Origin of the sequence: Streptomyces sp. B93 (assembly GCF_018070565.1) — a bacterium.
In the GTDB taxonomy this organism is placed as follows: Bacteria; Actinomycetota; Actinomycetes; order Streptomycetales; family Streptomycetaceae; genus Streptomyces.
In genome coordinates this window covers 1-230,686 of sequence record NZ_JAGPXL010000009.1, presented here as the reverse complement: position 1 = coordinate 230,686, position 230,686 = coordinate 1, and the positions used below count along the sequence as shown (strand labels likewise).

General features: G+C 71.5%; 192 protein-coding genes, 7 pseudogenes and 1 riboswitch (1 of these 200 cut by a window edge). Of the genes and pseudogenes, 99 read left to right on the top strand and 100 right to left on the bottom strand.

Going from position 1 to position 230,686, the window contains the following annotated elements:
* The 3 genes in view from KBY47_RS12090 to KBY47_RS12080 are tightly spaced (at most 41 nt apart) and all read right to left on the bottom strand, a layout consistent with a single transcriptional unit that may run on beyond the window.
* Nucleotides 1-836, bottom strand: the 5' portion of a protein-coding gene (locus KBY47_RS12090) for an SDR family NAD(P)-dependent oxidoreductase (protein ID WP_210921044.1). It extends 25 nt beyond the left edge of the window; only the first 836 of its 861 coding nucleotides appear in the window; the start codon lies at nucleotides 834-836; its stop codon lies off the left edge, out of view.
* Between the two features lie 32 nt (nucleotides 837-868).
* Nucleotides 869-1,732 carry an Fpg/Nei family DNA glycosylase gene (locus KBY47_RS12085; protein WP_210921043.1) on the bottom strand — a complete coding sequence of 288 codons (864 nt, stop codon included), beginning with the start codon at nucleotides 1,730-1,732 and terminating at the stop codon, nucleotides 869-871.
* A 41-nt stretch (nucleotides 1,733-1,773) separates the two neighbouring features.
* Nucleotides 1,774-6,744: an ATP-dependent helicase gene (locus KBY47_RS12080; protein WP_210921042.1), complete on the bottom strand. Its 4,971-nt coding sequence runs from the start codon at nucleotides 6,742-6,744 to the stop codon at nucleotides 1,774-1,776.
* A 165-nt stretch (nucleotides 6,745-6,909) separates the two neighbouring features.
* Here KBY47_RS12080 and KBY47_RS12075 point away from each other — a divergent pair, with 165 nt between their 5' ends.
* From KBY47_RS12075 to KBY47_RS12065, 3 genes are read left to right on the top strand one after another with little or no spacing between them, the layout of a single operon-like run.
* Nucleotides 6,910-7,746 (top strand): AraC family transcriptional regulator, encoded by an 837-nt coding sequence (locus KBY47_RS12075; protein WP_210921041.1) that lies wholly within the window; start codon nucleotides 6,910-6,912, stop codon nucleotides 7,744-7,746.
* A 23-nt stretch (nucleotides 7,747-7,769) separates the two neighbouring features.
* Complete coding sequence (locus KBY47_RS12070; protein ID WP_210921040.1) at nucleotides 7,770-8,474, top strand: AzlC family ABC transporter permease; 705 nt, start codon at nucleotides 7,770-7,772, stop codon at nucleotides 8,472-8,474.
* Nucleotides 8,471-8,779, top strand: coding sequence for an AzlD domain-containing protein (locus KBY47_RS12065; protein ID WP_210921039.1), 309 nt, complete (start codon nucleotides 8,471-8,473; stop codon nucleotides 8,777-8,779). The genes KBY47_RS12070 and KBY47_RS12065 overlap by 4 nt, the downstream gene beginning before the upstream one ends.
* A 3-nt stretch (nucleotides 8,780-8,782) precedes the next feature.
* On the opposite strand, the gene KBY47_RS12060 is transcribed toward KBY47_RS12065, so the two are convergent.
* The gene (locus KBY47_RS12060; protein WP_210921038.1) at nucleotides 8,783-9,718 is read right to left on the bottom strand and encodes a hypothetical protein; all 936 of its coding nucleotides are present in this window, start codon (nucleotides 9,716-9,718) and stop codon (nucleotides 8,783-8,785) included.
* Nucleotides 9,719-9,795: 77 nt separating this feature from the next.
* Between KBY47_RS12060 and KBY47_RS12055 the strand changes: the two genes are divergently transcribed.
* From KBY47_RS12055 to recX, 4 genes are all read left to right on the top strand, one after another.
* The gene (locus tag KBY47_RS12055; protein ID WP_210921037.1) at nucleotides 9,796-9,990 is read left to right on the top strand and encodes a DUF3046 domain-containing protein; all 195 of its coding nucleotides are present in this window, start codon (nucleotides 9,796-9,798) and stop codon (nucleotides 9,988-9,990) included.
* Between the two features lie 59 nt (nucleotides 9,991-10,049).
* The gene (locus KBY47_RS12050) at nucleotides 10,050-11,291 is read left to right on the top strand and encodes an AI-2E family transporter (RefSeq protein WP_374103071.1); all 1,242 of its coding nucleotides are present in this window, start codon (nucleotides 10,050-10,052) and stop codon (nucleotides 11,289-11,291) included.
* A gap of 251 nt (nucleotides 11,292-11,542) precedes the next feature.
* Complete coding sequence (gene recA, locus KBY47_RS12045) at nucleotides 11,543-12,667, top strand: recombinase RecA (protein ID WP_210921036.1); 1,125 nt, start codon at nucleotides 11,543-11,545, stop codon at nucleotides 12,665-12,667.
* Nucleotides 12,668-12,670: 3 nt separating this feature from the next.
* Nucleotides 12,671-13,468: a recombination regulator RecX gene (gene recX, locus KBY47_RS12040; protein ID WP_210921035.1), complete on the top strand. Its 798-nt coding sequence runs from the start codon at nucleotides 12,671-12,673 to the stop codon at nucleotides 13,466-13,468.
* Between the two features lie 378 nt (nucleotides 13,469-13,846).
* Here the strand turns inward: recX and KBY47_RS12035 are convergent, their stop codons facing one another.
* From KBY47_RS12035 to KBY47_RS12005, 8 genes are all read right to left on the bottom strand, one after another.
* Complete coding sequence (locus KBY47_RS12035; protein WP_247694588.1) at nucleotides 13,847-14,254, bottom strand: rhodanese-like domain-containing protein; 408 nt, start codon at nucleotides 14,252-14,254, stop codon at nucleotides 13,847-13,849.
* Nucleotides 14,245-14,772 (bottom strand): cysteine dioxygenase, encoded by a 528-nt coding sequence (locus KBY47_RS12030; RefSeq protein WP_210921033.1) that lies wholly within the window; start codon nucleotides 14,770-14,772, stop codon nucleotides 14,245-14,247. The genes KBY47_RS12035 and KBY47_RS12030 overlap by 10 nt, the downstream gene beginning before the upstream one ends.
* Before the next feature lie 70 nt (nucleotides 14,773-14,842).
* On the bottom strand, nucleotides 14,843-14,929 hold the full coding sequence (locus tag KBY47_RS37355; RefSeq protein ID WP_310875732.1) for a putative leader peptide: 87 nt from the start codon (nucleotides 14,927-14,929) through the stop codon (nucleotides 14,843-14,845).
* 57 nt (nucleotides 14,930-14,986) lie between these two features.
* Complete coding sequence (locus tag KBY47_RS12025) at nucleotides 14,987-16,690, bottom strand: FAD-dependent monooxygenase (RefSeq protein WP_210921032.1); 1,704 nt, start codon at nucleotides 16,688-16,690, stop codon at nucleotides 14,987-14,989.
* Between the two features lie 185 nt (nucleotides 16,691-16,875).
* Complete coding sequence (locus tag KBY47_RS12020) at nucleotides 16,876-17,778, bottom strand: amino acid ABC transporter permease (protein WP_210921031.1); 903 nt, start codon at nucleotides 17,776-17,778, stop codon at nucleotides 16,876-16,878.
* Complete coding sequence (locus KBY47_RS12015) at nucleotides 17,775-18,452, bottom strand: amino acid ABC transporter permease (RefSeq protein WP_210921030.1); 678 nt, start codon at nucleotides 18,450-18,452, stop codon at nucleotides 17,775-17,777. Before KBY47_RS12015 ends, KBY47_RS12020 begins: the two co-directional genes overlap by 4 nt.
* A gap of 143 nt (nucleotides 18,453-18,595) precedes the next feature.
* Nucleotides 18,596-19,441 carry a glutamate ABC transporter substrate-binding protein gene (locus tag KBY47_RS12010; protein WP_210921029.1) on the bottom strand — a complete coding sequence of 282 codons (846 nt, stop codon included), beginning with the start codon at nucleotides 19,439-19,441 and terminating at the stop codon, nucleotides 18,596-18,598.
* Nucleotides 19,442-19,519: 78 nt separating this feature from the next.
* Nucleotides 19,520-20,296 carry an amino acid ABC transporter ATP-binding protein gene (locus KBY47_RS12005; RefSeq protein ID WP_210921028.1) on the bottom strand — a complete coding sequence of 259 codons (777 nt, stop codon included), beginning with the start codon at nucleotides 20,294-20,296 and terminating at the stop codon, nucleotides 19,520-19,522.
* A 309-nt stretch (nucleotides 20,297-20,605) separates the two neighbouring features.
* Here KBY47_RS12005 and KBY47_RS12000 point away from each other — a divergent pair, with 309 nt between their 5' ends.
* Entirely contained in the window at nucleotides 20,606-21,292 is a 687-nt protein-coding gene (locus tag KBY47_RS12000) for a response regulator transcription factor (protein ID WP_210921027.1), read from the top strand.
* 9 nt (nucleotides 21,293-21,301) lie between these two features.
* Nucleotides 21,302-22,726 carry a HAMP domain-containing sensor histidine kinase gene (locus KBY47_RS11995; RefSeq protein WP_210921026.1) on the top strand — a complete coding sequence of 475 codons (1,425 nt, stop codon included), beginning with the start codon at nucleotides 21,302-21,304 and terminating at the stop codon, nucleotides 22,724-22,726.
* 73 nt (nucleotides 22,727-22,799) lie between these two features.
* Here the strand turns inward: KBY47_RS11995 and KBY47_RS11990 are convergent, their stop codons facing one another.
* The gene (locus tag KBY47_RS11990; RefSeq protein ID WP_210921025.1) at nucleotides 22,800-23,801 is read right to left on the bottom strand and encodes a TAXI family TRAP transporter solute-binding subunit; all 1,002 of its coding nucleotides are present in this window, start codon (nucleotides 23,799-23,801) and stop codon (nucleotides 22,800-22,802) included.
* A gap of 131 nt (nucleotides 23,802-23,932) precedes the next feature.
* Here KBY47_RS11990 and KBY47_RS11985 point away from each other — a divergent pair, with 131 nt between their 5' ends.
* The 3 genes from KBY47_RS11985 to KBY47_RS11975 all read left to right on the top strand — a co-directional run bounded on the left by KBY47_RS11985 (nucleotide 23,933) and on the right by KBY47_RS11975 (nucleotide 26,726).
* On the top strand, nucleotides 23,933-24,343 hold the full coding sequence (locus KBY47_RS11985) for a MazG nucleotide pyrophosphohydrolase domain-containing protein (protein WP_210921024.1): 411 nt from the start codon (nucleotides 23,933-23,935) through the stop codon (nucleotides 24,341-24,343).
* A 42-nt stretch (nucleotides 24,344-24,385) separates the two neighbouring features.
* On the top strand, nucleotides 24,386-25,912 hold the full coding sequence (gene miaB / locus KBY47_RS11980) for a tRNA (N6-isopentenyl adenosine(37)-C2)-methylthiotransferase MiaB (RefSeq protein ID WP_210921023.1): 1,527 nt from the start codon (nucleotides 24,386-24,388) through the stop codon (nucleotides 25,910-25,912).
* 85 nt (nucleotides 25,913-25,997) lie between these two features.
* A complete protein-coding gene (locus KBY47_RS11975) occupies nucleotides 25,998-26,726 on the top strand; it encodes a class III extradiol dioxygenase subunit B-like domain-containing protein (protein WP_210921022.1) in 729 nt (242 codons plus the stop codon).
* A 141-nt stretch (nucleotides 26,727-26,867) separates the two neighbouring features.
* Here KBY47_RS11975 and KBY47_RS11970 read toward each other — a convergent pair whose 3' ends face one another.
* The gene (locus KBY47_RS11970; RefSeq protein ID WP_210921021.1) at nucleotides 26,868-27,137 is read right to left on the bottom strand and encodes an antitoxin; all 270 of its coding nucleotides are present in this window, start codon (nucleotides 27,135-27,137) and stop codon (nucleotides 26,868-26,870) included.
* Nucleotides 27,138-27,160: 23 nt separating this feature from the next.
* A complete protein-coding gene (locus tag KBY47_RS11965) occupies nucleotides 27,161-27,448 on the bottom strand; it encodes a hypothetical protein (protein WP_210921020.1) in 288 nt (95 codons plus the stop codon).
* A 221-nt stretch (nucleotides 27,449-27,669) separates the two neighbouring features.
* On the opposite strand from KBY47_RS11965, the gene miaA reads away from it, so the two are divergent.
* From miaA to hflX, 6 genes are all read left to right on the top strand, one after another.
* Nucleotides 27,670-28,608, top strand: coding sequence for a tRNA (adenosine(37)-N6)-dimethylallyltransferase MiaA (gene miaA / locus KBY47_RS11960; protein WP_210921019.1), 939 nt, complete (start codon nucleotides 27,670-27,672; stop codon nucleotides 28,606-28,608).
* A gap of 107 nt (nucleotides 28,609-28,715) precedes the next feature.
* Nucleotides 28,716-29,255: a hypothetical protein gene (locus KBY47_RS11955; RefSeq protein WP_210921018.1), complete on the top strand. Its 540-nt coding sequence runs from the start codon at nucleotides 28,716-28,718 to the stop codon at nucleotides 29,253-29,255.
* 56 nt (nucleotides 29,256-29,311) lie between these two features.
* Nucleotides 29,312-30,181, top strand: a complete 870-nt coding sequence (gene dapF, locus KBY47_RS11950; RefSeq protein WP_210921017.1) for a diaminopimelate epimerase — start codon at nucleotides 29,312-29,314, stop codon at nucleotides 30,179-30,181.
* 244 nt (nucleotides 30,182-30,425) lie between these two features.
* Entirely contained in the window at nucleotides 30,426-32,627 is a 2,202-nt protein-coding gene (locus KBY47_RS11945; protein WP_210921016.1) for a bifunctional (p)ppGpp synthetase/guanosine-3',5'-bis(diphosphate) 3'-pyrophosphohydrolase, read from the top strand.
* A gap of 79 nt (nucleotides 32,628-32,706) precedes the next feature.
* Nucleotides 32,707-34,215, top strand: coding sequence for a M1 family metallopeptidase (locus KBY47_RS11940; protein ID WP_210921015.1), 1,509 nt, complete (start codon nucleotides 32,707-32,709; stop codon nucleotides 34,213-34,215).
* A gap of 209 nt (nucleotides 34,216-34,424) precedes the next feature.
* Nucleotides 34,425-35,918, top strand: a complete 1,494-nt coding sequence (gene hflX / locus KBY47_RS11935; protein ID WP_210921014.1) for a GTPase HflX — start codon at nucleotides 34,425-34,427, stop codon at nucleotides 35,916-35,918.
* A gap of 70 nt (nucleotides 35,919-35,988) precedes the next feature.
* On the opposite strand, the gene KBY47_RS11930 is transcribed toward hflX, so the two are convergent.
* The gene (locus KBY47_RS11930) at nucleotides 35,989-37,206 is read right to left on the bottom strand and encodes a serine protease (RefSeq protein ID WP_210921013.1); all 1,218 of its coding nucleotides are present in this window, start codon (nucleotides 37,204-37,206) and stop codon (nucleotides 35,989-35,991) included.
* Between the two features lie 147 nt (nucleotides 37,207-37,353).
* Entirely contained in the window at nucleotides 37,354-38,568 is a 1,215-nt protein-coding gene (locus KBY47_RS11925; protein ID WP_210921012.1) for a serine protease, read from the bottom strand.
* 422 nt (nucleotides 38,569-38,990) lie between these two features.
* Here KBY47_RS11925 and KBY47_RS11920 point away from each other — a divergent pair, with 422 nt between their 5' ends.
* From KBY47_RS11920 to KBY47_RS11910, 3 genes are all read left to right on the top strand, one after another.
* A complete protein-coding gene (locus KBY47_RS11920) occupies nucleotides 38,991-42,842 on the top strand; it encodes a S8 family serine peptidase (protein WP_210921011.1) in 3,852 nt (1,283 codons plus the stop codon).
* A gap of 141 nt (nucleotides 42,843-42,983) precedes the next feature.
* Complete coding sequence (locus KBY47_RS11915) at nucleotides 42,984-43,988, top strand: LuxR family transcriptional regulator (protein WP_210921010.1); 1,005 nt, start codon at nucleotides 42,984-42,986, stop codon at nucleotides 43,986-43,988.
* Between the two features lie 137 nt (nucleotides 43,989-44,125).
* The gene (locus KBY47_RS11910) at nucleotides 44,126-46,111 is read left to right on the top strand and encodes an ATP-dependent DNA helicase (RefSeq protein ID WP_210921009.1); all 1,986 of its coding nucleotides are present in this window, start codon (nucleotides 44,126-44,128) and stop codon (nucleotides 46,109-46,111) included.
* A 115-nt stretch (nucleotides 46,112-46,226) separates the two neighbouring features.
* On the opposite strand, the gene lexA is transcribed toward KBY47_RS11910, so the two are convergent.
* Nucleotides 46,227-47,006: a transcriptional repressor LexA gene (lexA, locus tag KBY47_RS11905; protein WP_208783605.1), complete on the bottom strand. Its 780-nt coding sequence runs from the start codon at nucleotides 47,004-47,006 to the stop codon at nucleotides 46,227-46,229.
* A 596-nt stretch (nucleotides 47,007-47,602) separates the two neighbouring features.
* On the opposite strand from lexA, the gene nrdR reads away from it, so the two are divergent.
* Nucleotides 47,603-48,157: a transcriptional regulator NrdR gene (gene nrdR, locus KBY47_RS11900; protein ID WP_210921008.1), complete on the top strand. Its 555-nt coding sequence runs from the start codon at nucleotides 47,603-47,605 to the stop codon at nucleotides 48,155-48,157.
* 171 nt (nucleotides 48,158-48,328) lie between these two features.
* Nucleotides 48,329-51,226, top strand: coding sequence for a vitamin B12-dependent ribonucleotide reductase (locus KBY47_RS11895; RefSeq protein WP_210921007.1), 2,898 nt, complete (start codon nucleotides 48,329-48,331; stop codon nucleotides 51,224-51,226).
* A gap of 155 nt (nucleotides 51,227-51,381) precedes the next feature.
* Here the strand turns inward: KBY47_RS11895 and KBY47_RS11890 are convergent, their stop codons facing one another.
* Together KBY47_RS11890 and KBY47_RS11885 are read right to left on the bottom strand one after the other, a co-directional pair.
* Nucleotides 51,382-51,966 (bottom strand): YrhB domain-containing protein, encoded by a 585-nt coding sequence (locus tag KBY47_RS11890; protein ID WP_210921006.1) that lies wholly within the window; start codon nucleotides 51,964-51,966, stop codon nucleotides 51,382-51,384.
* A gap of 98 nt (nucleotides 51,967-52,064) precedes the next feature.
* Nucleotides 52,065-52,598 carry a TerD family protein gene (locus tag KBY47_RS11885; RefSeq protein WP_210921005.1) on the bottom strand — a complete coding sequence of 178 codons (534 nt, stop codon included), beginning with the start codon at nucleotides 52,596-52,598 and terminating at the stop codon, nucleotides 52,065-52,067.
* A gap of 149 nt (nucleotides 52,599-52,747) precedes the next feature.
* Here KBY47_RS11885 and KBY47_RS11880 point away from each other — a divergent pair, with 149 nt between their 5' ends.
* From KBY47_RS11880 to KBY47_RS11870, 3 genes are all read left to right on the top strand, one after another.
* The gene (locus tag KBY47_RS11880) at nucleotides 52,748-53,353 is read left to right on the top strand and encodes a YdbC family protein (protein WP_210921004.1); all 606 of its coding nucleotides are present in this window, start codon (nucleotides 52,748-52,750) and stop codon (nucleotides 53,351-53,353) included.
* A gap of 82 nt (nucleotides 53,354-53,435) precedes the next feature.
* Entirely contained in the window at nucleotides 53,436-54,095 is a 660-nt protein-coding gene (locus tag KBY47_RS11875) for a histidine phosphatase family protein (protein WP_210921003.1), read from the top strand.
* A gap of 12 nt (nucleotides 54,096-54,107) precedes the next feature.
* The gene (locus tag KBY47_RS11870; protein ID WP_210921002.1) at nucleotides 54,108-55,019 is read left to right on the top strand and encodes an ADP-ribosylglycohydrolase family protein; all 912 of its coding nucleotides are present in this window, start codon (nucleotides 54,108-54,110) and stop codon (nucleotides 55,017-55,019) included.
* A 332-nt stretch (nucleotides 55,020-55,351) separates the two neighbouring features.
* Here the strand turns inward: KBY47_RS11870 and KBY47_RS11865 are convergent, their stop codons facing one another.
* A complete protein-coding gene (locus KBY47_RS11865) occupies nucleotides 55,352-56,899 on the bottom strand; it encodes an MFS transporter (protein WP_210921001.1) in 1,548 nt (515 codons plus the stop codon).
* Nucleotides 56,900-57,086: 187 nt separating this feature from the next.
* Between KBY47_RS11865 and KBY47_RS11860 the strand changes: the two genes are divergently transcribed.
* From KBY47_RS11860 to KBY47_RS11850, 3 genes are all read left to right on the top strand, one after another.
* Nucleotides 57,087-57,710 carry a TetR/AcrR family transcriptional regulator gene (locus KBY47_RS11860; RefSeq protein WP_210921000.1) on the top strand — a complete coding sequence of 208 codons (624 nt, stop codon included), beginning with the start codon at nucleotides 57,087-57,089 and terminating at the stop codon, nucleotides 57,708-57,710.
* A gap of 82 nt (nucleotides 57,711-57,792) precedes the next feature.
* Nucleotides 57,793-58,494, top strand: a complete 702-nt coding sequence (locus KBY47_RS11855) for a ribonuclease HII (protein ID WP_210920999.1) — start codon at nucleotides 57,793-57,795, stop codon at nucleotides 58,492-58,494.
* A 68-nt stretch (nucleotides 58,495-58,562) separates the two neighbouring features.
* Nucleotides 58,563-59,204, top strand: coding sequence for a hypothetical protein (locus KBY47_RS11850; RefSeq protein ID WP_210920998.1), 642 nt, complete (start codon nucleotides 58,563-58,565; stop codon nucleotides 59,202-59,204).
* A gap of 395 nt (nucleotides 59,205-59,599) precedes the next feature.
* On the opposite strand, the gene KBY47_RS11845 is transcribed toward KBY47_RS11850, so the two are convergent.
* Entirely contained in the window at nucleotides 59,600-60,235 is a 636-nt protein-coding gene (locus tag KBY47_RS11845; protein ID WP_210920997.1) for a hypothetical protein, read from the bottom strand.
* Nucleotides 60,236-60,514: 279 nt separating this feature from the next.
* On the opposite strand from KBY47_RS11845, the gene KBY47_RS11840 reads away from it, so the two are divergent.
* The 8 genes from KBY47_RS11840 (at nucleotide 60,515) to KBY47_RS11805 (ending at nucleotide 73,521) form a co-directional block, all read left to right on the top strand.
* Nucleotides 60,515-62,674, top strand: a complete 2,160-nt coding sequence (locus tag KBY47_RS11840) for a RecQ family ATP-dependent DNA helicase (RefSeq protein ID WP_210920996.1) — start codon at nucleotides 60,515-60,517, stop codon at nucleotides 62,672-62,674.
* Between the two features lie 137 nt (nucleotides 62,675-62,811).
* Nucleotides 62,812-64,224, top strand: a complete 1,413-nt coding sequence (locus tag KBY47_RS11835) for a DUF4192 domain-containing protein (protein ID WP_210920995.1) — start codon at nucleotides 62,812-62,814, stop codon at nucleotides 64,222-64,224.
* A gap of 263 nt (nucleotides 64,225-64,487) precedes the next feature.
* Nucleotides 64,488-66,596 carry a glycogen debranching N-terminal domain-containing protein gene (locus tag KBY47_RS11830; protein ID WP_210920994.1) on the top strand — a complete coding sequence of 703 codons (2,109 nt, stop codon included), beginning with the start codon at nucleotides 64,488-64,490 and terminating at the stop codon, nucleotides 66,594-66,596.
* A gap of 153 nt (nucleotides 66,597-66,749) precedes the next feature.
* A complete protein-coding gene (locus KBY47_RS11825; protein WP_210920993.1) occupies nucleotides 66,750-67,508 on the top strand; it encodes an NUDIX domain-containing protein in 759 nt (252 codons plus the stop codon).
* Between the two features lie 97 nt (nucleotides 67,509-67,605).
* On the top strand, nucleotides 67,606-69,480 hold the full coding sequence (locus KBY47_RS11820; RefSeq protein ID WP_210920992.1) for an ATP-binding cassette domain-containing protein: 1,875 nt from the start codon (nucleotides 67,606-67,608) through the stop codon (nucleotides 69,478-69,480).
* A 162-nt stretch (nucleotides 69,481-69,642) separates the two neighbouring features.
* The gene (locus tag KBY47_RS11815) at nucleotides 69,643-70,530 is read left to right on the top strand and encodes a FadR/GntR family transcriptional regulator (protein ID WP_210920991.1); all 888 of its coding nucleotides are present in this window, start codon (nucleotides 69,643-69,645) and stop codon (nucleotides 70,528-70,530) included.
* Between the two features lie 447 nt (nucleotides 70,531-70,977).
* Entirely contained in the window at nucleotides 70,978-72,522 is a 1,545-nt protein-coding gene (locus tag KBY47_RS11810) for an RNA polymerase sigma factor (RefSeq protein WP_210920990.1), read from the top strand.
* A gap of 141 nt (nucleotides 72,523-72,663) precedes the next feature.
* On the top strand, nucleotides 72,664-73,521 hold the full coding sequence (locus tag KBY47_RS11805; protein WP_210920989.1) for a trypsin-like serine protease: 858 nt from the start codon (nucleotides 72,664-72,666) through the stop codon (nucleotides 73,519-73,521).
* A 105-nt stretch (nucleotides 73,522-73,626) separates the two neighbouring features.
* Here KBY47_RS11805 and KBY47_RS11800 read toward each other — a convergent pair whose 3' ends face one another.
* On the bottom strand, nucleotides 73,627-73,857 hold the full coding sequence (locus KBY47_RS11800) for a hypothetical protein (RefSeq protein WP_030945102.1): 231 nt from the start codon (nucleotides 73,855-73,857) through the stop codon (nucleotides 73,627-73,629).
* 443 nt (nucleotides 73,858-74,300) lie between these two features.
* Here KBY47_RS11800 and KBY47_RS11795 point away from each other — a divergent pair, with 443 nt between their 5' ends.
* From KBY47_RS11795 to KBY47_RS11785, 3 genes are all read left to right on the top strand, one after another.
* Nucleotides 74,301-76,424: a type IIA DNA topoisomerase subunit B gene (locus KBY47_RS11795; RefSeq protein ID WP_210920988.1), complete on the top strand. Its 2,124-nt coding sequence runs from the start codon at nucleotides 74,301-74,303 to the stop codon at nucleotides 76,422-76,424.
* Between the two features lie 132 nt (nucleotides 76,425-76,556).
* Nucleotides 76,557-77,021 (top strand): DUF485 domain-containing protein, encoded by a 465-nt coding sequence (locus KBY47_RS11790; protein WP_210920987.1) that lies wholly within the window; start codon nucleotides 76,557-76,559, stop codon nucleotides 77,019-77,021.
* Nucleotides 77,018-78,610 (top strand): cation acetate symporter, encoded by a 1,593-nt coding sequence (locus KBY47_RS11785; RefSeq protein WP_210920986.1) that lies wholly within the window; start codon nucleotides 77,018-77,020, stop codon nucleotides 78,608-78,610. Before KBY47_RS11790 ends, KBY47_RS11785 begins: the two co-directional genes overlap by 4 nt.
* Nucleotides 78,611-78,738: 128 nt before the next feature.
* Here KBY47_RS11785 and KBY47_RS11780 read toward each other — a convergent pair whose 3' ends face one another.
* The 4 genes from KBY47_RS11780 to KBY47_RS11765 all read right to left on the bottom strand — a co-directional run bounded on the left by KBY47_RS11780 (nucleotide 78,739) and on the right by KBY47_RS11765 (nucleotide 83,548).
* On the bottom strand, nucleotides 78,739-79,419 hold the full coding sequence (locus KBY47_RS11780) for a response regulator (RefSeq protein WP_210920985.1): 681 nt from the start codon (nucleotides 79,417-79,419) through the stop codon (nucleotides 78,739-78,741).
* Entirely contained in the window at nucleotides 79,416-81,092 is a 1,677-nt protein-coding gene (locus KBY47_RS11775; protein WP_210920984.1) for a sensor histidine kinase, read from the bottom strand. Before KBY47_RS11775 ends, KBY47_RS11780 begins: the two co-directional genes overlap by 4 nt.
* A 145-nt stretch (nucleotides 81,093-81,237) precedes the next feature.
* Complete coding sequence (locus tag KBY47_RS11770; RefSeq protein WP_210920983.1) at nucleotides 81,238-82,197, bottom strand: sucrase ferredoxin; 960 nt, start codon at nucleotides 82,195-82,197, stop codon at nucleotides 81,238-81,240.
* Between the two features lie 82 nt (nucleotides 82,198-82,279).
* Complete coding sequence (locus KBY47_RS11765; protein WP_210920982.1) at nucleotides 82,280-83,548, bottom strand: citrate synthase; 1,269 nt, start codon at nucleotides 83,546-83,548, stop codon at nucleotides 82,280-82,282.
* A 111-nt stretch (nucleotides 83,549-83,659) separates the two neighbouring features.
* Here KBY47_RS11765 and KBY47_RS11760 point away from each other — a divergent pair, with 111 nt between their 5' ends.
* Nucleotides 83,660-84,838, top strand: coding sequence for a citrate synthase/methylcitrate synthase (locus KBY47_RS11760; RefSeq protein WP_210921065.1), 1,179 nt, complete (start codon nucleotides 83,660-83,662; stop codon nucleotides 84,836-84,838).
* A 170-nt stretch (nucleotides 84,839-85,008) separates the two neighbouring features.
* Here the strand turns inward: KBY47_RS11760 and KBY47_RS11755 are convergent, their stop codons facing one another.
* Nucleotides 85,009-85,245 (bottom strand): hypothetical protein, encoded by a 237-nt coding sequence (locus tag KBY47_RS11755; RefSeq protein ID WP_210920981.1) that lies wholly within the window; start codon nucleotides 85,243-85,245, stop codon nucleotides 85,009-85,011.
* A 49-nt stretch (nucleotides 85,246-85,294) separates the two neighbouring features.
* Nucleotides 85,295-85,846, bottom strand: coding sequence for a DUF6082 family protein (locus tag KBY47_RS11750; protein WP_210920980.1), 552 nt, complete (start codon nucleotides 85,844-85,846; stop codon nucleotides 85,295-85,297).
* Nucleotides 85,847-86,276: 430 nt separating this feature from the next.
* Between KBY47_RS11750 and KBY47_RS11745 the strand changes: the two genes are divergently transcribed.
* Nucleotides 86,277-87,350, top strand: coding sequence for a GTP-binding protein (locus KBY47_RS11745; RefSeq protein ID WP_210920979.1), 1,074 nt, complete (start codon nucleotides 86,277-86,279; stop codon nucleotides 87,348-87,350).
* Here the strand turns inward: KBY47_RS11745 and KBY47_RS11740 are convergent.
* Complete coding sequence (locus KBY47_RS11740) at nucleotides 87,343-89,802, bottom strand: DNA topoisomerase (ATP-hydrolyzing) subunit A (RefSeq protein WP_210920978.1); 2,460 nt, start codon at nucleotides 89,800-89,802, stop codon at nucleotides 87,343-87,345. The genes KBY47_RS11745 and KBY47_RS11740 overlap by 8 nt on opposite strands.
* Before the next feature lie 332 nt (nucleotides 89,803-90,134).
* Here KBY47_RS11740 and KBY47_RS11735 point away from each other — a divergent pair, with 332 nt between their 5' ends.
* From KBY47_RS11735 to KBY47_RS11720, 4 genes are all read left to right on the top strand, one after another.
* Nucleotides 90,135-91,493, top strand: a complete 1,359-nt coding sequence (locus KBY47_RS11735) for a pitrilysin family protein (protein ID WP_210920977.1) — start codon at nucleotides 90,135-90,137, stop codon at nucleotides 91,491-91,493.
* The gene (locus KBY47_RS11730) at nucleotides 91,490-92,878 is read left to right on the top strand and encodes a pitrilysin family protein (protein WP_210920976.1); all 1,389 of its coding nucleotides are present in this window, start codon (nucleotides 91,490-91,492) and stop codon (nucleotides 92,876-92,878) included. The genes KBY47_RS11735 and KBY47_RS11730 overlap by 4 nt, the downstream gene beginning before the upstream one ends.
* Before the next feature lie 190 nt (nucleotides 92,879-93,068).
* Nucleotides 93,069-93,236, top strand: a riboswitch (cyclic di-AMP (ydaO/yuaA leader).
* 12 nt (nucleotides 93,237-93,248) lie between these two features.
* Nucleotides 93,249-94,013 (top strand): M23 family metallopeptidase, encoded by a 765-nt coding sequence (locus tag KBY47_RS11725; protein WP_210920975.1) that lies wholly within the window; start codon nucleotides 93,249-93,251, stop codon nucleotides 94,011-94,013.
* A gap of 178 nt (nucleotides 94,014-94,191) precedes the next feature.
* Nucleotides 94,192-94,887, top strand: a complete 696-nt coding sequence (locus KBY47_RS11720; RefSeq protein WP_210920974.1) for a GntR family transcriptional regulator — start codon at nucleotides 94,192-94,194, stop codon at nucleotides 94,885-94,887.
* 192 nt (nucleotides 94,888-95,079) lie between these two features.
* Here the strand turns inward: KBY47_RS11720 and KBY47_RS11715 are convergent, their stop codons facing one another.
* Nucleotides 95,080-95,361, bottom strand: a complete 282-nt coding sequence (locus tag KBY47_RS11715; protein WP_133919479.1) for an HPr family phosphocarrier protein — start codon at nucleotides 95,359-95,361, stop codon at nucleotides 95,080-95,082.
* A gap of 178 nt (nucleotides 95,362-95,539) precedes the next feature.
* Here KBY47_RS11715 and KBY47_RS11710 point away from each other — a divergent pair, with 178 nt between their 5' ends.
* From KBY47_RS11710 to KBY47_RS11695, 4 genes are all read left to right on the top strand, one after another.
* Nucleotides 95,540-98,392: a bifunctional GNAT family N-acetyltransferase/acetate--CoA ligase family protein gene (locus KBY47_RS11710; protein WP_210920973.1), complete on the top strand. Its 2,853-nt coding sequence runs from the start codon at nucleotides 95,540-95,542 to the stop codon at nucleotides 98,390-98,392.
* 79 nt (nucleotides 98,393-98,471) lie between these two features.
* Complete coding sequence (locus KBY47_RS11705) at nucleotides 98,472-99,068, top strand: DUF5998 family protein (protein ID WP_210920972.1); 597 nt, start codon at nucleotides 98,472-98,474, stop codon at nucleotides 99,066-99,068.
* A complete protein-coding gene (locus KBY47_RS11700) occupies nucleotides 99,068-100,261 on the top strand; it encodes an alkaline phosphatase family protein (protein WP_210920971.1) in 1,194 nt (397 codons plus the stop codon). Before KBY47_RS11705 ends, KBY47_RS11700 begins: the two co-directional genes overlap by 1 nt.
* Nucleotides 100,262-100,307: 46 nt before the next feature.
* Complete coding sequence (locus tag KBY47_RS11695) at nucleotides 100,308-100,955, top strand: thymidine kinase (protein WP_210920970.1); 648 nt, start codon at nucleotides 100,308-100,310, stop codon at nucleotides 100,953-100,955.
* A 21-nt stretch (nucleotides 100,956-100,976) separates the two neighbouring features.
* Here the strand turns inward: KBY47_RS11695 and KBY47_RS11690 are convergent, their stop codons facing one another.
* Nucleotides 100,977-101,786 (bottom strand): VOC family protein, encoded by an 810-nt coding sequence (locus tag KBY47_RS11690; RefSeq protein WP_210920969.1) that lies wholly within the window; start codon nucleotides 101,784-101,786, stop codon nucleotides 100,977-100,979.
* Between the two features lie 288 nt (nucleotides 101,787-102,074).
* Between KBY47_RS11690 and KBY47_RS11685 the strand changes: the two genes are divergently transcribed.
* Nucleotides 102,075-102,926: a sulfurtransferase gene (locus KBY47_RS11685; RefSeq protein ID WP_210920968.1), complete on the top strand. Its 852-nt coding sequence runs from the start codon at nucleotides 102,075-102,077 to the stop codon at nucleotides 102,924-102,926.
* Nucleotides 102,927-103,017: 91 nt separating this feature from the next.
* Here KBY47_RS11685 and sepH read toward each other — a convergent pair whose 3' ends face one another.
* The 3 genes from sepH to KBY47_RS11670 all read right to left on the bottom strand — a co-directional run bounded on the left by sepH (nucleotide 103,018) and on the right by KBY47_RS11670 (nucleotide 107,052).
* Complete coding sequence (gene sepH / locus KBY47_RS11680) at nucleotides 103,018-104,058, bottom strand: septation protein SepH (protein ID WP_210920967.1); 1,041 nt, start codon at nucleotides 104,056-104,058, stop codon at nucleotides 103,018-103,020.
* Between the two features lie 467 nt (nucleotides 104,059-104,525).
* Nucleotides 104,526-105,845: a D-arabinono-1,4-lactone oxidase gene (locus tag KBY47_RS11675; protein ID WP_210920966.1), complete on the bottom strand. Its 1,320-nt coding sequence runs from the start codon at nucleotides 105,843-105,845 to the stop codon at nucleotides 104,526-104,528.
* Nucleotides 105,805-107,052 carry an MFS transporter gene (locus KBY47_RS11670; protein WP_210920965.1) on the bottom strand — a complete coding sequence of 416 codons (1,248 nt, stop codon included), beginning with the start codon at nucleotides 107,050-107,052 and terminating at the stop codon, nucleotides 105,805-105,807. Before KBY47_RS11670 ends, KBY47_RS11675 begins: the two co-directional genes overlap by 41 nt.
* Before the next feature lie 208 nt (nucleotides 107,053-107,260).
* Between KBY47_RS11670 and KBY47_RS11665 the strand changes: the two genes are divergently transcribed.
* Nucleotides 107,261-108,388, top strand: a complete 1,128-nt coding sequence (locus tag KBY47_RS11665; protein WP_210920964.1) for a ferrochelatase — start codon at nucleotides 107,261-107,263, stop codon at nucleotides 108,386-108,388.
* A gap of 8 nt (nucleotides 108,389-108,396) precedes the next feature.
* On the top strand, nucleotides 108,397-109,212 hold the full coding sequence (locus KBY47_RS11660; protein ID WP_210920963.1) for an inositol monophosphatase family protein: 816 nt from the start codon (nucleotides 108,397-108,399) through the stop codon (nucleotides 109,210-109,212).
* A gap of 139 nt (nucleotides 109,213-109,351) precedes the next feature.
* Here KBY47_RS11660 and KBY47_RS11655 read toward each other — a convergent pair whose 3' ends face one another.
* On the bottom strand, nucleotides 109,352-109,525 hold the full coding sequence (locus KBY47_RS11655) for a hypothetical protein (protein ID WP_210920962.1): 174 nt from the start codon (nucleotides 109,523-109,525) through the stop codon (nucleotides 109,352-109,354).
* A gap of 433 nt (nucleotides 109,526-109,958) precedes the next feature.
* Here KBY47_RS11655 and KBY47_RS11650 point away from each other — a divergent pair, with 433 nt between their 5' ends.
* The 4 genes from KBY47_RS11650 to KBY47_RS11635 all read left to right on the top strand — a co-directional run bounded on the left by KBY47_RS11650 (nucleotide 109,959) and on the right by KBY47_RS11635 (nucleotide 113,525).
* The gene (locus tag KBY47_RS11650) at nucleotides 109,959-110,612 is read left to right on the top strand and encodes a response regulator transcription factor (protein ID WP_007385219.1); all 654 of its coding nucleotides are present in this window, start codon (nucleotides 109,959-109,961) and stop codon (nucleotides 110,610-110,612) included.
* Nucleotides 110,613-110,618: 6 nt separating this feature from the next.
* Nucleotides 110,619-111,866, top strand: coding sequence for a HAMP domain-containing sensor histidine kinase (locus KBY47_RS11645; protein WP_210920961.1), 1,248 nt, complete (start codon nucleotides 110,619-110,621; stop codon nucleotides 111,864-111,866).
* A gap of 404 nt (nucleotides 111,867-112,270) precedes the next feature.
* On the top strand, nucleotides 112,271-112,567 hold the full coding sequence (locus KBY47_RS11640) for a DUF4193 domain-containing protein (RefSeq protein ID WP_210920960.1): 297 nt from the start codon (nucleotides 112,271-112,273) through the stop codon (nucleotides 112,565-112,567).
* 13 nt (nucleotides 112,568-112,580) lie between these two features.
* On the top strand, nucleotides 112,581-113,525 hold the full coding sequence (locus KBY47_RS11635; RefSeq protein ID WP_210920959.1) for a hypothetical protein: 945 nt from the start codon (nucleotides 112,581-112,583) through the stop codon (nucleotides 113,523-113,525).
* An 18-nt stretch (nucleotides 113,526-113,543) separates the two neighbouring features.
* Here the strand turns inward: KBY47_RS11635 and KBY47_RS11630 are convergent, their stop codons facing one another.
* On the bottom strand, nucleotides 113,544-114,008 hold the full coding sequence (locus tag KBY47_RS11630; RefSeq protein ID WP_210920958.1) for a DUF3093 domain-containing protein: 465 nt from the start codon (nucleotides 114,006-114,008) through the stop codon (nucleotides 113,544-113,546).
* A gap of 58 nt (nucleotides 114,009-114,066) precedes the next feature.
* Here KBY47_RS11630 and KBY47_RS11625 point away from each other — a divergent pair, with 58 nt between their 5' ends.
* The 7 genes from KBY47_RS11625 to KBY47_RS11595 all read left to right on the top strand — a co-directional run bounded on the left by KBY47_RS11625 (nucleotide 114,067) and on the right by KBY47_RS11595 (nucleotide 120,648).
* Nucleotides 114,067-114,651 (top strand): PaaI family thioesterase, encoded by a 585-nt coding sequence (locus KBY47_RS11625; RefSeq protein WP_210920957.1) that lies wholly within the window; start codon nucleotides 114,067-114,069, stop codon nucleotides 114,649-114,651.
* Entirely contained in the window at nucleotides 114,648-115,229 is a 582-nt protein-coding gene (gene dut, locus KBY47_RS11620) for a dUTP diphosphatase (RefSeq protein ID WP_210920956.1), read from the top strand. The genes KBY47_RS11625 and dut overlap by 4 nt, the downstream gene beginning before the upstream one ends.
* Nucleotide 115,230: 1 nt before the next feature.
* On the top strand, nucleotides 115,231-116,001 hold the full coding sequence (locus KBY47_RS11615; protein WP_210920955.1) for a DUF3710 domain-containing protein: 771 nt from the start codon (nucleotides 115,231-115,233) through the stop codon (nucleotides 115,999-116,001).
* Nucleotides 116,002-116,186: 185 nt separating this feature from the next.
* A complete protein-coding gene (locus KBY47_RS11610) occupies nucleotides 116,187-118,733 on the top strand; it encodes an ATP-binding protein (RefSeq protein WP_210920954.1) in 2,547 nt (848 codons plus the stop codon).
* Nucleotides 118,727-119,443 carry a response regulator gene (locus KBY47_RS11605; RefSeq protein ID WP_210920953.1) on the top strand — a complete coding sequence of 239 codons (717 nt, stop codon included), beginning with the start codon at nucleotides 118,727-118,729 and terminating at the stop codon, nucleotides 119,441-119,443. The genes KBY47_RS11610 and KBY47_RS11605 overlap by 7 nt, the downstream gene beginning before the upstream one ends.
* Before the next feature lie 86 nt (nucleotides 119,444-119,529).
* Complete coding sequence (locus KBY47_RS11600; RefSeq protein ID WP_210920952.1) at nucleotides 119,530-119,928, top strand: OB-fold nucleic acid binding domain-containing protein; 399 nt, start codon at nucleotides 119,530-119,532, stop codon at nucleotides 119,926-119,928.
* Between the two features lie 3 nt (nucleotides 119,929-119,931).
* Entirely contained in the window at nucleotides 119,932-120,648 is a 717-nt protein-coding gene (locus KBY47_RS11595; protein ID WP_210920951.1) for a DUF3159 domain-containing protein, read from the top strand.
* A gap of 175 nt (nucleotides 120,649-120,823) precedes the next feature.
* Here KBY47_RS11595 and KBY47_RS11590 read toward each other — a convergent pair whose 3' ends face one another.
* Nucleotides 120,824-121,501, bottom strand: coding sequence for a TrkA family potassium uptake protein (locus tag KBY47_RS11590; protein ID WP_210920950.1), 678 nt, complete (start codon nucleotides 121,499-121,501; stop codon nucleotides 120,824-120,826).
* Complete coding sequence (locus tag KBY47_RS11585; RefSeq protein ID WP_210920949.1) at nucleotides 121,501-122,169, bottom strand: TrkA family potassium uptake protein; 669 nt, start codon at nucleotides 122,167-122,169, stop codon at nucleotides 121,501-121,503. The genes KBY47_RS11590 and KBY47_RS11585 overlap by 1 nt, the downstream gene beginning before the upstream one ends.
* A gap of 504 nt (nucleotides 122,170-122,673) precedes the next feature.
* Here KBY47_RS11585 and KBY47_RS11580 point away from each other — a divergent pair.
* The 6 genes and pseudogenes from KBY47_RS11580 to KBY47_RS11560 all read left to right on the top strand — a co-directional run bounded on the left by KBY47_RS11580 (nucleotide 122,674) and on the right by KBY47_RS11560 (nucleotide 131,477).
* Entirely contained in the window at nucleotides 122,674-124,716 is a 2,043-nt protein-coding gene (locus tag KBY47_RS11580; RefSeq protein WP_210920948.1) for an APC family permease, read from the top strand.
* 72 nt (nucleotides 124,717-124,788) lie between these two features.
* Nucleotides 124,789-126,129 carry a class I SAM-dependent RNA methyltransferase gene (locus tag KBY47_RS11575; protein ID WP_210920947.1) on the top strand — a complete coding sequence of 447 codons (1,341 nt, stop codon included), beginning with the start codon at nucleotides 124,789-124,791 and terminating at the stop codon, nucleotides 126,127-126,129.
* Between the two features lie 1,021 nt (nucleotides 126,130-127,150).
* Nucleotides 127,151-127,321: pseudogene (locus KBY47_RS11570) on the top strand (helix-turn-helix domain-containing protein); the annotation flags it as partial.
* Nucleotides 127,322-128,173: 852 nt separating this feature from the next.
* Nucleotides 128,174-130,534 carry an NB-ARC domain-containing protein gene (locus tag KBY47_RS11565; RefSeq protein WP_374103070.1) on the top strand — a complete coding sequence of 787 codons (2,361 nt, stop codon included), beginning with the start codon at nucleotides 128,174-128,176 and terminating at the stop codon, nucleotides 130,532-130,534.
* 25 nt (nucleotides 130,535-130,559) lie between these two features.
* A pseudogene (locus KBY47_RS36435) lies at nucleotides 130,560-130,732 on the top strand (site-specific integrase); the annotation flags it as partial.
* A gap of 112 nt (nucleotides 130,733-130,844) precedes the next feature.
* Nucleotides 130,845-131,477, top strand: coding sequence for a DUF6368 family protein (locus tag KBY47_RS11560; protein WP_210920945.1), 633 nt, complete (start codon nucleotides 130,845-130,847; stop codon nucleotides 131,475-131,477).
* Nucleotides 131,478-131,537: 60 nt separating this feature from the next.
* On the opposite strand, the pseudogene KBY47_RS11555 reads toward KBY47_RS11560, so the two are convergent.
* Nucleotides 131,538-132,273: pseudogene (locus KBY47_RS11555) on the bottom strand (transposase).
* A gap of 449 nt (nucleotides 132,274-132,722) precedes the next feature.
* Here KBY47_RS11555 and KBY47_RS11550 point away from each other — a divergent pair.
* The 3 genes and pseudogenes from KBY47_RS11550 (at nucleotide 132,723) to KBY47_RS37000 (ending at nucleotide 134,080) form a co-directional block, all read left to right on the top strand.
* Nucleotides 132,723-132,929 carry a helix-turn-helix domain-containing protein gene (locus KBY47_RS11550; protein WP_210920944.1) on the top strand — a complete coding sequence of 69 codons (207 nt, stop codon included), beginning with the start codon at nucleotides 132,723-132,725 and terminating at the stop codon, nucleotides 132,927-132,929.
* Nucleotides 132,930-133,205: 276 nt separating this feature from the next.
* Nucleotides 133,206-133,703, top strand: a pseudogene (locus KBY47_RS37190) (tyrosine-type recombinase/integrase); the annotation flags it as partial.
* Between the two features lie 98 nt (nucleotides 133,704-133,801).
* A complete protein-coding gene (locus KBY47_RS37000; protein WP_374103072.1) occupies nucleotides 133,802-134,080 on the top strand; it encodes a tyrosine-type recombinase/integrase in 279 nt (92 codons plus the stop codon).
* Nucleotides 134,081-134,142: 62 nt separating this feature from the next.
* Here KBY47_RS37000 and KBY47_RS11540 read toward each other — a convergent pair whose 3' ends face one another.
* The 13 genes and pseudogenes from KBY47_RS11540 to KBY47_RS11480 form a co-directional block, all read right to left on the bottom strand.
* Nucleotides 134,143-134,391, bottom strand: a complete 249-nt coding sequence (locus KBY47_RS11540; protein WP_210920943.1) for a hypothetical protein — start codon at nucleotides 134,389-134,391, stop codon at nucleotides 134,143-134,145.
* The gene (locus KBY47_RS11535; protein WP_308405125.1) at nucleotides 134,388-134,951 is read right to left on the bottom strand and encodes a hypothetical protein; all 564 of its coding nucleotides are present in this window, start codon (nucleotides 134,949-134,951) and stop codon (nucleotides 134,388-134,390) included. The genes KBY47_RS11540 and KBY47_RS11535 overlap by 4 nt, the downstream gene beginning before the upstream one ends.
* A 134-nt stretch (nucleotides 134,952-135,085) precedes the next feature.
* Nucleotides 135,086-137,332 (bottom strand): hypothetical protein, encoded by a 2,247-nt coding sequence (locus KBY47_RS11530; RefSeq protein ID WP_247694539.1) that lies wholly within the window; start codon nucleotides 137,330-137,332, stop codon nucleotides 135,086-135,088.
* Between the two features lie 54 nt (nucleotides 137,333-137,386).
* Nucleotides 137,387-138,202, bottom strand: a complete 816-nt coding sequence (locus KBY47_RS11525) for a hypothetical protein (RefSeq protein WP_210920942.1) — start codon at nucleotides 138,200-138,202, stop codon at nucleotides 137,387-137,389.
* Between the two features lie 102 nt (nucleotides 138,203-138,304).
* Nucleotides 138,305-138,874, bottom strand: coding sequence for a Crp/Fnr family transcriptional regulator (locus KBY47_RS11520; protein WP_279635462.1), 570 nt, complete (start codon nucleotides 138,872-138,874; stop codon nucleotides 138,305-138,307).
* A 133-nt stretch (nucleotides 138,875-139,007) separates the two neighbouring features.
* On the bottom strand, nucleotides 139,008-139,499 hold the full coding sequence (locus tag KBY47_RS11515) for a hypothetical protein (RefSeq protein ID WP_210920941.1): 492 nt from the start codon (nucleotides 139,497-139,499) through the stop codon (nucleotides 139,008-139,010).
* Between the two features lie 560 nt (nucleotides 139,500-140,059).
* Complete coding sequence (locus KBY47_RS11510) at nucleotides 140,060-140,818, bottom strand: hypothetical protein (RefSeq protein WP_210920940.1); 759 nt, start codon at nucleotides 140,816-140,818, stop codon at nucleotides 140,060-140,062.
* 748 nt (nucleotides 140,819-141,566) lie between these two features.
* The gene (locus tag KBY47_RS11505; protein WP_210920939.1) at nucleotides 141,567-141,839 is read right to left on the bottom strand and encodes a hypothetical protein; all 273 of its coding nucleotides are present in this window, start codon (nucleotides 141,837-141,839) and stop codon (nucleotides 141,567-141,569) included.
* Nucleotides 141,840-142,030: 191 nt separating this feature from the next.
* Nucleotides 142,031-142,616 (bottom strand): annotated as a pseudogene (locus tag KBY47_RS11500) (RHS repeat domain-containing protein); the annotation flags it as partial.
* A gap of 109 nt (nucleotides 142,617-142,725) precedes the next feature.
* A complete protein-coding gene (locus KBY47_RS11495; protein ID WP_247694538.1) occupies nucleotides 142,726-143,088 on the bottom strand; it encodes a hypothetical protein in 363 nt (120 codons plus the stop codon).
* Nucleotides 143,085-147,833 carry a putative T7SS-secreted protein gene (locus KBY47_RS11490; protein ID WP_210920938.1) on the bottom strand — a complete coding sequence of 1,583 codons (4,749 nt, stop codon included), beginning with the start codon at nucleotides 147,831-147,833 and terminating at the stop codon, nucleotides 143,085-143,087. Before KBY47_RS11490 ends, KBY47_RS11495 begins: the two co-directional genes overlap by 4 nt.
* Nucleotides 147,834-147,835: 2 nt before the next feature.
* Entirely contained in the window at nucleotides 147,836-148,489 is a 654-nt protein-coding gene (locus tag KBY47_RS11485) for a hypothetical protein (RefSeq protein WP_210920937.1), read from the bottom strand.
* Nucleotides 148,482-148,877, bottom strand: a complete 396-nt coding sequence (locus tag KBY47_RS11480; protein ID WP_210921061.1) for an SseB family protein — start codon at nucleotides 148,875-148,877, stop codon at nucleotides 148,482-148,484. The genes KBY47_RS11485 and KBY47_RS11480 overlap by 8 nt, the downstream gene beginning before the upstream one ends.
* A 342-nt stretch (nucleotides 148,878-149,219) precedes the next feature.
* On the opposite strand from KBY47_RS11480, the gene KBY47_RS11475 reads away from it, so the two are divergent.
* Entirely contained in the window at nucleotides 149,220-149,945 is a 726-nt protein-coding gene (locus KBY47_RS11475) for a glycoside hydrolase family 11 protein (protein ID WP_210920936.1), read from the top strand.
* 79 nt (nucleotides 149,946-150,024) lie between these two features.
* Here KBY47_RS11475 and KBY47_RS11470 read toward each other — a convergent pair whose 3' ends face one another.
* From KBY47_RS11470 to KBY47_RS11440, 7 genes are read right to left on the bottom strand one after another with little or no spacing between them, the layout of a single operon-like run.
* A complete protein-coding gene (locus KBY47_RS11470) occupies nucleotides 150,025-150,777 on the bottom strand; it encodes an SDR family NAD(P)-dependent oxidoreductase (protein WP_210920935.1) in 753 nt (250 codons plus the stop codon).
* Nucleotides 150,774-151,739, bottom strand: coding sequence for a fumarylacetoacetate hydrolase family protein (locus KBY47_RS11465; protein ID WP_210920934.1), 966 nt, complete (start codon nucleotides 151,737-151,739; stop codon nucleotides 150,774-150,776). Before KBY47_RS11465 ends, KBY47_RS11470 begins: the two co-directional genes overlap by 4 nt.
* A 28-nt stretch (nucleotides 151,740-151,767) precedes the next feature.
* Complete coding sequence (locus KBY47_RS11460) at nucleotides 151,768-152,700, bottom strand: VOC family protein (RefSeq protein WP_210920933.1); 933 nt, start codon at nucleotides 152,698-152,700, stop codon at nucleotides 151,768-151,770.
* A 4-nt stretch (nucleotides 152,701-152,704) separates the two neighbouring features.
* Complete coding sequence (locus KBY47_RS11455) at nucleotides 152,705-153,706, bottom strand: amidohydrolase family protein (protein ID WP_210920932.1); 1,002 nt, start codon at nucleotides 153,704-153,706, stop codon at nucleotides 152,705-152,707.
* Complete coding sequence (locus tag KBY47_RS11450; protein WP_210920931.1) at nucleotides 153,703-154,833, bottom strand: FAD-dependent oxidoreductase; 1,131 nt, start codon at nucleotides 154,831-154,833, stop codon at nucleotides 153,703-153,705. The genes KBY47_RS11455 and KBY47_RS11450 overlap by 4 nt, the downstream gene beginning before the upstream one ends.
* A 24-nt stretch (nucleotides 154,834-154,857) precedes the next feature.
* Nucleotides 154,858-155,814 carry a cyclase family protein gene (locus KBY47_RS11445; protein ID WP_210920930.1) on the bottom strand — a complete coding sequence of 319 codons (957 nt, stop codon included), beginning with the start codon at nucleotides 155,812-155,814 and terminating at the stop codon, nucleotides 154,858-154,860.
* Nucleotides 155,811-156,812 carry a fumarylacetoacetate hydrolase family protein gene (locus KBY47_RS11440; RefSeq protein ID WP_210920929.1) on the bottom strand — a complete coding sequence of 334 codons (1,002 nt, stop codon included), beginning with the start codon at nucleotides 156,810-156,812 and terminating at the stop codon, nucleotides 155,811-155,813. The genes KBY47_RS11445 and KBY47_RS11440 overlap by 4 nt, the downstream gene beginning before the upstream one ends.
* A 127-nt stretch (nucleotides 156,813-156,939) precedes the next feature.
* On the opposite strand from KBY47_RS11440, the gene KBY47_RS11435 reads away from it, so the two are divergent.
* A complete protein-coding gene (locus KBY47_RS11435; protein ID WP_210920928.1) occupies nucleotides 156,940-157,851 on the top strand; it encodes a LysR family transcriptional regulator in 912 nt (303 codons plus the stop codon).
* A 96-nt stretch (nucleotides 157,852-157,947) separates the two neighbouring features.
* On the opposite strand, the gene KBY47_RS11430 is transcribed toward KBY47_RS11435, so the two are convergent.
* The 3 genes from KBY47_RS11430 to KBY47_RS11420 all read right to left on the bottom strand — a co-directional run bounded on the left by KBY47_RS11430 (nucleotide 157,948) and on the right by KBY47_RS11420 (nucleotide 164,089).
* A complete protein-coding gene (locus tag KBY47_RS11430) occupies nucleotides 157,948-159,288 on the bottom strand; it encodes an RICIN domain-containing protein (RefSeq protein ID WP_210920927.1) in 1,341 nt (446 codons plus the stop codon).
* A 29-nt stretch (nucleotides 159,289-159,317) separates the two neighbouring features.
* Nucleotides 159,318-160,757 (bottom strand): endo-1,4-beta-xylanase, encoded by a 1,440-nt coding sequence (locus KBY47_RS11425; RefSeq protein ID WP_210920926.1) that lies wholly within the window; start codon nucleotides 160,755-160,757, stop codon nucleotides 159,318-159,320.
* A 260-nt stretch (nucleotides 160,758-161,017) separates the two neighbouring features.
* Complete coding sequence (locus KBY47_RS11420) at nucleotides 161,018-164,089, bottom strand: glycosyl hydrolase (RefSeq protein ID WP_210920925.1); 3,072 nt, start codon at nucleotides 164,087-164,089, stop codon at nucleotides 161,018-161,020.
* 315 nt (nucleotides 164,090-164,404) lie between these two features.
* Between KBY47_RS11420 and KBY47_RS11415 the strand changes: the two genes are divergently transcribed.
* Both KBY47_RS11415 and KBY47_RS11410 read left to right on the top strand, forming a co-directional pair.
* On the top strand, nucleotides 164,405-165,826 hold the full coding sequence (locus KBY47_RS11415; RefSeq protein ID WP_210920924.1) for a non-reducing end alpha-L-arabinofuranosidase family hydrolase: 1,422 nt from the start codon (nucleotides 164,405-164,407) through the stop codon (nucleotides 165,824-165,826).
* Between the two features lie 133 nt (nucleotides 165,827-165,959).
* Nucleotides 165,960-166,619: a phosphatase PAP2 family protein gene (locus KBY47_RS11410; RefSeq protein ID WP_210920923.1), complete on the top strand. Its 660-nt coding sequence runs from the start codon at nucleotides 165,960-165,962 to the stop codon at nucleotides 166,617-166,619.
* 7 nt (nucleotides 166,620-166,626) lie between these two features.
* On the opposite strand, the gene KBY47_RS11405 is transcribed toward KBY47_RS11410, so the two are convergent.
* The 21 genes and pseudogenes from KBY47_RS11405 to KBY47_RS11305 all read right to left on the bottom strand — a co-directional run bounded on the left by KBY47_RS11405 (nucleotide 166,627) and on the right by KBY47_RS11305 (nucleotide 194,063).
* Nucleotides 166,627-167,946: a glutamate-1-semialdehyde 2,1-aminomutase gene (locus KBY47_RS11405; RefSeq protein ID WP_210920922.1), complete on the bottom strand. Its 1,320-nt coding sequence runs from the start codon at nucleotides 167,944-167,946 to the stop codon at nucleotides 166,627-166,629.
* A gap of 7 nt (nucleotides 167,947-167,953) precedes the next feature.
* Complete coding sequence (locus tag KBY47_RS11400) at nucleotides 167,954-168,520, bottom strand: dTDP-4-dehydrorhamnose 3,5-epimerase family protein (protein WP_210920921.1); 567 nt, start codon at nucleotides 168,518-168,520, stop codon at nucleotides 167,954-167,956.
* Nucleotides 168,517-169,725, bottom strand: coding sequence for a polysaccharide pyruvyl transferase family protein (locus KBY47_RS11395; RefSeq protein WP_210920920.1), 1,209 nt, complete (start codon nucleotides 169,723-169,725; stop codon nucleotides 168,517-168,519). The genes KBY47_RS11400 and KBY47_RS11395 overlap by 4 nt, the downstream gene beginning before the upstream one ends.
* A complete protein-coding gene (locus KBY47_RS11390; protein ID WP_210920919.1) occupies nucleotides 169,722-170,669 on the bottom strand; it encodes a glycosyltransferase family 2 protein in 948 nt (315 codons plus the stop codon). Before KBY47_RS11390 ends, KBY47_RS11395 begins: the two co-directional genes overlap by 4 nt.
* Nucleotides 170,666-171,963 (bottom strand): annotated as a pseudogene (locus KBY47_RS11385) (hypothetical protein). The gene KBY47_RS11390 and the pseudogene KBY47_RS11385 overlap by 4 nt, the downstream one beginning before the upstream one ends.
* Nucleotides 171,960-173,243 (bottom strand): DUF4910 domain-containing protein, encoded by a 1,284-nt coding sequence (locus tag KBY47_RS11380; RefSeq protein ID WP_308405124.1) that lies wholly within the window; start codon nucleotides 173,241-173,243, stop codon nucleotides 171,960-171,962. Before KBY47_RS11380 ends, KBY47_RS11385 begins: the two are co-directional and overlap by 4 nt.
* Entirely contained in the window at nucleotides 173,231-174,256 is a 1,026-nt protein-coding gene (locus KBY47_RS11375; RefSeq protein WP_210920917.1) for an NAD(P)-dependent oxidoreductase, read from the bottom strand. The genes KBY47_RS11380 and KBY47_RS11375 overlap by 13 nt, the downstream gene beginning before the upstream one ends.
* A 3-nt stretch (nucleotides 174,257-174,259) precedes the next feature.
* Nucleotides 174,260-174,907: a PIG-L deacetylase family protein gene (locus KBY47_RS11370; protein ID WP_210920916.1), complete on the bottom strand. Its 648-nt coding sequence runs from the start codon at nucleotides 174,905-174,907 to the stop codon at nucleotides 174,260-174,262.
* Entirely contained in the window at nucleotides 174,904-175,698 is a 795-nt protein-coding gene (locus tag KBY47_RS11365; RefSeq protein WP_210920915.1) for a sugar phosphate nucleotidyltransferase, read from the bottom strand. The genes KBY47_RS11370 and KBY47_RS11365 overlap by 4 nt, the downstream gene beginning before the upstream one ends.
* Complete coding sequence (locus tag KBY47_RS11360) at nucleotides 175,695-176,930, bottom strand: class I SAM-dependent methyltransferase (RefSeq protein WP_210920914.1); 1,236 nt, start codon at nucleotides 176,928-176,930, stop codon at nucleotides 175,695-175,697. Before KBY47_RS11360 ends, KBY47_RS11365 begins: the two co-directional genes overlap by 4 nt.
* Nucleotides 176,927-178,135 carry a glycosyltransferase family 4 protein gene (locus KBY47_RS11355; protein WP_210920913.1) on the bottom strand — a complete coding sequence of 403 codons (1,209 nt, stop codon included), beginning with the start codon at nucleotides 178,133-178,135 and terminating at the stop codon, nucleotides 176,927-176,929. The genes KBY47_RS11360 and KBY47_RS11355 overlap by 4 nt, the downstream gene beginning before the upstream one ends.
* A 2-nt stretch (nucleotides 178,136-178,137) precedes the next feature.
* Nucleotides 178,138-179,415, bottom strand: coding sequence for an O-antigen ligase domain-containing protein (locus KBY47_RS11350; protein ID WP_374103069.1), 1,278 nt, complete (start codon nucleotides 179,413-179,415; stop codon nucleotides 178,138-178,140).
* Between the two features lies 1 nt (nucleotide 179,416).
* On the bottom strand, nucleotides 179,417-180,937 hold the full coding sequence (locus tag KBY47_RS11345) for a right-handed parallel beta-helix repeat-containing protein (RefSeq protein ID WP_210920912.1): 1,521 nt from the start codon (nucleotides 180,935-180,937) through the stop codon (nucleotides 179,417-179,419).
* Between the two features lie 9 nt (nucleotides 180,938-180,946).
* The gene (locus KBY47_RS11340) at nucleotides 180,947-182,902 is read right to left on the bottom strand and encodes an alginate lyase family protein (RefSeq protein ID WP_210920911.1); all 1,956 of its coding nucleotides are present in this window, start codon (nucleotides 182,900-182,902) and stop codon (nucleotides 180,947-180,949) included.
* Entirely contained in the window at nucleotides 182,899-185,073 is a 2,175-nt protein-coding gene (locus KBY47_RS11335; protein ID WP_210920910.1) for a bi-domain-containing oxidoreductase, read from the bottom strand. Before KBY47_RS11335 ends, KBY47_RS11340 begins: the two co-directional genes overlap by 4 nt.
* 41 nt (nucleotides 185,074-185,114) lie before the next feature.
* Nucleotides 185,115-187,037, bottom strand: coding sequence for an asparagine synthase (glutamine-hydrolyzing) (gene asnB / locus KBY47_RS11330; protein WP_210920909.1), 1,923 nt, complete (start codon nucleotides 187,035-187,037; stop codon nucleotides 185,115-185,117).
* Between the two features lie 3 nt (nucleotides 187,038-187,040).
* Nucleotides 187,041-188,555 (bottom strand): Wzz/FepE/Etk N-terminal domain-containing protein, encoded by a 1,515-nt coding sequence (locus KBY47_RS11325; protein ID WP_210920908.1) that lies wholly within the window; start codon nucleotides 188,553-188,555, stop codon nucleotides 187,041-187,043.
* Complete coding sequence (locus KBY47_RS11320; RefSeq protein ID WP_210920907.1) at nucleotides 188,552-189,916, bottom strand: Wzz/FepE/Etk N-terminal domain-containing protein; 1,365 nt, start codon at nucleotides 189,914-189,916, stop codon at nucleotides 188,552-188,554. The genes KBY47_RS11325 and KBY47_RS11320 overlap by 4 nt, the downstream gene beginning before the upstream one ends.
* On the bottom strand, nucleotides 189,906-191,186 hold the full coding sequence (locus KBY47_RS11315; protein WP_210920906.1) for a glycosyltransferase family 4 protein: 1,281 nt from the start codon (nucleotides 191,184-191,186) through the stop codon (nucleotides 189,906-189,908). The genes KBY47_RS11320 and KBY47_RS11315 overlap by 11 nt, the downstream gene beginning before the upstream one ends.
* Nucleotides 191,176-192,501: a nucleotide sugar dehydrogenase gene (locus KBY47_RS11310; RefSeq protein ID WP_210920905.1), complete on the bottom strand. Its 1,326-nt coding sequence runs from the start codon at nucleotides 192,499-192,501 to the stop codon at nucleotides 191,176-191,178. The genes KBY47_RS11315 and KBY47_RS11310 overlap by 11 nt, the downstream gene beginning before the upstream one ends.
* Before the next feature lie 83 nt (nucleotides 192,502-192,584).
* Entirely contained in the window at nucleotides 192,585-194,063 is a 1,479-nt protein-coding gene (locus tag KBY47_RS11305; RefSeq protein WP_210920904.1) for a sugar transferase, read from the bottom strand.
* Nucleotides 194,064-194,613: 550 nt separating this feature from the next.
* Here KBY47_RS11305 and KBY47_RS11300 point away from each other — a divergent pair.
* Complete coding sequence (locus KBY47_RS11300; protein WP_210920903.1) at nucleotides 194,614-197,001, top strand: NACHT domain-containing protein; 2,388 nt, start codon at nucleotides 194,614-194,616, stop codon at nucleotides 196,999-197,001.
* A gap of 61 nt (nucleotides 197,002-197,062) precedes the next feature.
* On the opposite strand, the gene KBY47_RS11295 is transcribed toward KBY47_RS11300, so the two are convergent.
* Together KBY47_RS11295 and KBY47_RS11290 are read right to left on the bottom strand one after the other, a co-directional pair.
* Nucleotides 197,063-198,136, bottom strand: a complete 1,074-nt coding sequence (locus KBY47_RS11295; RefSeq protein ID WP_374103068.1) for a hypothetical protein — start codon at nucleotides 198,134-198,136, stop codon at nucleotides 197,063-197,065.
* Between the two features lie 32 nt (nucleotides 198,137-198,168).
* Nucleotides 198,169-198,615, bottom strand: a complete 447-nt coding sequence (locus KBY47_RS11290) for an ATP-binding protein (RefSeq protein ID WP_210920902.1) — start codon at nucleotides 198,613-198,615, stop codon at nucleotides 198,169-198,171.
* Between the two features lie 115 nt (nucleotides 198,616-198,730).
* Between KBY47_RS11290 and KBY47_RS11285 the strand changes: the two genes are divergently transcribed.
* Both KBY47_RS11285 and KBY47_RS11280 read left to right on the top strand, forming a co-directional pair.
* Nucleotides 198,731-199,573: a helix-turn-helix transcriptional regulator gene (locus KBY47_RS11285; RefSeq protein WP_210920901.1), complete on the top strand. Its 843-nt coding sequence runs from the start codon at nucleotides 198,731-198,733 to the stop codon at nucleotides 199,571-199,573.
* Nucleotides 199,570-199,755 (top strand): DUF397 domain-containing protein, encoded by a 186-nt coding sequence (locus KBY47_RS11280; RefSeq protein ID WP_210920900.1) that lies wholly within the window; start codon nucleotides 199,570-199,572, stop codon nucleotides 199,753-199,755. The genes KBY47_RS11285 and KBY47_RS11280 overlap by 4 nt, the downstream gene beginning before the upstream one ends.
* A gap of 234 nt (nucleotides 199,756-199,989) precedes the next feature.
* On the opposite strand, the gene KBY47_RS11275 is transcribed toward KBY47_RS11280, so the two are convergent.
* The 5 genes from KBY47_RS11275 to KBY47_RS11255 all read right to left on the bottom strand — a co-directional run bounded on the left by KBY47_RS11275 (nucleotide 199,990) and on the right by KBY47_RS11255 (nucleotide 205,520).
* Nucleotides 199,990-201,681 carry a BCCT family transporter gene (locus KBY47_RS11275; RefSeq protein ID WP_210920899.1) on the bottom strand — a complete coding sequence of 564 codons (1,692 nt, stop codon included), beginning with the start codon at nucleotides 201,679-201,681 and terminating at the stop codon, nucleotides 199,990-199,992.
* Between the two features lie 49 nt (nucleotides 201,682-201,730).
* On the bottom strand, nucleotides 201,731-202,198 hold the full coding sequence (locus tag KBY47_RS11270) for a MarR family winged helix-turn-helix transcriptional regulator (RefSeq protein WP_210920898.1): 468 nt from the start codon (nucleotides 202,196-202,198) through the stop codon (nucleotides 201,731-201,733).
* 11 nt (nucleotides 202,199-202,209) lie between these two features.
* A complete protein-coding gene (locus KBY47_RS11265) occupies nucleotides 202,210-203,271 on the bottom strand; it encodes an alkene reductase (RefSeq protein ID WP_210921057.1) in 1,062 nt (353 codons plus the stop codon).
* Nucleotides 203,272-203,395: 124 nt separating this feature from the next.
* The gene (locus KBY47_RS11260) at nucleotides 203,396-204,034 is read right to left on the bottom strand and encodes a TetR/AcrR family transcriptional regulator (RefSeq protein WP_210920897.1); all 639 of its coding nucleotides are present in this window, start codon (nucleotides 204,032-204,034) and stop codon (nucleotides 203,396-203,398) included.
* 73 nt (nucleotides 204,035-204,107) lie between these two features.
* Nucleotides 204,108-205,520: a hypothetical protein gene (locus tag KBY47_RS11255; protein ID WP_374103067.1), complete on the bottom strand. Its 1,413-nt coding sequence runs from the start codon at nucleotides 205,518-205,520 to the stop codon at nucleotides 204,108-204,110.
* Nucleotides 205,521-205,633: 113 nt separating this feature from the next.
* Here KBY47_RS11255 and KBY47_RS11250 point away from each other — a divergent pair, with 113 nt between their 5' ends.
* Together KBY47_RS11250 and KBY47_RS37350 are read left to right on the top strand one after the other, a co-directional pair.
* On the top strand, nucleotides 205,634-206,923 hold the full coding sequence (locus KBY47_RS11250; protein WP_210920896.1) for a molybdopterin-dependent oxidoreductase: 1,290 nt from the start codon (nucleotides 205,634-205,636) through the stop codon (nucleotides 206,921-206,923).
* A gap of 11 nt (nucleotides 206,924-206,934) precedes the next feature.
* The gene (locus KBY47_RS37350) at nucleotides 206,935-207,399 is read left to right on the top strand and encodes a hypothetical protein (protein WP_374103066.1); all 465 of its coding nucleotides are present in this window, start codon (nucleotides 206,935-206,937) and stop codon (nucleotides 207,397-207,399) included.
* A 158-nt stretch (nucleotides 207,400-207,557) separates the two neighbouring features.
* Here KBY47_RS37350 and KBY47_RS11245 read toward each other — a convergent pair.
* From KBY47_RS11245 to KBY47_RS11225, 5 genes and pseudogenes are all read right to left on the bottom strand, one after another.
* A pseudogene (locus tag KBY47_RS11245) lies at nucleotides 207,558-208,127 on the bottom strand (class I SAM-dependent methyltransferase); the annotation flags it as partial.
* Nucleotides 208,124-208,741 carry a DUF2064 domain-containing protein gene (locus KBY47_RS11240; RefSeq protein ID WP_210920894.1) on the bottom strand — a complete coding sequence of 206 codons (618 nt, stop codon included), beginning with the start codon at nucleotides 208,739-208,741 and terminating at the stop codon, nucleotides 208,124-208,126. The gene KBY47_RS11240 and the pseudogene KBY47_RS11245, both read right to left, overlap by 4 nt.
* Entirely contained in the window at nucleotides 208,738-209,442 is a 705-nt protein-coding gene (locus tag KBY47_RS11235) for a glycosyltransferase family 2 protein (protein ID WP_210920893.1), read from the bottom strand. The genes KBY47_RS11240 and KBY47_RS11235 overlap by 4 nt, the downstream gene beginning before the upstream one ends.
* Nucleotides 209,439-210,446: an NAD(P)-dependent oxidoreductase gene (locus tag KBY47_RS11230; protein WP_210920892.1), complete on the bottom strand. Its 1,008-nt coding sequence runs from the start codon at nucleotides 210,444-210,446 to the stop codon at nucleotides 209,439-209,441. The genes KBY47_RS11235 and KBY47_RS11230 overlap by 4 nt, the downstream gene beginning before the upstream one ends.
* 71 nt (nucleotides 210,447-210,517) lie before the next feature.
* The gene (locus KBY47_RS11225; protein ID WP_210920891.1) at nucleotides 210,518-210,979 is read right to left on the bottom strand and encodes an SRPBCC family protein; all 462 of its coding nucleotides are present in this window, start codon (nucleotides 210,977-210,979) and stop codon (nucleotides 210,518-210,520) included.
* A gap of 230 nt (nucleotides 210,980-211,209) precedes the next feature.
* Here KBY47_RS11225 and KBY47_RS11220 point away from each other — a divergent pair, with 230 nt between their 5' ends.
* The 3 genes from KBY47_RS11220 (at nucleotide 211,210) to KBY47_RS11210 (ending at nucleotide 212,634) form a co-directional block, all read left to right on the top strand.
* Nucleotides 211,210-211,602 (top strand): cell division protein SepF, encoded by a 393-nt coding sequence (locus KBY47_RS11220; protein ID WP_210920890.1) that lies wholly within the window; start codon nucleotides 211,210-211,212, stop codon nucleotides 211,600-211,602.
* 13 nt (nucleotides 211,603-211,615) lie between these two features.
* Entirely contained in the window at nucleotides 211,616-211,969 is a 354-nt protein-coding gene (locus KBY47_RS11215) for a nucleotide pyrophosphohydrolase (RefSeq protein WP_210920889.1), read from the top strand.
* 179 nt (nucleotides 211,970-212,148) lie between these two features.
* A complete protein-coding gene (locus KBY47_RS11210; RefSeq protein WP_210920888.1) occupies nucleotides 212,149-212,634 on the top strand; it encodes a DUF6099 family protein in 486 nt (161 codons plus the stop codon).
* Here KBY47_RS11210 and KBY47_RS11205 read toward each other — a convergent pair.
* The 4 genes from KBY47_RS11205 to KBY47_RS11190 all read right to left on the bottom strand — a co-directional run bounded on the left by KBY47_RS11205 (nucleotide 212,631) and on the right by KBY47_RS11190 (nucleotide 217,339).
* Complete coding sequence (locus KBY47_RS11205) at nucleotides 212,631-213,851, bottom strand: helix-turn-helix domain-containing protein (protein ID WP_210920887.1); 1,221 nt, start codon at nucleotides 213,849-213,851, stop codon at nucleotides 212,631-212,633. The two genes, KBY47_RS11210 and KBY47_RS11205, sit on opposite strands and share 4 nt — an antisense overlap.
* A gap of 219 nt (nucleotides 213,852-214,070) precedes the next feature.
* The gene (locus tag KBY47_RS11200) at nucleotides 214,071-215,018 is read right to left on the bottom strand and encodes a hypothetical protein (RefSeq protein WP_210920886.1); all 948 of its coding nucleotides are present in this window, start codon (nucleotides 215,016-215,018) and stop codon (nucleotides 214,071-214,073) included.
* 38 nt (nucleotides 215,019-215,056) lie between these two features.
* The gene (locus KBY47_RS11195) at nucleotides 215,057-216,601 is read right to left on the bottom strand and encodes a DUF6801 domain-containing protein (RefSeq protein ID WP_210920885.1); all 1,545 of its coding nucleotides are present in this window, start codon (nucleotides 216,599-216,601) and stop codon (nucleotides 215,057-215,059) included.
* Nucleotides 216,602-216,700: 99 nt separating this feature from the next.
* Entirely contained in the window at nucleotides 216,701-217,339 is a 639-nt protein-coding gene (locus tag KBY47_RS11190; RefSeq protein WP_210920884.1) for a hypothetical protein, read from the bottom strand.
* A 396-nt stretch (nucleotides 217,340-217,735) separates the two neighbouring features.
* Between KBY47_RS11190 and KBY47_RS11185 the strand changes: the two genes are divergently transcribed.
* The 14 genes from KBY47_RS11185 to KBY47_RS11120 all read left to right on the top strand — a co-directional run.
* Nucleotides 217,736-218,746, top strand: a complete 1,011-nt coding sequence (locus tag KBY47_RS11185; protein WP_210920883.1) for an ABC transporter ATP-binding protein — start codon at nucleotides 217,736-217,738, stop codon at nucleotides 218,744-218,746.
* Nucleotides 218,743-219,507 (top strand): ABC transporter permease, encoded by a 765-nt coding sequence (locus KBY47_RS11180; RefSeq protein ID WP_210920882.1) that lies wholly within the window; start codon nucleotides 218,743-218,745, stop codon nucleotides 219,505-219,507. Before KBY47_RS11185 ends, KBY47_RS11180 begins: the two co-directional genes overlap by 4 nt.
* 5 nt (nucleotides 219,508-219,512) lie before the next feature.
* Nucleotides 219,513-220,319 (top strand): ABC transporter permease, encoded by an 807-nt coding sequence (locus KBY47_RS11175; RefSeq protein ID WP_210920881.1) that lies wholly within the window; start codon nucleotides 219,513-219,515, stop codon nucleotides 220,317-220,319.
* Between the two features lies 1 nt (nucleotide 220,320).
* Nucleotides 220,321-221,574 carry an MCE family protein gene (locus tag KBY47_RS11170; protein ID WP_210920880.1) on the top strand — a complete coding sequence of 418 codons (1,254 nt, stop codon included), beginning with the start codon at nucleotides 220,321-220,323 and terminating at the stop codon, nucleotides 221,572-221,574.
* Nucleotides 221,571-222,629, top strand: a complete 1,059-nt coding sequence (locus KBY47_RS11165) for an MCE family protein (RefSeq protein WP_210920879.1) — start codon at nucleotides 221,571-221,573, stop codon at nucleotides 222,627-222,629. Before KBY47_RS11170 ends, KBY47_RS11165 begins: the two co-directional genes overlap by 4 nt.
* Nucleotides 222,626-223,654 carry an MCE family protein gene (locus KBY47_RS11160; RefSeq protein WP_210920878.1) on the top strand — a complete coding sequence of 343 codons (1,029 nt, stop codon included), beginning with the start codon at nucleotides 222,626-222,628 and terminating at the stop codon, nucleotides 223,652-223,654. The genes KBY47_RS11165 and KBY47_RS11160 overlap by 4 nt, the downstream gene beginning before the upstream one ends.
* A complete protein-coding gene (locus KBY47_RS11155) occupies nucleotides 223,651-224,670 on the top strand; it encodes an MCE family protein (protein WP_210920877.1) in 1,020 nt (339 codons plus the stop codon). The genes KBY47_RS11160 and KBY47_RS11155 overlap by 4 nt, the downstream gene beginning before the upstream one ends.
* A complete protein-coding gene (locus KBY47_RS11150) occupies nucleotides 224,667-225,821 on the top strand; it encodes an MCE family protein (RefSeq protein WP_308405123.1) in 1,155 nt (384 codons plus the stop codon). Before KBY47_RS11155 ends, KBY47_RS11150 begins: the two co-directional genes overlap by 4 nt.
* A complete protein-coding gene (locus KBY47_RS11145) occupies nucleotides 225,818-227,137 on the top strand; it encodes an MlaD family protein (protein WP_210920876.1) in 1,320 nt (439 codons plus the stop codon). The genes KBY47_RS11150 and KBY47_RS11145 overlap by 4 nt, the downstream gene beginning before the upstream one ends.
* On the top strand, nucleotides 227,134-227,652 hold the full coding sequence (locus tag KBY47_RS11140) for a hypothetical protein (protein WP_210920875.1): 519 nt from the start codon (nucleotides 227,134-227,136) through the stop codon (nucleotides 227,650-227,652). The genes KBY47_RS11145 and KBY47_RS11140 overlap by 4 nt, the downstream gene beginning before the upstream one ends.
* The gene (locus tag KBY47_RS11135) at nucleotides 227,649-228,368 is read left to right on the top strand and encodes a hypothetical protein (RefSeq protein WP_247694536.1); all 720 of its coding nucleotides are present in this window, start codon (nucleotides 227,649-227,651) and stop codon (nucleotides 228,366-228,368) included. Before KBY47_RS11140 ends, KBY47_RS11135 begins: the two co-directional genes overlap by 4 nt.
* A 26-nt stretch (nucleotides 228,369-228,394) precedes the next feature.
* Nucleotides 228,395-228,928, top strand: a complete 534-nt coding sequence (locus tag KBY47_RS11130) for a nuclear transport factor 2 family protein (RefSeq protein ID WP_210920874.1) — start codon at nucleotides 228,395-228,397, stop codon at nucleotides 228,926-228,928.
* Between the two features lie 29 nt (nucleotides 228,929-228,957).
* On the top strand, nucleotides 228,958-229,638 hold the full coding sequence (locus KBY47_RS11125; RefSeq protein ID WP_210920873.1) for a hypothetical protein: 681 nt from the start codon (nucleotides 228,958-228,960) through the stop codon (nucleotides 229,636-229,638).
* 42 nt (nucleotides 229,639-229,680) lie between these two features.
* Nucleotides 229,681-230,686 (top strand): lytic transglycosylase domain-containing protein (locus tag KBY47_RS11120; protein WP_210920872.1); only part of this gene is annotated, 1,006 nt, incomplete at its 3' end.

The following is a 230,686-nucleotide window of genomic DNA, read 5'->3' as shown; positions in this document are numbered from 1 at the left end:
TTCGGGCGGAGGATCTGGCCCGTCGTGAAGGCGGACGCGTCGGACGCCAGGTGGAGGACGGCATGGGCGACGTCCTCCGGTTCGCCGACCCGGCCGAGCGGGGACATCCGGGCCATGCGTGCCTCGGTGTGCGCCTGGGTCTCGCTGTCCGGGCGGTCGGTCATGGGGGTGCGGATCCAGCCCGGGGCGACCGCGTTCACCCGGATGCCGTACCTGCCGACCTCCGCCGCCAGGGTCTTCGTCAGCTGCACGACCGCCGCCTTGGCCGCGCCGTAGCAGAGCAGGCCCGGGGCGCCGGTGTCGACGGCGCCGGAGGCCATGGTGACGATGCTGCCTCCGGACCTGTGGGCCAGCATCAGACGGACCGCCTCCTGGCAGGCGTGGAGGACGCCCTTGAAGTTGACCTCCAGCACCCGGTCGAGGTCTTCGTCCCTGGTCTCCAGGACCGGGCTGCTGTGCATGACCCCGGCGATCGCGGCCAGCACGTCCAGGCGTCCGCAGGAGGCCACGGCCTCCCCGAGCCGGTCGCGGTCGGTGACGTCGAGGTGGTGCGGGTGGGCGGTGCCGCCCAGCGCCTTGATGCGGGTCGCCGTCTCGTGCAGGCCCTGGGCGTCGCGGTCCGCGCAGTGGACGGTGGCGCCCGCCCGCGCCAGCAGCACCGCCGAGGCGCGGCCGATGCCGCTGGCGGCTCCGGTGACGAAGGCGGTGCGTCCGGTGAGGTCGTAGGCGCTGGGGGTGGGGTCATGGGCCCCGCGGGCGGGAGCCGGTACGGGGGCGGGGGCCTTGGGGGTGGGGGCGTGGGGCTCGCGGGTCGGGTTGTGCGGCTCGGCGGCCATGTGGGCAACGTACGGCTGTTTCTGACGGGTCGTCAATTGGTGGGGCGGGGGCGGCTCGGGCGGTTCGACGGTCGGGCTCGGTGGGCCTGGGGGCTGCCGGGGGCCGGGGCCGGGCCGGGCTGGCAGGTGGGGCACCAATAGGTGGGGCGTTCCCGGGAGCCGTCGCCCTGGTCGGCGACACGGATCGGGGTTCCGCAGCGCAGGCACGGGCGGCGGGCGCGGCCGTACACGAACAGGTCCTGGCCGCGGCGGCCGGTGGTGGAGCGGACCGGGCGGTCGCGGTTGGCCTCCAGGAGCTTCTTGGCGAGGGCGACCATGCGTGCTGCCTGGTCGGTGGGGAGGGCTCCGGTCGGGAGCCAGGGGGTGATGCCGAGCAGGAAGCACAGCTCGCTCTTGTAGACGTTGCCGATGCCCGCGAGATTGCGCTGGTCGAGCAGGGCCTGGCCGAGGGGGCGGTCGGGATCCGTCAGGAGGTTGGTGAGGGCGTGGCCGGGGTCCCAGTCGGGGCCGAGGAGGTCGGGGCCCAGGTGGCCCACGGCTCGGTCCTCGTCGGTGGTGCGCAGGAGTTCCAGGACGGGGAGGCGGTAGCCGACGGCCGTACGGTCGGGGGTGCCGAGGATGGCACGGATCTGGTGGGTGGGGCCGCCCGTCCAGCGCTGGCCGGGCGCGTACACCTTCCAGGAGCCGTCCATCCGCAGGTGCGAGTGCAGGGTGAGACCGCCCTCGACGCGGGTCAGGAGGTGCTTCCCGCGTGGGGTGACGTCCAGGACCCTGCGGCCGGTGAGGTCGGCGGTGGCGTACTTCGGGACGCGGAGGTCGGAGCGGGTCAGCACCTTGCCCGCGAGCGCGCCGTGCAGCCGTCTCGCGGCCTGCCAGACCGTGTCTCCTTCGGGCATGGGTCCAGGGTGACACGGCGGGGCGGGTGGCTCGGCTCCGGTCAGGCTCTCAGGCGCAGGCCGCGCGGGGTGGCGATGAAGCCCGCTCCTTCCAGGAGGGTGCCGATGGGGGAGGTCAGGGCCGGGGTGCCGTTGACGCGCTCGACCGTGACCGTGCCGAGTGAGCCCGCGCGGGCGGCGGTGGCGAGGGCCTCGGCGGCGTCCTGGAGGCGTGGATCGTCGGTGGGTGCGGTGTCCGGATCGGTGGGCCAGGCGAGGAGGGTCTTGCCGCCGCGTTCCATGTAGAGCGCCAGCTCACCGTCGACGAGGACCACCATCGAGCCCGCCTTGCGGCCCGGCTTGTGGCTCGCGCCGTCCGGCGGCTCGGGCCAGGGGAGGGCGGCGCCGTAGGCGTTGGCGGGGTCGGCCGCTGCCAGCACCACCGCTCGGGAGGTGGCGGAGGCGCGGGTGCGGTGGGTGTCGTACGGCGAGCGGGAGCCGTTCTGCCAGGGCGGTGTGCCCTGGGGTGCGAAGTCGCGCGGGGAGACGTAGTCGCCCGGGGAGGGATGGGCGGACGGGGTGTCGTAGCCGCCGTCGGGGGAGGGGGCGAACGGGTCGGGGGCGCCGAAGTCGTGGGTGGCGAAGGGGTCGTTGGCGAAGGGGTCGGTTGGGGCGTCTGCACGGACACCGGTATCGGCTTCGGTTTCCGCTTCGGGGAAGGTGGCGGTCGGCATGGCCGCGTCCGCTGGGAAGCCGTCGCCGAAGTCGGCGGGGGGCGGGGCGGCGGCGCCGCGGTCGCGGGCGTTGGCCACCGCGCGGAGCCGGTCCACCGCGCCGTCCATCGCGAACTGGGCGGCGCCCAGGCCCTCCACCACATAGCCGCGCCGGGCCTGACCGGTCTCCTCGAAGGCCGACAGGATGCGGTACGTCGCCGAGAAGCCGCCCTCGACCCCCTCGGCGGCGACGGCTCCCCGGGTGACCACGCCGTGCCGGTCGAGGAGGGTGCGGGCCAGGGCGTGGGCGCGCACGGTGGTGTCCGGTTCGCGGGTGGGCAGCAGGGACCAGCGTCCGGCCACGGTGGGCGGGCCGCTGCGGGACGCGGGACGTGCGGCGGCGGTCAGGGAGCCGTAACGCCCGCGTGGGACCGTGCGCTTGGCACGGTGGGCCGTGGAACCCGCGGTGCGGCCGGAGCCCAGCAAGGAGCGCATGGGGGTGAGCGTGTCGTTGGTGAGCCGTCCGGACCAGGCCAGCTCCCAGAGGGCGTCGGCGAGTTGGGGGTCGGTGGCGTCGGGGTGGGTGGTGGCGCGTACCTGGTCGGCGATCTGCCGGAAGAACAGGCCGTAGCCGCCGGAGAGGGCGTCGAGGACGGACTGGTGGAGCGCGGTCAGCTCCAGCGGGTGCGGTGGCGGGAGGAGCAGGGGGGCCGCGTCCGCCATGTAGAGGGAGACCCAGCCGTCCTTGCCGGGGAGGGCGCCCGCCCCCGCCCAGACGATCTCGCCGGACGCCGTGAGTTCGTCGAGCATCGCCGGGGAGTAGTCCAGCACGCGGGACGGGAGGACGAGCTTCTCCAGGGCGGAGGCGGGGACGGAGGCGCCCTGGAGCTGCTCGACGGCGCGCACCAGTCCGTCCGGGCCGCGGAGGCTGTGGCCCTTGCCGATGTGCTGCCACTGGGGGAGGAACTGGGCGAGCGCCGGGGGCGGCACCGGTTCGAGTTCGTGCCGCAGGGCCGCCAGGGAGCGGCGCCGGAGCCGGCGCAGCACGGCCGTGTCGCACCACTCCTGGCCGATGCCCGCCGGGTGGAACTCGCCCTGGACGACCCGGCCGCTCGCGGCGAGGCGCTGGAGGGCGCCGTCGGTGACGGCGACGCCGAGGCCGAAGCGGGTGGCGGCGGTCGCCGAGGTGAAGGGGCCGTGGGTACGGGCGTAGCGGGCGAGGAGGTCACCGAGGGGGTCCTTGACCGGTTCGGTGAAGGCCTCCGGGACGCCCACGGGCAGGGCGGTGCCGAGGGCGTCGCGGAGGCGGCCCGCGTCCTCGACGGCCGCCCAGTGGTCGGCGCCCGCGATGCGGACCCGGATGGCGCGGCGGGCCCCGGCCAGTTCCCCCGCCCACTGTGGTTCGGCGCCCCGTTCGGCCAGCTCGGCGTCCGTGAGCGGGCCGAGGAGCCGCAGCAGGTCGGCGACGCCCTCGACGTCCTTGACGCGGCGGTCGTCGGTGAGCCACTGGAGTTCCCGCTCCAGCTCGGTCAGCACCTCGGCGTCGAGCAGCTCGCGCAGCTCCGCCTGGCCGAGCAGCTCGGCCAGCAGCCGTGAGTCCAGGGACAGCGCGGCGGCGCGGCGCTCGGCGAGCGGGGAGTCCCCCTCGTACAGGAACTGGGCGACGTAGCCGAAGAGGAGGGAGCGGGCGAACGGGGAGGGTTCGGGGGTGGTGACCTCGACCAGGCGGACCTTGCGGGACTCCAGGTCGCCCATCAGCTCGACCAGGCCGGGGACGTCGAAGACGTCCTGGAGGCACTCGCGGACGGCTTCCAGGACGATCGGGAACGAGCCGAACTCGCCCGCCACCTGCAGCAGTTGTGAGGCGCGCTGGCGCTGCTGCCACAGCGGGGTGCGCTTGCCGGGGTTGCGGCGCGGCAGCAGCAGCGCGCGGGCGGCGCACTCCCGGAACCGGGACGCGAACAGGGCGGAGCCGCCGACCTGGTCGGTGACGGTCTGGTCGACCTCGCCCTTGTCGAAGACCACGTCCGCGGCACCGACCGGGGCCTGGTCGGCGTCGTACTCCGTGCCCCCCTTCACGGGCTCCTGGTCGAGCAGGTCAAGGCCCATCAGATCGGCGTCCGGCAGACGCAGCACGATGCCGTCGTCGGCGTGCATGACCTGGGCGTCCATGCCGTACCGCTCGGAGAGGCGGGCGCCCAGCGCGAGTGCCCACGGGGCGTGGACCTGGGCGCCGAAGGGGGAGTGCACGACGACCCGCCAGTCGCCCAGCTCGTCGCGGAAGCGTTCGACGACGATGGTGCGGTCGTCCGGGACGTGGCCGCAGGCCTCGCGCTGTTCCGCCAGGTAGGACAGGACGTTGTCCGCGGCCCAGGCGTCCAGGCCCGCCGCGAGCAGGCGGAGGCGGGCGTCCTCCTCGCTGAGCGCGCCGACCTCGCGCAGGAACGCGCCCACCGCGCGGCCCAGCTCCAGCGGGCGGCCCAGCTGGTCGCCCTTCCAGAAGGGCAGCCTGCCCGGTACGCCCGGCGCGGGGGAGACCAGGACGCGGTCGCGGGTGATGTCCTCGATGCGCCAGGAACTGGTGCCCAGGGTGAAGACATCGCCCACGCGGGACTCGTAGACCATCTCCTCGTCCAACTCGCCGACCCGGCCGCCGCCCTTCTTGGGGTCGGCTCCGGCGAGGAAGACGCCGAAGAGGCCGCGGTCGGGGATCGTGCCGCCGGAGGTGACGGCGAGGCGCTGGGCGCCGGGGCGGCCGGTGATCGTGCCGGTGACCCGGTCCCACACCACGCGCGGGCGCAGCTCTGCGAAGGCGTCGGACGGGTAGCGGCCCGCGAGCATGTCCAGGACGGCCGTGAAGGCGGACTCGGGCAGGGCCGCGAAGGGGGCGGCACGGCGGACCAGGGCGAGCAGGTCGTCGAAGTGCCAGGTGTCCATCGCGGTCATGGCGACGAGTTGCTGGGCGAGGACGTCCAAGGGGTTGGCCGGGATCCTCAGGGACTCGATGGCGCCGGTGCGCATGCGTTCGGTGACCACCGCCGACTGGACCAGGTCGCCGCGGTACTTCGGGAAGACCACGCCGGTGGAGACCGCGCCGACCTGGTGGCCCGCGCGGCCGACGCGCTGGAGGCCGGAGGCGACGGAGGGCGGGGACTCCACCTGGACGACCAGGTCCACGGCGCCCATGTCGATGCCCAGCTCCAGGCTGGAGGTGGCGACCACCGCGGGGAGGCGGCCGGCCTTGAGGTCCTCCTCGACGAGGGCGCGCTGCTCCTTGGAGACCGAGCCGTGGTGCGCGCGTGCGATGACGGGCGGGGCGCCCTGGGCGGCGCCCGAGCCGCCCATGAGCTGGGCGGGGGCGTGGTGCTCGTCGAGGGTCTCGCCGGTGGCTCGTTCGTAGGCGATCTCGTTGAGGCGGTTGCAGAGGCGCTCGGCGAGGCGGCGGGAGTTGGCGAAGACGATCGTGGAGCGGTGGTTCTGGACGAGGTCGGCGATGCGCTCCTCGACGTGGGGCCAGATCGAGGGGCGTTCGGCGCCCTCGGAGCCGTCCGTGGCCGGGGCGGCGCCCAGTTCGCCGAGGTCCTCGACCGGGACGACCACCGAGAGGTCGAACTCCTTGCCCGATTCCGGCTGGACCGTCTCGACCTTGCGGCGGGGCGAGAGGAAGCGGGCCACCTCGTCGACGGGGCGGACCGTGGCCGAGAGGCCGATGCGGCGGGCGGGGCGGGGGAGGAGTTCGTCCAGGCGCTCCAGGGAGAGGGCGAGGTGGGCGCCGCGCTTGGTGCCCGCCACCGCGTGGACCTCGTCGAGGATCACCGTCTCGATGCCGGTCAGGGCGTCGCGGGTGGCCGACGTCAGCATCAGGAAGAGGGATTCCGGGGTGGTGATGAGGATGTCCGGGGGGCGCGTGGACAGGGCGCGGCGCTCGGCGGCGGGGGTGTCGCCGGAGCGGATGCCGACCTTGACCTCCGGTTCGGGGAGGCCGAGGCGGACGGACTCCTGGCGGATGCCGGTCAAGGGGCTGCGGAGGTTGCGCTCGACGTCGACGGCGAGGGCCTTGAGGGGGGAGACGTACAGGACGCGGCAGCGCTTCTTGGGGTCGGCGGGCGGGGGAGTGGAGGCGAGCTGGTCCAGGGCGGCGAGGAAGGCGGCGAGGGTCTTGCCGGAGCCGGTGGGAGCGACGACGAGGACGTCGGAGCCCTGGTGGATGGCCTGCCATGCGCCTGCCTGGGCCGCGGTGGGCGCGTGGAAGGCGCCCGTGAACCAGCCGCGGGTTGCGGGGGAGAAGGCGTCCAGGGGGCCCTGCGCGTCGCTGACCATGTGTCCATCCTGCACCTCGGGACTGACAATGCGGCTGACCTGCGGATACGTCGGGGTGTGGTGTGCCTGCGGCGGCACCTGCGCGTGGGTGGGGGTGCGCGTGGCGCATCAGGCGGTCGGGGGCGGGGCCCGGCCAGGGGTTCGCGGGTCCATGAGAATGGGGGCATGGAGTCTCGGGAGCTGGCGCGGCACTGGCGGTATGAGGAGCTGCCCGGTGTCGATCTGCTGCGGGCTCGGTATGTGCGGAAGTCGTTCCTGCGCCATACGCACGAGCAGTTCGTGATCGCCGCCGTGGTGGACGGGGTGGAGGTCTTTCATCATGGTGGGGGTGACCAGTACGCGGGGGCCGGGGCGCTGGCTCTGGTGAATCCTGATACGCCGCACACCGGGCGGGCGGGGGTGCCCGAGGGGTGGCGGTACGGGGCTGTGTATCCGTCGAGTGCGGTGGTCGGGGCGATTGCCGCTGAGACGACCTCGTTGCGGGGTGCGGTGGGGTTCGTGCGGCCCGTCGTCGATGATCCTTATGCGGTGAGGGTCGTGCATCAGGTGTTGCGGGCCGCCGAGGAGGGCAACGCGCTGGCCGCGGACACCTTGTTGCGGGTTGTCGTGACGCGGTTGCTCTGGGCGAACGGTGGGGCTCTGCCCCGGCGGGACGTGCGGTCGGCGGGGGCGCGGAACGCGGGGCGGGCCCGGGAGGTGCTGGAGGCGCGGATGGCGGCGCCGCCGAGTCTGGAGCGGCTGGCGGGGGAGCTGGGGACCAGCCCGTTCGCCCTGTTGCGGGCGTTTCGGGAGGTGCATGGGATGCCTCCGCATGCCTGGCTGACCAATGCGCGGGTGGAGCGGGCCCGGCGGCTGCTGGAGGCGGGGACGGCGCCCGCGGAGGCCGCCGTGGCGGTGGGATTCAGCGATCAGTCGCATCTGAACCGGCACTTCAGCCGGATCGTGGGGGTGCCTCCGGGTGCCTATCAGCGGGAGCGCAAGAACGTACAAGAACCGGCGTGAGGGGCGCGGCTACCGTCCGGGGCGTGGTTGATCAGACGGTTGTCGTGGATACGCGCGGTGATGCCCGTGTGGTGCGGGACGCGCTGGGCGTCGGTGTCGCGGTGGGGTTGTCCGGGTTCGCCTTCGGGGTGACCTCGGCCGGTAGTGGGCTCACCGTGTGGCAGACCTGTGCGCTGAGTCTGTTGGTGTTCACCGGTGCTTCTCAGTTCGCGTTGGTGGGGGCGCTCGCCGGTGGGGGTGGGTGGCTCGCGGCTTCGGCGGGGGCCCTTTTTCTGGGGGTGCGGAACGCGTTCTACGGGTTGCGGCTTTCGCAGGTGCTGTCGTTGCCGCGGGGGGTGCGGCCGTTCGCGGCTCAGTGGGTGATCGACGAGACGGCGGCCGTCGCGCTGGCGCAGCCCTCTCGGCGTTCCGCGCGGATCGGGTTCGTCGTCACCGGGCTGAGTCTTTATGTGCTGTGGAACGTCACCACGCTCGTGGGTGCGCTGGGGGCCGAGGCCATCGGGGACACGGAGGCATGGGGGCTCGATGCGGCCGGGCCCGCGGTCTTCCTGGCGTTGCTGGCGCCGATGCTGAGGAGTGGGGCCGAGCGGGCCGTCGCGGGGCTTGCCGTGGTGCTCGGGCTGGGGCTGCTGCCCGTGCTGCCCGCGGGTGTGCCGGTGCTGGTCTCGGCGCTCGCGGCGCCGGTGGTGCTGTGGGCGCGTGGGCGCCGGGGCGGTGAGGATCGTTGAACGTGTGGATCGCCGTCGGTGTGACGGCTCTCGGGTGTTATGTCGTCAAGCTCTGTGGGCTGCTCATCCCTGCCGGGGTGCTGGAGAGGCCGCTGGTGAGGCGGCTCGCCGCCCTGCTGCCCGTGGCGCTGCTCGCCGCCCTCACCGCTCAGCAGACGTTCGCCGACGGGCGGGTGCTGGTGCTGGACGCGCGGGCGGCCGGGCTGGCCGCAGCCGCCGTGGCGCTGGTGCTGCGTGCTCCGTTCCTGCTGGTCGTCGCGGCGGCCGTGGTGGTGACGGCGGGGGTGCGGGCGCTGGGCGGGTGAGGCTCAGCCGATGGCGCGGCCGTGGGACCTGAGGGTGCGCAGTGCCTCGATCGTCACCATGGGGCGTGCCTCCGTCACCGTGGTCGGTGCCCAGCGGCGCCAGGTGACGGGCCAGCCGCCGTCCTCCTGCTGGGCGGCGGCGAGGAAGTCCAGGGAGCACGCCATCTCGTCGTCGGTGAACCACGCGCGCGCGAGGGAGCGCGGGCTGCTCGCGTAGTCGTGGGGGAAGTGGTGCTCGTCGGGGGCATAGCCGGGTGCCACGGGGTGGGCGTCGAGGTGGTCCGGGTCGAGGACGGCGAGGCGGTGCTCGCGGACCAGACGGCCCAGGCGGTCGGCGGCCGCCTCGGCGCGCGGGCGGTCGGGGACGGAGTCGAGGAAGGTGACGGCGGCCTCGATCTCGTACGGGTGCGAGCGTTCCAGGGACTCGACCGCCTGCCAGCAGAAGTCGGTGGCGCGGAACAGCCAGGCGTGCCACACCTCGTTGCGGTGCAGCAGGCCGACCACCGCTCCGGTGGTGAGCAGGTCGCCGGGCGGGTCGTCGAGGAGGGGGACGAAGGGGGCCGCGGGGTAGCCGCGCTGGCTCGGGCCGACGGCGGGGAGCGCGCCCTGCGGCGTGGACACGGTGGTCAGGTAGCGGCACACGCGTTCGATGCGCTGTCCGGCGCAGCGTCCGATGGCGTCCAGGACGCGCAGGGCGCGCGCGGTGTGCAGCGGCTGGCTGACCGGGCCGCGCAGATCGGGCTCCAGGGCGTGGCCGTAACCGCCGTCGTCGTTGCGGTAGGCGTCGAGCGCGGTCTCCACGGGGTCCGCGGTGCCGTTCAGGAAGTGGTACGTGAACAGGCGCTGCTCCAGCACCCGCGCGGTGAGCCAGACGAAGTGCTCGGCGCGGAAGAGCGGGGAGCGCGCCGGGGGGAGTGGGGATGCTCCGGTTTCGGCCATGGAGCGACCGTAGGGGGTGGCGGGGTGCCGGGAGGCGGTCCCGGCCGGGCCCCACTCAGGGGCGGGATACTGGTGTCATGCGGTTGACGGTCTTCTGGGAGCGGATGGCGGAGCACTTCGGTGCGGGGTACGCCGAGACGTTCGCGCGCGATCATGTGATGTCGGAGCTGGGCGGACGCACGGTGAACGAGGCGCTCGACGCGGGCTGGGAGGCCAAGGAGGTGTGGCGCGTGGTGTGCTCGGTCATGAACGTGCCACGGGAGAGGCGCTGACCCGTCACGAAGATCGCGGCACGGCACCGATCACCGCCCGCGTGGGCGAGACTTGCACCGTGGCACCCATAGACGAGACCGCGCAGGCCGATCCCTCCGACTCCTCGACGCCGTCCGCCCGGCCCCGGGTCGACGGCGTCGCCGCGCCCGGCGCGCGCATGCCCCGCTGGCTGCCGCGCGCGATGGTGCTGGCGCTCACGCTCGTCGCCCTGTTCCAGCTGGGCAGCTGGGCCTTCCACCAGCTCACCGGGCTGTTGCTCAACGTGCTCATCGCGTTCTTCCTGGCGCTGGCCATCGAACCCGCGGTGAGCTGGATGGCCTCGCGGGGGATGCGCCGGGGGCTCGCCACCTTCCTGGTCTTCCTCGGCCTGGTCGTCGCGGTCGCGGGGTTCGTCACCCTGCTCGGCTCGATGCTCGCCGGTCAGATCATCAGGATGATCGAGGGGTTCCCGGAGTACCTCGACTCCGTCATCAACTGGGTCAACACGACCTTCCGCACCGAGCTGAGACGCGTCGACATCCAGGACAGCCTGCTGCACTCCGACTGGCTGCGGAAGTACGTCCAGAACAGCGCCACCGGCGTCCTGGACGTCTCCGCGCAGGTGCTCGGGGGACTGTTCCAGCTGCTGACGGTCACGCTGTTCTCGTTCTACTTCGCCGCCGACGGGCCGCGGCTGCGGCGGGCGCTGTGCTCGGTGCTGCCGCCCGCCCGGCAGGCCGAGGTGCTGCGCGCGTGGGAGATCGCCGTCGACAAGACCGGCGGCTATCTGTACTCCCGCGGGCTGATGGCGCTGATCTCGGGCGCCGCCCACTATGTGCTGCTGGCGTTCCTGGACATCCCGTACGCGCCCGTGCTCGCCGTCTGGGTCGGGCTGGTGTCGCAGTTCATCCCGACCATCGGCACCTATCTCGCGGGTGCCCTGCCCATGCTGATCGCCTTCACGGTGGATCCCTGGTACGCGCTGTGGGTGCTGGTCTTCGTCGTGATCTACCAGCAGTTCGAGAACTACGTGCTGCAACCCAAGCTGACCTCCAGGACCGTCGACATCCACCCCGCCGTCGCCTTCGGCTCGGTCATCGCGGGCACCGCGCTCCTCGGCGCGGTGGGCGCCCTGATCTCCATCCCGGCCGTCGCCACGCTCCAGGCCTTCCTGGGGGCCTATGTGAAGCGGTACGACGTCACCGACGACCCCCGAGTCCAGGGGCACCGGCGGCGCGTGCCGGGGCCCCGGCTGGCCACGCGCGCGCGTCAGCTGTGGGCCCGGGAACCGGCGGCCGGGTCCGAGGAGCGGCCTGCCTGAGGGGCGGTGCCGGGGGGCCGCGGGACGGGGAACGGGGGGCCGAGAGTGCCGCGTGGTGCGCTTGACACGAAAATCGAACATCCATTCTTATGGAGGCTCCGGCAGGCTTCCTGACGGGGATTTCGTCCCGGTTCGGGGCGAGATGCCCCCTGGTTATCCACAGGCCGGACCCGCGTCGGGGCGCATTGTCAGTGGCAGGCGTTAGCGTCTTGGACGTGAAGCGATCGACTCAAGCAAACCGGGTGGAACCCATGGCAGGCACTGACCGCGAGAAGGCGCTCGACGCCGCGCTCGCACAGATTGAACGACAATTCGGCAAGGGCGCGGTCATGCGCATGGGCGAGCGGTCGAAGGAGCCCATCGAGGTCATCCCGACCGGGTCGACCGCCCTCGACGTGGCCCTCGGCGTGGGCGGCCTGCCGCGCGGCCGTGTCGTGGAGATCTACGGCCCGGAGTCCTCCGGCAAGACGACCCTGACCCTGCACGCGGTGGCCAACGCCCAGAAGGCGGGCGGCCAGGTCGCCTTCGTGGACGCCGAGCACGCCCTCGACCCCGAGTACGCGAAGAAGCTCGGCGTCGACATCGACAACCTGATCCTGTCCCAGCCCGACAACGGCGAGCAGGCGCTGGAGATCGTGGACATGCTGGTCCGCTCCGGCGCGCTCGACCTCATCGTCATCGACTCCGTCGCCGCGCTCGTCCCGCGCGCGGAGATCGAGGGCGAGATGGGCGACTCGCACGTGGGTCTCCAGGCCCGTCTGATGAGCCAGGCGCTCCGGAAGATCACCAGCGCGCTGAACCAGTCCAAGACCACCGCGATCTTCATCAACCAGCTCCGCGAGAAGATCGGCGTGATGTTCGGCTCGCCGGAGACCACGACCGGTGGCCGGGCCCTGAAGTTCTACGCCTCGGTGCGTATCGACATCCGGCGCATCGAGACCCTGAAGGACGGCACGGAGGCGGTCGGCAACCGCACCCGCTGCAAGGTCGTCAAGAACAAGGTCGCGCCGCCCTTCAAGCAGGCCGAGTTCGACATCCTCTACGGCCAGGGCATCAGCCGCGAGGGCGGCCTGATCGACATGGGCGTGGAGCACGGCTTCGTCCGCAAGGCCGGTGCCTGGTACACGTACGAGGGCGACCAGCTCGGCCAGGGCAAGGAGAACGCGCGCAACTTCCTCAAGGACAACCCCGACCTGGCCAACGAGATCGAGAAGAAGATCAAGGAGAAGCTGGGCGTCGGCGTGCGACCGGAGGAGCCCGCCGCCGAGCCGGGCACCGACGCCGCGGTCACCGCCTCCCCGGACGCCGCCAAGGCGGCCCCGGCCCCGGCGACGGCCAAGGCCGCCAAGACCAAGGCCGCCGCAGCCAAGAGCTGACCCGTGACACGACGAACCGACTGGGCCGAGTACGAGTACGCGGCCTCCGGTGCCCCACGGGGGAGGGGCATCGGAGGCGGCACCGGTCCGGTGCACGGGGACCACGGACGCGGGGACGGCCCGCTTCCCGAAGGGCACGACGGCGACGCCTCCGGCCCCGACGACGGCCGCCGGGACCCGGACTCGGGCGGTGGCCGGCGCCGTGGGGCGCGTGGGCGCCGCAGGCGTGGCTTCTCAGAGGCGGACACAGAGGACGGGGGCGCCTTCTTCTCGTCGAGGGCCGAGAAGGTGGAGTCCTCAGGGGACCCGGCTGAGCGGGCTCGGGCGATCTGCCTGCGCCTGCTCACCGGGACCCCGCGCACACGCAAGCAACTGGCCGACGCGCTGCGCAAGCGGGAGATCCCGGACGAGGTCGCCGAGGAGGTGCTGTCGCGGTTCGAGGAGGTCGGGCTGATCGACGACAGCGCGTTCGCGGACGCCTGGGTGGAGTCCCGGCACCACGGCCGGGGGCTGGCCCGGCGCGCGCTCGCGCGGGAGCTGCGCACCAAGGGCGTCGACTCGGCGCTGATCGACGAGGCCGTCGGCCAGCTCGACTCCGAGCAGGAGGAGGCGACCGCCCGCGAACTCGTCGCCCGCAAGCTGCGTGCCACCCGGGGTCTCGACCGCGACAAGCGGATCCGCCGCCTCGCCGGGATGCTCGCACGCAAGGGCTACCCCGAGGGCATGGCCCTGCGGGTGGTGCGGCAGGCGCTGGAGGAGGAGGGCGAGGACACGGAGTTCCTGGACGGCGAGGGGTACTGACGCGCCCTGCGGAGCGGGTCAGGACCGCGCGGGTGCCCGTTGTGCAGGCTTAGTGTGCGCGCCGGGAAGGGGTCGGGCGGTTTGCGACGGGGTTAGCTTCGGCCGTCCAGTCGTACGGCTCGAAAAGGCGGCCTGCCCGTGTCCCTGCCTGTCCGCGCACGAAGATCCCTGAGGAGGGCCGCCTGTCCGCGACGGTCTCCAACTCGGCCGGGGACACCGGTGAACTGGCCGTTACCAACACCATCGCCCTGCTGCGCGACTGGCGGGCCGAGAAGATCGCCAAGACCCCGATCCGGCTGATCACCAAGGACAACGCGGACACGGCGCCGCTGTACTGCCCCGAGGAGATCTGACCCGCCACCGCCACTGCCACCAGCGCTACCGGGACACCGGCAGCCCCGCAGCCCGCCACGCCTGGAAACCGCCGACCAGGTCGGTCGCCCGGCGCAGACCCAGCCGGTGCAGGGACTCCGCCGCCAGGCTGGAGGCGTAGCCCTCGTTGCAGACCAGGACGACACGCAGATCGTGACCCGTGGCTTCGGGCACCCGGTGGTCGCCCAGCGGATCGAGCCGCCACTCCAGCTCGTTGCGCTCCACGACCAGGGCACCGGGAATCAGGCCGTCCCGTTCACGCAGCGCCGCGTACCGGATGTCCACCAGCAGCGCCGCGCCGCTGCGCGCCGCCTCGTACGCCTCGAGCGGCTCCACACGGCCGTACCCGGCACGTACGCGCTCCAGCAATTCGTCGATTCCGACGGGCCGTTCGTGCGTGCCGCTCACTGCCAGTCCTCCGGACGCTCGACCTGCTCCAGGCGCAGGATCTGCCCGCTGCGGCTGTAGCGGCGGATCCGTGGCAGGGGCGGATGGTAGGCGTGGACGGAGACGGCGTGCCGGTCGGCCGAGTCGTTGTGCACCTCGTGGACGTGGTGCCTGCCGAAGGACCGGCCCCGCCCGGCCGGAAGCAGGCGTTCCCGGTCGACGCCCTCGGTGAGTTCGAGGGTTCGCCAGCCGTCGGTGGGCAGCCGCGCCGCCAACGAGTGCTCCCTGAGCACCCCGGCGGCGGTGGTGAAGGCGCCGATGGAGTCGGCGTGGTCGTGCCAGCCGGTACCGGTGCCGGGCGGCCAGCCGATCAGCCATGCCTCGCTGCCGCCCGGCCCGTCGAGCCGTACCCAGGTGCGGCCTTCGGGGTCGAGCGGGAGCGAGGCGATCAACTCGGCGTCGGCGGCGGTGCGCCGTACGAAATCGAGGAGGTCCGCCTGCGTGGGAGCGGAGGCGGAGGTGGAAACAGCGGGTGTGACAGACACGGGTACCGTCCTGGAAGCGTTCGCGTGAGAGGGCGCGGCGGCTCGGCCGCGCTGTGGAGAAGGTGCGAGTTCAGCAGGACGGACGACACACGCAGCCCGCGTAGCGGATGAGGTCCATATGGACCCTCCGCCACAGGCGCACACAGGTGTCGGTCATGAGCCGGAGTACAGCACGGCGCCGCACTCCGGTCAACTCGGCGTCAACATCGGGAAGTCAGCGCGATCCGGCCGCGGCCCCCGCCTCCGTCGCCGCGGTCGCCCGGTCCGCCACGGGGCCGCCGAGGGCCGCCTCGGCCGCCGAGTACAGGTCGGCCGGACGCACCCCGCCGAGCGCGGTGACCAGGTGGCCGTCGGGCCGGACGAGCAGCACGGTGTGTGCCGCCGCACCCGGGTAGCTCTCGGCGACCAGCAGCTCGGCGGGGTGCGGCAGCGCCTGCACCGCCGCGGCCAGCCGGGGCATGACCCCGGCGGTGACCCAGTGCTTGCGCTCCCACACGCCCGTACCCGGCGCGATCAGTACGACGAGGAGCGCGCCGCGGCCGAGCCGGTCCCGCAACCGTACGAAGGAGCCGTCCTCGGCGGTCACCCGCACATCGATGACCGGCGCCCCCGGCCGGGTGTCGACGGGGACCTCCGCCTCCAGGTGCTGGGGCGTGAGCGGTGAGGGGGCGTACGACCCGGGCGCGCCGAGCGCCCCGCGCCCCAGATGGCCGTCGCTGAGCAGCGCGTCGTGGCCCCGGGCGGTGCCGGGGACGTAGGCGCGCAGGCCCTTGCCGCCGCGCAGTATCGGCAGCGCCTGGTCGGCGGCGCGCAGCCGGGCGGCGACGACCGCGCGCCGCTCGGTCTGGTAGCTGTCCAGCAGCGCCTCCTTAGGCCCGTGGTGCCAGGCCAGCGCCAGCTTCCAGGCGAGGTTGTCGGCGTCCCGCAGTCCCTCGTCGAGCCCCTGGGTGCCGAGCGCGCCGAGGCAGTGCGCCGCGTCCCCGGCGAGGAACACCCGGCCGACCCGCCAGCGTCGCGCCAGCCGGTGGTGGACGGTGTGCACACCGGTGTCGAGCAGTGCGTACGACGGTGAGGCCCCGCCCGTCCAGCCCGCCAGGGTCTCCCGGACGCGCGCCACCAGCAGCTCGGGCGTGACCAGGTCCTTGCCGGGCGGCAGCAGCCAGTCCAGCCGCCAGACGCCGTCCGGCAGCGGACGCGCGGTCACCTCCCCGCCCGAGGGTCCCGACGTCCGCCACGGCGGCATCCGGTGGAGCAACGCCTGGCCGGGCCAGGGAAGTTCCGCGCGCAGTGCGGCGACGGCGTGACGTTCCACCGCCGTACGGCCGGGGAAGCGGATGTCCTGGAGTTTGCGCACGGTGGAGCGGGGGCCGTCGCAGCCGACCAGATAACTGCCCCGCCAGTACGTGCCGTTGGCGCCGCGGGTGTGCGCGGTGACGCCCGAGGCCTCCTGCTCGACGGCGTCGAGGCGGCTGTCGACGGCGACCCTGGCCAGCGGCTCGCGGGCGAGGGCGGCGCGCAGGGCCCCGGTCAGCAGGTGCTGGGCGATGTGCAGGGGCGACGGTCCGGCGGCCTCGGCGGGCTCGCCCGAGGGCTGGTCCGCGGAGCCGAAACCGAAGTCGGTGTCGGCGTCGTCCGTGTCGGCGCCGGGAGCGGGGTCGAAATGGAAGGCGCGCATCACCTGCTTGCGCCGCATCGACCGCCATCCGGCCCAATGGGCGCCCGCCTCGGCGATCGGCATCCCGGTGAGCCGCGCCAGCAGGGCGGCGGTGTCCTCGCGCAGCACGACGGTGCGGGCGAGCCGTGGTTCGTCCTTGCCCGGCCCCTCGTCCAGGACCACGGACGGCACCTCCTGGCGGGCCAGTGCCAGTGCGAGCGTGAGCCCCACGGGCCCCGCCCCGACGATGATCACCGGGTCCACGGCGCGGCGCCCCCTGCCCGTGGCGGTGTCCCCAGGGACGTATGTGAACAAGAGGTTGGAGCAGGGTGCACGATCACAGAACGTATGCAACCCACTGCCGCAGCCCGCGTCAAGCGACGGAGGCAGTGGCGATCATGCCACTGCCTCCGGGGATGCACCTCAGGTCACTCAGACCCCTGGACGGGCTATTTCTCCGCTCCGGTGCCGTAGCTGCCGCCGATCTCGGCCGCGTTCAGCTCCTCGACGTCCTCCGCGCCGAGCACCGCCCCCGTGCTGCGCTTGCTGCGCCGCAGCCTGCCCTCCAGCCAGCTGGCGAAGCTGGTGAGGAGGAAGTTGAGGACGATGAAGATGACCGCCACCACGATGAAGCTGGGGATGACGTTGGCGTAGTTGGCCGCGAGCGTGCCCCGGGCGTTCAGCAGCTCGGTGAAACCGATCATCACGCCGCCCAGCGCGGTGTCCTTCACGATGACGACCAGCTGGGTGACGATCGCGGGGAGCATCGCCGTGACGGCCTGCGGGAGCAGGATGCTGGTCATCGTCTGGTTCTTGCGCAGGCCGATCGCCTGGGCGGCCTCCGTCTGGCCCCTGGGAAGGGCCAGGATGCCCGCGCGGACGATCTCCGCGAGGACCGAGGCGTTGTAGAGGACCAGGCCGGTGACGACCGCGTACAGGGGCCGGTCCGCGCTGCTGACGTCCGTCGAGCGGGCGTAGAACTCGTTGGCGAACAGCATCAGCAGCAGCACCGGGATGGCCCGGAAGAACTCGACCACCGCACCGGCAGGGACACGCACCCAGCGGTGGTCGGACATGCGTGCGATGCCGAAGAAGGCGCCCAGCGGCAGCGCGATGACCATGGCGAGCGCGGCGGCCTTCAGCGTGTCGGCGAGTCCGGGCAGCAGGTACGTCGTCCACGCCTGCGACTCGGTGAAGGGCTTCCACAAGGACCACTCCAGCTGGCCCTTGTCGTCCATCACCGACCAGATCCACCACAGCAGCAGCGCGAGCAGGCCGAAGAAGACCACCGAGAAGATGATGTTGCGCCGCTTGGCCTTGGGGCCGGGAGCGTCGTAGAGAACCGAGGTCACCGCTTCACCGCCAGTCGCTTGCTCAGCCAGCCGAGGAACAGGCCGGTGGGCAGGGTCAGTACCACGAAACCGAAGGCGAAGATCGCGCCGATGAGCACGGTCTGGGCCTCGTTCTCGATCATTTCCTTCATCAGCAGGGCTGCCTCGGCCACGCCGATGGTCGCCGCCACCGTGGTGTTCTTGGTGAGGGCGATCAGGACGTTGGCCAGCGGGCCGATGACCGAGCGGAACGCCTGCGGCAGCACGATGAGGGACAGCACCTGGGTGAAGCTCAGCCCGAGCGCGCGCGCCGCCTCGGCCTGACCGACGGGGACGGTGTTGATGCCGGAGCGCAGCGCCTCACAGACGAAGGCCGCGGTGTAGGCGACGAGGCCAAGCACCGCGAGGCGGAAGCCCTGGAGCTTGAAGTCGTCGGGGGCGCCCATCGTCACGCCGAAGATGTCGGCGAGGCCGAGCGAGGTGAAGACGATGATGACCGTCAGGGGGATGTTCCGGACGATGTTGACGTAGGCCGTGCCGAACCCGCGCATCAGCGGGACCGGGCTGACCCGCATCGCCGCGAGCAGGGTGCCCCAGACCAGGGAGCCGATGGCCGAGAACACGGTGAGCTGCACCGTCACCCAGAAGGCACCCAACAGGGTTGGATTGTCATACTCAGAAAGAAAGTCGAACACGATCTCCCGCGCTTCCGGGTGTGTGGTGGCGGACGGGCGCGCCGCCGCCGTGATCGCGGCGGACGGCGGCGTGCCGTGAGGACTCCGTGTGACGGGGCGGCGTTCCCGGGGAAACGCCGCCCTTCACGGATGAACGCCGACCATTACTGGACGATGTTGCCGATCTCCGGAGCCGGCTCGTTCTTGTAGTCGGCCGGGCCGAAGTTCTCCTTGACGGCCGTGTCCCAGGCGCCGTCGCTGACCATCTTCTCCAGCGCCTCGTTGATCTTGTTCATGGTCTCGGTGTCGCCCTTCTTCACACCGATGCCGTAGTTCTCGTTGCTCAGCTTGAGGCCCGCGAGCTTGAACTGACCCTCGTACTGGTCCTGCGAGGCGAAGCCCGCGAGGATCGAGTCGTCGGTCGTCACGGCGTCGACGGCGCCGCTCTGGAGGCCCGCGATGCACTCGGAGTAGGTGCCGTACTCGCGCAGCTGGGCCTTCGGGGCGAAGTCGTTCTTGACGTTCTGCGCCGAGGTGGAGCCGGTCACGGAGCACAGCTTCTTGTCGTTGAGGTCCGTGGCCTCGGTGATGTCGGAGTCCGCCTTGACCAGCAGGTCCTGGTGGGCCAGCAGGTACGGGCCGGCGAAGTCGACCTTCTCCTTGCGCTCGTCCGTGATGGAGTAGGTGGCGGCGATCATCTTCACGTCGCCGCGGGAGAGGGCGTTCTCACGGTCGGCGCTCTTGGTCTCGACCCACTCGATCTGGTCGGCCTCGTAACCCAGCTCCTTCGCCACATACGTGGCCACATCCACGTCGAAGCCGGAGAAGGACCCGTCGGGCTCCTTCAGGCCGAGTCCGGGCTGGTCGTACTTGATACCGATCTTGATCTTGCCGCCGCCGGAGTCCGAGCCGGTGCTGCTGTCGTCGCCGTCGTCACCACCGCAGGCGGTCGCGGTGAGGGAGAGGACCAGGGCGGCGGCCGCCGCGGCGGTGACCTTGCGGAGCTTCATGGTGAACATCCTTTGCCTGATGAAGAGAGAACCGTCGGTGCGGGTGACGCGGGATGGCCGCGGGGGCGACCAGCGCCGTCAGTGGTGCAGGATCTTCGACAGGAAGTCCTTGGCACGGTCACTGCGCGGATTGCTGAAGAACTGGTCGGGCGCAGCCTCCTCGACGATGCGGCCGTCCGCCATGAACACCACGCGGTTGGCGGCCGATCGGGCGAAGCCCATCTCATGGGTGACCACGATCATGGTCATGCCGTCACGGGCGAGCTGCTGCATGACCTCGAGGACCTCGTTGATCATCTCCGGGTCGAGGGCCGACGTCGGCTCGTCGAAGAGCATGACCTTGGGGTCCATGGCCAGGGCACGCGCGATGGCGACCCGCTGCTGCTGGCCGCCGGAGAGCTGCGCGGGGTACTTGTCCGCCTGGGTGGCGACGCCGACGCGGTCCAGCAGCGCGCGCGCCTTCTCCTCGGCCTTCTTCTTGTCCGCCTTGCGGACCTTGATCTGGCCGAGCATCACGTTCTCGAGCACGGTCTTGTGCGCGAAGAGGTTGAACGACTGGAAGACCATCCCCACGTCGGCCCGCAGCCGCGCCAGTGCCTTGCCCTCGTCGGGCAGCGGCTTGCCGTCGATCGAGATCGCTCCCGAGTCGATCGTCTCCAGGCGGTTGATGGTGCGGCACAGGGTTGACTTCCCGGACCCGGAGGGCCCGATGACCACGACGACCTCGCCGCGGGCGATCGTCAGATCGATGTCCTGGAGCACGTGCAACGCGCCAAAGTGCTTGTTGACGCCCTTCAGGACGACCAGTTCGCCGGTCGCGGCCACGTCTTCCTTGGCCACCGATACTTCGGTCATCGCTTGCTGGCTCCGTCCTCCTCGGTTTCGGAGGACAGTAGCTACCCTATGCGACCTGCGTCATTACATCTGAGGCGAATTTGAGTATCACGATCCGATAGCAGCCGGACACGGCTCGTAGCGCCGATGACCTGCCCCCGTATCGGCCGGATAACGGAACCGCCCCGTGGCCGGAACCCTCTTGACGTCCTCGTCGTCCATCAGCGTGACTGCCCTGTGCGCACGCGCGCGTGGGTGCTTTTTGTACCGGCGGGGCCGGTACGGACGATGACGACGATCCATCTCGCCGATGAAGTGAAGGGGGCCAGGATGAGACTGCTCCTAGTCGAGGACGACGACCATGTCGCCGCCGCTCTGTCCGCGGTCCTCGCGCGGCACGGCTTCGACGTCACCCATGCCCGCAGCGGCGAGGAGGCCCTCCAGGCGCTCGTCCCCGAGGGCGCCGGGTTCGGTGTGGTCCTGCTCGACCTCGGCCTGCCCGACCAGGACGGCTACGAGGTGTGCAGCAAGATCCGCAAGCGCACCGCCATCCCGGTGATCATGGTCACCGCCCGCTCCGACGTCCGCTCCCGCATCCACGGCCTCAACCTGGGGGCCGACGACTACGTGGTGAAGCCGTACGACACCGGAGAGCTGCTGGCGCGCATCCACGCCGTCAGCAGACGCACCGTCCAGGAGGACATCTCCGCGGGCATCGTCACGGCGCTGCGGCTGGGCCCCGTCCACATCGAGCTGCCCACCCGCCAGGTCAAGGTGGACGGTCTGGTCGTCCAACTGACCCGCAAGGAGTTCGACCTGCTCGCCCTGCTGGCGCAGCGCCCCGGCGTCGTCTTCCGCCGGGAGCAGATCATCAGCGAGGTGTGGCGCACCAGCTGGGAGGGGACCGGACGCACCCTCGAGGTGCATGTGGCCTCCCTGCGAGCCAAGCTGCGCATGCCCGCGCTGATCGAGACGGTGCGGGGCGTCGGCTACCGGCTCGTCGAGCCCGCCGCCTAGCGGGGCAGGGTGCGCACACGTCTCCTGCCGCTGCTGATCGTCCTGATGGCGGCCGTCCTGCTCGCCCTCGGCGTACCGCTCGCCGTGAGCGTGGCCGCGGCACAGCAGCAGAAGGTCGTCGTCGACCGGATCGACGACACGGCGTTCTTCGCCGCCCTCGCCCAGTTCGTCACCGACACGCCCGGTGGAGCCCCGCCCGCGCCACCGAACGAACGGCTGGAGACCCTCAGCCGGGAACTCGACAGCTACCACAAGGTCTACGGCATCCGGATCGGCGTCTTCTACCGCAACCGCACGCCCATGGCCAACGCCCCGGTGGACTGGCTCCTGCCGCAGGAGGGCGACGTGCGAGCCGCCTTCGACGAGGCGCTGCTCAGCCGCCGCAGCGACGACCCCGAGCAGGTGTGGCCCTGGCAGCACCGCCGCCTGGTCGTCGCCTCGCCGGTCATCAGGGACGGTGACGTCGTCGCGGTCGTCGTCACCGATTCCCCCACCGACCAGATGCGCTCCCGGACCCTGTACGGCTGGCTGGTCATCGGCGCTGGCGAGATCGCCGCGATGCTGCTGGCCGTGGGCGCCGCGCTGCGGCTGACCGGCTGGGTGCTGCGCCCCGTACGCGTCCTGGACGCCACCACGCACGACATCGCCACCGGTCGGCTGAAGTCCCGGGTCGCCGTGGCGAGCGGGCCGCCGGAACTCAGACGGCTGGCCCGGTCGTTCAACGAGATGGCGGACAACGTCGAGGACGTCCTGGAGCAGCAGCGCGCCTTCGTCGCCGACGCCTCGCACCAGCTGCGCAACCCGCTCTCGGCGCTGCTGCTGCGCATCGAACTGCTCGCACTGGAACTGCCGCAGGGCAACGAGGAGATCGCGTCCGTCCGCGCCGAGGGCCGCCGGCTGGCCGAGGTCCTGGACGACCTGCTGGACCTGGCGCTGGCCGAGCACTCCGCGCCCGACCTGCGGCTGACCGACATCGGCGCGCTGACCGCCGAGCGCGTCGCCGCCTGGTCGCCGACCGCGGAGGCGAAGGGGGTACGGCTGGTCGGGGACTGCCCGGCGACCACCGCGTGGGCCGACCCGGTCGCCCTGTCCAGCGCCCTGGACGCGGTCATCGACAACGCGGTGAAGTTCACGCCGGAGGGCGAGAGCGTCGAGGTCGCCGTCACCTCCAACGGCGGCACCTCGACCATCGTCGTCGCCGACCACGGACCCGGTCTGACCGACGAGGAGCTGACCCGGATCGGCGACCGCTTCTGGCGCAGCGGCCGCCACCAGAACGTCAAGGGCTCCGGCCTGGGCCTGTCCATCTCCCGCGCCCTCCTCTCGGCGGGCGGCGGCCGGATCGCCTACGACCATCATGTGCCCAGTGGGTCCGGCGAGCCGCGCGGGCTGAAGGTGACGGTGACCGTGCCACGGTCGGGGCCGGTGGTGTAGCGGGTCCCGCCGCGGAACGGACGGTCTACGGCGTGCCCCGGAGCTACGGTCTACGGCGTGCCCGCGCCCCGGTCTACGGCTTGACCGAGCGGTAGTAGCGCCGCGCGCCGTCGTGCAGCGGCAGCGGGTCGGTGTAGATCGCGGTGCGCAGGTCGACGAGCTGGGCGGAGTGGACGTGCGCGCCGATGCCGTCGCGGCTGTCGAGCACCGTACGGGTCACCCACTCGATCAGCTTGGGGTCCACGTCCTTGCGGGTGATCAGCACGTTGGACACCGCGATCGTCGGCACGGTCCCGGCCTCCTGCTGACCGGGGCGGTAGGCCGACTGCGGCATGTTGGTGGCGCGGTAGTAGTGGGTGCCGGGACCCTGCCGGTGCAGGTCGGAGACGAACTCCGCGGTGATCGGGACCAGCCGGAAGTCGAACGTCTCGGCGAGTTCCCGCAGCCCGTCCGTGGGCAGCCCGCCCGACCAGAAGAACGCGTCGATCTCGCCGCGCCGGAGCCGGTCGGGGCCGGTGTCGATGCCGTCGGGCAGCGGGGTGATGTCCTCCTGCGAGTCGATGCCCGCCGTCTTCAGCACCCGTTCCGCGATCAGCCGGACACCCGAGCGCGGCAGCCCTATGGCCACCCGCTTGCCCTCCAGGTCCGCGACGGACTCGATGTCCGAGCCGTGCGGGACGACGAGGTGCACATAGTCGTCGTACAGCCGTGCGACTCCCCGCAGCCGGTCGGCGCCCGGGCCGCCGTCGAGCTGGTACGTCTCCACCGCGTCGGCCGCGGCGATGGCGAAGTCGGCCCTGCCGGACGCCACGCGCGAGACGTTCTGCTGTGAGCCGTCGCTGGTCACCAGCCGCACCGCCAGATCGGGCATGTCCTCGTCGAACGCGGAGCGCAGCAGGGTGCCGTACTTCTGGTAGACGCCGCGCGGTGTTCCGGTGCTGAAGGTGATCGTCCCGCTCGGGGGATTCTCGCCCAGCGGCAGCAGCCACCACAGCAGCAACCCGAACGCCACGAGACCGGCGACCGCGCTCCGCAGGGCCCAGCGCCCGCCGACCCGGGGGAACACCTTGGACATGCGGGCGATCCTGCCAGCCCGCCCGCCCTGCTGACCAGGGGCGTCGTCACACGGAAGCGGGGCAGCCACGCGCCCGGCCCGCGCGGGGCGATGCCCGGGGCGTTGTCGGAGGGGGCCGTTAGAGTCGCCGTATGAGTTCCTCGCCCGCCGACCTGGTCCGTGCATTCCACCTCGCCTTCGGTCTGGACGCCCGCAGCAGACCTACCGAGGTGTCCCCGGAGCTGGCCCGGCACCGGGGCGAGCTGCTCGCCGAGGAGGCCGCGGAGGTCGCCGAGGTCTCGGTCACCGGCCCGCTCGACCGGCTGGCCCACGAGCTGGCCGACGTGGTCTACGTCGCCTACGGCACCGCCCTCGTCCACGGCATAGACCTCGACCAGGTGATCGCCGAGATCCACCGCTCGAACATGACCAAGCTCGGCCCCGACGGCCGGGTCGACCGCCGCCCCGACGGCAAGGTGCTCAAGGGCGCGCACTACGAGGCGCCGGACGTGTCCGCCGTACTGCGCCGGCAGGGGTGGGCCCCGGGCGGACGGGAGTCGTGACGGGCGGGACGGGCGTGTCCGCGGAACGCCTACTCTGAAGGAATGAACAGCAGCAGCGACCGGAGCCCGGCAGTGGACGTTCCCAGCACCATGACGTACGAGATCCGCACCTACGGATGCCAGATGAACGTCCATGACTCCGAGCGTCTTGCCGGACTGCTGGAGGACGCCGGGTACGTGCGCGCGCCCGAGGGCGCCGACGGGGACGCCGACGTGGTCGTCTTCAACACCTGCGCCGTCCGCGAGAACGCCGACAACCGGCTCTACGGCAACCTCGGGCACCTCGCGCCGAAGAAGGCCAAGCGGCCCGGCATGCAGATCGCGGTCGGCGGCTGCCTGGCCCAGAAGGACCGGGACACCATCGTCAAGAAGGCGCCCTGGGTGGACGTCGTCTTCGGCACGCACAACATCGGCAAGCTGCCCGTCCTGCTGGAGCGTGCCCGCATCCAGGAAGAGGCGCAGGTCGAGATCGCCGAGTCGCTGGAGGCGTTCCCGTCGACCCTGCCCACGCGCCGCGAGAGCGCCTACGCCGCCTGGGTGTCGATCTCCGTCGGCTGCAACAACACCTGCACCTTCTGCATCGTCCCGGCGCTGCGCGGCAAGGAGAAGGACCGCCGCCCCGGCGACATCCTCGCCGAGGTGGAGGCCCTGGTCGCCGAGGGCGTCTCGGAGATCACCCTCCTCGGCCAGAACGTCAACGCCTACGGCAGCGACATCGGCGACCGCGAGGCCTTCAGCAAGCTGTTGCGGGCCTGCGGCGCCATCGACGGCCTGGAGCGCGTCCGCTTCACCTCGCCGCACCCGCGCGACTTCACCGACGACGTGATCGCCGCCATGGCCGAGACGCCCAACGTGATGCCGCAGCTGCACATGCCGCTCCAGTCGGGCTCGGACACCGTCCTGAAGGCGATGCGCCGCTCCTACCGCCAGGAGCGCTACCTCGGGATCATCGAGAAGGTCCGCGCCGCCATCCCGCACGCGGCGATCACCACCGACATCATCGTGGGCTTCCCCGGCGAGACCGAGGAGGACTTCGAGCAGACCCTGCACGTCGTCCGCGAGGCCCGCTTCGCCCAGGCGTTCACCTTCCAGTACTCCAAGCGACCCGGCACCCCGGCCGCCGAGATGGACGGCCAGATCCCCAAGAAGACCGTCCAGGAGCGCTACGAGCGTCTGGTCGCCCTCCAGGAGGAGATCTCCTGGGACGAGAACAAGAAGCAGGTCGGCCGCACCCTGGAGCTGATGGTCGCCGAGGGCGAGGGCCGCAAGGACGGCGCCACCCACCGCCTCTCCGGCCGTGCCCCCGACAACCGCCTGGTCCACTTCACCAAGCCCGAGCAGGAGGTCCGCCCCGGCGACGTCGTCACCGTGGAGGTGACGTACGCCGCCCCGCACCACCTCCTCGCCGAGGGCCCGGTGCTGGACGTACGGCGCACCCGCGCGGGCGACGCCTGGGAGAAGCGGAACACCGAGGCGGCCAAGCCGAAGGGCGTGCTGCTCGGCCTGCCGAAGATCGGCGCCCCGGCTCCGCAGCCGGTCGCGGCGGGCGGGGGCTGCGGCTGCGACTGACCGTTCCGCCGGGCGGTCGTCGGCTCGCCGCTCGTCGGAGGGGCGACGACCCCGGCGCCCGGTACCCGGAGCTACGCTGCGGATCATGCTTGTCGCCGCCGCAGTCTGCCCCTGTCCGCCCCTCCTCGTACCCGAGGTCGCCGCGGGCGCCGCACCCGAGCTGGACGCCGCGCGCGCCGCGTGCACGGACGCCCTTGGGGTGCTGGCCGCCGCCCGCCCGGATCTGCTGGTCGTGGTCGGGCCGGACGACGGCGACGCCGGGGCGGACGGCACCCGCTCGTACGCCGAGGGCACACCCGGTTCCTTCCGGGGCTTCGGGGTCGACGCCGACGTACGGCTGGGGGCGGACGGGGAGCCCGACGCCGGGGCCGTGACGCTTCCGGCGTCGCTCGCGGTCGGCGCGTGGCTGCTGGAGCGCACCGGGTGGGCCGATGCCCCGATGGAAGGGCTCGGGCTGAGGGAACCGATCGGGGCCGAGCGGTGTATTCAAGTCGGAAGGGCAGTCGCCGCCCGGGCCGGGCGGGTGGCGATGCTGGTGATGGCCGACGCCAGCGCCTGCCGGACCCTGAAGGCACCGGGCTATCTCGACGAGCGCGCGGAGCCCTTCGACCGGGAGGTCGCGCGTGCGCTGGGGGCGGCGGACATCGCCGCCCTCAAGGCGCTTGACGGCGGTCTGGCGCGGGAGCTGAAGGCGTCCGGGCGCGCCGGATGGCAGGTCCTCGCGGGCGCGGGTGAGGAAGCGGGACTGACCGGCGCCCTGCTGTACGAGGGCGCGCCGTACGGCGTGGGGTACATCGTGGCGACCTGGTCCTGAACGGCCCGGTCCTGGGCAGATCAGCCCCTGACCGGTCAGGCCGTAGAGGGCCGCGCGAGCCGTGGAACGGCGGACGGCCGGGAGCGAGGGGCTCCGCGGCCGTCCGCGGGTGGATGGGATACGGGATGGGGGCTGAGCGGATCAGGAAGTCGGCGGCGGTGAGGCCGGTGGGGTCTTGGGGCCCTCGCCCGAGCCGTCGTGGCCCTTGTGCGCGAGCCGGTCCATGGCGCCCTTGGCCTTGCCCGTCCTCGTGTGGATCTTGTCGCTGTACTTGCCCTTGGTCCTCTCGTCGACGGCCTTGGCGGCCCTGTCCAGACCGTGCTGGATCTTGTCCCCGTGCTGGTGCGCGAGGCCGGAGACCTTGTCCTTCGCAGGGTTGAGCTTGGCCTTCAGATTGTCGAACAGACCCATCGTTCACCTTCCCTCGCGGGCAGTTACGTGCGGGCGCCCTCACCGGCCTCGTTGTCGGCCGCCGCCTGGGCGGACTGCTGCTTCGGGATGTCGACGCCGTCGCCGCCGCTGCCCTCGGCGGTCTCCTGCGCCGTGTCCTCCACGACCGTGACCGCTTCGGCCACGGCGGACTCGCTCGGCTCCGCCGTCCCCGTGGGCACCTCGGCCTCGTCCGTCGTCGAACCGGCCTCCCGGGTCTCGGTCCCGGCCTCGGCGGTCGCCGCCTCCTCCGTCACCTTCGACCTCCGGAGAAGTCGTGCAAAAACGCCCATATCAGCTCCATACGTTACTCGTGCGAGAAGAATCCCGCGTCGCCATGAGAGCCCCCCTGCCCCGGTGAAGCCGAGCGCCTGGGGGAGCGACCGATCGCGTCGCCCGGGTCGCCGCCCGCGCGAAACCGGCGGCGAGAACCTCGCAACGGGCAACGACGCCGGACCCGGGCCGTCACGTAACCCGTTCGAGGCCATCGGTGGAGGTTTGGGAGACTGGTGCGGTGAGCAGCGCAGCCCCCGCCCCCCGAGTCATCGCCGTCGTCGGACCCACCGCGGCGGGAAAGTCCGATCTGGGCGTCTTCCTCGCCCGGCAACTCGGCGGCGAGGTCGTCAACGCGGACTCCATGCAGCTCTACCGGGGGATGGACATCGGGACCGCCAAACTGACGCCCGCGGAGCGCGCCGGAGTCCCCCACCACCTCCTGGACGTCTGGGACGTCACCGTCACGGCGTCCGTCGCGGAGTACCAGCGGCTCGCGCGCGAGCGCATCGACGCGCTGCTGGCGGCCGGGCGCTGGCCGGTCCTCGTCGGCGGCTCCGGCCTCTACGTCCGCGCGGCCGTGGACAACCTGGAGTTCCCCGGCACCGACCCCGAGGTCAGGGCGCGGCTCGAGGAGGAACTCGCGCTGCGCGGCTCCGGCGCCCTGCACGCCCGGCTCGCCGCCGCCGACCCGGAGGCCGCGCGTGCGATCCTGCCCGGCAACGGCCGCCGGATCGTCCGTGCCCTGGAGGTGATCGAGATCACCGGCCAGCCCTTCACCGCCAACCTCCCGGGCCACGACTCCGTCTACGACACCCTCCAGATCGGCGTGGACGTGACCCGCCCCGAACTCGACGAGCGCATCGCGCGCCGCGTCGACCGGATGTGGGACCGGGGGCTCGTGGACGAGGTGCGGGCGCTGGAGGCGCAAGGCCTGCGCGAGGGGCGTACGGCCGCGCGCGCCCTCGGCTACCAGCAGGTACTCGCGGCGCTCGCCGGGGAGTGCACCCTGGAAGAGGCCCGGGCGGAGACCGTCCGTGCCACCAAGCGCTTCGCGCGCCGTCAGGATTCATGGTTCAGGCGCGATCCCCGGGTGCATTGGCTCAGTGGGGCCGAGACGGATCTCACGGAACTTCCGCGGCGCGCACTGACGTTGGTCGAACGACCGGTTACAGCCTGATCACGTCATGGCATCGGGACGCTCCGGCCGTCATCGGGGCCTCGGAGGCCGTGCCATCATCAAGCTGCGATCGACCAGTGAAGTCCTAGTTGGGAGGGCGCGTGGCGATGGAGGCCGGCCCTCGCGACACCGCACAAGACACGGCGCAGAACGCCGAACACATCTCCGAGCACGTCGGCGCCGCGGACGCGGTGGGCGCCGACATGGCGGGGCCGGACGACGACCGGCTCAGCCCCGACGGGCCCGACGACACCCAGGGCGGTGTGACCGCCGACGGCCCCGAACCGGACGAGATGTTCGTGGGCGGGCCCGAGGTCGAGGTCGAGCTGCGTCCGCAGCGCCGGATGCGGATCTGGCAGCTCGCGCCGATCGTCGGTCTGGGCGCGCTCGGTTCCCTGATGTTCGCCTTCCCGCTCGCCTTCGACTTCGGCGACAGCGGCGCGATGATCGCGATGCTGGGCCTGCTCATCTGCTCGTGCGCGGCGGGCTGGGGCATGATGGCCGCCCGCAAGGTGGGCTACACCTGGCCCGGTCTGCCCCAGCGGGGCTCCGGCCGCCGCGTCGACTGGCGGGTCGCCCTCGCCTACGTCGTGGTGGTGGCCGCCGTGGTGATGCTCGCGGTGTGGCGCGTGGCCCGGCTGCGCTGACCCCCGCCCCCGCTCTTCCCCGCCGGGTTGTCGTGGTCAACCCGTACGATCGAGGAATGAGCACGCGGATCGCCTTCCTCAAGGGTCACGGCACCGAGAACGACTTCGTGATCGTCCCGGACCCGGAGAACGCCCTCGACCTGCCCCCGGCCACCGTCGCGGCCCTGTGCGACCGCCGCGCGGGCATCGGCGGCGACGGACTGCTGCACGTCGTGCGGTCCGCGGCCCACCCCGAGGCCCGGGAGCTGGCGGCCGAGGCGGAGTGGTTCATGGACTACCGCAACGGCGACGGCTCGATCGCCGAGATGTGCGGCAACGGCGTCCGCGTCTTCGCGCGCTACCTCCAGCACGCCGGGCTCGTCACCGAAGGGGACCTCGCGGTCGCCACGCGCGGGGGCGTCAAGACGGTGCACATCGCCAAGGACGGCGACATCACGGTGGGCATGGGCAGAGCGCTCTTCCCCGAGGGGGACGTCACCGTGAGCGTCGGCGAGCGCAGCTGGCCCGCGCGCAACGTGAACATGGGCAACCCGCACGCGGTGGCCTTCGTGGACGACCTCGCCCACGCAGGGGACCTGCACGAGGTGCCGCCGTTCCAGCCCGCGTCCGTGTACCCGCAGGGAGTCAACGTCGAGTTCGTGGCCGACCGCGGCCCCCGGCACGTGGCGATGCGGGTGTACGAGCGCGGCGCGGGCGAGACCCGCTCGTGCGGCACGGGCGCGTGCGCCGTGGCCGTGGCCGCCGCCCGCCGGGACGGCGCCGACCCGGCCGTCACCGGCACCCCGGCGACGTACACCGTCGACGTCCCCGGCGGTCGGCTGGTGATCACGGAGCGGCCCGACGGAGAGATCGAGATGACCGGTCCCGCGGTGATCGTCGCCGAGGGCGAGTTCGACGCGGAGTGGCTGGCCGGGGTGCTGGGCTGAGAACGGCCTTCGGGCGTACGCCGGTTCGAGCCGGGGGCCGTACCGGGCAGGACGGAAACGGCCGTAAACGTCCAAACCTTCCCTCGAATGGGTGATCCGTTTCACGCTCGGCGAGAGGCGGTCAGTCGCGCGTGGTGGGCTCGATAGCATCAAGCACCGGCCCGGACGGGGAGATGTCGCCATCCCCTGAGCCGTGTCCGCCCTGGGGCGCCCCGTCCGCCGGTCCACGCAGCCGGAGGTGCCCATGAGTGCGGAGGCCACAAACCCTGCGAGTCCAGGCCCCGTGGTGCCAACAGCCCCCCGCAGGAGGGCTCGTCCACGGCTGGACCTGCGTCGGCTGGGCCGTGCCGCGCTGCTCGGCCCCGGCGCCCGCGACCGGCTGCCCGACGCCATCGGCCATGTCGTCGACGCCCACCGCGCCCACCACCCCGACGCCGATCTCGAACCGCTGCGCCGCGCCTACGTCCTGGCCGAGTCCTCGCACCGCGGACAGATGCGCAAGAGCGGCGAGCCCTACATCACGCACCCGCTCGCCGTGACGCTGATCCTCGCCGAACTCGGCGCCGAGACCGTCACCTTGACGGCGTCCCTGCTCCACGACACCGTCGAGGACACCGATGTGACGCTCGATCAGGTGCGGAAGCAGTTCGGCGAGGAGGTCCGCTATCTCGTCGACGGCGTCACCAAGTTGGAGAAGGTCGACTACGGCGCCGCCGCCGAGCCCGAGACCTTCCGCAAGATGCTCGTCGCCACCGGCAACGACGTCCGGGTGATGTCGATCAAACTCGCCGACCGGCTGCACAACATGCGCACCCTCGGTGTGATGCGCCCCGAGAAACAGGCCCGGATCGCCAAGGTGACCCGGGACGTCCTCATCCCGCTCGCCGAACGGCTCGGCGTACAGGCGCTCAAGACCGAGCTGGAGGACCTGGTCTTCGCCATCCTCCACCCCGAGGAGTACGAGCACACGCGCGAGCTGATCGCCGAGAACGCGGCCCGCGCCGACGACCCGCTCACCGCGATCGCCGAGGAGATGCGCGCCGTCCTGCGCGAGGCCGACATCACCGCCGAAGTCCTCATCCGGCCGCGGCACTTCGTCTCCGTGCACCGCGTCTCCCGCAAGCGCGGACGGCTGCGCGGCGCCGACTTCGGGCGGCTGCTGGTGCTCGTGAACGAGGACGCCGACTGCTACGGCGTCCTGGGCGAGCTGCACACCTGCATGACGCCCGTCGTCTCGGAGTTCAAGGACTTCATCGCCGTACCGAAGTTCAACCTGTACCAGTCGCTGCACACCGCCGTCGCCCACCCGGACGGCCAGGTCGCCGAAGTCCTCATCCGCACCTACCAGATGCACAAGGTCGCCGAGGCGGGCGTCGTCGCGCTCGGCAACCCCTACACGCCCGGCACCGAGGATCCGGGCGACGGCGAGCGCGCCGACCCCACCCGCCCCGGCTGGCTCTCCCGCCTCCTCGACTGGCAGCGGGCGGCTCCCGACCCCGACACCTTCTGGTCGACGCTGCGCGAGGACCTCGCCCAGGACCGTGAGATCACCGTCTTCCGGCCCGACGGCGGCACCCTCGGCCTGCCGGAGGGCGCCACCTGCGTGGACGCCGCGTACGCGCAGTACGGCGAGGACGCGCACGCCTGCATCGGCGCCCGCGTCAACGGCCGACTGGCGACCCTGAGTACGGTGCTGCGGGACGGGGACACCGTCCAGCTCCTGATGGGCCAGGACCCGGCATCCGAGCCCTCCAGGGAGTGGCTGGAGCACGCCCACACCCCCGCCGCGCGGATCGCCATCCAGCGGTGGCTCGCGACCCACCCGGTGACCGCCGAGAACGACACCGCGAGCCCCGCCCGCGATCTGGACGAGACCGCCACCGCGAGCGCCGCCCGGGATCTGGACGAAACCGGCGCCCCGGCCGGGTCCGGCTCCCGGACCGGCGGGGTCGCCGACCCGGTCGCCGTACGGTCCGCCTCCGTCGGCGCACTGGTGGACCTGCCCGGCGCGAGCGTACGGCTCGCGCGCTGCTGCACACCCGTACCCCCCGACGAGGTCTCCGGCTTCGCCGTGCGCGGGGGCGCGGTGACCGTGCACCGCGTGCAGTGCCCGGCGGTGGCGCGCATGAAGAGCGCGGGGCGCGCGGAGGTCGGCGTGCGCTGGGCGGAGGCTACCGAGGACGAGACCGCCGGATGCCGGGTCACGCTCTTCGCCGAATCGTTCGGCCGCCCGCATCTGCTGGCCGACCTCACCGAGGCCATCGCCCTCCAGGGCGCCGAGATCGTCTCCGCCACCGTGGAACCCCCCAGCCAGCAGCGGGTCCGCCACACCTACACCCTGCAACTGCCCGACGCCGCCCTGCTGCCCGCCCTGATGCGCGCCATGCGGAACGTGCCGGGCGTGTACGACGTGAGCCGGGCGCAGCACCCCGCCTCCGCCTCCTGACCCGACTCCCGCACCCCGTTCGGGTGCGCCCGGCGCGCGTCGGCGACGTGCGGTACGCGCGCGCTGATAGCCGTGGGGCATGCAGCTCACCTCCCGCACCGGTACCCCCAGGACCCGCCGACGGCTGAAGGCGGCGCTGCTCGCCTCCGCCGTCTCCGTCTGCCTCGTCGCCGCGAGCGCCCCACCGACCCCGCTCGGCGTCGGCGACCGGCTCTTCCCGCACCTCGGCAACCCGGGGTACGACGTGGCGTCGTACGATCTCGCCTTCACCTACTCCGGCGACAACGGCAAGCCGCTCCAGGCGGTCACCACCATCGACGCCTGGACCACCACCGCGCTGAACCGCGTCAACCTCGACTTCGACCGCGGTGAGGTCGCCTCCGTCGAGGTCAACGGCATGCCCGCCGAGTACGCAGACGCGGGCCAGGACCTCGTGATCACGCCGGATGCCCCACTGCCCGAGGGCAGCTGGATGCGGATCACCGTCCGGCACACCAGCGACCCGGTGCCCGCGAAGGGCGGCCGCAGCGGGGGCTGGGTGCGCACCGGGGACGGGCTCGCCATGGCCAACCAGGCCGACGCCGCCCACCTGGCGTTCCCGTGCAACGACCACCCCTCCGACAAGGCGATGTTCACCATCAGGGTCACCGCGCCCCAGGGCCACACGGCCGTCGCCAACGGTCTGCGCAGCGCCGTAGTACGCGCGGGCAAGTCCACCACCTGGACGTACCGCACCCAGCACCCCATGGCCACCGAGCTGGCGCAGATCTCCATCGGACGCTCCACGGTCCTGCACCGCACCGGCCCGCGCGGGCTGCCCGTCCGCGACGTGGTGCCCACCCAGCACCGCGCCCAGCTGGAGCCGTGGCTGAAGAAGACGCCCGACCAGATCGCGTGGATGGAGGAGAAGGTCGGGCCCTACCCGTTCGAGACCTACGGCGTCCTCATGGCCGACGCCGCCACGGGCTTCGAGCTGGAGACCCAGACGCTCTCCCTCTTCGAGAAGGAGCTGTTCACCAACCCGGCCTTCCCCGAGTGGTACGTCGACTCGATCATGGTGCACGAGCTGGCCCACCAGTGGTTCGGCGACAGCGTCACCCCCCGCACCTGGTCCGACCTCTGGCTCAACGAGGGCCACGCCACCTGGTACGAGGCCCTGTACGCCGCGGAGAAGGGCGACCGCCCGCTCGCCGCCCGCATGAAGGCCGCCTACGGCGCCTCCGACCGCTGGCGCGCCGCCGGGGGAGCGCCCGCCGCCCCCAGGGCGCCCAAGGACGGCGACCGGTTCGGCATCTTCCGGCCCAACGTCTACGACGGCGGCGCCCTGGTCCTCTACGCCCTGCGCCAGGAGATCGGCCACACGGCCTTCGAACGCCTCGAACGGGCCTGGGTGAGCCGTCACCAGGACTCCACGGCCACCACCGACGACTTCGTCCAGCTGGCCTCGGACATCACCCGACGCGATCTGACCGGCTTCTTCCGCGGCTGGCTGTACGGCGAGAAGACCCCGCCGATGCCGGGGCACCCGGACTGGAAGCAGGGCACGGCGGCCAAGCTGCCGGACCCCGGGTCGAGGGCGAGGCCCTAGCCACCGAGCGGGAGCGGCGATAACCCGGTGACGAGACGGGGCGTGCCGTGCGACCATCATCAGGTCGGCGGCGCGGTCCAGCCCCTCGCGCCACGGGCCGCGGGAATCTCCCGGGGCGCTCGTGCGTTGTGGAATGCGACGGACCAGGTCCGGAGCCCCGGCTCCGGCCCCGTCACCGCAAACGGAATCCCCATCGACGTAAGGACCCAATGACCTCCTCTTCTTCCCCTTCCCAGGACACACAGCGCCTCGCGCACACCACCCCCGAAGGTCTTCGGGCCGATGCCCTGATGGAAGAGGACGTCGCCTGGAGCCACGAGATCGACGGAGAGTGGGACGGCGACCAGTTCGACCGCTCCGAGCGCGCGGCCCTGCGCCGGGTGGCGGGCCTCTCCACCGAGCTCGAGGACGTCACCGAGGTCGAGTACCGCCAGCTCCGTCTGGAGCGGGTCGTCCTCGTCGGCGTCTGGACTTCGGGGACCGTGCAGGACGCGGAGAACTCGCTCGCCGAGCTGGCGGCGCTCGCGGAGACCGCCGGCGCGCTGGTGCTCGACGGCGTGATCCAGCGCCGCGACAAGCCCGACGCGGCGACCTACATCGGCTCCGGCAAGGCCGAGGAACTGCGCGACGTGGTGATCGAGAGCGGCGCGGACACCGTCATCTGCGACGGTGAGCTGAGCCCGGGCCAGCTGATCCACCTCGAGGACGTCGTCAAGGTCAAGGTCATCGACCGTACGGCCCTGATCCTCGACATCTTCGCCCAGCACGCCAAGTCCCGAGAGGGCAAGGCGCAGGTCGCGCTCGCGCAGATGCAGTACATGCTGCCGAGGCTGCGCGGCTGGGGTCAGTCGCTGTCCCGGCAGATGGGCGGCGGCAAGGGCGGCGGGCTCGCCACCCGTGGCCCCGGTGAGACCAAGATCGAGACGGACCGGCGGCGGATCCGCGAGAAGATGGCGAAGATGCGCCGGGAGATCGCGGACATGAAGACCGGCCGCGACATCAAGCGGCAGGAGCGCCGTCGCCACAAGGTGCCCTCCGTGGCCATCGCGGGCTACACCAACGCGGGCAAGTCCTCCCTGCTCAACCGCCTCACCGGCGCGGGCGTGCTGGTGGAGAACGCCCTGTTCGCGACCCTCGACCCGACCGTGCGCCGGGCCGAGACCCCGAGCGGTCGGCTGTACACCCTCGCCGACACCGTCGGTTTCGTCCGGCACCTGCCGCACCACCTGGTCGAGGCGTTCCGCTCCACGATGGAGGAGGTCGGCGACGCCGACCTGATCCTGCACGTGGTGGACGGCGCGCACCCCGACCCGGAGGAGCAGCTGGCCGCCGTGCGCGAGGTGATCAGGGACGTCGGCGCCACCGACGTACCCGAGATCGTCGTGATCAACAAGGCCGACGCGGCCGACCCGCTGGTCCTCCAGCGGCTGCTGCGGGTCGAGAAGCGTTCCCTCGCGGTCTCGGCGCGCACCGGCCGGGGCATCCCGGAGCTGCTCGCGCTGATCGACAACGAGCTGCCCCGGCCCTCGGTCGAGGTCGAGGCGCTGGTGCCGTACACCCACGGCAAGCTGGTCGCCCGCGCCCACGACGAGGGCGAGGTGATCTCCGAGGAGCACACCGCGGAGGGCACCCTGCTCAAGGTAAGGGTGCACGAGGAACTGGCCGCGGAACTCGCGCCGTACGTCCCGGCGGCGGCCCTCTGAGCCGGGCTACCACGGAAACAGGCCCGCCCCTCGGTGCGAGGGGCGGGCCTTCCGTTGTGCCGGTGTGCGGTCACTGACCGCCGTAGGTCTCGCTCATGTTCTCGTACAGCGCCAGTGCGTCCCGTCCCAGCTGGGGTCCGGCCAGCCAGGTGTTGTCCAGCGGGCCGATCGAGGTGTTGGAGACCAGCTTGGTCTCGCCGTCGACCACCCGGAACCAGCCGCCGCCGGAGGAGCCGCCGGTCATGGTGCAGCCGATGCGGTACATCGTCGGCAGCGAAGGGCTCAGCGACAGCCTGCCCGGCGCGTCCAGGCACTTGAACATCCGCAGACCGTTGTACGGCGGCGCGGCCGGGTACCCCCAGGCGCCCATCTGCCCGGCCTCGGCCGCGGCCGGGGCGGAGAAGTCCACGTCCAGCGCCGCGCCGACGGTCTCCTCCAGCGACTTGGCGCCCTGCTCGGGCTGCACATGGAGCACGGCGTAGTCGTACGCCGCGCCCGCGCCGCCGGACGCCGAACCGCCCTCGATCCAGCCGTTGGAGGTCGCGGCCCAGTCCGCCCACCAGTTGCCGTAGGGGGCGATCTCCTGCGGGGCGGCGCCGGTCAGCTCCGCCTCCGACCTGCCGAGGTCGTTGTAGGCCGGGACGAAGACGATGTTGCGGTACCAGCCGCCGCCCCCGCCCGCGTGGACGCAGTGACCGGCCGTCCACACCAGGTTGGACCTGCCCGGATGGTTGACGTCCTTGATCACCGTGCCGGAGCAGACCATCGAGCCCTCGGGCGAGTCGAAGAAGATCTTCCCGACCGGGGCCGCGTTCTGGTGGTACGGCGTCCGCTCGGCCTCGGCCTCGACGGGGGCGGGCACCGGGTCGCTGACGCCCTGGTCCGCGGACGCCTCCTTCACCGACATCGTCTTGTCGGCCTCCTGGGCGGACAGCATCCGCTCCGGCTCCCAGAGGCCCTCGATCACCGGGTTGACGAAGTCCTTGGCCTCACTGAGCCACTTGTCCTTGTCCCAGTCCTTCCAGCCGCCGTCCTTCCAGGCGTCGACGTCGATGCCGTGCTCCTTGAGCCGGTCCTTGATGTCGCCCGGGATGGCGACCCCGCCGTCGGCGCCGTCCGCGGCGCCAGAAGCGGAAGCCGCGGCTCCAGGGTCGCCGTCGGAGGTGTCGTCGGTGGAGCCGCCGCAGGCGGTCGCGGTGAGCGCGAGCGCGGCGACGAGCCCCGCGGCGGTGAGCAGACGGCGCCGCCTGCCGCGGTGCGCGGCGCAGGGCGTGGATGGTGAACGCATGGTGCGGTAACCCCCGTTGGAACGCTTGTGTGAACGCGTAGGTGTCATGTTCTGGCCGGATCATCTTGCCGTGCGGGTGGGGTCGAACGGCGGCGGGACCGTGAAGGTTTCCGTGACACACCCGCCGCCGCGCCCCCTACCGGAACGTCACTGACCGGCGAACTTCTCGCTGACCGCGTCGAACACGCCCTTGGCCTCCTCGCCGAGGCGCGGACCGGCCAGCCAACCCGCGGTGACCGGGCCGATCGAGGTGTTGGACACCAGCGCGGGCTTGCCGTCCGACCCCGTGGCCACCCAGCCGCCGCCCGACGAACCGCCGGTCATGGTGCAGCCGATGCGGTACATGGTCGGGTCCGTCTCGTTCAGCGACAGCCGCCCGGGCTTGTCCTGGCACCGGTACAGCGTCTGACCGTCGTACGGCGGCGCCGCCGGGTAGCCGGTCGCGGTGATGCTCTCGACCTCTGGCACGGCCGGGGCGTCGAAGTCCACCGGCAGCGCCGAACCGACCATCTCCTCCAGCGACTTGCCGCCGGCGCCCTCCTCCGGCGTCACATGCAGCACCGCGAAGTCGTACGGGGCACCGTCACCGCCGGTCGCGCCGCCCTGCTCGATCCACTGGTCCGAGGTCTGCACCCAGTCGCCCCACCAGACGCCGTACGGGGCGACCTCCTCCTTGGTGGCGCCGGCCAGGTCCGCCGCCGACAGGCCCGAGTCGTTGTACGACGGCACGAACGCGATGTTGCGGTACCAGCCGCCGCTCTTGCCCGCGTGCACACAGTGGCCGGCCGTCCACACCATGTTGGACTTGCCGGGGTTGGCCGGGTCCTGGACCACGGTGGCCGAGCAGACCATCGTGCCCTCGGGGGAGTCGAAGAACACCTTGCCCGCCTCGGGGGCGTTGGAGTGGTACGACGCCGGGACGGCCTCGGCCTCCACCGGGGCCGGGGTCGGGTCGGTCACGCCCTGGTCGCCGGAGATGTCGTTGTCGACCTCCTGGTCGGGCTCCTCGGCCTCCCGCATCCGGTCCGGGTCCCACAGGTCCTCGATGATCGGGTTGATGAAGTCGTCGGCCTCGCGCAGCCAGTCGTCCTTGGACCAGTCCTTCCAGGCGCCGTCCCGCCACTTGTCGATGTCGATGCCGTGTTCCTTGAGCCGGTCCTTGATGTCGTCCGGCAGCTGGAACTTGTCGTCGGCCCCGGCAGCGGCGGAGGCCGCAGCGTCCACGTCCGCGTCGCCCGACTCGCAGGCCGTCGCCGTCAGCGCCACCGTCGAGACGAGGGCCACGGCGGCCAGCACGGGGGACGTTCTGCGGCGCGTGCTCCTGGCCCGGCGAGCGGTGAACGACGGACGTATGGATCGCATGGTGTGACTCCCCCTGAGGTGAACGGTGTCGGCGCCGCGGCCCCGGTCCCCGCGCGGACCCGGCGCGGCGGACGCGCCGAACCGGCCGGGACCACCAGTGGCCGGGAACGGCCCCCCACACTATGCGCTCGCTGTGGGTGACTGCCGACGGAACGGCAACGGTTCGGCTACAAGGCGTCTGACCTGGCAATCAGCCGTGGATTGGGCCGACTTGCCGGGTTGGCGACGCTTCTCGCCGCGGCCCCGGGGTGTTTGCTGTCGCCGTTGCGACATGTCGCACCTGTGCCACCGGGCAACCGGTGACACCGCCTCCGGCCACGACGGATTCTGTGCAGCGACCAACGGCACCGCACGGCCGCATGGACAACCGCGGATCGCGGCGTCAACGCGCCGTGAACGTACGACGGAAGGCACGGACACTCATGAGACGGATGCGCCTCGCGGCGACCGTGGCGGCGGGGCTGACCCTGACCGTCGGGGCCGTGACGCCGGTGGCGGCGGGCACGGCCGAGAGCCCGGCGACGACGGCAGGACAAGCGACGGTCACCTTGGCGGGTGCTGGCATCGGGTCGGGAGCGTCGGCGGGCGGTGGCGCCGGGTCAGACGCGTCGGCGGGCGTCGGCGCCGGGCCGGGTGCCACCGCCACGGTGCGTCTGATCACCGGCGACCGTGTGACGGTGGTGACCGGCGCCGACGGTCGGCGCACCGCCTCGGTGGAGCCGGGGGAGGGCCGCCGGGGCGTGCTCTTCCGCACCATCGAGGAGGAGGGACGACTGACCGTCCTCCCCTCCGACGCGGCCGAACTGGTCACGGCCGGACGGCTGGACCGGGGCCTGTTCGACGTGACCTCGCTGGTCGACCAGCGCTACGACGAGGCACACACCGACGTGCTGCCGCTGATCGTCGAGGACGCCGACGGGGTGCCGGACGCCATCCTGCGGCGGCTGACCGCACTGGCGGACGACGAGGCACCCAGACGCCGACTGGAGACCATCGGCGCCGAGGCCGTACGGGTCCCCGCCGAGGACCTCGGCGCCTTCTGGAAGCGGCTCGTCCCCGCCCCGGGCGTGCTGTCCCGGACGGCCGCCAGTACGCCCACGGTCCGGCTGGACGGCCGGGTGAGTGCCGCCCTGGACCGCAGCACCGCGCAGATCGGCGCCCCCGAGGTGTGGAAGAGCGGCTTCCGGGGCGAGGACGTCAAGGTCGCCGTCCTGGACACCGGAGCCGACGCCGCCCACCCCGACCTGGCCGGACGCATCAGCTCGGCGGTCGACTTCTCCGGCAGCGGCGGCACCGGCGACGCCTTCGGCCACGGCACGCACGTCGCCTCGATCGTCGGTGGCTCCGGCGCCGCCGCCGACGGCAGCCGCAAGGGCGTGGCGCCCGGCGCCGACCTGCTGATCGGCAAGGTCCTGGGTGACGACGGCTACGGCACCGAGTCCCAGGTGATCGACGGCATGGAGTGGGCCGTGGCCCAGGGCGCCGACGTCATCAACATGTCCCTCGGCAGCGACGTGCCCAGCGACGGCACCGACCCGATGAGCCGGGCGCTGAACCGGCTCTCCGAGACCTCCGGCGCGTTGTTCGTCGTCGCCGCGGGCAACGCGGGCCCCGCCCAGGGCACCATCGGGGCGCCCGCCGCCGCGGACGCCGCGCTGACCGTCGGCGCGGTGGACCGGGACGACTCCCTCGCCCCGTTCTCCAGCCGTGGACCGCGGCCCGGTGACGACGCGGTCAAGCCCGATGTCACGGCGCCCGGTGTGGGCATCGTGGCGGCGCGTGCCGCGGGCACGACCATGGGCGAGGTCGTCGACGGCGCGTACGTCGCCGCGTCCGGGACCTCGATGGCCGCCCCGCACGTCGCCGGGGCCGCCGCCCTGCTGGCCCAGCAGCACCCCGACTGGACGGCCGAGCGGATCAAGGACGTCCTGATCAACACCGCCCGCACCGTCCCCGGCCAGCGCGTCACCGAGCAGGGCGGCGGACGCGTCGACCTCGCGGCGGCGGCGCGGGCCCGCGTGACCGCCACCGGCACCCTCGCCCTCGGCTCCTACGACCGGGGCGACACGGGAACCCGTACGCGGACCGTCCACTACACCAACACGTCCGGCCGGAGCGTCACACTCGGCCTCAGCGCCGCACTGGCGACCAGCGGCGGGCGCGAACCCGGCGCCGGAGCGCTGGTCCTGGGCGCCCCGTCCGTCACCGTCCCGGCCGGTGCCACCGCCGAGGTCCCGCTCACCGTCGACCCGTTCCGCACCGACCAGGGCGACTACTACGGCCACCTGACCGCGACCGCAGCCGACGGCTCGGTCACCCTCCGCACCACGCTGAGCCTGACCATGCGCGGCCCCGTGCACCGGCTCAAGGTCGTCTCCTACGACACCGACGGCCGGCGCGTCGAGTCGTTGCCCATGATCTGGGGCGCGGACGGCTTCGTGGAGTACACCGACCGGGAGAACGCCGTGGCCGAGGTCGAGGAGGGCACGTACCAGATCGTCTCCGGCGGCATGGAGAGCACCGGCGCCGGGGAGGTGCTGCGGCAGGTCGTCCTGCCCGAGGTGAAGGTCACCAGGGACACGACCGCCGTCATCGACCCCCGCCGGACGACCAAGGTCGAGATCCGCACCCCGCGACCCGCCGAACAGCGCGGTGTCCTGCACTTCCAGACGTACCGCGAGATCGACGGGCACGGCTGGATCGACGGCACCATGTACTTCGACAGCGTGGCGGGCCTCTACGTCAGCCCGACCGCCGAAGTGACCGACGGGACCTTCGAGTTCGCCTCGCGCTGGCAGCTCGTCGCCCCGCTGCTGAACGCCGCGGTGGTCGGCGGCAGCGGTGACCTCGGTGCCTACTACATGCCGCAGTCGCCCCTCTTCGACCAGCGCGGCGAACGGATCACGGCGGTGGCCGCCGGTACGACCTCCGCGCCCGACTTCCGCGGGGCGCGCGGGAAGCTCGCCGTCGTGACCGACGAGGAGGGCCTCGACGAAGTCGGCCTGGCCGAGCAGGCGGCCGCCGCCGGTGCCCGCGGCCTGATGCTGGTGCACTTCATGGACAACGCCTGGTCCCGGTGGACCCCCGACGGGGAGCGCCTTGACCTGCCCACCATCAGGATCGGCGCCGGGGCGGGCGCGGAACTGCTGGCACGCGTCCGCGAGCGCACCACCACCGTCGCGATCAGCGGGACCGCCCGCAGCCCGTACCTCTACGACGTCATGCAGGTGTCCCCGCAGCGCATTCCGCACCACGTGATCCACACCGTCTCGGAGAAGAACAGCGCCGTCGTACGGTCGGTCTACGCCGAGAACGGCGGCAACGCCTGGGCCGCCGAGCAGCGCTTCGCCCGGCGTCCCTACCAGGACTTCGTCTGGCTCCAGTACACCCGTCACGTACCGACGGCCTTCGAGCGCACGGAGTACGTCAGCGCCGGGGACACCGAGTGGCAGCACGTGGTGCACCACCAGACCTCCGGGGACGTGGACCGGCCGCTGAGCAACGGGCTGCGGGACACCTTCCGCACCTACCGGGCGGGTGAGCACCTGAAGGAGACCTGGCAAGGGGCCGTGGTCCGCCCGTCCATCCCGCGCGGGACCGCGACACCTTCCACGCGCGAAGGGGACGTACTGCGGTTGCGCGTCCCCGAGTTCACCGACGCCGAGGCGGGCCACTGGTCCCGGCTGACGAGCGGCGGCGGGGGCGGCATCGGCGTCCGCGAGGCACCGTCGGCGGACACGGCCAACCTCGAACTCTTCCGCGACGGGGAGAAGCTGACCGACGCGGCCGACGCCTGGCGGGACATCGAGGTGCCGTCCGCGGACGCCGAGTACCGGCTGCGCCTGGAGACCGGCCGCACCTCCGAGGAATGGCGGCACGCCACCGCCACCGACACCTCCTGGACGTTCCGCTCCGGAACCACCGGGGAGGCGAAGCGGCTGCCACTGCTCCAACTCGACTACGAGGTGCCCGTCGACGTGCGCAACGCCGTGGGCCCTGGCCGCTCGTATCCCCTCGGTGTGACGGTCCGGAATCAGGACGGACTGAGCACGCCGCGCGGTGTGAGCGTGCGCGTGGAGGTCTCCTACGACGACGGCCGGACGTTCACCAGGGCCCCGGTGAGGAGCAAGGGCGGCAACGCCTTCTCCGCCACCGTCAGCAAGCCGGCCGCCCTCCGCGGCGACACCTTCGTCACCCTCCGCGTCACCGCGAAGGACGCCGCCGGGAACTCCGTCAGTCAGACCGTGACCCGCGCGTACACCCACCGCGGCTGAGGCCCGGGAACCCCTCCCCGGGCGGGCGTGCGGTCACCGACCCGGTGGCCGCACGCCCACGCCGTGAGCCACGACAGCCCATTGTTGTACGGTGTTCAACGATTGGCGTGATCGAACAGCGTCGAACTGCGGGAGGGCGCCTTGACGCTCCAGGCTGCCGGGATCACCGAGACCGAGGAGACCGTGTACCGCCTGCTGGTGACCGCGGGAGGCTCCTCGGCCCAGGAACTCGCCGACCGCAGCGGCCTCCCCCGGACCGACACCGACGCCATCCTCGGCAGCCTCATGGCCAAGGGCATGGTCAGCCAGAGCGACGGACTGCCCCCGCACTACCGCCCCACACCCCCCGACGTGGCGCTCATGCCCCGCCTGCAACGCGGCTCCGACGCCCTCGACCTCGCCCGCGCGGAGGCCTCCGCACTGCTGGAGACCTACCGCGAGACCATGCGCCGCCAGGACATCGGCCAGCTCATCGAGGTCATCACCGGCGCCGAGGCCCTCCGCCAGCACCTCCGGCAGATCCAGGCCGGGGCCCGCGAGGAGATGCTGTGGTTCTGCAAGGCCCAGTACGTGGCGATGCCGTCCGGCAGCAACAGGGCCGAGTACGAGGCGCTGGCCCGCGGGGTGCGCTACCGGGTGCTCTACGAGAAGGCGTTCTTCGACGACGACGGCGCCATCGACAACGTTGCCGAGGGCGTACGGGCCGGGGAGATGGCGCGGGCCGTCCCCCACCTGCCACTGCGCCTCGCCGTCGCCGACCGGGCCATAGCCATCTGCCCGCTCGTGCCCGGCGGGCCGCACGGCAACCCGGAGGTGCCCACCGCCGCGCTGGTCCGCGACAGCAACCTGCTCGCCGCCCTGATCGCCCTCTTCGAACGCTACTGGGAGGACGCCGTCCCCCTCGTCGTCGACGACAGCGGAACCGTCTCCGGAACGGACGGCTCCGGCGCGGCCGACCCCCTCACCGCCACCGACCGTCGGCTCCTCTCCCTGCTGACGGCGGGCGTCGCCGACAAGGCGATCGCGACCCAGATGGGACTCAGCCGCCGGACCGTCCAGCGCCGCATCCAGCGCATGATGGAACTGGCCGGAGCGACGACGCGGATGCAGCTGGCGTGGCAGGCAGCCAGACAAGGGTGGTTGTGAGCCGATCACGAGCGGTCCGAGACCGGTCGTCACCCGGCCCCACCCGATCACCGCGTCAAACAGAAGGTCCTGATCCCACCCCTCCCTCCCGCCACGATCACTCGTTTGTCAGTGCCTGGCCGTAGGGTGGTCGCGCTATGACGAAGCCCTCACTCCCTGAACTCCTGCACGCCGCCGTCACCGCCGTCGGCGGCACGGAGCGCCCCGGCCAGGTGACCATGGCCGAAGCCGTCGCGGACGCGATCGACGGCGGCTCGCACCTGCTGGTCCAGGCCGGCACCGGCACCGGTAAGTCGCTGGGCTACCTGGTGCCCGCGCTCGCCCAGGGGGAGCGGGTCGTCGTCGCGACCGCGACCCTGGCGCTCCAGCGCCAGCTCGTCGAACGCGACCTGCCGCGCACCGTCGACGCGCTGCACCCGCTGCTGCGCCGCCGCCCGGAGTTCGCCATGCTCAAGGGCAGGTCGAACTACCTCTGTCTGCACCGGCTGCACGAGGGCGTCCCGCAGGACGAGGAGGAGGGCCTGTTCGACCAGTTCGAGGCGGCCGCGCCCACCAGCAAGCTGGGCCAGGACCTGCTGCGCCTGCGTGACTGGTCCGACGAGACGGAGAACGGCGACCGGGACGACCTCACGCCCGGCGTCTCCGACCGTGCCTGGGCGCAGGTGTCGGTCTCCTCGCGGGAGTGCCTGGGCGCCTCGAAGTGTGCCTACGGTGCCGAGTGCTTCGCCGAGATGGCCCGGGAGCGCGCCAAGCTCGCCGAGGTCGTCGTCACCAACCACGCCCTGCTCGCGATCGACGCCATCGAGGGCGCCCCCGTACTGCCCCAGCACGAGGTCCTGATCGTCGACGAGGCCCATGAGCTGGTCTCGCGCGTGACCGGCGTCGCCACCGGTGAGCTGACCCCCGGGCAGGTCAACCGCGCGGTGCGCCGCGCCGCCAAGCTCGTGAACGAGAAGGCCGCCGACCAGCTCCAGACCGCCGCCGAGGGCTTCGAGCGGTTGATGGAGCTGGCCCTGCCCGGCCGTCTGGAGGAGATCCCGGAGGACCTCGCCTACGCCCTGATGGCATTGCGCGACGCCTGCCGCACGGTGATCTCGGCCATCGGCGCGACCCGCGACAAGTCCGTGCAGGACGAGGACGCGGTCCGCAAGCAGGCGCTGGCCTCCGTCGAGACCGTCCACGACGTCTCGGAGCGGATCGTCAACGGCTCCGAGTGGGACGTCGTCTGGTACGAGCGCCACGACCGCTTCGGCGCCTCCCTGCGCGTCGCACCGATGTCCGTCGCGGGCCTGCTGCGCGAGAAGCTCTTCGCCGACCGCTCCGTGGTCCTGACGTCCGCCACCCTGAAGCTGGGCGGCGACTTCAACGGCGTCGGCGCCTCGCTCGGGCTCGCCCCCGAGGGCACGGAAGGCGACGACGTACCGCAGTGGAAGGGCGTGGACGTCGGCTCCCCCTTCGACTACCGCAAGCAGGGCATCCTGTACGTCGCCAAGCACCTGTCGCGGCCCGCGCGGGACGGCGACCGGGCGGACATGCTGGAGGAGCTGACGGAGCTGATCCAGGCGGCCGGGGGACGCACCCTGGGGCTGTTCTCCTCGATGCGGGCGGCCCAGCTCGCCGCGGAGGAGCTGCGCTCCCGGGTCCCCGAGTTCCCGATCCTCCTCCAGGGCGAGGAGACCCTGGGCGAGCTGATCAAGAACTTCGCCGCCGACCCGAGGACGTGCCTGTTCGGCACGCTCTCCCTCTGGCAGGGCGTCGACGTCCCGGGGCCCAGCTGCCAGTTGGTCGTGATGGACAAGATCCCGTTCCCGCGTCCCGACGACCCGCTGATGAGCGCGCGGCAGAAGGCCGTGGAGGAGGGCGGCGGCAACGGCTTCATGGCGGTGGCCGCCACCCACGCCGCCCTGCTGATGGCCCAGGGCGCCGGTCGGCTGGTGCGCGCCTCGGGGGACCGCGGCGTGGTCGCCGTGCTCGACCAGAGGCTGGCCACTGCCCGGTACGGCAGCTACCTCAAGGCGTCCATGCCCGACTTCTGGTACACGACGGACCCGAACCAGGTCCGCAGGTCGCTGGCGGCCATCGACGCGGCGGCACAGAAGGCGGAGGCGGAGACGGAGGCCTGATACGGGCTGCCGGGCCGGACCGATCGTCCGGGCACACAGCAGGACCCCGGAACCGGCGCAGGGGTTCCGGGGCCTGGTCAGGAGGGGGCGGGTCGACGGCCCGCCGACCGCGGCGTCAGACGCGGCGCAGAACGGCCACCACCTTGCCGAGGATGGTGGCGTCGTCGCCCGGGATGGGCTCGTACGCCGAGTTGTGCGGGAGGAGCCACACGTGGCCGTCCTCGCGCTTGAAGCGCTTGACGGTGGCCTCGCCGTCGAGCATGGCGGCCACGATGTCGCCGTTCTCGGCGACCGGCTGGCGACGGACCGTGACCCAGTCGCCGTCGCAGATGGCGGCCTCGATCATGGAATCGCCGACGACCTTGAGGACGAACAGCTCACCGTCGCCGACCAGCTGCCGGGGGAGGGGGAAGACGTCCTCCACCGACTCCTCGGCGAGGATCGGGCCACCGGCGGCGATCCGGCCGACCAGCGGCACGTACGACGCGGCGGGCTTGCCCGCGGTGTCCGTGGGCTGCACGGTGGCGGCCTGGTCGGAGCCGCGCACCTCGTAGGCACGCGGGCGGTGCGGGTCGCGGCGCAGGAAGCCCTTGCGCTCCAGCGCCATGAGCTGGTGTGCGACCGAGGACGTGCTGGACAGGCCGACCGCCTGACCGATCTCCCGCATGGACGGCGGGTAACCGCGCCGCTGCACGGAGTCCCTGATGACCTCGATCACCCGGCGCTGCCGGTCGGTGAGCCCGGAGCTGTCCGCCCGGATGCCTGGAGGTCGGCCAGGCAAGGAGCGCTTGTGCCCCTCGGGATTCACGGCTTCGTTCATGGCATGCACCGGCTCGAGTCGGCCCTGGGAGCGGTCCTGGGCGGTGATGGTGGCGCTGTCTGCGGTGGTGGTCACGTCGGCCCCTCTCGATGGTCTCCCTGCTGCACAACGGTAGTTGCTTTCGAAAGGTTGCGCCAAACACACGTTCGAGTGAAAAAACGCGAATCGCCGTACTTAATCACGTGTCCAGGTGTATGGGTGACGCGCCGCCGTGCAGACAAAAGCGCTCATTGCTGTACGCTTCCCCGCCGAGGCGGCGCCCCTGCCGGGGCGCGCCCCAGTCTGCCATCCGGTGTCCCGTCAACCGGGCACCGGCCCTCGTCCGCACGGAAGATCTGCGCGAGAGTCCCACGCCTCTTCCCGATGGCGCTCACGGTATCCCCGTAAACCGCGCCGCGATACGGCCGGGAGCGGAGGGGTCGCGGTCGAGCCCGGGCGATGGCCTGCTGGCACAGGGTGGCCACCCGACTCCCATGCGTGGGCGACACGCGCGATAGGTCCGGATGTACGGGCCAATCCCCACATCTAGTGGTTGGATGGCAACAGCAGCCCAGAAGTTGTGGTCCCCCGGGTCTTGGAGCCCGCGACGATCGCCTATGCTGGTGGCTGCTTCGTGGGGCCCCTGGGGTCCAGCGAGGCTATTGAGTCTGCTGTGAGGAGGGTTGGAGTACATGCACTGCCCCTTCTGCAGGCACCCCGACAGCCGCGTCGTCGACAGTCGTACGACCGACGACGGCACGTCGATCCGCAGGCGCCGCCAGTGCCCGGACTGCTCCCGTCGTTTCACGACCGTGGAGACGTGTTCGCTCATGGTGGTGAAGCGGTCCGGAGTCACCGAGCCCTTCAGCCGTACCAAGGTCATCAACGGTGTGCGCAAGGCATGCCAGGGACGGCCTGTCACCGAGGACGCGCTCGCCCAGCTCGGCCAGCGGGTCGAGGAGGCGGTGCGGGCCAGCGGTAGCGCCGAGGTGGCCGCCCACGAGGTGGGGCTGGCCATACTCGGCCCCTTGCAGGAACTGGACCTCGTCGCCTATCTGCGATTCGCCTCCGTCTACCGGGCGTTCGACTCGCTCGAGGACTTCGAGGCGGCGATCGTGGAGCTGAGGGAGCAGAAGACGGGACACCCTGCCACGGACGACGAAGACGTGGCCGACGGGGGCCGGCAAGACGGAAGCGGGCCGGGGGGGACCGGGCAGGTCCCCGAGCCCGCGGGCGCCGCCGACTGACCGGCGGGCCGGGGCCGACGAGGAGTGCGGGCTCGGCCCCCTGATCCGTCGGCGGCGATCGAAGACCTGTTGCGGGCAGCGGCCAGAGGGTGCCCGCAACACCAGACAGAACACCGTGCCACGGGAACATCGGGGCACTTCAGGGCGTTTTCGCCCGTACAGGGAGGCGGCATGACAGAGACGGCGAGCGGTCCGGCAGCGCGAGGTTCCCGGGCAAAGGGAGCGAAGGCCACCAAGGGACTGCGTATCGAGCGCATCCACACCACTCCCGGCGTGCACCCGTACGACGAGGTGTCGTGGGAGCGCCGTGACGTCGTCATGACCAACTGGCGCGACGGCTCGGTCAACTTCGAGCAGCGTGGCGTCGAGTTCCCCGACTTCTGGTCGGTGAACGCGGTCAACATCGTCACCAGCAAGTACTTCCGCGGTGCCCTCGGCACCCCGCAGCGCGAGACCGGCCTGAAGCAGCTGATCGACCGCATCGTGAAGACGTACCGGAAGGCCGGTGAGGACCACAAGTACTTCGCCTCGCCCGCCGACGCGGAGATCTTCGAGCACGAACTGGCCTACGCCCTCCTGCACCAGATCTTCAGCTTCAACAGCCCCGTCTGGTTCAACGTCGGCACCACCCAGCCCCAGCAGGTGTCCGCCTGCTTCATCCTGTCCGTCGACGACTCCATGGAGTCGATCCTCGACTGGTACAAGGAAGAGGGCATGATCTTCAAGGGCGGCTCCGGCGCCGGCCTGAACCTCTCCCGGATCCGTTCCTCCAAGGAACTGCTGTCCTCCGGCGGCAACGCCTCCGGCCCGGTCTCCTTCATGCGGGGCGCCGACGCCTCCGCCGGAACCATCAAGTCCGGTGGCGCCACCCGGCGTGCCGCCAAGATGGTCGTCCTCGACGTGGACCACCCCGACATCGAGGACTTCATCGAGACCAAGGTCAAGGAAGAGGAGAAGATCCGCGTCCTGCGCGACGCGGGCTTCGACATGGACCTGGGCGGCGACGACATCACGTCGGTCCAGTACCAGAACGCCAACAACTCGGTCCGGGTGAACGACGAGTTCATGACGGCCGTGGAGCAGGGCGGCCAGTTCGGGCTGCGCGCCCGGATGACCGGCGAGGTCATCGAGGAGGTCGACGCCAAGGCGCTCTTCCGCAAGATCGCCGAGGCCGCCTGGGCCTGCGCCGACCCCGGCATCCAGTACGACGACACCATCAACAACTGGCACACCTGCCCCGAGTCCGGCCGGATCACCGCGTCGAACCCGTGCAGCGAGTACATGCACCTGGACAACACGTCCTGCAACCTGGCCTCGCTGAACCTGATGAAGTTCCTGAAGGACGACGGTAAGGGCAACCAGTCCTTCGAGACCGAGCGCTTCCAGAAGGTCGTCGAGCTGGTCATCACCGCGATGGACATCTCCATCTCCTTCGCGGACTTCCCCACCCAGAAGATCGGCGAGAACACCCGCGCGTTCCGCCAGCTCGGCATCGGCTACGCCAACCTCGGCGCCCTGCTGATGGCGACCGGCCACGCCTACGACTCCGACGGCGGCCGCGCCCTGGCCGGTGCCATCACCTCCCTGATGACGGGTACGGCCTACCGCCGCTCCGCCGAACTCGCCGCGGTCGTCGGCACCTACGACGGCTACGCCCGCAACGCCGACGCCCACAAGCGCGTCATGAAGCAGCACTCCGACGCCAACGGCACGGCCGTCCGCATGGACGACCTGGACACCCCGGTCTGGGCCGCCGCCACGGAGGCCTGGCAGGACGTGATCCGCCTCGGCGAGAAGAACGGCTTCCGCAACTCGCAGGCGTCCGTACTCGCGCCCACCGGCACCATCGGCCTGGCGATGTCCTGCGACACCACCGGTGTCGAGCCCGACCTCGCCCTGGTCAAGTTCAAGAAGCTGGTCGGCGGCGGCTCGATGCAGATCGTCAACGGCACCGTCCCGCAGGCCCTGCGCCGCCTGGGCTACCAGGAGGAGCAGATCGAGGCGATCGTCGCCCACATCGCCGACCACGGCAATGTGATCGACGCCCCCGGCCTCAAGCCCGAGCACTACGAGGTGTTCGACTGCGCCATGGGCGAGCGCGCCATCTCCCCGATGGGCCACGTCCGCATGATGGCCGCGATCCAGCCCTGGATCTCCGGCGCCATCTCCAAGACGGTCAACATGCCGGAGACGGCGACCGTTGAGGAGGTCGAGGAGATCTACTTTGAGGCGTGGAAGCTGGGCGTCAAGGCGCTCGCCATCTACCGGGACAACTGCAAGGTCGGCCAGCCGCTCTCCGCCAAGAAGAAGGAGCCCGCGGAGGAGAAGACCGAGGCCTCGACCGCCGTCGAGCCCACCAAGGTCGAGAAGGTCGTCGAGTACCGCCCGGTCCGCAAGCGCCTCCCCAAGGGCCGCCCCGGCATCACCACGTCCTTCACGGTCGGCGGCGCCGAGGGCTACATGACCGCCAACTCCTACCCGGACGACGGCCTCGGCGAGGTCTTCCTGAAGATGTCCAAGCAGGGCTCGACCCTCGCGGGCATGATGGACGCCTTCTCCATCGCCGTCTCGGTCGGCCTCCAGTACGGCGTGCCGCTGGAGACCTACGTCTCGAAGTTCACCAACATGCGCTTCGAGCCCGCCGGTATGACGGACGACCCGGACGTGCGGATGGCGCAGTCGATCGTCGACTACATCTTCCGCCGCCTGGCGCTCGACTTCCTGCCCTTCGAGACGCGCTCGGCGCTCGGCATCCACTCCGCCGAGGAGCGCCAGCGTCACCTGGAGACCGGCTCCTACGAGCCGCTCGACGACGAGGACATGGACGTCGAGGGCCTGGCCCAGTCGGCCCCCCGGCAGACCGACCTGAAGGCCGTCGCCACCCCCAAGGCCGAGACCGAGGCGGCCAAGCCCGCCCCGCAGCAGGCCCACACCAGCGCCGAACTGGTGGAGATGCAGCTGGGCATCCAGGCCGACGCCCCCCTGTGCTTCTCCTGCGGCACGAAGATGCAGCGGGCCGGTTCCTGCTACATCTGCGAGGGCTGCGGCTCGACGAGCGGTTGCAGCTGAGAGCGAACGGGGGGCACGTCGACCACGACACTCGACGTGACCGCTGATCACTGACACCAGAAGGGGCGCCAGCCTTAGGGCTGGCGCCCCGCTGGCGTCGCGGTAGCTCAGCGTGCCTTTTCGCCGCCCGCCGCCCCGGCCGACTGGCTTTCCGGTCAGCCCTCGGGTCTCCGACTGGCTCGGATCGCTGCACCGCTCAGGACCGTCTTCACGGCAAACACCGGGTTGAGAGGCTCCACGAGTTCCTTGGTGGCGACGGCCAGGAGACCCTCGGGTACGTCACCGTCCAGCAAGCCGCTCACGTATGCGATGGCCTCCGCGGGCGAGAGCACGGGGAGCTTCTGGCGCAGCGTCCGCACCGCGTGCAAGCGTCCGCGCCCGGCGGCGACTTCGCGCAGCGCGTCGTGCAGATCGTCTACGGCGGTGCGCACCGGGAGCCCACGTATCCGGGCTCGATAGTCGGTTTCCCACTCCCCGGTCACCGCGGAGACGACGCCGATCTGGTGCAGTCCGCCGTCGACGCGGTCGACCAGGTACGGCCCGTTACCGGCCAGCATGAACTCAGGGTTCCCAGTGCGAATGAACTCCTCGGAGGTCCAGGAGACGATCCACACCAGCTCGTGCTCCTCGACGTCGACCACGGCCATCCGCATCGCGTCCACACCCGTGGCCCGCCACCGCTGACAGTCGCGCTCCAGCTGGTCCTCGACAGCCCGAACGGCGGCCTCTCGCTCGATCACATCCGCAGCGTCCCTCACGGGCCCCTCTCTCGGCCAGCAAAGTAGTCCCTGAGGAGGAGGGCGCCGGTCACGAGGCCGGTGCCCTCCTCGTCATCGGTTCAGGGGCGGCGGTGCGCCCCCATGACGCGGGTGAAGGAGGCCGGGTCGTCCTCGAAGCCGTGGACGCCCGGACGGAAGTCCCACGCCCCGGAGTCGTCGCGAACGAACTCCGCCACCGTCGCCGCGGTCGCACCGAGCACGGCACCGAAGTCGTCCGTGGCGAGGTCGGTGTACCCCTCGCGGATGAGCAGCGCCGGGTTGATCACGCTGACGAACGTCCGCGGACCGGGGCGCTGCTGGATGACGACACCGACCACCACGCGCGCGTACCGCTTGTCGATCCGGTCGAACTCCACCGTCAGGACCTCGTCCCAGCCGAAGCCCTTGCCGTCCTTGCTGTCGCGGTTCAGATGGATGGTGCCGTCGGGGGAACGGCTGTCGAAGTGCACCACATGGGCGGGATCGCCGTACGGATCCGTCGCGTGGTAGGTCGCGGCGACTATGTCCAGATCGGTGGGCGGCTGCCCCGCCGGACTGGGATCCCACTTCACCGAGACCTCGACCTTGTGGATCCCCTTGATGAGGCCGTTCACCGGACTTCCCCCTTCTCCGTGTGCCTCAGCGCCAATTGGCGGACATATCAGGCTGGTTGTCCATCCTGCCACGCGCGCGTGCCGTACCGCCCGCGTGATCTCCGCCTGAGCGTGACCGAGGCCACGTCCCCTGGCCTTACGATGGCGCGGTGCTGGTCAAGTGGATTCGCTGCACCGTGGTGGACCGCCGCGGCTTCGAGCGGGGGCAGCGAAAGTGGGCGGGGCTTCTGGGGGAGCCGGGATTCCGGGGGCAGGGCGGTGGTTGGAGCCGCGGGCGCCCGGGGGTGGCGCACGTCTTCGCCTTCTGGGAGAGCCGTGCCTTCTACGACTCGTTCATGGCGCGCTCCCATGACCGGCTCGCGGCAACCCAGTCGGGCACCTTCAAGGACGCGCAGGCCACCCTGTTCGACCACCGCTTCGACGTGAAGACCGGCTTCGAACCGCGCTTCACGGACGCGGACCTGATCCGTGTGGCCCACTGCCGCGTCCACGAGGAGCGCGCCGAGCACTTCACGCTCATGCAGGAGAAGGTCTGGAACCCCGCGATGGCCGGTTCACCCGGCATGGTCCGGGGACTGTTCGGCGAGGCACCCGGCAACGAGTTCCTCATCCTTTCGATGTGGAAGTCGGCCGCCGAGCACGGCAAGTACCGCACCGAGCGCGTGGAGCGGCTCGCGCTGCGCGCACAGACCGAGGCGGACATAGCCGCCCTCACGGGCGACATCGTCGACATGGAGCCGACCTGGACCGTCTGACGGTGGAGAAAATGTGTGACCTACGCCGTATGGAGCCCGTACGGGTGCTCGACCCGCCGTCAGTCGATCTAGGGTTTCCGGCATGGCACGACCACGGCGCATCGTCCTTGTCCGGCACGGCGAGTCAACGGGCAATATCGACGACTCCGTGTACGAGCGCGAGCCCGACCACGCGCTCGCCCTGACCGAGCGTGGCCGACGGCAGGCCGAGGAGACGGGCAAACAACTGCGCGAGCTGTTCGGGCGGGAACGCGTCAGCGTCTACGTCTCCCCCTACCGGCGTACGCACGAGACCCTCCACGCCTTCCGCCTCGACCCCGAGCGGATACGGGTGCGCGAGGAACCCCGGCTGCGGGAGCAGGACTGGGGAAACTGGCAGGACCGGGACGACGTACGCCTCCAGAAGGCGTACCGGGACGCCTACGGGCACTTCTTCTACCGCTTCGCCCAGGGGGAGAGCGGCGCCGACGTCTACGACCGGGTCGGCGGCTTCCTGGAGAGCCTGTTCCGCAGCTTCGAGGCGCCCGACCACCCGCCGAACGTACTGATAGTGACCCACGGCCTGGCCATGCGCCTGTTCTGCATGCGCTGGTTCCACTGGACCGTCGCGGAGTTCGAGTCGCTGTCCAATCCGGGGAACGGTGAGGTGCGGATGCTCGTTCTGGGAGACGACGGCAAGTACGTGCTCGACCGGCCGTTCGAACGCTGGCGGGACCCGGAACCGTACGGGATCACCGGATAGAGTGGCAGAGCGATGACCGCTGACTCCTCCTCCGACCGGCGCCTGGACCGCGCCCTGGCCAGCCTGCGCGGACTCGCGGTGGGAGACGCGCTGGGCTCACAGTTCTTCGTCCCGGTGAACTATCCGCTGCTGAAGCGCCGCGAGCTGCCCGCCGCACCCTGGCAGTGGACCGACGACACGGAAATGGCGTGCTCCGTGGTCGCCGTCCTCGCCGCCCACCACCGCATCGACCAGGACGCCCTGGCCCGCTCCTTCGCCGAGCACCATGACTTCGACCGGGGGTACGGTCCCGCGGTCAACCGGCTGCTGCGGCTCGTGCGCGAGGGTGGCGACTGGCGGGAGCTGGCCGCCGCGCTCTTCAACGGACAGGGGTCCTGGGGCAACGGCGCGGCGATGCGGATCGCCCCGCTGGGTGCCTGGTACGCCTCCGATCCGGAGCAGGCCACACACCAGGCGGAGATCTCGGCCTATCCCACGCACCAGCACCGCGAGGCCGTCGTCGGCGCCATGGCCGTGGCTGCCGCCGCCGCGCTGGCCGCGGCCCCCGGCGGACCGCCCAGCGCCGAAGCGCTGCTCGACGGCGTCATCGCCCTCGTCCCCAAGAGCGCCGTCGGCGCGGGACTGCGCCGCGCCCGGGACATGCTCGACTACGGTGACGCCGCCACGGTCGCGGCGGTGCTCGGCTGCGGACGGCGTACGACGGCGCACGACACGGTGCCGTTCGCGCTGTGGTCGGCCGCCCGGTCCCTGAGCGACTATGAGACCGCCTTCTGGACGACCGCCCAGGTGGGTGGGGACGTGGACACCACCTGCGCCATCGTGGGCGGTGTCGTCGCCGCGGGGAAGGCGGGTGCGCCGCCCGCCGCCTGGGCGGAGCGGACGGAGTCGTTCCCGGACTGGATGCCGACCGCCGCGCAGGGCTAGGCACCGGGAACGCGTCGCGACTTTCCGTGTGCGGTGGGAACTCTCCGTGACTGCCCGCTCGTTGTGATGACATCCGCTGTGCGACCGGTGCAACCGGTGCGACCGGTGGATTTCTGTGGGCGAGTGGGGGTGTCATGGAGGGGTGGTGGGTGGCTGTGCTCGTGCTGTTCGTGATCGCCGGTGCCCTGGCGGCGGGACCGGCCCCGGTCGGAAGCGGGCGCCGGTCGGCGTGTGCCGCCGCCACCCGCCCCATTCCCACTCGTCCCGTTGCCGTCCCTCCCGCCGCCGCCCGTCCGCAGCCAGGCACGGCAGGCAGTCGCCCTACGCGTCGGTCACCCGGCCATCGGGCCAGCCGTACCGGAGAGGGCTTCCAGGTCGCTCTTGCGGACCCGGATCACCAGCCAGGCGGTGACCAGTGCGAGCACGGCCATCGCCGCGGCCGGGACGAAGGCCGTCGAGATCCCCTGGGCCAGCACCTCGTGGCCCCAGGGCGCGGGCAGCTGATGTGTCCGCGCGAACTCCGCCTGCTGCTCGGGGGTGCTCTCGGCGAGGAACTGCGGGATCTGCTTCTCCGCCTCGTTCTTGCTGGCGGTGCCGAAGACGGTGGTCAGGATCGACAGCCCCAGCGACCCGCCGACCTGCTGTGTGGCGTTGAGCAGGCCGGACGCCGCACCCGCCTCGTGCGGGGCGACCCCCGACACCGCGGTGACCGTCGCGGTCACGAAGTTCAGACCCATTCCGAAGCCGAACACCAGCATGGGGCCGAGCACACCACCGGCGTACGAGCTGTCCGGGCTGATGAAGGTCTGCCACACCAGCCCGACCGCCACCAGCGCCGAGCCGCCGACCATGAAGGGCTTGGGTCCGAGGGTCGGCAGGAAGCGCTGCGACAGACCGGCGCCGATGACGATCGCGACGGTGACGGGCAGGAAGGCCAGGCCCGCCTTGATCGGGCTGTAGCCGAGCACGTTCTGTACGAACAGCACGATGTAGAAGAACATCCCGAACATCGCCGCGGCCAGGCTCAGCATGATCACGTACGTGCCGGAGCGGTTGCGTTCCGCGAACATCTTCAGCGGTGTGATCGGCTCCTTGGCCCGCATCTCGGTGAACACGAAGGTCAGCAGGAGCACCAGCGCGGCACCGAAGGACCCGACGGTCAGGTTGTCCCGCCAGCCCTCCTCCGCCGCCCGGATGAAGCCGTACACGAGCGAGGCCATGCCCAGCGTCGATGTCAGGGCACCCGCGATGTCGAAGCGCCCGGGGTGCCGTTCGGACTCGTTGATGTAGAGCGGGGTGAGCACGGCGATCAGCACACCGATGGGCACGTTGACGAAGAGCACCCAGCGCCAGTCGAGCCATTCCGTGAGCATGCCGCCGGTGAGCAGGCCGATGGCGCCACCCCCCGCGGAGACCGCGGCGAAGACACCGAAGGCGCGGTTTCGCTCCGGCCCTTCACGGAACGTGGTGGTGATGAGGGCGAGCGAGGTCGGCGACGCGATCGCGCCGCCCACGCCCTGGAGCGCCCGGGCGGCCAGCAGCTGCCAGGGCTCCTGGGCGAGTCCGCCGAGCAGCGAGGCGAAGGTGAAGAGCAGGATCCCGGTCATGAAGACCCGGCGGCGGCCGAGGATGTCACCGGCCCTGGCGCCCAGCAGCAGCAGACCGCCGAAGGTGAGGGTGTACGCGCTGACCACCCACGTCAGATCGGTCGTGCTGAACTGGAGCGCGTCTTGAATGTGCGGAAGCGCGATGTTCACAATCGTCGCGTCCAGTACCACCATGAGTTGGCAGGCCGCGATGACGGTGAGTGCGATGCCGGGACGCCCCTGCCGACGAGCCGCACCCGGTTTGGTGTCCTGAAGGATTTGAGAGGTTGTCACTATGGGTCCCCCACGAGCGCTTTAGTGAACGGCTGCGTTCACTGTCGTTCTCACGGTAGTGAGTCCCCGGTAGTGAACGCAACCGTTCACTCCGGCCCCGCCGGCATTGCGTGTCCCCCGCCGTCCTCGCGCGGCGAACACCGCATCCCCGGAACCCCCGCTTCCACTGTTCGCTGGAGACAATCGAATGGTTACTTCGCGCTGGACGGCCGCCTCCGCTCAGGCGGCCACTCCCCGTCGGCGCGGTGCCGTGCTCGAACGTGCGATTCTCGACGCCGCGCTGGAGCAGCTCAGTACGGTCGGCTGGAACGGCCTCACGATGGAGGGCGTGGCCGCCGGCGCCCAGACCGGCAAGGCCGCCGTGTACCGCCGCTGGCCGTCGAAGGAGGACCTCGTGGCCGACGCGCTACAGGCCGGACTGCCCCGTCTGGAAGCGGCGCAGGACCTGGGCAGCGTCCGCGAGGACCTGCTCGCGCTCTGTCGGCAGGCGCGCGACGCCATGTTCTCGCGCACCGGTCTCGCCCTGCGGTCGGTCATTCACGAATGCGACAACCTCCAGGCGGAGCGGTTCCACAGCGTCATCATCGACGGTGTCGTGGAGCCTACGGTCAAGCTGTTGCGCGATGTCATCGTCCGCGGCATCGAGCGGGGAGAGGTCCGGGCCGACGCGGCGAACGGCTACGTCTGCGACGCGGTACCGGCCATGATGATGTACCGATCGAAGATGTGCGGCTGCGAATGGAGCGACCCGGAAATCGGCGAACTGGTCGATCAGTTGATGGTGCCGCTGCTACGGCCGGCCGGGGAGTGAGGCGGAGCCGCTCGGGGTTCGAAGCGGGTCAGGGGAACCGGGGTGTCGCCGGGAGTTCCGGGCGGCGTACGCTAAGGGCGCCATGCCGTACGAACCGCCTACTCACACCGTCGAACGCTCCCTGCGGGCCACGACCGGAGCGAAGATCATTGCCGGTGTCGACGAGGTGGGCCGCGGGGCCTGGGCCGGCCCCGTGACCGTCTGTGCGGCGGTCACCGGACTGCGTCGACCGCCCGAAGGCCTCACCGACTCCAAGCTGCTCACCGTCAAGCGACGGACCGATCTGGCCCTGGAACTCCACAAGTGGGTGACGTCGTACGCCCTGGGGCACGCCTCGCCGGAGGAGATCGACAGCCTGGGCATGACCGCGGCGCTGCGATTGGCGGCGGTGCGCGCCCTGGAGGCCCTGCCGGTCCGCCCGGAGGCGGTGATCCTCGACGGCAAGCACGACTACCTCGGAACTCCCTGGCGGGTCCGGACGGTGATCAAGGGCGACCAGTCCTGTGTGGCGGTCGCCGCGGCGTCCGTGATCGCCAAGGTGCAGCGCGACAAAATGATGGCCGAACTGGGTGTCGAACATGCACACTTCGGTTTTGCGGACAACGCCGGGTATCCGTCGCCCGTGCACAAGGCCGCACTGGCGGAGTGGGGACCCACCCCGCACCACCGTTTGTCGTGGGCGTATCTTGATGCGCTGCCCCAGTGGCGGCACCTCAAGAAGGTCCGCAGCTGGGCGGAGGGAAGCGTTCCGGAGATCGAGGGCCAGCTCGGCTTCGATTTCTGACGATTCCGCTCGCACGTATGTGCCACCCGCCGACGCGAGCCGCACCAACGTTTGATTAACATCAGCTCATGCCTCTCATCCCCGAGGAGCCTCAGATTCACGAGAGTGCCCAGGGTCCCCGCGCCACTCCGGCCAGTGGCCGTACCGCGCCGACCCCTCGTCCCGTACCCGGCCCCCGCCCCGCGGCTCCGCCGCGTCCCGGCCGTCCCGGTCCGCACCGGCCCGCGCCGCCGGTCGGGCGGACGCCCCGTGACGTGGCTGCGGCCAAGCCCGGTGCGTCGGGCCCCGTAGCCCCCGCCCCCTCCGGCGGGGCTTCGCGGACTCCGCAGATCCAGCTCATCCCGGCCACCGCCGCCGGCGCGCTCGACGCCGCCGAGGAAGCCGTGGACCTGCTGCTGGAGTCCGGGCGCACCCCGGGTGACGTGCTGGTGATCACCACCGGCGAACCGCACCCGTGGGCCGCCCATGAACTGTCCTTCGGAGACACGTCGTACTGGGCGCAGCACGACGCCGGTGACGACGTCTTCTACACCGATGCCGCCGTCGCCGAGCGGGCCGCGTCCCGGCCGGTCGTGGTCGTCGCCGTCAACGGCGGCTCCGACTCCGTCGCCGCGGCCGCCCTCCCGCTTGCCCTCAGCCGGGCCGGTGCCCTGCTGATCGTCTGCGGCGACCCGCAGCAGATCAACGCCGTACTGGGCGCGGGCGTCTGAGCCGCTCCCGGCACGCCCGCAAGGGCTGCCGGGTGGCGGCTGCGGGCTGGTGTCGCGGCAGGAGCACGGTGGTCGCCTCGGCATGCGCGCCGAACGGCCTGGGCTCCGTCCCCCCCTCCCGGAGCGGTGACGTGCCCGTGCCTGGAGCCGATCTCCGGATCGGCCGGGCGCGGCTGTGCGGTCCCGGTCCCGGTGTCTCGAAAACGGAGGGTGCGGGGCGGCTGGCCCGCTTCGGCCGGTCCCTCCGCAGCCGTCGTACAGGCGCACCCGCGCGCCCAGTGACGGATTCCGCATCCGGCGCACGGAGCGCACTCGCTCATCGCGTACGAACAGGAAGCCCGCCGTTGGTCTGCGCGGGGCGTGATGCTCCCGCGCCAGGGCAGCTCCGGGACGGCTCAGCGGGCCGCCGCGCGGCGCAGGACCTCCGAGGCGGCACCGCCGGTACGCAGTGGCGGAGGCGGTGCCTCGGAGGTCGCGAAGGGCTCCGGCGGTGAGTCCGCGCTGGGACGGCGTCCGCCGCGCCCCTCGCCGAGCACCTGCCAGCCGTCGCGGGTCAGAGTGATGTACGCCCCACAGCGCAGGCCGTGCAGCGTGCAGGCGTCACGCAGCCCCCACATCCACGCGCCGTCCTCCTCCGTCCAACGCGCGTCGCCCTCGCGGCAGTAGAGCAGCACGGCCGTGCGCACCGGCGTACGGCGGCGCAGGTCGTGCGGTATGACCCGGCGCAGCTGCGAGAGGAGCGCGTTGCGGAACATCCAGCCGTCCGCCGGGGCCGGGCGCCGGATGAACGAGGCGCTGGCACGCAGGCGCTCGTCCGGGTCCAGGACCGCGACGATCGCGGTCGCCGGTCTGGGCCGATGACGCGCGTGCAGTCCGCTGACGACCTCGCGCGGGTTGCGCAGCAAGGGGATCCCCGCGGCCGCCCACTCCGCGGGTTCGAGCATGCGGGCCACGGGGTTCGCGGAAGCGGCGGACAGGTCGGCGGATGTCGACGTGGATGCCGCGGAGGACGGAGCAAATCCGAAGGTCACGATCCTCCCTTCGGCTACGCGCCCACACTGCGGGCGTCATGGGAATCGGGGGAACGCACACCGCAGCGAGGCTCTGCCGGATCACGGTGCCGAGCCGTGCGGGGAGCGGACTTCAATTCTTCCTGTCGAACTGGGATGCGGCAACGAGCAATTGAGGTCACCGATCCTTATGGGGTGTTGAGTGGCTTATATCCCTACCCGCTGGAGCGGCGGGCGACGCGTCGGAGTCGATCACCGTCGAGGTGGCCGATTGTCAGTGTCATCGGGTTGCATGGGGACATGGACGATCTGGAGCTACGGGCCGAAGCCGACGCCATCCTCGCCGAGCTGGTCGGGGACCCTGGAGGTCCGGCGCGGTTGCGGGAGGACCAGTGGCAGGCCGTGGCGGCCCTGGTGCGGGAGCGCCGACGCGCCCTGGTGGTCCAGCGCACCGGCTGGGGCAAGTCGGCGGTGTACTTCGTCGCCACCGCCCTGCTGCGGCGCAGGGGGTCGGGACCGACGGTGATCGTCTCGCCCCTGCTGGCGCTCATGCGCAACCAGGTCGAGTCGGCGGCGCGGGCCGGGATCAACGCGCGCACCATCAACTCCGCCAATCCGGAGGAGTGGGACACCATCCACCAGGAGGTCGAGCGGGGTGAGACCGACGTCCTCCTGGTGAGCCCGGAGCGGCTCAATTCCGTCGACTTCCGCGAGCACTTGCTGCCCAGGCTCGCGGCCACCACCGGCCTGCTGGTGGTCGACGAGGCGCACTGCATCTCCGACTGGGGACATGACTTCCGGCCCGACTACCGGAGGCTGCGGGCGATGCTCGCCGAGCTGGCCCCCGGCGTGCCGGTGCTGGCGACCACGGCGACGGCCAACGCGCGCGTGACCGCCGACGTCGCCGAGCAACTGGGCACGGGCGCGGGGGAGGCGTTGGTGCTGCGCGGGCCGCTCGACCGGGAGAGCCTGCGGCTGGGCGTGGTCCGGCTGCCGGACGCCGCTCACCGTCTGGCCTGGCTCGCCGAGCACCTGGACGAGTTGCCGGGCTCCGGGATCGTCTACGCGCTGACGGTGGCCGCGGCGGAGGAGGCCACCGCCTTCCTGCGGCAGCGCGGCTTCCCGGTGGCCTCGTACACGGGGCGCACGGAGAACGCCGACCGGCTCCAGGCCGAGGCGGACCTGCTGGAGAACCGGGTCAAGGCACTGGTGGCCACCTCGGCGCTCGGCATGGGCTTCGACAAGCCAGACCTGGGCTTCGTGGTGCACCTCGGCTCGCCGTCCTCACCGATCGCCTATTACCAGCAGGTGGGGCGCGCGGGCCGCGGCGTGGCGCACGCCGACGTGCTGCTGCTGCCGGGCAAGGAGGACGAGGCCATCTGGCGCTACTTCGCCGACACGGCCTTCCCGCCCGAGGCACAGGTACGCCAGACCCTCGCGGCGCTCGCCGACGCTGGCCGCCCGCTGTCCGTGCCCGCCCTGGAGGCCCTGGTCGACCTGCGGCGCACCCGCCTGGAGACCATGCTCAAGGTGCTCGACGTGGACGGCGCGGTCAAGCGCGTGAAGGGCGGCTGGATCTCCACCGGCCAGCAGTGGGTCTACGACGCCGAACGGTACGCGTGGGTGGCCCGCCAGCGCACCGCCGAGCAGCAGGCCATGCGCGACTACGTGAGCACGGACGCGTGCCGGATGGAGTTCCTGCGGCGGCAACTGGACGACGAAGGGGCCGCTCCCTGCGGACGCTGCGACAACTGCGCCGGAGCCTGGGCCGATCCCTCGGTCTCGGCGGAGACGCTCACGGGCGCGGTGAAGGAGCTGGACCGGCCGGGCGTGGAGGTCGAGCCGCGCCGGATGTGGCCCACGGGGCTGCCCGCACTGGGCATCGAACTCAAGGGCCGTATCCCCGCCAAGGAACAGTGCTCCACCGGCCGGGCCCTGGGACGCCTCTCGGACATCGGCTGGGGCAACCGGCTACGCCCCCTGCTGGCCGAGAACGCGTCCGACGGGCCCGTCCCGGACGACGTCCTCAGGGCGGCGGTGGCGGTCCTCGCCGACTGGGCGCGCTCCCCGGGTGGCTGGGCGTCGAACGCCCCGGACGCCTCCGCCCGGCCGGTGGGCGTCGTCTCCGTGCCGTCCCTGACCCGTCCGCAACTGGTCGGCTCCCTCGCCCAGGGCATCGCGAGCGTCGGCCGCCTCCCCTTCCTGGGCACTTTGACGTACACGGGGCCGGACGGCGCGCACACGGCACGCCGCAGCAACTCAGCCCAGCGCGTCAGGGCGCTGTCCAGTGCCTTCACCGTCTCCGGCGAACTGGCAGACGCGCTGAGGACCGCCGAGGGCCCCGTGCTGCTCGTGGACGACTACACCGACTCCGGCTGGACGCTCGCCGTCGCCGCCCGCCTCCTCCGCCGGGCAGGGGGCAAGGAGGTGCTTCCGCTGGTCCTGGCGTCGGCGGGCTGATCTCTCGGGCCCGAGAACTCATCACCCGTTCTCCCGATTCGTGGCGTCGGACCTCGATCGACGCGTCCTGACGCGTCCCTGATCGGAGTTATCCACAGACCCAAGCGGAACCTTGTAGTCCGCGAGATCGTCGACGCATGACACATCACGACAGTGCCTACGACGGCGACCTCGCCCCCCACCAGATCACCCTGCGCACCCCGGCCGAGCTGGCCGACGCCCTGCCCTACCTGCTCGGGTACCGTCCCGAGGACAGCATCGTGCTGGTCGCCCTCCACGACCAGGGCGGACGCGGCCGGTTCGGTGGCCGGGCCCGCCTCGGCATCCCGACCAACCCCGACGACTGGCCGTCCGTGGTGAGGCAACTGGCGCACGGCCTGGTGAAGGGCAGCGAGCGCAGGGGCACACGCCCCGAGCAGATGGTCGCCTACGTCTGCCAGGAACCCTCGCCCGGCGAAACGGGCCGCCAGGTCATGGAGCGACTGCGGCCACTCATTCACCAGCTCCGCATCGAGTGCGGCCACCTCGACGTCCCCGTGATCGACGCCCTCTGCATCTCCGACACCCGCTTCTGGTCGTACTGCTGCGAGATCGAGGGCTGTTGCCCGCCCGAGGGAGCACCGATGGGCCTGCCCGGCACCTCCGTGCTGGCCGCGGCAGCCACCTACGCCGGACTCCAGGTGCGGGGCACCCTCCGGGAGCTGCGCGCCCGGCTGCTGCCCCGGGAGACCGCCCTCGTCCCGGCACAGGAGGCCGCGCTCGACACCGCGGGCCTCACCCTGGTGCGGAGGATCCTCGACGAGACGAGCCGTGAGCGGGTCGCGGAGGAGACCCTGGAACTGGCGGCGCGGCTCATGGCCCGCCTCGCCGCGGCACCGCCGGTCTCCGGCACCCCGCAGGCAGACCTCCGTGACGACGAACTGATCAGCCACGACGAAGCCGCGACCCTGATCCTCGGACTCCAGGACCGTACGACCCGCGACCGCGCCGCCGAGTGGATGGAGGGAGACGAGGCCGGTCCCGCGATGCGCCTCTGGCGGGCCCTGGCCCGGCGCTGCGTCGGCTCCTACACCGAGCACGCCGCCGCGCCGCTCACCCTGGCCGGCTGGGTCGCCTGGTCCACCGGCGACGACATCGAGGCACGCGAGGCCCTCGCCATGGCCCTGGGCGCCGACCCCGACTACCTCTTCGCCCGGCTTCTCCACCAGGCGGTCAACGAGGGCCTCGACCCGGAATCGGTACGACGCTGCCTGCGCGCCGAACGAGAAGACCGGGACGTCACCACCGACGAGGCACCGGAGGCGGCCTCCGCGCGGCGGGCCCGGCCCGGAGACGTCGCGTCAGGGCCGAGTTCCACCGCCCCAGGCCCACAGCCGCCGGGAGGAGACACCCGCCCGGGCGGCGGCCGGGCCGGACGCACCAGGCCGTCCGACACCCGCACCGGAAGGACCCGGCCCCATGCCTCGGTGCTCCGGTCGGCCCGGCAGCGTCGCGGCAGCCGTACCGGAGACGGGACGCCGGTGAACGGCGGCACCGAGGGGGAAGCATGATCGCATCCGGCCTCCGCGTTCCCCGTCGGACGGAGCCGCTGGGAGAGGACACAGGTGGGGACGCGCGCGAGGACGGGGCGGCGCTGGGCCGCGATTCGTCGGGTGTGGAGTGGCGCGGCCGTGACCTGGACGAGCGCGGTTCCGTTCACCTGAGTGGTGGAACGCCCGCGCAGGGCCGCCCGTCGCACCCTCCATGTCCTCCCGGAGCCCCCGCCAGGCGCCCAGCACCTCCGAGGCACACAGAGCGCAGAGGAAGCCGCCCGATGCACCAGCCGACTCCGCCCTCCGCCGCCGACGACGACCGCACATCACATCCCCAGGGCGGCAAGAGGACGATCCATGCGCTGAAGGAGGACAGTCTCCCGACACCAGCCAAGGCCGGGGCCACACCCGGACGGAACCCCCGCACGGGCCCACCCCCGACCGTCGAGCTGCCCCCCGCGCACAACGCCCTCATCTGTGTCGCCCTCCCGGGACTGGCGGTGTCCGCCGAGCACGGGCAGCTGACCGGCCGGGGACTCGAAGGCTTCTACCGGGCCGGACGCCGAGTGCTCTCCCGCTGCCGGCTCCGAGTGGCCGGACGGGAACCGCTCGCCGTGCAGGCCCGGATGGCCGGAGCCGATCGAGCCCGCTTCGTGGGCACCGTGCGAGCCTCGCCGCACACCGGACCGGACCCGGACCTCCTCGTCGAACGGAACCGGCACGCCGACGGCACCGAACGGATCACCCTGCACAGCGCCGCCAACCGCCCGCTACGGCTGCCCGTCGAGGTCGCCCTCGGCACGGACCTGGCACTCCTGGGCGCCATCGCGTCCGGCGGCGCGGGGCCCGAACTGCCCGCCAGCGTCCATGACTCCGGCCTGCGCTGGTCCTGCCCCACAGGCGCGGCATCGGTCACCGCCGACCCACCGCCCACCGACGCGCTGGCCTCCGCCGGACTGCTGCGCTGGGAGTTCGAACTGCCCCCGCACGGCAGTGCCAGCGTCGAACTCAGAGTGCGCCCGGAAGGCGCGGGGCCCCTCCGGGCGGCCGGACAGACGGCCACCAGTCCCCTCGCTGCGGCCCGGGTGACGGGCGACGACCACCGCGCCGAAGCGCTGATGCGCGCCGGTATCGCGGACCTCCAGGGACTGCTGGTCCGCTACCCCGCGCACCCCGCCGACACCCACCTCGCCGCCGGAGCACCCTGGCGCTGCGGCCTGGCCCCGGCCGAGGCGCTCGCGGCGGCCCGGATGGCCCTGCCCCTCGGTACCCGCCTCGCCGCAGGCACCCTGCGCACCCTGGCCCGCAGCCAACGCACGGGCCCCGGCCCCCAGTCCGGCATGATCCCCGGGCCGCACCGCGACACGGGCCCCCAGCTGCCACCGGGCTGCACGGGGACGGAAGCCACCCTGCTGTTCCCCGCGCTCCTCGCAGAGGCCCGCCGCTGGGGCCTGCCCGACACCGAGACCGAGGAACTGCTGCCCGCGGCCGAACGCTGTCTGGACTGGCTGCGGAGCAGCGTGGGCGAGGGTGTGTACTTGTGCGATCCAAGGCCGGGCGGCCACGCCCGCTGCGAAACACAGGCACACGCCCACCGGGCCGCCCTGCTCGGAGCCGATCTGCTCGACGCCTGCGGCAGACCCGGCGCCGCCGGACTACGGCAGTGGGCCCGAGCGTTACGGGCGGCGTTCCGGAAGGACTTCTGGATCGACACACCGGGAGGCGGACGGCCCGCCGCCGCCCGCGCACCCGACGGCCGCCCGCTGCCCCAGCTCGGCTCGGCCGCCGCCCACCTCCTCGACACCGGCCTGCTCGGGGGTGGCACGTACGCGCCGGGGCTGCTCGACGCCGTGCAGTGCGAACAACTCGCCCGGCTGCTCGGCAGCCCGGCCATGGACTCCGGCTGGGGACTGCGCGGACTGGGGGTGCGGGAAGCGGCGTACAACCCGCTCGGCCACCGCGCCGGGGCCGTACGGGTGCGGGAGACGGCGACCGCCGTGGCGGGCCTGGCGGTGGCGGGATACGAGAAGGAGGCCGGCGGACTGCTGCGGGGCGTCCTCGCGGCGGCCGAGGCGTTCGAGTACCGGCTGCCCGAGATGTACGCGGGGGAGCGGCGCACCGACGGCAGTGCCCCCCTGCCCCACCCGGCGGCCTGCCGACCGGCCGCGACCTCCGCGGCCGCCGGGATCCTGTTGCTGACGTCCCTGGCGGGTATCCGCCCCGATGCCCCGTCCGGCACCGTCACACTGCGGCCCCTGCGCAGCGCACCCCTCGGCGAGATCGGACTGCGGGGACTGAGAGTCGCGGGCGCGCCCTTCTCCGTGCGCGTCAGCCGACTCGGCCTCGCCATGGTCGAGGAGGCGGCGGACGGACTGCAACTCGGCGTATGACCCTCCGCGGGGCACCCGACGACCTCGTAGGACGGGCACAGCGCACGACCAACGGGAGCGAACCGTGCGGCCCGGTCGAAACGCGGTGGACCGGCCATTGATGCGGCTGATGAAGGGAGTGTTTATCGTCAGGCAGACGACTATGATCGCCACATGCCCTACGACCCGTCAGCCTTTCCGCCCTTCGCCGTCACCGTGGACCTGGTCGTGCTGACCGTGCGACGCCACGCCCTCTGCGCGATGGCGGTACGCCGGGGCGAGCCCCCGTTCCAGGGGCGTTGGGCACTGCCCGGCGGCTTCGTACGGGCCGACGAGGACCTGGCGCAGGCCGCCGCGCGTGAGCTGGCCGAGGAGACCGGTCTGCGGGTCCATGACCCCGCCGTCCCCGCCCAGGACAACGGCGCACATCTGGAACAGCTCGCGACCTACGGTGACCCCAAGCGCGACCCCAGGATGCGGGTGGTCAGCGTCGCCCACCTGGCGCTCGCCCCCGACCTGCCCGCACCCCGCGCCGGAGGCGACGCCAGCAACGCGCGCTGGGCACCGGTCGAGGAACTGTTGCAGCAGGCCGGATACGGACGCGACGGCGAAACCCTCGCCCCGCTCGCCTTCGACCACGGCCAGATCCTCGCGGACGGGGTGGAGCGCGCCCGCTCCAAGATCGAGTACTCGTCCCTCGCCACCGCGTTCTGCCCGCCCGAGTTCACTGTGGGCGAGCTGCGCCGCGTCTACGAGGCGGTGTGGGGCGTGGCGCTCGACCCGCGGAATTTCCATCGCAAGGTCACCGGCACCCCGGGCTTCCTCGTCCCCACCGGCGGCACGACCACACGCCAGGGCGGCCGTCCCGCCCAGCTGTTCCGGGCAGGTGGGGCCACACTGCTCAATCCCCCGATGCTGCGGCCCGAGGTGTAGCACCGCCCGCCGGACCGACCCGTCACCCGCCACCCCGGCTCGGGGAGCGAGGTCACGGTGCCCGAAAAACCGGACATAGGGCGCTATCTTGCTGTGAGTGATCCAGGCCTTCGGACTGACCAGCAACCCCCGCAAGGGCCTTGCCCCCGCCGTCGACGACGTCTCCTTCGAGGCGCACGCGGGCCAGGTGACCGCGCTGCTCGGAGCGGCCGACGCGGGCAAGACGACGGCGCTGCGGCTGATGCTCGAGCTGCAACAGGGCCGTGGAGTCACCTACTTCAGAGGCCGCCCGCTGCACCGCATCGCCCACCCGTCGCGCGAAGTCGGCGTCCTGCTCGGCGATGTGCCGGGCCATCCGGCCCGCACCGTCCGGGGCCATCTGCGAATGCTGTGCGCCGCCGCGGGAGTTCCGGTCCGGCGTGCCGACGAGGTGCTGGAGGTCGTCGGCCTGGTCAGCCTGCGCGACGAGCGGATCGGCACACTCTCGCTAGGAATGGACCGCCGCCTCGGTCTCGCCTGCGCGCTGCTGGCCGACCCGCACACGCTCGTCCTCGACGAACCGGCCGAAGGTCTCACCACACGCGAGAGCCACTGGCTGTACGGCACGCTCCGCGCACACGCCGCACAGGGCGGCACGGTCCTGCTCACCACCGCCGACCCGAAGGAGGCCGCTCGCACCGCCGACCGGGTCGTGACGCTGGACCGGGGCCGACTCGTCGCCGACCAGCACGCCGCCGACTTCGCCCGCACCCGGCTGCGCCCCCGGGTCGCCGTGCGCAGCCCCCACGCGGCCCGCCTCGCCGCCCTGCTCACGAAGGAAGCCCGCACCGCGCACCGGTCGGTCGAGGTCGTACGGGAGGGCGGCAATCGCCTCTCGGTGTACGGCAGTAGCTGCGCCGACGTCGGCGAGACCGCGTTCCGGCACGGCGTTCTCGTACATCAACTCGCCGACGAGACGGGAGACATGGGGCCCGGAGCGGGAGTGAGCGCCTCGACCGATACCCAACGGCAGTCCCCTGAAGCCCCTCAGCCTCAAGAGCCGCCAGCGCGACAGGAACACGAACAGCAGGAAGAGGCTCAAGACCAGGAACAGCCACAGGAACCTCCGGCGCAACAAGAGCCCCACAACCCCCAGCGCCCCACCCCCCTCACACCCCTCGCCGCATCCACATCCCTCCCGCCCCCCATCTCCGTCCGCCCCGCGCCCAGCCCGCTGCGGCCGTTGCGCTACGAGCTGCGTCGGGCCACCGGCATCAGCACCCTCTTCCTCACTGGCGCCGCGGTGCTGGTCGTGTCCGTGGTCACCGCCTTGGTCCTCGCGCGGATCGGGCACACCCCGCAGGAGCGTCTGCTCGCCGCCTGGCCCCGGGAGCTGCCGCTGCCGCCCGCGGCGCTCGGTGCGGGACTGCTGGGGGCGCTGGCCTTCGGCGACGAGTTCCGCCACCCCGCGCTGGCGGCGGATCGCGGCACCGTGCCCCGCCGACTGGGGCTGCTGGCCGCCAAGCTCCTCGTCGCCGCGGCCACCGCGCTGGTCCTGGCCGTCCTCACCGTGGGCTGCGACGCCGAAGTGCTCTATCTGTTCTACGGACGGGAGCTGGCCGAGGTTCCCGCGGACTGGCTGCCCCTTGGAGCGAGTTGGATCGGGCTCGTGGTGGGGTGCGCCTGGGCCGGGGTGCTGGCGGCCGGGGTCTTCCGGTCCACGACCGCCGGGCTGGCGGCGGTGGTCTGTGTCCCGGTCCTCGTCGTACCGCTCGTGCAGCGACTGCTGGAAGGGCCGTCCGTGCGGGCCGCGACGGGGTGGCCGATGCGGTTGCGTGAGGTGTTGCTGTCGCAGTGGCCCTTCGGCGGTGAGCGGTATGTGGCGGCTGCCGCGCGGATGGTCGCCCAACCTGTGGGCGGTGCCCTGATGTTGTCGCTGACCGCTCTGCTCTGCGCATATCTGTTCATGACCGTGCGCAGCAGAGTCCGATGACCACCCTTCGTCATCTTCCGGCTGCGACCTGTGCGCAACTCCCCCGAGAGCGCCCATTTCTTTCCGATAAGGCGTCAATTGCGACGAAGTGAGCGATCACCCTTTCGTGTGCTTTTCACCAAAGACCTCAAGGGAGTTGGAGACGGCGCCGACAAAGGATGCGTGAGTACCCTTGCGCACACCATGATGACCCCCGCCCGTCCCACGGACTCTGGTCTCACCGGCCCGGGCGAAATCGACCGCTACCCCTACGCGGAGGCTCCCGCCCCCGACCGCGTGGGAGCGCCCGCCTGGGAGGGCGCCGACCCCGAGCTGGCCCGCGCGGGCCGCCGGGCCGCGGGCAGCCGCGGGCGCGGACTGCACGGCCAACTCGTTCAGCAGCTGGGCCAGATGATCGTCTCCGGCGACCTGGGTGCCGACCGCCCCCTGGTGCCCGAGGAGATCGGCCAGCGTTTCGAGGTATCCCGCACCGTCGTCCGTGAGTCGCTCCGTGTCCTGGAGGCCAAGGGCCTCGTCAGCGCCCGTCCGAACGTCGGCACGCGCGTGCGTCCCGTCAGCGACTGGAACCTGCTGGACCCGGACATCATCGAATGGCGGGCCTTCGGGCCGCAGCGCGACGACCAGCGCCGGGAGCTGAGCGAGCTGCGGTGGACCATCGAACCGCTCGCGGCGCGGCTGGCCGCCGGGCACGGCCGCGAGGACGTCCAGCAGCGGATCTCCGACATGGTCGGGATCATGGGCCACGCCCTGGGGCAGGGCGACGCGCTCACCTTCTCCCGGGCCGACGCCGAGTTCCATTCGCTGCTGATCCAGATCGCGGGCAACCGCATGCTGGAACACCTGTCCGGGATCGTCTCGGCGGCCCTCCAGGTCTCCGGCGGCCCGGTCACGGGCTGCGACCGGCCGAACGAGACGACGCTGGCGCACCACGCGCGGATCGTCGACGCCCTCGCCGCCGGCGACGGCGGGGCCGCCGAGGCCGCCATGCGCCAGCTGCTCACGGTCCACCCCGAGGTGGAGCGCGTGGTGCCGGCCCCGCGCGAGCACTGACCCTCCGTCGCGGGCGCCCCGGCCTGAAGGCGTCTCCCCTCCTGCGCCACCGCCCGGTCGGCGCCCTCCTCCGTCGGACCCCGCAGGGCTCCTCCCGACCTGCGGGGTCCGACGGCGCGAGCGCCCCCCGGTGCCCGGGGCGATCACCCGGCGGGCCGCCGGGGCGGATCACGGCTGCGCGAGGGCCGACACCCTGTGCCCATGTCTGACCGTTTTTGAGTGCTTACGGGGTGTGACTCGGGCCACGCAGATTGGGCGTAACACTCGTGGAGACAGCGCGATGACCTAAGAGGTGACAGCCGCGGAGGGAATACGGACGCCGTAAACGGCGCTGTGCATCTTCCCCGGCCCCGCCCGCGCCGTCGGCCCATCCCCAAGCCGGTGGTCGGTTCCTGTCCGTAACGGACAGGGCCGGAAGTCGTTTTCCAACGTTCCGAGAGGTTGTTCGTGTCGGCCAGCACATCCCGTACGCTCCCGCCGGAGATCGCCGAGTCCGTCTCTGTCATGGCGCTCATTGAGCGGGGAAAGGCTGAGGGGCAGATCGCCGGCGATGACGTGCGTCGGGCCTTCGAAGCTGACCAGATTCCGGCCACTCAGTGGAAGAACGTACTGCGCAGCCTCAACCAGATCCTCGAGGAAGAGGGTGTGACGCTGATGGTCAGTGCCGCAGAGCCCAAGCGCACCCGAAAGAGCGTCGCAGCGAAGAGCCCGGCCAAGCGCACCGCCACCAAGACGGTCGCGGCGAAGACGGTGTCCGCGAGGAAGGCCACCGCCAGCACCGCTGCTCCGGCAGCGCAGGCCGACCCCGCAGTCGCCGAGGCCACCGAGGAGACCGCGCCCGCCAAGAAGGCGGCCGCGAAGAAGACGACCGCCAAGAAGGCGGCCACGAAGAAGACCGTCGCCAAGAAGACGGCTGCCAAGAAGACGGCCGCCGCCAAGAAGGACGACGCCGAGCTGATCGAGGAAGAGGTACTCGAGGAGCCCAAGGCGGGCGAGGAGCCCGAGGGCACCGAGAGCGCGGGCTTCGTACTGTCCGACGAGGACGAGGACGACGCCCCCGCCCAGCAGGTCGCCGCGGCCGGCGCCACCGCCGACCCGGTCAAGGACTACCTCAAGCAGATCGGCAAGGTCCCCCTGCTCAACGCCGAGCAGGAGGTGGAGCTGGCCAAGCGCATCGAGGCCGGTCTCTTCGCCGAGGACAAGCTCGCCAACTCCGACAAGCTGGCGCCCAAGCTCAAGCGCGAGCTGGAGATCATCGCTGAGGACGGCCGCCGCGCCAAGAACCACCTGCTGGAGGCCAACCTCCGCCTGGTGGTCTCCCTGGCCAAGCGCTACACCGGCCGCGGCATGCTCTTCCTGGACCTCATCCAGGAGGGCAACCTCGGTCTGATCCGCGCGGTGGAGAAGTTCGACTACACCAAGGGCTACAAGTTCTCCACGTACGCCACCTGGTGGATCCGCCAGGCGATCACCCGCGCGATGGCCGACCAGGCCCGCACCATCCGTATCCCGGTGCACATGGTCGAGGTCATCAACAAGCTCGCGCGTGTGCAGCGCCAGATGCTCCAGGACCTGGGCCGCGAGCCCACCCCGGAGGAGCTGGCCAAGGAACTCGACATGACCCCGGAGAAGGTCATCGAGGTCCAGAAGTACGGCCGCGAGCCCATCTCGCTGCACACCCCGCTCGGTGAGGACGGTGACAGCGAGTTCGGTGACCTCATCGAGGACTCCGAGGCCGTCGTCCCGGCCGACGCGGTCAGCTTCACCCTCCTCCAGGAGCAGCTGCACTCGGTCCTGGACACCCTGTCGGAGCGCGAGGCGGGCGTCGTCTCCATGCGCTTCGGTCTCACCGACGGTCAGCCGAAGACCCTCGACGAGATCGGCAAGGTCTACGGCGTCACGCGTGAGCGCATCCGCCAGATCGAGTCCAAGACCATGTCGAAGCTGCGCCACCCGTCCCGCTCGCAGGTGCTGCGCGACTACCTGGACTAGTAGTACCGAGTCGGTCCTACGACGACGAAGGCCCGGTCCCCCGAGTGGGGCCGGGCCTTTCGCGTGCTCGCGCGGGGTGCGGGGCTGTGCGGGGTGAATCACGCTGGGTGTCCCATGACCACCCCGGAGTGAGGAGCTTGCATGCGTCAGTCCGTTGTCCGGGCCCTGTCCCGGCCGCTGGTCCTTGCCGCTGCCACGGCCGTGTTGCCACTGGTCTCCGCGGCCCCCGTGACCGCCGAGGGCGTCGTCGTCGGTGGGTTTCCCGTCGATGTGTCCCAGAGTCCCTGGACGGTGGCGCTGTCCAGCCGTGACCGGTTCGGGGGTACGCGGGCGGGCCAGTTCTGCGACGGTGTGGCGGTCGGTCCGACCACCGTGGTGACGGCGGCCCACTGCCTGGACGAGGAGGTCCTGAGCGGGCCCGTGGAGCAGGTGACCGACCTCAAGGTGATCGCGGGGCGCACGGATCTGCGGACGGCCCAGGGACGCGAGATAGCCGTCCGGGACACCTGGGTGAACCCGGGCTACGACAGCGACAGCAACGCGGGGGACTTCGCGGTGCTCACCCTCGCGGAGTCACTGCCGGAGAACTCGGCCATCGCGATGGCGGCCGCGGGAGATCCCGCATATGAGCCGGGCACGGCGGCCACCGTCTACGGCTGGGGGGACGCCACCGGCGCCGGTGAGTACGCCGACGGGCTGCGGGGCGCGCGGCTGCATGTGCTCTCGGACGCCCTGTGCGAGCGAGCCTATCCCGGGGGCGGCGACGGGGAGTACCGGGCGGACAGCATGCTGTGCGCCGGTGAGGTGCTGGGCGGGCGGGACGCCTGCCAGGGGGACAGCGGAGGGCCGCTGGTCGCACAGGGGCGGCTCATCGGCCTGGTGTCCTGGGGGAGCGGCTGTGGGCGGGCCGGGAGCCCCGGTGTCTACACGAGGGTGTCCGACATGCTGACCAGGCTGGGGTGGGACCGCGCGGGCCGGGTGCCCCAGGACGGCGCCTGAGCCGGAACCGGGACCACGAGCGCGGGCGGCCGCCCCTCACCTGACGGGAGGGGCAGCCGCCCGTGCACCGGCCTGTGCCGGATCGGCTCGTCGTGGTCCGAGGTGTCAGCGCTCTTCTTCGGAAGCAGAAGCGGGAACGGACGTCAGCCGCTCCGTCTCGTCCTGTATCTCAGCGGCGATCTTCTTGAGTTCCGGCTCGAACTTGCGGCCGTGGTGGGCGCAGAAGAGCAGTTCGCCGCCGCTGAGCAGAACGACGCGCACGTATGCCTGTGCGCCGCAGCGGTCGCAGCGGTCAGCGGCCGTCAGCGGGCTCGCGGGGGTCAGAACAGTAGTCACGTCGCCTCTTCTCTAGCTCGACGAGCTGTCGTACCAGGGTCAACATCCAACCAGGCCCAAAACGTTCCCGCTCGGGGCTTCTCCTCGAAAAATCTTTCCGAGGCCGGCTGTCTGCTGCCGGTTGGCGGCGAATGTGCCGTATTACGTGTCTGTGTGTCTTACGGTTTCGCGCAGTCGGTCATCATCTGTCCTCCCGGCTGGGTTGCCGGTTTGTTCATGAGGACGTGCCCGGAGCCTAAATGGTTCATGCCCCGAAGGGAACGTGATATGTACTTCACCCCATCGAGGGATCGAACACGCATGCGACATTGGACTAGGCTGAAACCGCAGACGAGGGTGGCGTTACAACGGCTCTACCAGGCCTCGGTACCCTCTGAGCGGCGACCGAAGCCGGGCCCTTACCCACCAGGGCCTCACTTGAAATTCAGCGAGGAGCGAACCGCGTGACCGCCGAGACGTCCGTGCCGTCCACAGCGCTGCTGGCAGGAGCAGACCGGGACGGTTCCAACTACACCGCGCGGCACCTGCTCGTCCTCGAAGGGCTTGAGGCCGTCCGCAAGCGCCCGGGCATGTACATCGGCTCGACCGACAGCCGTGGCCTGATGCACTGCCTCTGGGAGATCATCGACAACTCCGTCGACGAGGCCCTCGGCGGCTACTGCGACCACATCGAGGTCGTCCTGCACGACGACGGCTCGGTGGAGGTCCGGGACAACGGCCGGGGCATCCCCGTCGACGTCGAGCCCAAGACCGGCCTCTCCGGCGTCGAGGTCGTCATGACCAAGCTGCACGCGGGCGGCAAGTTCGGCGGCGGCTCCTACGCCGCCTCCGGCGGTCTGCACGGCGTCGGCGCCTCCGTGGTCAACGCCCTCTCCGCCCGGCTGGACGTCGAGGTCGACCGCGGCGGCCACACCCATGCGATCAGCTTCCGGCGCGGTGTGCCCGGTGCCTTCGCCGCGCTGGGCCCCGACGCGAAGTTCGAGGCCACGAGCGGCCTGCGCAAGGCCAAGAAGATCCCCAAGACCCGCACCGGCACGCGCGTGCGGTACTGGGCCGACCGCCAGATCTTCCTCAAGGACGCCAAGCTCTCCCTGGAGAACCTCCACCAGCGCGCCCGCCAGACCGCCTTCCTCGTGCCCGGCCTGACCATCGTCGTCCGCGACGAGTACGGCCTGGGCGAGGGCGGCAGCAAGGGTGAGGAGTCCTTCCGCTTCGACGGCGGTATCAGCGAGTTCTGCGAGTACCTGGCTACCGACAAGGCCGTCTGCGACGTCCTCCGTTTCTCCGGCCAGGGCACCTTCAAGGAGACCGTCCCGGTCCTCGACGAGCACGGCCAGATGACCCCCACCGAGGTCACGCGCGAGCTGGGCGTCGATGTGGCGCTGCGCTGGGGCACCGGCTACGACACCACCCTCAGGTCGTTCGTCAACATCATCGCCACGCCCAAGGGCGGCACTCATGTGGCGGGCTTCGAGCAGGCCGTCACCAAGACCATGAACGAGGTGCTGCGCGCCAAGAAGCTGCTGCGTGTGGCCGAGGACGACATCGTCAAGGACGACGCCCTGGAGGGCCTCACCGCGGTCGTCACGGTCCGTCTCGCCGAACCGCAGTTCGAGGGGCAGACCAAGGAGGTGCTCGGCACCTCGGCGGCCCGCCGGATCGTGAACAGCGTGATCTCCAAGGAGCTGAAGGCGTTCCTGACGGCCACCAAGCGGGACGCCGCCCAGCAGGCCCGCGTGGTGATGGAGAAGGCCGTCGCCGCCGCCCGTACCCGGATCGCGGCCCGCCAGCACAAGGACGCCCAGCGCCGCAAGACGGCCCTGGAGTCGTCCTCCCTGCCCGCCAAGCTCGCCGACTGCCGCAGCGACGATGTCGAGCGCAGCGAGCTGTTCATCGTCGAGGGCGACTCCGCGCTGGGCACCGCCAAGCTGGCGCGGAACTCCGAGTTCCAGGCGCTGCTGCCGATCCGCGGCAAGATCCTCAACGTACAGAAGTCGTCCGTCACGGACATGCTCAAGAACGCCGAGTGCGGTGCGATCATCCAGGTCATAGGAGCGGGCTCGGGCCGTACCTTCGACATCGACGCGGCCCGCTACGGCAAGATCATCATGATGACCGACGCCGATGTGGACGGTTCCCACATCCGCACCCTGCTGCTGACGCTGTTCCACCGCTACATGCGGCCCATGGTCGAGTCGGGCCGGGTCTTCGCCGCGGTGCCGCCGCTGCACCGGGTCGAGATCGTCCAGCCCAGGAAGGGCCAGGACAAGTACGTCTACACGTACTCGGACCGCGAGCTGCGCGACAAGCTCATGGAGTTCCAGAGCAAGGGCATCCGCTACAAGGACTCCATCCAGCGCTACAAGGGCCTCGGTGAGATGGACGCCGACCAGCTGGCCGAGACCACGATGGACCCGCGCCACCGCACCCTGCGCCGGATCAACCTCTCCGACCTGGAGGCCGCGGAAGGCGTCTTCGACCTGCTGATGGGCAACGAGGTCGCCCCGCGCAAGGAGTTCATCTCCAACTCGGCGGCGACGCTGGACCGCTCCCGCATCGACGCGTAGCCAACGCGCCCGTCGGCAACTGGTGGTGGGGCGCGCGGGACCGGTGGCACCGCCCCCGCCACCGGTCACCTGATGGGGTGAGAGCCGGGAGAAGAAGAGTCGGGGATCTTCCCGTTCTGTCCATGCTTGGGCATGCACTCAAGCAACGCTAGGTACGGCGATCCCTGGTACGACGCGCTCGCCTCCGGCTGGGGCGAGGCAGGCGGCACGCACGTACCGGCCGCGCCCGTGCCGCCCGCCCGCCGGGAGGGCGGCACGGACACGGCGGCCGACGTCTATGTCGAGGTGCAGCGCAGCGCCGCCTTCCAGGAGGTACGCGGCCGTTACCGCCGCTTCGTGGTGCCCGCGACCAGCGGCTTCCTCGTCTGGTACGTGGCCTACGTCGTGACCGCCACCACCGCGCCCGGCCTGATGGCCCGCCCCGTGGCGGGCGCCGTGAACGTGGCGATGCTGGCCGGGCTCGGGCAGTTCCTCACCACCTTCCTGCTGACCTGGGCCTACGCCAGGCACGCCCGGCTGCGCAGGGACCGGGCCGCGCTCGAACTGCGCTGGGACACCCAGGAGATGACCAGGGGCGCGCGGGGCGGTGCGCGGTGACGGAGAACCACCAGACGCTGGCGCTGGTGCTGTTCAGCGCGTTCGTCGCCGTCACCCTGGGCATCACCACCTGGGTGAGCCGCAACCGGCACGGATCCGCCGAGGAGTTCTACGCCGGGGGGCGGCTGTTCACCCCTATGGAGAATGGTTTTGCCATCGCGGGCGACTACATGTCCGCCGCGTCCTTCCTCGGTATCAGCGGACTCATCGCCCTCTACGGGTACGACGGGATGCTGTACTCGGTGGGCTTCCTGGTGGCCTGGCTCGTGGTGCTGTTCCTGGTGGCCGAACTGGTCCGCAACTGCGGCCGGTTCACCCTCGCCGACGTCGTCGCCGCCCGGATGCGGGAGCGGCCGGTGCGCATCGCGGCGGGAACTTCCTCGGTCACCGTGTCCGTTCTGTATCTGGTGGCGCAGATGGTGGGCGCGGGCAGTCTGGTCGCCTTGCTGCTGGGCGGGAGCAGCGAAGCGGCACAGTCCTGGACCGTCGTCGGCGTCGGCGCGCTCATGGTCGTCTATGTGTCGTTGGGAGGGATGCGGGCCACCACCTGGATCCAGATCGTGAAGGCGGTCCTGCTGATCGGCGGCACCATCGCGCTGACGGTGCTCGTCCTCGCGCGGTTCCACGGCGACTTCAACCGGCTGCTCACCGCGGCCGCGGAGCGCAGCGGACACGGCTCGTCGTTCCTGGCGCCCGGACTGAAGTACGGCGGCGACTGGACCGCGCGCTTCGACTTCATCAGCCTCGGACTCGCCCTGGTCCTCGGCACCGCCGGGCTGCCGCACATCCTGTCCCGGTTCTACACCGTGCCGACGGCGCGCGCCGCGCGCCGCTCGGTGATCTGGGCGATCGGACTGATCGGCGGCTTCTATCTGATGACGATCGTGCTCGGCTTCGGCGCGGCCGCGATCGTGGGACCGGACGCCGTGCGCGGCTCCAACGCGGCCGGGAACACGGCCGTACCCCTGCTGGCCCTCGATCTCGGCGGGGGCGCGGATTCCACGGGGGGCACGGTGCTGTTCGCGGTGGTCGCCGCCGTCGCCTTCGCCACCATCCTCGCGGTGGTCGCCGGGATCACCCTCGCCTCCTCCGCCTCCGTCGCCCACGATCTCTACGCCTCACTGCGCCGCCGTACGTCCACACCGCGTAGCGAGGTGGCGGTCGCACGGGTCGCGGCGGTCGGCATCGGCGTCGTCGCCATCGCTCTCGGCCTGCTCGCCCGGGACCTGAACGTCGCCTTCCTGGTCGGCCTCGCCTTCGCCGTCGCCGCGTCCGCCAACCTGCCGGTGCTGCTGTACTCGCTGTTCTGGCGGGGCTTCACCACCCGGGGCGCCGTATGGGCCGTCTACGGCGGGCTCGTCCCGGCCGTGCTGCTCGTCGTCCTGTCGCCGGTGGTGTCGGGCAGCCCGGACTCGCTGTTCCCCGGCGTCGACTTCCAGTACTTCCCGCTCCAGAACCCCGGCCTGATCTCCATCCCGCTCGGCTTCGCCGCGGGCTGGCTCGGCACGGTCACCTCGGCGGAGGGCCCCGACGAGGCCCGGCACGCGGAGACGGAGGTGCGGTCGCTGACCGGAGCGGGGGCGGCGTAGGAGCGTACGCCAGGGCGGGATGCCGGCGCGGGATCGTGTGAAGATCCGCCCCTCGGCGAGAAACGGCGGCCCGCCATCCGTAGGGAAGGGGGGCACGGTTCCTTCCCCCGCCCCCATGGGCCGTGCCCTCAGGCGCGGGTCGCCCACGCGTAACGGTGTTCCGGGCGGCCCGCGTCGCCGTACTTCAGGGTCAGCGTGGCCCGTCCGGTGCGCTCCAGGAGCTTCAGATAACGCTGGGCGGTCTGGCGGCTCACCCCAGTCCGCTCGGCGACCTCCTGGGCCGACAGCGGCCCCTCCGCGGCCATCAGCGACCGGCGGACCAGTTCGGCCGTGGTGGGGGAGTGCCCCTTGGGCAGACCGGGCTCGGTGGGCGTGGCCAGGGCGCCGAAGATGCGGTCCACCTCGGCCTGCTCGGCCTCCCCGCCACCGTCCAGGGTCCGCCGCAGCTGCGCGTACGCCTCCAGCTTGGCGCGCAGGCCCGCGAAGGCGAACGGCTTGACCAGGTACTGGAGCGCCCCGTGCCGCATCGCCGCCTGTACGGTCGACACGTCCCGGGCCGCCGTCACCATGATCACGTCGGTCTGGTGACCGCGTCGGCGCATCTCCTGAACCGCCTCCAGGCCCGTCCCGTCGGGCAGGTAGTGGTCCATGAGGACCAGGTCCACCCGCGGCAGCTCCGCCAGCCTCAGCAGCGCCTGCGCGGCGCTGTGTGCCTCCCCGGCGACATGGAAGCCCGGGACCTTCCCGACGTACGCGGCGTTGACCCGCGCGACCCTGACGTCGTCGTCCACCACCAGGACCTCGATCATCCCGACTCCTCCTCGCCGACGCCCCGTGTCCCCGGCAGCGCGGCGTACGCGGCCTCCTGGTCCGGTCCGGCCAGGGCCTCGGGCAGTACGACGGTGAACTCGGCGCCCCCGCCCGCCGCCTCGCCCACCGTGACGGTGCCACCCTGCCGCTCGGCGAGCCTGTGGACCAGGGACAGCCCGATGCCGCGCTCCCGGTGCGCGGGCGACTGCTTGGTGGACCACCCCTCGGTGAAGATCAACTCCCGTTGCCCGGCCGGGATGCCGGGTCCCGTGTCCCGCACGGTGAGGACGGCCGTACGACCCTCGGTGCGCAACTCGGCCTCCACGCGCGCGTGCGGTGTGCCCGCCACGGCGTCGAGCGCGTTGTCCACCAGATTGCCGACGACCGTCACCAGCCCCCGGGGGTCGACCAGCCGGTCCGGCAGCCGGGTACGGCCCGACAGCCGCAACGCGACCCCGCGCTCGGCGGCGACGGTGGCCTTGCCGACCAGCAGCGCGGCGAGCAGCGGGTCCCGGATCCGCTCGGCGACCTCCTCCGCCGTGGCCCGGTGCTCGCCGACCACCTCCCCGACGAACTCGGCGGCGTCGTCGTACATCTCCAGTTCGAGCAGTCCGAGGAGCGTGTGCATGCGGTTGGCGTGCTCGTGGTCCTGGGCGCGCAGGGCGTCGATCAGGCCGCGCGTCGAGTCCAGTTCCCGGCCGAGCTGCTCCAGCTCCGTGCGGTCGCGCAGGGAGGCCACGGCGCCGCCGTCGTCGGTGGGCATGCGGTTGGCGACCAGGACGCGCTGGCCGCGGACGGTGAGCAGATCGGTTCCCGTGGCCCGCCCGGCCAGCACATCGGCGGTGCGGCCAGCGCCGAGCGCCTCGTCCGGGGAACGGCCCACGGCCTCCTCACCGAGGCCCAGCAGGCGCTGCGCCTCGTCGTTGAGCAGCCGGATCCTGCCCTCGCGGTCCAGGGCGACGACGCCCTCCCGGATGCCGTGCAGCATCGCCTCGCGCTCCGCGAGCAGCCCCGCGATGTCCGAGAACGCCAGGTCGTGGGTCTGGCGCTGGACCCGGCGCGCGATGAGCCAGGCCGCGAGCGCGCCCACGGCCAGTGCGCCCCCGGCGTACGCCAGCAGCTCGGGGATCGCGTGGACCAGACGGGCGCGCACGCTGTCGTAGGCGATGCCGACGGAGACCGCCCCGACGATGTCCCCGTCGCCGTCGCGCAGCGGCACCTTGCCGCGGGCGGTGCGGCCCAGGGTGCCCTCGTCGATCTGCATGACCTCCTGCCCGGCGAGCGCCTGGCTGGGGTCGGTCGAGACATGGCCGCCGATCTGCGCGGGCTCGGTGTGCGACCAGCGCACGCCCCGCGTGTCCATGACGACGACGTACTCGGCCCGGGTGGACCGCCGGATGCGTTCCGCCTCCCGCTGCACGGGCCCGTCGGCCGTCGGCGCGGTGCTCGTGACCTCCTCGGCGAGCCGCGGCTGGGCCGCCGTGGTCTGGGCGATCGCCAGCGCCCTGCGCATCGCCTGGTCGTCGAGCTGCTCACTGAGCGGTGCGAGGAACAGCCCGGTGGCGAGCACCGCGACTCCCGCGGCGATCGCCACCTGCATCAGCAGCACCTGCGAGAACACCCGGCGGGGGAGGCCGAGACGCAGACGGCGTACGGGGGACGGGTGACTCATGGGCTTGACGGTACGGGGTGGCGGCGCGCGGTCGAAGGGGATGTGGCGTGGATCCTGTTGATCCTGTTGATCCTGTTGATCCGGCGGAGGCGGGGCGGAGCTGTTGGCCGGCGAGCCGTCTGCCGGCGGGCACGGGCCGGAGCCGTCAGCTCGCGAGTGCCGCCGGGGCCAGCTCACGGACCGCGACGACGTCCATCCGCGCGGGCGAGCCCAGTACCGAGGTGGCGCAGCTCTCCGGCCGTGGCGGCAGGGACGCCCCCTGGGCGATCAGCACCCGCCAGTGGCGCCCGTCGACGTGCGCGACGGTCACCTCCCAGCGCGGTGCCGCCCCGTCGGTCCGTACGGCGTTCTCGGTCCGTACGACGCTCAGCACGCCCGCCGCGTACTCGCCCGTCGCTGTCCGTACCGCCAGCTCGGCCGCCTGGCCGGGCCGCTCCCACGCGGAGCTGCCGCGGCACCCCTCCACGACGACCCGGCCCTCCTGGACGCCGTGCAGGACCTCCTTGACCGTGTGCGCCTCCGCCCGGCCGTAGGAGTATCCGTACGGCAGGACGAGCACCGTCGGCGCGAAGCGGTGTCCACCCAGATGGGTGACCTCCCAGACGCCCCGCACGCCGGACGTCGCGAGTTCGGCGGCCAGGGGGCGGCCCAGGAGGGCGCAGCAGCGGTCGCGTCGGCCGTTGGTGCAGACCAGTGCGAGCGGGTCGCCGGTGTGCGCGCCGCCGTCGAGGGCCCGGTCGAAGCTGCGGTGTTCGCCTCGGCCGAGGGCGGAGAGGTCCAGGTCGAGCAGCCGCCGCGGATCGGTGATCGTGGCGGAGCGCAGCCAGGTGGCGCCGGGCAGGGTGTGCGCCGCGTACACCTGGCGCGCCGCGGGGGTGCCGGGGTCCGCGTGCCGTCCGGGGCGGCGGATGAGCGCCACGCGCACGCCGGTGCCCTCGGCAGCCGCTTCCAGGGCCCGGCCAAGGGCGGGGTCCAAGTGGCTGGAGGTGAGCGCCCGGGGTCCCCACGGGCCGGGTTGTTCCAGCAGCAGCCAGGTCGTCGCCGTGGCCGCGGTGCCGGAAATGGGCTCGTCGAGATCGCGGGAGACGCTCGCACACGTACTCACAGAGGTGAGCCTAACCTGAGTTGATCGGGTGTGACTTCCGGACGTCCTCGTGTCCTGTTCCGGATTCCCCGTCCCCGTCTGGTTATGGCCCGGTCCGCGGGAGTGGCTGAGGGGGACGGGGACCCACGTAGTGCCCACTGGGGCGCATGCGCAGGGGACGCTCCCCGTACTCCTCCAGGGCGTGGGCGATCCAGCCCGCGGTACGGGCCACCGCGAAGATCGTCTCGCCCGCGGTGGCGGGCATGGCGCAGGAGGCGGTGAGGACGGCCAGCGCCAGGTCGACGTTGGCGTGCAGCGGGGTGTGGCGGGCGGCGGTGGCCTCGATGTCACGGGCCGCCGCGAGGGCGGGCGCGGCGTGGGGGATGTCGTCCAGGAGGGCGAACAGGGCACGCGCGCGTGGGTCCTCGCCGGGGTACAGGCGGTGACCGAGCCCCGGGATACGCCGTCCGGCACGCAGTTCCTCGGCGATCACCGGTGCCGCGTCGCCGTGGTCGAGGACGTCCAGCAGCAGCCGGTGGGCGAGGCCGCTGGCGGCGCCGTGCAGCGGGCCCTCGATCACGCCGAGCCCCGCGGAGACGGCGGCGTACGCGTGTGCGCGGGCCGAGGCGGCGACCCGTACCGCCAGTGTGGAGGCGGCCAGGTCGTGGTCGACGAGCAGGGCCAGGGCGGTGTCGAGGACGCGCAGTGACGGCTCGTCGGCCGGGCGCTCGCTGAGCCGCCCCCACAGGCGTTGTGCCAGCGGACCCTCGTCGCGATGCGTGGGCCGGACCGGTGGCAGCGCGGCGACGAGCGTGGGGATGAGGTTGCGGGCCGTGCCGAGCACGGCGTCCTCGGACAGGTCGAAGCGCAGCGGGTCGGTGGCCGCGGCGGCGATGGCGGCGACCCTCAACCGGTCGGTGGGCGCGGCGTGTTCGGGCAGGGCGTCCACCGCGCGGCGGGCCACCGCGACGGCTGGGTCGGCGGCGGTGAAGGTGACGCCGGGGCGCAGGGTGCCGGTCCACAGCCATTCGGCGACCTCCTCGTAGGAGTGCCGGGCGGCGAGTTCGACGGCGTCGACGCCACGGAAGTAGAACCGGTCCTCCTCGATGAGGGTGATCCGTGTCCGCACCGCGGGCTCGCCCCCGGAGCCGCTCGTGCCGGTGCCGCTCTCCCGCCTGTTGCGCCGGGAGAGGGCCTCGACCTCCTTGGCGGCGAAGGTGCTGCCCCGGCCGCCGGGTGCGCGTCTGCTGCTGAGCTGGCCGCGACTGACGTAGGCGTAGACGGTCTCGGGCTTCACGCCGAGGAGTTCGGCGGCTTCCTTGGTGCTCAGCCGTCGTTCCGGGTGACCGGGACCGGGCTCTTGATCGCGCATGGCTGCCACGCTATCGATCCTCTCCCCACATTGATCGAATCAACATTGACAGATAATAAGTCAACCATAGACAGTCGAATCAAGTACAAGGAGGTAATCATGTCCGTCAATATGTCCGGCAACGCCACCGCCAACAGGTCCGGAACCACCCTTGTCGAGGTACCGCGCGGGCTCGCGGGCGTCGTGGTCGCCGAGACCCGCATCGGAGACGTCCGCGGGCTGGAGGGCTTCTACCACTACCGCCAGTACTCGGCCGTCGAACTCGCCCGCACGCGCGGCTTCGAGGACGTCTGGCATCTGCTGGTCCACGGCGAACTGCCGGACGCGGCCCGCGCCGCTGCCTTCGCCGCCGGGACCGCGGCGTTGCGACGGCTGCCCGCCGAGGTCGCGTCCGCACTCCCCGCCATCGCGGCGGCCGGTGGCGCCTCGGGGCCCCTCGCCGGGATGCGGACGGCGCTGTCGCTGCTGGGCGCGGCGAAGGGCTTCCGGCCGGTGTACGACATTGACGCCGACCGGCGCCGGGCCGACACCCTGACCGCCACCGCGGCCGTGCCCACCCTGCTCACCGCGCTGCACCGGCTCGGCCGGGGACTGGACCCGGTGGAGCCGCGCGAGGACCTGTCCTACGCGGCGAACTACCTCTACATGCTGACGGGCGAGGAACCGGACGCGCGCCAGGCCAGGGCGATCGAGCAATACCTGATCTCAGCCATTGACCACGGCTTCAACGCGTCAACCTTCACGGCCCGCGTGATCGCCTCCACCGGCGCGGACGTGGCCGCGTGCCTCGTCGGGGCGGTGGGTGCGCTGTCCGGCCCCCTGCACGGCGGCGCCCCCAGCCGGGCCCTCGACACCCTGGACGCCATCGGCACCCCCGACCGCATCGACCCCTGGATCCGTGAACGGGTCCTCGCCGGTGACCGCATCATGGGCTTCGGCCACGCCGTCTACCGCACCGAGGACCCTCGCTCCCGCATGCTCCGCGAGATCGCCCAGACCTTCGGCGGCAGCCGCGTCGACCTCGCCGTAGAGGTCGAACGCCGGGTGGAGGCGATCCTCGCCGAACTGAAACCCGGCCGCGAACTCCACACCAACGTCGAGTTCTACGCGGGCCTCGTCATGGAACTCTGCGGCCTGCCCCGCGAGATGTTCACCCCCACCTTCGCGGCGGCCCGCATGGTCGGCTGGAGCGCCAACGTCCTGGAACAGGCGGAGGACTCGAAGATCATCCGACCGGTGGCGCGGTATGTGGGGCCGGGGGTGCAGGTGAAGGTGCCCGAGGTGGCCTGAGGGATGAGTGTGGCCTGGTGCCGTTCTGGCGCCAGGCCTCATCGGGTGGTCATGGAGCAGGGACGGGGTGCCGGGCTGCTCGCTGGTGGGTGTCCGGCTCGTTGACTGGTGGCAGGCGGCCGGGTCGTGCGACGGACGGTCTTGGGTGGACGCGTGCTCGTGCGCTGCGGTCAGGCGTCGGGGATGTCCGCCTTGGCGCGGATCAGGGTTTCCCGGCTCACGACGACGATGCGTTCGTAATCGGCACGGGACGCGTCGGCGGGCAGTTCGCCCTCCAACGCCGCGGTGGCCTCGGTGCCGATCACAGCGAAGTTGCCGTCGCTCAGCTCGAAGAGGTCAGGGCAGTTGGCTCCGGAGGCACTGCCACGGGCGCTTGGAGGCACACCGATTCGGCGCACGATCTTCAAGAGGGTACCGCTCCTTTTAGAGGCTTGGGCGATGCGATTGGGGAGCACGTTACTCAAGTGGTGGTGGGTTGCCCACCACCCACCACTCGTCCGTGTCTGCCTCGTCCAAGTCCTTGATCAGTCCGTCGACCATCCGCCCGATCCGAGCTTCGTCGGAGGACTGCTTCAGCGTGGCCCGCTGTCCCCGCGACGCCTCCCAGTACTCGCGGAGAAGAGGGCTCTGGAACAGCTCCCGCAGGTGTCCGTACAGCTCCTCCTGATCCACGATCCCCGCGCGGTAGAGGTGGTAGAGGTTGACGTACCAGGCGTTCGCGAAGAAGTACTGGCGTCGCTTCTCCGCCGGAATGTTCTTGTCGTAGGTGTCGATCACCGCCGCCAGCGAGGGATCGTCGATCGCCTTGGCCAGCAATTCCCAGTGCATGCGCTGCTGATGGGCGATCGCCGCCCGACGTGACGTCACGTCCTCCAGTTCCAGCTGCCTCACCTGAAGACGCGCTGCCTCGAGGCGTCGCTGGCGCGAGACCAGTGACACTGCGGCAGTGGCGAGCACCAGGCTGGCGGCAGAGGCTATTCGCCCCCTTGCGTACTTCCGAGTGGCCATGTCAACTACCCCCGAATCATGCGACCGACCGCCGGTCGTCGGGTGCGGGTCGACTGGAGGGGACCGGCGGGCGATGGGTGGCGCTAGAGAGCGTCCTGCGGGATCGGTCGAGGTACGGACCCCGGGTGGTCCCGCTCGGCCTTGCCGGGCGCTGCTGCTCGACGCCGGTCCGATGCGAAGGACATCCCTAGCCGTCTCCCAGGGTGCCGAGCGGCTCTGATCGGCAGGGAGGCGGAGAAGAGGCGCACGGAGGGAAGCGAGGGTCGCACGCTCCGGCGCCTTGCCGAAACCTCTGCCCCGTCGGGAGTGCTAACAATCGTTCACTGCGGGGCGTATCCGATGGCTCGTATCCTGGGGCGGCATTCCATCCTCGTACGCGCGCACGGCCGCGATCCGGTGCGCGCGTGGGCGTGAGAGAGGTCGCACGTTGGTGCACGAGCCCAGTCCACGGCAGATCCCGGTCGTCGTCCTTGCCGGATTTCTCGGGTCAGGGAAGACGACACTGCTCAATCATCTGCTCCACCACAGCGGCGGCAGCCGGATCGGTGCCATTGTGAACGACTTCGGGGCGATCGAGATCGACGCGATGGCGGTGGCGGGGGCGATGGGGGATTCGACCGTTTCCCTGGGGAACGGGTGTCTCTGCTGTGCTGTCGACGTCAGTGAGCTGGACGGGTACCTGGAGCGTCTGACCCGGCCGGGGCTCGGGATCGATGTCGTCGTGATCGAGGCCAGCGGGCTCGCCGAACCGCAGGAGCTGGTGCGGATGGTGCTCGCCAGCGACAATCCGCGAGTCGTCTACGGCGGGCTGGTCGAGGTCGTCGACGCGGCGGAGTTCGACGACACGCGCGCGCGGCATCCCGAGATCGACCGGCATCTCGCGATCGCCGATCTGGTCGTGGTCAACAAGGTCGACCGGGTGGACGGTGGCGACCGGGTGCTCGGGCTGGTGCGGTCGCTCGTCGACGGGGCGGCCGTGGTTCCGGCTTCCCACGGCCGTGTCGATCCGGAGTTCCTCTTCGACTGCCGGCCCAGTGCGGAGCGGATCGGGCAGTTGTCCTTCGATGATCTGCATGATCATGGTCTTGAAGGGGGTGGGCATGCCGGGCATCTGCACTCCGGGTACGACAGCGTCTCCTTCGTGTCCGAAGTGCCCCTCGACCCGCGTCGGTTGATGAGCTTCCTCGACAGTCGGCCCGCGGGGCTCTACCGGATCAAGGGGTACGTCGACTTCGGCGCGTACGACGCGCGCAACCGGTATGCCCTGCACGCCGTGGGGAGGTTCCTGCGGTTCTATCCGGAGCGCTGGGACGGCGGTGAGGCGCGGCTGAGCCAGCTCGTCCTCATCGGGTCCGGAATCGACGCCGACGCCCTCGGCAAGGAACTCGACGCGTGCCGTGGCGACGCCCCGCACACCGCCGACGAGCACGGCATGTGGGGCGTCCTGCGTTACGTACCGGACCCGGACGACGGGACCGACAGCCCTTGGCCAGTCCTCAGGTGACAGGTCCCGCCACCGTCGCCACCGTCTTCGGGAGGGACACGCCCGAACCGTCGCGGCGTGGGTCCATCTCCGGGAGGTCGGCCGGGGTGCCGTTCTTCTGGGCGGCCAGGGCCGGGGTCGGACCCGCCCAGGCCAGGGCCAGGCAGTCCTCGCCCTTCAGGAAGCGCTGGCAGCGGACACCTCCGGTGGCGCGGCCCTTGCGGGGGTACTGGTCGAACGGGGTCAGCTTGGCGGTCGTCTGGACGGAGTCGTCCAGTGTGCCGCGCGAGCCCGCGACCGTGAACACCACGGCGTCGGCCGCCGGGTCGACCGCCGTGAACGAGATGACCTTCGCGCCCTCCGCGAGTTTGATGCCCGCCATGCCGCCCGCCGGACGCCCCTGCGGCCGGACCTGCGCGGCCTGGTAGCGCAGCAACTGGGCGTCGTCCGTGATGAAGACCAGGTCCTCGTCGCCGGTACGCAGCTCCACCGCGCCGACGATGCGGTCGCCCTCCTTGAGGGTGATGACCTCCAGCTCGTCCTTGTTGGCCGGGTAGTCCGGGACGACCCGCTTGACCACGCCCTGCTCGGTGCCGAGGGCGAGACCCGGGGAGGACTCGTCGAGCGTGGTCAGGCAGACGACCGTCTCGTCGTCCTCCAGCGACACGAACTCCGCCAGCGGCGCGCCGCCCGCCAGGTTCGGGGCCGAGGTGGTCTCCGGCAGCTGGGGGAGGTCGATCACGTTCAGCCGGAGCAGACGGCCCGCCGAGGTGACCGCGCCGATCTCACCGCGCGCGGTCGCCGGGACCGCCGAGACGATCACGTCGTGCTTGACGCGCCGGGCCTTGGCGTCCGCCGCGAACGGTTCGCCGTTCGCCGTACGGGCCAGCAGACCCGTCGACGACAGCAGCACCCGGCACGGGTCGTCCGCCACCTGGAGCGGCACCGCGGCGACCGGGATCTCACCGGCCTCCAGCAGCAGCGTACGGCGGTCGGCGCCGAACTTCTTGGCGACCGTGGCCAGTTCGGAGGAGACCAGCTTGCGCAGCTCCGCGTCGGACTCCAGGATGCGGGTCAGCTCCTCGATCTCCGCGGTGAGCCGGTCCTTCTCCGCCTCCAGCTCGATCCGGTCGTACTTGGTGAGCCTGCGCAGCGGCGTGTCCAGGATGTACTGCGTCTGGACGTCGCTCAGGCCGAAGCGGCCCATCAGGCGCTCCTTGGCCTGCGCGCTGTTCTCGCTGGAGCGGATCAGCCGGATGACCTCGTCGATGTCGAGCAGGGCGGTCAGCAGGCCCTCGACCAGGTGGAGCCGGTCGCGGCGTTTGCCGCGGCGGTACTCCGAGCGGCGGCGCACGACCTCGAAGCGGTGGTCGAGGTAGACCTCCAGCAGCTCCTTCAGGCCGAGCGTGAGCGGCTGCCCGTCGACGAGCGCGACGTTGTTGATGCCGAAGGACTCTTCCATCGGCGTCAGCTTGTACAGCTGCTCCAGCACGGCCTCCGGCACGAAGCCGTTCTTGATCTCGATGACCAGCCGCAGCCCGTGCGCACGGTCGGTGAGGTCCTTGACGTCGGCGATGCCCTGGAGCTTCTTCGAGCCGACCAGGTCCTTGATCTTGGAGATCACCTTCTCCGGGCCGACCGTGAACGGCAGCTCGGTGACGACCAGGCCCTTGCGGCGCGCGGTGACGTCCTCCACGGAGACCGTCGCGCGGATCTTGAAGGTGCCGCGGCCGGTCTCGTACGCGTCCCTGATCCCGGCGAGGCCGACGATCCGGCCGCCGGTGGGCAGGTCGGGGCCCGGGATGTGGCGCATCAGGGCGTCCAGATCCGCGTTCGGGTGCCGGATCAGGTGGCGGGCGGCGGCGACGACCTCGCGCAGGTTGTGCGGCGGCATGTTGGTGGCCATGCCGACCGCGATCCCGGAGGCGCCGTTGACCAGGAGGTTCGGGAAGGCGGCGGGCAGCGCCGCCGGCTCCTGCTCCTGGCCGTCGTAGTTCGGGGCGAAGTCGACGGTGTCCTCGTCGATCGACTCCGTCATCAGGCTGGTCGCCTCGGTCATCCGGCACTCGGTGTACCGCATGGCGGCCGGCGGGTCGTCGTTGCCCAGGGAGCCGAAGTTGCCGTGGCCGTCGACCAGGGGGACGCGCATCGAGAACGGCTGCGCCATGCGCACCAGGGCGTCGTAGATCGAGGAGTCGCCGTGCGGGTGCAGCTTGCCCATGACCTCGCCGACGACGCGGGCGCACTTCACGTAGCCGCGCTCGGGGCGCAGCCCCATCTCGTTCATCTGGTAGACGATGCGCCGGTGCACCGGCTTGAGGCCGTCACGGGCGTCCGGCAGGGCGCGGGAGTAGATGACCGAGTACGCGTACTCGAGGAAGGAGCCCTGCATCTCGTCGACGACGTCGATGTCGAGGATCTTCTCCTCGTACGGGTCGTCGGGCGGCGGGGTCTTCGTGCTACGGCGGGCCATCGCTGCCTGGCTCCTCTTTTCTGGTCGCTCGCCCACGGGGCGCGTCTTGCACGTGCTGAGGCGTGGAACAGGTCTGACGCGGTCCATTGTGGACCGCGGCACTGACAACACCGGACGGGGAGGCCGTTCCGCCGCCCCGGCGGGGCCGCGCCGGGGCGCCGGCGTCCCCTCGGGGCGCCGTGCGGTGGCCCGACTTCCCGAGAGGCTACGGGATCTCGCTGTCGGCGTACGTCCCGCGGGAACTTCACCGCTGGTCCGCGCGCTTGCATACAGTGGCAGGACGGCAGGAAATCCGCGGTCCGAGGACCGCGCCCGCGATCGAAGGGACGTACATGCCCATGGGTCACACGGCCACAGCCAAGGCAGGCTCCGGCGGCCTGACAGCGACCGAGCACCGCCTGGCCAACGGTCTGCGCGTGGTGCTCTCCGAGGACCACCTGACCCCGGTCGCGGCGGTGTGCCTCTGGTACGACGTCGGTTCACGCCACGAGGTCAAGGAGCGTACCGGTCTGGCTCACCTTTTCGAGCACCTGATGTTCCAGGGTTCCGCCCAGGTCAAGGGCAACGGTCACTTCGAACTGGTACAGGGCGCGGGCGGCTCGCTCAACGGCACCACCAGCTTCGAACGCACCAACTACTTCGAGACCATGCCCGCCCACCAGCTCGAACTCGCCCTCTGGCTGGAGGCCGACCGCATGGGCTCGCTGCTCGTCGCCCTCGACGACGAGTCCATGGAGAACCAGCGCGACGTCGTCAAGAACGAACGCCGCCAGCGCTACGACAACGTGCCCTACGGCACCGCGTTCGAGAAGCTGACCGCGCTCGCCTACCCTGAGGGCCACCCCTACCACCACACCCCGATCGGCTCGATGGCCGACCTGGACGCGGCGACGCTGGAGGACGCGCGCGCTTTCTTCCGCACCTACTACGCGCCGAACAACGCGGTCCTGTCCGTGGTCGGCGACATCGACCCCGAGCAGACGCTCGCGTGGATCGAGAAGTACTTCGGCTCCATCCCCGCCCACGACGGCAAGCCCACCCCGCGCGACGGCACGCTGCCCGACACTATCGGCGAGCAGCTGCGCGAGGTCGTCGAGGAGGAGGTCCCGGCGCGCGCCCTGATGGCCGCCTACCGGCTGCCGCAGGACGGCACGCGCGCGTGCGACGCCGCCGACCTCGCCCTGACCATCCTCGGCGGCGGTGAGTCGTCCCGCCTCTACAACCGGCTGGTGCGCCGCGACCGTACGGCCGTCGCGGCCGGGTTCGGCCTGCTGCGGCTGGCCGGGGCGCCCTCCCTGGGCTGGCTGGACGTGAAGACCTCCGGCGACGTCGAGGTGCCGGTCATCGAGACCGCCATCGACGAGGAACTCGCGCGGTTCGCCGCCGAGGGCCCCACCGCCGAGGAGATGGAGCGCGCCCAGGCCCAGCTGGAGCGCGAGTGGCTGGACCGGCTCGGCACCGTCGCGGGCCGCGCCGACGAACTGTGCCGGTACGCCGTGCTGTTCGGCGACCCGCAGCTCGCCCTGACCGCCGTACAGCGCGTCCTCGACGTGACGGTGCAGGAGGTCCAGGAGGTCGCCAAGGCCCGCCTGCGGCCCGACAACCGGGCGGTGCTCGTCTACGAGCCGGTCGCCGGAGCCGAGGACGCCGAGCACGACGAGAACGACGACACCGAGGAGGCGGCCAAGTGACCGAGCTGGCCCCGATGGAGTTCCACCCCCAGCCGCAGGCCGGCGAGCCGAAGCCCTGGGCGTTCCCGGCCCCCACGCGCGGGACCCTCGACAACGGCCTGACGGTGCTGCGCTGCCACCGCCCCGGTCAGCAGGTCGTCGCCGTCGAGGTGCTGCTGCACGCGCCGCTGGACGCCGAGCCCGCCGGTCTGGACGGCGTCGCCACGATCATGGCGCGGGCCTTCTCCGAGGGCACCGACAAGCACTCCGCCGAGGAGTTCGCCGCCGAGCTGGAGCGCTGCGGCGCCACCCTCGACTCGCACGCCGACCACCCCGGCGTCCGGCTCAGCCTGGAGGTCCCGGCGTCCCGCCTGGCCAAGGGGCTCGGGCTGGTCGCCGACGCCCTGCGGGCGCCCGCGTTCGCCGACAGCGAGGTCGAGCGGCTCGTGCGCAACCGCCTCGACGAGATCCCGCACGAGCTGGCCAACCCCTCGCGCCGCGCCGCCAAGGAGCTGTCCAAGGAGCTGTTCCCGGCGGACTCGCGCATGTCGCGCCCCCGCCAGGGCACCGAGGAGACCGTCGCGGCCATCGACTCCCCGGCCGTACGCGCCTTCTACGAGAAGCACGTTCGCCCCGCCACCGCCACCGCCGTTGTCGTCGGCGACCTCACCGGCATCGACCTGGACGCGCTGCTCGGCGACACCCTCGGCGCCTGGACCGGTTCCCCGGCGCAGCCCCGCCCGGTACCCCCGGTGTCCGCGGACGACACCGGCCGGGTCGTCATCGTGGACCGCCCCGGTGCCGTCCAGACGCAGCTGCTGCTCGGGCGCGTCGGCGCCGACCGGCACGACCGCGTGTGGCCCGCCCAGGTGCTCGGCACGTACTGCCTCGGCGGCACCCTCACCTCCCGTCTGGACCGCGTCCTGCGCGAGGAGAAGGGCTACACCTACGGGGTACGGGCGTTCAGCCAGGTCCTGCGCTCCGCCCCGGACGGCACGGGCGCCGCGATGCTCGCCATCAGCGGCTCCGTCGACACCCCGAACACCGGCCCCGCGTTGCGGGACCTGTGGACGGTGCTGCGCACGCTCGCGGAGTCCGGTCTGACCGACGCCGAGCGGGACGTCGCCGTGCAGAACCTCGTCGGTGTGGCACCGCTGAAGTACGAGACCGCCGCTGCCGTGGCGAGCACCCTCGCCGATCAGGTCGAGCAGCACCTGCCCGACGACTACCAGGCGAAGCTCTACCAGATGCTCGCCGCGACCGGCACGGTGGAGGCCACGGCCGCGGTCGTGAACGCCTTCCCGGTGGACCGGTTGGTGACGGTCCTGGTCGGGGACGCGGCGCAGATCAAGGAGCCCGTGCGGGCGCTCGGCATCGGCGAAGTCACCGTCGTCGCCGCCGAATAGCGGCACGCGCGCGTGAGGCCCTGGTGGCGGTTCCGTCACCAGGGCCCCTCTATGCCCGTTTTCAGAGGAAGATCAGCGATCTGTCCTGTGGGATGCGCTACAAAAACCGCGTTCTGTTTGGGAATTGAAAGCGGCGCCGCTTAGCGTCTCCGGGGCTGTCCGTCAGGCAGTGCGCCGCGCCCGCGGCACCGGACAGTCATCGCCGAGTCCCCGTACGGCGCGAGCCGGGGGAGCCGGGGACCCACCACACAGTCCCCTGGGGTGAATCGGACGCCCGCGCGTGCCGCGAGGGGGTCCGTAGGAGACCTTCCTGCTCCGAACCCGTCAGCTAACCCGGTAGGCGAGAGGGAAGGAAAGGACCAGCCACTCCATGGCGTTCACCCGCCCTGCCGGGAAGCACCGCCGTACCGGCCGCACCAAGCGCACCACCGCCCAGGCGGCGGGTGTCGCGGCGCTCACCACCACCGGCGTGGTCGGCACCCTGGCCGTCCCCGCGCTCGCCTCCGAGCCGAGCCCCGAGCAGACCGGCCTCACCCCGGTCGTCAGCATGGGCGACATCGCCGCCGACCGGGTCGACGCCCAGGCCGACGCGCAGAGGGAGGCCGCCGAGCTGGCCGAGGCCCGGCAGCAGGCCCACGAGGCGGCCCGCCGCCAGGCCGCCGTGGCGGCCGAGCGGGCACACGAGGCTAAGGAGCGCGCCGCCCGCGAGGCCGAGCGCAAGCGCCTGAACACCTATGTGGCGCCCATCTCCGGCTCGTACGTCTCCACGAGCTACCGCTCCGGCGGCGGCCTGTGGTCCTCCGGCAGCCACACCGGCATCGACTTCCATGCCGCCAGCGGCACCTCCGTCCATGCGGTCGGCTCCGGCACCGTCGTCGAGGCGGGCTGGGCCGGGGCGTACGGCAATCAAGTAGTGATCAAGATGAACGACGGCACGTACACCCAGTACGGACACCTGTCGTCCATTGCCGTGTCGGTGGGGCAGACGGTCACCCCGGGCCAGCAGATCGCCCTCTCCGGCGCCACCGGCAACGTCACCGGGGCGCACCTGCACTTCGAGGTCCGTACCGGCGCCGACTACGGCACGGACATCGACCCCCTCGGCTACCTCCGCTCCCACGGCGTGAACGTGTAGGACCCCCGAACCCCCGCCCCGGCTCACGAGCCGGGGCTTTCGGCGTTTCGGAGGTCCGTTTGTCCAAAAAATATCCATGGTTTCCAGGCCGCCGTCGGAAATTCCGGCTCATTGCAATAGAGTCGCTGAACACACGTCAATCGTCGACGTTTCACGGGGATTAAGACGGAGGTCGGGCATGCGTATTCCGGCGCATTCGGTGTGCACGGCGATCCGGGACGACATCGTCTCGGGTGTCTACGAGCGCGGCAGCCGGCTCACCGAGGAACTGCTCGCGCGCCGCTACGGCGTCTCGCGCGTCCCCGTCCGGGAGGCCCTGCGCACCCTGGAGGCCGAGGGCTTCGTGGTGACCCGGCGGCACGCGGGCGCGTGCGTCGCCGAACCGACCGAGCAGGAGGCCGCCGACCTGCTGGAGATGCGGATGCTCCTGGAGCCGCTGGGCGCCTCCCGGGCCGCGCAGCGGCGCACCGAGGCCCATCTGAAGGTGCTGCGCGGGCTGGTCAGACTGGGTCAGGAGCGGGCCAGGCGGGGCAACAGCGACGATCTGCGCTCGCTGGGCGGCTGGTTCCACGAGACGCTGGCCCAGGCCTCCGGCAGCCCCGCCCTGATCGCCGTACTGACCCAGCTGCGGCACAAGATCGCCTGGATGTACACCGTGGAGGCGCCCGCCGGGCCGGTGGAGTCCTGGGCCGAGCACGGCGCGATCGTGGACGCGGTGGCGCGCGGCGACGGGGAACGCGCGCGTGCGCTCACCGCACTGCACACCGAGCGCGCGACCGCCGCGCACCGGCTGCGCTTCTCCGTGGGCGCGGACCGCCCGGAGCGTGTGAGGACTTCGCAACATCCCGTAAACATGCCGAGCCTGCGGCATTAACACAGGCGCCGTATACAAAGAGGTGGTATTCGGCGGGGGCTATTTCTGCTGCCCTTTTTCCGTCGCGAACACCAGCGTGAATTATCGCCCGCATGTAAATGCGTGCACGGAACACGGCGCCCAGAGAAAAACGACGGAGCCGCGCCGCCCGGAATGGGTGGCGCGGCTCCGTCGCGTGCTGTCGCGCGCCGGTCAGACGGTCTCGGGCAGCTCCTCGAGTCCCTCGGCGACCAGCTTGGCCAGGCGGTCGAGAGCGGCGTCGGCGCCCTCGGCGTCGGAGGCGAGGACGATCTCCTCGCCGCCCTGGGCGCCCAGGCCCAGAACAGCGAGCATGGAGGCCGCGTTGACGGGGTTGCCCCCGGCCTTGGCGATCGTCACCGGGACGCCTGTGGCCGTGGCGGCTCGGACGAAGATGGAGGCGGGGCGGGCGTGGAGGCCCTCGGCCCAGCCGACGTTGACGCGGCGCTCAGCCATGTGATGCTGCCCTTCGGTGTTCAGGGTTGTCTAGACCAGTGTCCCATAACGTGAAGCATGCCCGGAGCGGACCTGTACCCGCCCCTTCGGATGACGCCGGACCGCGGCCTCGGTCCGGCTGACGTCCCCCACAGACTGCCTCGCGCCGTTGTCGTACGCGAGCCGTACGCTGGGGCCCATGCAGAACTCGGCGGACCGACAGGAGTACCCCGCTCACTGGGAGGCCGACGTGGTGCTGCGCGACGGCGGCACCGCGCGCGTACGGCCCATCACCGTCGACGACGCCGAGCGCCTGGTCAGCTTCTACGAGCAGGTCTCGGACGAGTCGAAGTACTACCGCTTCTTCGCGCCCTACCCGCGCCTGTCCGCCAAGGACGTCCACCGCTTCACGCACCACGACTTTGTGGACCGGGTGGGACTCGCCGCCACGATCGGCGGCGAGTTCATCGCCACCGTACGCTACGACCGCATCGGCCCCGACGGCACGCCCGCCTCCGCGCCCGCCGACGAGGCCGAGGTCGCCTTCCTGGTGCAGGACGCCCACCAGGGCCGGGGCGTCGCCTCCGCCCTTCTCGAACACATCGGCGCCGTCGCGCGCGAGCGGGGTATCCGCCGCTTCGCCGCCGAGGTGCTCCCCGCCAACACCAAGATGATCAAGGTGTTCACGGACGCCGGGTACACCCAGAAACGCAGCTTCGAGGACGGCGTCGTACGCCTGGAGTTCGACCTCGAACCCACGGACCGCTCGCTGGCCGTGCAGTACGCGCGCGAGCAGCGCGCGGAAGCCCGGTCCGTGCGGCGGCTCCTGCTGCCCGGCTCGGTCGCCGTCATCGGCGCCGGGCGCAGCCCCGGGGGAGTGGGCCGCAGTGTCCTGCGCAACATCAAGGACGCCGGGTACACCGGCCGCCTGTACGCCGTGAACAGGGCGTACACCGACGAGCAGAAGGAGATCGACGGGGTAGCCGCGCACCGCTCCGTCCGCGACATCGACGACCACGTCGACGTCGCGGTCGTCGCCGTGCCCGCCGCGCACGTCCCCGAGGTCGTCGCCGAGTGCGGTGCACACGGTGTGCAGGGCCTCGTCGTGGTCTCCGCCGGGTACGCCGAGAGCGGCCCCGACGGACGGGAACGCCAGCGCGAACTCGTGCGGCAGGCACGCGCGTACGGCATGCGGATCATCGGCCCCAACGCCTTCGGCGTGATCAACACCTCGCCCGAGGTACGGCTCAACGCGTCCCTCGCCCCCGAGATGCCCCGCCCCGGCCGCATCGGACTCTTCGCCCAGTCCGGAGCCATCGGCGTCGCCCTGCTGTCCCGGCTGCACCGGCGCGGCGGCGGCGTCACCGGCGTCACCGGTGTGTCCACGTTCGTCTCCTCCGGCAACCGCGCGGACGTCTCCGGCAACGACGTGCTCCAGTACTGGTACGACGACCCGGACACCGACGTCGCCCTGATGTACCTGGAATCCATCGGGAACCCCCGCAAGTTCACCCGCCTCGCCCGGCGTACGGCGGCGGCGAAGCCACTGGTCGTCGTGCAGGGCGCCCGTCACCGCGGGGCCGCGCCCCAGGGCCACGCCGTACGGGCCACGCGGCTGCCGCACGCCACCGTGTCCGCGCTGCTCCGGCAGGCCGGGGTCATCCGGGTCGACACGATCACCGAGCTGGTCGACGCCGGGCTGCTGCTCGCCCGGCAGCCGCTGCCCCGGGGGCCGCGGGTGGCGATCCTCGGCAACTCGGAGTCGCTGGGGCTGCTGACGTACGACGCCTGTCTCGCGGAGGGGCTGCGGCCGCAGCCGCCGGTCGATCTGACGACCGGGGCGTCGCCGGAGGACTTCGGGGCGGCGCTCGCGCGGGCGCTCGCCGACGACTCCTGCGATGCCGTGGTGGTGACGGCGATCCCGGCGATCGGGGAGACGTCGGCGGAGGACGCGGTCCTGGCGGAGGCGTTGCAGGCCGCGGCGGGGGAGGCGCCGTCGAAGCCGGTGCTGGTGGTGCACGTCGAGCTGGGCGGGCTGGCGGAGGCGCTGTCCGCGGCGGCGAGTACCGCACCACAGGTCGGCACCAAGGTGGCCGGTGTCGCGGCTGAGCGTGGACCGGTCGCGCAGCCCGGCGCTGACGGGGTGCCGTCCGCGCCCACCCCTGCCGCCCCAGGCGGCACGCGTGCCCGCGGGCTGATCCCCGCCTACCCCGCCGCCGAACGCGCCGTCCGGGCGCTCGGCGAAGCCGTGAAGTACGCGCAGTGGCGGCGGGAGGTCGCGGAGCCGGGGAAGGTGCCGGAGTACGAGGACATCGACGAGAAGAGGGCCGCCGGGCTGATCGGGGGCCTGCTGGAGCGGGGGCAGGGGCTGACGCTCGGCACCGAGGAGACCTGCGAGCTGCTCGGGGCGTACGGCATCGGTGTGCACCGGGCCGTGCCCGCCGCCACCCCCGACGAGGCCGTCGCCGCCGCGCGGAGCATCGGCTACCCGGTCGCCCTCAAGGCCACCGCCCCACACCTGAGGCACCGCGCCGACCTGGGCGGCGTACGCCTCGATCTCGCGGACGAGGAGCAACTGCGACGCGCGTACGCCGAGTTGACCGACCTGTTCGGGACGCCGGAGGAGCTGCGTCCGGTGGTGCAGGGGATGGCCCCGCGCGGGGTCGACACCGTCGTACGGGCGGTGATCGACCCGGCGGCCGGTGCCGTGCTGTCGTTCGGGCTGGCCGGGGCGGCCTCGCAGCTGCTCGGGGACATGGCGCACCGGCTGATCCCGGTCACCGACCGTGAGGCGACCTCGCTGATCAGATCGATCCGCACGGCGCCCCTGCTGTTCGGCTGGCGGGGCTCGGCGCCCGTCGACACGGCCGCGCTGGAGCAGCTGCTGCTGCGGGTGTCCCGGCTGGTCGACGACCACCCGGAGGTGGTGGCGGTCACCCTGGAGCCGGTCGTCGTCGCCCCGGGCGGCCTGAGCGTCCTCGGCGCGTCCGTCCGGCTCGCCCCGCCGCCCGCCCGCGACGACCTCGGCCCGCGCACCCTCCCGGCCTACTGACACCCCGCGCGGGGCACCCGGCAGGGGCCCGTGGACCGCGCGGCTGAGCGGTGCCTCGCAGTCAGTGGGCCCCCTTAGGATGGACGGCATGGCCAAGACCAGTACGACGACCCAGGGGCTGCGCGCGGCGATCGAGCGCAGTGGCTACTACCCGGCCCTCGTGGCCGAGGCGGTGGAGGCCGCCGTGGGTGGTGAGCCCATGCGGTCGTACCTGGTCCACCAGGAGACGACGTTCGACCAGAACGAGGTGCGGCGCCATGTGACCGTGCTGGTCCTCACCGAGAACCGCTTCATCGTCAGCCACACCGACGAGCAGGCCGCCGACAGCACCTCCCCGACGCCGTACGCCACCACCTCCACGGAGTCCGTGAAACTCGGCCGGATCTCGTCGGTCGTGGTCAGCCGGGTGGTCGCCAATCCGGAGTCGTACAAGCCGGGCACCCTCCCGCGTGAGGTCGTGCTGACCATCGGCTGGGGCGCCGTCTCCCGCATCGACCTGGAGCCCGCCGCCTGCGGCGACCCCAACTGCGAGGCGGACCACGGCTACACGGGCAACTCGACGGCCGACGACCTCAGCCTGCGCGTCAGCGAGGCCGGGGACGGCCCGGAGACCGTGCGGCAGGCGCTCGTCTTCGCGCAGGCCATCTCCGAGGCGACCGCGGACATCACCCGCTGATGGCACATCCCACCGCCTGGGAGCAGCACCCCGAGCCCCTGTCCGTCGACTCCGCGCCCCGCCCCGAGTACGGCGGCGGCTCCCTCGCCGACCTGCTCCCCACGCTCGCCGCGGGCATGGGCGTGCCCGGCGTCACCGCGGCCATCGGGGAACTGGAGCCCGCCGACCGGGCCTGCGTCTTCCTGATCGACGGCCTCGGCTGGGAGCAGCTGAAGGCGCACCCCGAGGAGGCGCCGTTCATGGCGTCCCTGCTCGGCAGCTCGCGCGGCGGCACCGGCCGCCCCCTGACCACGGCCTACCCCGCGACCACCGCGACCTCCCTCGCCTCCGTCGGCACCGGCCTGCCGCCCGGCGCGCACGGCCTGCCCGGCTACACCGTCCGCAACCCGGACACCGGTGAGCTGATGAATCAGCTGCGCTGGCAGCCCTGGACCGCGCCGGGCACCTGGCAGCCGTACCCCACCGTCTTCCAGCTCGCCCACGACGCCGGGGTGCATGCCGCCCAGGTCTCCTCGCCCGCCTTCGCGAACACCCCGCTGACCAAGGTCGCGCTCAGTGGCGGAACGTTCCACGGGCGGCTGTCCGGCGAGGACCGCATGGACCTCGCGGCGGAGCAACTGGCCGCTGGCGACCGTGCCCTCGTCTACACGTACTACGCCGAGGTCGACGGCGCGGGCCACCGCTTCGGCGTCGACTCCGACACCTGGCGCGGCCAGCTGATGTACGTCGACCGGCTCGTCCAGCGGCTGGCCGAGCAGCTTCCGCCGCGCAGCGCGCTCTACGTCACCGCCGACCACGGCATGATCGACGTGCCGTTCGACGAGGAGCACCGCATCGACTTCGACACGGACTGGGAGCTGCGCGCCGGGGTCGCCCTGCTCGGCGGCGAGGGCCGGGCGCGGCACGTGTACGCCGTGCCGGGCGCCCAGAACGACGTACTGACGTGCTGGCGCGAGGTGCTCGGCGAGCAGTTCTGGGTGGCCTCGCGGGACGAGGCGATCGCGGCGGGCTGGTTCGGCCCGCGGATCGACCGACGCGTCCACGGGCGGATCGGCGATGTCGTCGCGGCCGCCCGCGACGACGTGCTCATCATCGCCTCGGAGCGGGAGCCCAAGGAGTCGGCCATGGTCGGCAACCACGGCTCGATGACCCCCGCCGAGCAGCTGGTCCCGCTGCTCGAAGTACGCTCCTGACGCCCGCCCCCCGTCCGTCCCCTCGCCGAAAGGTGCTCAACCCGCCATGCCCGAGCTGGTGTTCTTCTCCGGAACCATGGACTGCGGGAAGTCGACGCTGGCTCTCCAGATAGAGCACAACCGTTCCGCGCGCGGGCTGGTGGGCATGATCTTCACCCGTGACGACCGCGCGGGCGAGGGCAAGCTCTCCTCGCGGCTCGGCCTGGTCACCGACGCGGTGGAGGTCGAGGACGGCATGGACCTGTACGGCTATCTCGTCGACCACCTCTCGCAGGGCGGACGCGCGGACTATGTGATCGCCGACGAGGCACAGTTCCTGGCGCCGGAGCAGATCGACCAGCTCGCGCGGGTCGTCGATGACCTCGGTCTCGACGCGTACGCCTTCGGCATCACGACCGACTTCCGCAGCAAGCTCTTCCCCGGCTCGCAGCGGCTGGTGGAGCTGGCCGACCGGGTGGAGGTGCTCCAGGTCGAGGCGCTGTGCTGGTGCGGCGCGCGGGCCACGCACAACGCCCGTACGGTGGGCGGCGAGATGGTCGTGGAGGGCGCCCAGGTCGTGGTCGGCGACGTGAACCAGTCCGAGGCCGTCGGCTACGAGGTGCTGTGCCGTCGCCACCACCGCCGCCGGATGACCGCCGCCACCGCCCGCGCGGCCACACTCTCCCCGGACGTCCTGCCGGTGCCGCACGCCTAGCGGCTGTCCGCCGGACAGGCCTCAACCGCGGCGGTCCGGTCGCAGCAGGGAGAAGCGCGCACCCTCCGGGCACGCCACCGTGGCCACCCGGCCCTGCTCGCTGTCGCGGGCCGGGCTGATGATCTGCCCGCCCAGGTCGACGACCCGGGACAGCGTCTCCTCCAGGTCGTCCACCTCGAAGTACGTCACCCAGTGCGGCCCCCGGTCGCGCGGCAGGGTGTTGCCCACACCGTGGATGGCGGCGACCGGGCGGCCGTCGACGAGGAGGGTGACGTAGTCGAAGTCGGCGGAGACCACCGGCTCCTCCTCGTAGCCGAAGACCGACTCGTAGAACTTGGCGACGCCGACCGTCTCGAAGGTGAGCAGTTCGTTCCAGACCGGGGTGCCGGGCATCCCGGTGACGGCCGTGCCACTGTGCGCCGCCGCCTGCCAGACGCCGAAGACGGCACCGGAGGGATCCGATCCGATCGCCAACCGCCCGGCCTCGTCCGCGTCCAGCGGCCCCACGCCGATCGTGCCGCCGCACAGCCGTACGGTGTCCGCGGTCCGGTCGGCGTCGGCCGTGGCGAGGTAGGGCGTCCAGGCGATGGGCAGATGCCGGTCGGGCGGGAGCTGGCCGATGCCCGCCACCTCACGGCCGTCGAGCAGGGCCCGCACATAGGGGCCGAGTTGCCGGGGCCCCGGCCTGAACTCCCAGCCGAACAGGGCGCCGTAGAACTCCTGGGTCGTGGCCATCCCGTGCACCATCAGACTCACCCAGCAGGGCGTGCCGGGCGCGTACCGGGCGTGCGCTTCGCCGCTGCGGCCGGCCGGCCCCCGTGCCTCGGTCATCGTCTCTCTCTTCTCGGCCCCTCGCGGTGACCGCGTCGCTTCCGCCCTTCGACCCCCGTGCCGATGCTCGCACCACCCGGGGCGCCGCGCGCTGCGGGCGCGCCGCCGGGGGCCCTTCCCCGCTCCGTGCCCGGTCCGCGGGGGTTTCCTGGCCGTTCATGTGATTGCGGGTGTCAGCCTGTTGTACAGCATGTGCCCGATCCCGTACGCGTGGTGATCGGACCTGCCCGGCGGGCAGAGTAGCCGGACATGGGCGACGCGGCCACCCCGTAGGCAAGGATGGTGGCCATGAACGCCATCATCTCCGCATCCGAACTGGCGAGCGACCTCGCGGGCGGGAACCCGCCGGTACTGCTCGATGTCCGCTGGCAGTTGACCCTGGCCAAGGCGGCCGGTGAGCCCGCCTTCGACGGCCGCGCCGAGTACGCGGCCGGGCACCTCCCCGGCGCGGTCTACGTCGACCTGGACCGGGAACTGGCCTCGGCGCCGGGCCCGGCGGGCCGCCATCCACTGCCCGACCTGGCGGAGTTCGGCGCCGCGATGCGCCGGTCGGGCGTGACGGTGGGGCGGCCGGTCGTCGTCTACGACGGCGGCCAGGGCTGGGCGGCGGCCCGCGCCTGGTGGCTGCTGCGCTGGACGGGGCACCCGGATGTGCGGGTCCTCGACGGCGGGCTGGCCGCCTGGCAGGGGGAACTGTCGACGCACGAGCCGACGCCGCCGGAGGGCGACTTCCGGCCGGTCCCCGGGCCCACGGGACTCCTCGACGCGGACGGGGCCGCCGCGCTGGCCCGCTCGGGACTGCTGCTGGACGCCCGGGCGGCGGAGCGCTACCGCGGTGACGTGGAGCCGATCGACCGGATCGGCGGACACATTCCGGGCGCGGTCTCCGCGCCCACCCACGAGAACGTCGGCCCGGACGGCCGCTTCCTGCCCGCGGCACAGCTGCGGGACCACTTCAAGGCGTTGGGCGCCGCGGACGGCACCGCGGTGGGCGTGTACTGCGGCTCGGGCGTCTCCGCCGCCCATGAGGCGCTGGCGCTGGCGGTGGCGGGCATTCCGGCCGAGCTGTACGTCGGTTCGTGGTCGGAGTGGTCCTCCGACCCCTCGCGGCCGGTGGCGGTGGGGCCGGATCCGCAGTAGCCCGGTCCTCGGGGCGCCGCCCTCGGGGAGGGTCCCTTGCAGCGCCCCCCTTGTGCATGTGCAGGGGGAGCGCCCCACTGCTCCTCCGCCGCTACTCCTGCTTCTTGCGGCGGGTGCCGAAGACGATCTCGTCCCAGCTCGGCACCGCCGCGCGGCGGCCCGGGCGGACGCCGTCCGCCTCGGCCTGACGGTCGGTGGAGCCGATGAGCCGGTCACGGTGGCTGCCCACCGAGCGCGGCATCAGGACGTCCGCGTAGGCGGAACCGGCACCGGCCGAGGCCGCGGGCGCCGGGGGCTCCTCCGCCTCGGGCTGCTCCTCGGGCTCCTCGACGGGCTCCGCCGACGGACGCTCCGGGACCACCAGGTCGCCGCGGAAGCTGGGCACCGCCTCCAGCAGGCTGGTCAGCGAGTCCCGTTCACCCGCGCCGCTCTCCTCGGCGGGCTCGGGCACCGGCGGCAGGCTCGGCCGCTCCCGGTCCGCGGGCCGGTCCAGCGTCCGCTCGCGCGGCAGCCGGGCGATACGCGGCACGAACGGAAAGCTGGGCTCCGGGGCGCCGAGGTCGTCGGACTCGCCGATCAGCGCGCGCGCCTCGTCGTCGACGGCCTGGACGAGCCGCCGGGGCGGGTCGTACGTCCAGCTCGCCGAGTGCGGTTCGCCGGCGACCCGGTAGACCAGCAAGACCTCCCAGGTGCCGTCGTCGCGGCGCCAGGAGTCCCACTGGACGGTGTCCTTCTCGGCGCCGCGCAGCAGCAGCCGCTCCTGGACGGCCTCGCCGAGCAGGGGGCCGGAGTTCTCGCCGGGGCGGCGGACCGGGGTCTTGCGGGCCCGCTCGGCCATGAAGGCCCGCTCGGCGAGCACCGGTCCCTCGAAGCGGCGTACGCGGTCGACAGGGATGCCCGCCATCTGGGCGACCTCTTCCGCGGTCGCACCGGCGCGTATACGGGCCTGGATGTCGCGGGGGCGGAGATGGCTCTCCACCTCGATCTCGATCTGGCCGAGGCGGGGACGGTCGCCGCGCACGGCGGCACGGAGCCGTTCATCAATCGGAAGCGTGTACTCCGTTGAGTCCGCAGCCTTCAGCACCAGCCGTGTGCCGTCATTGGAGACGGCCACGACACGCAGTTCGGGCATGGGGACCTCCCGGGTGGTGCCTGCCGACGTCACGTGCGTCGCTGCTTCCGCTAGTCGAGTGTGGCCTGCCCGGGTGCAGCCTGCCACAACCTTGCCGAGTTGCCCGGCGTGTCGGGCACGGGCCCTGGATCGCCGTTATGGCACGGTAACCTATTCGCAACGCTAAGTGACCAACTCCGTCACCCTGTGCAACAAGCTCCCTCCCGGCGGTCCTTGAAGGATCCGGACAGCCTGGCGGGAGACCGGACCCAGGGCTCGCAACAGTACTCCATTTGGGCCACGTGCGTGGATTGGCACGCCGCCCAACTTCTGGCAAGGATCAGTACTTGGCCGGTGTTCACTGGCTTTCTCGATCATGAACGTGGCCTATTTCACGCGTTCCCGGGGCGTTCTCGTTCTTTCTCTGTCGCTCCCTGTCGTTCTCTGTTCTTCTTCGACTTTCCCGTCTCGTCCCGGCGCCGCCGCCGCTACTGCCCCAGAACCCGCCTCAAGTAGGCGTTCTGGAACCGGCGCTGGGGGTCCAGCCGGTCCCGTAGCGCGGTGAACTCCCCGAAACGGGGATAGACCTGCGCGAAGTACTCCGCGTCGCGCGTGTGCACCTTGCCCCAGTGCGGCCGCCCTTCGTACGCGGTGAAGATGCGTTCGGCGGCGGTGAAGTAGGCCTGAAAGGGGGTGCCCTTGAACATATGGACGGCGATGTACGCGCTGTCACGGCCGGAGGCGGTGGACAGGGTGATGTCGTCGGCCGGTGCGGTGCGCACCTCCACGGGGAAGCTGATCCGCAGGCCGGACCGGTCGATCATGGACTTCAGTTCGCGCAGCGCGTCCGTCACCGCCTCGCGCGGCAGGGCGTACTCCATCTCCACGAAACGCACCCGGCGCGGCGAGGTGAAGACCTTGTAGGGGATGTCGGTGTACGTCCGCGCGGACCACGCGTGGCTGGCGACCCGCGCGATGGCGGGGATGGCGGCGGGCACGCCGCGGCCCACCAGATTGGCCACCTGCCACACGCCGTTGGAGAGGAACTCCTCCTCGAACCAGGCGCCGAGACGGCCGACGGGCCGCTCCGGGCCCGCGCTGCGGTTGTTCCGCTTGGTACTGCACCGCTCCGTGTGCGGGAACCAGTAGAACTCGAAGTGCTCATTCTCGGCCCACAGTTGATCGAACTCGGCGAGGACCCGGGCGAACGGCATCGGTTCCTCGCGGGCCGTGAGCAGGAAGACCGGCTCCACGGCGAAGGTGATCGCGGTGACGACGCCCAGCGCGCCGAGACCGATGCGGGCTGCCGCGAAGACCTCCGGGTTCTCCTTCTCCGAGCAGGTGAGCACCGAGCCGTCGGCGGTGACCAGCTCCAGCGCCTTGATCTGCGCGGCGATGGACCCGGAGTCGCGGCCGGTGCCGTGCGTGCCCGTGCTGACGGCACCGGAGACCGTCTGCTCCATGATGTCGCCCATGTTGGCCAGGGACAGACCCTCGCGGGCCAGGGCGGTGTTGAGTCTCTTGAGCGGGGTGCCCGCCTCGACCGTGACCGTCATGGCCGTACGGTCGATGTCGCGAATGCCCGTCAACAGTTGAGGACGTATCAACACACCGTCGGTCGCCGCTATGGACGTGAAGGAGTGCCCGGTGCCGACGGCCTTCACGGTGAGCCCGTCCTCGGCGGCCCGGCGCACGGCGTCCGCCAGCTCCTCCACGGAGGCGGGGACGACCTCCCGCGCGGGCCGCGCGGCGACATTGCCGCCCCAGTTACGCCACGTGCCGCTCTTCCCGCTCGCTGTGCTGCTCAACGGTGCCTCCCCGACCCGGAGCCGGCCTGCGCAGCCGGCGGTAACCGAGGAAACCGACCGCGACCGCGACGGCCCCGGACACCGCCGGAACCCCGTACCCGGCGCGCGCACCGGCGGCGTCGATCACCCAGCCGGCCACCGAGGAGCCGACCGCGACCCCCACCGCCAGCCCGGTGCTCACCCAGGTCATGCCCTCGGTCAGTTGCGCGCGTGGTACGTGCTCTTCGATCAGGGACATCGTCGTGATCATCGTCGGAGCGATGGCCAGACCCGCGAGGAAGAGCGCCACGGCCAGAAACGGCAAGTTCCCGACCAGTAGGAGGGGGATCATACTCACGCCCATCGCACAGACGCCCAGCAGCCACCGGCGTTCCGGCGCTCCCTTGAAGTGCAGCAGCCCGAAGACGGCGCCCGCCACACAGGAGCCCGCCGCGTACACCGCGAGGACGACGCTCGCGGCGCCCTTGTGACCCTGTTCCTCGGCGAAGGCCACCGTGACCACGTCGACGGCGCCGAAGATCGCCCCGGTCGCCACGAAGGTCGTCACCAGCACCTGGAGGCCCCGCGAGCGCAGCGCGCTGCCGCCCCCCGCGCCGCCGTGCCGCTCGCGCGGGTGCGGCTCCGGCTCGGTGGCGCGCTGTGCGGTCAGCCAGAAGACGCCGGTCGCCAGGAAGCAGGCCGCCAGCAGCGGCCCCGCCTCCGGGAACCAGGCCGTCGACAGGCCGATGGAGATGATCGGCCCGAAGATGAAGCAGACCTCGTCGATCACCGACTCGAAGGAGTAGGCGGTGTGCAGCTGGGGAGTGCCCCGGTAGAGCGCCGCCCAGCGGGCCCGGATCATCGCGCCGACGCTCGGCACGCAGCCGATGCCGACGCACGCCACGAACAGCACCCACTCCGGCCAGCCGTAGTGCGCGGCGAACAGCAGCAGCGCCGCCGCGGCCAGCGAGACCAGGGTGGCCGGGCGCAGCACCCGCCGCTGCCCGTACTGGTCCACCAGCCGCGAGACCTGCGGACCCGCCACCGCCGCCGACAGCGCGATGGTGGCCGACAGCGCGCCCGCGAGCCCGTACTGCCCGGTGAGCTGGGAGACCATCGTCACCACGCCGATGCCCATCATCGACAACGGCATCCGCCCCAGGAGACCGGCGGCGGAGAACGCCTTGGAGCCCGGGGCGGTGAACAGGGCGCGATAGGGGCTGGGCACGGAGGTCTCCGGTGGTCCGCGCCGCGGCCGAGGGGTCGGCGGTACGGCGGTGTCAGCGAGGTGTCAGCAAGGCGTCGGTAAGGTGCGACCGCCGCCGATACAGCTTACGAGTTAGGCAACCCTAACGCACCCTTCCGGAGCAGTCGGAACCGCATCGGCCACCCCGCCGGTGACACGGCTGTCGGTGCCGGGTGGCAGGATCGGTGTCATGCCAGACGTGCTCGACGCCACCCCTTACGACGCCCTCCTCCTGCTCTCCTTCGGCGGCCCCGAGGGACCCGACGACGTGGTCCCCTTCCTGGAGAACGTGACGCGGGGGCGCGGCATCCCCAAGGAACGACTCAAGGAAGTCGGACAGCACTACTTCCAGTTCGGCGGGGTCAGCCCCATCAACGACCAGAACCGCGCCCTGCTGGACGCCCTCCGCAAGGACTTCGCCGACCACGGCCTGGACCTGCCGGTCCACTGGGGCAACCGCAACTGGGCGCCCTACCTGACCGACACCCTGCGCGACATGGTCCGCGACGGTCACCGCCGCGTCCTGGTCCTCGCCACCAGCGCTTACGCCTCCTACTCGGGCTGCCGCCAGTACCGCGAGAACCTCGCCGACGCCCTCGCCCAGCTGGAGTCCGAGGGCCTCGACCTGCCGAAGATCGACAAGCTGCGGCACTACTTCAACCACCCCGGCTTCGTCGAGCCGATGACCGAGGGCGTCCTGCGCTCCCTGGCCGACCTCCCCGAAGAGGTCCGGGACGGCGCCCACATCGCCTTCACGACCCACTCCATCCCGGACTCCGCCGCCGACACCTCCGGCCCGGTGGAGGGCCACGGCGACGGCGGAGCCTACGTCCGTCAGCACCTGGACGTCGCCCGCCTCATCGCCGACGCCGTCCGTGAGCGCACCGGCGTCGACCACCCCTGGCAGCTCGTCTACCAGTCCCGCTCCGGCGCCCCGCACATCCCCTGGCTCGAACCCGACATCTGTGACCACCTGGAAGAGCGGCACGCGGCCGGGGTACCCGCGGTCGTCATGGCCCCCATCGGGTTCGTCTCCGACCACATGGAGGTCCTCTACGACCTCGACACCGAGGCCACGGCCAAGGCGGAGGAGCTGGGCCTGCCGGTACGCCGCTCGGCGACCGTCGGCGCCGACCCCAGGTTCGCCGCCGCCATCCGCGACCTCGTGCTGGAGCGCGCCGCCGTCGAACGCGGGCAGCAGGTCACCCCGTGCGCCCTCGGCACCCTCGGCGCCAGCCACGACCTGTGCCCGGTCGGCTGCTGCCCCGCCCGCGCCCCCCGGCCCGCCGCCGCGGGCGCCGACAGCCCCTACGCGTGAGGAGCCCCGTGACCGACGCCCTGCACACGGAACTGCTCAAGCTCGCCCATGAGGCCGCCCGGCGCGCGGGTGAGCTGCTGCGGGACGGCCGCCCGGCCGACCTCGCGGTCGCCGCGACCAAGTCGAGCCCCATCGACGTCGTGACCGAGATGGACATCGCCGCCGAGAAGCTGATCACCGACCTGATCTCCGGCCGGCGCCCCGACGACGGCTTCCTCGGCGAGGAGGGCGCCGCCAGCGAGGGCACCAGCGGGGTCCGCTGGGTGATCGACCCCCTCGACGGCACGGTCAACTACCTCTACGGGCTGCCCACCTGGTCCGTCTCCATCGCCGCCGAGCACCGGGGCGAGACGGTCGTCGGAGTGGTCGCCCTCCCCATGCGCGGCGAGACCTTCCACGCCGTCCTCGGCGGCGGCGCCCGGGCCACCGGCGCCTGGACCGGCGAACGCGAGCTGGCCTGCCGCCCGGCGCCGCCCCTGGACCAGGCCCTGGTCTCCACCGGCTTCAACTACGTCGCCGAGGTCCGCGACCACCAGGCCGAGGTCGCCCGCCGGCTCATCCCCCAGCTGCGCGACATCCGCCGCGGCGGCTCGGCCGCGGCCGACCTGTGCGACCTCGCCGCGGGCCGCCTCGACGGCTACTACGAGCGCGGCCTCCACCCCTGGGACCTGGCGGCCGGTGACCTCATCGCCCGTGAGGCGGGCGCCCTGACCGGCGGCCGCCCCGGACAACCCCCGTCCTGGGACCTGACGGTCGCGGCGACACCGGGGGTCTTCGAGCGGCTCCAGCCCCTTCTGGAGGATCTGGGCGCCTGGCACGACTGACGGGAGGGTCCCGCCACGGGAACCGGAGGCAAGAGCCCACCAACCCGCGCGGTGCCCGTAGGCGACCGAGCAGAATACGCAGCGGGCCCCCGGCGCTGGATTCGCCGGGGGCCCGCCGCGTCAGGGTCCTGAATGCCGGTCACGCGTTGAGAACGCCGACCTCCACGCCATGCTCGGCGGCCAGGCGGCGGAGGTCGTCCAGCTCGCCCTGCTCCACCTCGACGAGGAAGTCGTCGCCTTCGTCACGCGCCCGCGTCAGATCGGACTCGGTCGCCCTTATGCGCTGCAGAAGTCCTGCCGTGAATGCGTCCATGCTGCGCCCCCTCGTCCTGGGTCGTGGGTCGTTGGCACGGGGGTGTGCCGTTCGGAAGGGGCGATCACGTCTCCCGTGGATGCCCAGCGCTGCCCGAGCCGGGCGGCGACGGTGCCGGACACCCACGCCCACTCTGCGAAGCGGCCGCGGTGTACCGCATGGTGTTGCGGTACGAGCAGAGCGTGATCGCGGGGTGTAAAGCGTCCTCCCCCCGCTCCCTCCCGCGGAAACCTCAACCGCACAAGAAAATCTGGCATTCCCGCCCGCCCGAACGGGCCGTCCCACCCGGCCGTCCCGCCCCTGCCGGAGCCCAATCTCCCGGCTTACAGCCGACTTATGGCCGAAAAGGGCAGGATGGAGGCAACACACCCCATGGACCCCTGCCCGCGCGTGCCCTGGTGCTACGCGGGTGGACAGAGGAAGGACTAGCGACGTGCGCGTACTCGTCGTCGAGGACGAGCAACTGCTCGCCGATGCGGTGGCCACCGGACTGCGCCGGGAGGCCATGGCCGTCGACGTCGTGTACGACGGTGCGGCCGCCCTGGAGCGCATCGGCGTCAACGACTACGACGTGGTCGTCCTCGACCGCGACCTCCCCCTGGTGCACGGCGACGACGTCTGCCGCAAGATCGTCGAGCTGGGCATGCCCACGCGCGTGCTGATGCTGACGGCGTCCGGCGACGTCAGCGACCGGGTCGAGGGCCTGGAGATCGGCGCCGACGACTATCTGCCCAAGCCCTTCGCGTTCAGCGAGCTGACCGCACGCGTGCGTGCGCTGGGCCGCCGTACGAGCGTGCCGCTGCCGCCGGTGCTGGAGCGGGCCGGGATCAAGCTGGACCCGAACCGCCGCGAGGTCTTCCGGGACGGCAAGGAGGTCCAGCTCGCGCCGAAGGAGTTCGCCGTGCTGGAGGTCCTGATGCGCAGCGAGGGCGCGGTGGTCTCCGCCGAGCAACTCCTGGAGAAGGCGTGGGACGAGAACACCGACCCCTTCACCAACGTGGTCCGGGTGACCGTGATGACGCTCCGCCGCAAGCTGGGCGAGCCGCCGGTGATCGTCACCGTGCCCGGCTCCGGCTACCGGATCTGATGTCCCGTGGCAGCCACCCCCGCGCCCCCTCAGGCGCCTCCGAAGCCCACCTGGGACCCCAGGCGGCCCGTGCAGCCGCCCTGGCTGCGCCCGACCATCCGGATAAGGCTCACGCTGCTGTACGGCGGCATGTTCCTGATCGCCGGGATCCTGCTGCTGTCGATCATCTACCTGCTCGCGGCGCAGGCGATCAACACGGGCAACGAACCCTCGTTCAAGATCGTCGACGGTCAGGCCATCAAGGTCACCAGTGACGACTGCCCGGCGATCAACAACGCCAGCCCGATCTCGCTGACGGCGTTCAACGAGGCGATCAGCGAGTGCATCGACCACCAGCGCCAGGTCGCCCTGGACAACCTGCTCAGCCGCTCCCTGCTGGCCCTGCTGGGCCTCGCGGTGATCGCCTTCGCCTTCGGGTACGCGATGGCCGGACGGGTGCTGTCGCCGCTCGGCCGCATCACCCGCACCGCACGCGCGGTGGCCGGGTCCGACCTGTCCCGGCGGATCGAGCTGGACGGCCCGGACGACGAGCTGAAGGAGCTGGCCGACACCTTCGACGACATGCTGGAGCGCCTCCAACGGGCCTTCACCGCCCAGCAGCGCTTCGTCGGCAACGCCTCGCACGAACTGCGCACCCCGCTGGCGATCAACCGCACGCTCCTGGAGGTGCACCTCTCCGATCCGAACGCGCCGGTGGAACTCCAGCAACTCGGCAAGACACTGCTCGCCACCAACGAGCGCAGTGAGCAGCTCGTCGAGGGGCTGCTGCTGCTCGCCCGCAGCGACAACCAGATCGTGGAGCGCAAACCGGTGGACCTCGCCGAGGTCGCCGGGCAGGCCATCGACCAGGTGCACGCCGAGGCGGAGGCCAAGGGCGTGCGCATCCACGGCGAACAGAAGCCCGCGGTGGTCCAGGGCAACGGCGTGCTGCTGGAGCGGATCGCGCTGAACCTGGTGCAGAACGCCGTCCGGTACAACATCCCCGAGGGCGGCTGGGTCGAGGTCACCACGGACGTCCAGGGCGGTCAGGCGGTCCTCCTGGTGTCCAACACGGGGCCGGTCGTACCGGCGTACGAGATCGACAACCTCTTCGAGCCGTTCAGGCGGCTGCGGACCGAGCGCACCGGCAGCGACAAGGGCGTGGGGCTCGGCCTGTCCATCGCGCGGTCGGTGGCGCGGGCGCACGGCGGGCACATCTCGGCGCGCCCGCGTGAAGGGGGCGGACTCGAGATGCGGGTCACCCTGCCGGTCTGAGATCCTTGCGCCGCACACCCGGACACACTCGAGGACGTTCGCTTTGCGCGGAATTTTCTGGGCACTCGGTCTGCTACGTGGTGTGTGATCGATCACAGGGGCGATTTTCCAGCCATCTACTCTCCGTGATCATGCAGAGTGGCGGAAAGCCGGGAAAATCCGGGTTTTCCTGTGGCTTGATCACGGGAAGTACACGGTGAGACCCCTTTGAAGTGCAACCTTTGGACCGTGTACGGTCCCGATCGCCATCCAAGCCGATCACTCATGCGGAGTCCGGTTGGGTGTCGATTGAGTAACAGACCTTGATGTGAGGCAAAATCTCCGCCTCGGGTCGGGCACAAGTCCGGCCTCTCACGCGTTACGTGCGCTGGAGACACCGCAGACACCCGGAGGGGGAGAGCGACATGGCAACCGATTACGACACTCCACGCAAGACCGACGACGACGTCGACTCGGACAGCCTCGAAGAGCTGAAGGCCAGGCGGAACGACAAGTCCGCCTCGACCGTCGACGTGGACGAGTTCGAAGCCGCAGAAGGCATGGAGCTGCCGGGCGCCGACCTCTCGAACGAGGAACTGGCCGTCCGTGTCCTGCCCAAGCAGCAGGACGAGTTCACATGCATGAGCTGCTTCCTGGTGCACCACCGCAGCCAGCTGGCCCGCGAGAAGAACGGTCAGCCGATCTGCCGCGACTGCGACTGAGGCGGGGTCGGCCGTGACTGGCTCGACCCCACCTTGGAAGCGCCGTTCCTCACGGGGAGCGGACTCGGGGCCGCCGGACGGCCCTCACGGCGTGCGTGACGACGAGCGGGGCTCATCCGCGGCGGGAACTGAACCCGCGGGATCGGCCTCGCTCGAACCGGCCGGAGACCGGGCCGCGAGCCCGGCGCCGGCAATCCGCCCCGTACCCCCGGCGCGCAGACGCGCGGCGGCGATCCGGGGCAGGGCCAGGGAACTGGCCCAGGAAGGCGTCCGCAGGGGCTCTGACCGCGCGAGGACGGGCCTGGCCCACCTCACCGACCGGATCATCGAGAACGCCCCGCGGATCCCCGTACGGGACCTCGCGACCCTGCGCAGGCAGTTCCCCGGGCTCGGGCCCGAGGAGATCGCCGACAAGCTCGTGGCGGGCGCGGTGAACGCGTCGGCGACGGTCGGCGCCGGAGTGGGCGCGGCGGCGATGCTGCCCGTGCCGCCCGCGATGCCCACCGAACTGGCCGCCGAGGTCACCGGCGTCGCGGCGGTCGAACTGAAGCTGATCGCCGAACTCCACGAGGTCTACGGCGTACGACCGCCGGGCAACCTGAAGGACCGCAGCACCGGCTACCTCAGATCCTGGTCGGGCGAGCGCGGCATCGACGTGATGAAACCGGCCTCGGTCAACACCGCCCTCGGCGGTCAGATGAGGCGGGAACTGCGGCAGCAGATCATGAAGCGGATGGTCCGCAACATGCCCAACCTGATGCCCTTCCTGGTGGGCGCCGCGGTCGGCGCGATGATGAACCGCCGGGACACCAGAAAGCTCGCGGAGCGGATCCGCGGGGACCTGCGCGGGATGCAGGTGCCCTGGGACGCGCTCCCGGCGCTGCCGCCGCTGGAACGCCCCGCCGACCCCCTCAGGATCGAGGGCACCCCGGACGAACCCCGGTCGCCCGAGCTCTGACGGCGGCCCGCCGGGGCCTTACGCCGCGGCCTTCCCGGCCGCCGCGAGCGCCGCCGCCAGCCGCTCCGGCTCCCTGGTCGACAGATACAGGTACGGCGTCGGGTCCGCCGGGTCCGTCACCGGCACCCGCAGGGCGGTGGGGATGTAGGCGCGCAGCAGCAGAAAGGCGCGGGTGTCCGCCTTGTGCGTGCGCCAGGCGCGCGCCTCCTCCGCGTCCAGCACCTCCGCCTCGCCCAGCGCCGAGACCGGGATCTTCGCGTCGCCCGCGATCAGCGAGTCGCCCACCACCCGGATCCGGACCGACCCGTACGAACTGGCCACCGTCGCCGCCACCGCCGTACCGCCCACCAGGCCGCCGAGCAGCGCAAGGGTGCCGAAAGGAAGCAGGATCAGGGCCATCGAGACGCCCACCAGGAGGCTGAGCAGCCACCAGGAGCGGGGGGCGGTGAGGCGTTCTTCGTAGGGGGTGGCGGAGGGCTGCATAACACCTAGCTTGGCACGGTGTCCGGGAATCGCCGACGCGCGGGTAAGGTCTGCGGCTGTGAGTGGTAATTCCGCAGCTCTTCAGCCCCCGGCCGACGCCGTCGCGCCGGTACGGCACCCCGACGCCCCCGCCCCCGGCGAACTGCTCGGCGCGCACTACGGCCAGTGCTTCGGCTGCGGCGGTGAGCAGCCGCACGGGCTGCACCTCCAGGCCCGGGCCGGTCAGGGCGTGTCGATCACCGCCGAGTTCACCGTGCAGGCCGCCCACCAGGGCGCCCCCGGCCTCGCGCACGGCGGGGTGCTGGCCAGCGCCCTCGACGAGACGCTGGGCTCGCTGAACTGGCTGCTGCGCACGATCGCCGTCACCGGACGGCTGGAGACGGACTTCGTACGGCCGGTGCCCGTCGGCACCACCCTGCACCTGGAGGCCGAGGTCACCGCGGTCGCCGGACGGAAGATCTACTCGACCGCCACCGGACGCGTCGGCGGTCCCGACGGTCCCGTCGCCGTGCGGGCCGACGCCCTCTTCATCGAGGTCAAGGTCGACCACTTCATCGACCACGGCCGCAAGGAGGAGATCCAGGCGGCCATGGACGACCCGGACCAGGTCCGGCGGGCCCGCGCCTTCGAGGTGAACCCGTGAGCCACGACCCCGTGGACGTGCTGATCCGGCGCGTCGACCCCGACGTACCGCTGCCGTCGTACGCGCACCCCGGGGACGCGGGAGCCGATCTGCGCACCACCGAGAGCCGCGAACTGGCGCCGGGGGAACGGGCCGTACTGCCCACGGGGGTGTCTGTTGCGCTGCCCGAGGGGTACGCGGCCTTCGTGCACCCGCGGTCGGGTCTCGCCGCCCGCTGTGGTGTGGCCCTGGTGAATGCCCCGGGGACGGTTGATGCCGGGTACCGTGGGGAGATCAAGGTGATCGTGGTGAATCTCGACCCGCGCGAGTCCGTGCGGTTCGAGCGCTTCGACCGGATTGCCCAACTGGTCGTCCAGCAGGTCGAGAGGGTCCGCTTCCAGGAGGTGGCGGAGCTTCCCGGCTCGGCGCGGGCCGAGGGGGGCTTCGGGTCCACCGGCGGCCACGCCGCTGTGACCGGTGAGGCCGGTAAGACGGGTAAGAGCACCGGTAAGAGCAGTACGAACGGTCGGGCCGCCGAGGGCGGCCAGGCGGGTGGGTATCGATACGCTTCGGTCGTATCCGACCGGGAAGGACAGTGACGTGTTCGGACGTCGCAAGAAGAAGGGCTCCGCTGACGGCGCGGCGGACGCGGCGGGCGAGGCCGAGCAGGTCGTCGACGGAGTCGGCACCGAGGCGGGCGAGGGCGAGCGCGAGCGGGTACGGCTGGAGCCGGAGCCGCGGCCCGACGGACCCTGGGACAGCACCGAGGTCCGCAACCCCGGCGAGGGCCGGGTGGACCTGGGCGGTCTGTTCGTGCCGGGTGTCGACGGCATGGAGCTGCGGGTCGAGGTGGCGGGCGACGCCATCGTCGCCGCGACCGTCGTGCTCCGCGACAGTGCCATCCAGCTCCAGGCCTTCGCCGCGCCCAAGCGCGAGGGCATCTGGGGCGAGGTGCGCGAGGAGATCGCGTCCGGCATCACCCAGCAGGGCGGCATCATCGACGAGGTGGAGGGCCCGCTCGGCTGGGAGCTGCGGGCCCAGGTGCCGGTGCAGCTGCCGGACGGCACCGGCGGCTTCCAGGTCGTGCGGTTCGTCGGCGTGGACGGTCCCCGCTGGTTCCTGCGCGGGGTGATCTCGGGCCAGGGCGCGGTGCAGCCGCAGGCGGCCGGGCTGCTGGAGCAGATCTTCCGGGACACGGTCGTGGTGCGCGGCGAGGGCCCGATGGCGCCCCGCGACCCGATCGTCCTGAAGCTGCCGAACGACGCCCAGATGGTTCCCGAGGGCGTCCAGCAGGAGGACCAGGCCTCTTCCCGCTTCTCCGGCGGCATGGGCCAGCTCCAGCGCGGGCCGGAGATCACCGAGGTGCGCTGAGCACCGTACGACCTCACCAGGGGCCGCACCACGTCGGGGTGCGGCCCCTGCTGTCGTCGGGGGCCGCGTCAGAAGGGCGTCAAAGTCGGCTTTCGCCCGTCTCTCCGTCCGTTATGTCCCGAACATTCGTCGTAGGGTCATTGCGCTGCGTACGCAGCGAGGGTGACGACACGGACAATGAGGCCATGGCACGCGGCAAGCTACGGATCTACCTCGGCGCGGCGCCGGGCGTGGGCAAGACGTACGCGATGCTGTCCGAGGCGCACCGCCGGATCGAGCGGGGCACGGACTGCGTCGTGGCGTTCGTCGAGCACCACGGCCGGGCCCGCACCGAGGTGATGCTGAGCGGCCTCGAACAACTGCCGCGCCGGGAGCTGACGTACCGCGACCGCGTCTTCGAGGAGATGGACGTGGACGCGGTGCTCGCCCGGCGCCCCCGGGTGGCGCTGGTGGACGAGCTGGCGCACACCAACGTGCCCGGCTCGCGCAACGCCAAGCGGTGGCAGGACGTGCAGGAACTGCTGGCCGCCGGGATCGACGTGATATCCACCGTCAACATCCAGCATCTGGAGTCCCTCGGGGACGTCGTGGAGTCGATCACGGGGGTGCGGCAGCGCGAGACCGTACCGGACGAGATCGTCCGCCGGGCCGACCAGATCGAACTGGTCGACATGTCCCCGCAGGCGCTGCGGCGCCGCATGGCGCACGGCAACGTCTACCAGCCCGACAAGATCGACGCCGCGCTGTCCAACTACTTCCGGCCCGGCAACCTCACCGCCCTGCGGGAACTGGCGCTGCTGTGGGTGGCCGACCGGGTCGACGAGTACCTCAAGCAGTACCGCAGCGACCACCAGGTGTCGCGGATCTGGGGCTCCCGGGAACGCATCGTCGTCGGACTGACCGGCGGACCCGAGGGGCGCACCCTGATACGCCGGGCCGCCCGGCTCGCCGAGAAGGGCGCCGGTGGCGAGGTGCTCGCCGTGTACATCGCCCGCAGCGACGGCCTGACCTCCGCCTCACCGAAGGAACTGGCCGTCCAGCGCACCCTGGTCGAGGACCTCGGCGGCACCTTCCACCACGTCATCGGCGACGACATACCCGCGGCGCTGCTGGAGTTCGCGCGCGGCGTCAACGCCACCCAGATAGTGCTGGGCTCCTCGCGCCGCAAGAGCTGGCAGTACGTCTTCGGCCCCGGCGTCGGCGCCACCGTGGCCCGCGACTCCGGCCCCGACCTCGACGTGCACATCGTCACCCACGAGGAGGCCGCCAAGGGGCGCGGACTGCCGGTCGCCCGCGGCGCGCGGCTCGGGCGGGCCCGCAGCGTCTGGGGCTGGGTGGTCGGGATGGCGGGCCCGGCGCTCCTCACCGTGCTGCTGAACTCCGTCGACCTGGGCTTCGCCAACAACGTCCTGCTGTTCCTCGCCGTCGTGGTGGCCGCCGCCCTGCTCGGCGGACTGCTCCCGGCGCTGGCCTCGGCGGCCCTCGGCTCACTCCTGCTGAACTACTTCTTCACCCACCCCGAGCACCGGTTCGTCATCGCCGACCCCCGGAACATCGTCGCCATCGTCATCTTCGTCGCGGTCGCGGTGTCGGTGGCCTCGGTGGTGGACCTCGCCGCCCGGCGCACCCACCAGGCGGCCCGGCTGCGCGCCGAGTCGGAGATCCTCTCCTTCCTCGCGGGCAACGTGCTGCGCGGCGAGACCAGTCTGGAGGCGGTACTGGAGCGGGTGCGCGAGACCTTCGGCATGGAGTCGGCGGCGTTGCTGGAACGGGCCGACGACCTCCACCCGTGGACCTGCGTCGGGCGGGCCGGTGACGGGCCGCCGCTGGAACGGCCCGAGGACGCCGACGTGGACATGCCCGTCGGCAACCGGATGGCGCTGGCGCTGACCGGCCGGGTGCTGCCCGCCGAGGACCGGCGGGTGCTCGCCGCGTTCGCCGCGCAGGCCGTCGTCGTCCTGGACCGCAGACGGCTGAAGGCCGAGGCCGACCAGGCCCGCGCGCTCGCCGAGGGCAACCGCATCCGTACGGCGCTGCTGGCCGCCGTCAGCCATGATCTGCGGACCCCGCTGGCCGGGATCAAGGCCGCCGTCTCCAGCCTCAGGTCAGACGACGTGGCCTGGTCGGAGGAGGACCAGGCGGAACTGCTGGAGGGCATCGAGGAGGGCGCCGACCGGCTCGACCACCTGGTCGGCAACCTGCTCGACATGTCCCGCCTCCAGACCGGCACGGTCACGCCGATCATCCGCGACACCGACCTCGACGAGGTGGTGCCCAAGGCGCTGGGCGGCGTACCCGAGGACAGCGTGCGCCTGGACATCCCCGAGACGCTGCCCATGGTCGCCGTGGACGCCGGGCTGCTGGAGCGGTCGGTCGCCAACGTCGTGGAGAACGCCGTCAAGTACAGCCCCGGCACCACGCCCGTCCTGGTCTCCGCCAGCGCACTCGCCGACCGGGTGGAGGTACGGGTCGTGGACCGCGGCCCGGGCGTCCCCGAGGAGGCCAAGGAGCGCATCTTCGAACCCTTCCAGCGCTACGGCGACGTCCCGCGCGGCAACGGCGTAGGCCTTGGCCTCGCGGTCGCCCGGGGTTTCGCCGAGGCCATGGGCGGCACCCTCAACGCCGAGGAGACGCCCGGCGGCGGACTGACCATGGTGCTCACGCTCCGCGCGGCGGGACCGCGCCCCGGGCCGGGCACCCGCACCGAGCCAGAAAGGCAGGCTTCATGGTGACCACATCCGGGGGGACCGCGCGGACACCGACCCGGGTGCTCGTCGTCGACGACGAGCCGGGGATCGTCCGGGCGCTCGTGATCAACCTCAAGGCACGCAAGTACGAGGTGGACGCGGCCCACGACGGAGCCACCGCCCTCCAGCTCGCCGCCGCCCGCCACCCCGACGTCGTCGTCCTCGACCTGGGCCTGCCCGACATGGACGGCGTCGAGGTGATCAGGGGCCTGCGCGGCTGGACCCGGGTGCCCATCCTCGTGCTGTCCGCCAGGCACTCCTCCGACGAGAAGGTCGAGGCGCTCGACGCCGGGGCCGACGACTACGTCACCAAGCCGTTCGGCATGGACGAGCTGCTCGCCCGCCTGCGCGCCGCCGTCCGCCGCGCCGAGCCGACCGGCGGCGGCGAGGAGGGCGTGCTGGTTCAGACCGAGGCGTTCACCGTCGACCTGGCCGCCAAGAAGGTCCACCGCGACGGCAGGGACGTACGGCTCACCCCGACCGAGTGGCACCTGCTGGAGGTGCTGGTGCGGCACACCGGCCGACTGGTCGGGCAGCGGCAGCTGCTCCAGGAGGTGTGGGGGCCGTCGTACGGGACGGAGACGAACTACCTACGGGTCTACATGGCGCAGTTGCGCAGGAAACTGGAGGCCGATCCGTCGCACCCGAAGCACTTCATCACGGAGCCGGGGATGGGGTACCGCTTCGAGAAGTGAGCCCCGCGTGGAGGTGCGTGCGGGTTCGGTTCGAACGGGCGTCCGGAGGGTACGTAGGTGTCGGTACACCCCGGTAGGCTTCAGACATGAGTGCTGTTCCTCGTTCCGACAAGCCGGTGGGCCGGTTCCGGCGCATGCTCGACCGGCTCTCCTCGTCGCAGGAGGACCTGGAGTCCGAGGAGCTGCGAGAGGACGCCGACACCGCAGGCTGTACGCGGATAGGCGACTGCCACGACCGGCAGATCGTCACCGTTACTGGTACCTTGCGCACGGTCACCCTGCGCCCGCGTGCGGGAGTCCCGGCACTGGAGGCCGAGTTGTTCGACGGCTCCGCCGCACTGGATGTGGTGTGGCTCGGCCGACGCTCCATCAACGGGATAGAACCGGGGCGCAAGCTCATCGCATCGGGCCGGATCTCGATGAGCCGGGGCCGCCGGGTGCTGTTCAACCCCAAGTACGAACTGAGACCCCTCGGACGGGAGTAGCCGGTGACGTCGCTGGACAAGCCGACTGAAGCCACCGAAGACGCCACGCACGGCGCGCAGGACGCCCGGGCGGTGACCGAGGCCGCGCTCTTCGAGGCCTTCGGCGGAGTACGGGGCATGGTCGAGACGGTGCTGCCGGGCCTGCTCTTCGTGACCATCTACACGATCAACAAGGACCTGCACCTGTCGGCGATCGCCGCGCTCGCGGTGTCCCTGCTGCTCGTGGTGGTCCGGCTCGCCATGAAGGACACCGTCAAGCACGCCTTCAGCGGTGTCTTCGGCGTGGCCTTCGGCGTCGTCTTCGCGATGATGACCGGGAACGCGAAGGACTTCTACCTGCCCGGCATGCTCTACACGCTGGGCCTGGGTCTGGCGTACATCATCACGACCCTGTGCGGGGTCCCGCTGATCGGTCTGATCCTCGGCCCGGTCTTCAAGGAGAACCTGTCCTGGCGGACCCGCAACCCCGGCCGCAAGAAGGCGTACGCCAAGGCCAGCTATGCGTGGGGGCTGATCCTGCTCGCCAAGTGCGCGATCCTCTTCCCGCTGTACTGGTGGGCCGACACCACCCAGCTGGGGTGGGTGCTGGTCGCGCTGAAGATCCCGCCATTCCTGCTCGCCGTGTGGCTGACGTGGGTGTTCCTGGCGAAGGCGCCCGCGCCGATCGATGTGTTCGCGGAGCTGGAGGCGGAGGAAAAAGCGAGGTCGGCAGCCGAGTAGGGCTCCGGCCCCGGTGCTTCCGCCCCCAGACCCCCGCTTCGGCCCTGAACGGGCCTTGTCCTCAAACGCCGGACGGGCTGGGTCGGTCCGCTCGGCCGTGCCGCCAGGTGCCGGACGGGCTGTGGAGCCGCGTCCGGCGTTGTCGGCTGCTGGCTGTCAGGCCGACTGCCGGCTGTCAGCTCGGGGCGTCCGCTCGGCGGACCGAGAGCAGGTCCTCCAGTTGTTCCTCGCGGGCCTGGGCCGCGACGAAGAGGAGTTCGTCGCCCGCCTCCAGTGAGTCCTCCACGGACGGGGTGAGGACCCGGGTGCCGCGGATGATGGTGACCAGGGAGGTGTCCTGGGGCCACTGCACATCACCGACGCGGGTGCCCGCCAGGGCGGACTCCTCCGGCAGGGTCAGCTCGACCAGGTTGGCGTCGCCGTGGCTGAAGCGCAGCAGCCGGACCAGGTCGCCGACGCTCACCGCCTCCTCGACCAGGGCCGACATCAGACGCGGGGTGGAGACGGCGACGTCGACGCCCCAGGACTCGTTGAAGAGCCATTCGTTCTTGGGGTTGTTGACGCGGGCGACGACGCGCGGGACGCCGTACTCCGTCTTGGCGAGCAGCGAGACGACCAGGTTGACCTTGTCGTCGCCGGTCGCGGCGATCACCACGTTGCAGCGCTGGAGCGCCGCCTCGTCCAGCGAGGTGATCTCACAGGCGTCGGCGAGCAGCCACTCCGCCAGCGGGACGCGCTCCACCGAGATGGCGGTCGGCGCCTTGTCGATCAGGAGGACCTCATGGCCGTTCTCCAGCAGCTCACCGGCGATGGACCGGCCGACCGCACCGGCCCCGGCAATGGCGACACGCATCAGTGACCGCCCTCCTTCGGGCCCTCGGCGAAGGACGCCTCGACCTTCTCGACCTCGTCCGAGCGCATCATCACGTGCACCAGGTCCCCCTCCTGCAACACCGTCTGCGAGGTCGGCAGGACCGCCTCGCCGAGACGGGTGAGGAACGCCACCCGGACGCCCGTCTCCTCCTGCAACTTGCTGATCTTGTGGCCCACCCAGGCGTCCGAGGCGTGCACCTCGGCCAGCTGCACACCACCGGTCGGGTCGCGCCACAGCGGCTCCGAGCCCGAGGGGAGCAGCCTGCGCAGCATCTGGTCGGCCGTCCAGCGGACGGTCGCCACGGTGGGGATGCCGAGGCGCTGGTAGACCTCGGCGCGGCGGGGGTCGTAGATGCGGGCCGCGACATTCTCGACACCGAACATCTCACGGGCCACCCGGGCCGCGATGATGTTGGAGTTGTCGCCGCTGGAGACGGCGGCGAAGGCGCCGGCCTCCTCGATGCCCGCCTCGCGCAGGGTGTCCTGGTCGAAGCCGACGCCGGTGACCCGGCGGCCGCCGAACGCGGAACCCAGTCGTCGGAAGGCGGTGGGGTCCTGGTCGATCACCGCGACCGTGTGCCCCTGCTGCTCCAGGGTCTGGGCGAGAGCGGAACCCACTCTGCCGCAGCCCATGATGACGATGTGCACGACCGTCCTTCCGGTGTCATGAGTTGTCGACCTCGGCCGAGGCCAGGTACAGGAATCTGGCCCAAGACCTGGCAACGGGGTCTGGCCCAGGACCTGGCAACAGGGTCTCAGACCGCCGCCCAAGCTACACACGCGCCGTCCGCCGGGGGCACCCCCGTGCACGGTTCGCGGTGCTCAGCGGCGGCTGATGCTCAGGACGCTGAGGATCGTCAGGATGCCGAGGCCGACGAGTGACGCGGTGGCACCGATCAGCTCTGCGGGGGCGGGCATGGACAACCTCCGAGGGGGGTGCGGGGGAGTGCGGGGGAGTGCGGGGGAGTTCCGGGGCGCGCGGGGAGCGCGGGGGAGTACGGGGGACGGCTGGCGGGAGCGTTTTGTCATATAGGCACGTTTGGTGCCGGATACGTGGAATCCGTAGCCGTGGGCGAACGCGATTTCACTCGTGAGGCAGATGAGGGCGGGGCGGTGGGCGACTGTCTGTTCGAAGGCTTACGATCCTCTGTTGTGTCCAAACTGACCGACGTGCCCAAACGGATCCTCATCGGGCGCGCACTGCGCAGCGACCGGCTGGGTGAAACGCTCCTGCCGAAGCGCATCGCACTCCCCGTGTTCGCTTCCGACCCGCTGTCCTCCGTGGCCTACGCGCCCGGCGAGGTGCTGCTGGTCCTGTCCATCGCGGGCGTGTCGGCGTACCACTTCAGCCCCTGGATCGCGGCCGCGGTCGTGGTGCTGATGTTCACGGTGGTGGCGTCGTACCGGCAGAACGTGCACGCCTACCCGAGCGGTGGCGGCGACTACGAGGTGGCCAACACCAACCTCGGGCCCAAGGCGGGCCTCACGGTCGCCAGCGCCCTGCTCGTGGACTACGTCCTCACCGTCGCCGTCTCCATCTCCTCCGGCGTCGAGAACCTCGGCTCCGCGGTCCCCTTCATCGTCGAGCACAAGGTGTTCTCGGCGCTGGCGGTGATCGTGCTGCTGACGCTGATGAACCTGCGCGGGGTCAAGGAGTCGGGCAAGCTGTTCGCCATCCCGACGTACGTCTTCGTCAGCGGGGTCTTCCTGCTGATCGCCTGGGGCGCCTTCCGGGGGCTGGTCCTCGGCGACACCATGAAGGCACCCACCGCCGACCTGGAGATCAAGCCCGAGCACCAGGGCCTGGCGGGCTTCGCCCTGGTGTTCCTGCTGCTGCGGGCCTTCTCCTCCGGCTGTGCCGCGCTCACCGGCGTGGAGGCGATCTCCAACGGCGTCCCCGCCTTCCGCAAGCCCAAGTCACGCAACGCGGCGAACACGCTCGCGCTGATGGGCCTGTTCGCGGTCACCATGTTCTGCGGGATCATCGGGCTCGCCCTCGCCACCGACGTCCGGATGGCCGAGAACCCCGCCCACGACCTGCTGTCCGGCGGCGTACCGGTGGGCCCGGACTACGTCCAGAACCCGGTGATCACCCAGGTCGCCGAGGCCGTCTTCGGCAAGGACACCTTCTTCTTCGTCCTGCTGGCCGCGGCCACCGCGCTGGTGCTCTTCCTCGCCGCGAACACCGCCTACAACGGCTTCCCGGTGCTCGGCTCGATCCTCGCCCAGGACCGCTACCTGCCGCGCCAGCTGCACACCCGCGGCGACCGGCTCGCCTTCTCCAACGGCATCGTGCTGCTGGCCGGTGCGGCCGGACTGCTGGTGTGGGTGTACGGCGCCGACTCCACCCGCCTCATCCAGCTCTACATCGTCGGCGTCTTCGTCTCCTTCACCCTCAGCCAGACCGGCATGGTCCGGCACTGGAACCGCCACCTGCTCACCGAGCGCGACCCGGCCAAGCGCCGCCACATGCACCGCTCCCGCGCGATCAACGCCTTCGGCGCCTTCTTCACCGGACTGGTCCTGGTCGTCGTACTGGCCACGAAGTTCACGCACGGCGCCTGGGTCGCGCTGCTCGGCATGGTGATCTTCTACGTCACCATGAGCGCGATCCGCCGCCACTACGACCATGTCGCGGGCGAACTCACGGCCCCCGAGGGCCCGAGCGAGGACAGCGCCCGCCCCTCACGGGTCCACTCGGTGGTCCTGATCTCCAAGATCCACCGCCCCACGCTGCGGGCCCTGGCCTACGCCAGGCTGATGCGCTCCGACACCCTGGAGGCGCTCAGCGTCAACGTCGACCCGGCCGAGACCAAGGCCCTGCGCGAGGAGTGGGAACGGCGCGGCATCGACGTACCGCTGAAGGTCCTGGACTCCCCGTACCGGGAGATCACCCGGCCGGTCATCGAGTACGTCCGCGGCATCCGCCGCGACTCCCCGCGCGACATCGTCTCCGTGATCATCCCGGAGTATGTGGTCGGCCACTGGTACGAGCACCTGCTGCACAACCAGAGCGCCCTGCGGCTCAAGGGCCGACTGCTGTTCTCGCCAGGTGTGATGGTGACCTCGGTGCCGTACCAGCTGGCGTCCTCCGAGGTGGCGAAGAAGCGCGCCCGCAGGCGGCAGGAGTGGAACGCGCCCGGCTCGGTGCGGCGCGGGCCCGCCGGGCCGCCCCCGAAGGACGGCGGGCACTGAGGGCACGGCGAGGCCGTAGACTGGTGGGCTGTTGTCCCTCGTACCTAGTCCTTCGTCTGGAGCACCCACGCCATGCAGGCAGAACCGAAGAAAACGCAGGCGGGGTCGCTGGTAGGGGCCGAGTACGAGGTCGAGGTCGGCCCCGTCGCGCACGGCGGGCACTGCATCGCCCGCACGGAGGAGGGCCAGGTCCTCTTCGTCCGGCACGCACTGCCCGGGGAACGGGTGGTGGCCCGGGTCACCGAGGGCGAGGAGGGCGCCCGCTTCCTGCGCGCGGACGCGGTCACCGTGCTGTCGGCGTCCAAGGACCGCATCGAGGCGCCCTGCCCGTACGCCGGTCCCGGCCGCTGCGGCGGCTGCGACTGGCAGCACGCCAAGCCGGGCGCCCAGCGGCGCCTGAAGGGCGAGGTCGTCGCCGAGCAGCTCAAGCGCCTCGCCGGGCTCACCCCCGAGGAGGCCGGGTGGGACGGCACGGTGATGCCCGCGGAGGGCGACAAGCTGCCCGCCGGGCAGGTCCCGCAGTGGCGCACGCGCGTGCAGTACGCCGTCGACGCCTCCGGGCACGCCGGGCTGCGCCGCCACCGCTCGCACGAGGTCGAGCCGATCGACCACTGCATGATCGCTGCGGCGGGTGTCAGCGAGCTGTGCATCGAGAAGCGGGACTGGACCGGCATGGCGTCGGTCGAGGCGATCGCGGCGACGGGCTCCCAGGACCGGCAGGTGATCCTCACTCCCCGGCCGGGGGCGCGGCTGCCGATCGTCGAGCTGGACAAGCCGGTGTCGGTGCTGCGCGTCGGAGAGAAGGACGGGGGCGTGCACCGCGTCCACGGCCGCCCCTTCGTCCGCGAACGCGCCGACGACCGCACCTACCGGGTCGGCAACGGCGGCTTCTGGCAGGTCCACCCGAAGGCCGCCGACACCCTCGTCACGGCGGTCATGCAGGGCCTGCTGCCCCGCAAGGGCGAGACCGCGCTCGACCTCTACTGCGGCGTCGGTCTCTTCGCGGGCGCCCTCGCCGACCGCCTCGGCGAGAAGGGCGCCGTCCTCGGCATCGAGTCCGGCAAGCGAGCGGTCGAGGACGCCCGCCACAACCTCGCGGACTTCCCGCGGGTGCGGATCGAACAGGGCAAGGTGGAGTCGGTCCTGCCGCGCACCGGCATCACCGAGGTCGACCTGATCGTCCTCGACCCGCCGCGGGCGGGGGCGGGGCGCAGGACGGTGGGGCATCTGGCCACGCTGGGGGCGCGGAGGATCGCCTACGTGGCGTGCGATCCGGCGGCGCTGGCGCGGGATCTGGGGTACTTCCGGGACGGGGGGTATCGGGTGCGGGTGTTGCGGGTGTTCGATCTGTTTCCGATGACGCATCATGTGGAGTGCGTTGCCATCCTTGAGCCGGTGGCCAAGGGCTCCTGACCTGCGGTTTTGTGCGTGCGCATTATGTGCGGTGTGGGCGTTACGGGCGATATCTTGACGCTGAAATGACGCTCGTGATGCTCATTTGACGCTCGTTCTGATGGGGTGTCAGGTGGCTTGTTGGAGCAGGTCAGGTCTTGTCGGGATAGCGAATATCGATGCTGAACCGAGGGTCGGCGACGCTGTGCGCAGAGTTGCTGGATCCTGCTGGTCGGATGTCCCGGAAGAGACCAGGGAGCTGCGATTTGCCGCGTTGGGTGACCGTGTGTCGCTGACCCGCACATATGACCTTTCGGTTGTCTTGCACTCGTGCCAGTTGATGGAGCTGGAGGAGGATGCCGCCCCGGGCCTGCGGAACGCCATCCTGGGCGAAGGCTCAACACCCCTTGCAGCCATCAGCAGTTACGCTCCGCGCGACGGGTCAGGTAGGGTCGCGGCGACTGTCATAGGCGACATCGAATTGATGCTGGCCAGGCGGCTGCCAGAGCCCCGCCCGTCCCCCCGGGTGCGTGCCGTGGGCTTCTTCGGGGCGAAGGCTCTGGCCTTGATGGTGCGGCCTCAGCTCTTAGCTGAGGCCGCGGCCCTTAGGATCACTTCCACCGGTCGTAGAAGTACGCGACTACCAGCAGAACCTCGCAGGCCGCGGACACGGTGTCTGGCCTGAAGCGGAGTGGGATGTCCCTCTTGAAGCGACTCCTCCACTTCCCCTTCGCTTTCGGCTGGCGGTCTTTCCCGGATCGACGGGACGGCATGAGAGCCGACCCCCCTTCGGTCGGACGGGGAAGCGCCCCGCGTCGCTGAAGGCAGTTCGTCACGCCCCCAGCTGGCCTGGGCGTGCTGAGCCCTTCCGTTGAGCCTTTCGTGAGGAAGAAGGTGGACACCCCCTCCGACCTGCGTCATTACATCTGAGGGGAATCTGAGCATCACGATCCGACAGCAATCGCACACGCGTCGTGGCAGTTGCCGGAAGGCACGTATCGGCTGGATGACGGAAGCCATGAGCAGCCGGAACCTACTTGACGTCGCCCTCGTCCATCAGCGTGAATGCGTTCACACACGCGCGTGCACGCAGATCATCCGCGAGGTGTGGCGCACCAGTTGGGAGGGGACGGGACGCAACCTGGAGGTGCATGTCGCGTCCCTGCGCGCCAAGTTGCGCATGCCGGCCCTGATCGAGACCGTACGCCGGTGAAGGAGACGCTTCGGCACTCCACCGTCATGCTGACCTCGGAGACGTTCACGAGCCCGCTCCCTGAGCTGGACCGTAAGCCGCCGAGAAGGCAGCCAAGCTGATCCCCCGGTCGCGTCCGGCAGCTGCTGATTCGTCCGCCCAAGCGGCACCGATCTGCAGGCCACATCCGCTCTCGTGCTGGCTCGAAAGGACGCAGCGCCTGAGCCAACCGGAGCTGGCTCAGGCGCTGCGTAGCAGGTCAGAAGGTGTTTACCTCCCCGCCACCGGTAGGCCCTGTGGGACTCGATCCCCCAACCAATGGATTAAAAGTCCTGGCGTGATCTTGTTGGGTGGTTCCGGATGCTTCTTCGGGGTCCGGAACCGCCTAGTCAAGGCGCCTGCGGCGTGATGCGCGGTCTGTTCCGTCTCGGACGATGCCACACCGTCCGCTCACGCATCGCTCACCCAGAGCGCGGGGGTCGTCCTGAACCGATGCGCCGCAAAACAGGGAGAACAGCCCTGCGCTTGTGGCGGTATTCGACCAGTTCGGGATCGGGAGTAAAGGTAGTGTCGCCTGGCTGCGAGGCTGTTCACGGGGAGTGTGGAGTGCGGGAACGCATGGGGATGGTGGCGCTCGTTGTTGCGAGCCTGGTGCTGGCCGCCTTGTTGTCGCTGGCTGCTAACGCGGCTACTGCAGAGCAACGTTGGCCGGGCCCGTTAGACAGTTTGCGTCAACAATCATGGCCCTCGGTCGCCGTGTTGGTGGTGCTGTCTCTTCCCGTCGCTGGCGCAATGACCTGGAAGCAGGGGCGCCCATCTGCTGGTCGCGACGACCCTCCACCCCCACAGCCGACGGAGGTACCAGGTTGGTTCGTGGCTCGCTCAGAGACTCTCGACGCAGTGGCGGCGGTATGTCGTGGTGGTCGCGCCGTAGGAATCACCACGTCGCTGTGGGGCGCTGGCGGATTCGGTAAGACGGCTTTGGCTACCGCAGTCTGCGCACATAAGCGGGTTCGACGGCGCTTTCGCTCCCGCATCTACACCGTCACCATCGGCCGGGATGTTCGTGGCCGAGCAGCCGTGGCGGCCAAGATCGCGGAAGTGACCCTGTTTATCACAGGCGACACCACCGAGTTTGACGATCCCAATCTGGCAGGCGACCACCTGGGCCGCCTACTCGATCAGCGGCCTCGTATCCTCCTGGTCCTCGATGATGTCTGGGAGGACGAGCAGTTAACCCCGCTCCTGCGCGGTGGTCGTCGCTGCGTTCGCTTGGTTACCACCCGGAATCCCAACCTGCTACCGCTCGGCACCCGACCGATCAAGGTCGATGAGATGTCCCGTGACCAAGCCCGTGCGGTGTTGGCCTGGCAACTGCCTCCGCTCCCTGCCGACATCATCGACGCACTCTTGGAGACCACAGGCCGGTGGGCCCTCCTGCTGCACCTGACCAACCGGCTGATCGCCGAACAGACGGCAACTGGCGCCGACCCCGCTGTTGCCGCAACGCAGATCTTGCAGCAGTTACGCGTGTTGGGGCCAGCTGCCGTGGATGAACCGGCCGGAGCCTGGGACCTGGACGACCCCCAGCGTCGCAGCCAAGCCGTCCAGGCATCGATCGAGGCAGCGATCACCCTGCTGCCCCCAGACGGTGCGGCCCGTTTCGCCGAACTCGCCGTCTTCGCTGAGGATGAGGCCATCCCCCTCGGCCTGGTCGCACTTCTGTGGCGTGAGACAGGTGGACTCACCGAAGGGCAGTCACGCGCTCTGTGCCGCGCCATGGAACGCCTGTCGTTGCTGACGCTGAAGCCTGACGAAGGCGGCCGCATCCGCCTGCACGACGTCATCCGTGACTACTTGCGTGGCCGTCTCGGCGAGGCTCCACTCACTGCCCTACATACACGCCTGGTGAGCGCAGTCGCTGCCACGCTGCCCGGAGCCGCGCCGCTAGCGCCGACTGCCCCCCATCCCGGACGCGCTTGGTGGTGCCTTCAAGAGGGCTACCTGCTCGACCACCTCATAGAGCACCTTCTCGCGGCGAACCTCACCGCCCAAGCGGAAGCCGTGGCAGGCGACCTGCGCTGGGTCGAAACTCGACTGACCCAGCGTGGCCCCACCGCACCTTGGAGTGATCTCGCCCGCATCGATACTCCTCGGGCTCGTGCGGCAGCCCTCAGCCTCGCCCAAGCGGCCCACCTGCTCATGCCCACAGATCCCGCGCGGGCGATCACCGGTGTCCTCTACAGTCGCCTCCAGCCCAACCGATACTGGGGAGATCAGGTCACCGCGCGTGAGCGTGATGCCTCCCAGCATCCGCTTCTGACGAATCGATGGATTCCACCCGATCACCCCGCCTCTGTTGTCCCACGCGCCTTTTCCGGCTACGGCAGGGCCTTCTGGCTGCTGACGGTCTTGCCAGATGGGGCGCGGCTTGCCACCGGAAGCTACAACGGGTCGGTGGGAATCTGGGACGCGGCGTCAAGAACTCGTACAGCCACGTTCACCGGTCACACCCGGCAACTGCGGTCGGTATCGGTCACACCCGACGGAGCGCGGCTCGCCACCGTCGGCGATGACCGCACAGCGCGAATCTGGGACTTGACGTCTGGAACCTGCCTTGCAACGCTTGACGGCCACACCAGAACAGTGCACTCAGTTGCGATCACGCCGGATGGGGCGCGGCTTGCCACCGCCAGTAACGACGGGTCGGTGCGGATGTGGGACGTGGTGTCCCAGACTTGCACTGCCGTCCTCACTGACCACACCAATCCAGTCCAGCTGATGGCGATGGCGCCGGATGGCGCCTGGTTAGCGACTTCCAGCAGAGACCGCTCCTTGCGGATCTGGGACTCGGCGTCAGGCTCTCGCCTTGCCAGCCTGACAGGTCACACCAAGCGTCTGACGGCGGCAGTGGTGGCACCCGACGGAGCCTGGCTCGCCACTGCATCCGAAGACTGCTCCGTGCGGATCTGGGATCTGGCGTCCAGGACCTGCCTTGCCACACTCAACGGCCACACCGAGCGTGTAACGGCGGTGGCTGTCACACCCGACGGAGCGTGGCTTGCCACTGTCAGTCGTGACCGCACAGTGCGGATCTGGGACGCCGTCAGGCACCACACGGTGGCTCTGGTGCGCACCGAAGGGCCACTGAGCGCGTGCTCATGGGGGCCGGATAGCCAGAGTCTCGCAGCGGTAGGCCGCTACGGGGTATACCTGTTCAGATTGCTGGTTTGACACGCCGCCTGACTGGGATCGCCCGGAGAGGTGTCGCCGCATACTCGCCACTACCGACCTGCCGTCCATCACCCTGCGGGACCTACGCCACGTCGCTGCGACGCTCACGCACGGAGCAGCAGCGACATCCACACGGTGAAGGAGACGCTCCGGCACTCCACGATCACGCTGACTTCGGACACGTACACGAGCCTGCTAGTGCTGTGACCGCGTACGTTCGCCGGGTTGGCGGCGTCGGTGCTCGGGTCGGCTGGACTCGGTGTGGGAACAATGCGAGCGGTCGCGGAGCCGATCAAACTAGGCTCCCAGCATGTCTGGTCCGACGTTGGTGATCGAATTGGCGGAGCCGCTCTCCCCGGCTGCGCTGCGGGAGTTCCGCGCGTTGATGGTGGGGCTCTCTGCCCACTTCGCCGAGAAGCGGCCCGGGTTCTTCGACGTCAACGTGCCCGCAGAGCGACTGGGCGTCGAGGACAGGCGAGAGAAGGACTGGCGAAAGCCGTTTCCGCTTCCACTTCTCGGCGACACCTCCGCGGACGAGGAGCTCACAGCCCTGGTGGGATTCAACCCGCAGCGCGAGGACTGGCGTCGGCCCTTCCTGGTCTACTTGATGGGGCCGGGCGTCGGCGACGAGAGAACCTTCGAGGCTGAGCACGTGGACGAGCCCGAGGTGGAGGCCATCCTCGGCTTCAGACCGACCCATGCCGTCAATGTCAGCGCCTGCTGCAATCGCGAGATCGACCACGTGACCATGGCCCTGCTGACCGCCGCTGTCATGGATGTCATCGGGGGCGTGGCCAATGTCGAGCTGCTGGACGGACAGGCGTCGGTTGTCGCTGGTCTTCCGGGGGTGCTGGGGATCGCGGGCGACGACTGGACGGCGCTGGGATCGGCGGAGTTCCTGCGGGCCTGGGTTGGGCCCCCCGCCTTCCGGCTGGTCAAGTAGCCCAGACAGATCCGCGGCGGAGGTGGTGCTGTGACCTGGAACGTTCGCCATGTTGCCTGATCATGCGGCGAGAGCGGGTCGGCCGCCCCAGCGGATGCCTTTCTCGCTTCGGATGCGGGCGCGTTCCTTGCGTTCAGCGGCCAGGACGTCGTGGTGGCGGGCGTTGACGTTACGCCAGCGGAGGTAGGCGTGCAGGGCCCGGGTCTGCACGGTGTGGTTGGGGTGGTTCGAGTTAGCGATGGTGAACTGCCGTAGCGGTCCGAAGTGCGCTTCGATCGGGTTCGCCCATGAGGCGTAGGTCGGGGTGAAGCACAGCTCGACCTTGTGTTTCTTCGCCCAGCGGTGGATGTCGGCGCCCTTGTGGGCGGAGAGGTTGTCCAGGATCACGTAGATCGGGGCGCCGGCGGGCCGGGCGGCGCGGATCGATTTCAGCGCGGCCAGCGTGTTCACGGCTCCCTTCTTTCGCCGGTTCACGCCCCACAGCCGGTCGTCGCCCACCGAGTAGCAGCCGTGGAAGTACCGGACTCCGTAGGTGCGGTGGTAGGTGGCCGGCAGCCGGTCGGGACGCCGTTGTTCGGCCCAGCCCGAGCCCGCGGTGGGCCGGATCCCGAGTGGGCCGAACTCGTCGAAGGCGAAGACCCGGTCCGGGAAGCGGCCCAGGAGCTGGGCGATCACCGGCACTCGGTTCCCGCCGGCCGAGGCCAGCAGCATCATCGCCCGCCGGTAGCGCACCGAACTGCTGCTGCTTTTGACCCTCCTGGTCGGTCAGTCTGCGCACACGGACGGGCTCGGCCACCGCGCCTCCAGCGGTCGAATCGGATGTCACCGCACGTCCAACCGTTACGACCGCCAACCCGGCGAACCTATGCGGTCACAGCACTAGACGCGCCCCAACCCGACCAAGGGGGTACACGAAGTGCTTGCGCTTTCCCCGCGCTGCCGTACCGAAGAGCCGGCTGTCGCAGAGTTCCGCCCCCACTCCAGCGTCCTCGACCGACCGTTTCGGCTCTTCCCCACGCCTTCAAGGCGTGAGCTCAGCCCGAGGCCCCGCCTGACAACGGCGCGGTTGCCAGACGCCTGCCCCGCACATCGCCAGCCCTCGTGCCCACGACGCCTCACGCCGTAACCGCTGACGCCTCGATGCCCTGGCAAGGCTGATTGGCCTTCTGCTGAACCGGCCTACAGCCCGGCTGCCGAATCGCCGGGCCACTCATCCCACCCCACCTGCACCGCCAAGGACTCCCCATGCCTGCCCGCTTGCTCTCCATACCCGCTGTCGCCGCCGCTCTGGACGTCGACCGCCGCACCGTCTACCGCTTCATCGCCGCTGACGACTTGCCCATCGTCGATCTCCGTACCGGGCCCGGACGTTCCCGCGTGCGAGTACCCGCTGCCGGTCTGGAGGAGTTCATCAGCAGCAGGACCGTCACCCCGGCCATGGCCCGTCGCTGACCCACACCAGTTTCCGAATCCCTCGGCAGTCGAACAAGGAGTAGATCCACGTACCTCCGGAAACTGGCATCCGGCAAGTGGCAGGCGACCGTACGCAACAGAGCGGGAGACCGGTTCAGCGAGTCGTTCCCCCTCAAAGCACAGGCCCGAGCCTGGGGCGCCGACATGGAGACCCAGTTCGCTCGCGGCGCCCTGCGCGACCCGTGAGCGGGCGAGATCTCTTTCAGCGACTGACACGACCGGTGGTGGACCCCCCGCATCGTCGAGCCCCACACCTTGCGCGGCGACGCTTCCTCCATCAAGAACCATGTCCTGCCCTACTGGGAGGGCTGGGAGATGCGGGCCATCACCCGCATGGACATCCAGAGCTGGATCCGCGCCCTGGCGGAGAAGGGCGCGGGAGCCTCCGCGATCAAGAGGGCGTACAACCTGACGTCCTCCATGATGCGCGCGGCGGTCGACGACGACATCCTCGCGGTGAGCCCTTGCCGCAACATCGACCTGCCGGCCATCGCGGTCAAGCCGCCGCAGTGGTTCACGCTCGATCAGGCGCAGAGCATTCTGGACGAACTCCCCACGCCCTGGCGGACGATGTGCTTGCTCGGCTTCTACACCGGGCTGCGCTGGGGCGAGCTCTCCGGCCTTCACCGCCACCGCATCGACCAGCGCCGCTCGCACCTGTTCGTGGTGGAGGTGAACACCAAGAGCGGCATCAAGGAGTATCCGAAGAGCTCCAAGAGTCGTCGCGAAGTCCCGCTCCCGCCCCACGTCCTGGAGGCCCTCGAACGCCACATCCACCGGCTCGAACGGGACGCCGTGGTGTTCCCCACCATCACCAAGGGTCGTGCCGGCCGCCTCCTCAGCGACAGCAACTGGCGCACACAGACTGGTGGCCGGCCGTCGATGGCGCCCGCTACTTCGACGGCGACGGCGAGCAAAAGCCTGTCCCGCACTACCCGCCGCACTCCATGCGCCACACCTGCGCCTCATGGCTGGTCCAGAAGGGAGTCTCGCTCTACGAGGTCCAGCACATCCTCGGTCACGAGAGCTTCCAGACCACCCAGCGCTACGCCCACCTGCAGCCGGACGCGCACAAGGCGGTACTCGGAGCCTGGGAGCGTCTGGACGCGCCGTTGACCATTGCCGCATGAACGTCCTTTGCCCTGTCCTCCCGGACAGGGCGAAGGTGTTTGTGTGTTTGTGGAGACGTCGGTCAGGGGCGCCGGTCGGTCGGCTCGTCTTTTCTCGGCGCGGCCAAGGGCGACTGCGCACTGGATGCTTGGTCGGTTGCGGTGGCTTGGTGGCCGTGTAGTCGATAGACCATGTCGTCGGGACAACGGTCCAGGCGGGCCCGGCGCCAGGCGACGTCGTAGGACAGGGGTGTTGCGCTGCGCCGTTGAATGAACAGGGCTCGGAGGCTGGTCAGGGGTGCCAGCAGCATCCGCCACAGGGCGAGCTTCATGAGTGCGCCCTTCGGGGTGCTCCGTCAGACCCGGACATGCCCACTGCTGCGATGCCGCTGGGGAGACTGCCGCCGTTGAGAGCCTTAAGGGAGTCGGACAGCACGAGCATGGCCTGCTGTCGCTTCTCGATGTTCGTGAACCCTTGGCCGACCTGCTCCCATTGCTGCAGGAGCGGGAACCACCAGCGGTCGCAGGAGCAGATCAGGCGCGCAAGGCGCTGGAGTTCGGCAACGTGCTCGTCGCCCAGGGCGCCGGGGGCGTGGTGTTCGAGTTGGTCCAGAACGACGAGGTCCGGGTGGTCGTAGAGGTTCTCCTTCAAGAAGCGCAGGCGGCGGACGCGTTGCTCGTCCGCTGCCCGCTGCGCCAGCAGCTCCTGTGCTGCGCTGGGCAGACCGAGAGTCGCCTTGACGTTCAGCAGGCAGTAGTTCGGGGCACGGCGGGGCAGAGTGCCGAGAGCCGCGTTGACGACGTCCTGCGCGGCGGGCACGTCCGAGGCGCGCAAACGTACCGCTGTCTCGGTCGCCGTGGCATGCACGGTGGTGCGTACCGTCTCCTCCACGCTGGGAGGCACCCGCCATAGTGGTCGCCAGGTGATTGTGTATAGGGCCTCGAAGGCGATGCCATCGGTGGCACTGGGCAGCAATCGTGGCTGGGCAGGCCTGCTTGTACGGACGGCGCGGCGCCATGGCCACCTCATACGAGGTTCTCTTCGAGCGGGAAGACCGTGCGCACACGGCTGTCGACGAGGTGGTTGTAGAAGTCGTCGGCCACGCTGACACCCTCAACGGTGGAGATGCCGCGCAGCCCGCTCATGAACCTCAAGCCGGCCTCGAACATGTTGTGGCCCCGCAGCGCCGGCAGAAGCTGGTCGCGCAACTGCATATAGGCGCTGGGATCGTCGGCACAAGCACGGATCCAGTCCGTCAGACGCGAGGTGACCTCGGCGGCGGTCTCCGAAGAGGACAGCAGGTCGTGGATGCCGCGCTGTACGTCGATGTCCGTGGGAGGGGTGTCCACGAGCCACGGCGTGCCGTCGTGGCCGAGGGTCATCAATGCAAGGAAGGCCAGGGCGCCGCTGCGAGCGCAGGAGACCTTGCCCTGCTGCCAGCTCACGACTTCACCGGCCAGTCGCAGGGCGACGGTGGGGTGAAGGACCAGAGAGTCGAAGGCAGCCTGGACTTGGCCGATTACGGTGCCCCCGGTGTTCTTGTGCGCGACCCGGCGCAGGCGCACCATTGCCCGCTTGGCCAGAGAAGTGGCGACGGAGGAGTCCTCCAGGACGCGTCGGCACAGTGTAATCACCGCGGGCGCGTAACTCTCCTTCTCCGCCCATCCGTACAGCGCCTCCCACGCCAGGCGTCCCACGTGTTCGTTATGCACGGCACGTTCCATGACCGCAGCAAGCACCAAGGGATGACTGCTGCCGACCAGGCCGCCCAGTGTCGTGAGGTAGTCCACCGATCCGTGCCGCACGGTGAGCTCGGCCAACGCAGCCACTGCGTTGTCTTCCGGATCGGCGCTTTGAGCCGTCCCGACGAGCCAGGTCAGCAAGGGTTCACGCATGACGTCGTAGTTGTCCCAGACATACTCCAGCACGGCGCGTCCATAAGCAGGCCGATCGAAGACCACGGTGTCCTGCAGGTCGACTTCACCCCCGACATCCTGGATGCGCCGGCGCATTCCCCGTCCGGCCAGCGAACTGAGGGGCGGTGAGAATTTTGGTGCTGCGTCGGGAGCGTCGGGGGCGTCGCCGATGGCTTTCAGCAGAGCGGCCGCACTGCGCGCGACGACGGGCATGGGTGCCGTCTGCTGCACAGCTAGGGCCAGCAGCAGACAGCGGTCCTCCACGGTGAGTGAGGGGTTGTCGTGGGCGTACAGGCTGTTCATCTCGCCGAACCGGCCGTCGAGTTCGCCGCGCCAGTCGGTCAGAGCCGCGATGATGCGTTCTTCCAGCGTGGCCGGGGTTCCGCCATCGGAGTCTGCCCGCACTCGCGACTGCTGGGAACCGACGTGGATATGTTCCTTCCAAGCCGTCACGGCGGAGTACGCGGCCCGTACGGCGGCCACCGCCGTCAGTCCGCGCAAGGAAGCCGTGGCCTTGGGGAAGGAGCGAAGCGATGTGAACAGCTGTCCGTAGCCGTTGGCGTCCAGATGCGCCTCTACGACTTCCTGGGCATCGGGAGCCTCGTGCAGACGAACCACTTGGATGCCGTCGCGATCGCTGAGACGGTGATCCTTCCACAGGTCCTGTGCCACGGTCAGCGCCAGATAGGAACCGCAACCCCGGAGGTGGGCGGCGTGTTCCGACAGCGCGTCGAGGAAGTCGGCCGATACCTGATCTTTCTCCGGGTGCTTGAGGTCAAGCTGGTAGGCGTGCGCGATCTCCAGCGGCAGGCGTCCTTTGCTGGGGGTCTTCCAGTCTGCGTCCAACTTGACCAGGGTGGCGTCGTGAGCAGTGTGCTCGGCCAGAAGCCGCAGTGCGAGGGTTGTCGAGCCGTATGAGCGGGGCGCGACGATGATGATCACGGGCTGGTGGGGGCGGCTGGTGACGGGATTGACGATCTGCTCCCAGATCGTGTTCCAGTGCGCGCTGCGAACGAACGGCTGATCGAGCAGTCGCTCGCGACTTTGCTCGACGCCCTCCAGTAAGTCCTGCTTTCGGGTCTCGAGGATCAGCTGTTTGATGTGGTGGGCGACGACATCGGGGTTCCCATACACGTGTGTCCCCCGGTCCTGCGTTTCATGCACGCGATGCGCGGGCGAGGCGGCATCCGGTGGTAGGGGAGCGAGGGTAGGAGATGGGGCGTCAGGGGTCGCGTCCCGTCGGTCGGGAGCGCCGGATCCGGGGCGCAAGCGATGCAGCCAGCCGCCGGAGCCGTTGGACTGGTTCTCGGTAGCTTCGCTGGTCGGTTGGATGGGGTCGAACGGCACGTCAGACATACGAGTGCTCCAGGGTGAGTGTGGGAAGAGTGGGAGGGCGGAAGGCCAGGCGACTCACCGCTGGCGGCGATCGATTCGCAGGGTGTCGATGCTGTTGGCGATCGTGGCGTCGCTGACCTGACCGTGGAACTGGAACGTGCCGCCGCTGCCGGAAACCGGTGTCACTGACGCGTCGCTCGGCTGCGCGGTGGAGGAGGGAGCAGCGGCCGGTGATGCGGCGTCCGTGACGTAGGGGCGTACGGCCGGCCCGGTCAGGCCCGGCACATGAATCCGGCAAGGCTGCTCGAAGCCGGGCTTGTCGCCGACGCGGGCAACCGCCTCAAGGAAGTGGTGTGGGCCCAGATCCTGCGAGCGGCCCGCGTGCACGGTGCGCTGGTAGACGATCTCGGAGAGCGCGGCAGCAAGGAAGCCGCCACTGTCCTTCGCGGCGGACAGTGCCTGGCGGTTCGCCTGGCTGTCGAGTAGCCGGGTGGTGTCATTGATGGCGTCACCGCGGTGGTCGGGCAGGGACAGCGGGCCGACGTGCACACTGGCCCGCAGCCGCAGGACGGGACTACTGGCCAGCCGCTGCCGCTCGTAGCGCAGCAGAGCCGCATCGAGCCGGCCGAGCAGCGGGTCCACGAGACGTGCCAGTACCGAGGGCGGGAACAGCAGGATCGCCCCGTCGCCACTGTCCTTGTAGCCGCCGGGGAGTTCCTGTGGGTCGGGTAGCTGACATTCGGCGAGCACAGTCGCCACGATGTCGTCCACGTCGCACCGGGCGGCGGCCATCTTCGCCTCGGGGATCTGGCTGTACTTCTCCATGTCGATCGCCACAAGGGCGAGTTCGGCGGGCACATCCAGGGGCTCTGCGTGCAGCGGCGCATCCATTGAGCACCGTCCTTTCAGCACAGGCGGTCAGGGAAGTGCCCATGCTGATCGGGCGGGACGGCCGCCGCTGCCCAGTAGTGGGCACGCCTGAAGTGCGGCCCGTCACGCCTGCGTACGCGCGTGCAACTGAATCGAATGGATGTCGCGAACGAGGAGCCCACCGCTGGAGGTGGTGCGGACCCAGTCCTGCTCACGCCAGGGCTTTAGCGCGTTGACCACCGCGTTGCGGGAAGCGCCAATCATCTGAGACAGCTCCGTCTGGGTCAGACGCACGGCAAGATCCGAAGCCGAAGCGGATGCGGCCTCGACCAGCCGCGACAGAGCCGATGCCAGACGCAGCGGCACAGACGCAGTGGCCAGTTCGAGCCGCACGGCCTCGGATTCCCTGACTCGGGCGATGGCATGGCGCAGGAGCGGGGCCAGCAGATCATGCTCCTCAACGAACGTGAGGAAAGCGGCAGCCGGGATGATGCGGATCTGACAGGACTCGGCGGCGATGACCGTGGCCGTGCGAGGCTGGGAGTCCAACACGGCCAGTTCACCGAGTAACTCACCGGCGCCGCGCACGGCAAGAAGCGTCCTTTCTCCGCAGACCCCGGCCAGGGTGATCAGCGTTGACCCGGACTCCAGCACGATCACGTGAGTTGCTGGATCTCCCTGCCGGAGCAGCACACTCCGAGCCGGCCTGACGCGCTGCGGTGCGAGCGCCTTCAGTCGTGCCCATAACTTGTCGCCGATCACCGTGGCATGCGGCTGATACACGCGTCCCCCTGCTATGCGGCCCAAACACACTTAGGTGATCGTCTCAACTAACCAGAATGTTGCTCAATAGGCACATTCCAGCCATCAGGAGTGCTGCTAGGGCAAAGTCGACGGCCAGGCGGGCCGCTCGCAGCTTCCTGTCCGCCAGCCAGGCCAGCACTTGTAGTCGGCGGCCCTCGACATGCCGTTCAAGCTCCCCGCGAGCAGTCGTACTCACACCGGCCCGGTCGTGTACGAGTGCCTCGCCCATCAATTCGGTATGCAGCCCCGCCCTTGGGACCACGGGCCGCAGCGCGAGCAGCGCAGCCCCTATCGCGGCCATCAGCAACAGACACATCAGGACAAGGGAAAACACCGCGATGGGGGGCATGCCGTGTGCACTCGACAGCACGGCAACCCCTGCAGCCAGCAGGCCACCGGCTATTCCGCACAACGCCGTTGCTTTTGTATCGGCCCTCTGCACCTCGACGAAGGCGCGTTCAGCGTGCCCTTTCAGCCGGTCCATCCCCGTCGGAATACTGCCTGGCTCGCGCATGTCGTCCCACACCCCTCCGCGGCCGTCGCCTGCTTGTCGTGGCAGTTGCCAGCCTGCTCTCAGCTGCCGAGGATTGATGCCAACCGCAGGGCATGAGGAGGGGTAGGTTCCTCACTCCATGGCCTTCCGTGGGGCGTAGTCACGGGGATGTGGGTCGACGTCGGCGGGGCGGCGCCAGCGCCTACAGCTGGCTGAGCCTCGTTGGGCGGAGGCCAGCTCATGCCTCGGCCGTGACGCTCGTTTGACGCTCCGGGCGTTCGTGGGGTCCTTCGGCGGGGCTACAAATGGCGGCTGACCTGCGAATACGTCAGGTCCTCCCCCTTCTGACGTCTTTCCGATGACGCATCATGTGGAGTGCGTGGCGATTCTGGAGCCTGCCGAGTAGGGTCTGTGACCTGCGGTTTTCCCTGCGTTGCTCAGGCGTGGGCGGGGGTGCCCGACCTGTTTCCAGCGTCGCTGACCTGCGACGTCGTGAGATGGCGGACGCGTTGCTTCCAACGGGAGGGTGTGCGGCAACCGTCCTGACGCTTGTCGTGTGCTGCTTGCCCGTGCCTGACATTTCACTGGTTCCCGTAGTCCTCCACGAGGGTGGCGATCAGCTCAAGCAGGGCTTCGGCCCGGTTGCGGTCCTCGCGTTGCTCGCGCAGGGCCTTCTCGGCGGCCTGGAGACGGGTCAGGGCGGCCGGTTCGCCGTCGATCAGGTCGTCGACCACCGGCGTGGTGATCAGGTCCAGGCACTCGGTGAGGAGCCGTCGGGTGGCGGGCGACGGCGGGTTGGTGTCGGGGTGGGCGTACGTGGCGGTCAGGTACCGCGTGGGATCGGTGAGGCTCCAGCCGACGACGGTGCCGTGCTGGAAGAGGAGGGCCACGTCGGGGGCGATGCCGATGCGGGCCTCCAGCGGTTCGTCGAGGACGTCGAGGTCGCGCAGACAGGTCAGCACGGCATCGTCGGGAGCGCGGCACAGCACCGTGCACATCTCATGCCGGAAGTCCTTGGCCTCGTCCATGCGGAGCCCGCCCGGGCGTACTGCGGGCGTGAGGGGAAGGCGGGCCGAGTCCTCGGCTGAGGCGGACTCTGCCGGGATCCGGAATTCGGCCCCCGCCAGCCGTCGGCCGCTCGGGGCGAAGCGGAAGACGTCAGGGAGGTCCCACAGCCTGTCCTGGCTGCCGAGCGTGGCCGTGAGGAACTTCTCCCGTTCCACCCTGTCCGCATAGGGGGAAACGATCAGGAAGGTACCGAGGAGGCGGGGCACGAGGTCGAGCGGTTCGCCCGTCACCGTCGCGGACCAGCCGCCGTCGGACCTCAGTTTCTTCGTCATCGCTGAACCCGCCGTCCTGTGCCTTCTCGACGAGGCCGTCCTCGATCTTGTTGATCCGCCTCTGGGCCCGCTCCTCCTTCGTGTACTTGGGCATGAGGCCCAGAGGTCGTACTCGCTGGACGCATTGTCCACGCAGGCGACGGGGCTCGGCGCGGGAGCGATGCCGAGGGGGTCGGGGGTGGCGTCTGTGGCGCGAGTCCCGAGGCTGTGGGACGAGGGCGGCGAGGGTGTTCTCGTCGCCTCCGGGGTGGTGTCGCTGACGAAGTCCCCGATGCCCACAACTGCTCACCCTCCCCGTGGGCGCGTTTCCGGAGACGGGCCGAAGGTGTCGGCCAGGGCCTGGGTTCATTCGTCGTCGGAGATGCCGAGTGCGTTGTGCGGCAGGTCCGCCCGGCTGCCGCCCTGCCCTTCGGTCATGAGGGTGCGGCCGGTGTCCTTTCACGTCTGCTCGATGTCGCCGCCCGACTGCTCGAACGACTCCCGGCTTCAGCCGACGTTTGAGGTGGTCGGGGTCGCCGCCCGTCACCGAACCGGTCGCGCCGCCCAGGTCCCCGAGTTGGTCGGGCCTGAGGTCCACCCCGTTCTCACCCACGACCGGTCAGGCGCACCTCCGCGGGGCTGTCCGGGTGCGGGCCGGAAACCGAGCAGGCCGCTCACCTCCAGGGAGAGCGGGAGGCGGGTGTCGTAGTCGGCTGGAGGGATACGGAAACCGCGCCGCTGGACGGCGGTCAGAAACTCCAGGGGGAGGTCAATACGGTAGTGCTCGACGTATTTCACAAGGTCCACGCCAGACGAACTCGCCGTCGGTGAGCACGGATGAGCCGACCGGCACGCGGAACGCCCCGTTGATGACGTCGGACGTGAGTTCGGTGACGTCGAGGATGGGGTAACCGGAGGTGAGGTAACCCAGTAGTTCCGTGACCGGATACTTTCCGGTACCCGAGTCGGGGGCAGGAACGGGTCCGCCCCAAGCCGGATCGTATTTCGTGTCCATTTCCTGGTAGAAACCGATCAGCCGCACGTCAGCCTCCGATGATGGGAAGAAAGTTTCACCAGTATCCGCCCTTGTCGATCTGTGGGACCTGGTGCCCACTCGGTCGGTGAGAGCCCTTCCGGTGACGCCCATCTCGTTGACTATTTGCTGGGCGATTCCTGAGGTGTCCGCTCCGGAATGGCACACCATGAGTCGTCGGAGAGGACGGACCGAGCGTGAGAGGCTGCCCGGCCGAGGGGGTCGGGGGTGAGATAGCGAGCTGTCTCGGGGTCGTAGTAACTGGCCGGGGAAGCGCAGCGGGGTGTGAGCGGTGCTGGTGCGGGTCCAGGCGGTGGTGCCCCAGAGGGTGGCCCGTGAGCGCCAGGCGATCTCACCGTGTTCGTCGATCAGTTCTGTCGGAGTACCGACGAGGTCGGTGACGATGGCGAAGAACCGGCGGTCTATGGCCTTCTGCCGCGCATCCGCGGTGAGGATGCGTTCGGTCTGCGCGAGGAGGCCTGAGCGCCGGTGATTCCAGGTCAGGGTGACGGGGCGGGACCAGTCCTCGGCCACCGTCGTCTGCTCACAGAGGGCGGGGTCGTCCCAGGTGAAGCGGACTTCCTCGACCACGCTCTCGCCGTCGGCCGCCAGACGCTGCTTCGCGGCGCGGCGGCCCAGGGGGTCGTAGCGGTGCCTCCACCGGTTTCCGTCGGGGGCGGTGACTGAGGTGAGGCGGTTCTGCGTGTCCCATTCGTGGTGCCAGGTGTCGGGTTTACGGGAGAGGCGCGTTTTCTGGCGGAGGGTGACGCGGCCGAGGGCGTGGTGGGGTGGGGTCGTCGGTGTTGGCGGCCGGGTCGAGGCGCGGCCCAGAGCCGGTGCTGGCTACCGAGCGTGGCCACCAGGAACCGCTCGGGGCCGTGCCGTACCACCGGCTTCATTGGAACATTACGCGGTCACGTACCGACAGAATGGGGGTCAGCTGGATCTCCATTGTTCCCGTGCACTCGCCCATGTTGAAGTCGATCGAGATGTGCTTGGATGATGACCCCGAAGTGAAGGAAAGGCGTGTTGCGCTTTCGCGGAAGCAGTCCAGGACCTCAGTTCCCTGATGGTCGGTCCAGCGGATTCTGACTGACCGTGCCAGCGAGTCGTACGAGAAAATCAGCGATTGCCCGGAGAGATCTCGCAGGTTGAGAACGCGTGCGCCGCTCTCGTCCGAGTCCGGCCATTCGCCGGTGGCCTCGTAGACCTCTTCGTCGTCGGGAGTGAGGAACTCTCGGTACACGTCCACCTTCACTTTCCACTGTACGGCGGCCAGTGGTCCAGGCTGCCGTGGATGCTCACATTCGGGCCGCTGCCACGGAAGATGACCGTGGAGAGTCTATGTCCGCCGTCCGGCAGGATCTGCCATGTGCTCTCCACACCCAGTGCCCCGTGCGGGCCGTAAAGGACAGACTCCGTCACGCCGAACTCGCCGCTTCCGCCGGGCCACTCTTTGGTGAAGGTGCGCTCGAACGGCTGTCGAGCGGCTTGGGTGAGATGATCGGTGACGTACTGCCGCATCTCCGGGGTGTCCGGTATGCCGATCCGGTGCAGCTGCAGTTCGTTCTGAAGTGCTCTCGGCGAGTTGTGGGAATCCGGTTTGATGTCCTTGTTGAAGAGGTAGTCCAGCTTTCGGGGGTCGACCTCCGTGCTTCCTCCCTTCTCCTGGTACGGAGAAAGGCCCATCGGGTCCGCCCAGGTGTGCGGATTATGGACGTAGGCGGCCGGATTGGGTGCGGGAGCAAGACCGAGGGGATCTGGGGTGAGATAGCGGGCCGTGGCGGGGTCGTAGTGCCGGAACACGTTGTAGTGAAGGCCGGTTTCGGGGTCGTGATACTGGCCGGGAAAGCGGAGAGGCGTGTATGTGGTGCTGCTCCGGTTCCAGGCGGTGGTGCCCCAGAGGGTGGACCGGGTGCGCCAGGCGATGTCCCCGTTCTCGGCGACCAGTTCGGTGGGGGTGCCGACGAGGTCCGTGACGATGGCGAAGAAGCGGCGGTCGATCTCCCGCTGACCCGCGTCGCGGGTGAGGACGCGTTCAGTCTGGGCGAGAGGGGTCGAGCCGCGATGGTCCCAGGTGAGTGCGACGGTGTGAGGCAGGCCATCGGAGACGGTCGTCTGTTCGCACAGGACCATCCCATCCCAGGTGAAACAGGTCTCCTCCACGACGGTCGCGCCGTCGTCCGCGAGACGCTGCTTGGCGACGCGCCGACCCAGAGGGTCGTAGCGGTAGTTCCAGAGGGTGCCGTCCGGGGTGATGACAGAGGTGAGGCGGCTTTCGGTGTCCCATGTGTAACGCCAGGTCCGCGGCTTGCGGGACAGGCGGGTCTGCCGCTTGAGGAGCACGCGCCCTAGGCGGTCGTGAGCGAAGCGGCTGTCGCCGGCGCGGGTGATCGCGGTGCCGGTGTACGTGCGAGGGCCGGTCGTTTCGTGACCTGGATGGGATGAGGGCCAGGAGGCTTCCGTCTGATTGCCGACGAGGTCGTAGGCGTAGCGTTCGGTCCACCCGTGGGCGCTGACGGCGATGACACGGCCGACGGTGTCCAGCTCGAATGACCTTGTGCCGGACAACCGATCGGTCACGGAAGTGAGGTGACCGTCGGCACGGTAGGTGTACGTGCGGCTGTTCAGGGACTGCCCGCCGGCCGTGAGGTACTGGGCGGAAAGCCTGCCGACGTCGTCCCTGACGGATGCCAGAGTCATCATGTCGCCGTAGGAGCGTGACACCTCCCGGTCTGCGGCGTCATGGGTGAAGCCGACCTGACGGCCGCTCGTGGCCATGAGGTCCAGTCGACCTACGACGTCATAGGCGTAAGTGGTGACATGCCCGGTCGGCGTCACACGCCGGGTCCGGCGGCCGAGCGCGTCGTACGCGTAGGTGATGGCACGGCCGTCGACGAGTTCGGTCTTGAGCAGGCCGCGCCGGTCGTACTGGCGGATCAGGTCGCCGTCCGGGCCGGAGGCCCTCAGGAGGCGTCCCGCCGCGTCGTAAACGTAGGTGGTGGTCCTGCCTCCGGCGTCCTTCCTGATCATTCGGCCGAGCTGATCGTGCTCCAGGGTGAGGAGGCCGCCGAGGGCGTCAGACCGGGATGTCAGTTGTCCCGCTGCGTCGAGACAGTAGCTGAGGGTTCGCCCGTCGAAGTCGGTTTCCGACACCAGGCGTCCAGCCGGGTCGTACTCGTAACTCCAGACGAGGCCCTGTGGATTGGTGACCTGAGTTAGGCGCAGGTGCTCGTCGTGCTCGAACTCGTAGCGTGCCCCGTCCGGTCCGGTGCGGGCGGCGAGCAGGTCGAAGTGGGTGTACTCGAAGCGGGTCACTCCGCCGACCGGGTCGGTGTGGGTGAGGCAGTTGCCCTCGCCGTCGTAGGTCCAGGACTCAGCGGCGCCGTCGGGGCCCGTGCGGTGGGCGAGTTGCCCGTCGGGGGTCCAGGTGAGGCGGGTGACCGCGCCCAGCGGGTCCATGATGCCGACGGGGCGGCCCAGGGCGTCGCGCTCCGTACGCGTGACGGCGCCCACCGGGTCGGTGACCTCCACGGGCAGTCCCGCCGCGTCGCACACCACGCGTGTCGTGGCCCCGAGGGCGTCGGTGACGGAGGTCGGACGGCCGTGCGCGTCGTACGTGTAGTGGGTGGTGTGACCGGCCGGGTCGGTGACCGTGGTGCGGTTGCCGCGCTCGTCGTAGGTGTAGGTCGTGCGGGCGCCGTCCGGTGCCACGACCTGCGTCGGCAGTCCGAACGGTCCGCGCTCGAGGCGTAGTTCGGTGCCGTCCGGGCGGGCCACGCGGAGCAGGCGGCCGCGGTCGTCGTAGGTGTGGGTGGTGGTGCGGCCGAGTGGGTCGGTGTGGGTGAGGAGGTTGCCGTGGGTGTCGTAGGTGAAGTGGGTGGTGTGGCCTAGGGGATCGGTGGTGGCGATGACGCGGCTGTGGTTGTCGATGAGGTGGTGGGTGGTGTGGCCGCCTGGGGTGGTGAGGGTGGTGGTGCGGTGGCCGGTGTCGGGGTGGGGGTCGGTGTAGGTGAGGGTGATCTGGATGTGGCCCGCTTCGCCGCCTTCGGCGATGACGCGGTCCTGGTCGTCGTAGGCGTAGTCGTAGCGGCTGTTGTTGGAGTCGGTCCAGGACGTGACGCGGTGGCGCTCGTCGTAGGTGAACCGGGTCGTGGCGCCGGAGGGTTTGGTGACCGTGGTGAGGTTGCCGTCCTCGTAGCCGTACGCCATCAGGGGGAGGTCGGTGCCGTCCTCGCCCGCGCCGGTCAGGGCGATGGCGGTGATCAGGCCGTCTGTGGTGGTGAGGCGTAGTTGTGTGCCCGCTGAGTGGGTCAGGGTCAGCGGGAGGCCATCGTCGGTGCGGTCGATGGTGATCGTGTGGCCGTTGCGGTCCGTGACGGTGGTCAGCCAGGCGGTGCCGTCCGCGCCCGGTTCGGTGCCGGGTGGGGGAGTGAAGTGGCGGGTCAGGCCGGTGTCTTCGTCGGTGAGGGTGTAGTCGCCGTCCGGGGTGCGGGACAGGCGGGTGCGGCTGTGGGTGGTGGGTGCGCCGGGAACTGGATGCGGATACGGGAGCAGCAGGCCGTCCGCCGTGACGTGGAGGACGCCGACGGGGTCGATGGTCAGGCGTTCGTCGGCGGTGGTCGTCCACGATGGGCCCATGAAGCGGCCTGCTGTGCAGCCGGATTCCGTGCGGCGGGTGAACGTCAGCGGGAGTATGCCGGGGATCGATACGTCCGTCTGGGGGAGGAACATGCGGCCCGTGGCGAGGTCGACGGGGTCGGTGCCGTCGGTGGTGCGGGTGGTGTCGGGGCGGTTGTGGGTGCCGTCGGGGGCGTCGTCGACGAGGCGGCGGACTCGTGCCGCGTCGGCTGCGTCGGCGGCGATGCGTACGCCCTTGACGGCGGCGCCGCCGCCACCCGTGGCCACCGTCAGCGCCACGTCCGGCAGCAGGCGGCCGAAGCCTTCCGCCGGGTCCTTCATGAAGTCGGTGACCATCTGGCGGCCGGTGCCGACGGGGTCGTTCGCGGCTACGACGAGTCCGGCGGCGAGGCTGTTGAGGCTGGTGGCGTACTCGGCGGGGTGGGTGAGGTTGTAGGGGTCCAGGGGGTTGATGCCGCGGACGAAGTTCAGCAGCCCGGCGGTGCCCTTGATGATGCCGCCGCCGACGTGGTCGCCGATGATCTGCGCTTCCCGCACGCCGTCGCGCAGCTGTTCGGCGTACGACGGTTTCGCGGGCGCCTTGTCCCGGGCCGCGCGCACCGCTGAACGTGCTGTCTCCGCCGCCGTGTTGCGCTGCTTGCGGGCCTCGGCGAGGATCTCCTGCGCTTCCTGCATCAGCGTCTTGCCGGGGTCGGTGAAGGTCGCGGCCGGGCGCGGGGGGAGGGTGGAGGGGTCCCGTTTGTCGGCGGGCTGGGCGTTGTAGCGGTCGACGGCGCTGTTGTAGTCGTCGACCTTCTTGCGGTGGGCGTCGGCGGCGTCCTCGGACGCTTTGACGCCCTCCTTCCACTTGTCGATCGCTGTCTGGGCCTGGCCTTGGGCCCAGGTGACGGTGGACGCGAACGCCTCCAGCGCGGCGGCGGCGTCCTCGCAGGCGTCCGCGCCGGTGAACCACTTGGGTGGCTGGGTACGGACCGCGGTGCGCAGGGCTTCCGCGGTCTCGCCCTTCAGGCGGGAGGAGTCCATGGCTTTCAGGCCCTCGCCCGCGCTGTCGAACGCGGACTGGAAGCCTCGGAGTTTCTCGGCGGTGGCGCGGATCTTCTCCGGGCTGCCGTAGACGAGCTTGGTCTTGTCCTCCGTCTGGCCGAGGTCCATCTCGTCGACCTCGGCGCCCATCCGGTTGGCGACCGAGCGGGACTGCTCGCGCACCCAGTCCGCGCCGGACTCCCAGCCGACGTCGTCGAGGCGGTCGGCGGTCCAGTTGCCGGCGTCCTCGACGCGGTTGCCGACCCATTCGACGCCGTCCTCGACCGCGTCCTCCACGACATCCGGGGTGATGTCGCTGATGAAGTCCCCCACGCCCACCGTCAGTCACCCTCCCGCTGAGACTGCTGAGACTGCTGGGCGCGTTCCTCCGGGGACGGGCCGAAGGTGTCGTCCAGGGCCTGGTTCCACTGCTCGTCGGAGATGCCGAGCGCGTCGTTGAGCAGATCCGCCTGCCTGCCCCCCTGGCCCTCCGTCAGGACCGTGCGGCCGGTGTCCTTCCACGTCTGCTCGATCTCCTCACCCGCCCGGTCCCACGACTCCCCGCTCCAGTCCGGGCTCAGGTAGTCCGGCGTGAAGACGTCTCCCCAGTCCTGCTGGGTGATCTCCTCCTCCGACGCGTGCGGGTTGCCGCCCATCACCGAGTTCACCCCGACCTTCAGGGCGCCCGCCACGTACTGGTCGTGCTCCCACTGCGTGCCCGCCGCCAGGCCCAGCCGGTTCGAGATCGCGCTCGCGTCGCCGACCAGGGCGCGCACGCCCCATTCCCAGCGCTCGCAGAAGTCCTCGAAGTCCACCGACAGACCGTGGTGTCCGGCCTCCATGCCTGTCATCGACAGTTCCGAGAAGCCCTTGCCCATCACCGAGCCGGTCGCCCCGCCCAGGTCCCCGAGCTGGTCGATGACCGCGCCCACGCCCTGCGTGAACTTCGCCACCGCCTCCCGGCCGACCTTGATGTCCACCCCGTCCTCACCCACGGGCGTCCACCGCCACCGCGTCCGGCACGATCCCCGCAACCGGCGGGAAGAACATCGACCCGTCCTCCGTGGCGATGTCCACCGCCAGGCCCGCGGGTTCGCCCAGGGACGGCACGATCTCGTCGACGATGCGGGCGCCCAGCAACGCCGCGTACTCCATTGGCTGGTCCCCGGGGCCGTGCCGGAGGGCGAAGCGGGCCAGTGCCGCCTCGTCGGTGAAGGCGCAGATCCAGCGCACGCCGCCCGAGTGCGCCGACCACAGGCCCCCACCGGCGACCGGCACCAGCAGCACCGCCCGCCTCATCTCACCGACCAGGGCACGCGGGTCGCCGACTCCCGCTCTGCGCTCGGCGATCCGCTCGGCCAGCACCGTCCCCGCCTGCTCCACGGCCACTCCCTCACCCTCGGTCACTGGTAGCACCGTAGATCAGACGCGCGGGAAGACGCCGTCGGTTCTCCGTATCCATGCGAGTGCTCGAAACTTTCGAAGGCTGATCACGCACTTGCGTTAAGTCTCTTGCTCGTCTCGCCCCATCACTCGCAATGGTTTGCGGAAGAGGTCATCTGACCTGCGGAGATATGCTCGCCGAGGGCTCGACCAGGACTGGATATGTTTCCGAAAGCCTGTCGAAAGTGTTGACAGGGGCATGGCTTCTGCGAAGCCTGTTCCATGCAAGGCCGTGGGCGGCAGAAGTCGCCCGACCCCCACCTGCCTTCATCGGGAGGACGCATGCGTCAGGACGGCACGCAGCAGGATCAGATGAAGCACAACCCCGCTCCCTTCAGCGGCCTGAGCCGGCGAGGGTTCCTCGGCGGTGCCGGGACCGTCGCGGTCGCCACCGCGTCCGGGCTGCTGCTGCCCGGCACCGCTCACGCCGCCACCACCATCACCACCAACCAGACCGGCTACGACGGCATGTACTACTCGTTCTGGACCGACGGCGGCGGCCGTGTGTCCATGACGCTCAACGGCGGCGGCAGCTACAGCACCCAGTGGACCAACTGCGGCAACTTCGTCGCGGGCAAGGGCTGGAACACCGGCGGGCGCCGGACGGTGCGCTACAACGGCTACTTCAACCCGTCGGGCAACGGCTACGGCTGCCTCTACGGCTGGACCTCGAACCCGCTGGTCGAGTACTACATCGTCGACAACTGGGGCAGCTACCGGCCCACCGGCGAGTACCGGGGCACCGTCTACAGCGACGGTGGCACGTACGACATCTACAAGACGACGCGGTACAACGCGCCGTCCGTCGAGGGCACCCGGACCTTCGACCAGTACTGGAGCGTCCGGCAGTCGAAGGTGACCAGTGGCTCCGGCACCATCACCTCCGGGAACCACTTCGACGCCTGGGCGCGCGCGGGTATGAACCTGGGCCAGTTCAGGTACTACATGATCATGGCCACCGAGGGTTTCCAGAGCAGCGGCAGCTCCAACATCTCGGTCAGCGGCTGATCCCTGTCCGTCGGACGACCGGCTGCGGGACCCGTCCTCTCGGCGGGTCCCGCAGCCGCTCGCGGAACCAACCAGCGGTTCACGAGGCGGCCTCGCGCAACGCGTCGGAGACCGACTTGACGCCGCCGTGCGCGGTCAGACCGCCGTCGACGGGGATCTCGGTGCCGGTGATGAACGACGACTCGTCCGACAGCAGGAACACGACCAGCGGGGCGACCTCGTCGGCCGTTCCGGTGCGCCCGAGCGGGGTCTCGCGGAGGTTGGCCTCGCGGAAGGCGGGCGCGGCGGAGGCGGTCATGTCCGTCTCGATGTAGCCGGGGTGGACCATGTTGACGCGGATGCCCCGGGGGCCGAGTTCCAGTGCCGCCGTCCTGGACAGGCCCCGCAGCCCCCATTTGCTGGTGGTGTACGCGACGGGGTAGTGGGCGGTGAGGGCCGCCGAGGAGCCGACGTTGACGATCGAGGCGCCGGGCGGCATGAGCGGGGTGAGGTGCTGGATGCCGAGGAGCGGGCCGGTGACGTTGACGGCGTGGACCCGGTCGAAGTCCTCGGTCCGTACGTCGCCCAGGCGGGCGCGCCAGGTGACGCCCGCGTTGTTGACCAGGCCGTGCACCTGCCCGTACGACTCCCTCAGCTCGGCGGCGAGGTCGGCCCACTCCTGTGCGCTGGTCACGTCGAGGCGGCGGCAGGCACCTTCCGGCCGTACGTCGGTGGCGATCACCCGGGCGCCCTCCCGGGTCAGCGCCTCCGCCTCCGCGGCGCCTTGGCCACGGTCCGCACCCGTGACCACGACGACCCTGCCGGGCAGTCTCCCGGGCCGTAGGCCGCTCATGGCCGCTCCCGGCGGCGGCCGACGGGCAGTGGCACCGGTGACGTGCCGGGCACGACCGTGTTGGACACGCTGCCGATCCCCTCCACGGTGAGGGTGACGGTGTCGCCGGGTCTCAGGGGCGGTGGGGTCCGTTCGCCGCGCAGGCCCCAGAGTTCGGCCAGGCAGCCGCCGTTGCCGCAGGTGCCGGAACCCAGGACGTCACCGGGCACGACCCGGGTGCCCCGGGAGGCGTAGGCGACCATCTCCTCGAACGTCCAGCTCATGTTGGACAGTTGGTCCCGGCCGACGACCTCGCCGTTGACCTCGGCGGTGACCGCGAGCCGCAGGAACCCCTCGGTGTCCCGGTACGGCTCCAGTTCGTCGGCGGTGACCAGGTATGGGCCGAGGGTGGTGGCCGTGTCCTTGCCCTTGCACGGGCCGAGACCGACCGTCATCTCGGCGGCCTGCAGGTCGCGCGCGGACCAGTCGTTGAGGACCGTGTAGCCGACGATGTGGTCGCGGGCCTGCCCGGGGCTGAGGTCGCGGCCCTCGCGGCCGATGACGGCGGCCACCTCGAGTTCGTAGTCCAGCACGTTCGAGCCTGGTGGGACGGGGACGTCGTCGTACGGGCCGTACATGGCGTGCGGGTTGCTGAAGTAGAAGGTCGGCGCGGCGTACCACTGCTCGGGCACGCCGACGGCGCCGCTCACCGAGCGCCGTACGCCCTTGACGTGCTCCTCGAAGGTGACGAAGTCCCGGACGGACACGGGCTGGAGCGGCGGCAGCAGCCGGACCTGTGTCAGGTGCGGGCCGGGCGGTACGTCGAGCGCCGCCGCGCCCGCGGTGAGCAGGCCGGGCAGACCGCCGCACTCCGCCAGCAGGGCGGTGAGCGAGGTGACGCCGGGCAGCGGCAGCAGGGTGCCGTCGGCCTCCACGACGGCCACGCGGCGGCGGTGATGGTGTTCGTAGGCGGCGAAACGCATGGTGCGGCTCCGGGCAGGCTGGGCGGGATCAGACCGGTGGGGCGACGAAGACGCCGGGGTCGGGGTCGTTGAAGGACTCCTTGGCGACGAGTTCGTTCATGGGGTTGGCCGTGCCCCACTGGTCGGTGACCTCGGGCTGTGAGAAGTCGTAGACGTGCGGGTGCCAGGTGTCCTCGTCGAGGAGTTCCAGCTCGGTGGTGTACTCGACGGTGTTGCCGTGCGGGTCGAGGAAGTAGGTGAAGGTGTTGTCGCCCGCCAGGTGGCGGCCCGGGCCCCAGATCTTCCGGAACCCGGCCCGCATGACCCGGCCCGAGCCGCGCATGTACTCGTCGATGCCGCGCATCTCGAAGGAGACGTGGTGCAGGGAGGTGTGCGGGCCCTTGGCCAGGGCCATCGAGTGGTGCTGGGTGGAGATCCGCATGAAGTGCATGACCTCGCCCATGTGCGGCGAGCTGAGCGTGTCGGAGAGCGCGAAGCCCAGGTGCTCCTCGTACCACCGCCGGGTGCGGTCCAGGTCGGGGGAGTTGAGGACCACGTGCGACAGCTTGACCGGGATCGACTCCTTCTCCTCGATCTTGCGGTGCCGCCTGACCTCGACGTCCGCGGAGACCTCGAGGGTGCGGCCGTCGACGTCGAAGAAGCGGAAGCCGTAGCCGCCGCCGGGTGTGTCGACCTTCCCCGGCTGGGAGATCAGCCGCACGCCGCCCGCGAGGAGCCGTTCGGCGAGGGTGTCGACGTCGGCCGCGCTCGCGGCGCCGTAGGAGACCAGGTCGAGGCGCTTCTCCTCGGCCCTGCGCAGCCGTACGACGTACTGCTCGGGGGAGCCCTCGGCGGCGAGGAAGGAGATGCCGGTGTCCTCGGCGACCTTGGTGAGGCCCCAGACGCCGGAGTAGAAGTCGAGCTGCTTGTCGTAGTCGGGCACGGCGAGGTCGACGTGCCGCAGATGGGTGAGCAGGCGCATGGGGTCACTCCTTGCAGAGGAGGGCGGAGGCGTTGCCGCCGCGTACGGCGTGGAAGTCGGCGGAGGACAGCCCGGCCGCGCGGAGCGAGCCGACGGGGTCCTCGGTGCCCATGTCGAAGGGGAAGTCGGAGCCGAGCAGTACCCGGTCGGCCCCGGCGACGCGGACCAGTTCCCGCAGCACGTGCGGGTCGTGGACGAGGGAGTCGAAGTACAGGCGCCCGAGGTAGCTGCTGGGCAGGTGGGCGCAGCCGGCCCCGGCGTCGGAGCGGGTGGACCAGGCGTGGTCGGAGCGGCCGAGGTGGGTGGGCAGATAGCCGCCGCCGTGCGCGGCGACCAGCTTCAGGCGCGGGTGGCGGTCCAGGACACCGGAGAAGATCAGGTGGGAGAGGGCGACGGCGTTCTCCACCGGCTGGCCGACGGTGTTGGAGAGGTACCAGCGGTCGAGTCGTTCGTCGAGCGTGCAGCCGAAGGGGTGGAGGAAGACGATCGCCCCCGTCTTTTCGGCCCGGGCCCAGAAGGGTTCGTAGGCCGGGTCGGACAGTTCCCGTCCGGGTGCGTGGCTGGAGATCTCCACGCCCAGGAGGCCCTGCTCCAGGGCGTGGTCGAGGGCGCGGACCGTGTGTCCGGGGTGCTGGAGCGGCACCAGGCCGAGTCCGCGCAGCCGGTCCGCGGCGGCCGAACAGTGTGCCGCCGTCGCCTCGTTGGCGAGCCGGTACAGCTTCTCGGCGGTCTCCTCGTCCGTCCAGTGGTGGTAGTGCGAAGGGGAGGGACTGACGAGTTGTACGTCGACGCCCTGGGCGTCCATCGCGGCCAGCCGCACGGCGGGGTCGGTCAGTTCGGGGACGCGGTCGCGCACCATGGGCCCGTTGACGGCGAGTGCCGCCGGGCCGTTGCGCCGGGCGTCCAGCGCCTTCGCCGCCGTCAGCCCCGGCAGGCCGGCGACCAGTGCCTCGACCTCGGGCAGCAGGACATGGGCGTGCACGTCCACGGTGGGGGGTGTCGTCACGGCAGCTCCCGCAGCATGGTCATGATGCGGCCCATCAGGCCCGGCAGGTCGGCGTCACGGACGCCGTCGAGCTGCCACTGGCCGATCTGCACGGACGCCTCCACGACGGGGCGGACGCGGGCCACACGCCGCTCGTAGTACCCCTGGAGGAGGGCGTCGTCCCAGGTCTCCGTGGCGGTCAGCAGCTGGGTGAGCACCCAGGCGTCCTCCAGGGAGAGCGCGGCGCCCTGCGCGAGGGTGGGCGGGCAGCAGTGTGCGGCGTCGCCGACCAGAACCACCCGGCCGCGGTGCCAGGAGCCCTCCACCAGCAGCCGGTCGAACCAGGTGTAGTTGACCTGCGCCGGGTCGGTGATGTGCGCGGTGATCTCCGGCCAGTGTCCCCCGTAGGCGGAGGCCAGGCGGCGCATCTCGTCGGCGTACGTCTGCGGCGGGATGGCGTCGCGGTCGCGGTTGGCCTCGACGACGTACGCGTAGAGGGTGGTGTCGCTGGTGGGGCAGTACCCGGCGATGTAGGCGGGGCCGCCGTAGGCGAGGTCGGTGCGCACCACCCCGGCCGGGCGCGGGGCGGCGACGCGCCAGATGGCCATGCCGGTCGGCTCCGGCCTGTCGGTGACGCCGATCGCGGCGCGGGTCGCGGAGCCGAGGCCGTCGGCGGCGATCACCAGGTCGTAGCGGCCCTCGCCGCCGTCGGAGAACCGTACCGACACCCCGTCCGCGTCCTGGCCGAGGATCTCGGCGGTCGTGCCGAGCCGCACGGTGGCGCCGCTGCCTCGTACGGCGTCGATCAGGATGCGCTGGAGCTGCGGCCGGCGCATGCCGACCGTGGCGGGCAGGTCCTCGCCGCCCGTGCGCAGGTCCCGGGCGACGTGCAGGACCGTGCCGTCGGGGGCGGTGATGCCGACCGAGCCGAAGCCGAAGCCGGACGCCTTCACCCGCTCCCAGACGCCGAGTTCGCGCAGGACGCGCAGGGCGTTGCCCTGGAGGGTGATGCCGGAGCCGGCGGTGGCGTTCCAGTCGTCCTTCGCCTCGACCAGGTCCACCGCGATCCCGGCGCGGCGCAGGAGGACCGTCGCGGCGTTGCCTGCGGCGCCACCGCCGATCACCAGGACCGTGCGGGCTGTGCTCATGAGGGAACTCCCTTGTTCCGTGCGTTACTTGACGGCGACCGGGTTGACGGGGGAGCCGACCGCGCCGGTGATGGGCAGGGGGGCGGCGGTGAGCCAGAAGTCGTACCCGCCGTCGGCCGCGCAGTCCTCGGCCAGCGCGTCCGGGTCCCACATCTCGCCGATCAGCAGCCCGATGTTCGGGATGGCGACCTGGTGCAGCGGCTGGAAGGCGTGCTCGAACTCGTTCGGGCGGACCTCGAAACCCCAGGTGTCGGTGGCGATCGCGGCGATCTCCGTCCGGTGCAGCCACCCGGCCGTGGTGAACGACAGCCCGGGCGCGGGTCCTCCGGCGTACTCGCCCCAGCCCTCGCGGCGGGCCCGGGCGAGCTGCCCGGTCCGTACGACGACGATGTCGCCGCGGCCGACGGCCACCCCGTGCGCCTCGGCCGTCGCCGTCAGGTGCTCCTCGGTGATCGCGAACCCGTCGGGCAGCTCACCGTCGGTGCCGATCACCCGGCCCACGTCCAGCAGCACGCCGCGCCCGGCGACGTACGGCGCCATGTGCTCGATGCCGGTGACGAGGTCGCCGTCGGACGTGACGACCTTCTCGGCGGCCCGCCCGTTCCACGCCCTGCCGTGGTCGAAGATGTGGCCGAGTCCGTCCCACTGAGTCGAGCACTGGAGCGGCATCGCGATCACGTCGTCGGCGCCGCCGATGCCGTGCGGGAAGCCCTGGGTGCCGAGGGCGGCGTCGGTGCCGGTGTCGAGCATGGTGTGCACCGGGTTGGTGCGCCGCCGCCAGCCCTTCTGCGGCCCGTTCATGTCGAAGGACTGCGCGAGCGAGAAGCTGACCCCCCGCCGCACCAGCGAGGCCCCCGCACGCCGCTTGCCCTCGTCCAGGAAGTTGAGGGTGCCGAGCCGGTCGTGCTCCCCCCAGCGTCCCCAGTTGGAGTACGCCTTCGCGGCCCCGGCGATCGCGCCCTCGGGGTCGTGGCGGTTCACACCGGGCCCTCCGCGACACAGCGGGTGCGCTGCGTCCCGAGTCCGGTGACCGTGCCCTCCATGACGTCGCCGTCCCGCAGCAGCCGTCCCCAGTGCATGCCGTTGCCGGACGGGGAGCCGGTGAGCACCAGGTCACCGGGGAGCAGGCGCGCGGTCTGTGAGGCGTAGGACACCATGCGCGCGACCTTGAAGATCATGTCCTTGGTCGACTCGTCCTGCATGGTCTCGCCGTTCAGCTTCAGGGTGACGCGCAGGTCGTCCGGGTCCGCGACCGACTCGGCCGGGACGATCCACGGGCCGAGCGGGGTGAACCCGGGCGCGTTCTTGCTGCGCAGCCAGTCGGTGCCGATCCGTGGCATGTCCCGGCGGAAGACCGTCGCCCGGTCGGTGAGGTCGTTGGCGATGGTGTACCCGGCGACGTACCGGGGCGCGTCCGCCACGGACACCTGGTGGGCCGGCCTGCCGATGACGACCGCCAGCTCCAGTTCCCAGTCGGGCTGCTCGGCCCAGGCGGGCAGGACGACGTCGTCGTACGGACCCGTGATCGCGCTGGGCAGGCCGATGAAGACGTACGGCAGGTCCTCCGCCGTACGCCGGTCCATGATCTCGGCGGCCTCGGCGCGCCGCTCGTCGTCCGGCCGCTCGTCGCCGGGGGCGCGGTGGGCGAGGTGCAGGTCGATGACGTGCTGCCGGTAGTTGGCGCCCGACTGGAACACCTGGCGCGGCTGCACCGGGGCGTGGACGCGGAGGTCCGCCAGCGGGGTGCGGTGCAGGCCGCTGTCCCCGGCCAGCGCGTGCAGCCGGGGCAGCAGGGTCTCCCAGCGGTCCAGTACGGCCAGCGTGGTCAGCCGCTCCTCGCCGAGGGCGGACCGCAGGTCGAGCGCCCGGCCGTCGGGGGTGACGAGCGCGGGGAACGCGGGGCCGTCCGGGGCGGAGACGGTGGCGAGCGCGAACGGTCCTGCGAAGAGCGCGGACGCGGGTTCAGGTTTCACGGACATGTCCTCCTGATTGCGGTGCGACTAATCTGGACCCGCCCACCGGGATCAAGGAAATCGATTCTGTGGATGACGCTCATCCATGCGGTGAATTCATGCTGGTCGCCGCAGCGAAGCCAGGGAAGCAGCCGTGAATCTCAGTCGTCTCGACCTCAATCTCGTCATCGCGCTGCGCGCCCTGCTGGAGGAGCGCAACGTCACCCGCGCCGGGCAGCGCGTCGGGCTCAGCCAGCCGGCGATGAGTGCGGCGCTGTCCCGGCTGCGTCGCCACTTCGACGACGACCTGCTCGCCCGGGTCGGCGGCCACTACGAACTCACCGCCCTCGGCCAGGTGCTCCTCGACCGTGTGGCCACCGCGTACGACCTGCTGGAACGCCTCTTCGCCAGCCAGGCGGACTTCGACCCGGCGAAGGAGAGCCGTGAGTTCAAGCTGGTGGCCTCCGACTACGCGGTCGCCGTCTTCGGCGCCGAACTCGCCGGGGCCGTCCATCGGGAGGCGCCCGGCATCCGGCTGCGTTTCGCGCAGACGCCGACCACCGTGGTGGACGCCACGGACACCCTGCTGAGCACCACCGACGGGCTGCTCATGCCGCACGGGGTCATCAGCGGGTTCCCCGCCACCGACCTCTACGACGACCGCTGGGTCTTCCTGGTCGCCGAGGACCACCCGGACGTCGGCGACCGGTTGACGCGGGAGGACCTGGCCCGCCTGCCCTGGGTCACCTACCAGCGCACCTATGACGCTCCGGCCGTCCGGCAGCTCGGCATGCTGGGGATCGAGCCCCGCGTCGAGGTCTCCCTCGACAGCTTCCAGGTCATGCCGCTGCTGGTCGCCGGTACGAGGCGTATCGCCCTGGTCCAGGCCCGCCTCGCCCGGCTGTGCGCGCCGTCGGCCGCCGTACGCGTGGTCGAGCCGCCCCATGACGCGGTGCCGCTGCGGGAGGCCTTGTGGTGGCACCCGGTGCACACCCATGACGCGGCGCACATCTGGCTGCGGGAGACGGCGGCCCGGATCGGCGGCCGTCTGGCCGGGGTCTGGTAGCGGTCCCGGTCCCGTCGTGCTGCCCGCCGGTCCGCCGCAACCGGACGAGCCCTGTGGAGCCGGGGTGGTCCTGGCTCCACAGGGCTGGTGGGCGGGTCACTGGAACTGGGAGAAGAACCTCCAGATCTCTGACTTGGTCCAGGTGGCGGTGCCGCTTTCGGCGGGGGAGCCGTCGACCGGAGCCGGGATGTGGTCCCCGTCGAACGCCGCCCACTGGACCGGGTAACCGGACCGGCAGCCCGCGTAGGCGGTGGTGATGTGGGTGCGGCTGCCCGGTGCGGGCTCGCGCGGGTTCTGCGCTGTGCAGCCGTTGTTGGCGACGAACCTGTCGCGCAGGGACCGTCCCTGCGCGATGTTGAGGACGGAGTCGCTGATGCCGTGGATCCCGAAGTAGGCGATGGGCTGGGTGCCGCCGGTGCAGCCGCTGATCTGGGCGCCGGAGATGACCGCGACGGCCCGGAAGACGGTGGCCCGGCTGCACGCGAGCGCGTAGCTCATGCCGCCGCCCCAGCTGAAGCCCGTGGCGAAACGCTGTGCCGGGTTGACACAGAGGTCGCCCTCGATCAGCCGGATCATGTCGTCGACGAAGGTGATGTCCTCGCCGCCGGAGTTCGCCCAGCCGTTGTTCAGGCCCTGGGGGGCGACCAGGATCGCTCCGTTGTTCGACTGTTCCTGCTGGCCGTAGTAGGACCAGGCGCTCCCGCTCGTGCCGCCCGTGGCGACGTCTCCGGCTGTTCCGCCCCGCCAGTGGAAGGCGAAGATCAGCCGGTAGCGGTGGCTGTTGTCGTAGTTCGCCGGCACCCTGAGGATGAAGCTGCGGCTCTTGCCGCCGCTCTGGATGGTGTGCGTGCCGCTCGTCAGGGTCGGGGTGCTGCCGCACCCGCCGCCTCCGCCGGACGACAGCCTGACCAGCTGCCACTGCTGGTTGGCGCCGCTCCAGTCGGCGTACTGGACCACGCTGCCGCCGTCGGCGGTCGAGGCGCCCTGCACCTCCACCGCCTTGCCGCTGTTGCGGTTGACCAGCCGGACGTGGCCCGCGTCGGAGTCGGCCAGGCGGAACTGCTGATTGGCACCGCCGTGGTCGGCCCACTGCTGGATCGCGGCACCGTCCGCGGTGGAGGCGCCGGACACGTCGAGCACCTTGCCCGAGTGCCGGGCCTTGAGGCGGTAGTAGCCGCCGCCGGAGTCCACGAACTGCCACTGCTGGTTGGTGCTGTCGGCGCGGGTCCACTGGTGGACCCGCGCGCCGTCGGCGGTGGAGGCGCCGGAGACGTCCAGTGCCTTGCCGCTGTTGCGGTTGACCAGGACGTACCAGGCGTCGGTGTCCACCGTCGCCGCCTGGGCGGGCGCCGGACTCACCGCGGTGAGCATGCCGATCGCGAGGGTGGCTGCCACCACGGCGGCGATCCGGGACCACCAATGACGTCTTCCTGTCATCGATTCACCCTTTCGCTCGGGAGGTCCCGTCAGGTGCGGGTCCAGCGCTGGTTGCTGCCGTTCGAGCAGGAGTAGAGCTGGATCTGGGTGCCGTTGGCGGTACCGGCCCCGACGGCGTCGAGGCAGAGACCGGACTGGACGCCGACGATCGAACCGTCGGAGTTCAGGCGCCACTTCTGGTTGTCGCCGCCCCAGCAGCTGTAGATCTGGACCCTGGCTCCGTTGCCGGTGCCGGAGGCGTCCAGGCACTTGTTGCCGTAGACCCTCAGCTCACCCGCCGCGGTGGACGTCCACTGCTGGTTGGTGCCGCTGTGGCAGTCCCACAGCTGGAGCTGGGTGCCGTCGGAGGTGCTGGCGTTGGGCACGTCCAGGCAGCGGCCGGAGCCGACGCCCTTGATCTGTCCGGAGCCCGGAGGGGGATCCGTGGGCGTGGTGGAGCCGCCGTTGAGCGCGTTGAGGACGGAGGTGTAGGCGGCCTTCTTGCTGCCGTCGTTGTTGAACAGCAGCGGCGTCTGCTCCGCTCGCCAGGAGTCGCTGTCGCGCACACCCCAGACGGTGATGCCGAGGCAGCGCGAAACGGCCAGGCAGTCGTTGACCACGTTGGCGTAGGTCGTGGGCGAGGCGCCCTGGATGTCGAGTTCGGTGATGGCCACGTCGACGCCGAGGGCGGCGAAGTTCTGGAGGGTGGTGCGGAAGTTGCTGTTGTAGGGGCTGCCGTTGTTGAAGTGCGACTGGAAGCCGACGCAGTCGATCGGCACGCCGCGCTGCTTGAAGTCGCGGACCATGTTGTACATGGCCTGGGTCTTGGCCCAGGTCCAGTTCTCGACGTTGTAGTCGTTGTAGCAGAGCTTGGCGGCCGGGTCCGCGGCGCGCGCGGTGCGGAAGGCGACCTCGATCCAGTCGTTGCCGGTGCGCTGGAGGTTGGAGTCGCGGCGGGCTCCCGAATTGCCGTCCTCGAAGGCCTCGTTCACGACGTCCCACTGGGCGATCTTGCCCCGGTAGTGGGCCATCACGCCGTTGATGTGGTCGATCATCGCCTGGCGCAGGGCGCTGCCGCTGAGGCTCTGCATCCAGCCCGGCTGCTGGGAGTGCCAGGCCAGGGTGTGGCCGCGGACCTCCTTGCCGTTCTGCACCGCCCAGTTGTAGACGCGGTCGGCGGCGGTGAAGTTGAACTGGCCCCGCTGCGGCTCGGTGGCGTCGATCTTCATCTCGTTCTCGGCCGTGACCGAGTTGAACTCACGGTTCGCGATCGTCGTGTACGTCGAGTCGCCTAACCTGCCCGAGGCGATGGCGGTGCCGAAGTAGCGGCCGCTCTGCGCCGCCGCGGCGCCGAGTGTGCTCTCGGCGGCGTGCGCGGACGGCGGTGCGACCAGGGCGGTGACGACACCGAGGGCGGTGACGATCAGCGCCAGCAGCAGGCCGCGGATCTTGCGTGGGACAGCTGATCTGGCAAGGGCGTGCGGGCCCATGACTGTGCCTCCAAGGTAGGAATCACGGAAGGACTGAAGCGCGGGGGACTGCGTCGGCCGCCCCACTCGGTGGAGGCGTTCGAGTTATCGAACTGTGACCGGTTTCCCAGACAGGGATGATTGAGGCATTGACGGTGCAGCGTCAATGCCTCGCGCAGAAAAAGTTTCTGCCTTTGGCTCGAAAGTTTCGAAGACGGAGTGTGAAACGCCCCGGCCCGTGGGGGTCGTTCCCCACGGGCCGGGGCCGGGCCGGTCGGCCGTCAGTCGAACGGGATGGTCAGCACCGATCCCGTGTCCACCTGGAGGGTGGACGGACCGTTGCCCAGGGCGCTCCAGACCTCGACGCGGACGGTGCCGCCCCTCAGGTCGCCCAGGGCGCCCGACGCGGAGTGCGTCCCCTGCCGGGCCGAGGAGTAGTCCTCCCAGCCGGTGACCGGGTCGGTGGCGAAGTAGCGGAACGTCTCGACACGGTCGAAGGTGCCGTCGCCGGTCAGGTCGTAGGAGACCCGGGCCTGCTGGGCGTAGCCGACGTTCGTGCCCGCGTCGACCTTGAGGGTGAAGGCCGTGCCGGAGCCCGCCTTCAGGCTGCCGTTGACGTTCCGCACCTCGTAGACCAGCGGGTTGTACGGGGTGCCGTCATGGTTGGCGCCACCCGCGGACGGGATGGTGGCCGAGGAGCCGGCCGAAGCCGCCTCGGTGCTCAACCGGCCGCCGGAGCGCAGGTGGAAGGTGCCGCCCGTGACCGGCGGGCGGCCGGAGGTGGTGACGGTCAGGGTGCCACTGGCCGGGCCGACCTGCCCGGAGGTGTCGCGGGCCCTGACGCTGTAGGTGTACTCGGTGCCCGCGTTCAGGCCGGTGTCGGTGTGGGAGGTGCCGGTGACGGTGGCGACCCTGGCGGTGCCGCGGTAGACGTCGTAGTCCTTGATGCCCTTGTCGTCGGTCGCGGCGCTCCAGGTCAGCCTGACGGAGCCGTCGGTGACGTCACTGGCGACCGGGGTGCCGGGCGCGCCGGGCCTCTCGTCGTCGCCGGGGGCGCCCGGGGTGCCGCACAGGGTGCCGAGTGCCGTGTCGTCGCCCGCTCCGGACGCGGTCGACCTCGCCGGGACGTTCAGCACGCCGCCGTCGGAGAAGAGGACCGAACACGCCTCGGCGGTGTAGTTGTGCGCGGCGTACGTCCTGGTGCCGCCCTTGGCGAAGGCGACGGCCGTGGGCGAGTTGGCCGTGACGGTCATGTCCGGGGCGCCGATCGAGTCCAGCGTGGCGATCCAGTGGTAGGTGTGGGCCTTGGTCTCGCCCTCCTCCGGGACGTAGCCGCCGTTGCCCTGGTTCCAGCGGCTCATGGCCCCGGCCGGGTCGTAGAGGGCCTGGACCTGCCAGAAGATGTCCCTCCACTCGACGGCCGGGCCGCCGTTCTCCCGCTCCATCTCGGCCACGCTGCGGCGCAGCATGTCCTTCTCGCGGGCCAGGTGCAGCGAACCGCCGGTCACGGGCAGGAAGTTGATGCCGTGGATCTCCTCGGGGTTGGCGGTCCACCAGGTCGCGTAGGCGCCGCCGTTGCTCCAGACCATGCCCACGACGTCGTGGCCGAAGTCCTCGGGGTAGACCTGCTGGTCGGCGTCGAACCAGTACTGCGCGATCGACTCCGACTCGGTCATCAGCATGTAGACGCCCTGGTCGCGCAGCGCCTCGTCGCCCATGGCAGAACCCCACATGATCAGACCAGCGCTGAGGTTGACCGACTCCGAGGACGACTCCTGGTTGTTGCCCGCGGCGAACGCCCCGTGGCCCGCGGCCCAGCTGTGACCGGCGTAGACGTCGAAGCCGCGCAGGAAGGGGTACTTGCCGTCGCTGCGCGCCGGGTTGGCGGCGTCCTTGATGAGTTCCTTCACCATGCCGCCCCATTCGGAGTCGGCGGCCCACCGCGGGTCGTACTGCGCCACGACCGCCGCGGCCAGCACGTAGTACGAGTAGTGGAAGTGGTGGTCGTTCAGCTCCTGGTCGCTGCCGTACGAGGCGGGGTACCCGATGAGGGTGCGCCAGTCCTTGTCGTAGGAGAACTCGGAGGCGCCGCCGACCGTGAACCACTCCTCCATGCGGCCCTTGATCAGGCTCAGCAGTCTGTCGCGGCCGGCGGTGTCACCGACCTGCTCGGCGAGCGGGACGAGCTGGGCGAGCTTGCCGAGGGCCTTGCCGGTCCAGTAGGTGTCGACCGCGCCGCTGAAGGGGTCGCTCTGGGCCAGTACGTCGTTGATGTACGCCCTCAGCTTCGCCTTGTCGACGCCCGCGGCGCTCGGCAGGCCGGGCAGTACGCCGTTGACCTTCTGGGTGGTCGTGAAGGTCGTGCCCTCGCGGACCTTCATCTCGCCGCGCGGGGAGACGTAGCGGTAGGCGGTCAGCGGGTCACCGCTGTGCAGCCACTGGTGGCGGTAGAGCGCCTGGAAGGTGCCGGTCCGGGTGCCCTCCTTCGCCTCGGTGGTCAGCGAGTAGGTCGCCGTGACCTCGCCGTCCCCCTCCCGGTACTCCCAGTCCACCGTCGATCCGGTGACAAAGCTGAAGGCGTACTTGGTGAAGTCGGCCAGCGCCGCCCGGTCCGGGAGGACCGCCAGGGAGAAGTAGTCCTTCCCGCCGAGATCCGCGCGGATCTGGTTGCCGGAGACGGTCCAGTCGCTGCCGCTCGGGGCGAACAGCGCGTAGTGATGACCCTGGATGGTGACGCCGAGGACGTTGCCCTGGTCGGCGAAGACGGTGGGCGTGGCCGTGGCGCTGATCTGCGCCGCACCTCCGGTGCCCTCCGCGTACACGTACGGCAGGCCGTGGCCGATGGTCGTCCGCAGACTGCGCGCGCCGTCGTTCCAGTACGGGCTGACGGTCCAGTCGCTCCAGCCGTCCGCCTTCGCGTCGGGGGAGTTGAGACCGGCGAGGCCCAGGGTCAGGTCGGCCTTGTGCGGGAACTCGTACTGGCGGCCGTCGCCGACGATCTGGTGCGTGGTCGGGTAGCCGACCTCCAGACCGCCGGAGACCGCCTTGTAGGTGAGGGGGTGGCCGTACATGTTCTCCGACCACGGGTTGCCGGAGAAGCGCTGGAAGGCCAGGGACGACCACCAGTCGTTCGTCGGGACGGGGACGTCCGCCATGGCGGAGGTGACCTTCGGCTTGACCGCCTGGCCGTCGCTGTTCGTCGGCCCCTGGCGGCCCGCCGGCCGGACGTCGCTGTAACTGCCCTTGCCCACCTCGATGGTGGCGGCGGAGGCGGTACCGCTGCCCACGGTGCCCAGGGCGGTGACGGTGAGAACCGCCGTTGTCAGCAACGACAGGTTTCTTCGAGACTTCATGCACAGCCCTTCTGAGAGCGCTCTCAAGTCGCCGACAACGTAGGGGTGGCCTGATAGGTCGTCAACACTTTGAGCCAAAATCCGTTATGGGGCGCCGTCGTCTCCAGGGAGTGAAGGATCGGCGGCGCATGGGTGTCCGAACGTGGTTTCCGGCCAAGTCGCGTGACCGGTTGGCGCGAAACGTTTCGAGGTAGCAGGCGACTCTTGCGAGAACGGTTGACGCCGTTCATCGACTCCCTGATGCTTCGGGTTGCTCGACACTCCGACACTCGTTCGAGATTGCGAACGAGTCCGCTCCGAGGTTGGGAAGTGCCCATGCGCAGAGGAAGATTCAGCCGCAGGCATCCGTCCGCGGTGCTCGCCGCCACGCTCGCGGTCCTGGCCGCCCTGGCGGCGATGCTCGTCGCCACCCCGGCCCAGGCCGCCAGCACCGGCGCGCTACGCGGCGTCGGTTCCGGGCGGTGTCTCGACGTCGTCGGCGCCAGCCAGAGCGACGGCGCGTACCTCCAGCTCTACGACTGCTGGAACGGGACCAACCAGCAGTGGACGTCGACGGATTCGGGCCAGCTGACCGTCTACGGCAACAAGTGCCTGGACGTACCCGGCAGCGCCACCACGGCCGGTACCCGGGTGCAGATCTGGTCCTGCTCCGGCGGCGCCAACCAGCAGTGGCGGGTGAACTCCGACGGCACGGTCGTCGGCGTGCAGTCCGGGCTGTGCCTGGAGGCGGCGGGCGCCGCTACCGCCAACGGCACGGCGGTGCAGCTGTGGACGTGCAACGGCGGCAGCAACCAGAAGTGGACCGGCCTGACCGGGACGCCGCCCACGGACGGCTGCGCCCTTCCGTCGTCGTACCGGTGGTCGTCGACCGGTGTGCTGGCGCAGCCCGCCAACGGGTGGGCCGCGGTGAAGGACTTCACCACCGTGACGCACAACGGCAGGCACCTGGTCTACGCGACCAACGTGTCCGGATCGTCGTACGGCTCGATGATGTTCAGCCCCTTCACCAACTGGTCCGACATGGGGTCCACCGGGCAGATCGGGATGAACCAGGCCGCGGTGGCGCCCACGCTGTTCTACTTCGCGCCCAAGAACATCTGGGTCCTGGCCTACCAGTGGGGCTCCTGGCCCTTCATCTACCGCACGTCCAGCGACCCCACCAACCCCAACGGCTGGTCCGCCCCGCAGCCGCTGTTCACCGGGAGCATTTCCGGCTCCGACACCGGGCCGATCGACCAGACGCTGATCGCCGACGGCCAGAACATGTACCTGTTCTTCGCCGGTGACAACGGCAAGATCTACCGGGCGAGCATGCCGATCGGGAACTTCCCGGGCAACTTCGGCTCGTCGTACACGACGATCATGAGCGACACCAAGGCCAACCTGTTCGAGGGCGTACAGGTGTACAAGGTCCAGGGGCAGAACCAGTACCTCATGATCGTGGAGGCGATGGGCGCGAACGGGCGCTACTTCCGCTCCTTCACCGCCTCCAGCCTCAGCGGCTCGTGGACCCCGCAGGCCGCCAGCGAGAGCACCCCCTTCGCGGGCAAGGCCAACAGCGGGGCCACCTGGACCAACGACATCAGCCACGGTGACCTGGTCCGCAACAACCCCGACCAGACCATGACCATCGACCCCTGCAACCTCCAGTTCCTGTACCAGGGCAAGTCCCCGTCCGCGGGCGGACCTTACGACCAGCTGCCGTGGCGGCCGGGGGTGCTCACCCTGCAACGCTGACCCGGCCCGACGCGGTGCTTACGCCCCGGCGGGTAGATTCGACGGGCCCGGCCGCGACGGCGGGCGGTTGTCGGGGCGCGGCATCGCGGTAGGGGTGGGGGAGATGGTCTGCGACGGTGCGCGCGGTGGGCCCATGACCGGTCGGTCGGGGCCCGCCGTGCTGCCGTCGGCGGTGCGGGTCCGGCTCGGGGCGGTCGCGGGGCTCGCCGTGCTGGTGGTCGCCGGGCTCGGCGGGCGGTACGCGGGCGACGGGGAGCCGGGGCGGGTGGACTCACGGGTCTGGTCGGCGTTGGAGGACGTGCCGTCGCCGTGGCGGGACGTCGCCCGTGCCGTCGACTTCCTGGGGGAGCCCCGGGGAGCGGCGGCGCTGGTCATCCTCGCCGTGGCGGGGTGCCTGCTGCTGCGGTGTCCGCGGGCCGCGGTGCTCGTCGTGACCGGCGCCGCCCTGGCCGTGGGGACGACGACCCTGCTGAAGTCGCTCGTGGGGCGCACCATCCACGGCGACGACAACCTGGCCTACCCGAGCGGGCACACCGCCTTCCTCACCGCGCTCGCCCTGGCGGTGGCGCTGCTCGCGACCGGTCGGCTGGGCCTGGGCAGGGCCGCCGGCACGGCGCTCGTGCTGGGCGCGGGACTGGCCGCCGGGGCCGCCATGGGCTGGGCCCAGGTCGTCCTCGGCGCGCACTACCCGACCGACGTCCTCGGCGGCTGGTGCACCGCCCTGGCGGTGATCCCGGTGACCGCCTGGCTGGTCGACCGGGTGGCCGACGCCCGGCGGACCGGGCGTCCCTGACGTCCAGTCAGGCCAGGCGCCGGAACACCGGCTTCACCGGGCGTCCGCCCAGCCACGGCGTGGGGTCGCCCGCGTCCAGCGCCTTCCGGTACACCGCGCACGCCTGGGCCACGACGTCCACGGTCCGGTCGATGTCGGTGTCGTCCAGCGCGCTGGACACCACGAACGACGGGGCCAGTACGCCGCCCGCGAGGAGCCGGCGCAGGAACAGGGTGCGGTACTCCTGCGACGGCCGCCCCCGCTCGTCGAGGGTGGCGAAGACCAGGTTGCTGGCCCGGCCCCGGACGAGGACGTGGTCGCCGACGCCCATGCCGGCCGCGGCCTCACGGACCCCGGCGGCCAGCCGCTCGCCGAGGGCGTGCAGCCGCGCGGTGACGCCCTCCTCGGTGTAGACGGTCTGCACGGCCATCGCGGCCGCCAGGGAGTGCGTCTCCGCGCCGTGCGTGGTGGACAGCAGGAACACCCGGTCGTGGGAGTCGCGCAGACCGCCGCGTTCCATCAGTTCGCGGCGCCCGGCCAGCGCCGAGACCGCGAAGCCGTTGCCCAGTGCCTTGCCGAAGGTGGAGAGGTCGGGGACGACGCCGTACAGGCCCTGGGCGCCCGCCTCGGACCAGCGGAAGCCGGTGATCATCTCGTCGAAGACCAGGACGCAGCCGTGCCGGTCGGCCAGCGCGCGCAGGCCCGCGAGGTAGCCGGGGGGTGGCTCGGTGTGGGTGGCGGGCTCCAGGATCAGGCAGGCGATCTCGTCCTGGTGGCGGGTGAGCAGGTCCTCCGTGGCGGCCAGGTCGCCGTACGGGAAGCCCACCGTGAGGCCGGTGTCCGGGATTCCGGCGGACATCGGCGTCGTACCGATGAACCAGTCGTCGGTCGAGAAGAACGGGTGGTCCGCGCAGACGGCCACCTTCGGGCGTCCGGTGGCGGCGCGGGCCAGGCGTACCGCGGCGGTGGTGGCGTCGGAGCCGTTCTTCGCGAACTTCACCATCTCGGCGGTCGGCACCGTGGCGAGGAAGCGTTCCGCGGCCTCGACCTCCATGACGGACGGGCGCACGAAGTTGCCGCCGCGGCCGAGTTCGCGGCGTACCGCCTCGGTCACCCGTGGGTGGGCGTGGCCGAGGCTGACCGACCGCAGGCCGGAGCCGTACTCGATGTAGCGGTTGCCGTCGACGTCCCAGACGTGGGCGCCCTTGCCGTGGCTGATGACCGGGGCCAGGTCCTCGGGGTACTGGTCGTCGCCCTTGGCGTAGGTGTGCGCGCCCCCCGGGACCAGCTCGTGCAGCCGCTCGTTCGCCGCCCGGGACCGGGGGAGCGAGAACTCTTCGGTGTTCACGCCGACTTCACCTCTCCAACTGCTTCGGGTCCAGCTGCTTCAGGACCTCGGCGAGGCTCGGTGCCTCCCGGTCCCGCTGGGACATCGACGCGACCGGCAGTGGCCAGGGGACGGCCAGGTCCGGGTCGTCGTGGGCGATGGTCACGTCCTCGGCCGGGTCGTGCGGGCGGTCGATCCGGTACGAGGTGTCCGCCGTCCCGGTCAGCGCCTGGAAGCCGTGCGCGCATCCCGCCGGGATGTACAGGGTCTTCTGTGTCTCGCCGGACAGTTCGAAGAAGGCCCGGCCCAGGTACGTCGGCGAGTCCGGCCGCAGGTCCACGACCACGTCGAAGATCTCCCCGTACGAGCACCGCACCAGCTTGGCCTCGCCCGCGCCGGAGCGCAGGTGCAGGCCGCGCAGGACGCCCCGGACCGAGCGGGAGACGCTGTCCTGGACGAAGGCGTCCGGGTCGAGGCCCACCGAGCGGACCACGTCGGCGTCGAAGGTGCGGCAGAAGAAGCCGCGTTCGTCGGCGTACGGCGTCGGCTCGAACAGGTACGCGCCCGCGATGGCAGGGACTTCGGTCGCCTTCATGACGTCTCCCGCAAGGTGTGGTCGGGCGCCGGGAACAACGCCGCCGTCAGGGCGGTGAACTGGTGCTCCAGGCTCCGGGTGGTGGCCGCGTTCCGCTCGGCCAGGGTCCGCCGCAGCTCCGCCGACCGCTTCTCCAGCTCCCGGAACCGCTCCAGCAGCCGGTCGGCGTCGACCTCGCGGGCCGGGTGGCGGTACGCGCCCAGGCCCATCTCCGTCATCAGCGCGTCGCTCTTGGCGGCGTAGCTGAGCGCGAGCGTCGGGGTGCCCGTCCTCAGCGCGCAGACCAGGTTGTGGTAGCGGGTCGCCACCACGGTGTCGGCCGCCGCCGTCTCCTTCATCAGGTCGGCGAGCGACCCCGCCTCGGCGGCGCTGACCAGCGGCGAGTCCACCGCGTCGAGGATCGCCGCGACCACCGGCGCGTCGCAGGCGTCGCCGGTGAGCAGCCGGACCCGTCTGCCCTCCTCGACCAGCGCCCGGACGAACCGGGTGACCCCGTCGAGGTAGCGGCGGTGGATCTCGTCGGCGCGGGCGCGGTCATCGTTGCCGCCGTGGAAGTCCATGACGCCCACGCAGACCGAACGGGGCTCGGCCGCGGCCGACTTGGGTGCCGGCAGGGCGAACGCCAGGTCCGGGTGGACCGCGTCGCGGGCGGTGTCCACGCCCATCGCCCGCATCGCGTCCCGGGACAGCGAGTCCCGGTACGACCGGTACGCGGCCAGCCGCGCCGACCAGCGCACCAGGGCCCGGGTGGCCCGGTCGCCGATCGGGGCGGCGCCGACCCCGACCAGCGCGACCCGGGTGCCGAGCAGCCGCCCGCTCGCGCAGAGCAGGAACAGCGAGTACGGGAACCCCCACGGCCGCAGCGGCAGCGTGGCCTCCAGGACGCCCATGCCCGGCACGATCACCACGTCGTGCCGCCGCACCCAGGCCGCGGTGCGGAAGACGTCGACGAGCTTGCCCAGGCCCTTGCCCGCGACCGCGCCCGCCCGTGAGGCGGTCCGGTACTCCCCGCGGTACCAGTGCAGCCGTGTCGCGGGGATGCCGTACCGGGCCGTGACGGCCTCGGGGCCGCCGCACAGCGCGTCCACGACCGCCTCCGGGCGCGCGGCGCGCAGGTACCCGAGCACCGCCTCCAGCGAGCCGTCGTTGCCGAGGTTGCCGGAGCCGAGCAGGCCGAACACCCCCACCCGTACGGGAGAGTTCACGTCCGCCTCCCCTCGCGGCCCGCGACGAGGGCGTCCACCGAGACCGTGAGGCGGTCCGGGTCGACCGGGGCGCGGTCCTCGACCCGCTCGCCCGCGCCCGGCCGGACCCTGCTGGTCGCCCACGCGGCCAGGTGCCGGTAGCACTCGCGCCGGTCGGCCGGGGACAGCGGCGCCCGCCGGATGGCCGAGACGAACCCCCACACGTACTCGGCGAGCAGCCGGGGTGTCGGGTGCAGGAGGCCCGCGCGGCGCGGGTCCAGGTTGACGCACCGGGATCGCTTGGAGGGGTTCGCCCGCTCGGCGCGGGTGGGGTGGTCGCGGCGGAAATACAGCAGCTCCGGCACCTGGTGGAAGGGGCCGTGCAGGGTGATCTCGGCGACGAAGGTGCGGTCGGCGTGGTGGTAGCTGTCGTGCGGCTTCACCTTGCGGAGCATGTCGGCCCGCATCACCCCGTAGAAGTCGTCGCCGCCGGGCTCGAACAGCAGGCTGCGGAACCGCTCCGGCGCGTGCGGCGAGTCGGTGGCCAGTGAGTACTCGTAGGGCACCTTCACCTGGCCGTCGCCGTCGATGACCGCCTGGTCGGAGTGGGCGAGGACGATGTCCGGACGCTCGTCCAGCGCCTCCACGCAGCGCCGCAGCAGGTCACGGGCGTACAGGTCGTCGTGCGAGGCCCACTTGAACAGCTCGCCGCGGCACTCGGTGAACACGTGGTTGTGGTTCGGGGCGGCGCCGATGTTCCGGGGCAGCCGGAGGTACCGGATGCGGGAGTCCTTCGCCGCGTACCGGCGGCAGATGTCCTCGGTCCCGTCGGTCGAGGCGTTGTCGGAGATGACCAGCTCGAAGTCCTCGTAGGTCTGCCCGAGCAGGGCGTCGAGCGACTCGGCGAGGTACTCCTCGCCGTTGTAGACGGGCAGGCCGATGCTCAGCCTGGGATGGGCGGTCATGACGTCCTCACTTCGGGGATGGGTTCCGGTTGTGCTCGCGCAGGGCCGACCGCAGGTGCAGCCACCACACGGCCGAGGCGGTGACGGTCGCGGCGGCGACGCCCCAGGCCGAGCCGGTCACGCCGCCCACGGCCGCGCCACCGAGCCCGCCGCCGACATAGCAGGCGGAGGCGAACAGCTGGGCGCGCAGGCTGCGCCGGGCCGCGCCGAGCGCGCGCAGTCCGGCCGCCGCGCCGGTGCCGAGCCCGGCGCCCGCGACCCCGAGCGTGGCCGGGACGATCAGCTCGGAGGCGGAGTTCCAGACGCCGCCCAGCACCAGCTCGCCGAGCCGGTCCGGCACCAGCAGCAGTGCCGCGCCCCACAGCAGCGCGGCGACGGCCTGCCCGCCGCCGAGGAGCAGGCAGAAGGGGCCCAGCCGGTGCGGGGCCCGCCGCAGCACCCGCGCCGCCTCCGCGACGGTGACCAGCGACAGCCCCATCAGCACGGCGAGGAACGGACCGAGCAGCAGCTCGGCGCCCCGGACCGCGCCCACGGCGCCGACCCCGACGATCGCGCCGAGCCCGTACGCGCGCAGCTGGCTCGCGCCGCTCACGCAGGTGTTCTCGACCAGGTACCGGTAGCCGAGGTCACGGTGGTCGCGGACCCAGGCGCGCGCCCCGGCCAGGCGCGGCCGGATGCCGGACTGGACGCAGCCGTACAGTGCGGCCACCGCGGCGGAGGCGCCCCAGGCCAGTACGAACGCCGCCACGCTGCCCACGCGGGCCGCCACCACCATGGCGGGGACGAGCGCGACGCCCCACACCACGTCGTTGACGAACGCCTTGCGGCCGGTGCCGGCGGCGAAGAACGCGTACCGCCAGGCGTCCTGGAGCATCAGCCCCGGCAGCGTCACACCGAGGCAGGCGAACGCGGGCCCCACGTCCCCGCCGACGGCGAGACCGGCCGCCAGGCAGGCCGCGCCGACGGCGGCGCCGACGCCGAGCGCGGTGCCCGAGGACCGGGCCACCGCCCCCCGCCAGAGGTTCTCCGGCACCCCGCTGAAGCGCACCACCAGCGGATCGGTGGCAAGACCCCGGGAGACGCTGAGCACCACGCCGTAGGTCACCCACGCCAGGCTGAACGCGCCGAACGCGGCCAGCCCGAGCGAGCGGGCCACGTAGATCCCCACCGCGAAGTTGGTCATGCTGGAGGCCGCCTGGTCGGCCAGGCCCCAGGACAGGCGGCCGACGACGGCCCGCCGGGCGGACCCGGCCGGGCGCGTCGTGCTCGTCTCCTCGGTGGTCATCGGCGTCATGCCTTGATCAGCCCGGCGGCGCCCAGGGCGTCGGCCGCCGCGGCGACGGTGTCGAACGGCAGCCCGGACCGCTCGGCGACGTCCAGCAGACTGTGCTCGCCGTCGGAGAGGTTCAGCACCCACAGCATCGCCATCTGGGCCTCCTTGGCGTCGCTGCGCCCGCCGAGCGAGTCGTACAGCCCCCGCCTGCCGAGCTGCGGTTCGCCGTAGGGGCTGAGGTTGACGTACCGCCGGTTGCGGTCCAGCACGGCGAACGCCTCACGGCACACGGCGAGCGTGTCGGCCATCGCCTCCGGGGAGACGAAGTCCAGGTCGTCCGCCGAGGTGTGGTACTCGGGGTAGCCCGCGTACGGGGTGCGGGTGAGCGAGCCCACGCCCAGATTGAAACCGGGCGAGCAGAACTGCCGCTCGTCGTACCCGTACGGGGTGAACCCGACGACCCGGTGCGGGCGTTCGGAGACGGTCAGCACATGCTCCAGCACCCGGTCGATCTCCGCGTCCCCGCGCCTGCTCCGCTTGTACGTCAGCTGCCCCGGATCGCCCGCGCAGGCCAGCACCAGACCGTGCCTGACCCGGTCGATCCGCTCCGCGTTGCGGGCCAGCCAGGTGATCGCCCCGATGGTGCCGGGCGCGAACAGGAACCGGTAGGTGTAGTACGGCGTCCGCTCGGCCAGCCAGCGGGCCAGGTACACCGCCACCGCGATCCCGGCGAGGTTGTCGTTGGCCAGCGACGGGTGGCAGACGTGGCAGGAGACGATCACCTCGTCCGGGACCTGCCCGGGGACCACGTGCTCGGCGTAGGTGAGGTGGCCGTCGGCGAGCGTGGAGTCGACGCACACCTCGTACTCGCCGTCCGGCAACGCGTCCAGGGTCTCCTGGGCCAGGCAGAACCCCCATCGCGGCTGGTAGTAGCTGGTGCGGTACGGCACCCAGGTCGGGTGGTCCGGCAGGGTGTGCAGGTGTGCGCGCAGCTCGGCCAGCGGCATGGTCCGCTTCACCGGCACGCTGTAGCCGAGCACGTGCAGGCTGGACGCGGCGAAGTCGACGACGCGGTTGCCGCCGGCGTCGGCGATGTACGCGTCGCGGATGTTCCACTCCTGCGGCACCGTCCAGTCGAGGACCTGCGTCCCCGTCGGCACCTCGTGCACGTCCAGCGGCACGTACTCGCCGACGATGTCCAGGGTGGCCCGCACCCCGTCGCCGGTGATGCTCCGGCACAGCGGGTACAGCCGCTCCACCAGCGCGTGCATCTCCTCGCCGGGCGCGGTCACCGGCGCCACCGCAGGGTGTCGTCGACGGCGCCCGCGTCGGACGCGGCGCGCAGCACCGCGAGCCGGGTGAAACGCTGGTCGAAGTCCTCCTTGGTCAGGCCGTGCTTGCGGTAGGCCTCGGCGAGTTCCAGCGCGCCCCGCTTCACCGACCACTCGCAGTCGAAGCCGGGGATCGCGGCCCGGAACCGGGAGAAGTCCACCCGGTACGAGCGTGGATCGGCGCCGGTCTCCCCGGTGATCACCACCTTCGAGCCGGACACCGCCTCGGCGACCTGCCCGGCGATCTCCGCGACCGTGACGTTGTTGACCTCGCTGCCGATGTTGAACGCCCGGTCGTGCACCGCCTGCCGGGGCGCGACCAGCGCGGCGGCGAAGGCCCGCGCGATGTCGGCGGCGTGCACCAGCGGGCGCCAGGGAGTGCCGTCGGAGAGCACCAGCACCTCGCCGGTGAGCAGCGCGTGGCCCACCAGGTTGTTCAGCACGATGTCGGCGCGCAGCCGGGGCGAATAGCCGAACGCGGTGGCGTTGCGCATGTACACGGGGCTGAAGTCGCCGTCGGACAGCTCGTGCAGGTCGTCCTCCACGCGCACCTTCGACTCCGCGTACGGCGTCACCGGGCGCAGCGGGGCGTCCTCGGCGACCAGTTCGTCGCCGCCCGCGGCGCCGTACACCGAGCACGTCGACGCGTACAGGAAGCGCTCCACCCCGGCGTCGCGGGCGAGGCGGGCCAGCCGTACGGACGCGTGGTGGTTGATGTCGTAGGTGAGTTCCGGCGCCAGCGCGCCCAGCGGGTCGTTGGACAGGGCCGCCAGGTGGATCACGGCGTCCACCCCGGTGAGGTGTTCGGCCGTGACGTCCCGCAGGTCCACCCGGTGGCCCGGCGGGTCGGCGGGCGGCGTGCCCAGCACACAGTCGGCGAACAGGCCCGCGTCCAGGCCGACGACCTCGTGTCCGGCGGCCGTGAGGACCGGGGCCATCACGGTGCCCAGGTAGCCCTGGTGTCCGGTGAGCAGTACGCGCAAGGTTCAGTCCCCCAGGTCGAGCGTGAGTTTGGTGACGGCGAAGGCCTCGGCGTACCGCTCGTGGCATTCGATGCCGCGGATGCGCGCGAGACCGAGGAAGGCCTCCCGGTCGTACCAGGGGCGGTGCCGCTGCGAGGGGTAGTGCTCCTGGAGCAGCCGCACCTTGTCCTCGGCGGTGTCCGGCGTCAGCGGCTGGTAGGCGGCCATCCGGCCGAGGTCGCCGTCCCACTTGACGATCTCGTAGCCGAGGACCAGGTGGTCGCGGAAGGCGGTGGGCACCAGCCGCGCCAGCCCGCGGTGGTCCTGGTGCGCGTCGTCGGTGCGCGGCGCCAGCACCAGGTCCGGGTCGGTCCGCTCCCGCAGCTCCTCGACGGCGGCCTTGGCCTCGTCCCAGTGCACCGGCAGCCGCCCGTCCGGCAGCTTCAGCACGGTCAGCCGAAGATCGGCGCCCGGGCAGAACGCGGCGAGCGCCGCCCGCTCCTCCTGCTCGCGTTCGCCGCCCCCGCCGGACAGCACCAGCGCGTCCACCCGCAGACCGGGCCGCGCCCGGCACAGCGTCAGCAGGGTGCCGCCCGCGCCGATCGCGATGTCGTCGCAGTGCGCGCCCACCGCGGCGATCCGCTCCAGCGGGCCGGTCCTGAGCCGGATCACGCGCCCACCCCCGCGCCGTCCCGCTCCCACACGGCCCACGGACGGTCACCGCGCGCGTAGGAGGCGTCGAGCGCGGCCCGCTCCTTGACGGTGTCGGTCGGCTTCCAGAAGCCGCGGTGCTGGTGCGCCACCAGCCGGCCCCGCTTGGCGAGCTGGGCGCAGCCGTCGGCGACCAGGTCCCCGTTCTCCGGTATGTGGTCGAAGACCTCCTGCCGGAGCACGAAGTAGCCGCCGTTCTCCCACAGCGGCAGCTCGCTCACCGCGGTGATGCCGCCGACCAGGCCGTCCTCGCCCAGCTCCACGCAGTGGAAAGAGGACTGCGGCGGCACCACCATCATCGACGCGCCCGCGTCCCGCCGGGCGAAGTTCTCGATCATCTCCGGCAGCGGGGCGTCGGTGAGCACGTCGGCGTAGTTGGCGAGGAACATCTCGTCGCCGTCCAGGTGGTGCCGTACCCGGCGCAGCCGCTCCCCGATCGGCGACTCGATGCCGGTCTGGGCGAAGGTGATCGTCCAGTCCGAGATGTCGGTGGACAGCAGCTCGGTGCGCCCGCCGCGCAGCACGAAGTCGTTGGACGTCGTCTCCTCGTAGTTGAGGAAGAAGTCCTTGATGTGGTGGGCGCCGTAGCCGAGGCACAGGATGAACTCCGTGTGCCCGAAGTGCGCGTAGTAGCGCATGACGTGCCAGATCAGCGGCCGGGGGCCGACCATCGCCATCGGCTTGGGCACGTCGTCGGCGGTGCCGTTGCGCATCCGCATCCCGTAACCGCCGCAGAACAGGACGACCTTCATGAGTTCACCTCGACAATGCTCAGTTCCGGGATGGGGAAGACGAGTCGGCCGCCCCAGTCGCCCACGTAGGACAACTGCTCGACCAGCTCGGCCCGCAGGTTCCACGGGAGGACGAGCACGTAGTCCGGCCGGTCGGCGGCGATCCGCTCGGGCGGCAGGACCGGGATGCGGGTGCCGGGGGTGAACCGGCCGTGCTTGTACGGGTTGCGGTCGACCGTGTACGGGAGCAGGTCGGGGCGGATGCCGCAGTGGTTGAGCAGGGTGTTGCCCTTGCCGGGGGCGCCGTAGCCGACCACGGTCTCGCCGCGTTCGGCGGCCTCGATGAGGAACTTCAGCAGGTCACGGCGGACCTTGGCGACCCGGGCGGAGAACTCCGTGTACCCGGACAGCTCCTGGAGCCCGGCCGCCTTCTCCCGGTCCAGTACGTCGGCCACCCGGCGGGACGGCTCACCGGCCGCCGCGGCCGGGCGGGCCCACAGCCGGACGGAGCCGCCGTGCGTGGGCAGCAGCTCCACGTCCACCAGCGTGAGTCCGCCGCCGGCCAGCGCCCGGATCGCGGAGGCGACCGTGTAGTACTGGAAGTGCTCGTGGTAGATCGTGTCGTACTGGTTCTCCTCGATCAGCGTCAGCAGGTGCTGCACCTCGATCGAGACCCAGCCGTCGTCGGCGACCAGGGCGCGCAGGCCCCGGGTGAACCCGACCACGTCGGGGATGTGCGCGTACACGTTGTTGGCCACGACCAGGTCCGCCGGGCCGTGCTCGGCGCGCACGGCCGCGCCGGTGTCCGGGCCCAGGAACTCGGTGAGTGTGGGCACGCCCGCGTCGCGGGCCGCGGCGCCGACGTTGACCGAGGGCTCGATGCCCAGGCAGCGGATGCCCCGCTCCACCACGTGCCGCAGCAGGTACCCGTCGTTGCTGGCGACCTCGACCACGAAGGAGTCGGGGCCGAGGTCCAGCCGGGCGGCGGCGTCGGTGACGAACGTGCGCGCGTGCTCCACCCAGGAGGTCGAGTAGGAGGAGAAGTACGCGTACTCCTCGAACGTCTCCTCCGGGGTGATCAGCGGCGGGAGCTGTGCCAGCCAGCAGTCGGTGCAGACCCGCAGGTGCAGTGGGTACGCCGGTTCCGGCCGGTCGAGTTGGTCCGCGGCGAGAAAGCTCTCGCACGGTGGCGTGGCCCCCAGGTCGACGACGCTCTCCAGCGCCGCCGAACCGCAGAGTCGGCATCGTGTCATCTGTGTCCCCCCATTGGTCCATGTCCCCCACTGATCGCGGTGCGGTACTCGTCCACCAGGCGCTCCAGCCCGACGGACGGGCTGAAGTCCTGTTCGTAACGGCGCCGGGCCGCCCCACCCATCTCCCGGTTGCGCGCCGGATCAGCGGTGATCCGGCGCAGGCTGGACGCCAGCGAGGCGGTGTCGCCCGGCTGGTGCAGCAGCCCCGTCGTCCCGTCCTCCACGAGTTCGACGAAGGCTCCGTGACCGGCGGCGACGACCGGCACCCCCGCCGCCATCGCCTCCACGGCCACCAGGCCGAACGCCTCCAGCCACGTCGAGGGAGCCACCACGGCGACCGACCGCGCGATGGTCCGACGGCACTGGTCCGGGTCCAGCAGGCCGACGTAGCGCACGTCGTCCCGGCCCGCCGCCCACGCGGTCACCTCCCCCTGGAGCGGCCCGGTCCCGGCGATCACCAGCGGCACGCCCACCCCGCCGGACGCGGCGACCTCGTCCCAGGCGGCCATCAGCAGCCGTACGCCCTTGGGCTCCGCGAGACGGCCGAGGTACAGCAGGTGTTCCCCGGCGCCGGTGCGGCGGGCCTGCGGGTCCGGCACGAAGTTGTGCTTCACCGCCAGGCGTTCGGACGGCATGCCGGCCCTGACCAGGACGTCCCGCTGCGCCGCCGAGATGCACAGGAACCGCCGCACCCCCGACCACCAGCGCCGCCGGTTGACCGACAGGCTGACCGCGAGCGGCACCGTCGCCAGCCGGGAGCCGCGGTAGCAGCCGTGCCGTACGGCGGGCATCGGCGTCGACCCGACGCACTCGGCGCACGGCCGGCCGTCCCGCTGGAGCGTGCCGGGCGGGCAGACCTGGGTGTAGTTGTGCAGCGTGGCCACGGCGGGCACGCCCACGTCGGCGCAGGCCGCCAGCACCGCGGGCGACAGCAGCGGGAAGACGTTGTGGACGTGCACCACGTCCGGCCGGCCGGCGCGCAGCCGGGCCGCGAGTTCCCTGCGGACGGCCGGGTTCCAGGGCACCAGCAGCGGCACCGTGGCCTTGCCCGGCAGGGAGCGGGCGGCGATGTCGTCGCTGCGCCGCTCGAACACCTCCACCCGGTGACCGCCCTCGCGCAGCAGCGCCACCTCCTGGTCGACGACCTTGTTCTCCCCGCTCGGCTGCGCCGAGGCGTAGCGGTTGTGCACCACGAGGACGTGCATGCTCAGACCACCTCCGTTCTGCGGGCCCAGCGAGGGGCGCGTCGTCGTGGCGTCTCGGGCGCCGGGAGGGGCGGGGCCGGGACGGGCGTGGCCAGCAGCGAGGCCGCGACGGCCAGGTGCAGCAGATACGGGGAGGCGTCACCGAGACCGGCCTCGGTGTACGAGGCGATCCCGCAGTAGCTGATCAGGAAGATCGCGCAGGCCCTCGACAGCGACGGCGGGCGCAGCAGCGCGACGGCGCCCAGCACGAGGACGATCCCCGCCACCAGCGTGACCCCGGTCAGGCCCTGCTCGTGGTAGACGGCCAGCCAGCTGTTGTCGATCGGCAGCCCGCCGAACGACTTGTCGCCCAGGCCCGCGCCGAACAGCCGCTCCGAGGTCGTCCGGGGTGCCGCCAGCAGGGCGTCCCAGACCTTGGCGCGGCCGGTGAGGCTGGTGAAGTACTCCTGGCTCTGCCCGCGCAGGAACCACGCCTGGAGCGCGGAGCCGAACCCGACCGCGGCCACCACGGCGCACACCACCGCCCACACGAAGAACCGGCGGGCGGCGGCGCTGGTCAGGATGAGCGAGCCGATCGCCAGCACCAGCCCGACGAGCAGACCGACCGTGGCCGTGCGGGTGTGGGTGAGCGCCAGCAGCACCACCGCCGGGACGATGACGACCGCCGCGCTCCTCCGGTCGGTCCGGCGGCCCATGACGAGCAGCACGGTGAGTCCGGTGATCACCGCCGCGTACTGCCCGATCTGCGGCGGCGTGAGCGGCCACAGCGCGCCGACCAGCCGCCCGCCGTACAGCTCGGGCATGGCGGCGCCCGGTGAGATGACCAGCCCCGCGGCGACCGACCCGAGGACCACGAAGTACATGCGGATGTGGTGCCGTACGAACGTGGGGCCGCCGTCCCACCAGCGGCTGAGCAGCCACAGCGTGCCGACGAACAGCGCCAGGCGGGCGCAGCGGAACAGCGCGCCGAACCCGGACTCCAGGCCGGCGCTGGAGATCACGCTCGGCACCAGCAGCAGGGTGAGCAGCAGCAGGAAGGCGCTGGCCCGGATGCGCAGCCGGAGGTTGACGGCGAGCGCCAGCGCGAACGCGGCGACCAGCGCGCCCATGGTGACCATCTGGATCAGGGAGCGCGGCAGCGGGACGATGGTCTTCGCCCCCGCGGAGCCGAGGGTGTTGAGGATCAGCAGTCCCCACACCGCTCCGACGATCTTCGGTGTCTGACCGGTGGTCACCTGACCGGTGGTCACCTGGTCGGTGGTCATCTGGCGGGAGGTCATCTCAACCACCGTCCGTCGCGCGGAAGGTGCTGCCCGCGTCCTGCTGGTAGGGCGCGGCCTGCCACTGCCCGGAGTCGAGGACCCGGCTCGGGTCGTGGGCGACGAACTTCCAGGGACCGACGTAGTCGTTGTGGTGCCAGCGGTTGCGCTGCTCGCGGGTGATCGCCTCGGCCACCCGCTCGCCCTGGTACGGCGACCAGTCCGGGTAGGTGCCGTAGTTGGCCAGCACCGCCATCCGGTCGCACCGCACCGTGCAGCCGACGACGGACTTGTCCAGGGCGAAGCGGTTGTGGTGGATCTCCACCCGCTGGGTCTTCCACCGGCAGTCGTCGTACAGGGGCGCGGTGGCGATCTCCGGCTGGGCGCAGCGGTCGGTCTCCCGTACCAGCAACGTGCAGTAGTTCGACGACGTGTTGGCCGGGCTGTTGCAGAACCGGTCGGCGTTCTCCCACAGGGTGATCCCGGACCAGTTGTCCTCCAGCACGTTCCGGTAGATCTCGATCTTGTCGGTGCGGGCCTCGACCCGTGGTTCGCCGCCGGACTCCGACAGGTAGACCGTCGCGAACGGGAAGGTGTCACCGCGGTCGGCGTACCTGCGGCCCTCCACCCAGTTGTTGCGCCGGATGGTGTTCTCGCGGATGACCGCGTTGTAGCTGGTCTCGTAGATCAGCGCGGCACCGTCGTTGTCTTCGAGCACATTGCCCTCGATACGGAAGTCGTTGTTGTTGGTGTCCGCCCACAGCCCGGCCCCGCGGTTGTCGTGCACCCAGTTCCCGCGCACGTCGGCGCCGTCCACGGCCCAGAACTTCACGCCCCCGGTGCAGCCGCAGCCCGGCTCCCGCCGCTCCCAGTCGTCCGTGTTGTTGCCGACGATCTCGTTGCCCTCGACCACCAGACCGGTGAGACGGCCGCCGCCCTTGTAGGCGTTCATGCCGTACTGGCCGTTGCCGCGCAGACAGCTGGCGCGGACCTGCTGGCGGGCCCCGGCCATCAGCCCGGCGCCGGAGTTGTTCTGGATCGTGGCGTGCTCGATCACCCACCCGTCGGCCGAGTCGTGGTTGACCACGCCCTCGTTGTGCGGCGCGACGAACCCCTGCACCGTCAGATGGCGGATGGTGACACCGTCGGCGGTGCCGCCGAACGCGTACTGGTTGGTCCCGCGGCCGTCGAGCACCGCGCCCGGCGCCCCGACGTAGGTGTTGCCCTCCTTCGGGACGACCTGGGCGTAGCGGTCCGCGTCGAGCCGGTGCTTGCCCGGCCGCAGCCAGAACGTGGTGTTCGGAGGGCTCTTCTTGGTCTTCTCGGCCAGGTCACCGGCGACCTTGGGGTCGACCGTCACCGCACCCGGCGGCGCCTTCGCCGGTCCGGGCTCGGGATCGGCGCACACCCGCGCCACGGACGTGGTCGGCGCGGGGGTCGGCTCCGGCCGCGCGACCGGCGTGTCCTCGCACCCGGTCACCGCCAGCAGGGCCAGCGCCAGCGTCACCGCCGGCCACGCCCCGTGCCGCCACTTGATCCCCACGCGTCCTCCCTAGCCGCGGAATCCCAGTACGGTGGTGAACTCCTCCGTACCGTCGGCGAAGCCGGTGCCGACCAGCGTGGTGGAGGGTTCCTTGCGCCCGAAGCCGGGGGAGTACCAGCCCAGCGGCGGTTCGCTCTCCCCGCGGTGCGCGGCCCACGACAGCTGTCCGGGCAGGTCGAGCACGGCCGAGCGGTCCTCGCCGTCCCGGTTCCAGGCGAGCAGCGCCCGGCTCCCGTCCAGGTCCGCGGTGATCGCGGGGCCGAGGTGGAACGCCAGCCGCACGGACCGGCGCGGGCCGCCGCGCACCTCGTCGACCACCCGCAACTCCCGCGTCGCGGCCGTCAGTTCCACCCGGCGGCGGTGCACGGAGGGCCGGTAACCGTCGTGCTCGGCGCACCAGCGGCCCACCCCCGCCCGGGAGGTGTCCGCGACCAGGACACGGCTCCTGGCGTGCCTGGTCCACAGGAACGGGCCGCCGGAGACCGACTGGTCGGCGCCGTCCAGTTGGAGCGTGTTGTGGCCGAGGGTCGACCGGAAGTACCGCCGCCACTCGGGCTGCCCGTGGTAGCAGTACGTCCCCGGGTCGGCGAGCACGTCGACCCCGTCGTGCCTGACCTCCAGCGACAGGGCGTCCGCGTGGGCGTGCGCGGCGATGGACAGGAACCCGTGCGGGCCGCCGTCGCAGCGGCACCAGATCTCCTCCGGCCCCCGCAGGATGGTCAGCCCCGCGTCGGCGAAGTGGTCCGGCCGGGTCGCCGGGCGGGCCGCGGCCGGTCCGGTGGGCCGGATCAGCGCCGCCAGCAGCGGGGTGCGCACATCGGTGCCGGTGACCTCCGGCCACCAGGGGAGCCGCCCGAACAGGGCGTCCCCGGTGGCCAGCAGCGAGGCCCAGCGGTCGGTGCCCGCGCCGTCCACGACCAGACCGTGCCCGTCGTCCGCGTCGCCCTGGCGCGGTGGGCGCAGCCGGTTGTCCACGACGGCAGCGAGCGCGTCCGTCATCCGCAGCAGCGTCCGCCGCACCGGCTCCGGGACCGGCACCCCGGCGGCGTCCGCCTCGGCGAGGGCGGCCAGCCCCAGCTCCAGCACCAGGCCGTGGTACTCGGTGGCCAGCTCGCGGTTGAGACCGGAGCCGAAGGTGTTGGCCCGCAGCTGCCGCTCCAGCGACCGCAGCGCCTCGGCCCGCCAGCGCGCCGAGGCGGGGAACCAGTCGAACGCGCAGGACGCGGCGAACTGCCCGGCCGTCTCGGCGATGACGTGGTTGTTCGCCGAGGACCCCCGGCTCGGGAACGCGGCCAGCCAGCGCTGGTGGTACCAGATCTGCCGGTGCGCCACCGGGTTCTCCTCGAACAGCCCGGCCGCTTCCGGCCAGCCGTCGAGCAGCCGCCGTACCCACACCCAGGACAGCAGCCGGATGCCCAGCTCGATGCCGCTCGTCCAGTGCACCCCGCGCAGCGGCGCGTTGAGGGTCCACCACGACCGCAGGTGGTCGGCGACCCGCTCGGCGTACCGCTCGTTCCCGGTGACCGCGTAGGCGGCGGCGAGGACGGTGAGGTACTGGTGCCGGGACGGCTCCCAGATCTGCTTGATGTCCCCGACCGCCTCCTCGTTCCGGTACGGCACGTCGAAGGCGTAACCCCACGGCGCCCGGCGCCCGGTCTTCGGGTCGAAGCACCAGTCCGGGTCGACCAGGTCGTCACGGACCACCCCGAAGAACTCGGCGTGCCCGCCCATCAGCCGGTCCGCCTCGGCGACCAGGCGCTTCACGGCGTCCGGCGGCACGGCGGCGAGCGTCCCCGCGGGCAGTACGGCGGTGAAGCGGGCGCCGGTCACGGCCGGGGCCTCCGGCCGCGCCGAGCGCCACCGCCTTCGGCGTACCGTGTCGGCCACCCGGCCGCCGACCTCCCGCGGCCCCATCCGGGACAGCCGCCGCAGGTACCACCCGGGACTTCCCGACATCACGGTCATCGCGCGCCCGCCAGCGTCACCGGCGCCCCGCCGGCCAGGCTGGTCCGCACCGCGAGGGTCGCCGCCGTGGTCGCGGCCAACGACTGGAGGGGTACCGGCATCGGCCCGCCGGTGCGCACCGCGGCGAGGAACGCGTCCAGCTCGGCGCGCTGCCCCTTGTCCCGGGCCTTCGGCAGCCGTGAACTGACCCACCGCTTGCGGCCGTAGACCGAGGCGCGGACGAAGTCGTCGAGCCGCAGCGCACGGCCGTCCGCCACCAGGTCCAGGGTCTCCTTGGGGAAGGCGGACGGGCCGCTGGTGACATAGCTGAGGGTGGCGGTGGACCGGTCCGGGTAGCGCAGGACGACCTGGAGGTCCTCGTCGCCGGGCGTGGTGAGCGCGTACACCGAGACCGGGTCGGCGCCCAGGAGCCAGCCCGCCGTGTCGATGAAGTGGCCTCCCTCGCCGGTGAACCGGGAGCCCTCGGTGTCCTGCCGCAGGTACCAGCTGCCGTGGTCGAGGCGGCCCGCGTTGACCAGGTAGCGCAGGCTCGCCGGTCCGGTGCGGGCGCCGAAGCGCTTCCTGGCCTCGCGCAGCAGCGGCGCGAACCGGCGGTTGAAGCCCACCTGGAGCCGGTCGTTGCCGGACTCCTCCACCACCGCGAGCACCTCGGACAGCTCGTCCTCGGTGAGCGCCAGCGGCTTCTCCACGAACACCGTCTTGCCCGCCAGCAGCGCCTTCTTGGTCAGCTCGGCGTGCGAGCTGTGCCGGGTGACCACGAACACCGCGTCGACGGAGTCGTCACCGAGGACGGTGTCGAGGTCCGTGGTGGCCCGCGCGAAGCCGAACTTGCGCTGGGCGTTGGCCCCGGACAGCGCCGTCGTGGTGACGACCGTGGACAGCTCGACGCCCTCGCGCCGCGCCAGGTGCGGCAGCAGCATCGACGTCGCGTAGTTGCCCGCGCCGACGAACGCCAGCCGCACCGACGCCTTGGCGGTCCGGGCCGGGGCCGTCCGCACGGTCGCCGTGGGCACGGTCACCTCCGGGGCCGGTGCCGCCTCCGCCGTGTGCTCCGGGTAGCGGAACAGCACCGCCACGGCCTTCAGGTCGCCGTCCTTCAGGCGCCGGTAGGTCTCCACCGCGTCGTCGAAGTCGGCGACATGGGAGACCAGCGGCTCCACGTCGACGCGGCCCCGGGCGACGAGGTCCAGGAAGCAGGCCAGGTTGCGGCGCTCGGTCCAGCGCACATAGCCGATCGGGTAGTCCCGCCCCTGAAGCTCGTACTCCGGGTCGTAGCGCCCGGGGCCGTAACTGCGGGAGAACCGGACGTCCAGCTCCTTCTCGTAGTACGCGTTCCACGGCAGGTCCAGACGGCACTTGCCGATGTCGACGACCCGGCCCCGGTCCCGGCTCAGCTGCGCCGCCAGCTCCACGGGCTGGTTGCTGCCGCCACCGGCGGCCAGGTACACCTGGTCCACACCGTGCCCGCCGGTGAGTTCGGCGACCGCGTTCACCACCGTGGTGGAGCCGGGATCGCCGCAGGTCACGGCGCCCAGCCGCGCGGCGAGTTCACAGCGCCCCGGGTCGGGGTCCGCCCCGACGACGCGGACCCCCGAGGCGGTCAGCAACTGCACCACCAGCTGCCCGATCAGCCCCAGCCCGATGACCAGCGCCACCTCACCGAGCTGCGGCTCGCCCTGGCGGACGCCCTGCAACGCGATCGAGCCGACGGTGCCGAAGGCCGCGTGCCGCGCCGCGAGGCCGTCCGGGACCGGGGTGTAGAGGTTCCTCGGCACCCAGTTCAGCTCGGCGTGCAGCGCGTGCTCGTTGCCCGCGCAGGCCACGAGGTCGCCGGCCTTCACATCGTCGATCCCGGGCCCGACCTGCTCGACCACCCCGCACAGCGAGTAGCCGAGCGGTGTGTACGAGTCCAGCTTGCCCATCACCTTGCGGTAGGTGGCGGGCAGCCCGTTGGTGGCCACGCTCTGCATCACCTTGGCCACCTGGTCCGGGCGGGAGCGGGCCTTGCCCAGCATCGACATCCCGGCCTCGGACACCTTCATGACCTCGGTCCCCGTGGAGATCAGCGAGTAGGCCGTCCTGACCAGCACACCGCCCGGCTTGCACCCCGGCACCGGCACGTCGAGCAGCGCCAGCTCGCCGCTCTTGTAGTTCTGCACAACCTGTTTCACCGAAGTCCCCTGTATGTAAGCGGTGTTCCCGCGCGGCGTGGCTAAGCGGCCAGATGAGAGCCGTGGCCGGACCCTGAGGTCGCGCCGCGATACCAGTACTCGAGAGTCAGCACGTGCCAGAGATGCTTGGAGAAGTCCCGCTGCCCGGCGGCGTCCTCGGCGACCAGCCGCTGGAGCGCCTCGCGGCGCAGCAACCCGGACCGCACCAGCACCCCGTCGTTGACGACCTCACGCACCAGCGGCGCCAGGTCCCGGCTCATCCAGGCCCGCAGCGGGGCGCTGAACAGGCCCTTGGGCCGGTACACGATCTCCCGCGGCAAGACGGAGGTGGCCGCCTCCTTGAGCACGGCCTTGCCCTGCCGCCCGACGATCTTGCGGTCACCGGGCACCGCGAACGCCGCCTTCACCACCTCGACGTCCACGTACGGCACCCGCACCTCCGTCGACGCGGCCATGCTCGACCGGTCCGTGTACGTCAGGTTCAGACCCGGCAGGAACATCCGCGCGTCGGCCAGGCACATGCGGTTGACGAAGTCGTCGAGGTCGTTGTCCCGGTACACGTCCGCGTGCTCGGTCAGCACGTCCTCGACCGTCCCCGCCAGATCCGGGTCCAGCAGGGCCAGCAGCTCCTGACGGTCGTACATGGTGTAACTGCGCCGGAACGCCGTCTCCTCCGGCAGCTCGGCGAAGGACAGGAACCGCTTGGCGAACCGCACCGACCGGTACCCGCGGCGGGCCGTCGCCACCGGCAGCCGGCCGACGGCCGCGGACACACCGCGCCGCAGGGGCCGCGGCACCCGCTGGTAGCGCAGCGCGATCAGGTTGGCCAGGTGCTTGCGGTAGCCGGCGAACAACTCGTCCGCGCCCATCCCCGACAGCATCACCTTCACCCCGGCCTCCCGGGCGGCCGAGCAGATCAGGAAGGTGTTGATGGCGGCCGGGTCACCGATCGGCTCGTCCAGGTGGTACGTCATCTCCGGCAGCAGGTCGAGCACGTTCGGGGCGATCTCGATCTCGTGCAGGTCGACACCGAACCGCTCGGCCACCTGCCGGGCGTAGCGCAGGTCGTCCGGCATCGCCTCGAACCGGGCGTCCTCGGCGCGGAACCCGATCGTGTAGGCGGAGATGCCGGGCCGGTCGCGGGCCGCCAGCGCGGTCAGATAGCTGGAGTCCAGACCACCCGAGAGGAACGTCGCCACGGGCACGTCGGAGAGCAGGTGGCGCCGGGTCGACTCCTCGATCACGGCGGCCAGGTCCGGCTGCTCACCGGCGCGGGCCTCGGCGGCGACGTCCCGGAGGTTCCAGTACCGCCCGCGCTCCACCCGCCCGTCGGGCCGGAACCGCATCCAGCTCCCCGGCGGCAGCTTCTCCGCCTCCCGGAACGCACAGCGCGAGTCCGGCACCCAGTAGTACAGCAGCGAGGCCACCAGCGCCCCGTGGTCCACCTCCAGGGACCCGCCGCTCACGGCGGCGAGCGCCTTCAGCTCCGAGGCGAACACCAGACCGCCGCCGCGCCGCAGCAGGAACAGCGGCTTGATGCCGAGCTGGTCACGGGCGAGCACCAGCTCACCGGTGCGCTCGTCGAAGACCCCGAACGCGAACATGCCGCGCAGCCGGGGCAGACAGTCCGTGCCCCAGCGCCGCCACGCCTCCAGCAGCACCTCGGTGTCGGAGGTGCCGCGGAAGCGCACCCCGGCCGCGGCCAGCTCGGCGCGCAGCTCGGGCGCGTTGTACAGCTCCCCGTTGTACGTCAGGACGAGGCCGTCGGAGACCATCGGCTGGGCGCCGGTCTCGGACAGGTCGATGATGGCCAGCCGACGGTGCCCGAGGTGCACCTCGCCGTCACCCGCGGGATGGCTGTACTGGCCCGTCCCGTCCGGACCGCGGTGGGCGAGGACGCCGGTGAGCCGGTCGGTCACCGCCTTGCCGTCCGGCCACCGGTATGTGCCTGCGATGCCACACATGTGCTAGCGCGCCTCCTGGTCGCTGTCCGGGACCCGCGCGGCCGGCTTCGGCAGCCGCTCCGTCCGCAGCCGCCCCGTTCCGTTCTGCAGCGCCAGCCACTCCTGATGGCCGCGCAGCGCGGTGTGCAGCCCGTCCCACAGCGTGCCGTCGGTGCGGTCCCGCGGGTCGGGGTCGATCAGCACCACGCCGATCACCGGAACGCGCAGGTCCGCGAGTTGCCGGGCCACCGTGTGCAGCCACGCGGCGCTGCCGTGACCGGCACGCACCACCAGTACCGTCCGGGTGCCGAGGTACTGGAGGTCGGTCCACGCCGTGCCCGGCGCCACCGAGCCGACGCCGATCCGGCGTTCCCGCGGCGGCCCGGCCGGGGCACGCTCGCCCCTGACCACGGCCGGGTCCCCCGGCTTGCGGCGCCGGGCGAGCTGCGAGCCGGGCAGCCCGTCGACGAGCACCACCGGCCCCTCCGGCTCCAGCGCCCTGGCGAGGTCCAGCGCGATCACGCTCGTACCGCGCGCGCTGCCCAGTTCCAGCAGCGACACCGGTTCCGTGGAGCCGCGTACGGTGCGGGCCAGCGTCGCGGTGAGCCGGTCGCGGGCCGCGCGGGTGCGGCGGCGCCGCCAGAGCCCGCCCGGGCGGCGGGGCAGTTCCGCGATCACCGAGGCGCCCAGGTTCGCCGCGATGTCCCGGCGCAGCACCGGGCGGTCCGCGACCACCGTGCCGACCGCGGCCAGCGCGAGCCCGAGGACGAGCCCGAGGACCAGCCCGATCGCCGCGTCGGTGGCGGCGGACCTCGGCAGCGAGTGCTCCACCGCGCGCGGCGCGTCCACGATCTGCGTACCGGCGATGAGCTGGGGGGTGCCGATGCGCGCCTCCGCGGCGCGCTGGTCGAAGTCGGCGATCCGGGAGTCGAGTTCGGCGCGGCGGGCGAACAGCGTCTCCAGGTCCGCCGACGCCGTCGGATCGGTCTCCGGGGCCTGGCCGATCGCCTTGTTGACCTGGGCGAGTTCGTCCCGCATCCGGTCGCGCTGGTCGATCAGCGCGTCGGCCTCGGCGTCCGCGGCCTCCCGCATCCGCTGTACGTGGTCCGCGACGAACGCGTCGGCCAGCGCCTTGGCCCGCGCCACCGCCTCCGCCTCGTCGTCGCCGGTCACACTGATCCGCAGCAGGTTGTTGGTCAGCCCGCGCCCCTCGTACTCCTCCATGAAGTCCTCCCGGCTCTCGGAGGAGTCCAGGGACTTCAGGGCGGCGTCGGCGATCCGGGTGGTGTGCAGCAGCTCGACGTCGGTGCGGATCAGCGTGCCGGTGTCGTTGGGCTGGTCCTCCTTGTGCGCGACCAGCACCGTGGCCACCGCGGTCGGCGGGGGCGGCAGCAGGACCGCCACCGCCACGCCGGCGAGCAGGCCCAGCAGCGCCACGGAGCACCACAGGCGGCGGCGCCTGCGCACCGCCACCACCAGTGCCTGAAGGTCCAGAAGCGGAGCCGGGGCCGACGACTCCGGGGGCGTACTCGTCGTCACCCGGCACCTCCTGTCGCGTTGTTGCCCACCGCGAGAGGCGGTGCCTGGTGCTTTCGCGGGTGGTCGGCGGGCCGTGCCGGACGGCCCAGGACCGTGCCCGCGACGACGATGCCGACGATCTCGTGCCCGGCGTCCGCGCACGCCTCGGCGACACCGCCCAGCTCCACCGCGGTCCAGTTGCCCGCGCTGAGCACGATCAGGGCACCGGACTCGGTGTCGCGGTCCGGCACGACCGGCCGGGTTACCGGGACCTCCAGCGTCCGCAGCAGGGGATCGCCCCCGGCCTCGGTGACGAGCTGCTCGGCGGCCCGGCGGGCGGTCTCGTCGCCGTCCGGTACGACGACCAGCAGCTCCCGGGGAGCGGGCAGCCGGTCCCGCAGACGGGCGCACACCCGCCGGTACCGGATGCGTCTGCTGGCCTCGTCGCCGGACGCCTGCGGCGCCGGTACGTCCCAGCGGCCGTCGAGACCCAGCAGCCGCCGGACCCGGGCCCGCCCACCGCGGGTACGCCGGTGCGCGGGCCGTTCGGCGGGCACGTCGACGGTCCCCAGCAGCGCGGAGCCCAGCGCCGCGACGATCTCCGGATCGGTGCGCAGCCGACGGCTCATCCGGGCGGCGGTGAGGTGGCCGACGACCGCGAGCAGGAAGAACAGCACCGCCCCGGCGACGATGAGCTGCGTCCGGGTCGGCGGTGCCTCGCCGGTCGGCCGGGCCGCCGGGCCCATGACGACCATGTTGGCCTTGTTGGAGGCCAGTTCGGCCTGGTCGAGCTTGTTCATGGCCTCCTGGAGCGCGGTGCGCAGCTGCTCCAGATCGGTGCGGGCCTGCACGCTCTCCACGGTCCGCCCCGGGTCGGCGGCGTTGGCCAGATCGGTGATGCGGCGGCTGGTCTGTACCACCAGCTGGCGCAGCTCCTCGGGCCGCTCCGCCGCCTCCGGGTCGGTCTCGCCGCCCGCGATCCGCGCGGCGAACGCGACGAACTGCTGGGCCACCTGGTCGGAGAGCTGCTGCGCGCGCTCCGGGGACTCGGCCGTACCCGAGATCTTGATGATGTTCCCGTCGGCGGCCTTGGCGTTCACCTGTTCGCGCAGCTCGGTGCCGTCGACCCCGCTCCAGTCGAGCGCGGCGGCCGTGCGGTCGACCACCACCGAACTGGTCGCGATCTCCTGCTGGGTCAGCAGCTCGCGCTCCTCCCACGCCCCCGGCAGCAGCACCGACGCCGACGTGGTGTAGCCCGGCGGGAACAGCACGGAGACGCCGTACCCGACGAGCGCGCCCACCACCGTGACGATGGCGAGGAACCGCCAGCGCCGACGGATGATCCGCCCGATCGTGACCAGGCGTATCGTGTCATCTCTCAACTGCGCGGCCTCCTCCCGAACCGAACCGGGCCGGGCGGCTCCCCGGCACCGGAGCGTGGTCACGGCAGGCGGCGGCGTAGGCGGCGAGCAGCGCGCGCTGGGAGTTCCGCCACGACAGGTGCCCGTTGATCCGTTCCTCGCCGATCTTGCCCATCCGGGCCCGCTTCTCCGGATCGTCCAGCAGCCGCGCGATGAGCCGCGCGAACTCGGTCTCGTCGTTGGCGGGCGCGTAGACGGCCGCCTCACCGGCGGAAACGCGCGCCTCCTTCAGGTCGAAGGAGACGATCGGACGGCCCATCACCATGTACTCGAGGACCTTGTTCATGGTGGACACGTCGTTGAGCGGGTTGTGCGGGTCGGGGGAGAGGCACACGTCCGCGGTGGACAGGTAGCGCACCAGTTCGGCGTCCGGTACGCGTCCCGTGAACCGTACGTGTTCCGAGAGCCCGAGCCGCCGGGACAGCTCCACCATCGCGTCGAAGGTGTCACCGGCGCCGACGAACACCGCGTGCCAGTCGGTGCGGCCCAGCTCGTCGCGGAGCTTGGCGAGCGCCCGCAGCGCGTAGTCGACGCCGTCCTGCGGGCCCATCACACCGAGGTAGCACAGCAGATGGGGCTTGCCCTCCTTCAACTCCGGTTCGGGCGGCACCGGGTGGAACCGGTCGACGTCGGGGGCGCTGCGCACCACGAACACGTCCTGGGGCCGTCGCCCGCCGCGCCGCACGGCGACGTCCCGGTAGCTCTCGTTGGTGGCGAGCACCACGTCGGCGGCCCGGTACGTCCGCCGCTCCAGTGCGCACACGGCGCGGTAGAGCAGGTCCTTGCCGCGGCCGAACCGGGACAGGTACAGCTCGGGCACCAGGTCGTGCTGGTCGAACACGAACCGAGCGCCGCGCCGCTTCAGCCACAGCGCGGGCAGGAACAGCAGGTCGGGCGGGTTGCAGGCGTGCACCACGTCGACCGGGCCGACCCTGCGGGCCAGCCGGAAGGTGTGCCACAGCGCCGATCCGTACTCCCGCAGATAGCCGGACGGTCCTCCGGTGGCCGCGCGCAGCGGGTAGCGGTGTATTCGCACGCCGTCGACCACCGCCTCCGGCTCCGTGTCCCGCTTGGTTCCGCGGGGACAGATGACGTGCACCTCCCAGCCCGCGTCGCGCAGTGTCACGCACTCCTGCCACACCCGCCGGTCGAACGGCACCGACAGGTTCTCCACCAGGACCAGCGCGCGCCGGGTCGCCCCGTCGCCGCCGGTCGTCCTGTCACCAAGCAAGGCCCATGTATCCCGGTTCGGCCCGGCGCGCCTCGGCGTCGGGGAGGCGGACGAGGTCGACGATCACGGGGCCGTCACCGTGGGGGAGGGCCGACAGCACGGCGGGGTCCTTCGTGCCGACCAGGCACACCTCCGCGTGCTCCAGCACCTCGTCGACGGAGTCCGCGAGCAGCTGCGCGAGGTGCGGCAGCCGGGTCTCGATGTACTCGCGGTTCGCGCCGAGCAGCCGGGAGAGGCTCACATTGGCGTCGTAGATCTTCAGGTCGTAACCCTTGCCGAAGAGCCGTTCCGCCAGTTCGACGAGCGGGCTCTCGCGGAGGTCGTCGGTGCCGGGCTTGAAGGACAGCCCGAACAGGCCCGCCCGGCGCTTGCCGGTGCGCTCGACCAGCTCCACCGCGCGCTGGAGGTGGTCGGAGTTGGAGGGCAGCACATGGGAGAGGATCGGTACCGAGACGTCGGCGCGCCGCGCGGCGTGGACCAGACTGCGCAGGTCCTTGGGGAGGCACGAGCCGCCGAAGGCGAAGCCGGGCCGCAGATAGGCCGGGCTGATGTTGAGCTTGCGGTCGGCCAGGAACACGTCCATGACCTGGTGCGAGTCGACCCCGAGGGCCTGGCATATCGCGCCCAGCTCGTTGGCGAAGCCGATCTTGAGGCCGTGGAAGGCGTTGTCCGCGTACTTGATCGCCTCGGCGGTCGGGACCGGCACCCGGAACACCTCGCCGGGCAGGCCGTCGTAGAGCGCGAGGACCGCGTCGCCGCTGGCCGCGTCCAGCTCCCCGACGACCGTCTTGGGCGGGTCGAAGAAGTCCCGCACGCTGGTGCCCTCGCGCAGGAACTCCGGGTTGACCGCGACGCCGACGTCCACCCCGGCGGTGCCGCCGACGGCCTTCTCCAGGATCGGCACCAGCAGGTTCAGACAGGTGCCCGGGAGCATGGTGCTGCGGAAGACGACGGTGTGCCGCCCGCCGCGCCCCTGACGGTCCGCCAGCGCGGCCCCGATCTGCTCGGTGACCCGCTCCAGATACGTCGTGCACAGACTGCCGTTGGGCTCCGACGGTGTGCCCACGCACACCAGCGATATCTCGCTGCCCGCGATCGCCTCACGGACGTCGTCGGTGGCCCTTAAGGCACCGGTCCCCACGACCTCGGCGATCAGCTCGCCGATCCGCTCCTCGACCACCGGGGCCTTGCCGTCGTTGACCAGGTCGACCTTCACCTGGCTGACGTCCACCCCGATGACCTCGTGGCCCATGCTGGCCAGGCAGGCGGCCGATACGCAGCCCACGTAGCCGAGGCCGAAAACGCTGACTCTCATGACTCGTTCCTCCCCCCCAGGCAGGCCCTGACGGCCTGCGGTCCGCGCGGCGGCGGGAGCGCCCCGTCGCGGTTGTCGGCACATCAGTAGGCCCCCTGCCCGTAGAGCACCGCACGCAGCGTCTTCCACAAGATCACCGTGTCCAGGGCGAGCGACCAGTCCTCCACGTACCGCAGGTCCAGCCGGACCGCTTCCTCCCACGACAGGTCGCTGCGTCCGCTGATCTGCCACAGGCCGGTGAGCCCCGGCTTGACCAGCAGCCGCCGCCGGATGTCCGGGCCGTACGCGGCGCACTCCTCCGGCAGCGGGGGCCGTGGACCGACGAGCGACATCGATCCGGTGAGTACGTTGAACAGCTGCGGGAGTTCGTCGATCGAGTACCGGCGCAGCACCGATCCCACCCGGGTCACCCGCGGATCCCGGCGGAGCTTGAACAGCACACCCGCGCCCTCGTTGCGGTCGGCCAGTTCGGCACGGGCCCGGTCGGCCCCCACGACCATGGTGCGGAACTTCCAGATGGTGAACTCACGGCCGTCCTTGCCGACCCGGCGCTGCCGGTAGAACGCCCCGCCCCGGCTGTCCAGCACCACGAGCAGCCCGACGCACACCATCAGCGGCGCGAACAGCAGCAGCAGGACCGCCGCGCCCAACCGGTCGACGACCTCCTTCACCGCCCGGCGGCCCCCGGTGAACGTCGGCATGCTGACCCGCAGCAGCGGGATGCCGAGCACCGCGTCGACGTGCAGCCGCGGACCGGCCACCTCCATCAGCACGGGGGCCACGACCATCTCGGCGTCGCTGCCCTCCAGGTTCCAGGCCAGCCGCTGGAGCCGGTCCGGCGTCCAGTGCGGGTCGGGTGTGACCGCGACGACGCGGTAGCCGTCGACGCGGACGTGGTCGGCGACGTCCGCGAGCCGTCCGACGACCGGCACGCCGTCCAGCCGGTCACCGTGCAGCCCGAGACCGTCCGTCGTGCACACCGCGTCGATCCGCCAGCCGAGGTGCGGGAACTTGCGGGTACGGGTGATCAGGTCGCGCACGGTGGCCCGGCTCCCGGCGGCGAGCACCGGCCGCAGGCACCGGCCTTCCTTGCGCTGTCGGTGCAGCCACAGCCGGAGGAGGTACCGCTGCACCATGGTGGTGAGCGCGATCGCCGGGACCGCGACGAAGATCCAGAGCTTGATGTTGCGCGAGGTCAGGGCTATGCCGCCGAGCGCCAGCACGACGACCGCCATGAACAGCGAGCGCCCGAGCCGCCGGAACTCCTCGGCGCCCTGCCCGAGCACGGCCGGAGCCCAGGCCCGGCTCACCGCGAGCGACCCCAGCACCAGCAACTCGGTGCAGAAGGCGAGGATGCCCCACTTCTCGTGCCAGTTGGCCGCGTCGCGGACGCCGAAGAAGTTGCCTATCGCCGCGACGACGAAGGCGGTGGCCACGGTGTCGCTGAGGATCACGGTACGCCGGTACCGCTGCTCCCAGTCGTTCGCGGGCTGGTTGCTTGTCCCGTTCCCCAGATGTCCGCGGGCGGACGGAAACGGGCTGACAGTTCCCCCTTGCCGCACAGAACCCCCCCAGGTCCCCAGTGGTCCGACGTGTTTCGCCGCACACTGTTCTCGCACCCCCACGGAAGGCCCCCGCCTCCCGCGTCGTGCTGTGCTGTGCTGTGCGCACTCCCCCCTTCTCCCAGGAGCCCCCGCCCCCACATGCTTCCGCAGCGTCGGACCTACATGATCATTACTGGTCGGCTCGTGCCCGAACGGCTGAAGCACGGTCAATCTAGACCATCGGGGCCTGGATGCAGAGGGGATGTGTGGAATTTGTGTTCAAGCTTGAGACTGGCCCGTTGATCGGTTATGGCCTGCGGACGCCTTGACTCCGCGACGCGCCCCGACACCCCGCCCGTCCTGGGGGCGGGACTGCCACGCGGTAGTGATCGGTGGGGTACCAGGGGCTGTCCGGGGCGCCCGCCTCGACAACGGCTCGATCATGTCGGTGCGTGCGGCCCCCAACCCCCGTGGGGAACAGGTCATCCGGCTGGCGCTCCCGGCTAACGTGGGTTCCCCGATCTTCGCGGGCGGCCGTGGAGGGGGAGGAACCGGGGCGGGGGTTGGCGTGGAGGCACGGGCGCGCGGTCGATGGTGGCGTGCGGGGGCCGTACTGGGCGTGGTGCTGGTGTGCGCGGCGGCGGTCAGCCTGTTCCGCTCGCTGCCGAAGGGCGACGTGGATCCGTTCGGCGCGGTGCTGGGCGCCCTGGGCGTGCTCCTCGCCGGTGCGGGGCTCGCGATCCCCGTCCGGCAGTACCTCCGGGAGCGGGAGAGCGGCGCGGAGGGCCTGCTCGCCCAGGCCGTCCGCGCCCACGAACGGAGCCAGTACGACAACATCCTGGGCCCGAGCCGGGTCGTCATGCCGGTCCGGTTCCGCCTCACACCGCCGCCCGGCGGCCCGGACGAGGGGCCGGTGGCCGCCGTCGAGGCGGAGTGGGAACGCATCGCGGACCGCTACCTGGAACTGCCCGACAGCGGGGGCCGACGGCTCGCCGTCACCGGCGGACCGGGCAGCGGCAAGTCGCTGCTCGCCAGGGCGCTGACCCTGGAACTGGCGGCCCGGCACGCGGAAGGCGGGTGCGGGGTACCCGTCCTGCTGCCGCTGTCCTCGTGGTCCGCTCCCCTGGAAGAGATGGGACCGGCGGACGAGGAGTTCCACCGCGCCTTCCGCGGCTGGCTCGTGGAGCAAATCTCCGGCACCTACGGCCGCTCCCCACGGCTCGTGGAGCGGGTGCTCGACGACGCGGTCCTCGTACTCGACGGGCTGGACGAGCTGGACGGCCGGGACGACACGATCCGCCCCCGTGCACGGGCACTGCTCGCGTATCTGCGCGGCAACCGGAGACGGCCGGGGAACGTGATCGTCACCTGCCGGACGCATGTGTACGAGAGTTTCGGGGCCCCGGTTCCGCTGGCGGGCGCGGCCCGCGCCGAACTCCTCGACGTACCGGCCGACACGGCGCTCGCGTACCTCAGGCGGCAGAGCGCCTGGCTGGACGGAGGCAGCACCGACCGGTGGGCCCCCCTGCTGGAGGACCTGCGCACGGCCCCCGACGCCCCGCTGGCCCGCGAACTCAACACACCCTGGCGGCTGACGGTCCTCGCCCACGCCTACCACGCCCCCACGGACGAGGCCCGTGATCCCGCCGAGCTGGTGTCCCGTTGGGGCCACCGGGCGCTGCTGCGGCGCTTCGAGGCGGAGTACGCGGCCCGGGAGTGGTGGTGGCAGTGGGAGTGGGACCGACTGCCGGTCGACGAGCGGCTGGCGAGGGCCGCGGACTCCCCTCTCGCCAGCGATATGAGGAGTGAGGCGGAGGAGTACCTGATGGCGCTGTACGTCCCCTCCGCCCTGGCCTCCCACCCGCGTCCGCGCCGCCGCTACGACGCCGAGCGCGTCCACTCCTGGCTCGCCCTGCTGGCCAGGCACCGGGAGATCGACGGATACCGTCAGGCCCGCCGGACCCCCTCCCTCCACACGCTCTCCGTCACCCGCGCGGACCTGGCACCGCACCGCCTGTGGCCGCTGGGGGGCCGCCGCCTGGTGCGCGCCGTGGACGCGGCGCTGGCGAGCGCCGTGGCACTGTCCGTCACAGGGCTCGCGCTCGCCACCGTCGGGGTGAGCGCGGACCTGGCCCTGTGCGGACTGCTGATTCTGGCCACCTCGCTGCCCGCCGCCGAGGCATGGCGCCATGACCTGTTCCGCAGCGGAATACGGCACGTCAGCACGTCCGGACGTTTCCTGGGCATCCCGGAGCGCCACCTCGCCGGCACCCACCGGCTGTCGTTCGGCGCGTTCGCCGGGGGCAGTTACGGGCTGGCGGTGGGGTACCACCTCGTCGGCGTCGAGGTGAGTTCACCGGCGGACCTCCCCCCGTCGGTGTGGGCGGCGGCGGCCGTGGGCGCCGTGCTCGCGGTACCCCTCGCGGGCTTGGTGTCGGTCGAGACCTGGAGCACCGTCAAGGGAGGGGCGCACGGCAGGCGCCACCGTGTCTTCCTGGTCTGCGCGGCCCTGCGCCGACGCCTCCCGCTGCGGCTGGGGTGGTTCCTCGACTGGGCCCACGAGGGCGGTCTGCTCCGGGTGGACGGCACCTCCTACCGCTTCCGGCACGACGAGTTCGAGCAGTACCTGTGGCGGCGGTACTGGCGTCCGCGACTCGTCCCGGCGGCGGTCGACGCCGCCAGGCGGACGCTCCAGGACGGCGACGAGGCGCCGGACCGAGGGGTCGCGGCGCGGCGCATACGACGGGGCGTCCGCGACTTCGCGGAGCGGCGTGCGGACCTGTTCCTGATCTGCCCGGACAGCGTCGCGCGGGCGGCCCGCGCGGCCGAGGAGGAACTGACCGCCTGGGCCGCGCGGCTGGACTCCGACGCCGGGGCGTCCGAGGTGGCCGGCCAGCGTCGCCGGGCCCGGCAGGCGGTGCGCCGCTTCCGGGAGGCGGCGGAGGGCGCGCGCTGACCAGTCCGGCCGGATCGGTGGTCCCACGGAACCCTTGGCTGGACCAGGCGCGGCCTTCCCCCTAGAACTCCTCCTCGCCGAAGCCCTCCTCGCCCATCATCGCCGCGCCGAAGCCGCCCAGCAGCTCCTCGATGTCCAGGTCGGTGGCGTCGGCCGGGGCCTTGACCGCCTGGCCCTCGCCGAGGCTCAGCCTGAGGCCCAGCTTCTTCACCTTCGCGTTCTCGGCGAGTTTGGCCAGGTCCACGTAGACCTCGGTCAGCTCGCCGTCGTTCAGGGTGAAGTCGGCGGTGACCCTGGCGTTCGGGGCGTCCTTGAGGTCCTTCTCCGTGGGCAGTTCCATGCCCGGCGGCAGGCTCTTGGCGAGCGGACGGATCTCGCCGAGCAGCTCCGTCATCAGCGTGCGGAACGGAGCGGTGGCGGTGACGTGCTCGGAGCCGTCCTCGCCCTCGGACGTCTTGAAGTCGACCTCACGCGCGATGGTGGAGCGGACCGCCGCCAGCAGCTTCTTCTGCGTCTTGGCGTCCAGGGTGGGCTCCGGCGAGGGCTCCTCGTCCAGCCCGGAGGTGGCCTCCTCCATCTCCTGCGCGTCGAACTTCACCCACTCGCCCTCAAGCACCTTCTTCAGCGAGCCCGCCTCCGGGGGCAGGTCCTTCGCCGACGGCACCGGCATGCCCATCGCCTCACCGAGCACCGCCGTGTCGGTCCGTACGTAGACGTCGTCGCCGATGACCCGGTACTCGACGATGTCGCCGTCCTCGACACTGACCTTCATGGCCATGCCGACGTAGTCCTCCTCGCCGGACTCGTCGATCGGCTTCTTCGACTGCATGGTGAAACTGATCTTCGCCCCGCTCAGCAGCTCGGCGGCCTCGTCGGGGATCTCCTCGCCGGGCTCCGGGTCCGACAGCGCGTCCAGCGCCTTCAGGCTCCGCTCGTCGGTGTCGAGGTCCAGCTCGAAGGAGAGCGTCTTCTCCTGGCCGAGCTTCTCGAACGCCGCGTCGAGCTTCTGCCCGGCGGTGAGCTGCTCCACGGTGCCGCAGGCGGCCGAACCCGCCAGGACGGCGCCGACGACTGCGGTGGCGGTCAGGGTCTTGCGTATGGCGGTGATGATGGTCTCCTCCGTCAGTGCGATCACCTACGTGATCATTTACAAGACCCCTGACACCGTCACATGGTTGTATCCAGCTCCGCCCACACGGTCTTGCCCCCGCGCGCGCTCGCCTCCGTCCCCCACCGGTCGGCGAGCGCCGCGACGAGGACGAGCCCCCGCCCCGACTCGGCCCCCTCCGGGTCCACCACCTCCCCTGCCGCTACCGGCGCCACATCACCGCGCGCGTCACTGACCGCGATGCGCAGCAACCCCGTGCCGTCGTCGAGCGCGAGGGCCAGATGGAAGTCATGCCCTCTCTCCCCCTTCCCGCCGTGCAGTGCCGCGTTGGCGGCCAGTTCGGCGACGATCTGCTCGGCACGGTCGATGACGGTGGGTGACACGTCCCACGCCTGGAGCTGCCCGACGGCGAGCAGCCGGCCCAGGCGGGCGCCACGGCGGGTGGAGGACAGAAGCTGGCCGAACGCACGCACGGTCGTCGGCAGTTGGGGAGCGGTGGACTTCATGGGGCCACGGTGACGGGCGCGCGGGGGCGTTCTCCAGGGGCACGCCCCGTACGGTGCGTCAGCGTACGGGCACACTGGGTAGACGGTACGGCCGCCTGCTCGTCACTCTGGGTGCATGGCGTACAGCGACATCACCGAGTACGACGGCGAGCCCGACCCCTCCGACAGTCTCCGGACCTTCGGGGCCGTCGTCCAGGCCCTGCGCGAGCACGCGGGGTTCAACCGGGCCGAGTTCGGCCAACTCGTCCGCTTCTCCAAGCACACCGTGGAGTCGGTGGAGTTGGGCAGACGCATGCCGGACGAGTCCTTCGTCGAGCGCGCGGAGGACGCCACCGGCAACACGGGCGCGCTGCGGAGGGCGGCATGTCATCTGACCCGGGGTGAGGTGGGATTGGCGGCCTGGTTCCGACGCTGGGCCCGACTGGAGCGGGCGGCGGTGAGCCTGTGCACGTACGAGTGCCGGTTGGTGCCGGGGTTGATGCAGTCGGAGGGTTACGCGCGGGCCGTGTTCGACAACAGCGTCCCTCTGCTGTCGGAGGAGCAGTTGGAGGCGCAGGTCGCCGCACGCATGGAACGGCAGAGCATGCTGTACGAGCGCCATGAAGTGCCGTTCAGCTTCATCGTCGAGGAGCACGTCTTCCGGCGGCGCCTGGGCGGGGCTGATGTGACAGGCGGCCTCTTCGATCACGTCCTGCGTATCAGCGCCCTGCGCAACGTGACTCTTCAGGTGATGCCGGTGGACGCCGAGTCCCATGGGTGCCTGGACGGCCCCGTACGACTGCTGGAAACGCCGGAGCGCAAGCGGCTCGCGTACTCGGAAGGGCAGCAGAACGGACGTCTGATCTCCGTCCCGAAAGAGGTGAGCCCCCTCTACCAGCGCTATGACAGACTGCGCTCACAGGCCCTCAACCCCACTGACTCACGGGGCTTGTTGGAGCGACTACGAGGAGAGCTGTGACCGCGAGAGAACTCACCTGGTTCAAGTCCAGCTACAGCGGTACCCAGGGTGACGACTGCATCGAGGTAGCCGTCACCCCCGCCACCGTCCACATCCGCGACTCCAAGGACACCACCCGCCCCGACCTCACCGTACGGCGAGACGGATGGACCCACTTCGTGAGGTTCGCGACCGGACGCTGACGAGGGCCTATTGGCCCGTTCGACCCTGGCCTTCGGCACGTTGGCACAGGTCGCCGCGGGCTTCACCCTCCCGCGAGTGGGTCGAAGGCGCCAGTGACGCCCACCAGGGTGCGAGCCGACAACTCCAGCGGGTCGCACCGCCGACCCCGATCCCGGATTCTCGGGCTGCCGCTCAGGTCCTCGTACGGGGCGGTCGGCACCTCGGGTTCCCGGCGGACGTCATCTGATCGGCCGTCATCCCTCGCTGTCGGTGTCCTTCCGGGACTCGGCCGCCCGGCGGAGGCGGTGGTGGCGGGTGCGGGACTGTTCGGAGACGGCGTCACCGACCATCGTGCGGACGACGTCGCGCAGGCCGTGGAGGGCGTGGTGGCGGGCGGGGCCCGCGCCGGGGTCCTCGCGCAGTTCGCGCAGGAGGGCCCAGCACAGGACCAGCATGACGACCACGAAGGGCAGCGCCACCAGGATCGTGGCCGTCTGGAGGGAGTTGAGGCCGCCCACCACGAGCAGGACCGCCGCCACCGACGCCATCAGGACGCCCCACATGACGACCAGCCAGTTCGGCGGGTGCAGCGCGCCGCGGCTGGTCAGGGAGCCCATCACGAGGGACGCCGAGTCGGCGCTGGTGACGAAGTACGTCATGACCAGGATCATCGCGACGTACGACGTCACCGTGCCGATCGGCAGCGCGTCCAGCATGGCGAACAGCGACGCCTCGGCGCCGTCCTCGATGGCGCCCGCGAGGTCGGCCTCCCCGGTGGACTGGAGCCGCAGCGCGGTGCCGCCCATCACGCAGAACCAGATCACCGTGGCGCCGGACGGGACCAGCAGGACGCCGATGAGGAACTCGCGGATGGTCCGGCCGTGCGAGATGCGGGAGATGAACGTGCCCACGAAGGGCGCCCACGACAGCCACCACGCCCAGTAGAAGATCGTCCAGGCGCCCAGCCACTCGTGGTCGGAGAACGCCCCGGTGCGGGTCGCCATGGGGAGGAGGTTCTGGAGGTAGCCGCCCACGGAGGCCGGGATGGTGTCCAGGATGTAGACCGTCGGGCCGAGGAGGAAGACGAAGACCATCAGGCACGCCGCGAGCACGATGTTCAGGGTCGAGAGCCACTTGATGCCCCGGTGCAGACCGGAGAACGCCGACACCACGAACGCCGCCGACAGGGCCGCGATGATGACCAGTTCGGAGGTGCGGGTGGCGTCGATGCCCGCCGTGATGTCAAGGCCCTCCGCCACCTGGAGCGCGCCCAGACCGAGGCTCGTGGCGGTGCCGAAGACGGTCGCGAACACCGCCAGCAGGTCGATCAGCCTGCCCGGCCAGCCCGCCGCCCGCCGGGCACCCAGCAGCGGCACGAACGCGGCGCTGAGCCGGTTGCCCCGGCCCTTGCGGAAGCCCGCGTAGGCCAGGGCGAGCCCCGCGATGCCGTAGATCGCCCACGGGGTGAGCGTCCAGTGGAAGAACGAGTACTCCATCGCGGTACGCGCCGCCGTGGCCGACTCCGGCTGTGCCCCGCTCGCCGGCGGCGGGGCGAGGAAGTGGGTGAGCGGCTCCCCGACGCCGTAGAACATCAGGCCGATGCCCATGCCCGCGCTGAACATCATCGCGATCCAGGCCAGGTTGCCGAACTCCGGCTCGGCGTCGTCCTTGCCGAGCCGGATGCGCCCGAACCTGCTGAACGCGATGACCAGGCAGAGGACGAGGAACACGTCCGCCGCCACCACGAACAGCCAGCCGAAGTTGTCCAGCACCCACGTCAGGCTGGTCGACGACACGTCGTCGAAGGACTCGTCCCCGATCCACGCCCACAGGACGACCCCGAGGACGGCGGCCATCCCGATGCCGACGAGGACGGGGTCGGGCCTGCCGGAGTCGGGGGTGCCGGGCGCGGGTCCGGGTGCCTGGTCGGTTGCTTCCGTGCTCATGGGCCCCACTATGGTCGGAAACCCCGCGCGCCCCGGCGGGGGCACGCCGTCAGCAGCCGCCCGCGCCCCGGTCGCCGAGCGCCTCCGTCACGCTCCGGGCGATACGGACGAACGTCTCGATCTCCTTTGCCGTCAGCCCCTGGACGGACGTCTCCTCCAGGGTCCGCCACATCGCCGCGATCGGTGCCCGCAGGGCGCGGCCCCGGTCGGTGAGGTGGACGACCATCACCCGCCGGTCGTGCTCGGCGGGTTCCCGGGTGAGCAGCCCCGCCTCCTGCATCCGGCGCAGCGACTTGGAGACGGTGGAGTGGTCCAGGCCGACGCTCTCGAGGAGTTCGGACTGGGTCTGGCCGTCCCTGTCGAAGAGCTGCATCAGCAGCAGCTCCTGACCCGGATGCAGGTCCATCGCGCGCAGCATGGCGGCGGCGTGTCCGCGGTGGGCGCGGGCGAGCTGGAAGACGGCGTAGCTGAGCCGTCCGTCGCTCGCCGTGCTCGGGGTCGGGGGTACGGCGGTCATCGTGGTGTTCCTCAGCCGGAGTGGGTGGGGTAGTCGGTGTACCCGGCCGCCCCGCCGCCGTAGAAGGTGGTGGGGTCGGGGGTGTTCAGCGGCGCTCCGGAGCGTACCCGTTCCACCAGGTCGGGGTTGGCCAGGGCCAGGGTGCCCACCGACACGGCGTCGGCGCGGCCGTCCGCGATGTCCTGGGCGCGGGCCGGGAGGTCGGCGCCCGCCCGGTTGAGGACCAGCGCGGTGGGCCACAGTCCGCGCAGGGTGTCGAGGAGTTCCTCGTCGCCGAAGTGCACCAGGTGCAGGTAGCCGAGGCCGAGCGGGGCGAGGGCGCGCACGAGCGCCGGGTACAGCTGGTGGGTGTCGCTCTCCTGGATGTCGTTGTAGGTGTTGGCGGGGGAGAGACGGATGCCGGTGCGCCCGGCGCCGATCTCGTCGGCGACGGCCGCGGCGACCTCCACGGCGAAGCGGATGCGGTTCTCCGGGGAGCCGCCGTAGCGGTCGGTGCGCTGGTTGGTGTTGCCGGCGAGGAACTGGTGGACGAGGTAGCCGTTGGCGCCGTGGATCTCCACGCCGTCGGCTCCGGCGTCCATCGCCGCCGCGGCGGCCCGGCGGAAGTCGTCGACCGTCGCGGTGACCTCCGCGGTGGTCAGGGCGCGGGGCGTCGGCATCTCCCGGGGCCCGGACGCGGTGAACATGGTGCCCGCGGGCCGTACGGCGGACGGGGCGACCGGCTGCCGCCCGTGCGGGGTGTTGTCGGGGTGGGCTATCCGCCCGACGTGCATCAGCTGGACGACGATCCGTCCGTCCGCCGTGTGCACGGCGTCGGTGACCTTGCGCCATCCGGCCGTCTGCTCCGCCGAGTGCAGGCCGGGGGTGAGCAGATAGCCCTGGCCGTCCGGGGAGGGCTGGGTGCCCTCGGTGATGACGAGGGCGTGTGAGGCGCGCTGGGCGTAGTACTCGGCGTTCATCTCGGTCGGCACGCCCTCCGGGGTGGACCGGTCACGGGTCATGGGGGCCATGACCAGCCGGTGCGGGAGGGTGATGTCGCCGAGGGTCGTCGGGGTCCACAGGGCGTTGAGCACGGGGTTCTCCTTGGTCGACGGGCGCAGAGGTGGTTCGTGGCTAGCCACATATTTACCGTAGCACCATGCCTGTGGCTAGCCAAGTAATTCTCGGCAGGGGAGGCGACGGGATCGCCGCCGTCCGTCAGCCGTCGAGGTCGGGCAGCGGGCGGTGGGCCACCTCGTGGGCCTCGGCCGCCGGGACGCCCAGCATGCACAGCATCAGCTCGGCCATGTGCGCGGCCGTCTCGTCGCCGTCCAGGTCGGGGCGGCTGAACCGCAGCTCCAGCAGGGAGAGCAGCGAACCGCCCAGCGCGGACAGCGCGACGGTGGTGTCGACGGGACGGAACCGGCCGGTCGCGGTGCCGTGCTCCAGGTCGCGCAGGGCGCGGGGGGCGAGGCCGGTGTCGGAGTGGATGTGGCCGAGGCCGCTGTGGCGCATGATGCGCATCAGCTCGGGGTGCGAGTCGGCCATCCGGACGCTGAGCCGGAAACCGGCGGTGACGAGTTCGGCGGGGTCGTCGATGCCGCGCAGCCGCTCGTCGAAGGTCCGGCCGAACTCCTCCAGGGCGTCCGTCACCGCCGCGGCGAACAGTTCCGTCTTCGAGGCGAAGTGGTTGTAGAAGGAGCCGAACCCGACGTCCGCGCGCTCGGCGATCGCCTGGATGCTCACGCCGGTGTCCCCGTTCTCGGCGAGGATCTGCCGGGCGGCGCGGACCAGGGCTCGCCGGGTCTCGGCGCGGCGGCGTTCGAAGCGGTTGCTGGGCGGGGCCGACGTACTCATGCCGCGAGTCTAACGGCGACAGTGCCGGACGTACCAGATCTGATGAGGTCATCAGGGCCCGGTGTCCGCCCCCTCACCACCCCGTCCGCAGCAGGTGGTTGACGAGCAGCGCCACCACCGCCTGCGCCGGGAGCCAGGCCCGCGGCCGGGGCAGGAAGGCACAGGCGGGCAGCAGCCACAGCGCGAACGGCAGCCAGATGCGCTCCGTCTCCGCCTTGCTCATCCCCGACAGATCCGCGACCAGCAGCGCCAGCAGCGCGGCGCACACCAGCAGGGACAGCCGCACCTCGGGCGCCGAGGGGTCCGTGAGCAGGTCCCGGCGGCGGCGCAGCAGGGTGGCGCCGCTGCGGCGCAGCCCCGCGACCGTCGCCAGCCCCACGACCAGGACCGTGCAGGCGAGATTGGCCCACACCCAGTAGCCGTACGGGCGGGTGCCCCCGGCTCCCTGGTTGTAGCGCTCGACGAGGAGGTGGTACGCCTCCCAGTAGTCGAAGCCGTAGAGCGTGAACACCAGCGGTACGACCACCAGCCCGGCGAGCGCGTACGGCACCCCGGGCAGCAGTCCGCGCACCCGGTCCCGGGTGATCAGCAGGACCCCCGCCAGGATCACCGCGACCAGGGTGAGGCCGTAGGAGAGGTAGCAGGTCAGGCCGAAGAGCAGGCCCGAGCCGAACAGTGCCGCCCGGGCCCGGCCCGGCGTCCGAGCCGTCACCGCCAGCGCCAGCAGCGCCACCGACCAGGCGGCCACCGCCGCGAAGTACGCGTCCGCCGACGTGCCCATCCACACCGCGCCCGGCACCAGCACCAGGAACGGCGCCGCCCGCCGCGCCAGCGACTCGCCGGCCAGCGCCCGCACCGCCACCAGCACCGCCAGCACGGCCGTCGTCCCCACGGTGATGCACCACACTCCCGCCCAGCCGCCGCCGCGCAGCCCGATCCGGTCCAGCAGCACGAAGGTGACCGTGGCCGCCGGAGGGTGCCCGGCGATGTGCGCGGGCCAGTGGTCGGTGGCCGGGGCCTGGATCAGGATGTGGTCGGTGAAGGTGGCCAGGGCGGCCGGGATGTCGTGGAAGCGGTCGATGACCTGGAGGTACTCGTAGCGGGTGGTCAGCCTGCGGGCCACGCCCCGGTGCCAGCCGTCGATCAGGGCCAGCGACCAGGTCCACGCCAGCGCCGTCGCCCAGGCGGTGGCGAGCAGCGCCCGCCACGGGAGCCGCGCCGCCAGGGTCGGGGCGTACGCCACCACGGCCACCGCCACCAGCACCGCGGCCGGGGTGCCCGGCCCCCAGTGCGGGCCCCACCAGGCCAGCAGCGGCGGCCAGTCCACGAACAGCGTGCCGTCGGTGTCCTCGATATGACGGCCGATCAGCACGGCCGCCGCGAAGAGCAGCACCGCGACGGCCGCGGCGAGCAGATCGGGCGCGGGCCGCCACGCGGCGGGCGGGGTGCGCTGGTCGTCCTCGGGGCGAAGCGAAGTGCGGGTCACACCGGAACGCTAGGCCGCCGAACCGCCCACCGGCTGGTACGCGCGGCGGACGTCAGCGTTTCGTCATCGGTCCGGGACACCTCCCCGCGCCCGACCCGGCTTACGGTCGGCACATGGCACGGTCTCCGTTTCCTCCCTCCGCCCCCGGGTTCTGGCGCAGCCCCGTGCGCGGCCCCTGGTTCACCTCGGTGCTCGGCGCGGTCCTGCTCGGCGGGATCACCGTGCTGTTCGTGACCGGGCTGCTGTCGTACGCCGCTTACAACCCCGACCTCTCGCCGGTCAACGACAAGACGCCGGACAAGGGGCTCCTCGGCTTCTACCTCTTCTCCTGGCCGACCGACCCGCACTGGCTGTACCGGCTCAACCAGGGCGTCCACGTCACCCTCGGCCTCACCCTCATCCCGGTGCTGCTGGCCAAGCTGTGGTCGGTGGTGCCCCGGCTGTTCGCGCTGCCCCCGGTGCGCTCCGTGGCCCACGCGCTGGAACGGCTCTCACTGCTGCTGCTCGTCGGCGGCGCCCTGTTCGAGTTCGTCACCGGGGTGCTCAACGTCCAGCTGGACTACGTCTTCCCCGGCTCCTTTTACCCCCTGCACTTCTACGGGGCGTGGGTCTTCTTCGCCGCGTTCCTCGCCCATGTCGCGCTGAAACTGCCGCTCGCCCTGCGCAACCTGCGCCGGATGCGGGACACCTCCGAGAAGCCCGAGAAGGCAGGCGAGTCCGGGGCGCCCGGCGAGTCCGCCGCGGCCTCGCTGGTCTCCCCGCGGCCCGACCCGCCGTCCGTGTCCCGGCGCGGGGCGCTGTGGTTCGTCGGCGGCGGCTCGCTGCTGCTCTTCGTCACCAGCGCCGGGCGCTCCTTCGACGGGCCGCTGCGCCAGACCGCCCTGCTCACCCCGCATGGCGGCCCCGAACCGGGCAGCGGCCCCGCCGCCTTCCAGATCAACAAGACGGCCGCGTCCCGGGGCATCCGCCCCGCCGAGACCACCGAGGACGCCTGGCGGCTGACCGTCACCGGCCCCACCGGCACGGTCCGGCTCGCCCGCGCCCAGCTCCTCCGACTGCCCCTGCACAGCTCCTCGTTGCCCATCGCCTGCGTGGAGGGCTGGTCCACCTCCGACCAGTGGTGGCGGGGCGTACGGCTCACCGACCTCGCCGCGCTCGTCGGCTACGACGACCCCGACCGCGCGCCCGATGTGCTGGTGGAGTCACTGCAACGCACGGGCGCCTTCCGGATGGCCGCGCTCCGCGCCAACCAGGTCCGCGACCCGCGCTCGCTGCTCGCCCTCGACGTCAACGGCGAGCCGCTCACCCCCGACCACGGCTTCCCGGCCCGGATCATCGTCCCCGCCGCGCCCGGAGTGCTGAACACCAAATGGGTGACCCGGATGGACTTCGGGGACCTGTGAGGAGACCGCAGATGCGTGTGAAGAACGTGCTGCCGCTGGGCAGCCCCTTGCAGATCCTGCTGCTGGCCTGCTCCTTCGCGCTCGCCGGGTACGCGGGCGTACGGCTGCTGGCGGGCGACTGGTTCCAGGTGCTGCTGTGGTTCGTGGGGGCCGCGGTCCTGCACGACCTGGTGCTGGTGCCGCTGTACGGGACGGCGGACCGGGCCGTGGTCCGGGCGTTCGGGGCGGCCGGGCACCGGACCTGGACGGCGTACGTCCGGGTCCCGGCCGCCTTCTCCGGGCTGCTGCTGCTCGTGTGGTTCCCGCTGATCAGCGGGCGGGTCGACGACCGCTACCGGTCCGCCGCCGACCTCTCCGCGGACGGCTTCCTCGGCCGGTGGCTGCTCATCACCGCCGTGCTCTTCGGCGGCTCCGCGCTGCTGTTCGTGCTGCGGCTGCGCAGGGCCACGAAGCAGCGGCCCCCCGCCGACCACTGAGCGACGGCACGCCAGCCCGCGCGGCGGGCGTGCCGCAGCAGCGCCGGGGTGCCGATCCGCGCCCACGGGAACGGGGCGCCCGCGGTCCGCCGGGCGGCGGCCAGCCGCACCACCCGGACCCGGACGCGCTCGTCGATGTCGGCCGCCGCCGTCTCGGCGATCAGCAGACCGCCCGGGACGAGCAGTTCGGCGACCCGGTCCAGCAGGGCGCCCGGGTCACCGCCTATACCGACGTTGCCGTCCATCAGCAGGGCGGTGCCCCAGCCGCCCTCGGCGGGCAGCGGCTCGAAGACCGAGCGGCGCAGCGCCCGCCCACCGTGCCGGACGGTGTGCGCCACGGCGGCCTCGCTGATGTCGATGCCGAGCCCCCGGCGGCGGCGCGCGGCGAGCGCCACGACCAGCCGCCCCGGCCCGCAGCCCACGTCGAGCACGGCGCCCTCGCAGCGGTCCAGCACCGCCAGGTCCACCGGATCGGCGGCGGCGCACCACCGCTCCACGTCCAGCGGCAGCAGCCAGCCGTCGTCGCGCTCCAGGAACAGCGGCCCCCGCCCGGCGCGCAGCGCCTCGGTGTAGGGGTCCCCGGCGGACCAGGGCGCGGCGGGGGCGGTGACCGCCGGGTGCTCCGGATGCGGACGCACCGGCCAGGCGCCCGTACGGTCCCCGGTGACGGTGCCCGGGTCGCCGGGGCCACGGCCGGTCCGGTGGGTCAGGTCGCGGGCCGTGCTCATCGGCCGGTCGGCATCGTCAGGCGGCCCAGCGCGGCGGCGAACCGGCCGTGCGGGGCGAGCGCGGCGACCGCCTCGGTGTCGGCGGCGGTGTCCACGTCCCGCAGCCGCGGCAGGTCCCGCACCCGCAGCCCGGCGTCGGTGAGCCGGGCCCGCTGGACGGCCCCCGTGGACGGCGTCGACATGGGTACCCCGCGCAGCAGCGCCGGATCGGGGTCGGCGAGGCCCAGCGCCCAGAAGCCGCCGTCGTCGGCGGGCCCGAACCAGGCGTCGCAGCCGTCGAAGTCGACGGTGAGCAGCCCGGGGGTGACCTGGGGGGTGTCCATGCCGATCAGCAGCGCGGGTCCGGCGCACCCGGCGAAGGCCTCGGCGAGCCGTTCGTCGAGCCCGCCCGCGCTCTGCGGTACGACCTCGAAGCCGGGCGGCAGCCACGGTCCCGGTGTCCCGTCGAGCACGAGGACGCGCCGGGACGCGGGGGTGGCCGCGACGGCGTGCAGGGTGTCGACGAGGGCGGCCTCGGCGAGCCCGGCCGCCTCCCGGGGAGTGAACGGCGGGGTCAGCCGGGTCTTCACCCGGCCGGGCCGGGGCTCCTTGGCGATGACGAGCAACGTGCTCAACGGGGTGTGCCCTCCTCGATGGCGGCGGACGGTGCGGCGGGCGGTTCGGCCAGCACCCGGCGCATGTCCCGCACCGCCTGCCAGGTGCCCCGCCAGGTCCCGGTCACCTTGGACGCGCCGGTGCGCGGCAGGTACGGCACGTCGTGCTCGGTGACCCGCCAGCCCGCGTCGGCGGCCCGTACGACCATCTGGAGCGGGTAGCCGCTGCGCCGGTCGGTCAGGCCGAGGCCGAGCAGGGCCTCGCGGCGGGCCGCGCGCAGCGGGCCCAGGTCGTGCAGGCGCAGCCCGGTGCGGCGGCGCAGCATCCGGGAGAGCGCGAGGTTCCCGGCGCGGGCGTGCGCGGGCCAGGCGCCCCGGCCCCGCGGACGGCGCCGCCCGAGCACCAGGTCGGCGGCGCCCGAACGGACCTCGGCGACGAACGGCACCAGCAGACCGGGGTCGAGGGAGGCGTCGCAGTCGCAGAAGCAGACGAGGTCGGCGGTGGCCGCGGTCAGGCCCGCGTGGCAGGCGGCGCCGAAGCCGCGGCGGGGTTCGTGGACCACGGTCGCGCCCAGCTCGCGGGCGATGTCCGGGGAGCCGTCGGTGGAGCCGTTGTCCACGACCAGCGCCCGCCACCCGGCCGGGATCCGCTCCAGCACCCAGGGCAGCGCGTCCGCCTCGTCCAGGCAGGGCAGGACCACGTCCACGTCCGGGCCGGTCATCGTCCCGCCCCCCGCATCCCGGCGCGCGCGAACTCCCGCATGCCGTCCTCGAAGCCGACCTCCGGCTTCCAGCCCAGCTCGGCCCGCAGCCGCGCCGAGTCCGCGGTGATGTGCCGGACGTCGCCGAGCCGGTACTCGCCGGTGACGACGGGCTCGGGCCCGCCGCAGGCGGCGGCCAGCGTCCGCGCCATCTCGCCGACGGTGTGCGGGTCCCCGCTGCCGGTGTTGTACGCCGTCAGCGTGCCGTCCGGCGGCTGTGCCTCCAGCGCGGCGGCGTTGGCCGCGGCGACGTCCCGGACGTGCACGAAGTCCCGCCGCTGCCGCCCGTCCTCGAACACGCGCGGCGCCTCGCCGCGGGCCAGCGAGGACCGGAAGAACGAGGCGACCCCGGCGTACGGGGTGTCACGGGGCATCCGCGGCCCGTACACGTTGTGGTAGCGCAGCGACACCGCCGTACCGCCGGTCGACCGCGCCCACGCGGCGGCCAGGTGCTCCTGCGTCAGTTTGGTGGTGGCGTACACGTTGCGGGGGTCCACCGGCGCGTCCTCCGCGACCAGACCCGGCGTCAGCTCGGCCCCGCAGCGCGGGCAGCGCGGCTCGAACCGTCCGGCGTCCAGGTCGGCGACGGCGCGCGGGCCGGGCCGCACCACGCCGTGGTGCGGGCAGTCGTACCGCCCCTCCCCGTAGACCACCATCGACCCGGCCAGCACCAGCCGCCGTACGCCCGCGTCCGCCATCGCGGCCAGCAGCACGGCCGTACCGAGGTCGTTGTGGGACACGTAGTCCGGGGCGTCGCCGAAGCCGGTGCCCAGACCGACCATGGCCGCCTGGTGGCAGACGGCGTCCACCCCGGCCAGGGCGCGGGCCACCGCCGGGCCGTCCCGTACGTCGCACCGGGCGTCCGCCCGCAGGTCGTGGACGACGGGTTCGTGCCCGCGCGCCGTCAGTTCCTCCACCACATGGGACCCGATGAACCCGGCACCGCCGGTGACCAGTACACGCATACGGCCACGCTAGGTCCGCGACCCGGCCGGACCGCAGGGCCGCGCCCGGCACGTCACGACTCCGTAAGAGGTCATCCGTCCGGCGCCCCCTCCGTGAGCCTGCGCTCCAGATCGCGCAGGTCCTTGCCGAGCGAGGAGCGGACCCGACGGGACAGCAGCGGGGCCGCCAGCCGGTAGAAGCCGCCCTCGCCGCCCCGGACCCGGAGCTGCGCGAGGGTGCCGCGCGGATGCGGCTCGAAGGCGTAGGTGACGTGCATCGGCAGCGGTCCCGCCACGGACCGCATGTCGAGCAGCCGCGGCGGCTCGTACCCGGTCACCTTCAGCACGTAGTCGATACGGCGGCCCAGGAAGTACGCCGTACGGGTGACCTCGGCGCCGACGCCGAAGCCGCCGCCGTCCGCCGGGCGGGTCAGTTCGGCCGTGCGGATGCCCTGGGTCCACTCCGCGTCGTGCCGCCAGTCCATGGCGTACCCGGCCACCCGCTCGGGCGGGAACGGGAGCACCCGTCGCACGGTCACGTCGATGCTGCCCATCGCCTCGCCTCGTCCGCCTTCGTCGTGGTCCACCGGCGCCGCGCCGCGGCCGGTGCGGGTTCAGGATGCGGGGCCGGGAGCGGCCTCGCAGCCCGCGTGTGGCGCCCGGTGGAACCGCCTCGTCGCGGGCGTGGCCGGTCGCACACCGTGTCGCTGTTGGGCCGAACGGGTGACTTGGCGTAAGAATTGGCTGGTGCAGGAGATGAGCGCGAGTCAGATCGGGGGAGCCGGTGCACCGTCACGACGTCACCGATGAACAGTGGGAGGGGCTCGCCCAGGTCGTTCCGCTGCGCGGCCGGGACGCCTGGCCGTCCGCGGTGGACCACCGCGCGCACCCGGAAGCCGAGACCGAGGCGCGGCGCCGTTTCGTCGTCCTCCGCGTCAACGTCTTCGCCGACGCCCGCGAGGTCGCCGAGACGCTCATGTCGGGCATCCCGGTCCTCCTCGACCTCAGCGGCGCCGAGACCGAGGTCGCCAAACGCGTCCTCGACTTCAGCACCGGCGTCGTCTTCGGGCTGGCCAGCGGGATGCACCGGGTCGACCGCAACGTCTTCCTCCTCACCCCGCCGGGCACGGAGGTCCAGGGGCTGATGGAGGGCATGGGGATGCCGGGGGCGCGGTGATACACCTGACGCCGTGACCGAACCCCTCGATGTGGCGCGGCTCCAGCGCAGGCTGGTCGAGTTCGCCGCCGCCCGTGACTGGCAGCCGTACCACACGCCCAAGAACCTGGCGGCCGCGCTCAGCGTGGAGGCCTCCGAACTGCTGGAGATCTTCCAGTGGCTGACCCCGGAGGAGTCCGCGCGGGTGATGGCCGATCCCGGCACCGCACACCGCGTCACCGACGAGGTCGCGGACGTCCTCGCCTATCTGCTCCAGTTCTGCGCGGTCCTCGGCGTCGACCCGCTGGCCGCCCTCGACGCGAAGATCGACCGCAACGAGGGCCGGTTCCCGGCGACGGGCGACGGCGCGGAAGCGGAAGGCGGCTGACCCCGGAGCCACATACTCCGTTATTACTCTCCGCAGTTGAAATCGGGCTCGAATCCGAAATGTTGTCCACAATTTTCCGCCTTCCTCTGGTGTTTGGGGTCAAGCTCCCTCACGCTGGGTAGTGAACAAGGGAGTTCGGGCGGACGCGCGGAAGCGCGTCATGACGACGGGGGCAGCGCATGGACGCGGTGCGGCTCATCGTGACGAGCAGGCGTGCCCTGATGGGGAGCGGCGAAGTGCCGCAGATCCTCACGGAGGTGTGGCAGGCCCAGGCCCTGGCCCAGGCCATCGGCAGCCGCCTCGCCGTCCACGGCCCACCCGAGCTGCGCGGCGAGGCCCTGGGCCTGACCGAGCTGGCGGGCCGCGGCTGCGGCGTCCTCGACACCCCCGAACTGGCCCCCGGCGAACTGCGCGCGGCCCAGCTCACCGACCTCGGCGACGCCCGCCAGACCCTGCTCCGCCTCGGCGGCCTGCTCGGCGAGGTCGGCATCGCCCTGGTCGGCATCACCTGCGCCGCCCCGGACGAGGGCACGTACTGGCAGTGCATGGAGGCCATCGACGCCGCGGACGAGTCCCGCGACCGGGTCGTGGAGATGCTCAGCAAGCTGGCCGACCGCGAACAGGCCTCGGCCCAGCGGCCGTTACCGGAGCGGGAGGCCGGTTAGGGCCGCTCGGGGCCCGTCCGCACCCGGCCCTGGAGGTGCAGGGCACGCAGGGCCGCCTCCAGGGCGAAGCGGCGGTCCGGGTCGGTGAGCCGGTCGCCGAGGCGGGCGTCCAGATTGCGCAGCCGGTAGCGCACGGTCTGCGCGTGCACCCCCAGCACCTCGCCGACCTGTTCCGCGGGCGCCCGGGTCGAGACATGGACCCGCAGGGTCTCCACCAGCCGGTCGCGGCGGCTGGCGGGCAGATCGTCGAGCGGGGCCAGCTCACGGGCGGCGATATGGGAGACGAGGGGCGCGTCGGACAGCAGCCAGATCGTCACCAGGTGGTCCTCGCAGCGGACCACGGGCGCGTCCGCGACGGCGCCCTCGTCGATGAGCTGGAGCACCCGGCGCGCCCAGCGGATGGAGTCGGCGGCCTGCGTGAGCGGCACGGTCAGGCCCACCGCGGCGCGGGCGCCGGACAGGGCGGCGTCGAGCATCGCCGTACGCTCCGGCGTCATCGGGCCGGGGATCAGCAGATGCGGGTGCGGGATGTCCAGGTCGGCCAGGACGTCCCCGGCGAGCCCCGCCTCCAGGTGGTCCGGGACGGGCGCGCGCAGGGCGACCATGGTGACCTCGGCGGGCAGCTGCCAGGCGGCCGTCTCGCAGAGCCTCGGTAACTCCTGGGGCAGCGGCGGCGCGGCGAGGACGAGGTGGAGCAGCCGTCTTCGCTGGGCCGACACCTCGGAGGAGGCCCGCGACAGCACCTCCGCGTAGCCCTCGCGGGAGACGGCCTCCAGCTCCTCCACGTAGGCGAACAGGGCGTCGGCGAAGGCGAGGATGAGCGAGGGGGAGAGCTGGTACTGCTGCCCCACGGCCTTGGCGCGGCGCAGCGCGATCCGGGCGCCCAGCCGGAACGCCCCCTGGAGGGTGTCCAGTTCGCGGCCCTCGTACGCCTCGACGCGGCCGAACTTGCGCAGCAGCTGGTCGCGGAGCGCGGAACTCTTGCCGGGTTCGGCGACCCGGTCGACGAAGGCGGACAGGGCCTGTTCGACGCCCTGCCGGATGGCGCCCGCGTTGGGGCCGTTGAGCAGTCGGCCGTAGACGGGATAGGCGCGGGTGACCTCGGCGCGTATCTCCCTGAGGAGCCCGGGTAACTCAGGTCTCATCAGGGCGGCGAACTCCTTGGGCAGGGGCCCGATCGGTTCACCGACCTCCGGCGGGTGCGTGATGGAAGACATGAGGCGTCCCTTGCTCTCCGTTGCGCCCGTGGTGGGGGGACCGGCCGTGCGCCCCCGCCCGGCCGGGGACGGGGGCGCACGACCGGCGTCCAGGTGCTGCCTGTCTGGGCTGATGAAGTTAAAACAACTTCGTTGCGCCGTACACAGCCTGTGCACATTTCGGTGCGGCGGGACGCGGGCGGACTGCCGGGACGGCTGAGAATCGCCGCTGTACGGCCATTAGTCGACGGCGGAGTGCCAGGCCTGGGAGAGCAGCTTGCCCGCGTCGGGTGCGACGGTGCCGGGGGCGGTCAGACCGGCGAGGGCGGTCTGGCTGTTGTCGAGGGTCAGGCTGTTGGTCCCGGCCGGGGCGGGCAGCCCCGTCTTGGCGTTCACTGCGGCGTCGATCAGACCGAACAGGCCGAGGCCGCAGCCGGTGGCGCCGGGCACCGCGAAGGTGCTGTCGTTCTGGGTGGCCCCGGTGAGGTTGATGCGGGTCAGCTCCCCGTCGTCGGCGACCGTGCCGTCCCCGTCGAAGAAGGAGATGCCGAAGTCCGGGTAGGTGAGGTTCTTCGGGCGCAGCACGATCGGGTTGGACTTGCTGCCGATGTAGCAGTTGCCGCCGAGGATCGGGTTCTCCAGATGGATGCGGACCGGTATGGCGACGATCGTCTCGCCCGTGACGATGCCCGCCGTCTGGTTGAAGTCGTAGGGCGCGCCCACGGACTCCACGGTGGCGGTGATCTTGTTGAGGGTGCTGTTGCTGAGGGACTCGCAGATCTGGGTGATCGCCGGGATGTTGCTCGGGCACATCAGCCCCAGCAGACCGCCGGGCACGGTCGCGGAGTCCGCGATGAGCGCGCCGCCGGCCGGGGCCACGACGCTGCTGGTGCCGTCGGAGTTCTGGATGACGCCGATCTGGAGGTTGGTCCTGCCGGTCGTCACCGTGGTGTTGCCCAGTTTGATCGACCCGCTCGGCGAGGTCGAGACCACGCACTGCGGGGTCCTGGCGATGCCGTCCGCCGCCAGCATCGCCGGGGCGTCCACGGGACAGCGGGTGAACGGCGCCCACTCGCCGTTCGGCGCCGCCGCCGCGGTGGCGGTGCCGGTGGCGGCGAAGGCGACGAGCGCGGTGCCGAGCGCGGTGGCGGTGGTGACGGCTCTGGCGCCGGGAAAGGACCGGTTCATGGGGTGACCTTTCGTGAGAGGGGGGTTCGGCAAGGGGCTCAGCGTTGTGGAGCGGGAACCTGGAGGGGCTGGAGGTCCTCGGTGCACTCGGCCGGGTTGAACACCAGTGGCGCGCAGGTCTGCCCCTGGATCTGCTTGGTGTAGTTGCCGGGCCCGGAGACCGACGCCGTGAGCAGCGGGTCGAGGTCCTCGCCGCCGGTGCCGCAGCCGGTGAAGGCAGGGATGGTGAACTCGCCGGTCAGCGGGCCGCCGGAGGTCAGCTGATAGCCGACCACCGGCTCACCGGGCGGCATCTCGCCCCGGCCGTAGAGCACCATGTGGTCGCCGGGGAACTTGTCCGGCTCCGGGTCCGTGGAGCTGAGGGACGTCTCCGTCCGGCAGTCGGGCCCCACGTCCAGCGGCGTTCCGTTGACCTCCAGCGAGGTGACCCGCAGCACCACGGGCAGCCGGACGTAGGTGTCGAGGTAGGTGAAGAAGGTGCTGAAGTCCATGAAGCCGAGGGAGTCGACGGTCATCGGCCCGGTCTGCTCCAGGACCATGGTCGCCGTGGTCGGGGTGAAGCCGAAGGTCAGGAAGGTCGCCTCGAAGGCGCCGATGCGCCGCTCGCCCTCGGTGCTCAGTTCGCCCACCGCCTCGTTGATGATCAGGGCGCCGCTGCCGTCCGGCAGCATCTCGAAGTCCGACCTGGTCCGTTCGAGCAAGGAGCAGGTGAGCGGGATCACCGAGGCGCCGTCGAGCTTGCGCACGTTGGAGTAGCCGGTGATGTAGGCGTTCAGCGAGTCGGGGGTCGCCGGGCGCTGATCGTCGTACCGGCACGGCGGCGCCTGGGCGTCGGCCGGTGAGCCGCCGGGCGCGCTCTCGTCGATGGTGGGGGCACGGTCGCCCTGCCGCTCCGGCTCCTCGGGTGCCTGGGAGGCCGAGGGTGACGCGGACGGTGAGTCGCTCGGTGCCTCGGTGCCGGGGGAGGGCTCCGCCCCCACGGGTACGACGGCCAGTCGGCCACCGTCCGGCGCGTCCTCGGCGAGGGCGCAGTCCACGGTCAGCGCGGCGGGCTCGGTGGCGGTGCCGTCGGCGGTGGTCAGGGCCAGGTCGACGGCCAGTTTCCCGGCGGTGAGGGTGAGGTCGCCGTCGCGCCGCGCCGTCATCGAGGGCACGTCGCCCGTCGCGGTCAGCGTCAGCGGCCCGGACTCCGGCACGGGGGCGGGGGCGGCGGTGCCGCGCCAGGTGGCCTCGGCGGTGGCGTCGTGCTGGGCCACGCCGACGGTGAGCCGGGTCGCGGCCAGGGTGTCGGCGGCGCCCAGCGCGGTGAGGTCCGCCACCGCCTCCGGCGGCAGTTCGACGGTGGTGGTGACGTCAGCGGGCTGGACCGGCTCCCCGGCGGCGACCCGGTCGGGAAGCGTGGCGAGGACCCGTACCGTCGCGGGCCGGGGCCCGGAGGGGAGGTCGCACACATAGGGCAGCGCGGTGTCCACCTCCTGGGCGGACGCGGCCAGCGCACCGGCGGGGACGGTGGCGGCCAGCACGGTGAACGCGGCGATCGTCGCGCTCCGCGCCCGGGTGCGGGCGGGACGGGGACCTCTCATCTGGTGCTCCACTCGGTCGGTCGACGGTCGTGCGGGCCCGGACAGCCCACGTGTGCCCGGCCGGTGTCACCGGCCGGGCTGCTGTGCTTGACCCGTCGATCACGGAGGGTTGGAGCCGACCACGGTCGGGATGGTGCTGGTGCCCGCCACCTTGACCGCGTAGTTGCCCCGGAAGGTGGGCTTGGTGGCGTTGGTGACGAACGTGCCGCAGCCGGTGGCACCCGAGACGGACAGCTGCCCGCTGGTGCTGTTGACCGCGAGGATGCCGGTGGAGTTGGTGTACGTGCCGGCGGCCTGGCCCGTCACGGTGAACTTGCAGGTCCCGGCGGTCACGGCGGCCGTGATGTTGTCGACGTAGCCGGTGGTCACGCCGGTGGAGGCGTTGTAGTCGACCGCCTTGATGGTCCAGGGGGTCGTCGCCACGGTGGTCACGTTGCCCAGGACGCTGGTGCAGGGCGCGGTGACGGGGACGCCGAAGCTGATGCTGTTGATGCTGGCGACCGTGGCGGGGTTGCCGCTGGCGCTCTGCATCGTGCCGGACGCCGACGAGACCGTACACGTCATCGGGATGTTGGCGGTCATCACGACGTTTCCGACGTTGGTCGCCGTGAAGTTGGCCGGGGACGGGGTGACGGTCCACACGGTGGACGGCACCGCCGACGCCGGGGCGACGGCCATACCGAACGCGGCCGCACCCGCGCCCGCCACCACGGCTATTCTTCGCAGGGGTTTATTCATGGGTTCGGGACTCTCCTTGTGGATTGAGGGCAGAGGTCCACGGCCCGGAATTCCTCCGGCCGCGACCTCGACGTTACTTGCGGGAAACTTGGCCGAACAATGCCGCCGACCATGATTCTTTGCCGGTGCCCGAACATCTGTCCGTCGAGTGAGCGATCCGCGCTGTCCTTTAGTCAACGGGCTGCTAAGGCGGGCCTCCCGGCCGCCCGTCTTTGCGCTGGATGACAAAACCGGCGCCCGGTTTTGGTTGCCGGATGACAGGTTGCCGGTAGCCGGGCCGAAACTGTTGGAAAAGTCGGAACCCGGTCTTGCCTGGCGAGGTTACTCAGCCGTAGCGTGCCGGACACGTCGCTGTACTCGCTGGTGGGTGCACCGGAGAGCCCTTTTGGAGGTGATGTGGGAATCGAAGTGGCGGTCGAGGGACTGACCATGTCCTTCGGCAAGCAGACGATCTGGCAGGACGTGTCCCTCACCCTGCCGGCCGGAGAGGTCAGCGTCATGCTGGGCCCGTCCGGAACCGGAAAGACCGTATTCCTGAAATCGCTCATCGGGCTGCTCAAGCCCCAGCGCGGGCGCGTTCTCATCAATGGCGTCGACATGGTGAACAGTCCGGCGCGCGATATTTACGAGACCCGGAAAGTATTCGGGCTCATGTTTCAGGACGGGGCCCTTTTCGGGTCCATGTCCGTGTTCGACAACATCGCGTTCCCGCTGCGCGAGCACACCCGCAAGAAGGAGTCCGAGATCCGCCGCATCGTCATGGAGCGGATCGAGGTCGTCGGTCTGCTGGGTGCGGAGGGCAAGCTGCCCGGCGAGATCAGCGGCGGCATGCGCAAGCGGGCCGGTCTGGCGCGGGCGCTCGTCCTCGACCCGCAGATCATCCTCTGCGACGAGCCGGACTCGGGGCTCGACCCCGTGCGCACCGCCTACCTCTCGCAGCTGCTGATCGACCTCAACGCGCGCACCGACGCGACGATGCTGATCGTCACCCACAACCTCGACATCGCCGCCCGGGTCCCCGACAACATCGGCATGCTCTTCCGGCGCGAGCTGGTCACCTTCGGCCCCCGCGAGGTGCTGCTGACCAGCGAGGAGCCCGCGGTGGCGCAGTTCCTCGACGGGCGCCGCGAGGGCCCGATCGGCATGTCGGAGGAGAAGGACGCGGCCAGCCTGGCCGCCGAGGGGGTCGCTCCCGCCGACGCCGGGCCCCGGCCGATCGTCCCGCAGCTGGAGCCGTCCGAGGGCCTTCCCGCGCGCCGCGCCGTCACCCGGCGCCGTGAGCGTGTCATGGGCATGATCGACACCCTGCCGCCGTCCGCCCGCCGGGCCATCGAGCGCACCCACGCCACCGCGCCCACCCTGCCCCTGCCCTCCGCCGGGACCGGCACCTTCGGGAGCGGCGCATGATCACCGGTGCGCTGCGGGCGACCGGCGACCTGTTCGCGCTCACCGCCGAGGTCGGCCGCGCCGTCTTCCGACGGCCCTTCCAGTTCCGGGAGTTCATCGAGCAGTTCTGGTTCATCGCCAGCGTCACCATCCTGCCCGCCGCCCTCGTCTCCATCCCGTTCGGCGCCGTCATCGCCCTCCAGGTCGGCTCGCTCACTCAGCAGCTCGGCGCCCAGTCCTTCACCGGCGGCGCCAGCGTCCTCGCCGTAGTCCAGCAGGCCAGCCCGCTCATCGTCGCACTGCTGATCGCCGGGGCCGGCGGCTCCGCGATCTGCGCCGACCTCGGCTCCCGCAAGATCCGCGAGGAACTCGACGCCATGGAGGTCATGGGCGTCTCACCCGTGCAGCGGCTGGTCGTGCCCCGGGTGCTGGCCACCATGGGCGTCGCCGTCCTCCTCAACGGACTGGTCTCCGCCGTCGGCATCCTCGGCGGCTACTTCTTCAACGTCTTCCTGCACGACGGCACCCCCGGCGCCTACCTCTCCAGCTTCTCCTCCCTCGCCCAGCTGCCCGACCTCTACGTCAGCGAACTCAAGGCCCTGGTCTTCGGGTTCATCGCGGGCATCGTCGCCGCCCACCGCGGACTCAACCCGCGCGGCGGACCCAAGGGCGTCGGCGACGCCGTCAACCAGTCCGTCGTCATCACCTTCCTGCTGCTCTTCTTCGTCAACATGGTGATGACGGGTGTCTACCTCCAACTCGTACCGCCGAAGGGAGGCTGAGGCCGGTGGCCTCCCCGCTCGTCTGGCTGGACCGCTCCGGCGACCAGCTCCTCTTCTACACCCGCGCCCTGCTCTGGGTCCCGCGCACCCTGCACCGCTACCTCCGCGAGGTGCAACGCCTCCTCGCCGAAGTCGCGTTCGGCACCGGAGGCCTCGGAATCATCGGCGGCACCATCGGCGTGATGATCGCGATGACCCTGTTCACCGGCACCGTCGTCGGACTCCAGGGCTACGCCGCCCTCGACCAGATCGGCACCGCCGCCTTCACCGGGTTCGTCTCCGCCTACTTCAACACCCGCGAGATCGCCCCCCTGGTCGCCGGACTCGCCCTCTCCGCGACCGTCGGCGCGGGCTTCACCGCCCAGCTCGGCGCCATGCGCATCAACGAGGAGGTCGACGCCCTCGAGGGCATGGGCGTGCGCTCCATGCCCTACCTCGTCACCACCCGCATCATCGCCGGGGTCGTCGCCATCATCCCGCTCTACGCGATCGGGCTGCTCTCCTCCTACCTGGCCTCCCGCTATGTCACGGTCCTCTTCAACGGCCAGTCGTCGGGCACCTACGACCACTACTTCAACCTGTTCCTGTCGCCCACGGACGTCCTGCTCTCCGTACTGAAGGTGCTCATCTTCAGCGTGATGGTCATCGTCGCCCACTGCTACTACGGCTACCGCGCCACCTGCGGACCCGCCGGGGTCGGCGTCGCCGTGGGCCGGTCGGTGCGCAACGCCATCGTGCTGATCAGCGTCACCGACTTCTTCCTCTCCCTCGCCCTGTGGGGCGCCACCACGACCGTGAAGGTGGCGGGGTGAGATGAGCGGAGCACAAGGCGCCGTCCTGCGCCGCCGGTTCGCCGGACTGGTCTTCCTGCTGGTGCTCGCCCTGCTGGTGTGGCTGGCTGTCGCCGTCTACGACAAGAGGTTCACCGACTCCGCCGACGTGACCGTGGAGACCGGCAGCGTCGGCAACGAGATGCACCGCGGCGCCGAGGTGAAGCTGCGCGGCGTCGTCGTCGGAGAGGTCCGCGACATCGACGCCACCGGCACGGGCGCCCGGCTCACCCTCGCCCTCAAGCCGGGCGCCCTCGACGACATCCCCGCCGACGTCCGCGCGCAGATGCTGCCGACCACCCTGTTCGGCGAACGGTTCGTGGCCCTCGTACCCCCCGCGGGAACCTCCGGCGCGACGCTCAGCGCCGGGGCCGTCATCCCGCAGGACCGCTCCGCGAACGCCGTGGAACTCCAGCAGGTCCTCGACAACGTGCTGCCGACGCTCACCGCCGTGCAGCCGCAGAAGCTCGCCGCGACCCTCTCCGCGGTCTCCCAGGCGCTGGAGGGACGCGGCGACGACCTCGGCGCCACCCTCAGCCGGCTCGACGCGCACCTGCGGAAGTTCAACCCGCAGCTGCCGACCCTCAACCGCGACCTGAAAGAACTCGTGAAGGTCAGCCACCTCTACGCCGACGCCGCCCCCGAGGTGATCACCGCCCTCACCGACCTCACCACCACGACCGGCACCCTCGCCGAGAAGGACGACGACCTCGCGGCCACCCTCGGCGCCACCACCACGGCCGCCGAGGACACCACCGCCTTCCTGCGGCAGAACAAGGACAACATCATCCGGCTGTCCGCCGCCTCCCGCCCCACCCTGGAACTGCTCGCCGAGTACTCCTCCTCGTTCCCCTGCACCCTGCGCACCCTCGCCGAGCACGTCCCCGCCATGGACAAGGCGCTCGGCAAGGGCACCGACCGCCCCGGACTCCGCGTCGACCTCACCACCGTGACCTCCCGCGGCGCCTACCGCCCCGGCCGCGACACCCCGTCCTACGACGCCACCGGCGGCCCCCGCTGCTACCCCGTGCCCTATCTCGACGTCCCCGCGCGGCCCGCCGTACGCACCCCCGCCGACACCGGAGCCGAGCTCGGACCGGCCAACTCCCCGCAGGAGAACGACCTCGTCAACGAACTCCTCGCCCCCGCCACCGGACGGCAGCCCGCCGAACTGCCCGACTGGAGCAGCCTGCTCGCCGGTCCCGCCCTGCGCGGCGCGGAGGTGACCCTGCGATGACACCCCGCCGCGACCCGCACACCCGGCGCCGCCCGCTCACCGGGACCGTGCTCAAGTCCCTCGCCTTCCTGCTGGTCACCGCGCTCACCACCACCGTGCTCGCCCTGAGCATCGCGAACACCGGCGTCGGCGACGGCACCCGCACCTACCGGGCCCTGTTCACCGACGTCACCGGACTCGCCGACGGCGACAGCGTCCGCGTCTCCGGTGTCGAGGTCGGCGAGGTCACCGACGTACGCGTCGTCGACCGGCGCCTGGCGCAGGTCACCTTCACCGTCAGCGAGGACCGCACCCTGCCCCGCTCCACCACCGCCGCCGTGAAGTACCTCAACATGGTCGGCCAGCGCTACATCGCCCTCGACCGGGGCAGCGGCGACCTCACCGGCACCCTGCGCGGCGGCGACACCATCCCGCTGGAACGCACCGCCCCCGCACTCGACCTGACCCTGCTCTTCAACGGCTTCAAGCCGCTGTTCGAAGGCCTCGACCCGGAAGAGGTCAACGAACTCGCGGGCTCCATCGTGCGGGTCCTCCAGGGCGAGGGCGACACCGTCGACAGCCTGATCCGGCACATCGGCTCCCTCAGCACCACCGTCGCCGCCAAGGACGAGGTCATCGGCGAGGTCGTGAGCAACCTCAACACCGTCCTGACCACCCTCAACGACCGCGAGGCCGACTTCGACGGCCTCGTCGACACCCTCCAGAAACTCGTCACCGGCTTCGACGAGGACCGTGAACCCCTCGGCCGCGCCGTCGCCGCCATGGGCGACCTGACCACCGTCACCGCCGACCTCCTCGACGACGGACGCGAACCCCTCAAGCAGGACATCCGCGAACTCGGCCGCCTCTCCGGCAACCTCGGCGACGCCACCCCGCAGATAGAGAACTTCCTCGCCAAGACCCCCGCCAAGATGACCGCGCTGAGCCGCCTGTCGTCCTACGGCTCCTGGTTCAACCTCTACCTCTGCGAGGCCAAGGTGAGCGGAGTGACCACCTCCGACGGGTCCCGCCCGCCCACCGGCATCGCCGTCACCGAAGCGAGGTGCGGCGCATGAGACGCCTGAAACCCGTCCGCGAGCGCAACCCGGTCGGCGTCGCCGTCGTCGGCCTGCTCCTGCTGGCGTTCCTCACCGTCGCCGCCTACAACGCCGAACGGCTGCCTCTGATCGACGGCGGCACCACCTACACCGCCGACTTCTCCGAGGCCGCCGGACTCGACGACGGCGACGAGGTGCGCGTCGCCGGGGTCAAGGTCGGCGAGGTGACCGGCGTCGCCCTCGACGGCGACCGGGTCAAGGTCACCTTCGAGGTCGAGGACGCCTGGATCGGCGACCGGACCACCGCCGCCATCGCCATCAAGACCCTCCTCGGCGACAAGTACCTCGCCCTCGACCCGCTCGGCGCCGCCCGCCAGGACCCCGGCCGCCGCATCCCGCTCGCCCGCACCACCTCGCCGTACGACGTCACCCAGGCGTTCCAGGACCTCAGCGGAACCGTCGACGCCATCGACACCCGGCAGCTCGCGGAGAGCTTCCGGACCATCTCCGAGACCTTCGAGGACTCGCCCCCGCACGTCCGCAAGGCCGCCACCGGACTGTCCGACCTGTCCAAGTCCGTCTCCAAGCGGGACCAGGAGCTGTCCCGGCTGCTCAAGGGCAGCAACCAGTTCACCCGGACCCTTCAGGAACGCAAGTCCAGCTTCGAGACCCTCATCGAGGACGGCGGCTCCCTGCTCGGTGAACTCCAGGACCGCCGCGACGCCATCAACGCCCTGCTGGAGGGCAGCCGCGACCTCGGCACCGAACTCAGCGGCCTGGTCGCCGACAACGACAAACAGCTCAAACCCACCCTCAAGGCGCTCGGCCGGGTCACCAAGGTGCTCCAGAAGAACACCCGGCAGCTCGACCGCACCCTCGCCCTCGCCGGTCCCTACTACCGCCTGGTCGGCAACACCCTCGGCAACGGCCACTGGTTCGACAGCTACCTGTGCGGGGTCGTGCCCCGGAACTACCTGCCCGCCGGGTCCCAACCGGAGAGCGGATGCATACCGCCCAAGCAAGCGCCGGGAGGTGCCCGATGACCAGGCGCGGCAGACTCCTCGCGGCCGTGATCGCCCTCGCCGTGGTCGCCGCCGGACTGGCCGCGGTCCGTGCCCTCGACGACCAAGGCACCCGCCTGACCGCCTACTTCGACCGCGCCGTCGGCATCTACGCGGGCTCCGACCTGCGCATCCTCGGTGTCCGCGTCGGCGAGGTGACCTCCGTACGGCCGCAGGGCACCCGCGTGAGGGTCGGCCTGCGACTCGACGACGGCGTCCAGGTCCCCAAGGGCGCGCGGGCCGTGATCGTCGCGCCCAGCGTCGTCGCCGACCGGTTCGTCCAGCTCACCCCCGCCCACCGCTCCGGGCCCACCCTCGCCGACGGTGCCGTGCTGCCCGCCGCCCGCAACCGCACCCCCGTCGAGATCGACCAGCTCTACGCCTCCCTCACCGACCTCAGCCAGGCCCTCGGCCCCGACGGCGCCAACTCCACCGGCGCCCTGTCCGACCTGCTCAGCACCGGCGCCGCCAACCTCGACGGCAACGGCGAGGCCATCGGCGACAGCGTCGAACAGTTCGGCAAGGCCGCCCGGACCCTCGACGGCTCCAGCGACGACCTGTTCACCACCCTCGCCCAGCTCCAGGCCTTCACCACCATGCTCAAGGACAAGGACACCGACGTACGCACCGCGCAGGAACGCCTCGACACCGTCGTCTCCTTCTTCGCCGACAACAAGGACGACCTCGCGGGCGCCCTCGACGAACTCGGGACCGCCCTTGGCCAGGTGAAGACCTTCATCCAGGACAACCGGGGCGAACTCAAGGACAACGTCGAACGGCTCGTGCCCATCACCCGCACCCTCGTCGACCAGCGCGCCTCCCTCGCCGAGGCCCTCGACGTGGCTCCCCTGGCCGCCGGCAACCTCGTCGGCGCCTACGACCCCGGCACCGGCCGGATCGACGGCCGCACCAACCTCAACGAACTGAGCATGGGCGGCCCCCTGCTGCCGCTGCCGGTCGCCGGGGACGGCGCGACCACGGGGGAGGGACAGCGGTGAGAGACCTGCTCAGACGCGGGGCGCTGACCACCGGCGCCGGGCTCGGCGGACTGCTCGCCCTCGTCCTCGGCTTCGCCCTCGCCGTCGGCGCGTTCGCCGCCGGCGTCCCCCGCTTCGACGGCATCGAGGACCTGCCGCTGCCCGGCGGCGCCGACCTCGGGCGGAACCCGTACACCGTCACCGTGGAACTCGACGACGCCCTCAGCCTCGTCCCGCACGCCGCGGTCAAGGTCAACGACGTCGCCGTCGGCCGGGTCACCGGCATCGACCTCGGCGACGACTGGACCGCCCGCGTCACCGTCCAGGTCAACGGCGACGTCGTCCTCCCCGCCGACTCCGGGGCCAGGCTGGAACAGTCCAGCCTGCTCGGCGAGAAGTACGTCCAGCTGGTCGCCCCCGCCAAGACGACCACCGCCGGACCACTCGGCGACGGCGACGTCATCCCGCGCTCCCGCACCAACCGCAACACCGAGGTCGAGGAGGTCTTCGGCGCGCTGTCCCTGCTGCTCAACGGCGGCGGCGTCAACCAGCTCAAGACCATCACCCGGGAACTCAACACCGCCCTCGGCGGCCGGGAACCCGAGGTCCGCTCGATGCTCAGGCGGGTCGAGGAACTCGTCTCCGACCTCGACGAGCACCGCGGCGACATCACCGACGCCCTCGACGGCGTCAACCGGCTCTCCGCCACCCTCGCCGGACGCAAGGACGACGTGCACACCGTCCTCACCGGCCTCACCCCCGGCCTGAAGACCCTCCACGAACAGCGCGGTTCACTGCTCACCATGCTGCGCTCCCTGGACACCCTGTCCGGCGTCGCCGTCTCCACCGTCGACGCGAGCAAGGACGACATGATCGCCGACCTCAAGGCCATCGCCCCCACCCTGCGGGCCCTCGCGGACGCCGGAACCGATCTCCCCGACTCCCTGGAAGTGCTGTTGACCTACCCGTTCACCGACGAGGTGCTGCGCGGGGTCAAGGGCGACTACCTCAACGTGTACCTCGACCTCACCGCCGCCCCCGGCACCCAGGTCATCCCACCGCTGGTGCCGTCCGGCACGCCCACCGACGCGACGACGAAGGCGGACTCGAAGTCGGCGCCCCTGCCGCTGCCGTCCACGACCACGACCACGGCCGGAGGGAACACGGAATGATCACCCTCGCCATCCGTCTGAAGAACCTCGCCTTCCTCGTGATCGCCGTCCTCGTCCTCGGCTTCGTCGGCATCCGCTACGCCGACCTCGGCCGCCACGTCGGCATCTCCGACCACTACACCGTCCGCGTCGAACTCCCCACCACGGGCGGCCTGTTCACCCACTCCGACGTCACCTACCGGGGCGTCTCCGTCGGCCGCGTCGGACCCATCGACCTCACCGAGGCCGGCGTCGTCGCCGAACTGCGCATCAAGAAGTCCGCCCCGCGCATCCCCGCCGACACCCAGGCCGTGGTCGCCGGGCTCTCCGCCGTCGGCGAGCAGTACATCGACCTGCGCCCGCACGGCGACGACGGCCCCTACCTCACCGACGGCTCCCGCATCGAACAACCCGACACCGAGGTCCCCGCCCCCGTCACCGACGTCCTCACCAGCGTCGACAACCTCAGCAAGTCCGTGCCCCTGGAAGACCTGCGCACCGTCGTCGACGAACTCGGCAAGGCCTTCGAGGGCCACGGCGACGACCTCCAGGTGCTCCTCGACAGCGGCAGCGACTTCGTCGCCGCGGCCGACCGGGCGCTGCCCGCCACCACCCGCCTCCTCACCGACGGCGAGACCGTGCTGCGCACCCAGGCCGAGGAGGCCGACGCCATCCGCGGCTTCGCCGACGGAGCCGAGGAACTCGCCCGCACCCTCAAGGGCTCCGACGCCGACCTGCGCCGCCTGCTCACCGTCGCCCCCGACGCCGCCACCCAGATCAGCGGCCTGCTGCGGGACGTCGACCCCAGCCTCGGCGTCGTCCTCGCCAACCTGCTCACCACCTCCGAGGTCGCCGTCACCCGCCAACGCGGCCTGGAGGAACTCCTCGTCACCTACCCCGCGGCCATCTCCGCCGGAGCCACCGCCGTCGACGGCGGCAAGCTCAACCTGGGCCTCGCCGTCACCTTCTTCGACCCGCTGCCCTGCACCAGCGGCTACGAGGCCACCCGCTACCGCAACGGCCTCGACCTCGGCACCACCCCCGCCCTCAACACCGGCGCCGCCTGCACCGCACCGGCCGCCAGCGGCGTCAACGTACGGGGTTCCGCGCACGCCCCCCGCGGCGGTCCGGTCCCCGAACCCGCCAGGCCCGGCTCCCTGCCGTCCGGCAGCGCGACCTCCGGCGGCGGTCCCGAGGCCACCCGACTGCCGGGCGCGCTGGCCCTCCCGGACACCGGCGACAGCACCCGGCCGCCCACCCTCGCGGACCTCCTCTACCCGGCACCGGAGGACCCCCGATCCCCGGAGGACTCCCGATCCCCGGAGGACCCCCGATGAACCGCACCCGCCTGCTCACCACCGCCGCCCTCACCCTCGCGCTCGGCTTCTGCGGCACCGGCGCCTGGACCTACGCCCAGGCCCGCGCCGACGATGCCCTCGCCTACGGCCGCGCCCGTGACGACGCCCTCGCCGACGGGCGCGCCCACCTCGCCGTCCTCCACACCCTCGACGCCTCGTCCCGGCAGTCCGCCCAGGCGGGCATCCGCGCCTGGCGCGCCGCCGCGACCGGCCCCCTGCGCGACGAACTGGGCCGCACCGAGGCCAAGGCGGGCGCCTCCGCCCGCGGCGTCGTCACCGAGGCGGCCGTCACCGCGCTCGACGAACGCGCGGGCACCGCCAAGCTCATCGCGACGGTCCGGGTGGAGGTCACCCGCCCCGGCGCCAAGTCCCCGACCACGGACCGCAAACGCCTGGAGGCCGTCCTCGCCCGCACCTCCGGGGGCGACTGGAAGGTGAAGGCGCTGAGCGCGGTACCGCTGGCGCGGGCGGTGGAAGGGGGCGAGGACGAATGACACGGCTGTCGCTGAGAATGCGGCTGCGGGACGCGGTGGACGCACCGGACGCACCCGATGAGCCGGACGCACCCGACGCACCCGACGCACGGGACGCGCCAGACGCACCGGACGCGCCGGACGGGCAGTCCACCGAGGACGCCCAAGCCGTGAGCCCGGCCGACGAGGACCCGCTCCCCCCCGACCCTGCCGACGGGGCAGGTACCACCACCCCCCGCCCCTGGCTACGCCACACCCTCACCGCCCTGGTCTGCACCGCCCTCCTCCTCACCGGCTCCGGTTTCCTGTACGCCGCCCACGGCCTGCGCTCGGACCCCTCCGCCGAGAACCGGGCGCTGACCGACGCGGAGGCGACCACCAAGGTCGCCGGGGACGTCGGCAACGCCCTCGCGCGGATCTTCTCGTACACCCCGGAGGGCCTCGCGGCGACCGAGCGCTCGGCGGACGCCGTGCTCGCCGGGAAGGCGGCCCGGCAGTACGCCGAACTGATCGACCGCATCCGTGAGGACATCACCCAGCAGGGCGTCACCCTGAGCACGCAGCCCGTCCGCACGGGCGTACTCGAACTCGACGGCGACCAGGCCCGGCTGCTCGTCTTCCTCGACCAGATCTCCCGCCGCGGCACCGACCGCCCCACCTCCGTCGCGGCCCAGCTCACGGTCACCGCGCGGTGGGAGCGGGACCAGTGGCGCATCGTCGACATCAGGGCCCGCTGACCGTGCCCGGGACAGGAGAGCACCCCATGCGCCCCATGCGGCTCACCACACGCGCGGTGACGGCCATCGCCCTCGCGCTCACCCTCGTCGCGGGCGGCTTCGCCGCCTGGGCGGGCTGGAGCTGGTACGACGCGGCCCACGACGACTCCGCGGCGTACGCCGAACAGCGCGACCGGGCGCTGGCGGCCGGGGAACAGGCCGTCCAGAACCTCAACACCCTCGACCACCGCGACCTCGACCGCGGCCTGGACCTGTGGGAGTCCTCCACGACCGGTGAACTCCACGACCAACTGGTCGACGGGCGGACCGAGTTCGCGGCGCAGGTGAAGGAGGCGAAGACGGTCACCACGGCCAAGGTGCTGTCCGGCGCCGTCACCGAACTCGACGACCGGGCGGGCCGCGCCCGGGTGCTCGTCGCGCTGCGGGTGACGGTGCGGACGCCCGGCGAGGCGAGCACCGACAAGGACAGCCGACTGCTCGGCGAACTCACCCGCACGGACGGCCGATGGAAGCTCAGCGCCCTGGGGCAGGCCCCCGTCGGCGGCACCCCGGCCGGCTGACCCGGCGGCACGAGAGGACGACAGACACCATGCCGACGACCACCCGTCACCACATCAACAGCCGACGCCGCCGCCAGGCCCGCGAGACCACCCGCACCCAGCCGCCGCCCCGCCGTGCCGACCGCACGGTCCGCCGCCCCGCCCCCGTCGAGACGGCACTCCGCCAGGCGCCGCCCGCGCGCCGCCCCCTGCCGGCGGCGCTGCTCTGCCTGCTCATCCTCCTCCTCGGCGGCTTCGCGGGCTGGGCGCACGCCCGCGCCGACGCCCTGCGCGACGACCCGGCCGCCCGCAACACCGCCCTCACCGACATCGCCCGCACCAGCGAGATCAAGGGCCAGACCGCCAAGGCCGTAGCCGCGCTCTTCTCCTACGACCACGCCGACCCCGCCGCCTTCGAGAAGGCCGCCGCGCAGCTGCTGACCGGCAGGGCCGTCGAACAGCACCGCACACTCCTCGCCGACGTCCGCGCCGGTGCGCAGGAGCAGAAGGCGGTGATCACCACCACGGTCACGGAGAGCGCGGTCGAACGCATCGACGGCGACCGGGCCCGCGTGCTGGTCTTCGCCGACCAGAGCAGCGTCAGCACCGCCGGGACGAAGACCACCGACACCGCCGACGAGGGAACGTACGCCGGGGCGATGCTCGCCGTGGACGTCGTACGACGCGACGGCCGCTGGCTGGTCTCCGGCATCGACACCTTCGGCCGCTGACAACCGACCCCGCCCCCTCCGCCCCCAGGGATGTGACCAGCCATGCCCGTACCCCGCGCCCGACGTCCGCGCGCCCGTACCCGGCAGGGTCTGCGGACCACCGCCGTCGCCGTGGCCGCGGTCGCCGCCCTCACCGCGTCCCAGGCCCCGGGCCTGCCCGGCCCGGAGCACGGCTTACCGGCGGCCGACGACGACACCCGCGCCGCCACCCCGGCCCCGGACGTCCCGTACGCCGAACTCGACCCGCCCGGCGACGCCTCGTACCACACCGAACTCCCGCCCCTGGTCACCCCGGACCTGCCACCCCGCCCCCCGCAGGCCGAGCGCATCCGGGCCGAGTCCGGCATCCCCGGAACCGTGCTGCGCGCCTACCGCGCGGCCGAGAGGTCCGTCGCCCGTACCGACCCGGGCTGCGCGCTGCCCTGGGAACTGCTCGCCGCGATCGGCAAGGTGGAGTCCGGCCAGGCGCGCGGCGGCGCGGTCGACCGGCACGGCACCACCCTGGGCCGGATCACCGGCCCCGCCCTCGACGGCAACGGCTTCGCGCTGATCCTCGACACCGACGGAGGCGTCCACGACGGTGACACGGTGTACGACCGGGCGGTGGGCCCGATGCAGTTCCTGCCCTCCACCTGGGCCCGCTGGGGCACCGACGGCAACGGCGACGGCCGCGCCGACCCCAACAACATCTTCGACGCCGCCCTGGCCGCCGGACACTACCTGTGCGCGGGCGACCGCGACCTGAACCGCGCGGCGGACCTGGACCGCGCCATCCTCAGCTACAACCACTCGCACTCCTATCTCCGGCTGGTCCGCCACTGGCTGGACTTCTACCGCAGTGGTGTGCACCCGGTGCCCGACGGCGAGGGCGTCATCCCGCGGTCCCCCGGCGCCGGGGGAGACACCCCGGCGACCAAGCCGGTAGACGAGGGCGACGGCAACGGCGGTAACGGTGGCGACGGCGGCAAGGACGGCGGCGGCATCGTCATCGGCCCCGACCCCACCCCGACCGGCCCCAAGCCCCCGACCCCCTCCCGCACCCCCACAC

Coding starts and splice junctions, on each gene's coding strand:
- dapF (WP_210921017.1), top strand. CDS start 29,312: ATGAGCACGCGGATCGCCTTCCTCAAGGGTCACGGCACCGAGAACGAC.
- KBY47_RS11765 (WP_210920982.1), bottom strand. CDS start 83,548: ATGCGCGATCAAGAGCCCGGTCCCGGTCACCCGGAACGACGGCTGAGC.
- KBY47_RS11465 (WP_210920934.1), bottom strand. CDS start 151,739: ATGCGTTTCGCCGCCTACGAACACCATCACCGCCGCCGCGTGGCCGTC.
- KBY47_RS11225 (WP_210920891.1), bottom strand. CDS start 210,979: ATGGGCAGCATCGACGTGACCGTGCGACGGGTGCTCCCGTTCCCGCCC.
- KBY47_RS11230 (WP_210920892.1), bottom strand. CDS start 210,446: ATGCGTGTACTGGTCACCGGCGGTGCCGGGTTCATCGGGTCCCATGTG.
- KBY47_RS11970 (WP_210921021.1), bottom strand. CDS start 27,137: ATGGGTCTGTTCGACAATCTGAAGGCCAAGCTCAACCCTGCGAAGGAC.
- KBY47_RS11140 (WP_210920875.1), top strand. CDS start 227,134: ATGAACCGCACCCGCCTGCTCACCACCGCCGCCCTCACCCTCGCGCTC.
- KBY47_RS11340 (WP_210920911.1), bottom strand. CDS start 182,902: ATGACCGTGATGTCGGGAAGTCCCGGGTGGTACCTGCGGCGGCTGTCC.
- KBY47_RS11690 (WP_210920969.1), bottom strand. CDS start 101,786: ATGACCGAGGCACGGGGGCCGGCCGGCCGCAGCGGCGAAGCGCACGCC.
- KBY47_RS11870 (WP_210921002.1), top strand. CDS start 54,108: ATGACCGCTGACTCCTCCTCCGACCGGCGCCTGGACCGCGCCCTGGCC.
- KBY47_RS11825 (WP_210920993.1), top strand. CDS start 66,750: ATGCCCTACGACCCGTCAGCCTTTCCGCCCTTCGCCGTCACCGTGGAC.
- KBY47_RS11630 (WP_210920958.1), bottom strand. CDS start 114,008: ATGCAGCCCTCCGCCACCCCCTACGAAGAACGCCTCACCGCCCCCCGC.
- KBY47_RS11540 (WP_210920943.1), bottom strand. CDS start 134,391: ATGAAGCTCGCCCTGTGGCGGATGCTGCTGGCACCCCTGACCAGCCTC.
- KBY47_RS11740 (WP_210920978.1), bottom strand. CDS start 89,802: ATGGCCCGCCGTAGCACGAAGACCCCGCCGCCCGACGACCCGTACGAG.
- KBY47_RS11130 (WP_210920874.1), top strand. CDS start 228,395: ATGCGCCCCATGCGGCTCACCACACGCGCGGTGACGGCCATCGCCCTC.
- KBY47_RS11790 (WP_210920987.1), top strand. CDS start 76,557: ATGCACTCAAGCAACGCTAGGTACGGCGATCCCTGGTACGACGCGCTC.
- KBY47_RS11365 (WP_210920915.1), bottom strand. CDS start 175,698: ATGAAGGTCGTCCTGTTCTGCGGCGGTTACGGGATGCGGATGCGCAAC.
- KBY47_RS11910 (WP_210921009.1), top strand. CDS start 44,126: ATGACGAAGCCCTCACTCCCTGAACTCCTGCACGCCGCCGTCACCGCC.
- KBY47_RS11780 (WP_210920985.1), bottom strand. CDS start 79,419: ATGATCGAGGTCCTGGTGGTGGACGACGACGTCAGGGTCGCGCGGGTC.
- KBY47_RS11390 (WP_210920919.1), bottom strand. CDS start 170,669: ATGACCGCCCATCCCAGGCTGAGCATCGGCCTGCCCGTCTACAACGGC.
- KBY47_RS11450 (WP_210920931.1), bottom strand. CDS start 154,833: ATGAGCACAGCCCGCACGGTCCTGGTGATCGGCGGTGGCGCCGCAGGC.
- KBY47_RS11725 (WP_210920975.1), top strand. CDS start 93,249: ATGGCGTTCACCCGCCCTGCCGGGAAGCACCGCCGTACCGGCCGCACC.
- KBY47_RS12055 (WP_210921037.1), top strand. CDS start 9,796: ATGCGGTTGACGGTCTTCTGGGAGCGGATGGCGGAGCACTTCGGTGCG.
- KBY47_RS11875 (WP_210921003.1), top strand. CDS start 53,436: ATGGCACGACCACGGCGCATCGTCCTTGTCCGGCACGGCGAGTCAACG.
- KBY47_RS11600 (WP_210920952.1), top strand. CDS start 119,530: ATGAGTGCTGTTCCTCGTTCCGACAAGCCGGTGGGCCGGTTCCGGCGC.
- KBY47_RS11665 (WP_210920964.1), top strand. CDS start 107,261: ATGCCAGACGTGCTCGACGCCACCCCTTACGACGCCCTCCTCCTGCTC.
- KBY47_RS12060 (WP_210921038.1), bottom strand. CDS start 9,718: ATGGCCGAAACCGGAGCATCCCCACTCCCCCCGGCGCGCTCCCCGCTC.
- KBY47_RS11695 (WP_210920970.1), top strand. CDS start 100,308: ATGCCCGAGCTGGTGTTCTTCTCCGGAACCATGGACTGCGGGAAGTCG.
- KBY47_RS11180 (WP_210920882.1), top strand. CDS start 218,743: ATGATCACCGGTGCGCTGCGGGCGACCGGCGACCTGTTCGCGCTCACC.
- KBY47_RS11360 (WP_210920914.1), bottom strand. CDS start 176,930: ATGACACGATGCCGACTCTGCGGTTCGGCGGCGCTGGAGAGCGTCGTC.
- KBY47_RS11410 (WP_210920923.1), top strand. CDS start 165,960: ATGACCGGTCGGTCGGGGCCCGCCGTGCTGCCGTCGGCGGTGCGGGTC.
- KBY47_RS11975 (WP_210921022.1), top strand. CDS start 25,998: ATGCTTGTCGCCGCCGCAGTCTGCCCCTGTCCGCCCCTCCTCGTACCC.
- KBY47_RS11805 (WP_210920989.1), top strand. CDS start 72,664: ATGCGTCAGTCCGTTGTCCGGGCCCTGTCCCGGCCGCTGGTCCTTGCC.
- KBY47_RS11735 (WP_210920977.1), top strand. CDS start 90,135: ATGCCCATGGGTCACACGGCCACAGCCAAGGCAGGCTCCGGCGGCCTG.
- KBY47_RS11355 (WP_210920913.1), bottom strand. CDS start 178,135: ATGCACGTCCTCGTGGTGCACAACCGCTACGCCTCGGCGCAGCCGAGC.
- KBY47_RS11710 (WP_210920973.1), top strand. CDS start 95,540: ATGCAGAACTCGGCGGACCGACAGGAGTACCCCGCTCACTGGGAGGCC.
- KBY47_RS11440 (WP_210920929.1), bottom strand. CDS start 156,812: ATGTCCGTGAAACCTGAACCCGCGTCCGCGCTCTTCGCAGGACCGTTC.
- KBY47_RS11235 (WP_210920893.1), bottom strand. CDS start 209,442: ATGACCGGCCCGGACGTGGACGTGGTCCTGCCCTGCCTGGACGAGGCG.
- KBY47_RS11700 (WP_210920971.1), top strand. CDS start 99,068: ATGGCACATCCCACCGCCTGGGAGCAGCACCCCGAGCCCCTGTCCGTC.
- KBY47_RS37355 (WP_310875732.1), bottom strand. CDS start 14,929: ATGACCGACACCTGTGTGCGCCTGTGGCGGAGGGTCCATATGGACCTC.
- miaB (WP_210921023.1), top strand. CDS start 24,386: ATGAACAGCAGCAGCGACCGGAGCCCGGCAGTGGACGTTCCCAGCACC.
- KBY47_RS11430 (WP_210920927.1), bottom strand. CDS start 159,288: ATGACAGGAAGACGTCATTGGTGGTCCCGGATCGCCGCCGTGGTGGCA.
- KBY47_RS11640 (WP_210920960.1), top strand. CDS start 112,271: ATGGCAACCGATTACGACACTCCACGCAAGACCGACGACGACGTCGAC.
- KBY47_RS11525 (WP_210920942.1), bottom strand. CDS start 138,202: ATGGATGCGCCGCTGCACGCAGAGCCCCTGGATGTGCCCGCCGAACTC.
- KBY47_RS11200 (WP_210920886.1), bottom strand. CDS start 215,018: ATGAACCGGTCCTTTCCCGGCGCCAGAGCCGTCACCACCGCCACCGCG.
- KBY47_RS11840 (WP_210920996.1), top strand. CDS start 60,515: ATGGACGATCTGGAGCTACGGGCCGAAGCCGACGCCATCCTCGCCGAG.
- KBY47_RS11135 (WP_247694536.1), top strand. CDS start 227,649: ATGACACGGCTGTCGCTGAGAATGCGGCTGCGGGACGCGGTGGACGCA.
- KBY47_RS11925 (WP_210921012.1), bottom strand. CDS start 38,568: ATGCGATCCATACGTCCGTCGTTCACCGCTCGCCGGGCCAGGAGCACG.
- KBY47_RS11470 (WP_210920935.1), bottom strand. CDS start 150,777: ATGAGCGGCCTACGGCCCGGGAGACTGCCCGGCAGGGTCGTCGTGGTC.
- KBY47_RS11415 (WP_210920924.1), top strand. CDS start 164,405: ATGCGCAGAGGAAGATTCAGCCGCAGGCATCCGTCCGCGGTGCTCGCC.
- KBY47_RS11940 (WP_210921015.1), top strand. CDS start 32,707: ATGCAGCTCACCTCCCGCACCGGTACCCCCAGGACCCGCCGACGGCTG.
- KBY47_RS11530 (WP_247694539.1), bottom strand. CDS start 137,332: ATGTCTGACGTGCCGTTCGACCCCATCCAACCGACCAGCGAAGCTACC.
- KBY47_RS11250 (WP_210920896.1), top strand. CDS start 205,634: ATGGCACGGTCTCCGTTTCCTCCCTCCGCCCCCGGGTTCTGGCGCAGC.
- sepH (WP_210920967.1), bottom strand. CDS start 104,058: ATGCCCGAACTGCGTGTCGTGGCCGTCTCCAATGACGGCACACGGCTG.
- KBY47_RS11760 (WP_210921065.1), top strand. CDS start 83,660: ATGTCCGGCAACGCCACCGCCAACAGGTCCGGAACCACCCTTGTCGAG.
- KBY47_RS11190 (WP_210920884.1), bottom strand. CDS start 217,339: ATGAATAAACCCCTGCGAAGAATAGCCGTGGTGGCGGGCGCGGGTGCG.
- KBY47_RS11165 (WP_210920879.1), top strand. CDS start 221,571: ATGACACCCCGCCGCGACCCGCACACCCGGCGCCGCCCGCTCACCGGG.
- KBY47_RS11155 (WP_210920877.1), top strand. CDS start 223,651: ATGACCAGGCGCGGCAGACTCCTCGCGGCCGTGATCGCCCTCGCCGTG.
- KBY47_RS11860 (WP_210921000.1), top strand. CDS start 57,087: ATGGTTACTTCGCGCTGGACGGCCGCCTCCGCTCAGGCGGCCACTCCC.
- KBY47_RS11715 (WP_133919479.1), bottom strand. CDS start 95,361: ATGGCTGAGCGCCGCGTCAACGTCGGCTGGGCCGAGGGCCTCCACGCC.
- KBY47_RS11510 (WP_210920940.1), bottom strand. CDS start 140,818: ATGACGAAGAAACTGAGGTCCGACGGCGGCTGGTCCGCGACGGTGACG.
- recA (WP_210921036.1), top strand. CDS start 11,543: ATGGCAGGCACTGACCGCGAGAAGGCGCTCGACGCCGCGCTCGCACAG.
- KBY47_RS11260 (WP_210920897.1), bottom strand. CDS start 204,034: ATGAGTACGTCGGCCCCGCCCAGCAACCGCTTCGAACGCCGCCGCGCC.
- KBY47_RS11205 (WP_210920887.1), bottom strand. CDS start 213,851: ATGTCTTCCATCACGCACCCGCCGGAGGTCGGTGAACCGATCGGGCCC.
- KBY47_RS11285 (WP_210920901.1), top strand. CDS start 198,731: ATGGCGTACAGCGACATCACCGAGTACGACGGCGAGCCCGACCCCTCC.
- KBY47_RS12005 (WP_210921028.1), bottom strand. CDS start 20,296: ATGACCGAAGTATCGGTGGCCAAGGAAGACGTGGCCGCGACCGGCGAA.
- KBY47_RS11965 (WP_210921020.1), bottom strand. CDS start 27,448: ATGGGCGTTTTTGCACGACTTCTCCGGAGGTCGAAGGTGACGGAGGAG.
- KBY47_RS11610 (WP_210920954.1), top strand. CDS start 116,187: ATGGCACGCGGCAAGCTACGGATCTACCTCGGCGCGGCGCCGGGCGTG.
- KBY47_RS11985 (WP_210921024.1), top strand. CDS start 23,933: ATGAGTTCCTCGCCCGCCGACCTGGTCCGTGCATTCCACCTCGCCTTC.
- KBY47_RS11835 (WP_210920995.1), top strand. CDS start 62,812: ATGACACATCACGACAGTGCCTACGACGGCGACCTCGCCCCCCACCAG.
- KBY47_RS11275 (WP_210920899.1), bottom strand. CDS start 201,681: ATGAGCACGGAAGCAACCGACCAGGCACCCGGACCCGCGCCCGGCACC.
- KBY47_RS11160 (WP_210920878.1), top strand. CDS start 222,626: ATGAGACGCCTGAAACCCGTCCGCGAGCGCAACCCGGTCGGCGTCGCC.
- KBY47_RS11895 (WP_210921007.1), top strand. CDS start 48,329: ATGACAGAGACGGCGAGCGGTCCGGCAGCGCGAGGTTCCCGGGCAAAG.
- KBY47_RS11955 (WP_210921018.1), top strand. CDS start 28,716: ATGGAGGCCGGCCCTCGCGACACCGCACAAGACACGGCGCAGAACGCC.
- KBY47_RS11125 (WP_210920873.1), top strand. CDS start 228,958: ATGCCGACGACCACCCGTCACCACATCAACAGCCGACGCCGCCGCCAG.
- KBY47_RS11515 (WP_210920941.1), bottom strand. CDS start 139,499: ATGCGCGAGCCAGGCAGTATTCCGACGGGGATGGACCGGCTGAAAGGG.
- KBY47_RS11290 (WP_210920902.1), bottom strand. CDS start 198,615: ATGAAGTCCACCGCTCCCCAACTGCCGACGACCGTGCGTGCGTTCGGC.
- KBY47_RS11460 (WP_210920933.1), bottom strand. CDS start 152,700: ATGCGCCTGCTCACCCATCTGCGGCACGTCGACCTCGCCGTGCCCGAC.
- KBY47_RS11210 (WP_210920888.1), top strand. CDS start 212,149: ATGGACGCGGTGCGGCTCATCGTGACGAGCAGGCGTGCCCTGATGGGG.
- KBY47_RS12085 (WP_210921043.1), bottom strand. CDS start 1,732: ATGCCCGAAGGAGACACGGTCTGGCAGGCCGCGAGACGGCTGCACGGC.
- KBY47_RS12000 (WP_210921027.1), top strand. CDS start 20,606: ATGAGACTGCTCCTAGTCGAGGACGACGACCATGTCGCCGCCGCTCTG.
- KBY47_RS11990 (WP_210921025.1), bottom strand. CDS start 23,801: ATGTCCAAGGTGTTCCCCCGGGTCGGCGGGCGCTGGGCCCTGCGGAGC.
- KBY47_RS11850 (WP_210920998.1), top strand. CDS start 58,563: ATGCCTCTCATCCCCGAGGAGCCTCAGATTCACGAGAGTGCCCAGGGT.
- KBY47_RS11350 (WP_374103069.1), bottom strand. CDS start 179,415: ATGACCTCCCGCCAGATGACCACCGACCAGGTGACCACCGGTCAGGTG.
- KBY47_RS11930 (WP_210921013.1), bottom strand. CDS start 37,206: ATGCGTTCACCATCCACGCCCTGCGCCGCGCACCGCGGCAGGCGGCGC.
- KBY47_RS11920 (WP_210921011.1), top strand. CDS start 38,991: ATGAGACGGATGCGCCTCGCGGCGACCGTGGCGGCGGGGCTGACCCTG.
- KBY47_RS11830 (WP_210920994.1), top strand. CDS start 64,488: ATGCACCAGCCGACTCCGCCCTCCGCCGCCGACGACGACCGCACATCA.
- KBY47_RS11550 (WP_210920944.1), top strand. CDS start 132,723: ATGCCTGCCCGCTTGCTCTCCATACCCGCTGTCGCCGCCGCTCTGGAC.
- KBY47_RS12075 (WP_210921041.1), top strand. CDS start 6,910: ATGGAGTCTCGGGAGCTGGCGCGGCACTGGCGGTATGAGGAGCTGCCC.
- KBY47_RS11720 (WP_210920974.1), top strand. CDS start 94,192: ATGCGTATTCCGGCGCATTCGGTGTGCACGGCGATCCGGGACGACATC.
- KBY47_RS11425 (WP_210920926.1), bottom strand. CDS start 160,757: ATGGGCCCGCACGCCCTTGCCAGATCAGCTGTCCCACGCAAGATCCGC.
- KBY47_RS11400 (WP_210920921.1), bottom strand. CDS start 168,520: ATGAAGGCGACCGAAGTCCCTGCCATCGCGGGCGCGTACCTGTTCGAG.
- KBY47_RS11560 (WP_210920945.1), top strand. CDS start 130,845: ATGTCTGGTCCGACGTTGGTGATCGAATTGGCGGAGCCGCTCTCCCCG.
- KBY47_RS11590 (WP_210920950.1), bottom strand. CDS start 121,501: ATGCGTGTCGCCATTGCCGGGGCCGGTGCGGTCGGCCGGTCCATCGCC.
- KBY47_RS11945 (WP_210921016.1), top strand. CDS start 30,426: ATGAGTGCGGAGGCCACAAACCCTGCGAGTCCAGGCCCCGTGGTGCCA.
- KBY47_RS37350 (WP_374103066.1), top strand. CDS start 206,935: ATGCGTGTGAAGAACGTGCTGCCGCTGGGCAGCCCCTTGCAGATCCTG.
- KBY47_RS11775 (WP_210920984.1), bottom strand. CDS start 81,092: ATGAGTCACCCGTCCCCCGTACGCCGTCTGCGTCTCGGCCTCCCCCGC.
- hflX (WP_210921014.1), top strand. CDS start 34,425: ATGACCTCCTCTTCTTCCCCTTCCCAGGACACACAGCGCCTCGCGCAC.
- nrdR (WP_210921008.1), top strand. CDS start 47,603: ATGCACTGCCCCTTCTGCAGGCACCCCGACAGCCGCGTCGTCGACAGT.
- KBY47_RS11855 (WP_210920999.1), top strand. CDS start 57,793: ATGCCGTACGAACCGCCTACTCACACCGTCGAACGCTCCCTGCGGGCC.
- KBY47_RS11750 (WP_210920980.1), bottom strand. CDS start 85,846: ATGGCCACTCGGAAGTACGCAAGGGGGCGAATAGCCTCTGCCGCCAGC.
- KBY47_RS11420 (WP_210920925.1), bottom strand. CDS start 164,089: ATGAAGTCTCGAAGAAACCTGTCGTTGCTGACAACGGCGGTTCTCACC.
- KBY47_RS11310 (WP_210920905.1), bottom strand. CDS start 192,501: ATGAGAGTCAGCGTTTTCGGCCTCGGCTACGTGGGCTGCGTATCGGCC.
- KBY47_RS11270 (WP_210920898.1), bottom strand. CDS start 202,198: ATGACCGCCGTACCCCCGACCCCGAGCACGGCGAGCGACGGACGGCTC.
- KBY47_RS11145 (WP_210920876.1), top strand. CDS start 225,818: ATGATCACCCTCGCCATCCGTCTGAAGAACCTCGCCTTCCTCGTGATC.
- KBY47_RS11195 (WP_210920885.1), bottom strand. CDS start 216,601: ATGAGAGGTCCCCGTCCCGCCCGCACCCGGGCGCGGAGCGCGACGATC.
- KBY47_RS12080 (WP_210921042.1), bottom strand. CDS start 6,744: ATGGTCAGCGACGCGCAGGGCCCCCTGGACGCCTTCTCCCCCGCAACC.
- KBY47_RS11705 (WP_210920972.1), top strand. CDS start 98,472: ATGGACGGCATGGCCAAGACCAGTACGACGACCCAGGGGCTGCGCGCG.
- asnB (WP_210920909.1), bottom strand. CDS start 187,037: ATGTGTGGCATCGCAGGCACATACCGGTGGCCGGACGGCAAGGCGGTG.
- KBY47_RS11575 (WP_210920947.1), top strand. CDS start 124,789: ATGCAGGCAGAACCGAAGAAAACGCAGGCGGGGTCGCTGGTAGGGGCC.
- KBY47_RS12010 (WP_210921029.1), bottom strand. CDS start 19,441: ATGAAGCTCCGCAAGGTCACCGCCGCGGCGGCCGCCGCCCTGGTCCTC.
- KBY47_RS11655 (WP_210920962.1), bottom strand. CDS start 109,525: ATGGACGCATTCACGGCAGGACTTCTGCAGCGCATAAGGGCGACCGAG.
- KBY47_RS11605 (WP_210920953.1), top strand. CDS start 118,727: ATGGTGACCACATCCGGGGGGACCGCGCGGACACCGACCCGGGTGCTC.
- KBY47_RS11685 (WP_210920968.1), top strand. CDS start 102,075: ATGAACGCCATCATCTCCGCATCCGAACTGGCGAGCGACCTCGCGGGC.
- KBY47_RS11170 (WP_210920880.1), top strand. CDS start 220,321: ATGAGCGGAGCACAAGGCGCCGTCCTGCGCCGCCGGTTCGCCGGACTG.
- KBY47_RS11475 (WP_210920936.1), top strand. CDS start 149,220: ATGCGTCAGGACGGCACGCAGCAGGATCAGATGAAGCACAACCCCGCT.